Annotated in this window: 200 protein-coding genes and 1 riboswitch (1 of these 201 running past the window's edge); of the genes, 110 read left to right on the top strand and 90 right to left on the bottom strand. The window is 45.8% G+C overall.

Going from position 1 to position 225,466, the window contains the following annotated elements; translation table 11 throughout:
• Nucleotides 1–471, bottom strand: partial view of a VOC family protein gene (locus tag QTP81_RS15965; RefSeq protein ID WP_289366852.1) — the 5' portion only. It extends 78 nt beyond the left edge of the window; 471 of the gene's 549 nt are visible here — the first part of the coding sequence; it begins with the start codon at nucleotides 469–471; its stop codon lies beyond the left edge, outside the window.
• Between the two features lie 2 nt (nucleotides 472–473).
• On the bottom strand, nucleotides 474–1,562 hold the full coding sequence (gene hppD, locus QTP81_RS15970) for a 4-hydroxyphenylpyruvate dioxygenase (RefSeq protein ID WP_289366853.1): 1,089 nt from the start codon (nucleotides 1,560–1,562) through the stop codon (nucleotides 474–476).
• 140 nt (nucleotides 1,563–1,702) lie between these two features.
• Between hppD and QTP81_RS15975 the strand changes: the two genes are divergently transcribed.
• Complete coding sequence (locus QTP81_RS15975) at nucleotides 1,703–2,164, top strand: MarR family winged helix-turn-helix transcriptional regulator (protein WP_289366854.1); 462 nt, start codon at nucleotides 1,703–1,705, stop codon at nucleotides 2,162–2,164.
• Here QTP81_RS15975 and QTP81_RS15980 read toward each other — a convergent pair.
• Nucleotides 2,151–3,014: an alpha/beta hydrolase family protein gene (locus QTP81_RS15980; RefSeq protein ID WP_289366855.1), complete on the bottom strand. Its 864-nt coding sequence runs from the start codon at nucleotides 3,012–3,014 to the stop codon at nucleotides 2,151–2,153. The two genes, QTP81_RS15975 and QTP81_RS15980, sit on opposite strands and share 14 nt — an antisense overlap.
• Nucleotides 3,015–3,100: 86 nt before the next feature.
• Between QTP81_RS15980 and QTP81_RS15985 the strand changes: the two genes are divergently transcribed.
• Nucleotides 3,101–3,469 carry a MerR family DNA-binding transcriptional regulator gene (locus tag QTP81_RS15985; protein WP_289366857.1) on the top strand — a complete coding sequence of 123 codons (369 nt, stop codon included), beginning with the start codon at nucleotides 3,101–3,103 and terminating at the stop codon, nucleotides 3,467–3,469.
• Here the strand turns inward: QTP81_RS15985 and QTP81_RS15990 are convergent.
• Complete coding sequence (locus QTP81_RS15990; protein WP_289366858.1) at nucleotides 3,434–4,009, bottom strand: uracil-DNA glycosylase family protein; 576 nt, start codon at nucleotides 4,007–4,009, stop codon at nucleotides 3,434–3,436. The genes QTP81_RS15985 and QTP81_RS15990 overlap by 36 nt on opposite strands.
• Before the next feature lie 91 nt (nucleotides 4,010–4,100).
• Here QTP81_RS15990 and QTP81_RS15995 point away from each other — a divergent pair, with 91 nt between their 5' ends.
• Together QTP81_RS15995 and QTP81_RS16000 are read left to right on the top strand one after the other, a co-directional pair.
• Nucleotides 4,101–4,511: a response regulator gene (locus tag QTP81_RS15995; RefSeq protein ID WP_289366859.1), complete on the top strand. Its 411-nt coding sequence runs from the start codon at nucleotides 4,101–4,103 to the stop codon at nucleotides 4,509–4,511.
• A 26-nt stretch (nucleotides 4,512–4,537) separates the two neighbouring features.
• Complete coding sequence (locus QTP81_RS16000) at nucleotides 4,538–6,097, top strand: GAF domain-containing sensor histidine kinase (RefSeq protein WP_289366860.1); 1,560 nt, start codon at nucleotides 4,538–4,540, stop codon at nucleotides 6,095–6,097.
• Nucleotides 6,098–6,113: 16 nt separating this feature from the next.
• Here QTP81_RS16000 and QTP81_RS16005 read toward each other — a convergent pair whose 3' ends face one another.
• The 4 genes from QTP81_RS16005 to QTP81_RS16020 form a co-directional block, all read right to left on the bottom strand.
• Nucleotides 6,114–9,377: a S41 family peptidase gene (locus QTP81_RS16005; RefSeq protein ID WP_289366861.1), complete on the bottom strand. Its 3,264-nt coding sequence runs from the start codon at nucleotides 9,375–9,377 to the stop codon at nucleotides 6,114–6,116.
• A 165-nt stretch (nucleotides 9,378–9,542) separates the two neighbouring features.
• Complete coding sequence (locus QTP81_RS16010) at nucleotides 9,543–10,478, bottom strand: VanZ family protein (RefSeq protein WP_289366863.1); 936 nt, start codon at nucleotides 10,476–10,478, stop codon at nucleotides 9,543–9,545.
• A 73-nt stretch (nucleotides 10,479–10,551) separates the two neighbouring features.
• Nucleotides 10,552–12,945 carry a penicillin-binding protein 1C gene (pbpC, locus tag QTP81_RS16015; RefSeq protein WP_289366864.1) on the bottom strand — a complete coding sequence of 798 codons (2,394 nt, stop codon included), beginning with the start codon at nucleotides 12,943–12,945 and terminating at the stop codon, nucleotides 10,552–10,554.
• 14 nt (nucleotides 12,946–12,959) lie between these two features.
• Complete coding sequence (locus QTP81_RS16020) at nucleotides 12,960–18,857, bottom strand: alpha-2-macroglobulin (protein ID WP_289366865.1); 5,898 nt, start codon at nucleotides 18,855–18,857, stop codon at nucleotides 12,960–12,962.
• 486 nt (nucleotides 18,858–19,343) lie between these two features.
• Here QTP81_RS16020 and QTP81_RS16025 point away from each other — a divergent pair, with 486 nt between their 5' ends.
• The gene (locus QTP81_RS16025) at nucleotides 19,344–20,444 is read left to right on the top strand and encodes a mechanosensitive ion channel family protein (protein WP_289366866.1); all 1,101 of its coding nucleotides are present in this window, start codon (nucleotides 19,344–19,346) and stop codon (nucleotides 20,442–20,444) included.
• 208 nt (nucleotides 20,445–20,652) lie between these two features.
• A complete protein-coding gene (locus QTP81_RS16030) occupies nucleotides 20,653–21,660 on the top strand; it encodes a zinc-binding metallopeptidase family protein (protein WP_434532997.1) in 1,008 nt (335 codons plus the stop codon).
• 22 nt (nucleotides 21,661–21,682) lie between these two features.
• Here the strand turns inward: QTP81_RS16030 and QTP81_RS16035 are convergent, their stop codons facing one another.
• On the bottom strand, nucleotides 21,683–22,417 hold the full coding sequence (locus tag QTP81_RS16035) for a proteasome-type protease (protein WP_289366870.1): 735 nt from the start codon (nucleotides 22,415–22,417) through the stop codon (nucleotides 21,683–21,685).
• Between the two features lie 82 nt (nucleotides 22,418–22,499).
• Here QTP81_RS16035 and QTP81_RS16040 point away from each other — a divergent pair, with 82 nt between their 5' ends.
• Genes QTP81_RS16040 through QTP81_RS16050 form a run of 3 tightly spaced genes read left to right on the top strand, consistent with a single transcriptional unit; the run spans nucleotide 22,500 to nucleotide 25,869 of the window.
• Nucleotides 22,500–23,954, top strand: coding sequence for a circularly permuted type 2 ATP-grasp protein (locus tag QTP81_RS16040; protein WP_289366871.1), 1,455 nt, complete (start codon nucleotides 22,500–22,502; stop codon nucleotides 23,952–23,954).
• 1 nt (nucleotide 23,955) lies between these two features.
• Nucleotides 23,956–24,876: an alpha-E domain-containing protein gene (locus QTP81_RS16045; protein WP_289366873.1), complete on the top strand. Its 921-nt coding sequence runs from the start codon at nucleotides 23,956–23,958 to the stop codon at nucleotides 24,874–24,876.
• A 48-nt stretch (nucleotides 24,877–24,924) separates the two neighbouring features.
• Nucleotides 24,925–25,869 carry a glycerophosphodiester phosphodiesterase family protein gene (locus QTP81_RS16050; protein WP_289366875.1) on the top strand — a complete coding sequence of 315 codons (945 nt, stop codon included), beginning with the start codon at nucleotides 24,925–24,927 and terminating at the stop codon, nucleotides 25,867–25,869.
• Here the strand turns inward: QTP81_RS16050 and QTP81_RS16055 are convergent.
• The gene (locus tag QTP81_RS16055) at nucleotides 25,844–26,287 is read right to left on the bottom strand and encodes a hypothetical protein (RefSeq protein WP_289366876.1); all 444 of its coding nucleotides are present in this window, start codon (nucleotides 26,285–26,287) and stop codon (nucleotides 25,844–25,846) included. The genes QTP81_RS16050 and QTP81_RS16055 overlap by 26 nt on opposite strands.
• Before the next feature lie 58 nt (nucleotides 26,288–26,345).
• Complete coding sequence (locus QTP81_RS16060) at nucleotides 26,346–28,289, bottom strand: GGDEF domain-containing protein (protein WP_289366878.1); 1,944 nt, start codon at nucleotides 28,287–28,289, stop codon at nucleotides 26,346–26,348.
• 251 nt (nucleotides 28,290–28,540) lie between these two features.
• Between QTP81_RS16060 and QTP81_RS16065 the strand changes: the two genes are divergently transcribed.
• Both QTP81_RS16065 and QTP81_RS16070 read left to right on the top strand, forming a co-directional pair.
• The gene (locus QTP81_RS16065) at nucleotides 28,541–30,511 is read left to right on the top strand and encodes an aminotransferase class I/II-fold pyridoxal phosphate-dependent enzyme (RefSeq protein ID WP_289366880.1); all 1,971 of its coding nucleotides are present in this window, start codon (nucleotides 28,541–28,543) and stop codon (nucleotides 30,509–30,511) included.
• Nucleotides 30,512–30,598: 87 nt separating this feature from the next.
• Entirely contained in the window at nucleotides 30,599–31,519 is a 921-nt protein-coding gene (locus tag QTP81_RS16070) for a cation diffusion facilitator family transporter (protein ID WP_289366881.1), read from the top strand.
• Between the two features lie 134 nt (nucleotides 31,520–31,653).
• Here the strand turns inward: QTP81_RS16070 and QTP81_RS16075 are convergent, their stop codons facing one another.
• From QTP81_RS16075 to QTP81_RS16085, 3 genes are all read right to left on the bottom strand, one after another.
• A complete protein-coding gene (locus tag QTP81_RS16075) occupies nucleotides 31,654–34,773 on the bottom strand; it encodes a TonB-dependent receptor domain-containing protein (RefSeq protein ID WP_289366883.1) in 3,120 nt (1,039 codons plus the stop codon).
• Between the two features lie 235 nt (nucleotides 34,774–35,008).
• Nucleotides 35,009–36,793, bottom strand: a complete 1,785-nt coding sequence (locus tag QTP81_RS16080; protein WP_289366884.1) for a tetratricopeptide repeat-containing sulfotransferase family protein — start codon at nucleotides 36,791–36,793, stop codon at nucleotides 35,009–35,011.
• A gap of 136 nt (nucleotides 36,794–36,929) precedes the next feature.
• A complete protein-coding gene (locus QTP81_RS16085; RefSeq protein WP_289366885.1) occupies nucleotides 36,930–37,274 on the bottom strand; it encodes a hypothetical protein in 345 nt (114 codons plus the stop codon).
• Nucleotides 37,275–37,639: 365 nt separating this feature from the next.
• Between QTP81_RS16085 and nrdG the strand changes: the two genes are divergently transcribed.
• The 4 genes from nrdG to QTP81_RS16105 all read left to right on the top strand — a co-directional run bounded on the left by nrdG (nucleotide 37,640) and on the right by QTP81_RS16105 (nucleotide 41,484).
• Nucleotides 37,640–38,119, top strand: coding sequence for an anaerobic ribonucleoside-triphosphate reductase activating protein (nrdG, locus tag QTP81_RS16090; protein WP_289366886.1), 480 nt, complete (start codon nucleotides 37,640–37,642; stop codon nucleotides 38,117–38,119).
• Nucleotides 38,103–39,893, top strand: coding sequence for an anaerobic ribonucleoside-triphosphate reductase (gene nrdD, locus QTP81_RS16095; protein ID WP_289366887.1), 1,791 nt, complete (start codon nucleotides 38,103–38,105; stop codon nucleotides 39,891–39,893). Before nrdG ends, nrdD begins: the two co-directional genes overlap by 17 nt.
• A 121-nt stretch (nucleotides 39,894–40,014) precedes the next feature.
• Nucleotides 40,015–40,407 (top strand): hypothetical protein, encoded by a 393-nt coding sequence (locus QTP81_RS16100; RefSeq protein ID WP_026375784.1) that lies wholly within the window; start codon nucleotides 40,015–40,017, stop codon nucleotides 40,405–40,407.
• A gap of 60 nt (nucleotides 40,408–40,467) precedes the next feature.
• Nucleotides 40,468–41,484, top strand: coding sequence for an Acg family FMN-binding oxidoreductase (locus QTP81_RS16105; protein WP_289366888.1), 1,017 nt, complete (start codon nucleotides 40,468–40,470; stop codon nucleotides 41,482–41,484).
• A gap of 13 nt (nucleotides 41,485–41,497) precedes the next feature.
• Here QTP81_RS16105 and QTP81_RS16110 read toward each other — a convergent pair whose 3' ends face one another.
• From QTP81_RS16110 to QTP81_RS16120, 3 genes are all read right to left on the bottom strand, one after another.
• The gene (locus QTP81_RS16110; protein WP_289366889.1) at nucleotides 41,498–41,923 is read right to left on the bottom strand and encodes a hemerythrin domain-containing protein; all 426 of its coding nucleotides are present in this window, start codon (nucleotides 41,921–41,923) and stop codon (nucleotides 41,498–41,500) included.
• Between the two features lie 20 nt (nucleotides 41,924–41,943).
• Nucleotides 41,944–43,704: a bifunctional protein-serine/threonine kinase/phosphatase gene (locus QTP81_RS16115; protein WP_289366892.1), complete on the bottom strand. Its 1,761-nt coding sequence runs from the start codon at nucleotides 43,702–43,704 to the stop codon at nucleotides 41,944–41,946.
• 66 nt (nucleotides 43,705–43,770) lie between these two features.
• Complete coding sequence (locus QTP81_RS16120) at nucleotides 43,771–45,237, bottom strand: NarK family nitrate/nitrite MFS transporter (protein ID WP_289366893.1); 1,467 nt, start codon at nucleotides 45,235–45,237, stop codon at nucleotides 43,771–43,773.
• A gap of 474 nt (nucleotides 45,238–45,711) precedes the next feature.
• On the opposite strand from QTP81_RS16120, the gene QTP81_RS16125 reads away from it, so the two are divergent.
• A complete protein-coding gene (locus QTP81_RS16125) occupies nucleotides 45,712–46,986 on the top strand; it encodes an MFS transporter (protein WP_289366894.1) in 1,275 nt (424 codons plus the stop codon).
• 5 nt (nucleotides 46,987–46,991) lie between these two features.
• The gene (locus QTP81_RS16130; RefSeq protein ID WP_289366895.1) at nucleotides 46,992–48,194 is read left to right on the top strand and encodes an NnrS family protein; all 1,203 of its coding nucleotides are present in this window, start codon (nucleotides 46,992–46,994) and stop codon (nucleotides 48,192–48,194) included.
• Between the two features lie 5 nt (nucleotides 48,195–48,199).
• Here the strand turns inward: QTP81_RS16130 and QTP81_RS16135 are convergent, their stop codons facing one another.
• Both QTP81_RS16135 and moeB read right to left on the bottom strand, forming a co-directional pair.
• Nucleotides 48,200–48,571 (bottom strand): SirB2 family protein, encoded by a 372-nt coding sequence (locus QTP81_RS16135; protein WP_289366897.1) that lies wholly within the window; start codon nucleotides 48,569–48,571, stop codon nucleotides 48,200–48,202.
• 12 nt (nucleotides 48,572–48,583) lie between these two features.
• A complete protein-coding gene (moeB, locus tag QTP81_RS16140) occupies nucleotides 48,584–49,342 on the bottom strand; it encodes a molybdopterin-synthase adenylyltransferase MoeB (RefSeq protein ID WP_289366898.1) in 759 nt (252 codons plus the stop codon).
• Nucleotides 49,343–49,531: 189 nt separating this feature from the next.
• On the opposite strand from moeB, the gene QTP81_RS16145 reads away from it, so the two are divergent.
• The 7 genes from QTP81_RS16145 (at nucleotide 49,532) to moaE (ending at nucleotide 54,302) form a co-directional block, all read left to right on the top strand.
• Nucleotides 49,532–50,728, top strand: a complete 1,197-nt coding sequence (locus QTP81_RS16145; protein WP_289366899.1) for an alginate export family protein — start codon at nucleotides 49,532–49,534, stop codon at nucleotides 50,726–50,728.
• Between the two features lie 131 nt (nucleotides 50,729–50,859).
• Nucleotides 50,860–51,012: riboswitch (molybdenum cofactor riboswitch) on the top strand.
• Nucleotides 51,001–51,975: a GTP 3',8-cyclase MoaA gene (moaA, locus tag QTP81_RS16150; protein ID WP_289366900.1), complete on the top strand. Its 975-nt coding sequence runs from the start codon at nucleotides 51,001–51,003 to the stop codon at nucleotides 51,973–51,975. It overlaps the preceding riboswitch by 12 nt.
• Before the next feature lies 1 nt (nucleotide 51,976).
• Complete coding sequence (locus tag QTP81_RS16155; RefSeq protein ID WP_289366901.1) at nucleotides 51,977–52,570, top strand: NTP transferase domain-containing protein; 594 nt, start codon at nucleotides 51,977–51,979, stop codon at nucleotides 52,568–52,570.
• On the top strand, nucleotides 52,557–53,102 hold the full coding sequence (gene moaB / locus QTP81_RS16160) for a molybdenum cofactor biosynthesis protein B (RefSeq protein WP_289366902.1): 546 nt from the start codon (nucleotides 52,557–52,559) through the stop codon (nucleotides 53,100–53,102). Before QTP81_RS16155 ends, moaB begins: the two co-directional genes overlap by 14 nt.
• Complete coding sequence (gene moaC / locus QTP81_RS16165) at nucleotides 53,099–53,593, top strand: cyclic pyranopterin monophosphate synthase MoaC (protein WP_289366904.1); 495 nt, start codon at nucleotides 53,099–53,101, stop codon at nucleotides 53,591–53,593. Before moaB ends, moaC begins: the two co-directional genes overlap by 4 nt.
• Nucleotides 53,590–53,835, top strand: coding sequence for a molybdopterin converting factor subunit 1 (gene moaD / locus QTP81_RS16170; protein WP_289366905.1), 246 nt, complete (start codon nucleotides 53,590–53,592; stop codon nucleotides 53,833–53,835). Before moaC ends, moaD begins: the two co-directional genes overlap by 4 nt.
• Before the next feature lie 2 nt (nucleotides 53,836–53,837).
• Nucleotides 53,838–54,302 (top strand): molybdopterin synthase catalytic subunit MoaE, encoded by a 465-nt coding sequence (gene moaE, locus QTP81_RS16175; protein ID WP_289366906.1) that lies wholly within the window; start codon nucleotides 53,838–53,840, stop codon nucleotides 54,300–54,302.
• On the opposite strand, the gene QTP81_RS16180 is transcribed toward moaE, so the two are convergent.
• From QTP81_RS16180 to narL, 4 genes are read right to left on the bottom strand one after another with little or no spacing between them, the layout of a single operon-like run.
• Nucleotides 54,280–54,723 carry a CopD family protein gene (locus tag QTP81_RS16180; protein WP_289366908.1) on the bottom strand — a complete coding sequence of 148 codons (444 nt, stop codon included), beginning with the start codon at nucleotides 54,721–54,723 and terminating at the stop codon, nucleotides 54,280–54,282. The two genes, moaE and QTP81_RS16180, sit on opposite strands and share 23 nt — an antisense overlap.
• 9 nt (nucleotides 54,724–54,732) lie before the next feature.
• Complete coding sequence (locus tag QTP81_RS17195) at nucleotides 54,733–55,107, bottom strand: YbaN family protein (RefSeq protein WP_353059729.1); 375 nt, start codon at nucleotides 55,105–55,107, stop codon at nucleotides 54,733–54,735.
• Between the two features lie 7 nt (nucleotides 55,108–55,114).
• Entirely contained in the window at nucleotides 55,115–56,350 is a 1,236-nt protein-coding gene (moeA, locus tag QTP81_RS16185; protein WP_289366911.1) for a molybdopterin molybdotransferase MoeA, read from the bottom strand.
• 2 nt (nucleotides 56,351–56,352) lie between these two features.
• Nucleotides 56,353–57,006, bottom strand: coding sequence for a two-component system response regulator NarL (narL, locus tag QTP81_RS16190; RefSeq protein WP_289366913.1), 654 nt, complete (start codon nucleotides 57,004–57,006; stop codon nucleotides 56,353–56,355).
• A gap of 307 nt (nucleotides 57,007–57,313) precedes the next feature.
• Between narL and QTP81_RS16195 the strand changes: the two genes are divergently transcribed.
• The 4 genes from QTP81_RS16195 to modC all read left to right on the top strand — a co-directional run bounded on the left by QTP81_RS16195 (nucleotide 57,314) and on the right by modC (nucleotide 61,514).
• Nucleotides 57,314–58,927, top strand: coding sequence for an MFS transporter (locus tag QTP81_RS16195; RefSeq protein WP_289366915.1), 1,614 nt, complete (start codon nucleotides 57,314–57,316; stop codon nucleotides 58,925–58,927).
• A 70-nt stretch (nucleotides 58,928–58,997) separates the two neighbouring features.
• Nucleotides 58,998–59,777, top strand: coding sequence for a molybdate ABC transporter substrate-binding protein (modA, locus tag QTP81_RS16200; protein ID WP_289366916.1), 780 nt, complete (start codon nucleotides 58,998–59,000; stop codon nucleotides 59,775–59,777).
• The gene (gene modB, locus QTP81_RS16205) at nucleotides 59,761–60,453 is read left to right on the top strand and encodes a molybdate ABC transporter permease subunit (protein ID WP_289366917.1); all 693 of its coding nucleotides are present in this window, start codon (nucleotides 59,761–59,763) and stop codon (nucleotides 60,451–60,453) included. The genes modA and modB overlap by 17 nt, the downstream gene beginning before the upstream one ends.
• A gap of 2 nt (nucleotides 60,454–60,455) precedes the next feature.
• Nucleotides 60,456–61,514 carry a molybdenum ABC transporter ATP-binding protein gene (gene modC, locus QTP81_RS16210; RefSeq protein ID WP_289366918.1) on the top strand — a complete coding sequence of 353 codons (1,059 nt, stop codon included), beginning with the start codon at nucleotides 60,456–60,458 and terminating at the stop codon, nucleotides 61,512–61,514.
• A 25-nt stretch (nucleotides 61,515–61,539) separates the two neighbouring features.
• On the opposite strand, the gene QTP81_RS16215 is transcribed toward modC, so the two are convergent.
• Nucleotides 61,540–63,321, bottom strand: coding sequence for an ATP-binding protein (locus QTP81_RS16215; protein ID WP_289366919.1), 1,782 nt, complete (start codon nucleotides 63,319–63,321; stop codon nucleotides 61,540–61,542).
• Nucleotides 63,322–63,662: 341 nt separating this feature from the next.
• On the opposite strand from QTP81_RS16215, the gene QTP81_RS16220 reads away from it, so the two are divergent.
• From QTP81_RS16220 to QTP81_RS16250, 7 genes are read left to right on the top strand one after another with little or no spacing between them, the layout of a single operon-like run.
• Nucleotides 63,663–67,439, top strand: a complete 3,777-nt coding sequence (locus tag QTP81_RS16220) for a nitrate reductase subunit alpha (RefSeq protein WP_289366920.1) — start codon at nucleotides 63,663–63,665, stop codon at nucleotides 67,437–67,439.
• A gap of 2 nt (nucleotides 67,440–67,441) precedes the next feature.
• Nucleotides 67,442–68,974, top strand: coding sequence for a nitrate reductase subunit beta (gene narH, locus QTP81_RS16225; RefSeq protein WP_289366922.1), 1,533 nt, complete (start codon nucleotides 67,442–67,444; stop codon nucleotides 68,972–68,974).
• Nucleotides 68,974–69,714, top strand: coding sequence for a nitrate reductase molybdenum cofactor assembly chaperone (narJ, locus tag QTP81_RS16230; protein WP_289366924.1), 741 nt, complete (start codon nucleotides 68,974–68,976; stop codon nucleotides 69,712–69,714). Before narH ends, narJ begins: the two co-directional genes overlap by 1 nt.
• A gap of 2 nt (nucleotides 69,715–69,716) precedes the next feature.
• Nucleotides 69,717–70,400 carry a respiratory nitrate reductase subunit gamma gene (gene narI / locus QTP81_RS16235; protein WP_289366926.1) on the top strand — a complete coding sequence of 228 codons (684 nt, stop codon included), beginning with the start codon at nucleotides 69,717–69,719 and terminating at the stop codon, nucleotides 70,398–70,400.
• Between the two features lie 55 nt (nucleotides 70,401–70,455).
• Nucleotides 70,456–71,250 carry a peptidylprolyl isomerase gene (locus QTP81_RS16240; protein WP_289366929.1) on the top strand — a complete coding sequence of 265 codons (795 nt, stop codon included), beginning with the start codon at nucleotides 70,456–70,458 and terminating at the stop codon, nucleotides 71,248–71,250.
• Nucleotides 71,251–71,285: 35 nt separating this feature from the next.
• Entirely contained in the window at nucleotides 71,286–71,621 is a 336-nt protein-coding gene (locus QTP81_RS16245; protein WP_289366932.1) for a hypothetical protein, read from the top strand.
• A gap of 18 nt (nucleotides 71,622–71,639) precedes the next feature.
• Nucleotides 71,640–72,158, top strand: a complete 519-nt coding sequence (locus QTP81_RS16250) for a CBS domain-containing protein (RefSeq protein WP_289366934.1) — start codon at nucleotides 71,640–71,642, stop codon at nucleotides 72,156–72,158.
• Nucleotides 72,159–72,220: 62 nt separating this feature from the next.
• On the opposite strand, the gene QTP81_RS16255 is transcribed toward QTP81_RS16250, so the two are convergent.
• The 12 genes from QTP81_RS16255 to glmU all read right to left on the bottom strand — a co-directional run bounded on the left by QTP81_RS16255 (nucleotide 72,221) and on the right by glmU (nucleotide 86,738).
• A complete protein-coding gene (locus tag QTP81_RS16255; RefSeq protein ID WP_289366937.1) occupies nucleotides 72,221–72,484 on the bottom strand; it encodes a hypothetical protein in 264 nt (87 codons plus the stop codon).
• A gap of 188 nt (nucleotides 72,485–72,672) precedes the next feature.
• Nucleotides 72,673–73,668 (bottom strand): MbcA/ParS/Xre antitoxin family protein, encoded by a 996-nt coding sequence (locus tag QTP81_RS16260; RefSeq protein WP_289366938.1) that lies wholly within the window; start codon nucleotides 73,666–73,668, stop codon nucleotides 72,673–72,675.
• Between the two features lies 1 nt (nucleotide 73,669).
• The gene (locus QTP81_RS16265; RefSeq protein ID WP_289366940.1) at nucleotides 73,670–73,999 is read right to left on the bottom strand and encodes a hypothetical protein; all 330 of its coding nucleotides are present in this window, start codon (nucleotides 73,997–73,999) and stop codon (nucleotides 73,670–73,672) included.
• A 2-nt stretch (nucleotides 74,000–74,001) separates the two neighbouring features.
• Nucleotides 74,002–75,549 carry a TnsD family Tn7-like transposition protein gene (locus QTP81_RS16270; protein WP_289366942.1) on the bottom strand — a complete coding sequence of 516 codons (1,548 nt, stop codon included), beginning with the start codon at nucleotides 75,547–75,549 and terminating at the stop codon, nucleotides 74,002–74,004.
• Nucleotides 75,550–75,561: 12 nt separating this feature from the next.
• Entirely contained in the window at nucleotides 75,562–77,142 is a 1,581-nt protein-coding gene (locus QTP81_RS16275; RefSeq protein WP_289366943.1) for an ATP-binding protein, read from the bottom strand.
• The gene (locus QTP81_RS16280; protein ID WP_289366944.1) at nucleotides 77,111–79,276 is read right to left on the bottom strand and encodes a TnsB C-terminal domain-containing protein; all 2,166 of its coding nucleotides are present in this window, start codon (nucleotides 79,274–79,276) and stop codon (nucleotides 77,111–77,113) included. The genes QTP81_RS16275 and QTP81_RS16280 overlap by 32 nt, the downstream gene beginning before the upstream one ends.
• The gene (locus QTP81_RS16285; protein ID WP_289366946.1) at nucleotides 79,267–80,070 is read right to left on the bottom strand and encodes a TnsA endonuclease N-terminal domain-containing protein; all 804 of its coding nucleotides are present in this window, start codon (nucleotides 80,068–80,070) and stop codon (nucleotides 79,267–79,269) included. Before QTP81_RS16285 ends, QTP81_RS16280 begins: the two co-directional genes overlap by 10 nt.
• Nucleotides 80,071–80,542: 472 nt before the next feature.
• Nucleotides 80,543–81,655, bottom strand: coding sequence for a nucleotidyltransferase family protein (locus QTP81_RS16290; RefSeq protein ID WP_289366947.1), 1,113 nt, complete (start codon nucleotides 81,653–81,655; stop codon nucleotides 80,543–80,545).
• Nucleotides 81,652–82,251 (bottom strand): Cap15 family cyclic dinucleotide receptor domain-containing protein, encoded by a 600-nt coding sequence (locus QTP81_RS16295; protein WP_289366948.1) that lies wholly within the window; start codon nucleotides 82,249–82,251, stop codon nucleotides 81,652–81,654. Before QTP81_RS16295 ends, QTP81_RS16290 begins: the two co-directional genes overlap by 4 nt.
• A 368-nt stretch (nucleotides 82,252–82,619) precedes the next feature.
• Nucleotides 82,620–84,452 (bottom strand): glutamine--fructose-6-phosphate transaminase (isomerizing), encoded by a 1,833-nt coding sequence (glmS, locus tag QTP81_RS16300; RefSeq protein WP_289366949.1) that lies wholly within the window; start codon nucleotides 84,450–84,452, stop codon nucleotides 82,620–82,622.
• Between the two features lie 4 nt (nucleotides 84,453–84,456).
• Nucleotides 84,457–85,224 carry a DeoR/GlpR family DNA-binding transcription regulator gene (locus QTP81_RS16305; protein WP_289366950.1) on the bottom strand — a complete coding sequence of 256 codons (768 nt, stop codon included), beginning with the start codon at nucleotides 85,222–85,224 and terminating at the stop codon, nucleotides 84,457–84,459.
• Nucleotides 85,225–85,376: 152 nt separating this feature from the next.
• The gene (gene glmU / locus QTP81_RS16310) at nucleotides 85,377–86,738 is read right to left on the bottom strand and encodes a bifunctional UDP-N-acetylglucosamine diphosphorylase/glucosamine-1-phosphate N-acetyltransferase GlmU (protein ID WP_289366953.1); all 1,362 of its coding nucleotides are present in this window, start codon (nucleotides 86,736–86,738) and stop codon (nucleotides 85,377–85,379) included.
• A gap of 140 nt (nucleotides 86,739–86,878) precedes the next feature.
• On the opposite strand from glmU, the gene QTP81_RS16315 reads away from it, so the two are divergent.
• Nucleotides 86,879–88,315, top strand: a complete 1,437-nt coding sequence (locus QTP81_RS16315; protein ID WP_289366955.1) for a diguanylate cyclase — start codon at nucleotides 86,879–86,881, stop codon at nucleotides 88,313–88,315.
• Here the strand turns inward: QTP81_RS16315 and QTP81_RS16320 are convergent.
• Genes QTP81_RS16320 through QTP81_RS16330 form a run of 3 tightly spaced genes read right to left on the bottom strand, consistent with a single transcriptional unit; the run spans nucleotide 88,312 to nucleotide 91,081 of the window.
• Nucleotides 88,312–89,184 (bottom strand): DMT family transporter, encoded by an 873-nt coding sequence (locus QTP81_RS16320; RefSeq protein WP_289366956.1) that lies wholly within the window; start codon nucleotides 89,182–89,184, stop codon nucleotides 88,312–88,314. The genes QTP81_RS16315 and QTP81_RS16320 overlap by 4 nt on opposite strands.
• A 29-nt stretch (nucleotides 89,185–89,213) precedes the next feature.
• Nucleotides 89,214–89,684, bottom strand: coding sequence for a methylated-DNA--[protein]-cysteine S-methyltransferase (locus QTP81_RS16325; protein WP_289366959.1), 471 nt, complete (start codon nucleotides 89,682–89,684; stop codon nucleotides 89,214–89,216).
• Between the two features lie 2 nt (nucleotides 89,685–89,686).
• Nucleotides 89,687–91,081, bottom strand: coding sequence for a DNA-3-methyladenine glycosylase 2 family protein (locus QTP81_RS16330; protein ID WP_289366962.1), 1,395 nt, complete (start codon nucleotides 91,079–91,081; stop codon nucleotides 89,687–89,689).
• A gap of 181 nt (nucleotides 91,082–91,262) precedes the next feature.
• On the opposite strand from QTP81_RS16330, the gene QTP81_RS16335 reads away from it, so the two are divergent.
• Nucleotides 91,263–92,492 carry a serine hydrolase domain-containing protein gene (locus QTP81_RS16335; protein ID WP_289366963.1) on the top strand — a complete coding sequence of 410 codons (1,230 nt, stop codon included), beginning with the start codon at nucleotides 91,263–91,265 and terminating at the stop codon, nucleotides 92,490–92,492.
• Between the two features lie 5 nt (nucleotides 92,493–92,497).
• On the opposite strand, the gene speA is transcribed toward QTP81_RS16335, so the two are convergent.
• From speA to QTP81_RS16350, 3 genes are all read right to left on the bottom strand, one after another.
• Nucleotides 92,498–94,426 carry a biosynthetic arginine decarboxylase gene (gene speA / locus QTP81_RS16340; protein WP_289366964.1) on the bottom strand — a complete coding sequence of 643 codons (1,929 nt, stop codon included), beginning with the start codon at nucleotides 94,424–94,426 and terminating at the stop codon, nucleotides 92,498–92,500.
• A 69-nt stretch (nucleotides 94,427–94,495) separates the two neighbouring features.
• Nucleotides 94,496–94,702, bottom strand: coding sequence for a helix-turn-helix transcriptional regulator (locus QTP81_RS16345; protein WP_289366965.1), 207 nt, complete (start codon nucleotides 94,700–94,702; stop codon nucleotides 94,496–94,498).
• 2 nt (nucleotides 94,703–94,704) lie between these two features.
• The gene (locus QTP81_RS16350) at nucleotides 94,705–95,178 is read right to left on the bottom strand and encodes a hypothetical protein (RefSeq protein ID WP_289366967.1); all 474 of its coding nucleotides are present in this window, start codon (nucleotides 95,176–95,178) and stop codon (nucleotides 94,705–94,707) included.
• 511 nt (nucleotides 95,179–95,689) lie between these two features.
• Between QTP81_RS16350 and QTP81_RS16355 the strand changes: the two genes are divergently transcribed.
• Nucleotides 95,690–96,082, top strand: a complete 393-nt coding sequence (locus QTP81_RS16355; protein ID WP_289366969.1) for a DUF3718 domain-containing protein — start codon at nucleotides 95,690–95,692, stop codon at nucleotides 96,080–96,082.
• A gap of 12 nt (nucleotides 96,083–96,094) precedes the next feature.
• On the opposite strand, the gene QTP81_RS16360 is transcribed toward QTP81_RS16355, so the two are convergent.
• Nucleotides 96,095–96,235 (bottom strand): hypothetical protein, encoded by a 141-nt coding sequence (locus QTP81_RS16360; RefSeq protein ID WP_289366970.1) that lies wholly within the window; start codon nucleotides 96,233–96,235, stop codon nucleotides 96,095–96,097.
• Between the two features lie 144 nt (nucleotides 96,236–96,379).
• Here QTP81_RS16360 and QTP81_RS16365 point away from each other — a divergent pair, with 144 nt between their 5' ends.
• The 4 genes from QTP81_RS16365 (at nucleotide 96,380) to QTP81_RS16380 (ending at nucleotide 100,709) form a co-directional block, all read left to right on the top strand.
• Nucleotides 96,380–96,808, top strand: coding sequence for a MerR family transcriptional regulator (locus QTP81_RS16365; RefSeq protein ID WP_289366972.1), 429 nt, complete (start codon nucleotides 96,380–96,382; stop codon nucleotides 96,806–96,808).
• A complete protein-coding gene (locus QTP81_RS16370) occupies nucleotides 96,792–97,823 on the top strand; it encodes an SO_0444 family Cu/Zn efflux transporter (protein WP_289366973.1) in 1,032 nt (343 codons plus the stop codon). Before QTP81_RS16365 ends, QTP81_RS16370 begins: the two co-directional genes overlap by 17 nt.
• Nucleotides 97,824–98,034: 211 nt before the next feature.
• Nucleotides 98,035–98,919, top strand: coding sequence for a delta-class carbonic anhydrase (locus tag QTP81_RS16375; protein ID WP_289366974.1), 885 nt, complete (start codon nucleotides 98,035–98,037; stop codon nucleotides 98,917–98,919).
• A gap of 128 nt (nucleotides 98,920–99,047) precedes the next feature.
• Nucleotides 99,048–100,709: a diguanylate cyclase gene (locus QTP81_RS16380; protein ID WP_289366976.1), complete on the top strand. Its 1,662-nt coding sequence runs from the start codon at nucleotides 99,048–99,050 to the stop codon at nucleotides 100,707–100,709.
• Between the two features lie 4 nt (nucleotides 100,710–100,713).
• Here the strand turns inward: QTP81_RS16380 and QTP81_RS16385 are convergent, their stop codons facing one another.
• From QTP81_RS16385 to QTP81_RS16435, 11 genes are all read right to left on the bottom strand, one after another.
• On the bottom strand, nucleotides 100,714–101,745 hold the full coding sequence (locus QTP81_RS16385; protein WP_289366979.1) for a protein-glutamate methylesterase/protein-glutamine glutaminase: 1,032 nt from the start codon (nucleotides 101,743–101,745) through the stop codon (nucleotides 100,714–100,716).
• Nucleotides 101,746–101,754: 9 nt separating this feature from the next.
• Nucleotides 101,755–102,354 carry a chemoreceptor glutamine deamidase CheD gene (gene cheD / locus QTP81_RS16390; protein WP_289366981.1) on the bottom strand — a complete coding sequence of 200 codons (600 nt, stop codon included), beginning with the start codon at nucleotides 102,352–102,354 and terminating at the stop codon, nucleotides 101,755–101,757.
• The gene (locus QTP81_RS16395) at nucleotides 102,347–103,186 is read right to left on the bottom strand and encodes a CheR family methyltransferase (protein ID WP_289366983.1); all 840 of its coding nucleotides are present in this window, start codon (nucleotides 103,184–103,186) and stop codon (nucleotides 102,347–102,349) included. The genes cheD and QTP81_RS16395 overlap by 8 nt, the downstream gene beginning before the upstream one ends.
• Entirely contained in the window at nucleotides 103,183–105,897 is a 2,715-nt protein-coding gene (locus tag QTP81_RS16400) for a methyl-accepting chemotaxis protein (RefSeq protein ID WP_289366984.1), read from the bottom strand. Before QTP81_RS16400 ends, QTP81_RS16395 begins: the two co-directional genes overlap by 4 nt.
• On the bottom strand, nucleotides 105,894–106,403 hold the full coding sequence (locus QTP81_RS16405) for a chemotaxis protein CheW (RefSeq protein WP_289366986.1): 510 nt from the start codon (nucleotides 106,401–106,403) through the stop codon (nucleotides 105,894–105,896). The genes QTP81_RS16400 and QTP81_RS16405 overlap by 4 nt, the downstream gene beginning before the upstream one ends.
• Nucleotides 106,396–108,189 carry a chemotaxis protein CheA gene (locus QTP81_RS16410; RefSeq protein WP_289366988.1) on the bottom strand — a complete coding sequence of 598 codons (1,794 nt, stop codon included), beginning with the start codon at nucleotides 108,187–108,189 and terminating at the stop codon, nucleotides 106,396–106,398. The genes QTP81_RS16405 and QTP81_RS16410 overlap by 8 nt, the downstream gene beginning before the upstream one ends.
• Before the next feature lie 14 nt (nucleotides 108,190–108,203).
• Nucleotides 108,204–108,572, bottom strand: a complete 369-nt coding sequence (locus QTP81_RS16415; RefSeq protein WP_289366989.1) for a response regulator — start codon at nucleotides 108,570–108,572, stop codon at nucleotides 108,204–108,206.
• A gap of 30 nt (nucleotides 108,573–108,602) precedes the next feature.
• Nucleotides 108,603–109,310 carry a hypothetical protein gene (locus QTP81_RS16420; protein WP_289366990.1) on the bottom strand — a complete coding sequence of 236 codons (708 nt, stop codon included), beginning with the start codon at nucleotides 109,308–109,310 and terminating at the stop codon, nucleotides 108,603–108,605.
• 201 nt (nucleotides 109,311–109,511) lie between these two features.
• Nucleotides 109,512–111,158, bottom strand: a complete 1,647-nt coding sequence (gene groL / locus QTP81_RS16425) for a chaperonin GroEL (RefSeq protein WP_289366993.1) — start codon at nucleotides 111,156–111,158, stop codon at nucleotides 109,512–109,514.
• 39 nt (nucleotides 111,159–111,197) lie between these two features.
• Nucleotides 111,198–111,488 carry a co-chaperone GroES gene (locus QTP81_RS16430; protein ID WP_289366995.1) on the bottom strand — a complete coding sequence of 97 codons (291 nt, stop codon included), beginning with the start codon at nucleotides 111,486–111,488 and terminating at the stop codon, nucleotides 111,198–111,200.
• Between the two features lie 148 nt (nucleotides 111,489–111,636).
• Nucleotides 111,637–112,143, bottom strand: coding sequence for an FxsA family protein (locus QTP81_RS16435; RefSeq protein WP_289366997.1), 507 nt, complete (start codon nucleotides 112,141–112,143; stop codon nucleotides 111,637–111,639).
• A 177-nt stretch (nucleotides 112,144–112,320) separates the two neighbouring features.
• On the opposite strand from QTP81_RS16435, the gene cutA reads away from it, so the two are divergent.
• The 11 genes from cutA to QTP81_RS16490 all read left to right on the top strand — a co-directional run bounded on the left by cutA (nucleotide 112,321) and on the right by QTP81_RS16490 (nucleotide 122,843).
• Nucleotides 112,321–112,644 (top strand): divalent-cation tolerance protein CutA, encoded by a 324-nt coding sequence (cutA, locus tag QTP81_RS16440; protein WP_289366998.1) that lies wholly within the window; start codon nucleotides 112,321–112,323, stop codon nucleotides 112,642–112,644.
• A complete protein-coding gene (locus QTP81_RS16445) occupies nucleotides 112,641–114,461 on the top strand; it encodes a protein-disulfide reductase DsbD (protein WP_289366999.1) in 1,821 nt (606 codons plus the stop codon). The genes cutA and QTP81_RS16445 overlap by 4 nt, the downstream gene beginning before the upstream one ends.
• 138 nt (nucleotides 114,462–114,599) lie before the next feature.
• A complete protein-coding gene (locus QTP81_RS16450; RefSeq protein WP_289367000.1) occupies nucleotides 114,600–115,412 on the top strand; it encodes a M23 family metallopeptidase in 813 nt (270 codons plus the stop codon).
• A 176-nt stretch (nucleotides 115,413–115,588) separates the two neighbouring features.
• Nucleotides 115,589–116,029, top strand: coding sequence for a type II 3-dehydroquinate dehydratase (gene aroQ / locus QTP81_RS16455; RefSeq protein WP_289367002.1), 441 nt, complete (start codon nucleotides 115,589–115,591; stop codon nucleotides 116,027–116,029).
• A gap of 9 nt (nucleotides 116,030–116,038) precedes the next feature.
• Nucleotides 116,039–116,488: an acetyl-CoA carboxylase biotin carboxyl carrier protein gene (accB, locus tag QTP81_RS16460; RefSeq protein WP_289367003.1), complete on the top strand. Its 450-nt coding sequence runs from the start codon at nucleotides 116,039–116,041 to the stop codon at nucleotides 116,486–116,488.
• A gap of 14 nt (nucleotides 116,489–116,502) precedes the next feature.
• Entirely contained in the window at nucleotides 116,503–117,846 is a 1,344-nt protein-coding gene (gene accC / locus QTP81_RS16465; RefSeq protein ID WP_289367004.1) for an acetyl-CoA carboxylase biotin carboxylase subunit, read from the top strand.
• A 121-nt stretch (nucleotides 117,847–117,967) separates the two neighbouring features.
• Nucleotides 117,968–118,957 carry a hypothetical protein gene (locus QTP81_RS16470; protein WP_289367006.1) on the top strand — a complete coding sequence of 330 codons (990 nt, stop codon included), beginning with the start codon at nucleotides 117,968–117,970 and terminating at the stop codon, nucleotides 118,955–118,957.
• 175 nt (nucleotides 118,958–119,132) lie between these two features.
• Nucleotides 119,133–120,350 carry a hypothetical protein gene (locus QTP81_RS16475; RefSeq protein WP_289367007.1) on the top strand — a complete coding sequence of 406 codons (1,218 nt, stop codon included), beginning with the start codon at nucleotides 119,133–119,135 and terminating at the stop codon, nucleotides 120,348–120,350.
• The gene (locus tag QTP81_RS16480; RefSeq protein ID WP_289367009.1) at nucleotides 120,347–122,347 is read left to right on the top strand and encodes a DUF3857 domain-containing transglutaminase family protein; all 2,001 of its coding nucleotides are present in this window, start codon (nucleotides 120,347–120,349) and stop codon (nucleotides 122,345–122,347) included. The genes QTP81_RS16475 and QTP81_RS16480 overlap by 4 nt, the downstream gene beginning before the upstream one ends.
• A 63-nt stretch (nucleotides 122,348–122,410) precedes the next feature.
• Nucleotides 122,411–122,593 (top strand): DUF6435 family protein, encoded by a 183-nt coding sequence (locus tag QTP81_RS16485; protein WP_289367012.1) that lies wholly within the window; start codon nucleotides 122,411–122,413, stop codon nucleotides 122,591–122,593.
• On the top strand, nucleotides 122,583–122,843 hold the full coding sequence (locus tag QTP81_RS16490; RefSeq protein ID WP_289367014.1) for a TIGR03643 family protein: 261 nt from the start codon (nucleotides 122,583–122,585) through the stop codon (nucleotides 122,841–122,843). The genes QTP81_RS16485 and QTP81_RS16490 overlap by 11 nt, the downstream gene beginning before the upstream one ends.
• Here the strand turns inward: QTP81_RS16490 and QTP81_RS16495 are convergent.
• Together QTP81_RS16495 and QTP81_RS16500 are read right to left on the bottom strand one after the other, a co-directional pair.
• Nucleotides 122,840–124,963 carry an exonuclease domain-containing protein gene (locus QTP81_RS16495; protein WP_289367015.1) on the bottom strand — a complete coding sequence of 708 codons (2,124 nt, stop codon included), beginning with the start codon at nucleotides 124,961–124,963 and terminating at the stop codon, nucleotides 122,840–122,842. The genes QTP81_RS16490 and QTP81_RS16495 overlap by 4 nt on opposite strands.
• Nucleotides 124,964–125,028: 65 nt before the next feature.
• On the bottom strand, nucleotides 125,029–125,346 hold the full coding sequence (locus QTP81_RS16500) for an HNH endonuclease (RefSeq protein ID WP_289367016.1): 318 nt from the start codon (nucleotides 125,344–125,346) through the stop codon (nucleotides 125,029–125,031).
• Nucleotides 125,347–125,472: 126 nt separating this feature from the next.
• On the opposite strand from QTP81_RS16500, the gene QTP81_RS16505 reads away from it, so the two are divergent.
• The 5 genes from QTP81_RS16505 to QTP81_RS16525 all read left to right on the top strand — a co-directional run bounded on the left by QTP81_RS16505 (nucleotide 125,473) and on the right by QTP81_RS16525 (nucleotide 128,607).
• Nucleotides 125,473–125,664 carry a zinc ribbon domain-containing protein gene (locus QTP81_RS16505; RefSeq protein ID WP_289367017.1) on the top strand — a complete coding sequence of 64 codons (192 nt, stop codon included), beginning with the start codon at nucleotides 125,473–125,475 and terminating at the stop codon, nucleotides 125,662–125,664.
• Nucleotides 125,657–126,319: a flavin reductase family protein gene (locus QTP81_RS16510; protein ID WP_289367019.1), complete on the top strand. Its 663-nt coding sequence runs from the start codon at nucleotides 125,657–125,659 to the stop codon at nucleotides 126,317–126,319. Before QTP81_RS16505 ends, QTP81_RS16510 begins: the two co-directional genes overlap by 8 nt.
• Complete coding sequence (locus tag QTP81_RS16515; RefSeq protein ID WP_289367022.1) at nucleotides 126,316–126,453, top strand: hypothetical protein; 138 nt, start codon at nucleotides 126,316–126,318, stop codon at nucleotides 126,451–126,453. Before QTP81_RS16510 ends, QTP81_RS16515 begins: the two co-directional genes overlap by 4 nt.
• Before the next feature lie 195 nt (nucleotides 126,454–126,648).
• The gene (locus QTP81_RS16520; RefSeq protein WP_289367023.1) at nucleotides 126,649–126,942 is read left to right on the top strand and encodes a high-potential iron-sulfur protein; all 294 of its coding nucleotides are present in this window, start codon (nucleotides 126,649–126,651) and stop codon (nucleotides 126,940–126,942) included.
• 207 nt (nucleotides 126,943–127,149) lie between these two features.
• Nucleotides 127,150–128,607: a S10 family peptidase gene (locus tag QTP81_RS16525; RefSeq protein ID WP_289367025.1), complete on the top strand. Its 1,458-nt coding sequence runs from the start codon at nucleotides 127,150–127,152 to the stop codon at nucleotides 128,605–128,607.
• 7 nt (nucleotides 128,608–128,614) lie between these two features.
• On the opposite strand, the gene QTP81_RS16530 is transcribed toward QTP81_RS16525, so the two are convergent.
• A complete protein-coding gene (locus QTP81_RS16530; protein ID WP_289367026.1) occupies nucleotides 128,615–129,388 on the bottom strand; it encodes a substrate-binding periplasmic protein in 774 nt (257 codons plus the stop codon).
• A 65-nt stretch (nucleotides 129,389–129,453) separates the two neighbouring features.
• On the opposite strand from QTP81_RS16530, the gene prmA reads away from it, so the two are divergent.
• The 13 genes from prmA (at nucleotide 129,454) to QTP81_RS16595 (ending at nucleotide 142,790) form a co-directional block, all read left to right on the top strand.
• Nucleotides 129,454–130,344 carry a 50S ribosomal protein L11 methyltransferase gene (prmA, locus tag QTP81_RS16535; protein ID WP_289367028.1) on the top strand — a complete coding sequence of 297 codons (891 nt, stop codon included), beginning with the start codon at nucleotides 129,454–129,456 and terminating at the stop codon, nucleotides 130,342–130,344.
• Nucleotides 130,345–130,520: 176 nt separating this feature from the next.
• Nucleotides 130,521–131,474: a tRNA dihydrouridine synthase DusB gene (gene dusB, locus QTP81_RS16540; protein ID WP_434532998.1), complete on the top strand. Its 954-nt coding sequence runs from the start codon at nucleotides 130,521–130,523 to the stop codon at nucleotides 131,472–131,474.
• 29 nt (nucleotides 131,475–131,503) lie between these two features.
• On the top strand, nucleotides 131,504–131,797 hold the full coding sequence (gene fis, locus QTP81_RS16545; protein WP_289367032.1) for a DNA-binding transcriptional regulator Fis: 294 nt from the start codon (nucleotides 131,504–131,506) through the stop codon (nucleotides 131,795–131,797).
• 92 nt (nucleotides 131,798–131,889) lie between these two features.
• The gene (gene purH, locus QTP81_RS16550) at nucleotides 131,890–133,458 is read left to right on the top strand and encodes a bifunctional phosphoribosylaminoimidazolecarboxamide formyltransferase/IMP cyclohydrolase (protein ID WP_289367033.1); all 1,569 of its coding nucleotides are present in this window, start codon (nucleotides 131,890–131,892) and stop codon (nucleotides 133,456–133,458) included.
• Between the two features lie 23 nt (nucleotides 133,459–133,481).
• Nucleotides 133,482–134,765 (top strand): phosphoribosylamine--glycine ligase, encoded by a 1,284-nt coding sequence (gene purD / locus QTP81_RS16555; protein ID WP_289367035.1) that lies wholly within the window; start codon nucleotides 133,482–133,484, stop codon nucleotides 134,763–134,765.
• Nucleotides 134,766–134,854: 89 nt separating this feature from the next.
• The gene (locus tag QTP81_RS16560) at nucleotides 134,855–135,523 is read left to right on the top strand and encodes an ABC transporter ATP-binding protein (RefSeq protein ID WP_289367037.1); all 669 of its coding nucleotides are present in this window, start codon (nucleotides 134,855–134,857) and stop codon (nucleotides 135,521–135,523) included.
• On the top strand, nucleotides 135,513–136,493 hold the full coding sequence (locus QTP81_RS16565; RefSeq protein ID WP_289367040.1) for an HlyD family secretion protein: 981 nt from the start codon (nucleotides 135,513–135,515) through the stop codon (nucleotides 136,491–136,493). Before QTP81_RS16560 ends, QTP81_RS16565 begins: the two co-directional genes overlap by 11 nt.
• Nucleotides 136,483–137,469, top strand: a complete 987-nt coding sequence (locus QTP81_RS16570; RefSeq protein ID WP_289367044.1) for an HlyD family secretion protein — start codon at nucleotides 136,483–136,485, stop codon at nucleotides 137,467–137,469. Before QTP81_RS16565 ends, QTP81_RS16570 begins: the two co-directional genes overlap by 11 nt.
• Complete coding sequence (locus QTP81_RS16575; protein WP_289367046.1) at nucleotides 137,453–138,646, top strand: efflux RND transporter periplasmic adaptor subunit; 1,194 nt, start codon at nucleotides 137,453–137,455, stop codon at nucleotides 138,644–138,646. The genes QTP81_RS16570 and QTP81_RS16575 overlap by 17 nt, the downstream gene beginning before the upstream one ends.
• On the top strand, nucleotides 138,643–139,881 hold the full coding sequence (locus QTP81_RS16580; RefSeq protein WP_289367048.1) for an ABC transporter permease: 1,239 nt from the start codon (nucleotides 138,643–138,645) through the stop codon (nucleotides 139,879–139,881). Before QTP81_RS16575 ends, QTP81_RS16580 begins: the two co-directional genes overlap by 4 nt.
• 62 nt (nucleotides 139,882–139,943) lie before the next feature.
• On the top strand, nucleotides 139,944–140,831 hold the full coding sequence (locus tag QTP81_RS16585) for a TIGR02285 family protein (RefSeq protein WP_289367049.1): 888 nt from the start codon (nucleotides 139,944–139,946) through the stop codon (nucleotides 140,829–140,831).
• Nucleotides 140,821–141,753: an ion transporter gene (locus QTP81_RS16590; RefSeq protein WP_289367051.1), complete on the top strand. Its 933-nt coding sequence runs from the start codon at nucleotides 140,821–140,823 to the stop codon at nucleotides 141,751–141,753. The genes QTP81_RS16585 and QTP81_RS16590 overlap by 11 nt, the downstream gene beginning before the upstream one ends.
• Nucleotides 141,754–141,878: 125 nt before the next feature.
• Nucleotides 141,879–142,790, top strand: a complete 912-nt coding sequence (locus tag QTP81_RS16595) for a phosphoribulokinase (RefSeq protein ID WP_289367053.1) — start codon at nucleotides 141,879–141,881, stop codon at nucleotides 142,788–142,790.
• 25 nt (nucleotides 142,791–142,815) lie between these two features.
• Here the strand turns inward: QTP81_RS16595 and QTP81_RS16600 are convergent, their stop codons facing one another.
• Nucleotides 142,816–145,605 carry an AAA family ATPase gene (locus tag QTP81_RS16600; protein WP_289367055.1) on the bottom strand — a complete coding sequence of 930 codons (2,790 nt, stop codon included), beginning with the start codon at nucleotides 145,603–145,605 and terminating at the stop codon, nucleotides 142,816–142,818.
• A 216-nt stretch (nucleotides 145,606–145,821) separates the two neighbouring features.
• Between QTP81_RS16600 and QTP81_RS16605 the strand changes: the two genes are divergently transcribed.
• From QTP81_RS16605 to envZ, 4 genes are all read left to right on the top strand, one after another.
• On the top strand, nucleotides 145,822–146,922 hold the full coding sequence (locus QTP81_RS16605) for a hypothetical protein (RefSeq protein ID WP_289367057.1): 1,101 nt from the start codon (nucleotides 145,822–145,824) through the stop codon (nucleotides 146,920–146,922).
• A complete protein-coding gene (locus tag QTP81_RS16610) occupies nucleotides 146,922–148,364 on the top strand; it encodes an RNA-binding protein (protein ID WP_289367059.1) in 1,443 nt (480 codons plus the stop codon). Before QTP81_RS16605 ends, QTP81_RS16610 begins: the two co-directional genes overlap by 1 nt.
• Nucleotides 148,365–148,585: 221 nt before the next feature.
• Nucleotides 148,586–149,317 (top strand): osmolarity response regulator transcription factor OmpR, encoded by a 732-nt coding sequence (gene ompR / locus QTP81_RS16615; protein WP_289367060.1) that lies wholly within the window; start codon nucleotides 148,586–148,588, stop codon nucleotides 149,315–149,317.
• 8 nt (nucleotides 149,318–149,325) lie between these two features.
• Nucleotides 149,326–150,669 (top strand): two-component system sensor histidine kinase EnvZ, encoded by a 1,344-nt coding sequence (gene envZ, locus QTP81_RS16620; RefSeq protein ID WP_289367061.1) that lies wholly within the window; start codon nucleotides 149,326–149,328, stop codon nucleotides 150,667–150,669.
• Nucleotides 150,670–150,762: 93 nt separating this feature from the next.
• Here envZ and QTP81_RS16625 read toward each other — a convergent pair whose 3' ends face one another.
• Nucleotides 150,763–151,041: a hypothetical protein gene (locus QTP81_RS16625; RefSeq protein ID WP_289367062.1), complete on the bottom strand. Its 279-nt coding sequence runs from the start codon at nucleotides 151,039–151,041 to the stop codon at nucleotides 150,763–150,765.
• Between the two features lie 117 nt (nucleotides 151,042–151,158).
• Here QTP81_RS16625 and QTP81_RS16630 point away from each other — a divergent pair, with 117 nt between their 5' ends.
• Both QTP81_RS16630 and QTP81_RS16635 read left to right on the top strand, forming a co-directional pair.
• Entirely contained in the window at nucleotides 151,159–151,671 is a 513-nt protein-coding gene (locus QTP81_RS16630; protein ID WP_289367064.1) for an RNA polymerase sigma factor, read from the top strand.
• Complete coding sequence (locus QTP81_RS16635) at nucleotides 151,658–152,245, top strand: hypothetical protein (RefSeq protein WP_289367065.1); 588 nt, start codon at nucleotides 151,658–151,660, stop codon at nucleotides 152,243–152,245. The genes QTP81_RS16630 and QTP81_RS16635 overlap by 14 nt, the downstream gene beginning before the upstream one ends.
• 1 nt (nucleotide 152,246) lies before the next feature.
• On the opposite strand, the gene QTP81_RS16640 is transcribed toward QTP81_RS16635, so the two are convergent.
• A complete protein-coding gene (locus QTP81_RS16640) occupies nucleotides 152,247–155,903 on the bottom strand; it encodes a translocation/assembly module TamB domain-containing protein (protein ID WP_289367067.1) in 3,657 nt (1,218 codons plus the stop codon).
• Nucleotides 155,900–157,633 (bottom strand): autotransporter assembly complex protein TamA, encoded by a 1,734-nt coding sequence (locus QTP81_RS16645; protein WP_289367068.1) that lies wholly within the window; start codon nucleotides 157,631–157,633, stop codon nucleotides 155,900–155,902. The genes QTP81_RS16640 and QTP81_RS16645 overlap by 4 nt, the downstream gene beginning before the upstream one ends.
• Nucleotides 157,634–157,781: 148 nt before the next feature.
• Here QTP81_RS16645 and QTP81_RS16650 point away from each other — a divergent pair, with 148 nt between their 5' ends.
• The 3 genes from QTP81_RS16650 to QTP81_RS16660 all read left to right on the top strand — a co-directional run bounded on the left by QTP81_RS16650 (nucleotide 157,782) and on the right by QTP81_RS16660 (nucleotide 162,128).
• On the top strand, nucleotides 157,782–159,731 hold the full coding sequence (locus tag QTP81_RS16650; RefSeq protein ID WP_289367071.1) for an alpha/beta hydrolase family protein: 1,950 nt from the start codon (nucleotides 157,782–157,784) through the stop codon (nucleotides 159,729–159,731).
• Between the two features lie 101 nt (nucleotides 159,732–159,832).
• Complete coding sequence (gene ppk2, locus QTP81_RS16655; protein ID WP_289367072.1) at nucleotides 159,833–160,825, top strand: polyphosphate kinase 2; 993 nt, start codon at nucleotides 159,833–159,835, stop codon at nucleotides 160,823–160,825.
• Between the two features lie 85 nt (nucleotides 160,826–160,910).
• Nucleotides 160,911–162,128 (top strand): multidrug effflux MFS transporter, encoded by a 1,218-nt coding sequence (locus QTP81_RS16660; RefSeq protein ID WP_289367074.1) that lies wholly within the window; start codon nucleotides 160,911–160,913, stop codon nucleotides 162,126–162,128.
• Nucleotides 162,129–162,151: 23 nt separating this feature from the next.
• Here QTP81_RS16660 and QTP81_RS16665 read toward each other — a convergent pair whose 3' ends face one another.
• Both QTP81_RS16665 and ilvC read right to left on the bottom strand, forming a co-directional pair.
• Nucleotides 162,152–162,484, bottom strand: coding sequence for a hypothetical protein (locus tag QTP81_RS16665; protein WP_289367075.1), 333 nt, complete (start codon nucleotides 162,482–162,484; stop codon nucleotides 162,152–162,154).
• A 387-nt stretch (nucleotides 162,485–162,871) separates the two neighbouring features.
• Complete coding sequence (gene ilvC / locus QTP81_RS16670; RefSeq protein WP_289367076.1) at nucleotides 162,872–164,347, bottom strand: ketol-acid reductoisomerase; 1,476 nt, start codon at nucleotides 164,345–164,347, stop codon at nucleotides 162,872–162,874.
• Nucleotides 164,348–164,461: 114 nt separating this feature from the next.
• On the opposite strand from ilvC, the gene ilvY reads away from it, so the two are divergent.
• On the top strand, nucleotides 164,462–165,325 hold the full coding sequence (gene ilvY / locus QTP81_RS16675) for an HTH-type transcriptional activator IlvY (RefSeq protein ID WP_289367078.1): 864 nt from the start codon (nucleotides 164,462–164,464) through the stop codon (nucleotides 165,323–165,325).
• On the opposite strand, the gene QTP81_RS16680 is transcribed toward ilvY, so the two are convergent.
• Together QTP81_RS16680 and QTP81_RS16685 are read right to left on the bottom strand one after the other, a co-directional pair.
• The gene (locus tag QTP81_RS16680) at nucleotides 165,307–166,818 is read right to left on the bottom strand and encodes a YifB family Mg chelatase-like AAA ATPase (RefSeq protein ID WP_289367083.1); all 1,512 of its coding nucleotides are present in this window, start codon (nucleotides 166,816–166,818) and stop codon (nucleotides 165,307–165,309) included. The two genes, ilvY and QTP81_RS16680, sit on opposite strands and share 19 nt — an antisense overlap.
• 42 nt (nucleotides 166,819–166,860) lie before the next feature.
• Nucleotides 166,861–171,096: an EAL domain-containing protein gene (locus QTP81_RS16685; RefSeq protein ID WP_289367084.1), complete on the bottom strand. Its 4,236-nt coding sequence runs from the start codon at nucleotides 171,094–171,096 to the stop codon at nucleotides 166,861–166,863.
• Between the two features lie 403 nt (nucleotides 171,097–171,499).
• Here QTP81_RS16685 and QTP81_RS16690 point away from each other — a divergent pair, with 403 nt between their 5' ends.
• Genes QTP81_RS16690 through ilvA form a run of 3 tightly spaced genes read left to right on the top strand, consistent with a single transcriptional unit; the run spans nucleotide 171,500 to nucleotide 175,843 of the window.
• Complete coding sequence (locus QTP81_RS16690) at nucleotides 171,500–172,432, top strand: branched-chain amino acid transaminase (RefSeq protein ID WP_289367085.1); 933 nt, start codon at nucleotides 171,500–171,502, stop codon at nucleotides 172,430–172,432.
• 13 nt (nucleotides 172,433–172,445) lie between these two features.
• On the top strand, nucleotides 172,446–174,305 hold the full coding sequence (gene ilvD / locus QTP81_RS16695; RefSeq protein WP_289367087.1) for a dihydroxy-acid dehydratase: 1,860 nt from the start codon (nucleotides 172,446–172,448) through the stop codon (nucleotides 174,303–174,305).
• Nucleotides 174,302–175,843 (top strand): threonine ammonia-lyase, biosynthetic, encoded by a 1,542-nt coding sequence (ilvA, locus tag QTP81_RS16700; protein WP_289367088.1) that lies wholly within the window; start codon nucleotides 174,302–174,304, stop codon nucleotides 175,841–175,843. The genes ilvD and ilvA overlap by 4 nt, the downstream gene beginning before the upstream one ends.
• Before the next feature lie 65 nt (nucleotides 175,844–175,908).
• Here ilvA and plsB read toward each other — a convergent pair whose 3' ends face one another.
• A complete protein-coding gene (gene plsB / locus QTP81_RS16705; protein ID WP_289367089.1) occupies nucleotides 175,909–178,353 on the bottom strand; it encodes a glycerol-3-phosphate 1-O-acyltransferase PlsB in 2,445 nt (814 codons plus the stop codon).
• 107 nt (nucleotides 178,354–178,460) lie between these two features.
• On the opposite strand from plsB, the gene QTP81_RS16710 reads away from it, so the two are divergent.
• Together QTP81_RS16710 and QTP81_RS16715 are read left to right on the top strand one after the other, a co-directional pair.
• On the top strand, nucleotides 178,461–179,492 hold the full coding sequence (locus QTP81_RS16710; protein WP_289367215.1) for an FAD:protein FMN transferase: 1,032 nt from the start codon (nucleotides 178,461–178,463) through the stop codon (nucleotides 179,490–179,492).
• Nucleotides 179,493–179,519: 27 nt separating this feature from the next.
• On the top strand, nucleotides 179,520–180,494 hold the full coding sequence (locus tag QTP81_RS16715; protein WP_289367090.1) for a threonine dehydratase: 975 nt from the start codon (nucleotides 179,520–179,522) through the stop codon (nucleotides 180,492–180,494).
• Nucleotides 180,495–180,497: 3 nt separating this feature from the next.
• On the opposite strand, the gene QTP81_RS16720 is transcribed toward QTP81_RS16715, so the two are convergent.
• Together QTP81_RS16720 and QTP81_RS16725 are read right to left on the bottom strand one after the other, a co-directional pair.
• Nucleotides 180,498–180,716 (bottom strand): SlyX family protein, encoded by a 219-nt coding sequence (locus QTP81_RS16720; protein WP_289367091.1) that lies wholly within the window; start codon nucleotides 180,714–180,716, stop codon nucleotides 180,498–180,500.
• Nucleotides 180,709–181,707 (bottom strand): WD40 repeat domain-containing protein, encoded by a 999-nt coding sequence (locus tag QTP81_RS16725; RefSeq protein ID WP_434533003.1) that lies wholly within the window; start codon nucleotides 181,705–181,707, stop codon nucleotides 180,709–180,711. Before QTP81_RS16725 ends, QTP81_RS16720 begins: the two co-directional genes overlap by 8 nt.
• A gap of 126 nt (nucleotides 181,708–181,833) precedes the next feature.
• Between QTP81_RS16725 and bamJ the strand changes: the two genes are divergently transcribed.
• Entirely contained in the window at nucleotides 181,834–182,589 is a 756-nt protein-coding gene (gene bamJ / locus QTP81_RS16730; protein WP_289367096.1) for a BamJ family beta-barrel-assembly machinery protein, read from the top strand.
• A gap of 273 nt (nucleotides 182,590–182,862) precedes the next feature.
• On the opposite strand, the gene QTP81_RS16735 is transcribed toward bamJ, so the two are convergent.
• Nucleotides 182,863–183,105 (bottom strand): hypothetical protein, encoded by a 243-nt coding sequence (locus QTP81_RS16735; RefSeq protein WP_289367099.1) that lies wholly within the window; start codon nucleotides 183,103–183,105, stop codon nucleotides 182,863–182,865.
• A gap of 157 nt (nucleotides 183,106–183,262) precedes the next feature.
• Between QTP81_RS16735 and greB the strand changes: the two genes are divergently transcribed.
• Nucleotides 183,263–183,748 (top strand): transcription elongation factor GreB, encoded by a 486-nt coding sequence (gene greB / locus QTP81_RS16740; protein ID WP_289367100.1) that lies wholly within the window; start codon nucleotides 183,263–183,265, stop codon nucleotides 183,746–183,748.
• Nucleotides 183,749–183,943: 195 nt separating this feature from the next.
• Nucleotides 183,944–186,244 carry a Tex family protein gene (locus QTP81_RS16745; RefSeq protein ID WP_289367101.1) on the top strand — a complete coding sequence of 767 codons (2,301 nt, stop codon included), beginning with the start codon at nucleotides 183,944–183,946 and terminating at the stop codon, nucleotides 186,242–186,244.
• 51 nt (nucleotides 186,245–186,295) lie between these two features.
• On the opposite strand, the gene QTP81_RS16750 is transcribed toward QTP81_RS16745, so the two are convergent.
• Nucleotides 186,296–188,443 (bottom strand): GspE/PulE family protein, encoded by a 2,148-nt coding sequence (locus QTP81_RS16750; protein WP_289367217.1) that lies wholly within the window; start codon nucleotides 188,441–188,443, stop codon nucleotides 186,296–186,298.
• Nucleotides 188,444–188,761: 318 nt separating this feature from the next.
• Here QTP81_RS16750 and QTP81_RS16755 point away from each other — a divergent pair, with 318 nt between their 5' ends.
• The 12 genes from QTP81_RS16755 (at nucleotide 188,762) to rpsQ (ending at nucleotide 194,585) form a co-directional block, all read left to right on the top strand.
• A complete protein-coding gene (locus QTP81_RS16755; protein ID WP_289367103.1) occupies nucleotides 188,762–189,313 on the top strand; it encodes a YkvA family protein in 552 nt (183 codons plus the stop codon).
• Nucleotides 189,314–189,645: 332 nt separating this feature from the next.
• Nucleotides 189,646–189,957 carry a 30S ribosomal protein S10 gene (rpsJ, locus tag QTP81_RS16760; protein ID WP_010179497.1) on the top strand — a complete coding sequence of 104 codons (312 nt, stop codon included), beginning with the start codon at nucleotides 189,646–189,648 and terminating at the stop codon, nucleotides 189,955–189,957.
• An 18-nt stretch (nucleotides 189,958–189,975) separates the two neighbouring features.
• Nucleotides 189,976–190,614 carry a 50S ribosomal protein L3 gene (gene rplC, locus QTP81_RS16765; RefSeq protein WP_289367138.1) on the top strand — a complete coding sequence of 213 codons (639 nt, stop codon included), beginning with the start codon at nucleotides 189,976–189,978 and terminating at the stop codon, nucleotides 190,612–190,614.
• An 18-nt stretch (nucleotides 190,615–190,632) separates the two neighbouring features.
• The gene (rplD, locus tag QTP81_RS16770) at nucleotides 190,633–191,238 is read left to right on the top strand and encodes a 50S ribosomal protein L4 (RefSeq protein WP_289367140.1); all 606 of its coding nucleotides are present in this window, start codon (nucleotides 190,633–190,635) and stop codon (nucleotides 191,236–191,238) included.
• Complete coding sequence (gene rplW / locus QTP81_RS16775) at nucleotides 191,235–191,534, top strand: 50S ribosomal protein L23 (RefSeq protein ID WP_289367142.1); 300 nt, start codon at nucleotides 191,235–191,237, stop codon at nucleotides 191,532–191,534. The genes rplD and rplW overlap by 4 nt, the downstream gene beginning before the upstream one ends.
• 14 nt (nucleotides 191,535–191,548) lie before the next feature.
• On the top strand, nucleotides 191,549–192,373 hold the full coding sequence (gene rplB, locus QTP81_RS16780; protein WP_289367143.1) for a 50S ribosomal protein L2: 825 nt from the start codon (nucleotides 191,549–191,551) through the stop codon (nucleotides 192,371–192,373).
• Between the two features lie 15 nt (nucleotides 192,374–192,388).
• Nucleotides 192,389–192,664 (top strand): 30S ribosomal protein S19, encoded by a 276-nt coding sequence (gene rpsS / locus QTP81_RS16785; protein ID WP_100642637.1) that lies wholly within the window; start codon nucleotides 192,389–192,391, stop codon nucleotides 192,662–192,664.
• Nucleotides 192,665–192,674: 10 nt separating this feature from the next.
• A complete protein-coding gene (gene rplV / locus QTP81_RS16790) occupies nucleotides 192,675–193,007 on the top strand; it encodes a 50S ribosomal protein L22 (protein ID WP_289367146.1) in 333 nt (110 codons plus the stop codon).
• A gap of 9 nt (nucleotides 193,008–193,016) precedes the next feature.
• On the top strand, nucleotides 193,017–193,721 hold the full coding sequence (gene rpsC, locus QTP81_RS16795) for a 30S ribosomal protein S3 (RefSeq protein WP_289367149.1): 705 nt from the start codon (nucleotides 193,017–193,019) through the stop codon (nucleotides 193,719–193,721).
• Between the two features lie 2 nt (nucleotides 193,722–193,723).
• Nucleotides 193,724–194,137 (top strand): 50S ribosomal protein L16, encoded by a 414-nt coding sequence (rplP, locus tag QTP81_RS16800; RefSeq protein WP_289367151.1) that lies wholly within the window; start codon nucleotides 193,724–193,726, stop codon nucleotides 194,135–194,137.
• On the top strand, nucleotides 194,137–194,328 hold the full coding sequence (gene rpmC, locus QTP81_RS16805; RefSeq protein WP_289367152.1) for a 50S ribosomal protein L29: 192 nt from the start codon (nucleotides 194,137–194,139) through the stop codon (nucleotides 194,326–194,328). Before rplP ends, rpmC begins: the two co-directional genes overlap by 1 nt.
• Nucleotides 194,328–194,585 carry a 30S ribosomal protein S17 gene (rpsQ, locus tag QTP81_RS16810; protein WP_289367153.1) on the top strand — a complete coding sequence of 86 codons (258 nt, stop codon included), beginning with the start codon at nucleotides 194,328–194,330 and terminating at the stop codon, nucleotides 194,583–194,585. Before rpmC ends, rpsQ begins: the two co-directional genes overlap by 1 nt.
• Before the next feature lie 65 nt (nucleotides 194,586–194,650).
• Here the strand turns inward: rpsQ and soxR are convergent, their stop codons facing one another.
• On the bottom strand, nucleotides 194,651–195,097 hold the full coding sequence (soxR, locus tag QTP81_RS16815) for a redox-sensitive transcriptional activator SoxR (protein ID WP_289367154.1): 447 nt from the start codon (nucleotides 195,095–195,097) through the stop codon (nucleotides 194,651–194,653).
• Nucleotides 195,098–195,178: 81 nt separating this feature from the next.
• Between soxR and QTP81_RS16820 the strand changes: the two genes are divergently transcribed.
• Together QTP81_RS16820 and QTP81_RS16825 are read left to right on the top strand one after the other, a co-directional pair.
• Nucleotides 195,179–195,601, top strand: coding sequence for a VOC family protein (locus QTP81_RS16820; protein ID WP_289367156.1), 423 nt, complete (start codon nucleotides 195,179–195,181; stop codon nucleotides 195,599–195,601).
• A gap of 10 nt (nucleotides 195,602–195,611) precedes the next feature.
• Complete coding sequence (locus tag QTP81_RS16825; RefSeq protein WP_434532999.1) at nucleotides 195,612–195,980, top strand: VOC family protein; 369 nt, start codon at nucleotides 195,612–195,614, stop codon at nucleotides 195,978–195,980.
• Between the two features lie 6 nt (nucleotides 195,981–195,986).
• Here the strand turns inward: QTP81_RS16825 and QTP81_RS16830 are convergent, their stop codons facing one another.
• A complete protein-coding gene (locus tag QTP81_RS16830) occupies nucleotides 195,987–197,774 on the bottom strand; it encodes a cation:proton antiporter (protein WP_289367162.1) in 1,788 nt (595 codons plus the stop codon).
• Nucleotides 197,775–198,115: 341 nt separating this feature from the next.
• Between QTP81_RS16830 and QTP81_RS16835 the strand changes: the two genes are divergently transcribed.
• The 3 genes from QTP81_RS16835 (at nucleotide 198,116) to QTP81_RS16845 (ending at nucleotide 202,629) form a co-directional block, all read left to right on the top strand.
• Nucleotides 198,116–199,264 (top strand): Ig domain-containing protein, encoded by a 1,149-nt coding sequence (locus QTP81_RS16835; RefSeq protein WP_289367164.1) that lies wholly within the window; start codon nucleotides 198,116–198,118, stop codon nucleotides 199,262–199,264.
• A gap of 183 nt (nucleotides 199,265–199,447) precedes the next feature.
• A complete protein-coding gene (locus tag QTP81_RS16840) occupies nucleotides 199,448–201,913 on the top strand; it encodes a tetratricopeptide repeat protein (protein WP_289367166.1) in 2,466 nt (821 codons plus the stop codon).
• A 137-nt stretch (nucleotides 201,914–202,050) separates the two neighbouring features.
• A complete protein-coding gene (locus tag QTP81_RS16845) occupies nucleotides 202,051–202,629 on the top strand; it encodes a hypothetical protein (protein ID WP_289367169.1) in 579 nt (192 codons plus the stop codon).
• Nucleotides 202,630–202,699: 70 nt separating this feature from the next.
• Here QTP81_RS16845 and QTP81_RS16850 read toward each other — a convergent pair whose 3' ends face one another.
• Together QTP81_RS16850 and purU are read right to left on the bottom strand one after the other, a co-directional pair.
• On the bottom strand, nucleotides 202,700–204,883 hold the full coding sequence (locus QTP81_RS16850; RefSeq protein WP_289367171.1) for a M3 family metallopeptidase: 2,184 nt from the start codon (nucleotides 204,881–204,883) through the stop codon (nucleotides 202,700–202,702).
• Between the two features lie 142 nt (nucleotides 204,884–205,025).
• Nucleotides 205,026–205,880 (bottom strand): formyltetrahydrofolate deformylase, encoded by an 855-nt coding sequence (purU, locus tag QTP81_RS16855; protein ID WP_289367173.1) that lies wholly within the window; start codon nucleotides 205,878–205,880, stop codon nucleotides 205,026–205,028.
• A 231-nt stretch (nucleotides 205,881–206,111) separates the two neighbouring features.
• Between purU and QTP81_RS16860 the strand changes: the two genes are divergently transcribed.
• Nucleotides 206,112–206,291, top strand: coding sequence for a hypothetical protein (locus tag QTP81_RS16860; protein WP_289367175.1), 180 nt, complete (start codon nucleotides 206,112–206,114; stop codon nucleotides 206,289–206,291).
• Here the strand turns inward: QTP81_RS16860 and thpR are convergent.
• Nucleotides 206,283–206,807 carry an RNA 2',3'-cyclic phosphodiesterase gene (gene thpR / locus QTP81_RS16865; protein ID WP_289367177.1) on the bottom strand — a complete coding sequence of 175 codons (525 nt, stop codon included), beginning with the start codon at nucleotides 206,805–206,807 and terminating at the stop codon, nucleotides 206,283–206,285. The genes QTP81_RS16860 and thpR overlap by 9 nt on opposite strands.
• Nucleotides 206,808–206,886: 79 nt before the next feature.
• Between thpR and hrpB the strand changes: the two genes are divergently transcribed.
• Both hrpB and phbB read left to right on the top strand, forming a co-directional pair.
• On the top strand, nucleotides 206,887–209,445 hold the full coding sequence (hrpB, locus tag QTP81_RS16870; RefSeq protein WP_289367180.1) for an ATP-dependent helicase HrpB: 2,559 nt from the start codon (nucleotides 206,887–206,889) through the stop codon (nucleotides 209,443–209,445).
• Between the two features lie 130 nt (nucleotides 209,446–209,575).
• Complete coding sequence (gene phbB / locus QTP81_RS16875; protein WP_289367181.1) at nucleotides 209,576–210,298, top strand: acetoacetyl-CoA reductase; 723 nt, start codon at nucleotides 209,576–209,578, stop codon at nucleotides 210,296–210,298.
• A 4-nt stretch (nucleotides 210,299–210,302) separates the two neighbouring features.
• Here phbB and QTP81_RS16880 read toward each other — a convergent pair whose 3' ends face one another.
• The 6 genes from QTP81_RS16880 to QTP81_RS16905 form a co-directional block, all read right to left on the bottom strand.
• On the bottom strand, nucleotides 210,303–211,463 hold the full coding sequence (locus QTP81_RS16880; protein ID WP_289367184.1) for a lytic murein transglycosylase: 1,161 nt from the start codon (nucleotides 211,461–211,463) through the stop codon (nucleotides 210,303–210,305).
• Nucleotides 211,464–211,573: 110 nt separating this feature from the next.
• On the bottom strand, nucleotides 211,574–212,797 hold the full coding sequence (locus tag QTP81_RS16885; protein ID WP_289367185.1) for a polyhydroxyalkanoate depolymerase: 1,224 nt from the start codon (nucleotides 212,795–212,797) through the stop codon (nucleotides 211,574–211,576).
• A 78-nt stretch (nucleotides 212,798–212,875) separates the two neighbouring features.
• Entirely contained in the window at nucleotides 212,876–213,217 is a 342-nt protein-coding gene (locus QTP81_RS16890; protein ID WP_289367186.1) for a phasin family protein, read from the bottom strand.
• A 39-nt stretch (nucleotides 213,218–213,256) separates the two neighbouring features.
• On the bottom strand, nucleotides 213,257–213,799 hold the full coding sequence (locus QTP81_RS16895) for a phasin family protein (RefSeq protein ID WP_289367187.1): 543 nt from the start codon (nucleotides 213,797–213,799) through the stop codon (nucleotides 213,257–213,259).
• Between the two features lie 137 nt (nucleotides 213,800–213,936).
• Entirely contained in the window at nucleotides 213,937–214,353 is a 417-nt protein-coding gene (gene phaR / locus QTP81_RS16900) for a polyhydroxyalkanoate synthesis repressor PhaR (RefSeq protein WP_289367188.1), read from the bottom strand.
• A gap of 52 nt (nucleotides 214,354–214,405) precedes the next feature.
• Nucleotides 214,406–216,187, bottom strand: coding sequence for a PHA/PHB synthase family protein (locus tag QTP81_RS16905; RefSeq protein ID WP_289367189.1), 1,782 nt, complete (start codon nucleotides 216,185–216,187; stop codon nucleotides 214,406–214,408).
• A 161-nt stretch (nucleotides 216,188–216,348) separates the two neighbouring features.
• Between QTP81_RS16905 and mrcB the strand changes: the two genes are divergently transcribed.
• On the top strand, nucleotides 216,349–218,736 hold the full coding sequence (mrcB, locus tag QTP81_RS16910) for a penicillin-binding protein 1B (protein WP_289367190.1): 2,388 nt from the start codon (nucleotides 216,349–216,351) through the stop codon (nucleotides 218,734–218,736).
• A gap of 272 nt (nucleotides 218,737–219,008) precedes the next feature.
• Here the strand turns inward: mrcB and cydB are convergent, their stop codons facing one another.
• From cydB to QTP81_RS16955, 9 genes are all read right to left on the bottom strand, one after another.
• On the bottom strand, nucleotides 219,009–220,019 hold the full coding sequence (cydB, locus tag QTP81_RS16915; RefSeq protein WP_289367191.1) for a cytochrome d ubiquinol oxidase subunit II: 1,011 nt from the start codon (nucleotides 220,017–220,019) through the stop codon (nucleotides 219,009–219,011).
• Nucleotides 220,016–221,392 (bottom strand): cytochrome ubiquinol oxidase subunit I, encoded by a 1,377-nt coding sequence (locus tag QTP81_RS16920; protein WP_289367193.1) that lies wholly within the window; start codon nucleotides 221,390–221,392, stop codon nucleotides 220,016–220,018. Before QTP81_RS16920 ends, cydB begins: the two co-directional genes overlap by 4 nt.
• 75 nt (nucleotides 221,393–221,467) lie before the next feature.
• Nucleotides 221,468–222,016: a GbsR/MarR family transcriptional regulator gene (locus tag QTP81_RS16925; protein ID WP_289367196.1), complete on the bottom strand. Its 549-nt coding sequence runs from the start codon at nucleotides 222,014–222,016 to the stop codon at nucleotides 221,468–221,470.
• A gap of 357 nt (nucleotides 222,017–222,373) precedes the next feature.
• The gene (locus tag QTP81_RS16930) at nucleotides 222,374–222,943 is read right to left on the bottom strand and encodes a hypothetical protein (RefSeq protein WP_289367197.1); all 570 of its coding nucleotides are present in this window, start codon (nucleotides 222,941–222,943) and stop codon (nucleotides 222,374–222,376) included.
• Nucleotides 222,936–223,238, bottom strand: coding sequence for a hypothetical protein (locus tag QTP81_RS16935; RefSeq protein ID WP_289367198.1), 303 nt, complete (start codon nucleotides 223,236–223,238; stop codon nucleotides 222,936–222,938). The genes QTP81_RS16930 and QTP81_RS16935 overlap by 8 nt, the downstream gene beginning before the upstream one ends.
• Nucleotides 223,239–223,300: 62 nt before the next feature.
• Nucleotides 223,301–223,756, bottom strand: coding sequence for a hypothetical protein (locus QTP81_RS16940; protein ID WP_289367200.1), 456 nt, complete (start codon nucleotides 223,754–223,756; stop codon nucleotides 223,301–223,303).
• A gap of 56 nt (nucleotides 223,757–223,812) precedes the next feature.
• Entirely contained in the window at nucleotides 223,813–224,211 is a 399-nt protein-coding gene (locus QTP81_RS16945) for a hypothetical protein (protein WP_289367201.1), read from the bottom strand.
• A 13-nt stretch (nucleotides 224,212–224,224) separates the two neighbouring features.
• Nucleotides 224,225–224,614: a hypothetical protein gene (locus tag QTP81_RS16950; protein WP_289367202.1), complete on the bottom strand. Its 390-nt coding sequence runs from the start codon at nucleotides 224,612–224,614 to the stop codon at nucleotides 224,225–224,227.
• Nucleotides 224,615–224,720: 106 nt separating this feature from the next.
• Nucleotides 224,721–224,996: a hypothetical protein gene (locus QTP81_RS16955; RefSeq protein WP_289367203.1), complete on the bottom strand. Its 276-nt coding sequence runs from the start codon at nucleotides 224,994–224,996 to the stop codon at nucleotides 224,721–224,723.
• Nucleotides 224,997–225,466: the final 470 nt, after the last annotated feature.

The raw sequence follows: 225,466 nt of genomic DNA on the forward strand, positions 1-225,466 counted from the left end.
CTCTTCAAGCATTGCCGGCGCTACGCGTTTCAACTCTGCCATCATTTCCGGCGTTTGAGTATTGGTTGCCAATTCAATACGGTGTCCGTTGGGATCAAAGAAGTAAATTGATTGGAAAATACCGTGATCAGTTGGACCCAACACTTTAATATCATCAGCTTCAAGTTTGGCTTTCGCCGCTAATAAGTCGTCCATACTAGGCACTTCAAACGCGATGTGCTGTACCCACTCAGGCGTATTGCCGTCGCGTCCCATTTGCGGGGAGTTTGGCAACTCAAAAAACGCCAACACGTTGCCACAGCCGGCATCCAAAAATACATGCATGTATGGATCAGGTGCTTGCGTAGAGGGTACTTTGTCTTCAGCAATCGCCAATTGAAAATCCATATTCAAATAGTGCTGATAAAACTCAACCGTTTGTTTGGCATCATTACAACGATACGCCACATGATGGATTCTTGAGAGTTGCATGCTTACGCTTCCTCTTTAGTGTTTATCACACCGCGTGCTACTTGGTCGCGTTCGATGGACTCGAACAAGGCTTTAAAGTTGCCTTCGCCAAATCCTTCGTCTTGTTTGCGTTGAATAAATTCAAAGAACACTGGGCCAAGGACGGTCTCTGAGAATATCTGCAACAACAAGCGAGGCTGACCGCCTTCGGTGGTGCCATCCAGCAAAATGCCGCGTGCTTGCAATTCATCCACGGGTTCACCGTGACCAGGTAAGCGCTCTTCAAGCATTTCGTAGTAGGTCGCTGGTGGTGCGGTCATAAACTTCATGCCGAGTTTCTTCAAACGATCCCAACACGCAGGTAGGTCGTCACATGCAAAAGCAATGTGCTGAATACCTTCGCCATTGTAAGCCATTAAAAATTCTTCGATTTGGCCGCCACCGCCGCCACCTGCTTCTTCATTTAGTGGAATGCGAATTTTGCCGTCAGGCGCTGTCATTGCTTTAGATAGCAATCCAGTATATTCGCCTTTGATATCGAAGTAACGAATTTCACGGAAGTTAAACAGGTTGGTGTAGAAATCTGCCCAATAGCCCATGCGACCGCGATAGACGTTGTGGGTTAAGTGATCAAGTGTGTGGAAACCACAGCCTTCTGGATGACGGTCAACACCTTCAATCCACTCAAAGTCGATATCGTAAATCGTTTCGCCTTCTTTATAGCGATCAATCAAATAAAGTGCTGCGCCACCGATACCTTTGATTGCGGGTAAACGCAATTCCATTGGGCCGGTGTATAGCTCAACCGGCTGCGCACCTTTGCGCAGTGCCTCGTTGTAGGCAAACTGTGCATCTTTAACGCGAAATGCCATGCCACACGCCGAAGGACCGTGCTCTTCTGCGTAATAGGCTGCCGGGCTTTTTTTCTCGTAGTTGGTGATGAAATTGATGTCACCTTGGCGCCACAGCTCAACTTCTTTTGATTTGTGCACAGCAACTTTGGTAAAACCCATCATTTCAAACACAGGCTCTAAGATGCCTTTTTCTGGTGCAGTAAATTCTACAAATTCAAAGCCATCTAAGCCCATCGGGTTTTCAAATAAATCTGCCATTGCTCAATATCCTCGTAGATGATTAGTTGACTATTCGTGCCAAATGATCAGTAATAGTTGTGATAGCAACTAAATTAGTTGTTAGTGCAACTAATGTCAAGTTGTGACCCGTTTATGCCGCCAATGAGGGTAAAGTTTTTATGACAAAAGCCAATCAAGAACATCTTAAGTTAGAGCGATTTTTACCCTACCGCCTATCGATTCTGTCGAATAAAGTGAGCGGCATTATTGCTGAGACTTATAAAGATAAATTTGCTTTGTCGATCACTGAGTGGCGGATCATGGCGGTGCTCGGTGAGTTTTCCGATATCTCGGCAGATGAGATATCGTCTAAAACACAGCTAGAGAAATCGATTTTGAGTCGCGCAATTAGCAAACTGTTAAAGCGTAATTTGATTGAGCGCAGTATTGCCGCAGACGATCGCCGCCGCTCAGAAATTCGTCTGTCGGCCACCGGTATGACGGTCTACAGAGAAATTGTGCCTCTGTCGTATCAATACGAAGAGGCATTGCTCAAGTGCTTAACGGAGTCCGAGCAACGCCAGTTTAGTGAGTTAATTGACCGTTTGTATGCACACGCGGACTCGCTCAACACGCCCTAGTTTGGGCGTTGAAATACTCGAAAATATCCGGCCATAACGCACTGGCATTACTGCGAAAGTAGCCCATGTGACCGATTTCGCGCACGCCAATCGACTCAGCACTCACCGTAACCCGTTCCAGAGGACTATTGCGATAGTAACGCACAAATGCATCGCGCGAGGCAGGCATGGCCCATTTATCGTCAGCTGCCGTCACCGCTTTGATGGGCGTTTTGACGGCGGCGAATAGCGCTTCCATTTCGGGATGCTTGGGATCGTTAAAAAAGTAGTAGGGAAATCGACACCAGCGTTTCCATTGGCGGTAGACGCCCAAGGGTAAGTCTTCACCCATACCCAACACACTCCAACCCAAGAAGCCTTTCCAGCGGGTAATGACCGGCGCTATCACATTCCACATCAGTTTCACGCGCCACTTTTCCATAGCGGGCATCCAGCCGTGCCAACCGGCGCCAGTACCGAAGAAATAGGCTGCGCTGATACGTTCGTGATTACTGAGTAAGCCCAGCGCATGGCCACCATAGGAGTGCCCTACGATAAAAGTGGGCAAATCAATCGCGGCAGCGAATTCGACTACGGCGGATAAATCTTGGCGCGCCCAATCGCGATAATCCATATTAAAACCCCGTAGTGTGCGTGGGGCTGACTCGCCAATACCACGATAATCGAAGGTGATTACGTGATATCCCTGAATGACAGCGTGCTCGGCAAACTTGCGATAGAACCCCTGAGGTACACCTGTGGCGCTAGCAACAACTATTACTCCACGCGGTTGCGACGCAGAAAACACCCGCCCTTGAATCGTATAACCGTCGGCGGTAACAAATGACTGTTTATTCGTTATGACTGGCATTGAAGACCCCATTGCTCGATGACCTTGGGGCAATGATAAAGTATGGAGTATACTCCATAGTCAAGGGTTTATTAGAGGATTGTTTTATGAACGCAGCTGAAGTCGCCAAGCGCGCTGGAATTGGCAAAGATACTTTGCGTTATTACGAGAAGATCGGGTTAATCAGCCCGCCACCGCGCAGTGCTAATGGTTATCGAGCGTACAATCCTGCGGTGTTGGATGAGCTCAGGTTTATCAAACTCGGACAGTCAGTCGGCTTTACCCTCAGCGAAATAAAACCGGCAATACCTTTTGTTCGCGACCCTAGGCCAGGCTGTCCGTTGCTGACTAAGGCATTAGTGGCGCAGGTTGAACGGGTCGATGAGAAAATTGCCGAATTGGAACAAGCAAAGATTACCTTGCAGCGCTGGTTAACAAAACTAGCCAGCCAACAAGTTTCTAATTCTGGTGCGTAGCGCTGGAAGGGTCGATTGTTCAAACCATGCATAACGCTTCAACCAGCGATTATTGCGGCCAGAGGGGTGAGGCAGGGCAATACAGTTTTGGTTGAGTAGCGCTTCGTAGTCTTGCACGGCAGCGGTTAGGGTTGCATATTGCGGCAGATAGTTTTGCTGTGCATAACGGCCGAGATAAATTGTAAGCGATGCATTAGAGAGCGATAAAAAGTGCGGGTGCCATTGCGGAGCACAGGCTTTCAGTGGTGGTGCATCAGCGCCATTTTTATAACCGGGAAAACAAAAGCTCATTGGCAACACGTTCACCAATTGCTGTTGATAGAACTGCGATTCACTTAGCCCCAGCCACCGCCGCAAACGCTTACCTGAAGCATCCAGCCAAGCGATATTCTTATCATGAGCAACTTTACCTGGCGCTTGACTAATCAAATTGATGACAGCCTTATCGCAAAACATAAAAATTGGTCGGGGGGATTGAGGCAGCTCGCTCTGACACAAGGTACATTGCCGTGCTTGTGTCACGAGTTCATGTGTCTTCACTGTAAAAACCTGAGGAAAATGCCATGCGAGAATATCTTTGCACGTTATTCGTTGATAGGCTATTAATCATAAACAACATTGTAGTTCGCAAGTGAGCAAATTCTTGTTTGATTTCAATACACTTATCATTGACGACAGTGAGATCGACCGCTACATTCTCGCCCGTCAGCTCAAGCAGCTGGGAATTTCTCAGATCGCAGAGCACGCCAGTGCTAAATCTGCCAAAGACTACCTTGTTGCGCTACGAGAGCAACAGGCGGGAGTGTTTCCGAAGCTGTTAATTGTCGATATGCATATGCCACTGATGGGGGGCGTGGAGCTGCTTCGCGACCTTCGGCCGTGGTTTGATAGCGGCCCTCTGCAATCCGCACAAGTATTGATGTACTCAGCCAGCGAGGCCCCTGAAGAGCAAGCCGAAGCGATGGCTTTGCCGATGGTTAAAGGTTTTTTGGTAAAAGGCGCAAGTATCGAGCAACTTCAGCAGTCTTTGTCTAAGCTATAACACGTAGTTAAACACTTTGGAATCTCATGCAAAAACCAGCATTACCCGACAATGAAGTAGAGCGCTTAGCGGCCCTCCAGTCATATAACATCATGGACAGTGACGCCGATCCTGTGCTTGATGATTTGACCGACATAATCGCTGAGTTATGTAATGTCCCCATTGCGCTGGTGAGCTTGGTTGATGATCACCGCCAATGGTTCAAAGCTGCATGTGGCTTAAACGCTGAGCAAACCGATAAAGATATCGCATTTTGTGCCCATGCTATTCACGGTGATGATATTTTTGAGGTGAGTAATGCGTTAGACGATCCGCGCTTTCACGACAATCCGTTAGTTACTGGTGATCCACATATTCGCTTCTATGCCGGAATGCCACTGATCACCGAAGATAACTTCGCCTTAGGCACACTGTGTGTTATTGACACTAAGCCGCGCATTTTGACCGACAAGCAGCGCCAATTTTTGCGTTCTTTGGCAGGCGAAGTGGTGACGCGTTTTGAGCTGGAGCGAAAAAACCGTCAGCTAATGCAGGCGCAACAGCTGCAGCGCTTAATCTCTGACACCAACCAAGACTACATTTTTGTAAAAGATGAGGATTTTCGCATCGTTTTCGCCAACAAAGCCTTTATGACTTTGTATCCGGAAAATATGCAAGACAAGATCATTGGCTACACGACCGTTGAGGATTATAAGCCGGAAGAGGCTGAGCAATTTCTTGCCGATGACCGCTATGCGTTTGCTAATGGTCGTATAGAACGTTTTGAAACTATAGTTTTTCCAGATGGCGCTACTCGTACATTATTTACCACCAAGCTGCGGTTTAAGGATACTGAGAATGCCAACTACATCTTGGGCGTTGCACGAGATGTCACCGAGCGTGAAGCACTCATCGATTCGCTTAAAAAGTCGAATGCGGACTTAGATGAATTTGCTTACGTGGCGTCACATGATTTGCGTTCACCTTTGACCGCTATTCGGCGCTTGATTGAATGGGTGAAAGACGATGCAGTAGGTAAGTTAGACCCTGAATCACTGCGTCATATTGAAATGATCGAGACTCGTGCGGATCGGATGAATCGACTCCTCTCTGACTTATTACAATATTCTCAAGTAGGGCGTCAGCAACACGAAGCTGAAACACTTGAATTGGAATCAATTGTGGCCGACTGTGTGCAATTAATCGATGTTCCGGCGGGTTTTTCAGTAACGGCTGTTAATCAGGCGCTTTTACTGCCCAAATTCCCACTTGAACTGGTACTGACGAACCTCATTTCCAATGCCATCAAACACCACGACAAGGCGACGGGCAATATTGCTGTCGATTGCCAAGAGTTGGAGGCGAGCTATGCCATTCAGGTCAGTGACGATGGTCCGGGCATTGCACCAGAACATCGCCAAAAAGTGTTTGAAAAATTCACACGCTTACAATCGGAAGACCAAGTTGTGGGTAGTGGTTTGGGACTCGCGATGGTCGTCAAAATGGTCGAACACTACGGTGGCTCGATTGCCATCGAGGATAATGCACCGCGCGGCTGCACATTTATTATTCAGTGGCCGAAGACTCATTCAGTCCGCGACCACTAAATTTTCATTTTAAGAGTTAATGAACCACATCAGCAGGTTTTGGTGAGCTTGGCAATGGCTCAGCGTCCATCGCGGGTATGGGTTCTTGCTGCATTTTTTGTTGCAGCAAATCAATGGCTGCTTGCAACTGGGCATCTTCGCCGTTAAACGTCGCATGTGGCGGATTACTCACTTCAATATCGGGCGCCACACCACTACCCTCCACAATCCAGCGGCCATCCATTGCGAACACCGGATATTCAGCAACCCGTGAAATGCCATTGTCGACGACGCGATTACGCCCAGACAACCACACCCCAGCACCTGCCGTTTGCTTGCCAATAACGGTACCTAGGTCGAGGGCTTTTATACCCGCCGTAAAAGTTTCACCATCAGAGTAAGTAAACTCATCGGCTAACACCACTAAATGGCCCCGGAAAGTCTGTTGCATATTAGTGGATTGTTCACCATTTGGCGTTTGCCAGAACATCCAAGCACGCTTGAGTAACTTTTCCAGAATCCATGCATCTACGTTGCCGCCGCGGTTGCGACGTACATCGATAATAAGGCCAGCTTTTTGGTATTGAGCGTAGAATTCACGTGCAAAGCTAGCTACGTCCCGGCCCCCCATAGCGTAGAGGTGCAGGTAACCAATATCATCGTTTGCGTCGGCAACTTTGGCGCCATTGTGTTGTACCCAATCGTTATAGCGCAGCATAAAATCAGTGTTTGCACTGACGGGTTTGACTACCGTCTGATGGGACTGGCTATCACGAGCGATAGTCAACAGAACTTGCTGGCCGGCTTGATTGCGCAGGCTCTTTACCAAGCCCGCTGTATTGCTTATAGGCATACCATTCACATGAGTGATGACATCGCCAATTACCACGTCAACACCCGGTTTATTGAGTGGTGATGCTTGCGCTGGAAGCTCTGGATCGTGGCGGTAAATGTGTGTCACTTCAACGCCCTCATCAGCATCTGCAAAGGTACCGCCCAAGCTAGCCGCTTTGGGTTTGTTCGGGTCATCCGGTGTATCACCACCTCGTACTTGTGAGTGCAGCGCATTGAGCTCGCCCATCATTTGCTCAAAAATATCATTGAGCTCATGGCGGTCAGTCAGTCGTGCAAGTAATGGCGAGTATTTGCTGTACACTTGCTGCCAATCCAAACCGCGCATATTGGCGTCGAATAGTGAGTCGCGTTGCATTAACCAGGTATCGCGGAAAATCTGCTGCCACTCTTGCTGCGGTAAAATCGCCAACTTCCATTGCTTCGTTTGCAGTTTTGCATCTTTACTATCAGCGGGGAATTTTGCGCCCGCGCTAACAATAAATTGATTGTCGTTGTTACCGCCAGCTTTGCGTACAAACAGGCTTTTGCCTTCACTGCCCAATTGATAATCAGCAACATTATCGGTAAAGGTTTCAAGTTTAGTCTTGGGTTTTATCGCGATGGACTTTAGGGCTGGTTTTTGATTTGGTTCAAGCACCTGATCAATTACATAAAGAAAGCTGTCGTTGACCGCTAGCTTGGTATAATTCCCCGCTGGCACAGGTACTTGCCACAAACGCTCATTCAAGCCCGACCAATCGATTGTTACAGCGGTTGCATTATCGTCTGCCGCGCTCTCCTCGCTTGCACTGTTATCGTCGGTAGCCCCTGTCAATTCTGTCGGCGGTTGAAATGGGAACTGTGCATTTGCGTTTAATGCTAATGCATATATCAGTGTGCGTCGGTCAAATAGGGTGCCCATATTCCGATCTCCCCACGGTGAAGATGGCGTGGCATTGAACTCGCGATTCGACAGAAAGTACAACCATTGTCCGTCAGGGCTAAACGCCGGAGAGAATGACTCATACTTTTCACTGGTCAAAACGGCCTTGCGCTGCTCGGCGACCGAATATAGCAAAATACTCGGACGTTCAGACGTGCGTCGGTTGTGGGTTATGGCTAGCATTTGGCTATCAGCTGACCAAGTGAGACTAGCAATTTCTGCGATGCCAGTATTGTTATCAAGGACATTGCGATTTTCACCCGTGGCTAAATTTAACAACCAAAGGTTACCCTGCTTGTCGTCATGCGCGATGTACTGACCATCCGGCGATGGATAAATATTCCAGCGGAAACCTACGGCATCATTGGTCAACTGTGTTGCATTGGGTGAGCCGTCAGCGGCATATTGCCATATTTCCATTTCACCGCTGGCATCGTTGAGCGCGTACACCCATTTACCATCATGGCTTAAAATTGCTTGGCGCGTGCGCGATGTTGGGTCGGTGGCGATTTCAACTAGACGCTGGGAATCAGTACTGGCGACTGCGACGCGACCGCGAGCAGTGATGGTGACTTTCTCGACTGCGCTGGTGTAGCGCGCTGAATTGAGATACTTAAGTGGCTGATTCACCCAGCGCTCACGCAGTTGGGGAAAATCGGAGACCAGCGAAACCTCTACGGTGGATACGCGGTTTGTTGCGAGATCGAGGATTTTCAAATCGGCACCGTGCTGGAAAATAATACGGCCCTTATTGAGCATGGCATCACGCACTGCCCATTCAGAAAACTGGGTGATTTGTTGCTGATCACTGCCATCTGTCGACATCGACCATATATTATCCATGCCGCTCTGATTACTGACGAAAAATAGCATGTTATCGGCAATCATGGGTTCGCGGACTGAGCCTGCATGGGTGGCGGTGAGTGGCTCGGCTTCACGGTTCTGATTTAACCGGAAGCGCCAAATCTCGCCCGTGGCGCCACCGTTGTATTGATGGGCATTGTCAGTTGAAATTTGTAAACCAAACTGCGTGAAGTAAAGTGCGTTACCGGCGTTATTGATGCGTCCCTCTACCGCATCCGAGAGCGGGAGTGTGCGGCTATTTAGCGTAGTCGGATCGACGACTTTGAGCACCCAGCTTCCCGTAGGCCCTACCCGACTGTTGGTTGCGTAGACAATGCCTTCAGCGTGCCACTGATGTAGCTTTACGCTGCTATTTTCAAAGCTCACACGGGTGGCGACACCGCCAGACATTGGCATTACATACACTTCGGTAGTTCCCGAATAATTCGCCGCAAATGCAATCATACTGCCATCAGGCGATATAACTGCGCTGTGCTCTTCGGCAGGGTGAGTCGTCAAGCGCATGGCGGTGGGGTTATCTAATGATACTCGCCAGATATCGCCTTCAGCGGTAAATATCACCGTATTGCCATGCAAGCTGGGTTGCCGATAATAGCCTGGCGCAGCAATGGCTGTACCGGCTAATAAAAACGTTAAGAACACACACAGTCGAGTCGTCATATAAATCCACCTTACACATTGAGGTTTTGCTGCGAAGGGTACTATGGCGAAATTCGCGTTAGAAGTGTAGTAACTTATCGACAGAGTGCAGATTGTTGAGACAGACTTTTGTTGCAGAGATACTGCCGATTTATGAAAGAGTGCGACTGCAGCCTAGCCGTTTAATTATTGCAAAGCGACATAATCGATAGCGAATTGCTCTCCTTGCGCCTTATCGCTTAAGAAAAAATCAATCCGAGCAACCTCACCAAGATTCAGTAAGCGACTTTTAGGCGCGTTTTCTATTTCCGTCAAAGGGATTATTAGTTCGTTGCTACCAGGAGAAAGGGTAAAACCACCATTATAACGTTCATCGTAATGATGCACGCCTACCTCATGCATTCGATCGGTAATTTTTACAGTCACTCTAATAGGCGAGGCGTTAGGGTTTTCCAAACGAATAATTAAATGTTCATACCCCTGCCAGTTCATCGGGAAATCACGAAAAAATACGCCGGAAAAATGCCGATCAGCAGTGGTGAATACGTTGAGCTTACCGGGAGTATATTCGATTAACGCATAGTTACCTTGCCAGCTAGAGGCTTCAAACGAATAGTCAAAGCTGGCCAAAATTGGCGCGTTGATTTGAAAATAAGCTTGCAATGCGACTAATTTAGCAAGGGCAAAACGCTCGTATACAAAAACTGCGACGATTACGAAAAACATCATACCCGCGAGTTTTTTATCGCTAGGTGTACTGACGTACAAACGCCAACGCAAAGTAATTGCCAACCCCATACCAATAAAGTTACGCAGTATGTCAGCCCATTGAAACGCGCGTCCGACTGTATCTTGAATGCCTTCGATTGCGATGCTGGCCAGGGCTGTTATGAATAATAAGAATAAACTGCGCCTAGCTACATGGCCTGAAATGAGTGGAAAGAGCACCCATCCAACAATGAAAAACACACCGATATGTGCACCATCAAGTAATTCATTGATAAACGGTGAGCCCACACTTTGGATGCGGACAAAAAACAGCGGCAAAAAACACACTGCTACCAAGCCATAGCGGATTAGTTTGGCTCTTCGCGACTGGCTTCTTAGTGCTTTAAGGACCAATTTATTTCTCGACCGTGGATATTAAACAAGACTGTCTCATTTTTGCCTTTTTAATTGCAAGCTTAACATTTCCCTAATGTATGGACCTTACGGTGATATTGGTACTGCTACTGCGACCGAGATCGTCACTTACGTGTAATTCATAAACACCCGGTTTGGCATCCCAAACTAGAGGCTGCTGGGCATTGGCTATTGGTGTTGATTCGCCCACAAACTGTTGATTGGCAAACCAATAAAGCTTTTGGGTATCCGCGTCAGCACTGGCCTGCAGCACAATAGGTACCGTTGCTTGTTGACTATCGCGCATCAAGTACTCGATGTGCTTATCAGGTGATTGAATGATAGGGGCGTGGCCCTCAATAGACGCGTAATTAATGTCACACTCTGGGTTAAATGCAGGTGGCTGCTGAATAAATATTCCCGCTTGCTGGAACAGGGCAGTCATATCCGACGGCCAAAAAGCATATACCTGTTGAATGGTATCCGCAGCATAATTATTACAGGCTCGTAATCCCGTAGCTGGATCTATCGCAACAAAGCGATAAACTTGACTGGCGCGTATAGGAGAGACTCCTGGGATAAACCAAGTTTGGGTCATTTCTGGACATGCGGGAGTATACAAATCACCACTTGGACGGCATACGTCTATGCGCTTGAGATTCAGGTTTTTGGCTATGGCTAGTTTGTCTATAGCAGGTATAAAACGGCTACTTTGTTGTACGATTTCGAGCATTTGAAATAACAATGGGCCCGCCGCTTGAGCACCGACAAAAGCAGGGTTGCCCTGGCCATTGAAATTACCTATCCACACAGCTAATGCGTAGTTTCCTACTACGCCTACAGCCCAAGCATCTCGATAAGCCCAAGAAGTGCCGGTTTTCCACGCAATAGGCTGGGCGTTAAGGCCTAAGTTATGGTCAGTTTGTGCAAAAGAGCGAAGTGGATTGGGGTTGTTCTGTAGCATATCAGTCAAAAGAAAAGCTGCTTCAGGTGATAACAATTGTTCGGGATCAGGACGTTCGATAGGGATACCAATATTAGCCGCTTGATGCATACCATTATTATTAAGCATGGCGTACAGTTGGATCAGTTCAAGCATAGTAACTTCACCACCCCCGAGTGCCAGTGCTAACCCATAGTGTTCTTCAGCCTGCAATTGTTCTATACCGGCACGCTCAAGCATCTGATAAAAAGTCTGTGTGGAGCGATCTGACGACACGTCGTTCAAGGCTGCTTGCAGCGCAACAGCGGGTACGTTGCGGCTAGCGATCAAGGCTTGTTGGGCGGATATTGGTCCTTTAAAGCCACCGCCAAAATTCTCTGGTGTGAACCCGCCAAATCGACGCGGTAAGTCTTTTAATATCGTTGCGGGATGAATAATGCCCGCATCCAGTGCTAATCCATAAACGAAAGGCTTTAACGTTGAGCCGGGCGAGCGTTTGGCCAATGTCCCATTAACTTGGCCTTCAATCGCCGCATCAAAAAAACTTGCAGAACCGAGCATAGCCTCGATTTCCATACTATCAGTATTGAGTAGTAATGCTGATGCATTGGAAAATCCCTCGTTGTGACGCTTTAGCACGTAGCTGCGCAATATTTGCTCCAATCGCAGTTGTAATGGCATATCGAGGGACGTTTGCAAATAACCATGCGTCATTGGTGATTGTTCGGTCAGCACGTGCTCGACGAAATGCGGCGCATTGAAGGGTAATTCGCTGATACTGCGAACCTTTAGTGGCATACTTACGGTCGTTGTGTCTATTTCATTGGCTAGATTGTAATGTTGCCAACGAGTAAATAGGCGCTCCCGAGCAGTTCTTAACGCCGCAAACCCCTGTGCGGTCGCTGGATTGCGTTTGTTCGGGTTTTGCGGGATTACCGCCAAAGTCAAGGCTTCAGGAGTGCTTAACTGATGCACAGGTTTATTAAAATAAATTAAGCTTGCAGCGCCAACACCTTCAATATTGCCACCATATGAAGCGAGATTGAAATAAGCTTCGAGAATCTCATCCTTACTGTAATGTCTGCTCAGTTGGAGGGCTCTGGCCATTTGTTCAAGTTTACCCGATATCGAGCCCGTACTGATCCGCCAACGCAAACGTGCAACTTGCATGACTATGGTTGACGCCCCGATACGCCGTTCTTGGGTGATATAAGTTTGCCAAAATGCGCGCAGCAACGCCGCTATATCAATGCCCAGATGTGAGTAGTAGTTCTGATCTTCATACAATATGGTGGCTTGCCGCATTGCTTGAGGTATCTGCTCAATCGGTGTTGCCAAGCGATAACGTTGGTCCTTAGCAAGCGTTAAGCGAAGCAATTCACCATGGCGATCAAAAATCGCCGTTGAATAGCTGTATTGGTTTCCCAGCGACGGTTTCGGTAGCCAGATATAAATAGTGACACTGCCAATCAGTAGCGTGATAGCTACAATGGCAATGTATTTGCTGAATGGGCCTCTAGACATGAGTAAGAGGCTGATTACTCAGCGCCAGCGACGGTAAAGGTCGCTGTAGCTGAAGTCCCTGAGACACTCAAATCGTACATCGATTCGGCTTGTGTTTGTGGGACAACAAAAGTTCCTGCAGCTGTTAGTTGAACTTGATACTGAATCTCGGTCATACGCGCAGATACTTGGCCGTAATATACAATCCTATCGTCGCGAATATCGATATACTGTGAATTCCAACGCCCAGCTGTTCTGTCGACAGAATTACGCAATACTTCGAATCCTCCGGGAAGTAGGTCGATAACTGCAACATTGTTAATCACTTCCTGCGCTGTTGCTCGCAATCGAATACGCACAGTCAATTCATCACCAACTGTGGCCTCGTTGACCACTTCGCCGTCACTGTTGAGGAAGTCACGTAGTACCTCGATTCCACTAGTTTCAGCCGTTATTGGTTGTTGCCAATGATCCTGTGCAGGATAGCCAGCTTGAACATCGACGAAGTATAAAGGTTGCTGCTCAAACTCCGGCAGTGTTGCACTGACTGTACTGGCATTGCTCGCGTATTCAATGCGTGCAAATGGCGTAAAGCTCGGCGCTATTACCGTGCGCTGTCCATCGACGACTTGCGTAAAGCGAATGCTTTGATCAAGGGTTCTTACATGTTCATCGCCCAACTGTTGATGCACTGCGCCAAGTGCGAGCATACTGTATGCGGCGGAAATGGTATTGAAATAGCCACGATAAATGGCCGTTGTCACTGACTCAATCGCTGCCGGCGCAATAGTGGGTAGCTCATCGCTAAAGTGCTTTGCAACTAAATACAAATACTGTGCATCTAATGCAAGACCGTGCATCGCTCCACCAATGGCTTGCTCAACCCGTTGGTCAGAGTCATTTAATTGATATCCCGCTAACAATTGCGCCGCCAGTTCTTGCTGCTGCAATAAGGCGAAGCTTGCGGCCATATACGTACTGGTAACGTCCGCTTGCCAAGCAGACGTAAAGTGTTTCTGCAAACGCGCTTGTAAATCGACGAGTAAATTGGTTGTTACCGTGCCGCTGCGGGTTATTAAATAAATCGCCTGAGCCTGTGTGCGCATATCGACTAAGCGGTGCTGACTGACTTCATCAATGGTCTGGCGCAAGAGATTTTGTGCTTCGCCTTCAATGTAGTTAAGTGCACTGTTGAGCATGTTTGTCGGTACAGCGAAGCCGAGCTCCTTGGCATCGAGCAAAAACTGCGTAACGTAAATTGTCACTGCATTGTCGTCTGAACGCGCGCCCGGCCAATAGGAGAAACCGCCGCGATAGCTCTGACGCTGCTGCAACGCGCTTATCACGGCTTCAAAATGCTGCTCTATCACATCGTTATCAGGCGCATAGTCGCGTAACGATGCCAGTCCAACGAGTGGAAAAACCTGACTGACGATTTGTTCAGTGCAGCCATGGGGAAAGGCTGCGAGATAATCACTTAAACCGGCGCCAATAACCAGCGGGCTAATAGAAGCATTGAGCTGTTGTGTGGAATACTGGGGATAAAGCACAGTGTTGATATTGCGCGTGAGTTCGCCTTCTGCGTCTACACCCGAGGTAATCGCCACTTTGAAAGGAGACGCCGGACGTACGCTAAAGCTTGCCTGACGCTTGGCCTGCCATGTTTTGCCTGTGGCATCGGTCAGATCCGCAGCGAATACCAGACGACCTTCACCCATTTGGCCAGTTGTTTTGAGTCTGAAGGTCACCGCTTTTTCTTCACCCTCTGCGACGGCTAATGTCAGGGATGATTCGCCAACGACTTCAACGTGCTCACTGGTTGTCAAACGGAGGGCAACCTGAGCATCTGAAGGTGTATTCTCGACTAAATTGATAAGGCCAAGCGTGACTTCAAACTCGTCTCCAGGAGCAACCTGATTGAGAACATTTGGTGTTAAAACAAACGGGCCGCGCACAACATTATTCGCTTGCGTACTGCCCATTGCATCATCGTTTACCGCTACTGCCATAACTTGCAAACCACCGGTGAAATCATCCGGTACAGCGAAGTCAACAGAGTTAACACCTGCTTGAGCATCGACTATACCAGACCAATAAACGACTGGTTCTCTGACACTACGAGCAAAGGGGTTTTCGGTTGTGCGCAGTCGCGATCCCGTGACAAGAACTCGGTTCCTCTGCGCTTCGGCGTCACCGCCCGGCGCACTGAGCTCCTGCATGATCTTAAAATCAGGCAACAGTAAGTCCATGATTTGCATGGTACGAACAGACAGTGCTTGTTTACGTAAGAAGTGATCAATTGGCTCTGGTAGACGATAATCAGCCACTTGTAAGATCCCCATATCGACGGCATAAACCACCAATTTAGAGGTTTGCTCAACGTCAACGTCGATACGCATGACCTGCCCTGGTTGGGCAATTTCAGGGATCGTAATATCCATATCGATATTGCGTTTTGAACGATCGATATAGAAGGGCTTGACCGCATAGCTCAATGGGCTTGTAAACACTTCAGGAGAGTCTACATCCCGAATATAGGCAACATTAACATATGCATTACCTTCAATATCATGAGGAATTTGAATGGAATGCACAGAACTCAGCGATGTTGCTGTAAACCACTGGAATGCATGAACCTCATCGCTTTCGATTGATATCAAGCCGCTACCCAAATAGGGCGCTTGAATATTGAGCTCCAGGGTATCGCCGGGGCGGTAATCCGAGCGGTCGAGATTAAGCGTAAGCTCAGCGGTATTATCAATATTGCCGGTATTATTACTGGTACCAACAACGGTGTAGGAAATGGCTGTCAATACTCGGCCGTTGTCGCTGATAAATTCGACGATGTAGTTTCCTGGTGTCGCTGTCTCGAGTGGATATTCTTGCTCGGGTTTAGACAAATTGAGGGGGGATTCAGTAAGCAGTTCACGCTGTTTAATCGTTTCGTACTCATAGCGACCATTGTATTGTTTGACGAGTGTTGACACATTTCGCTGCTGGCTTACACGAACAGTTAGGTCTGTGAGCTGAACAGGATTGATTTCGGCGTCAACGGCAACCAGCGTTAAGATCCGTTCACTGCCTTTTTGTATGTAACTCAAATCTCCATTGACTTTGTATCCCATGAGATACGGCCACGGCGAATACCAGAATGCACGCGTTGCAAAGACCGACCGACCACCGGATGGCTCGAATCCTTCAGTCGTTACTCTTGCTATATAGGTACCGGCCGGGTATTGGCTGAAATCTAAATTAAAAACACTGCGCCCAGTTGCGTCAGTAGATTTTTCTGGGAGGTTAAACTCAACCGAGTCAATATTGTCATCGCCGCTTAATTCTGACACTTGCTGATTAAATGTGTAGCCGTCAAATTGGTCGAATTTAAATTCCGTTGGGTAAAGGGATACATTGCCTCGCACGCGTCGACTTTGCGCAGGTACACCGAACAGATTTACCAACTCTACGTTGGCTGTGACCGCATCCGCTGTCACCCAACCTTTGTCTGGAATGTCTTTAATTGTGGTCTGATTGGCAAGGGTGTCAGGTTGGAACGCCTCTACAGAGAAGTACACATAACCCACTTCTCTTGCCCGAGATTGTTGCTTGCCGCGGTTGCGGACTAGATACAAAGTGGCGGTATACTCGCCAGTGCTGAAATTGGGTTTGGTAACAAATTGATGGTCAAAGAAACCGAACTGACCAAGCGCCAGCGTGTGACTTTCTACTTCGTTGTACTGAGCATCACGAATAACTAGTTCTAGAGGGAAATCACTACTGGGTGCAAAATTCGCAGACTTGACGATTGCCGCTAAATTAACGGTCTCGCCAGGACGATAAATGCCGCGATCGGTAAACAGGAAGCCTTTAACTGCGTTGTTGTCTCCACCGTAATTGTACTCGCCGCCGACATCAAAACGCGAGAAGTTGATTTGTCGGCTGTAGCGATTGAATGGTATGAAAGACACATCGTCACGATGCGAGATAACGTAGACCGTTGGTGTTTTTTCTCGCTCGTAGCCCTCCGTTGAAGGGAACACCGCATAGCCATTAGCGTCGGTGACTTTACTAAATAACGCAGTACCGTTTTTCGCGACTAATTCGATTTTCGCACCACCTTGTGGTCTGCCGGCAGATAGTTGTTGCACGAAGACATGATGGCGATCGTCATTGTCGGTCTTCACTAAGACACCTAGGTCCGTGATCATTACGAGTCGCTGGTCACCTGCGCCGTATATTTGCCGTTCTCGTTGTGCATCCCAGCCGACGATTTCGACAAAGAACAGTCCCAGATTTTGACTGGATTGCTGCATTAACTCACCCAACGAGATCGACGCAAAATCAGCCTCTTTTATGTGTGTGGATTGCTGGCCAACGCGCAGGATCCTTTGTTCAAATTCTGCCAAATTCTCGGCACTGAAATCCCAACCGGTAAAATCTGGATTACTGATGTCGCCTTGAGTTTGTGAGACTAGGTGAAAAAGTGCATTGTCTTTTACTCGACCTATTCTGACTTTGACATGGTTTATACCGCGGGTAAGAAAGGGTAAACGCTGATCTGAACTCGTCGTTAGTATTGAACCATCGCCCATAATAGCGATTTCTTGCGGATAATCTGGTGCATTTAGCACTTTGTCAAACGGGGTGCGTTGCACGAATCCCTTGCTGGATTTCAAGCCGCTATTTACTCGCAAATACAACTGGTGTTTGGAATCAGTATCAAAGCGCAGTTGGAAGTCTCGACTGCTTTCCTCAGCTGTTGGCATTAGAACAAAGTCTAATTGCGGTGTTTGGGCCAGAATTTGTGGGGTGACTTCCCGTGGCGAACGCCAATAAGACTTTCCATTGGGTTGGTCGCTGTCGGGTAATACGTAGAGCTCTAACTTGTCCAATAACACTGCGCGTGAAATAGCATCGGTGAAGCTCAGCATCAAGAATTGCTCGGGCGTATTGTCTTCGTTGCGCAGAATTTCAGTGTATGACTCTTCAACTTTTAAGAAGCTATATTTATCGGGAATGACAACGCGCTCAATACTATCCTTTTGCAAACCTTCGCCGCCGATAGCGCTGGATACACCCGATTGCAGTTGGGCTTGAATGATGCGCGGCTGTTCAGGTAATTCGGTAACAGGAATAACCGCAGTAGCTGAAAATTGATTGTCACTGAAAGCAAAATCTACCGCTATTGGCTCTGAAAACTCCCCATCGTCGGCTTGATATCCAGCTTTAAACCTCTTTTTAAAACTGGCGATGTCTACGGGATGTGAAAAGCGATACTCAACGTAAGCTTGGCCAAGACCTTGGTCTGGGGTTAATTCAAAGCCATTACCGCGAACTTCAAACGCAAAAGGCTGGGTGGTAAATCGATACTCGTAAGACTCAAATTCTAGTCCGGAGCTAAATGTATCTTGCGTAAAGTTTAACGTATAGGTTTTGCCGGGTTCCCAGTCTGCGAGTGGCTTAAACTCGATAGTTCTATCGTCGTACCAGCGCCATTCACCCTCCACATAGGGAGTAATCGTGATACCTGAGTTAATCAAAGCATCAACGTCGGCCAAGGGGGCAACTGACGGAAACTCGGCCAGTTGTGAAAGATCGCCGCTGGATTCTGTGGAGGGCTGTTTGAATACGAATTGCACATACAACGGGTTGGGTTCAGCCTCAATATCGAATTCATATTCAGTTAAAGCGGGTGGTGACTCTATCTGAGCGGTGACCAGTTGCGGTTGAGGTAGGTTTTGGTAGTAATAAAATCCGCTGTATAAGGCGTAGGATAAGGCTGCAAAAGCAACCAAGGTAAAGGTGAAAGCTGCAGGTTTGCGTGTTCGAAGTTGATTTAGTGCCACTAGCCATGGCGGCATGGACCAACTAATTTGACCTACGAGCAAAGCGAGAAGCTTGATGGGCAACATCAGCAATCGAACTAAAGCTTGCATACCTATTCCTTTTTTCGGGGCATTTACTGCGTTTTATAGAGTGTTGACCATTTAAATCCAACCGCGTTCAATACAGCCAACACTATACTGGGAAGACGTGTTTTATAAGCATAGGCAAAAACAGGTAACTTTCCTCCTTGCCAATCACTTAAAGCAAATAAAAATAGTTATCAATTGCATTTGCATCGGCGCTTGTTTATTGTATAGTGCACTTGCTTAGTAAGGTAAGCGATTGAGTGTCACTGGTCCTGGCTCAATCATAGCGGGCAAGCCTACTCCAGAGGGCTTGCCCTTTTTTTGTTTGCAGTTCACGCTTGAATGGTTGGTGCAACTTATCCCAAACTTAGTGCACTCGTTTTTTATGAGTATACATGAAAAACATACCTGACTGATTACACTCACTTTTTTGCTCTTATGTTAGCGCTTTTTAGCGGTGCAATAATTGCAGTCCTTGTTGGCAAGCAATCGTGCGAGAGGGTGACAGTGATGACTAGCAAGCAAGCGGTATTAAATTGGTTTACTGAATTTGTGCCATTTTGGGCGATGGGTCCTTTCGTTTTCTTTAGCGTTTTTGTGTTGCTATGGCTGTTAAAACGCGGACTGTATTTTTATCTTCGAGAATGGGCCGCAGCAACAAATTACTCATGGCCGGGTATTGCTATTCGCGCAGCGAAGCGGCCTTTAAGCTTAGTGATACTCGCCATTAGTTTATTGCTTACTACACAGTTTCTGTATTGGTATGAAGTTTTTGCGCAGCAGTGGGTAACACATTTAACCCTATTGGCGAAGCTATGCTGTATTTTGGCCGTGTTAGTATATGCCGACCATTTTGGCCGCATGACTGTCACGCGGATAACTACCAAAGGCAGCGGTCTACGCAGCAGCGGTACATTACTACGCGGCTTACTACGCGGTGTCATCATTGTCCTTGGCGTGCTGCTGGTGTTTAGCGCCGTGGGTATATCCATCACGCCATTAATCGCGTCATTAGGTATTGGCTCATTAGCCGTCGCGCTAGCACTGCAGCCAACGCTAGAAAACTTTTTTTCTGGTATACAGATGCTCGCAGATAAGCCTATTCGGGTTGGTGATTTCATCGAGTTGGATTCCGGCGAACAGGGGTTCGTTGAAAAAATCGGTTGGCGCTCCACCTGGATAAAAATGTTACCCAATAATATTGTGATCATGCCCAATAGCGTGTTGGCGCAGTCTAAAATCATCAATTATTACTACCCTGAACGACAACTTTCCGTGCCGGTAGACGTTGGTGTTCACTATGACTCCGATTTAGACCACGTTGAGAAAGTAACACTCGAAGTCGCCCATGAAATTTTGCACAGTCATAAGTGGGCGATTCCCGATTATGAAACCTTTGTGATTTTCACCGGCTTTGACAATTCCAGTATCAACTTAACCGTAATGCTCAGAGCACAGGAGTATTTCAATCGTTTTTTCATTCGCTCGGCATTTATCAAAGCACTACACAAACGCTATGCCGAAGAGGGTATTGTCATTCCTTACCCTATTCGTGCAGTAAACTTGCATCAGGAGGGGAGTGATGACGTCCTGCGCACAAAAGCGGATTGAGTCTTAACTAGTTGTTTCTGATCCCCGATAGTGCTTGGCAGCAATAATTTTTAGCGGTATCTTCGCCAACCAAACTACGCTGCCTATAGTCTATGATTAGACACACTATTAGGCGTTTAATGACCTGAGATACTGAGATTTGAGAACTTTTACCTGCCAGTGCGGAAACACGTTACATTTTCCCAATACCAAGTGTATGGCGTGTGGTTTGACGTTAGGATTTATTCCCAATGAAAGTCGTTTAAGCGCATTTATCGAAAATGCTAATGGTGACTTGCAAGCGACATTTAATGGCAAATTATATAAGCGCTGTAAGAACTACAGTGAACATGATGTATGTAATTGGATGGTTGAATTAGATGACGAGCATGAGTATTGCGAGTCGTGTCGACTCAATGAGACCATCCCCAATCTCGATGAGCCGGGCAATATCAAGCTTTGGTACAAGCTCGAGCAGGCCAAGCGACGACTGCTTTATACTTGTCAGCGCTTGGAGCTACCTATTATTGGCAAAGGCGAAGACCCTGAAAGGGGGTTGGGTTTCGCTTTTTTAAAAGATCAAACTCAAGATGCCTACGGCAACGAGCTTACGGTAAAACAGTTTGTGACCACGGGGCATGCCAATGGTTTGATCACCATTAATGTGAATGAGGCCATTACCAGCGCGAGAATGGAGATGCGCGAAAAAATGGGCGAGCGTTATCGAACGTTACTCGGGCATTTTCGGCATGAGTCAGGGCATTACTATTGGGATCGCCTCATCGATGATAGTCCGCATATTGATGAGTTCAGGACTCTATTTGGTGATGAGCGACTCGATTATTTGGCAGCTTTAAAAAACCATTACGACAACGGTCCACCTGAAAATTGGCAGGAAACCTGGATTAGCGCTTACGCGAGCATGCACCCATGGGAAGATTGGGCTGAAACCTGGGCGCACTATCTGCATATGGTCGATACACTTGAAACCGCAAGTCAATTTGAGTTCAGTGTGTTTGGCAATCGAGTCGCAAATCCGATTTCCAGTGAAGCACATCGCGACAACGATTACAGTGCCATCACTTTCACCCATTTATTTAATGACTGGTGCCAATTGTCAACGGCTTTAAACAGTTTAAATCGCAGTATGGGGCACGATGATGCGTACCCGTTTGTGATCTCAATAAGTGCACTAAACAAACTGCGCTTTGTGCACAATGTGATAATGGCAAATTAGCAACATCGTGTCAGCTCTGTGCTTATTGTTCCCACTCAAACCGCGGTAAGCGCTTAAATGCGCGTTTTAAGCCCTCATTCCACTGTTTTTGCACGGATTTGTACAACATCGAGTTTTGACCTAGTACGCTGTGATAAGGCTCGCTTATTGCATTTTCTGTCAGTATGGCAAGTTCAATAGGTGGACCGACAGAAAGATTACTTCTGATCGTCGAGTCGACAGAGACTATGGCACAACGAGCCGCATCCTCTAAGCTTGTCGACTGGGTGATGAGGCGATCGAGAATAGGTTTACCGTATTTGTGTTCGCCTATTTGCAAATAAGGAGTTTCTGCCGATGCCGTAATGAAGTTTCCCTGTGGGTAAATCAAGAAAATCTCACTTGCTTGGCCTTTGATTTGACCGCCGAGAATAAAACTTGATTCATTACTTGATTTAGAGCGTGTCATTGCTTCGCTGTGACGGGTTTGCTCTTGTTGACTGAGTGCGCCTATGTAGCGCGCCACTTCATGTAAGTCTGTGCCTTTACTAATGTCAAACTGAGCTTCTGGATCGGCAAGGTCTTTTTTTATTCCGTTTACTACAGCCTGTGATGTCGCCAAACTTCCTGACGTGAGTAAAACCAGCACTCGATTATCTGCAAATACAAAACGACTCATTTTGCTGTAAGTAGCGACATTGTCGACGCCCGCATTGGTTCGAGAATCTGATGCGAAAACAATACCTTTGTTCACTTTTACGGCTAAACAGTAAGTCAAAACGTTGCTCCGGTTGGTTTGCTCGACTAAGGTATAACAATAGTTGTTTTAAAGGCAAACTGCAGTTTAGACGGAGTGTTAAATGGCAATTGAGTGGGACAAGTATCACGTTGGTCAGTTTTACGATGAGTTAATCGAAGCGCAAGGGAAACCGCGAGATTACGCCTTCCACTTAAGTGAATATTTGGCGGGGCTGAGTGACGCAGAGCTCACCGAGTATAAAGCAGCAGCTGATTCTGCGATCAAAGTCATGGGTATTACCTTTCGCGTATACAACGATGAGGAAGGCAGCATCGATCGCGCTTGGCCTTTTGATATCGTTCCGCGCTTAATTCCTTTAAACGAATGGCGTGAAATCGAGCGCGGCCTAAAGCAGCGCGTAAAAGCACTGAATATGTTTATTGATGATCTTTACAACGAGCAAAAGGTCATCAAAGCCGGTGTTTTTCCGGCGAATTTGTTAGAGAAATCTAAAAATTACTTACCGCAATGCAGGGGGGTTAGTCCGCCCTTGGGTATTTGGGCGCATATCTGTGGCTCTGATTTGGTTAGGGATCAAAACGGTACCATGTATGTGCTGGAGGACAACTTGCGGGTACCTTCAGGCGTTTCTTATATGCTCGAAAATCGTCAAGTTATGAAACGTGTGTTTCCGGAAATGTTTGAGCACTACGACATTTTACCGGTCGATGATTATCCATCTGATCTCTACGATATGTTGGCAGCACTCTCACCTCGGAATATTGAAGAGCCTGAAATCGTTGTATTAACACCTGGCATCTATAACTCGGCGTATTTTGAACACGCCTACTTGGCTCAGCAGATGGGCGCAGAGTTGGTGGTTGGCGACGATTTAGTGGTTGAAGATGACGATTGCGTTTATATGCGTACTATCCACGGATTGAGTAGAGTGGACGTGATCTACCGTCGTATTGATGATGCATTTTTAGACCCGGAGGTCTTTAACCCAGAGTCAGCGCTCGGTATACCGGGGGTCATGCGTGCGTGGAAGGCCGGTAATGTCGCACTGGCAAATGCGCCTGGATGCGGCGTGGCCGACGATAAAGTTGTTTACAGCTACGTGCCTAAACTGATTGAGTTTTATCTGGGTGAAGAGGCCATTTTGCCCAACGTGCCAACCTACCGATGCAACAATCCTGAGGAGCGCGAGTACGTTCTGGCTAATATAGAAAAAATGGTGGTGAAACCAGCAAATGAATCCGGTGGCTATGGCATGTTAATTGGGCCACATACGGATAAGTCAGAACACGACAAATTTCGCAAATTAATTGAGGCAGACCCTCGAAATTATGTTGCACAACCCATGCTTTTACTCTCTACAGCGCCGACTATGGTTAAAACCACGGCTGAAGGGCGCCATCTGGATTTACGTCCGTTCATATTAAGCGGCAAGGAAACCAAAGTGACCATGGGCGGATTGACTCGGGTTGCCATGGTTAAGGGTTCTACCGTGGTGAATTCATCACAAGGTGGTGGCAGTAAAGATACATGGATAATCGATACGGAGAATCAATAAGATGCTTTCAAGAGTTGCAAACAATCTTTGTTGGTTAGGCCGTTATTTGGAGCGCACGGAAAATACGGCGCGTTTAATCAACGTCAATGCCAATTTATTGCTCGATTTACCGCGAGGTATCACACTGGGCTGGGAGCCGATTGTTGATATCGTATCTGGAAAAGCACAATTTGATCAAAAGTACGCATCCGCGGAAGAAAAAAGCGTTATTACTTTTATGGTAAGTGACAGCGATTATCCGGGGTCATTACTTTCTTCATTGGGATACGCACGTGAAAACGCACGGACAATTAGAGAAATCATTCCGCGAGAGGTGTGGGAGCAGATCAACGAGTTGTACTTGTTCACCAAAGAGCAAGGAAGTAAAGCCATACCGCGGCGCACTCGTTATGAATTTCTGACGGAGATTATTGAATCTATCCAAAAAATCACGGGTATTTTAGCGGGAACTATGACTCACGATGAGGGCTATCACTTTCTGCGTATTGGCCGGAATATAGAGCGCGCTGATATGACTACAAGGATCATCGATGTGCGGTCGGCGTCCCTGCTTGAGAAAACCGAAAACGAACAAATAGCGTTTGAAAATTTACAATGGATGAGTGTGCTCAAGTCACTTTCTGGATATCAGATGTATCGGCGAGAAATGCGTCTGCGGATTAGTCGACCAGACGTACTCAAGTTTTTATTGTTAGAAGAACGTTTTCCGCGCTCTTTGTATCATACGCTTTGTGCCATGAAGGCGAGTTTATGTCATTTACCCAAACCCGATGCGATTATCAGTGACATTACACAGGTTGAAAAAGAGTTACTAAGCGCCAATCCACAATCGCTAAAGCAAGAGAAATTGCACACTTTTATTGATGAGATGCAGTTTGGTCTAATCCGAGTGTTTAACACGTTGAGTGAGGTTTATTTTTGAGTCAAGCGAGGTAAGATGCTAGCAACTTTGAGATTGAAAGATTTTGATATGGCTTCTTACCTTCGTTTATCGGCATGCACTGTTGGCGTTTTGGGCTCTTTGTGTATGACCTCTTTTGCCAGTGCGGGAGCCGTCCCCCCAAATGACTTTCTGAACCCTTCAGAAAATGTGGCTGAGTATATTAATTGTTTAGCCCACAACAAAGCCACGTTGGTTAGTGTGCATCGCGCAGGACCCAAACCTGGTTTCCCTGAAAACGCGCTAGAATCGATGCAAGAGGCACTTAAACAAGGGCCTATGTTGCTTGAAGTTGATATTCGCGAGACAGCCGATGGACATCTTGTATTAATGCATGATGTTACCCTAGACCGCACCACAACCGGATCGGGTGACCTAGGTGAGTACACCTTGGCTGAACTTGCTGACATCCGCCTTGTGGACAATGACGGCAATACCACAGAGTTTGCTATCCCGACACTACAACAAGTCTTGGCTTGGGCAGATGAGCGGGCTATTGTGCAATTGGATTTAAAGCGTGGTATTGATTACGCTCAAGTTGTAAAGGCGGTTGTTGAGGCTGATGCGGTTGATTCCACATTGATTATTGCCTATCGATTAGAGAACGTTTTAACCTCTATTGCGCTTGAGCCGAAATTAAGCTTTTCGTATTCAATAAACGATAGAGACGATCTAGCAGAGCTTGAGCAGGCAGGTGTTTCTGCATCACAAATCGTCGCTTGGACCGGAGTTGTTGATGGCGCTGACAAGCCAGTTTGGCCGGAGTTGGAAAGCTTAAATCTGCCATTCGCGGCAGGTGCATTTTGGCATTTAGAAAATGAAATGCTACAAACGGGTGATGTGCAGGCATACATCGATCTTGCCGAAGCTGGGGTCGATATAATTGGCTCAGACAACTATTGGATGGCTTATTCTACGCTAGCAACGCGACAGAATATTTCAGAGGCGATTAAGACTTGTGAGGGACGGTATTAAATCCTCGCTCAGCAAGCCAATTAAGTGCTCCTTGCTCGGTTTCAAAAATTTTTACCTGAATACCCGTTTGCTCATAAACCCTTTCAAACTGGTTTTTTACAATGGTCTCGACGACGGTTTCGCCGGTGACCAGTGCGCTTAGCGCCATACCGTGTAATGCGCGCCATTGAATCGATCGTCGCAATGCACTTTCAGCCTCTTTAGTTAATAGCGCCTGACCGTGAAGTAAGCCTAGAAAAGCCCAATTTTTTCCCGAGAACTTGTTAATAACATCCATCATGTCGCGGCCGTAGCGCTCTATCGCCTTTTTATCAGCAATTCCTTCGGCTGAAACCGCTACTACGTCGCCTAATACGGCAATTTGGTACTGGCCAAATTTACTGCGTAATTCAGCGTTAGGGTTGTCGAAAATCTTCATGGGTCGAATGTCATTTAATTAAATGCCCAGTATAAAATCTATAGTGGCCATTATTGGTTTAGTGATTACTGATTTTAACTTCAACAGCGCCACTTTGAATCGATTCTTGCAGCGGAATTGAACAGAGCCTGTCTAACTCATCTGTGTTGTTGATAGCACGATTATCGACGAACACCCAGCAATTTTTCCCTAGTGATTTGCCGTAATATAGTGCTGAATCCGCAAGACTTACTAACCGATCCCATTGTTCACGACCTCTGGAATCAACAAATGGATAGGTAACCACACCAATAGTACAAGTAACCGGTAACACGGTTCCATCTTCAATATCAAAAGGCTTATGGTTGATAACAGCGAGCAACCGATCTGCTATTTCCATCACTTTGGCTGAACTTTCACAGCGTGTTATAAACATGAACTCTTCACCACCCCAGCGCACTAAAGTATCAGCGCCTCTGGTCTGTTGCTGTAATCTTGTACTGAATTCTCGTAGCACGCTATCACCTATTTTGTGACCCTTTGTGTCGTTGATACGTTTGAAATTATCAATGTCAAAAACGTAAATCCCCATGACATCGCTATTACTTGTTCGGTCTAATAATGACAATTCCCGGTTGATATATTCTTCAAGAAAACGTCGGTTACCCAAATTAGTAAGCGGATCAAGAATGCTTAACTGGCGAAACTGATAGGCTAGTTTTTGCTTGTGCCGCCACTGCGTGTATATAAAAACGGCAATGAAGAATAAAACAAGCGCTACGGCGATAAATAATTTTCGCTGCGTAGCATGCGTTAACTCTCGTTCGTGTTGCAGCATTTCTTGTTGTTGCAGGACTAGAGACTTTAAATCTGACTCTTTCTGTAGCCTTCTCAATTCGGCACTAGAGGCTGCTGCTGCGCCTCTATTGCGCAACTGGGGTTCGAGTTTTTCGACAAATAATGTTTTTAATTTTTCCAGTCCAATGCGTGAAAACTGTGAGTTTTCTACGCTAGATAGGCGTTTGTATATATCGACTAGTACTTCAGTGCTGGTATCGGGAGACAAGTGAACACAACTACTAAGGTCAGTGCTCTTTTCCCAGAAGTTAGCAGCAAGCGCTCTATAACACGTAAGATAAGCCTCAACCGTTTCGTCACTATCAGGTAGAGAAGAAGCCTGAGCAATAAAGTCTTTGGCGTTGTCTAATTGATTTAAGTGGGCGGCCGCTAACGCTGAGAAGGTCAGCGAAGAAGGCGTGTAGTATGAGTCACTGGCGTTAACCTTGGTGAATGTTTGCAATGCTTTTTCGTAGTCATTGAGGTGAATAAAATACGCCACACCGGTATTGAAGTGGGTCAACATGATGGTGTCGAGTAATATATCGCGCTCGTATTGACTTTGCGCATGCTTTAGCTGTTCTTCACTTTTCTGGCGTATTTCAGTGAGTAAGGCAATGCCTTTTTGAATATAGCTATTATCGCCGTAAATTATATAGTTGGTGGCTGTGTCTAACATGATAGTCGTTAATAGCTCTTCAACATCTGAGGGCACCAGTTGTAAAGCCATTTCATAGCTGTGGTAAGCACCGGCGATATCACCATTTTGCGATTGCTTCCATGCGAGATTGTTGAGCATTTCAGCGGCCTCGATGTAGCGCTCATCAATTCTAGCTTGGTGGATCAATTCTAAGACTTGTGTTTGATATTCGGCAAAGCTGGGTTCACTCACCTCTAAGCACGACTCAAGATAGTAATAGTCTTTCCTTACCGGAGGATGCGAGCGACACAGTGCATTCGCTTCTTGCCAGTGACCGAGAAAATAATGCTCAAAGAACAGTCCTCGGCTTACTTGATAAGTTCTGACCGGATCAGACTCTGTTTCCAGTTGTAAATTGAACCATTGCAGCCTTTGTTGTTCTGACCGCTCGTAAATTTCTGCGGGCAGTGGCGGCGCATTAATGAAGTCCTCGAATGTCACAGAAGCCGCACAAGGCCAACAGGTAACGCTTATGATGATAAGCAATAGACGCCTGTATTTACCTAGGGTGATCACGATAACTGTCCCTAACTCACAAGAATTGGTATTCGAAGGTTATGGTAGCAATCAATCTTAGGTAACGTATACACCAAAACATAAAAATGAATGCCAAACACCTAGGGTTGGGTAATCGGGTATTTTTACGTCATAGTTCCCACGACAAAGGTCTGGTTCGGCGTTACACTTTATCTACAGCTAAGCAGTGTTCGTGCTGATGTTGAAAGAATGGATAGGTAATGCGACCCGCGATAAAAATTCTAGTTATTGAAGATGAAACGCTGTTACTTGAGCAAATTACTGCAAGTATTGGCAAGGTGATTGATGATTTCGACCGCGATGATGTTGAGATCAGTTTGCTCGAAGCCAGCTCTGTCGCTGCAGCATTGGCTTTGGTCAGGGATGATGGTGATATTCAAGCGGTTGTGTTCAGCTGGGATTCCATAGTATTTGAGTTTGAGTTGGCCGCACATTTAACCAGCGATAGCGGCGCTGCCGATGCTCAAAGGGACGATGACAAAACACCAATAGAAAACAACGCTAAGGTTATTGCCGCGATAAAATCAATTCGCCCAGAACTGCCGGTATATGTGCTAGGTGACGCGGTGAAAGGGCTTGATATTGTCAATCAAGCGCGCGGAATTGAATCGTTTTTTTATCGCAACGATATCATCTCTGACCCGGAGTCAATCTTGGGCTATATCATCAATGACTTTGATGATCGCAATGAAACGCCTTTTTGGACGGCGTACAAAGATTATGTAGTTGAGGCTAACGATTCTTGGCATACACCCGGGCACAGTGGGGGAGCAAGTTTTAGAAACTCGCCGTATATCAGTGATTTTTATCGCTTCTTTGGCAGAAATGTTTTTGTCAGTGACTTATCGGTAAGCGTCGATTCGCTGGGGTCTTTATCGGATGGCACACATGCGATTGGCAAAGCGCAAGCAGCTGTTGCCAATACGTTTGAAGTACGTCATTCGTATTTTGTTACTAATGGGTCATCGACGTCCAATAAGATAATTTTACAAACCCTTTTGCGCGAGGGCGATAAGGTTATAGCCGATAGAAACTGCCACAAATCAGTGCATTATGGCATTATTCAAGCGCGTGCTATGCCGATTTATTTAGACAGCGTTTTTAATGCTCAGTACGGTATTTTTTCACCGCCGAAGATGACGCAAATTAAGTCGCTAATTGAACAAAACACCGATGCAAAGCTAATAGTACTGACCGGATGTACTTATGACGGCTTACTTACAGATTTGAAACAAGTCGTTGATGTTGCCCATCAACATGACATCAAAGTATTCATTGACGAGGCGTGGTTTGCCTATTCTCTGTTCCATCCAGCCTTGCGTGGTTACTCGGCGATAGCCGCGGGCGCTGATTACATTACTCACTCAGCGCATAAGGTGGTTTCAGCGTTTTCACAGGCGTCATTTATCCATGTGAATGATCCTGAATTTGATAAAGACTTCTTCAAAGAAGTCTTTGCTATTCACACCAGTACGTCGCCCAAATATCAACTAATTGCCTCTTTAGATGTGTGCCGCCAACAGTTAGAGATGGAAGGCTACAAGATCCTCAATGAATTACTCAGTAACGTAGCAGAGCTAAAAGCGCAAATGGCTAAATTCACGCGTTTACGCATTTTGTCAGCGCAAGACTTTGCAGTCATGTTTGATCATTTTGAGACTGACAACATTGGCCATGATCCGCTAAAAATTCTTATCGATGTATCGGCGTTAGAATATTCAAATCAAGAAATCCACCGATTCCTTATGGATGAAGTAGGGCTCGAAATTGAAAAGTTTACCCACAATACAATTTTAGTGTTACTTACATTGGGTGGCATGCGCTCTAAGATTGTGCGGTTGTACAATGCCTTAAAACGGTTAGACGATGGTGCTGTGAACTTAAGCAAGCGTAAGAACAAGAGTGCGTTACCCACTGAAATTCCGCCGATTCATTTGAGCGATTTACCGTCGAAAGCGTTTTTTAGCAAGCGCGAAGCGATTCCATGGCAAAGTAGTGTAGGGCGTATTGCGGCTGGTTTGGTAACCCCGTATCCACCAGGAATTCCGTTGATTGTGCCGGGACAAACAATAGAGTATGCGCACATTGAATACTTGCAAGCGCTGGCGAGTCAAAAATTAACGGTACAGGGGATCTACGACGGTGATGTATATGTGGTTTGCGATGCTTAAAAAATAATCAAATATTTCGTTGCTTCCCTCTATCATTTTTCTTAAACAAGAGTAGAATCCGCGCACCTTGAATTCGGGTTTAGCCCCATGGCCATAGGCTTTCATCAACTTGAAGAGAAGCGCTTATTGACGCTCTCTTTTTATATTGCAGGTGCTTTTGTTGTTATTGCATTTGGGTTTGCTATTGCAACGCACTCCGGCGCGATTTTATTTGACGCGGCGTATTCACTGATTGCATTTGTCATGTCAATGTTAACCCTCAAGGTTGCCAACTTAGTACAGCGTCCTGATGACGACCGATTCCACTTCGGATACACCGCAATCGAGCCCACACTGAACATGTTTAAGTCGTTGATTATTATCGCAACGTGTTTGTATGCGGTGATAAGCTCAATCAATAGTATGTTAGCGGGCGGACATGCGGCCGATTATGACACTGGTATGTTTTATGGGGTTATCGCAACGCTTGGGTGTTTTGCAACCTCACTGTATATGCGTTTTAAAGGCAAAAATCTAGTATCTGATTTGGTCAAAGTAGATGCACACACATGGTTGATCGATGGTGTATTAAGTGCCTCAATATTGTTGGCATTTATTTTGGCTTACGTGCTGCAATCCACTCAATATGGCGCGCTTGCTCCTTTCGTCGACCCTGTTTTATTAATTGTCTTGGGCTTGGCTATGTTGCCCGTGCCGGCGAAAATTCTGCGTGACAGCCTTAACGAAGTTATCAATAAAGCTCCGCCTGAAGCTGTCTCAACCGTAATTGAGAAGAAGCTTAAAAAGACACTGGGTGATGTGCCTTATGAGCATGTTGAAGTTCGCATTAGCAAGCGTGGTAGAGATATTTATCTACTCGTGCATATCATTGTTGATGATGCATTCTCGATAGCGACGATTAGTGAGCTCGATGCGATCCGTTTGAAATGTGAAGCAGAAATGCGTGAATGGGAGCCCGCTATTATTATGGATATCTTGTTCATTCAGGATCCGGAATTAGCGGAGTAAAGCGTTCGCACTTAAACCGATGTAAAATTGCGCGACTACGCCTATTTGTAGGTAGAAATTATCACTGACTTTGGTCACTGAATAAAAAAAGCCGTGACGGTTACCCAGCACGGCTTTTTATTATGCCAAAAACCTTATTCCATATAGTAATTTACACCAATGAAGAATGTGCGCCCTCTTGGACCCACTGGCCATGCAAGTTCAGTTAAGAATGGCTCTTCATCCGCAAGGTTATTGATACCGCCGAAGATCAATAGATTTTCGTCAATTTCATAACTTGCGTTAATGTCATGGATAGTCACACTGCTGTAGAAACCGCCATCGGCGAATAGTGCTTCGTTGCCATTGATACCTAATGAACTTTCAACCGCACCATATGCCTGACGGCTTTGATACGTTGTTTGGAATGCCATGCTCAACGGACCACGTGTCCAGCTTAGTTCAACATTACCCGATGTTTTCGGCGTTTGAACTTCTTCTAACACAACGTTGACATCGGTTGGGTCAGTAGGGTTGAAGAAGCGATTGAGCGCTTCTTGACGAGTACCGACAAGATTGATACCAAACTCATCCTCTCCCACTTCGAAGGTATAGTTGACCGAGAAGTCATAACCATCGGCTTCGATTCTGGCGAAGTTAATTTCACCTGTCGTTAGGCTGTTAAGGCCACCATCTGCACGTCGAGTGAACTGGTCACAGAAACCAAGATTAGGGAAGTTCGTTGAATCGTAACAACCGTCTAATATGTCAGATGCACTGACTGCGTCAATTGCATCTTCGATTTCCATGTCCCAGTAATCGAGCGTTACGGTTAACCCTTCGATAAACGACGGTCTGAATACTGCACCTAATGTGTAAGTCTCTGCCGTTTCTACGTCGAGCTCCGGATTACCACCAGATGTGCCACTGAAGCGGGCTGTCAAAGGGTTCAACCAAATGTAGTTGCCATTGCCATCAACAATGTCCGACGTCGGTACGCCCACAGCTTGTAATGAAGCAACACAGTTAGCTTGACGCTGAGCGGTACCGGCATTAACGTTTGCTGGGTCGCACGGATCTTCGTTGAGATTAACAGTGATCGGCAACTGAGGATCGAACAGTTCGGTAATGTTCGGAGCCCGAACCGCTTCTGACACTGTACCACGGAGGTTAAAGTCTTCTACAGGGCTATATGAGAATCCAAGTTTCCATGTTGTTGCGCTACCGAGAGTTGAGTAGTCAGCCATACGAATAGCGCCGTCAACGGTAAATTCATAGGCATATTCACGGTCGAGGAAAATCGGCAAGCGCACTTCCACGAACGTATCCCAAACATCATATTCACCGGCAGTATTGAATTGCTGCACATTATCTATACCGGTTATAAAGTTTAGCCATGGAGAGACTTCACTTACCAATACGCCCGGTGTGAAAGAGGTTCCTTGCGGAAGGATACCGAGCTCGATAGGATCTAGGCGATTATCACTTGATTCCTCACGATACTCGAAACCTGCTGCGTAACCAATCGCATCGTCCAAGATGCTGTCCAGCACTTCAAAAGAACCAACAGCAGTTAAAGATAATACGGTTTGCTCAACAGTCAGCTTGTCTTGCTTGCGCACCGATATAAAGTCTTTGGCAGCATCGCTCAATGCATTAGTACCAAATGGATTTAACGGTGCACATTGACCATCACCTGGAGTAAAGGTGTAGTACTGGTCGCTGAAGAAGTTGCCATTCGCATAGTTGACATTAAAGGCAAAATAATCAATTTCATAGGCTGCGTTCGGATCCAGATCTGAACGACAGACAATGTTACCATTTCCATCAGTGGTGGCATCAATGGCTGCAAAAATACGATCGATGTATTGATCGGTATATTCAGTAGTATTGGTGAAACGACCGTGGTTAACGGCGAACTCTAACGAGTGATTAATATCGTAATCCCAGGTAAAGCCACCGACAAAACGCATGGTTTCGCGCTCATAGGTTGTTGGATCATTATCCCAAGCAATCGCGTCTTGGGTTAATAATAATCCACCGGTTTCCTCTACAACAGGTAACAGCTGCTCTGGTATAAAGGGGTTATCTGGCAGAATAAACAACGTATCGTAGTAAGAGTCATACTCTGAATAAACATTACTTTCAGTATTCACATACTTAGCTTCGAAGAACACATTTAAGTCATCCGTGAGCTGATAGTTACCGTTTAAGTTAACCACGACTTTATCGGTATTAGGCATCAAAGTGTCATTGTCGAAGTTAAATTTACCACCGTCACCGCCACTACTTAACAGGCCGTCGTATATTGGACCGTCAGTGTTAACACGCACAGTGCCATCAGGGTTGGTTACCCAACAACCCGCTAGGAAGCCCGTTTGTCCGCCAAGTGACTCCTGACAGTCGGGGATACCGTTAGCATTGATATCGACATAGAGAATATCGCGGCCACCAAAGGTAGGAGCAATTGAGCCTTCATTTGACGTTAACCAGTAACGAATGTCGTTGGCTAATATGCGGCGGCTACTATCATTCGGATCGGGCACGATAGAATGCAAACCATTATTTCTAGACCAATCACGGTCACCGTGCAGTAATTCTTCCTCTTTTTCTAAGGTAAGCGTTAACACCACATTACCTTTATCATCGTCGAAGTTCTTACCAAACGCACCATCAAAGGCAAAGCTTTCGCCGCCTGACTCTTCGGGGATCGCGCTAGTAGCATTTAATTGAATGCCTTCAAAGTCATCTTTTAAGATAAAGTTTACTACCCCTGTAACCGCATCCGCACCGTAAATCGCAGAAGCGCCACCTGTAGTGACTTCCACACGCTCAACCAAGGCGCGAGGTATAGTACTGATATCAACCGCCTGAGACCCTCGGAAGCCCGCAACATGGCGGCGGCCATTAACTAGAGTCAGGGTACGGTCAGCGTCCAAACCACGCAAATTAAGCGCATTGGCACCGGTTAAACTGTTTTCTGAAGTCGTTGAGGAAATTAAAGCTGGAATGTCGTTCACAACGTCGGCTAGGTTAAGTTCACCTGACAATGCAATATCTTTACTATCCAGTGACTGAATGGGTACCGAAGAGACGACGTTAGGGTCGGTGGGAATGCGAGAGCCTGTGATACTAATCACTTCAACCGTGGCTTCCTGTTCAGCTTGTGATTCTTGCGCAACAACGGTTCCCGTTGCACCTAAACCGAGCGCCGTTGCAATGCATAAAGACACTGCTGAGCGCTTAATACCATGATGTTGTGTGTGTGCTTTCATTTCGTTTACCTTAACGAGCTTTTTATTTATGGTTTTCGAGCATACTTTATGCCATCTCTGACAACCGCCGTATGAAGCGGGTTATCGTCGGCGTAGTGCAAATTTTCGCCGCTCTATGATAGATGCTAGTGCAAGCTTACGCACAATGATAGTGCAATCATGATTTTTATTGTAAAACGCCTGTATTTTTAGAGACTTGTAAATTTCACAGTACGATGTAGCAGACACTAGTCGGCTATAATAGCGAAGGGCACATATTTTGTTGCAGCTCTGCCAACTCGCTTTCGACTCTTTGCCATAGACCAACGCTTTTGGAATACAGAGGCTCTCGCACTTGCTCACTGCTTGCAGTATGTATTTTGCGAGGGTTTTGATGAAAGTGTAAACACCGTTCGTCATAGCATACCCCCACTTTATCCAACAACCGACGTATTTCCTGTTCTGGAGAGGCGATAAGCGTTTCGTACTGGATCGTAATGATGCGATTGGGTAGCACTGTATGCCAGTATTTCATCAATGCATCATAGGCATTCATTGCCTTAGCAATATCGCTCAGTTTATAGCTGAAATCGACACCCGCATGAAAAAACTGCTTGTAAAGACTAAGGCCACAATCCATTGGATGACGTCGAACATCAACGATCACTGCATTGGGCAGGATTTTATGGATAAGTCCAATCAGGCGATAATTAAACGGCTGTTTGTCGATAAAGTAGCGACTATTTTTACTTCTGAATACGCTACTTTTATTCAGATATAGTTGGCCAAGCTGGGTGAGTTCTTGCTGATTCAAATTGGGTAATGCAGCAAAAAAGTCGGATTGGTATTTGTTTTGACACATCCGCTGCGCAGCGCGCTCAACCGCAGGTAGCGTAGGTTGTTCGATGGTGCCTTCTATATCGGGATGGCTAGCGAGAATTTGTTCGATTAACGTGGACCCAGCTCGCGGCATTCCAACAACAAATATGGGGCAAGGCTTGCTACTGAACGGTTTCGCTTGTGGCGTTAATGACGCCGCCGTGTAGGCTTTTTTGCGTTGTTCAAACTCATTTTCCATTTGTTGTAAATGGTTGTTTTGGAGAGGGAATAGCTGGTTTGCGCGCACATATAGGGGGAAACTTGCTTCTATCCCGCTCGACAGTTCTGTTGCTTTAGCCAGAGCGAAAGTTGCAATAGATTTGGCTTTAGTTGGTCGCGATGGGTCATTGACAAAACGCTGAAGCGCACTGAGTTGGTCAGCAGAGAAATGATAGTTTTTCATATCCGCCAACGCCCACCACGCGTCCGCATTATTAGGGTCGGCGACAAGACTCGCTTTCAGCGCTTTTGTACTTTCATCGCGCTGACCCATAATGCGCAATGCTTGGCCTTGTATAAGTGCTAATTGACTCTGTTTTAAAGGCTCATTTTCAGCGAATTTTGTAGCCCTAGCACAGACTTCTACTAGCGTGTCTGTTTGGCTGTATTTGAGTAATAAGCCGATCCAACGCCACAGCGTTTCAAAGCACTCATTCAGCCCAGCGAGAGCTTCGGCACTTGTTAGTGCATTTTCGTAATCGTCTGCTTGTATATAACTATCCAGCATCAGTTGGCGCAAAGTTACATTGGCTGGCACAAACTGAATATGCTGCGCAAGAATGCAGGCACTTCTTTCTGGATCATTGTCTAAAAGTGCAAGATGAGCAAGTGTAAATAACGCCCGAGGATGATGTGGGCACTTCCTTAGCATCTCATGGGCAATTTGCGCGGCTTCTGAATAATCATTTCGGCCCATAGCCTGTTGGATCTGGTGAAACTCAGTTGTAAGCGGGTCAAATTGTTCAGCATGTTGAAGTATATCGCGTGCTTGTGTGAAGTATTGCGTCTGATACAAGCATTGGCTTAGCTTCAACCAGCCTTGGTAAAAAAGAGGTATTTGCTTGAGGGTTTGGTTTAGCAGTGCGATCGCGTGAGCGTGTTGCCCGTCATCAATGTAACGTTCAACGTGGGTTAATACGTGTTGCAATTGCTCCGTTTGCATAGCGAGTTTAAGGCTTTTAGTTGCGCTGATAATTACACTAGCAAATCAGAAAGCTCTGTCACTTGCAACTGCAGAGTTGGAATGCTCGCGCCTATCCCTTGATTCAACAATAAAAAGGGGCTTACGCCCCTTTTAATTATTCCTCAAATAGGATCCATCCGGTTTCAGTGCATACGTCAAACTTAGTATTTGTCACTACATCACCGTCGGCAAATACTGCCTTTAAATCAAACAAGCAGTAGCCAGAACCATCATCGATATTGATGATAAACTCGTTGCCTGGACTTAGGTAGTTACCATCTAGGATGTTTTCTTCCCAGCTTTCTGAGTCAATATTAGATGCATAAAACTCAACAATAGTGACGGAAGTGTCATTAGTGAGGCTGATGCGGCGGTCTTTACCATCATCGGACTGAGCTGTGGCTAATTGTGATAGTAGTAATGCGGTTATCGCACCTAGGATTTTTATTGTATTTTTCATGGGTGTTCTCGTTCTTTGCTGTTCAAAAAAAGGTGTGTGAGGTAATTAATGTTTGCAACTCAACTGTCTCGCAAACCTCGTTTTTGCGTTAAATAAATTTAGTCTCGCAAATTAATGTTTGAAACTGAAGAAGTAACTTCTCTCGAATGGTCGAAAATTCGGTGAATTAAAGTTTGAAACTGCTTGAGGTATTTCTTGTACCATACTGCACCCATCGCTATTACCTGTTGATTTATCTCCCCCCCTCAGAGTACTACAAACACTTAAAAGAGTGATTAGTAATTGCGAGCTTTGATCTGGATCAATACAGCATATAGTGCTCCATGTGCTTAAATAGCACAACATATAGTTATTTTGGTTTTCTAATGCAGCCCAACTTTAATTCTCTGGAACCTCAAGTGCTCTTCCAAGAAGTGCCTGATGAAGTGTCACTCGGTTTCACTATCACCGGTTGTAAACTGCGTTGTGAAGGCTGCCATAGCAAAGATATCTGGGACTGCAACGCAGGGGTACCGCTAACCAATAAACTGTTTGCAGCTTACCTGAAAAAATATGAGGGTTTTATAACCTGTGTGCTTTTCTTTGGTGGTGAATGGCATGCAGATGCGCTAATTGAAAAGCTCTGTATTGCCAGACAATCCCAGCTGAAGACCTGTCTTTATACCGGGCTGCCCAGAATATCGCCGAGAATCCAAGAACAATTGTCATTCCTGAAAACCGGTAAGTGGATTTTTTCACTTGGCGGACTCGACTCTCCGTCGACCAATCAAAAACTAATAAACGTCAATACAGGCGAATTACTAAACCATAAATTTTGGGAGAATACGTGTGCTAACGCTCGATGACAAACATATAAAACAAAAACTGCAGTTTATCGATAGTTACTTAAATGCTGAAACGGCTGCTGATGGCGCGAAGTTAGACGCCAACGCAAATGTGACGCACAAAAACATTGCCACGCTAGAAGCTGAGCTCATGAAAGACTATTTTATTCAGGTCAATCGTGCATTGGTGAGCAATAAAATTAAAGAACTATTTGGTCATGAACTAGCGCTTGAGTACCAGAGACAGATCGAGTCACATGAAATCTATGTGCATGATGAAACCAGCCTAAAGCCATATTGCACTTCAATCACCATGTATCCATTTCTTTTAAATGGATTGACTGAACTTGGCGGTGAATCCAAGGCTCCTCAACATATTGAGTCTTTTTGCGGCAGTTTTGTAAACTTGGTTTTTGCTATTAGCGCGCAATTTGCGGGCGCGATCGCAACAGTTGAGTTCTTGATTTACCTCGACCATTTCGCGCGACGAGATTATGGTGAAAATTATCTCAATACGCATGCTAAAGAAGTAGCTAATCATCTACAGCATGTCGTTTATGCGCTCAACCAACCAGCGGCTGCGCGTGGCTATCAAAGTGTGTTTTGGAATATATCGTTGTATGACAAATTCTACTTTGACTCAATGTTTGGCGAGTTTGTGTTTCCTGACATGAGCAAGCCCGAATGGGAGAATATTGAATTGCTGCAAGCATTTTTCCTGGAGTGGTTTAACAATGAACGTAAGCGAGCAGTGCTCACGTTTCCTGTGGTGACAGCGGCGATGTTGACTAAAGATGGGGCAGTCAGAGATCTCAATTTTGCTGCAACATGCGCTAAAGCAATGAGTGAGGGTAACTCATTTTTTGTATACCAATCCGAGAGTGCCGATTCATTAGCCTCATGTTGCCGATTGCGCAACGAGATCACCGACAATACCTTTTCGTATAGCTTGGGGGCAGGCGGTGTATCGACAGGCTCTATTAATGTCATCACTATAAATATGAACCGATTAATTCAGGATGGCAGAGATTTAAGCGCTGAGGTTCAGAAGATACACAAGTATCAAGTTGCCTATCGCCGGCTCATCGAAGAGTATAAGGCAGCGGGAGCACTGCCCGTTTATGACGCAGGCTTTATTAGCCTGGACAAGCAATTTTTAACGCTTGGAGTCAACGGTCTGGCAGAAGCCGCTGAGTTTCTCGGTATCGAAGTCGGTAATAACGCAAAATACAAAGATTTCGTTAGGGCGCAATTGCAAGTCATTTACGAACAAAACAGGGCTGCATCTGAGCAATTTAAGTGTCAGTTCAATACAGAGTTTGTACCCGCTGAAAACTTAGGCGTCAAAAACGCAAAATGGGACAAACAAGATGGATACGTTGTTAACAGAGACTGCTACAACAGTTATCTCTACCTTGTAGAGAATACGAATACCACCCATATCGACAAGTTTATCCTGCATGGGAGAGAGTTAAATCAATACCTTGATGGTGGTTCAGCACTTCACCTCAATCTTGAAGAAACGTTAACTTATAAAAACGCATTAAATCTTCTAAATATCGCTGCGAAAGCGGGGTGTAACTATTTTTGTGTGAACGTAAAAATTACGATTTGCAATACTTGTGAAGCTATCGATAAACGCACTTTATATGCGTGTCCATCATGCGGCTCTGAAGATATCGATCATGGAACTCGCGTAATTGGATACTTAAAACGTGTCTCTGCTTTTTCTAAAGGACGGAGGGATGAGCATGCCCTTCGTCACTACCACACTCACACGCGGGTTCACAATTAAGCTGGCGCAATGCAGTGTTTTTTTACCTAATAAGGGGTAGTTCAATACCCCTTGTGCACAATGGTATTGAGGGAAAACGATGTGTACGCTTGAGTTAGCAATTTCCCAGGAGCCTATTGTTATGTCTGGTATGTTTTCCGACCTTCTATCTAAAGCGCAAGAGCAAAGCGAAAAGCAGCGTTTGTTATTCTTGTTCGCAAAAACTGACGAGACCAATAAAAGCAGAAAACGAGAAGACAAAAAGGGTTCTATTGAGCCTAAAATGGTCGTTGATAAATTGCCAGATGAGTTGTCTGAATTTTCCAATTTAGTGAAGGAAGCGGATAGTATAAACAAGGATTGGGATTTTGTGTTTATAGCTAGCCTTGGGGGCGATTCAACTACACCTCCCACTACAGAGGCTGCAGAACCCTATCTAAACAAAATGACTAACGATGTGATGACCGGTAACAATATTTTTCGCTACGTGGTGTTTGACAGGAACGAAAACCCGATAGAAATCACTGCCAATTAGTAAAAGGGAAAACCTAGCTCCTACGAGCTATACTATAGATTATTCTGACGGCTAAAGCCCATGGTCGAAAACGTACGAGAAATTAAAGACGGCTTGTTTCCTTTTAATGGTGACGAGTTGCATAAGCTCACGTTTTTATTGAACTACGCGATTTTGGCTCCCTCCCATTATAACGCTCAACCTTGGCGCTTTAGGCTATCCAACAACGGATTGGATATCATTCTGGACAAAAAACGAGTGTCCCGGTTTGTTGACCCTCATTCTCGTGAGGCAATTATCAGTTGTGGCGCAGCGATAGGCATGATCGAAGTTGCTGCTCATTATTTTGGCTGTTCGGTCAACATAAATTACGAAAATACGACTGACAGAGACTTGCTGGCGCATATCAACCTAACTGGAAACTTCGATCCGTCAGATAATGACATTGCATGGTTTCATGCTATCAAATACAGGCAAACTAACCGTAAATATTTTGATGATACTGAACCACCCAACCAAGCAATCGACAGTGTGCAGAGCTATGCTAAAACGCTCGATGTACAACTGTCTCTCGCAAGAGATATCGGTACGATTATCAAGTTTTCAGATATGGTCGAAAGAGCTGTCAAACGCCAGTTTGCAAAGCCGTGGTTTCGCTTCGAGTTTACTTCTTGGCAGCGGTCATTACTTAGCTTGAAACCAGATGGTTTAACGGGGCATGGCTTTTACAACACCACACTTCCGAACTTAATATCTAAACCGATGTTGAATTGGTTCAATTGGGGCAGCAGCATTGGCAAGTACAATGTCGATAAGTGTCGTAACGGGAGTCCGACATTTGCAGTAATTTCCACCGCCAATGATGACAGAACAGACTGGTTAAATACCGGTCGATTATTAACGTTTTTGTTACTTGGGCTTGCACATCAAGGTTTGTCTGTGTCTTACATGAATCAAGCTATTCAGGAGCCAGACATCAGAAAACAATTACCACCGATTTTGCAATCATTACAATATCCACAACTGATACTGAGAATAGGTAAAGCGTCGCCAGTGCATTTCACTTCGCGGCGATCCGTTGAGCAAACCATTATGTGAGAGTATGAAAAACTCACATATCCAAAAATAGCGTAAGCAACTGTTCTTCAGTCAATGCCCGGTCACACTGAACGTAGAGCACTTGCTCTTCTTTTTCGTTGTGTAGCAGAAGCAGTTCTGACAGGGCTTTTTCCAGTGCTTCAGAATGATCGTCGTTTTTTAAGCTTTCATTAATTTCATCCAGCATGGCTTTAATTTGATCATGCTCATGGCGCATCACCATTGTTGGGCCAGCACCTTTTACCCCCGTAGTTTTTTCAAACATGGGAAATAACAATTCTTCTTCCCAGCGAATGTGTCGTTTAAGTCCTTCACTAAACTTGTCGAAAAGCAAGACAGCCTTGTAGCGCTGGTTTTGTTTGTTTTCCCGGTACATGCGGAATAGAAAATCAAGTCGTTCGTGATCAACACTAAAAAATTGGGTTACCAGATTTTGCATTACTGTCGACTCCATAGCAGTTATCCTGTGGTCGAAAACAAAATGACAACCAGTATCAGCATGGCAACCCAAAAGGCCGACATCATCTGCCAAAAAAGCAAACCTTTGCTGTTATCGATTGCGGGATCATCTTTTAAGAATTCGGGGTTAGGCCGAGTTACATCATCGACAAAGTCTTGTAGACGTTTGTAGCGTTTTGGTATGTCAAGTGTCACACCTTTTTCCAACGCACGGTCAAACCACAACGGAATGATGGGGTTGTGGTCAGTGGCGCTAACATAACGAAGCTTGTCAAAGTCATGGCTATTGACGTATTGCTCTATCTTTTCGCCATAGGGTAGTTCGCCGGTAAACAATTCATAGGTGATGGTGGCGAGCGCATAAATGTCGCCTTGAATGCCGGTGTTTCTGCCTTGAAGGTAATAAGGGTCAGAATAGGTAGCCGTACCCAGTGCGCCAAGATGCTCTATAGGAATAAAAATCTCAGCGATACCTGCAACAAAGACAGATCCAAAATCAATCACCTTAATCTTCATTGCATCATCAACAATAATGTTGGCGGGTTTAAGATCCTGGTGAATAGTTTCTGTGTTATGAAAAGCTTTAAGCGCAGCAGCGATTTGTTTGACTAACGTGATAGCCTTCTTGGGAGTGGGCAACGGATGGTTGATCATCCATTTATCAAGTGAAATACCTGGTACATACTCCATTAAGTAGTACAAACAGGTTCTTGGTCGATTCTGGGTTATGATTTTAACCACGTACTCGCTTTCTATGCGTTTTCCAATCCACTCTTCCTGAATAAAGCGGTCAATGTAATGCACGTCATCCTGAAAGTTGAGCGACGGCGTTTTCATCACCATTTGCTCATCAGTTTCCAGGTCAGTGACTAGATAAACCTGGCTGCGACTGCTGGCAAACAAAGCCTGGTCAATTCGGTAACCATCTAGCTTCATGCCTAGTTCAAGATCGGGGGGGAACGGCAGACGAGTTAATTTGGTGTTAAAATCATCACGACTTTCAGCGGGCAGTTTTTCGACTTTGGCAATCGCGCAGCTGATATTATCGTCGCTGTTGGCCATTTTGGCTTCAGCCACTATGCGCTCACATTGTTTCTGAGGTTCACGTTCATCACTCAGGAACTCAGTCAGTTTCTCCTCATCGATAAAATCGTGAACCCCGTCTGTTGTCAGAAGAAAAATATCTCCTTCTTCTAAAACCGATTTCCCGTAATCAACTTGCAGGACATTATCCATTCCCACGGCTCTGGCGAGAATGTTTTTGCCACCGCCAATGTTGATTGAATGATCTCGCGTCAATTGCGTGATAGCACCTTGCCGATAGCGGTAGATCCTGGAATCGCCGGCATGAAAAAAGTGAGCCGTTCGCGATTTGAGAACTAGACCACTAAACGTGCATAGATAGCCTTTTTCCTGGTGGGTGAACTCGTGACTTTGTTTGAACAGGTTTAAATTAATCGTAGTGAGTGTTTTTTGGCCGGCTTGTTTCGCTGACCACGTATCAGGCGTGCGGAAGTATTCTTCGATAAAATGTTTTACCGCGTAGTCACTAGCCTCTCTGCCCGCTTCAGCACTGCTAACACCGTCAGCAATGACAACAGCTGTGCCTTTTGACGATAAGGCATAACGGTCAGTCGGAGTATGCATAGCTACTGCATCTTCATTGACTGGCTTAACGCCTGCAATCGAAGCACAACCTGTAGCCACAACAAGCGTTGCGTCGTTTATGATGTCGTCTTTTTCAGTGTGCTCTGATTGCATTGAATTAGTCTAAGTGAGTGAAAAGACATCCCTGTTTTAGAGATGCCTTTTTCTGACGAATTATTATTAACTTACATCGATCATATGAACGGTACCATCTTCAGCAATTTCTGCGATCTGACCACGCGGTTCATCCATAAATATTAGTGTGAATAAACCAACCAATGCAGTTGCTGCAATGACATAGAAAAACGTGCTGTAATCAACAAAGGAAAGAACGGTTAAGAATGTCACAGCACCAACATTACCATACGCACCTGTCATACCGGCAATTTGACCAGTCATTCTGCGCTTAATCAGCGGAACTACCGCAAAGACTGCACCTTCACCAGACTGTACAAAGAATGAACATCCCATGGCAATGACAACCGCTAGCCATAGTGGCCATGTGCCATCGACCAAGCCCATTAACGCATAACCTGCCGCCAATCCAGCGGTTAATATCATCAGCGTAGGTTTCCGACCAAATTTGTCAGATATCCAACCGCCTGCGGGGCGTGACATCAGATTCATAAACGCATAGGCACCTGCTACCAGACCAGCTAAAACTGGGTCGAGACTGAATGTTTCGGCGAAGAAAAGTGGCAACATTGAAACGACCGCCAGCTCTGAACCAAAGTTGGTAAAGTAGAGAATATCCAGCACAGCGACTTGCTTGAAATTGTAGCGGTGTAACTCTGGTACTTCTTTACTAAAGATTTCTTTATTGACCTGCCAGACTTTGTAGACTTCAAGTAAGTACAAAGCGAACAATCCAACATAAATTGAGTTCACAATGGTTTGGGTAAGAATGTCCACACCACTTGGAGAAAGTTTCCATGCCAGCAGCGCAATTGCCGCATACATAGGCACTTTCATCAGCAGAAGTAAGAAGAAGTCACCTTTAGACGTCACCTCCATCGCGCCTAAATTTTTGGGTTTAAAGTATGTTGAACCTTTTGGTGTATTGGTCACATTTGCGTAATAAACAAAAGCAAAAACCAAGCTGATTACACCGGTTAAGCCAATAGCATATCGCCATCCATCTTCACCGCCGAATAACACGGCGACGGTTGGTAAGGTAAATGCAGCTGCGGCAGAACCAAAATTACCCCAACCACCATAAATGCCCTCTGCAGTACCCAGCTCGTTGTGAGGGAACCACTCTGACACCATTCTGATACCAATGACGAAGCCAGCACCTATGAAACCAAGTAGGAAGCGGGCAATCGCTGCCTGTACAAAGCTATCTGCGAAAGCAAACATGAAACAGGGGATGGAACAGATGGCCAACAAAGCTGAGTAGACTAGCCTCGGCCCGTATTTGTCTGTCAGCATACCGATAATCACTCGGGCCGGGATGGTGAGTGCTACGTTCAAAATGAGTAGCGTCTTAACCTGATCGGTCGTCAACCCGAGCGTTTCTTTAACCGCTTGAAGTAACGGCGCAAAGTTGAACCAAACCAGAAAGCTAATGAAGAACGCCATCCAAGACAGATGAAGTATTTTCATCTTGCCAGTAAATTTAAAAATATTGAATTTTTCAGTTGTCATGGGAATCTCCACATGGATTTGTTATCTGTGACTAATTATTAGCTCTCTGGGCTCGTGGTCTTTGACTTGAATCAATAAAAATAGACAGTAATTACAATGCTTTACGGATACCTGCTAGGTGGTATTCAGTGATGATTCAGGTGGCAATATTTGGCACCTTTAACCGTTTACTTGGTCAGTTACGACTCGTTTGCCCTCATTACAAGCGTAAACGAAGCCGCCTTTATTCCTATTGCATCTAGGCGGTAAGTTTGAAGTTTTTGTGGGTAGGTAAACTTGCAAAAGTTGCTTACACATTTTTCGCGTATAGATGGGGTTAACCTAATAAAAACAGTGGGTTAAAGGCTTTTAGTAACTACCTACTTAGAGGTAATTAGTGGTTCACATGATAGTTGTACAAACGTACCCGTTTATAGAGTTGCCGACTTGTGAACGCTATAGTGAATACTGGTTTTAGTTTAATCGGGTAGGTTTTTGACGGCTTCACACTCTAGGCAAGCAACGCGAGCTTTAGTATTGGCAACGCTCGTGTTTGCTATCAACTTCTCAGTTTGGACGCTTTATGCAGTAATGAGCGTTGAATTGAAGCAGGTGCTTGAATTATCCAGTACTCAGGTTGGTATTCTGCTTTCGGCACCCATCATCACAGGCGCCTTGTTAAGGTTGCCCGCGGGTATTTTGTGTGAGCGATACTCGCCAAAGATGATACTGATCCTGCAGATGCTCATTACCGTGCCACCTTTAGTTTTGTTACCCAGTATCGATAGTTTTTCTGGCTACGTGATCGTTGGGTTACTGATTGGAATCTCAGGTGTCTCTTTTAGCATCGGTATTCGCTATCTCACGGATTGGTTTGACAGTAAAGAGCAAGGTACGGCAATGGGAGTATTCGGTGCAGGTAACGCTGGAGCAGCATTAAGCCTTATTATTGTGCCCTATATACGCGATGTTTGGAGTTGGAATACCATTGGGCCATCCTATAGTGCGATGGTTTTGATCACCTGTTTTGCATTTTGGTTAGCTGCTCCATCACCGCCGAAATTCAAACAGCAGAATAAACAGAAGCCGCTGGCGTTTTTTGTTAAGCCTTTGGCTCACGCACGGGTCTGGCGATTTGGTCTGTACTACTACTTTGTTTTTGGCAGTTTTTTAGCGTTGTTGCTGTGGCTCCCTCAGTACTATGTGAATGCTTACGCTTTGCCTTTTAATCAAGCCATGGCGCTGACTTTATTGTTCGTGATCAGCTCAAGCATGGCGCGCGCTGCCGGAGGATGGTTTGCCGACCGTTTCGGGGCAAGGAATGTCAACTGGGGAGTGTTCTGGATTTGTCTTGTTTGCCTTTTCTTTTTGAGTTATCCACCAACGACCATGACAATCCATGGCGTAGACAGAGATGTTGAACTTTACATTGAACTCAATGTTTGGGTGTTTACTGTTTTGCTCTTGTTGATTGGATTAGCACAAGGGTTTGGTCGCGCAAGCGTATATAAAATCATCAACGACTACTATCCAGAACAAATGGGCAGTGTCGGTGGCATGGTAGCCATGCTTGGCGCATTGGGCGGTTGCACGCTCCCTATTCTTTTTGGGCTGGCGGTCGACATTGCCGGTGTCTACAGTGCGTGTTTTATGCTCCTCTACGGCGTGTTGGCGGTTTGTATGCTGTTAATGCATTTAGCTATAAAGCGCGAACGCTATAAAAGCCGAGTGTTAGAAGCCCAGCAACATAATTTTCTCGAACAGGATTAATAGCCGTGTTAAACATCGTGGACAATCAACAGGAGCAAAAAACTACACCATTGCTTCGTTTAGGGTTTCGGCCATTTTTTTTATTTGGCAGTCTTTTCGCAACCTTATCCATGGCGTTGTGGCTGCTGACTTTAAAGGGGGTTGTTTCAATCGAGCCACTTAACGGTATGCTTTGGTGGCATAGCCATGAAATGCTGTTTGGCTTCACGGCAGCGATAATCGCAGGTTTTTTGCTCACCGCAGTTCAAACCTGGACGAATATCCCAAGTATCAAAGGAGGACAACTACTGCTTCTGCTCTCCCTGTGGGGCTTTGCGCGGTTGTTGATTTTATCTGGTTCGACGTCGATGCTGCCATTGGCAATGATTGCCGATTTGATGTTTCTACCGTTAACAGCATTTTTTGTTGGTCAACGGGTGGTCAGGATACGCCAGTACCGAAATCTGATTTTTATTCCCGTGCTAGTACTCATGTCAGTGATGAACCTCTTCACTTATTTACCTAGCTTAGGTTTTGATGCAGCCTGGCAGTCACGCGGTATGCAGGGTATGACGTTGTTAGTCACCTTTCTTGTGGCTTTTTTAGGCGGCAGAGTCATTCCGATGTTTACCGCAAATGGCACAAAAACGACCAAAGTATTACCTATAATGTGGTTGGAAATGTCAGCCTTAGCCAGCCTAGTGGTTGTGTTGGTTTTATTGCTGCTCAAAGATGTTGCTGATATTGCGATGTTGACGGGCATTGTCTGCCTGACAGCAGCCGTGATTCATACAATACGCCAGTGGAGGTGGCGCATCTGGGTCACGTTAAATGTGCCATTAGTGTGGTCTTTGCATTTTACTATGCTGTTCATTCCAATTGGGCTTTTATTGCTAAGCCTGCATTTCTTTGGCGCGAGCATTACATTAAGCACTGCAATCCACAGTTTAACCGTTGGCGTCATTGGGGGTATGATTTTGGCCATGATGTCTCGTGTTTCACTTGGGCATACCGGCAGGATGTTACAAGTTGGAAAGCTAATGAGCGTCGCTTTTATTGCCGTAGTGATCAGTGCGATAGTGCGGTCTATTGCAGTAGCGATATGGCCACAGTGGACAATCCAATTATGGGTATTTGCAGGTTGTCTGTGGTGTTTAGCATTCGGTTTGTTTTTCTTCAAATACTTGCCTGTACTGTCGGCACCCAGAGTAGACGGCAGGCCAGGGTAACTGTGTTAAAGCATAAATTTGCTGAGTGCAGATTTAAAAATCAGACCAATGCATATTAACGCGGCAATAAACGCTAGAATCCGTTGCGATTTCGTTTTACCGCGCTTTAATGCAATCGTTCCGAACACAATGTACAACAGGAGCAACAGTATTTTTGCGGCTACCCAGTCGAAAACCCATGGATAGAAGCCAGCCATTATCATCAGGGCTATAGCGGAACTGAGTAAAAGCGTATCAATAATGTGGGGGATAGTTTTCACCCATTTGTGCTGCAGCAAGCTTGAATCAGTGATCATCCAGTAACCACGAATGATGAAGCTGAATAGCGTAGTTACTGCTAACACAATGTGTGCTTGTTTTAATAGTATGTAATCCATTGGTTTCTGACCTTACCTAGTATGTCCGCAAACTTTGCAGTCTTGGTGTGGAACTACATTCACGGTACGCCAACTGTGCTCCATTGCATCAAAAAGCTTGAGCTGATCGTAAAAAGGCTCTCCATAATGAGTAAGGATCTTGATGGCCTCAAGCGCTTGGCTGGTGCCGATAATTCCTACTAATGGCGACATTACTCCGGATTCAACACAACTGAGATTTTGTTCCCCAAAATAATGGCTGTAACAGGCATAACAGGCACTTTTCTTGTCAGGCAGAACGTTAAATAGTTGACCTTCCATGCGAATCGCCGCACCTGACACCAAAGGTGTATTCGACTGATAGCACACTAAATTGATTTGATTTCTACTGCTCAGGTTGTCTGTACAGTCTACGACCAAGTCATGCTCTGCAACTAATATCTGCAGTTCATTTGAAGAGAGTCTTTGATTAACCGTTTTGATGCTTATTTCGCTGTTGATTTGCATTAATAAATGTTCTGCTGAGCGAACTTTCGGTTTCCCGATATTCTTTTCTAAATGCAGCACTTGTCGCTGAAGGTTGGTCAATTCAACATTATCGTCGTCAACCAGCGTTAATGCGCCTACGCCACTTGCGGCTAAATACTGGCAAACAGCACAACCCAACCCGCCAACGCCTAGAATCAAGACCTTACTGTTTATCAGGATCTCCTGTTTATCCAGGTCAAAGCCAGAAAGCAGGACATGGCGGCTATATCGCATTGCTTGTTTTGTGGTGAGCTCTTTTTTCATTGTTCATCTCACAACCTTTGATGCAAGTCTTTTTACCACTCAAGCCTAAGACCAACAATTCCCCAAAAGAGGTAGTCGGTGTACCTCAATTTTCAAATATCGAGTAAGTGTAGGTATCTATCTGATATTTAATGGTTTTATTTCTGTTGAGGCGTAAAATAACTAGCAGCATTTAGTGAGGAGAATACTATGAAAACACGATTAGCAACGGCTATCGCCAGCATGTGTGCGGCGGGTTTAATAATGCCAAATGTTTCGTTTGCGAACGGTTTCGCAGATTTTCAACAAGCGATCGCTGATGGCGAGGCCGACGTTAAGCTACGATATCGATACGAGCGTGTTGACCAGGATAACATTGACAAAGAGGCCAATGCTTCAACCTTGCTCACCCGACTGAGTTACAAAAGTGCCGATTTTGGTGGCTTCTACACACAACTAGAGTTCGATAATGTTACCGCACTGGGCAACGAAAACTTCAATAGCACTGTCAATGGCAATGACATCTATCCTGTGGTTGCCGACCCTATTGGTTCAGATTTCAACCAAGCTTATGTGGGGTACAAAACTGAATCACTGCATTTCACAGTTGGTCGACAGCGCATCAATCATAATGACCAAAGATTCGTGGGTGGTGTGGGCTGGCGTCAAAATGAGCAAACCTATGATGGTTATCGCCTAAGATACGACAATCAGTCTGGCCTGAATGTTGACTACAGCTACATACACAACGTTAATCGTATTTTTGGTACAGATAGCCCAAATTCAGATTTAGGTGGCAATATACATCTACTGAACGTCACGTATAAAATCAATGCTGATCACAAGATGGCGGGTTTCGCATATGAACTAGACTTTGATACCGCTAACGCAATCGCAACACGCACACTTGGTGTGAGTTACGATGGCAAGATTTCCGCCGTAAACATTCACTTTGCCTATGCGCGTCAAAACGAAACTGGTGACAATCCAACAGACTTTTCCACAGATTACCTGGCGTTAGAGTTAAGCACTAAATTGTCAGCAGTGAATTTGGGTATAGGTTACGAATCACTTGGCAGCGATAATGGCAAAGGATTCACAACGCCTTTAGCTACTCTGCACAAGTTTCAGGGGTTCGCTGACAAGTTTCTTGCCACGCCAGGACAAGGGATTAATGATCTATACATTAAAGCGTCTGGCAGCATTGGTAAACTGAAACTATTGGGTGTATGGCACCAGTTTGAATCAGATGTAGAGTCAGTAGACTATGGTAATGAATTTAATTTCAATGCCACCTATCCAGTATACAAAAACACCAACTTCTTACTGCGTTATGCAAACTACAGTGCCGATGATTTCGCAGTTGATACCAATAAACTCTGGGCAATGATGACTTTCACTTTCTAGGGATTTGCTCATAGCTTCCATAACGTCCTCCACGCGTTATTTGCCGACTCAATATGGGTCGGCTTTTTTATACCCCCTTGTGAGTATTCCTTCAGCGCAATAACAAAAACCACACTTTTACGCCAAACTTAGGGTAACAAAAACTCCGAGCTCAAGTGCCTAAGGTGCTAACAACTATGGTACTGGAGCCGCAACTGAGAAGTTGCCCGGTAGTCAGAGAAATCAACCTGCCGCCCACGAGCTGTAACGCTCGACATTTGGAAAGGTGTTAGATGAACTTACAAGACTCATTCGGAAGAAGATTCAATTATCTGAGACTCTCAGTAACTGAACTATGCAACTTCCGCTGCAACTACTGTCTTCCGGATGGCAACGACTGCAACACACCCAAACGCGGTTTGTCCGTAAACGAAATTCAAACCTTGGTGAAAGCGTTTGCTGGCCTGGGTACAACCAAAGTGCGCATTACTGGCGGCGAGCCGGCACTGCGTAAAGATTTGTGTGAAATCATCGAAACCTGCAAGAAAGTCGACGGCATTAAAAAAGTCGCCCTAACAACAAACGGGTTCAAACTCAATCAGGATATCGAAAGGTATAAGCAGGCTGGTCTTGATGCGATAAATGTCAGTGCCGATAGCCTAGACCCACGCATGTTTGCAGCAATCACTGGCAAACAAAAGTTGGAAGAAATACTGTTGGGTGTTGAACGAGCAGCTCAGTTAGGCATAAGCAACATTAAGCTAAACACGGTCATGCTCAAGCAATTCAACTACAAAGAGTTAGATGCATTTTTTGACTATTTGCGTTCCCACAAGGTTACCTGGCGGTTCATTGAGCTTATGCAGACCGGAGACAACAAAAGCTTTTTTGATAAAAACCATGTCGCCGGGCAAACGATCAAAGATCGACTTCTAGAACAAGGGTGGCAGCGCATCATTCGAGAAACCGATGCCGGGCCTGCACAGGAATTCATGCACCCCGAATTTGCGGGAAACATCGGTCTCATTATGCCTTACAGCAAAGATTTCTGTGAATCGTGTAATCGCTTGCGTGTTTCCGCTCAAGGCAAATTGCATCTTTGCCTGTTTGCAGAACAAGGGGTCAGTATTCGTTCGTTTCTGTCGGTAGGCGATGTATACGGTGCACAGCGGGCTATTGTTTCTCATCTTCAACAAAAACACAGTCAGCATTTTCTGCATCAAGGATTTACCGGTGCAACGAAGCAACTGGCTATGCTAGGAGGGTAACATGAACACAATTGGCGTCATTTTAGCAGGCGGTGCTTCTAGCCGAATGGGGCAAGACAAGGCATTGCTAACGATCGAGCAATCAACCATGTTGAGCAGAACTTACCAGCTGTTACTTGAAACATCGGTGAGTAAAGTTGTTATTAGTCGTAATGATGGCAAAGCAGGGCATTTTTCAGACTTGTATCCAGGCAAGGGGCCCTTATCTGGGATCCACAGTGCTGCTATGCGCTTTCCTGACAAAAACTTATTGATACTGCCGATCGATCTGCCGCTAATGGATGTTTCCACAATACAACGCATGATAGATAGCGGCAAAAAGTTTTCGAGCAATGTCAGATTTGGTGAACATAGTTTGCCACTTTACCTACGTAACACCGAGACGACCCGCCAAACCCTGGATTACACACTGCGGTGTACAAACAGTTTTTCTGTTGACCGCTTTTGCACGCATTTCCCTTTAATGAAGCTGCAACTGCGTCAGCAGTCACCCCTTTTCAATTCAAACACACCAGAACAATGGCGTTTTGCGATGCAACATTTCGAAACATCCGAGTGTTCTGTACCAACTGAGGTGCGTCATGGGACATGCTAACAAACAATTTGAATCACTTGGTATCGCCGTACTAACAGTATCTGATACGCGCGATAGAAGCACAGATACCTCTGGGGAGTATCTCGCAGTGAATGCAACTGAATCGGGGCATCAGGTGATTAAGCGAGAGATTGTTATAGATGACATTTATCTTATTCGAGCATGCGTTTCAGCTTATATCGCGGATACAGCGATACAAGCCGTAATTGTAACTGGAGGTACCGGATTCACGTCGAGAGATTCCACACCCGAAGCGGTAAAACCCTTATTTGACAAAGAAGTTGAGGGATTCGGTGAGTTGTTTCGATATTTGTCGTTTAAGGAAATAGGTACCTCAACGATCCAATCAAGGGCTATATCCGGATTGGCAAACAACACTGTTATTTTTTGCCTGCCTGGGTCTACCAATGCTTGCAAGACTGCTTGGACTGGTGTCATTGAAGCGCAATTAAATGGTGCCCATGGCCCCTGTAACTTCGTGCCGCATTTGCAAACCAATGAAACACTTCGATGCGCGAGCAGAGCGGTATGACTCAGTCAACCCGTTCCGTGCTAAGCCATATTGATAATCATGGCAAAGCGAACATGGTCGATGTTAGCGAAAAAGCGGCATCGACGCGCATGGCAACAGCAGAGGCCTACGTCAGTGTTTCTGACATTGCACTTGAGCAGATAATACAAAACCAGCTCGCCAAAGGTGATGTCTTTAGTGTCGCAAGAGTAGCAGGCATACAAGCGGCAAAACAATGTGCCAATCTGGTGCCGCTATGTCATCCGCTTTTGCTCAGTAAAGTCAACATAGATTTTGAAACTGATGAGTTATCCAGGCAAATAAAGATAACCTGTCAATGCAAATTAAATGGCAATACTGGCGTTGAAATGGAGGCGCTTACTGGTGTCTCGATAGCAGCGCTGACGCTTTTTGATATGTGTAAAGCTGTTGATCCAGAAATGGTTATTCATGGCTTGAAAGTCACTGAAAAAAGCGGTGGTAAAACTGGACTGTGGAGGCGTTCAGCATGATACAGATTAAATTTTTCGCAAGTCTTCGTGAAAGCATAGGTACATCCTCTTTAAATCTTGAATATGCCGGTGAAAACACTGTAGCCGATGTCGCACATGAGCTGGTCGAACGCGGAGCAAACTGGCGTTTGCTCGAAGAAAGAGACGTTCTGTGTGCGGTGAATCAAACCCTTTGCGGAAAAGACGCAAAAATTAATGATGGCGATGAAATAGCGTTTTTCCCACCGGTGACGGGAGGTTAACTATGATTAGCGTTCAACGTGACGATTTTGATCACTGTGAACAATACCAGGCCCTTAAGGAAGAGGCTGACGGCGATGGAGCTGTAGTCACTTTTACAGGGTTAGTAAGGGATTTCAACGTCCAGGGTTCTGTTTCGGGTATTCACATAGAGCATTATCCTGGGATGACCGAAAAATCTCTCATGCGAATATGCAGCGAAGCGCGAAAACGCTGGCAGTTAGGGCAAATAAGAGTGATTCACAGAGTAGGTACAATTGGGCCACAGGAGCAAATTGTGTTTGTGGGCGTGACATCAAAGCACCGCAAAAGTGCTTTTGAGGCATGTGAATTTATTATTGATTACCTTAAAACCAGCGCACCTTTATGGAAACAAGAGGGGACGTCAGAAGGTATGAAGTGGGTTGCTAGTAAGTCGTCTGATCAAGAGGCAATGGATCGCTGGGCTAATACAACCAACCAGTCTTGAAAGATACGCCGACTATTACGAAGAGGATAGAAAGCAGGGTAACAGCAATTATATGGGCTGCCATATCCCATAAATTTTGCTGCGATAATTTTGGCAAGACCCTGAGCTTAGCGTCAGCGGCTAATAGTATCGTTAACGCAAGTAATGTGAGTTTTATACCAATCACTCTCGATATAGGATTGGCCCAGTCCAGCCATAGATAAAAATCGGGCAGTAGTCGATGCGCCAACAGTAAACCAGTAATGATCTGGACTAGCATGGCTGGTTTACCAACACGCTCGAATGCCGATTCAAAGTCCAGCAAACGTTCAGGGGATTTCTCTTTCAGCACTCTGGGTAAAACAGCAAGAGACAATACAATATGGCCACCTGTCCATATAGTCGCTCCTAAAATATGAGCAAGTATCAAATAACCATACATATAATAACGTCAACCTCGACTGGGTCTGCTCCATATAAAGACTAAAACCAACAAGGATATGGCAACTACTAAAGCGATTATCCAATAAGTATATTCACCAACTAGTAATGCAACGGTTATCATTGCCATCATGCAAGCACTAGCAACGACCTTGGTTTTATGTGCAATCACACCGGATTCTTCCCAATCGTTTATCACGCTTCCAAGCGCTGGCTGCGATAGTAGCCACTGATGCAGCGTGTTCGAACTTTTAGAAAAGCAAAACGCAGATAAAAGGAGGAAGGGCGTAGTTGGCACTAAAGGCAATACTATCCCGACGACGCCGCAAATACAGGCCAGTAAACCTGTGAGTATATATATCGACTGGGTCAGCTGTGTTCGCATCGCCAGTTTATCTCAACACTGAATCAAACCACTGCACATTCACCGTTTCTCCCGGCTCTACCATACCGCGACTATTCTCAAGTACTGCGTAACAATTGCTTGTAGTAAAACAGGAAAGAACTCCTGAGCTTTGTGAGCCACCAGTGTCGACTATCAGTTGACCATTGTCATCGCGATAACAGATTGCACGTTGATAGTCAGTTCGTCCGGGTTTTTTCCTAAACTTATTCTTTGCAATGGCTTTAACGGCAATTTTACTTTCTGGTGTACAGCCTGCTAAAAGTGATAGGGAGGGGGCGGCAATTTGGTCAAAGGTGACTACTGCTGATACTGGATTGCCTGGAAGACCAAAAAATAAACTGTTATCCAATCTGCCGAACGCGAGTGGTTTGCCAGGTTTTATCGCTAACTTCCAAAAGTCTACCGTACCAATCTCCTCGAGAATTTCGCGTGTATAGTCAGCTTCACCTACAGAAACACCACCTGAAGTGATAACACAATCTGCATTTGCATCGGCTTGCGTAAAGGCATCTCGGATTTTATCCGGATCATCTTCTATCACACCTAAGTCCAGAACCTCAGCGCCAAGACGCTTTAACATCGCGCGAAGCATGGGCCTATTGCTATCAAAGATTTTGCCTTGTTGGGGTGTGTCTCCTGGTTGTAGTAGCTCATCACCGGTTGAAAACAGTGCCACTTTGAGTTTGCGGAAAACTGATACATTGTTAATACCGATAGACGCGAGGAGGCCAACATCAATAGCAGTCAATCTCTTCCCTTTTGACAACACGACGGATTTTTTTGCGATGTCACCGCCTGCAATACGAATCGCTTCACCTAGTTTTACAGCATGAGTGATCGTGATTTTATCGTTGTTAGCAATGGTGTTTTCTTGCATTACCACCGCATCCGCACCTGACGGGATTTGTGCGCCGGTCATAATTCGCACGCACTGATGCTTGTCTAGCTCGCCGTTGAATGGGTTACCAGCAAAGCTTTTGCCGACCAAATTGAAAGTCTTGTCAGAAGACAGATCCTGATGGCGAATGGCATAGCCATCCATTGCAGAATTATCGAAGCCTGGAACATTGATTGGCGAAATCACGTCTTCTGCCAGCACTCTATCCAATGCTGAATCAAGATTGCATAGCTCTATATCGTTAATCGGCGTGATAGTGTCCCAGATGATCTGTTTTGCTTGTTCTACTGGCATAAGGCCTTTTGCGTCGCATCCACAACCCATCGCTATGCTCCTTTTTGATGGTTCACCATCCAAACTGCAGCCTCAACGCGAGAACGCAGATTCAGTTTTTTTAAAAAGTGCTTCACGTGAACTTTTACTGTGCCATCTGAAATATCCAGTTCTCGTGCGATAAGTTTATTGCTCATGCCTTTGGCGATAAGTTTGAGGATCTCCAGTTCTCGACTTGTCAGGCTGGCTAATGCACGACTTCCGGCTCTTTCAGGTTTTCTTAATGCAGTCGCCAGTACCTCAGTCAGCTTTGCGCTCATTACCATTTTGCCAAGTGCGGCTTCGCGCAGCTTGTCGACGATGTCTTCGGGATCCATGTCTTTTAACAGATAACCATCTGCACCTGAACGCACTGCTTCAACAACATCTTCATCGTTGTCAGATACGGTCAACATGATTATACGCGAATCAACACCTTTATCTCGAAGATGTTTAAGCGTTTCGAGTCCATCCATCCCTTGCATGTTCAAGTCCAGCGTGATCAGGTCAGGCTCCAACTGCACCGCCATTTCGATGGCTTCTTTTCCTGAACTCGCTTCTCCAACAACTGCTAAATCATCTTCAAATTCGATGAGTTGGTTTAGTCCTTTACGCAATAAAGGATGGTCGTCGACCATCATGATGGTGGCGGGTTTGTCTTCAAACATGTATGCCTCCTTACAAACGCTTAGTTTTCTTTTAATTTAACTATACACGAACTAGTGAACTTCTCTTGAATTACTGGAGGTAACCGAGCTACCACTTAAGAGGTAGTAAAACACATTCGTTGAAACCCTCTAAATATAGGGAATACAACAAGATAGCCGTACCACTTTCAGCACTCAATATTCTAGAAATCGTGGATTTTGTTCCCACAATGCCTCGCCTGGCTACCTACTGAAGCAGATTGTTAGCTCAGCGTGTGTCAACCATAGTGTGACCAAATAAATGTCATTCTATGTTGGAGTAAGCGTTATGTCTGATCTGCACAAGTGGGATCCAGAAGACCCTGATTTCTGGGAAAAAGAAGGAAAGAAAATAGCGAATCGCAACCTTTGGATATCGATCCCTAGCTTGCTGACAGGCTTCGCTGTATGGCTCTATTGGGGCATTATTACCGTCCAAATGCTGAATCTGGGCTTCCCTTTCGCTAAGGCTGAACTTTTTACATTAATGGCGATTGCTGGGTTAACCGGCGCAACCCTGAGAATTCCTAGCAGTTTCTTTATTCGATTATGCGGTGGAAGAAATACTATTTTCTTCACCACTGCACTGCTGATGATACCTGCTGTTGGAGCGGGATTTGCACTGCAAAACCCTGATACGCCGTTATGGCAGTTTCAGCTGTTAGCATTATTATCCGGTTTTGGTGGCGGAAACTTCGCGTCATCAATGTCTAATATCAGCTTCTTTTTTCCGAAAAAGCAGCAAGGTTTGGCACTGGGTATGAACGCTGGTTTGGGTAACTTTGGTGTTACCACGATGCAAATCGTTGTGCCGCTGTTTATGACATTCGCGGCCTTTGGTGCATTTAGCGGCGACCCAATGACGCTAATCAATGCATCAGGCACGCTTATTGGTAAAATTCCTGCAGGCACCGAAAGCTATATTTCAAATGCGGGCTTTGTCTGGTTACTATTACTTGTTCCCTTATTCTTCCTCACATGGTTTGGAATGAATAACATTCGCACGCCTGATGTTTCTCCAAATATTGGCAATCCTTTGACATCTTTTGCTCTAATAACCGTTATGCTCAGCATTGGTCTGGTTGTGGCTGCTTTTGGCCTGTGGTTAATGTTACCTGAGACCGCAAACGGTTCAGGATTCGGTGTGCCTAAGGAAGTTGTGTTAGTGCTGGTGGTTACCGCCACTGTAGTCATCTTGAAAATGTTGCCAGGTTCAATTGGTGAGAGTCTGACTCGTCAATATCAGATCTTTAACAACAAGCATACCTGGGTGATGAGTGTTATTTACACCATGACGTTTGGTTCGTTCATTGGTTTCGCTGCATCATTCCCGCTAGCCATTAAAGTTATCTTTGGCTATAGCCATGTCATGGTCGATGGGGTGATGACGCACAATACCATTAACCCGAATGGCCCAAGTGCTCTAATGTATGCTTGGATGGGCCCATTCATTGGCGCACTCATTCGTCCATTGGGTGGCTGGATTTCTGACAAAATTGGCGGTGCATTAGTTACACAAATATGCTCTATCGTTATGATTGGTAGTGCACTCGGTGCAGCCTATTACATGCAAGAAGCCTATCAATCTGCCACGCCAGAAGAGTTCTTTAAGCCATTCTTCGTGTTGTTCCTACTACTGTTTGCAGCGACCGGTATTGGTAATGGTTCAACGTTCAGAACCATCGCGCAAGTATTCCCTAAAGAACAAGCGGGCCCAGTGCTTGGATGGACGTCAGCGGTGGCTGCATATGGTGCCTTTTACATTCCCAAAGTTATTGGTGAGCAAATCCAGGCTACCACACCGGAAGTTGCGTTGATTGGATTTGCAGTGTTTTACGGCGTCTGTGTATTGATCAACTACTGGTTTTATTTACGCAAAGACGGCGAATTCTACAATCCGTAGGCAGTTCCAATAATCGATACAAAGGTGCGAGCAATCGCGCCTTTTCCCGTATTACCATGGTTAGACCATCATGCGTTTAAAGCTAATCTTGTTCTCGATAACCCTGTTTGTTCATTCGGTCGTGAATGCTGATGAGTTGTTAATAGCGGCAGCGTCAGATCTTAAATTTGCGATGAAAGACATCGTAAGTTTATTCGAATCAGCAAATCCGGACATAACAGTTAAAACTTCGTTTGGTTCGTCTGGCAAGTTTCGTACGCAGATCCGCAATGGCGCGCCATATGACCTATATTTCTCAGCGGATATTAGTTTTCCACAGCAGCTAAGATCGTTGGGCTATTCATCGTCGGACGTTGTCCCCTACGCCAAGGGTAGATTGGTATTGCTGAGTCATAAAAACGATATGTCCAATAGCCAACTTGCCTCTTTGCTTCACGCTGACTTTGAGAGAATTGCAATTGCTAATCCAAGACATGCACCTTATGGCATGAAAGCCAAAGAGGCACTAGAACAAGCTGGATTGTGGACTCAACTTACGTCAAAAATCATCTATGGTGATAGCGTTTCTCATACTACTCAATTTATCGTTAATCGACATGTCGATGCGGGTATCGTTGCGTTGTCGTTGGTCAAGTCTGCGTCAAACTCTTCAAATGCATCCTACCTGTTGATACCAGAAACACTGCACTCTCCGCTACTTCAAGGTTTTATTATTACCCAACGCGGTGGAGAAAAACCTGCAGCATGGTTATTTCATGCTTTTATGCAAAGTGGAGAAGTCGTAAGGCTACTGACACAGTATGGATTTGAAACACCCAATCAGGAGACTATAAGTGCTTTCGGCGGGTGACTTGCAAGCTTTGCTTCTGACCCTGAAGCTGGCGAGCACGGTAACCATTATCCTGTTATTTTTCGGAATTCCATTTTCCTGGTGGTTGGCTAGAACTCACTCCAAACTCACAAGTCTTTTAACTACCCTGGTAGCCATGCCACTCATCTTGCCACCTACGGTGTTGGGCTTTTACTTATTATTAATGCTTGGCCCAGATGGGCCTGTTGGGAAAATAACAACGCAGTTGAGTATTGGTTTATTCCCCTTCACGTTTACGGGCTTGGTTATAGCCTCAATTATTTATTCCTTACCTTTTACCATACAGCCCCTTGTGTCTGCTTTTGAGGCAATTCCAAATCGAACACTAGAAGTCGCTTCTACCTTGAGAGCGTCACCTATCGATGCTTTCTTTTCCGTCGTATTGCCGCTATCAAAAAGCGGTATCCTTACCGCTATTGTTTTGACCTTTGCTCATACGGTTGGTGAATTTGGCGTTATTTTGATGATTGGCGGAAACATTCCGGGTGAAACACAAGTCGTCTCAATTCAAATCTATGACCATGTAGAAAGTATGAATTATGGCGCTGCACACACGCTGTCAGTGATCATGCTTGTCTTCTCATTTTTGACGTTAACGCTGCTGCAATGGATCCGGCGACGGAGCTTTGCAGTCGCTCTTGTGAAGAGTAAGTAATCGTGAAATTGGCTTACAGACTATCCAAAGGGCGCTTTAATCTGAATGTAGATCTAAAACTTCCTGATACTGGCATCAGCGTGCTTTATGGGCATTCTGGTTGCGGTAAGACGACACTACTACGCTGTGTCGCTGGCTTAGAAAACGAGGCAACCGGACATTGCTCCATCGCTAATGAAGTTTGGGAAAGTAAGAGTATAAAGCTGAAGCCACATAAGAGAGACGTTGGGTATGTCTTTCAGGAGCCAAGCCTATTCAGTCATCTCAGTGTGAAAGACAATCTAGATTACGGTATCAAACGCGCCATTGAGGCAAGCAAGAAGAACCTGGATGAAGCAATTGCAGTGTTGGGTATTGAACACTTATTGGAGCAGAAACCTGCAGCTTTATCAGGTGGGGAAGCGCAGCGTGTTGGCATAGCTCGCGCATTGGCGTTAAATCCCAAGATTTTGTTGTTTGATGAACCTTTGGCATCACTTGACGATGACCGAAAGCGTGAGATCTTACCTTACCTTAAGCGTATTAAACGGCAACTGAGCATCCCAATGCTGTATGTTACTCACGCTGCGCCAGAAGTGGCAATGCTTGCAGACCATGTTGTTGTCATGCACGAAGGCAGGGTTGTATCCAGCGATTCGCTGTCGGCATCACTTACAAACGAAAAACTACCACTAAGGTTAAACGGAGAAATATCGTCTGTTTTGACCGGGAAAATTATCGAGATTGATAAGAGATGGCATTTAGCTTGTTTATCTATCAGTGATCAAAAACTATGGTTACCCAATACCAAAATGTCGATAGGTGATGAAGTAAGGGTGCAGATTTTAAGTAAAGATATAGCTTTGGCCAATTCTGCAGGTGACGCCAGTTTTCAAAACGTGTTCAAAGCTAAGATTGTGGCAATCAATGAGGGTGATCATCCTAGCCAAGCAATCGTTAAAGCTAATGTCGGCGAACACGAATTTATGGTCGCAGTAACCAAACGAGGATTAGCAAATTTGGGTTTGCGTGTTGGCAACCAAGTGTTATTGCAGGTGAAATCAGTCGCAATTCACAGCTAATAAAATTCGCTAAAGGCGCGGAAAACTAAGCACTTTTACTCTTTAACTCGAGCGTCCGTGCATACTCTGGAATGAAACTAAACATGACCGTGGTGCCACGCTCATCATTACGTTTGACTGTTAGTTCACCGTCCAGGTTTCGGCTGCGTTCCTTCATAATGGCTAGGCCATAATGATTAAGTTTATTCGGGTCTTCAGGGATGCCAATTCCGTTATCTTTAACCGTCAATATCACTTCGGAAAGAGAATTACTGGTGATGCCAATTTCAATATTAGACCCTTGAGAATGATAGAAGGCGTTTTGGGTTGCTTCTCTGGCAATTTGCAATAGATGTATTTCTTCTTGAGGCGTGAATGGAATATTGCTGACGTGATAATTAAGCGTAAAACTGAAATCGTCTGAGCGGTTTTGCAATTGCGAAATCGTTTGCTCTAATGCGGCTTTGATGCCCTGTCCATCTAACTTTAATCTGAAAGTCGTTAGCAATTCTCGTAGTTCACTGTAAGCCGCACCGAGCCCGTTCTTTAACTCATCAATAACTTGGTCTATTTGCTCCTGAGCACTCTCTTTCTGCTGCAGTCGTTGTAATCGTGTCACCTGAATTTTCAAATAGGATAATGCCTGCGCTAGTGAATCATGCAGTTCTCTGGCTATCACCGTGCGCTCATTCATCAAAGCGATGCGCCTGCGCTGCTCATTTTGATATTTCATGCTCAATCCATTGGCGACCTGTTCAGCAATGGCTTCAAACAACTGGTGCTGCCAGTCTTCCAGAATACTCCCTTCATCCAAACTCACTACCAAGACACCATAGTGTTGATCACCAATACTTAACTGATACTTCATTTGCCCATTAACAGGCGGGAATAGAGAATCATGCTCAGTACAGTCATGACAGAGTTGCTGCTGACACTTATCTGGAATCGTCTTCTCTGTACTCATCAAATGTTCATAAGGGCCCGTGCCTTGCGCTGTCATAATGCACAGATCCAGGTCTTTCACACCAGTCACGGCTGCCAGCTTGTTGAGTAAGGGCTGAAAATCAACAGAGCCCGGTTCCACTTCGTTAAGTTTGCGAGATACTTGAAACAGCAATTCGAGGGATTGATTAGAGCGCGATAGTTTTCTTGTTTTACGCTTAATTTGTTCTTCAAGTTGAGACTTTGAACGATACAAGCTACCGCTCATTTTATTTATTGTTCTGGCCAGTATTGCAAGCTCGCCTTTGCCAGTCTCTTCTGCTTTGGCAGTAAAATCTCCTTTTCCTATCTGATGGGCTACCCAAGTCAGTTTCGACAGTGGTTGCTCTATGTGACGGTGCACAATCACCATGGCAAGGGCAATAAGTATCAGGGTACTAAATAACGCAAGACTTTGGACTAATCGAATCGTAGCAATATTAGTTTCAGCATGTTTTTGATAAGCACCAACAAGTAGCTCGATATCTTCTACCAGTTTGTTAAAACCATCCAGACTGGAGGTGTTGGGATCACCTGAAGCTGTCAAATAGGTTTCGATCAACGGCTTAACTCTTTCACTCCAGTTTTTTGTCACTGCCGCATGATGCTTTGCGATATCTCCACTGTCCCTAAGTGCCTGTTGATTAACCAGCACGCCGGTATTCAGGGTCAGGTCAAATTCGTCAACTAATTGATTGATGGTCTCAATATCATTTGGATTGTCGAGCATGAAGCTATGAATTCGATACGTCTTCATTCTCAATGAACCCGCCACATTCACCGCCTGAGCATCGAACTGGGCACCGTCACTCATAAACACGGTTGTAAACATACTGACGATCGCCAAAAAGCTAACCGAAAACATTAGTGCGGCGATTTTAAATACAGTCGAATGTATGAAGCTTTTAATGGGTTGCATGGGTTATGTAGAAACGAAGTCGACTCACAAGTGATACCTCCAAAGATTAACTTACGCTCAAATTGTAATCAGTTCTTGATGACATCAGTCTAGACCCCTTTAATACAAAGGAAAAGCAAAAAAACGCCTCTACCACTTTGGTGGTAACTCCCTTATTTAACGCTGTTTTCGGGCTCTTGCCGTGCGATTAACAATGCACTTTAATCCATATAAAGCTTGAGTTTGCAGCGCATCTTATCGTTGCTATTCCATTGATAAAGGAGTCTGGCGTGAGTCATTTTTTAGACAGATTGCAGTTCTTCAAACGTAACGAAGAGCCGTTTTCGAACGGTCACGGTGTTACTACGAATGAAAGTAGAGGGTGGGAAGACGGATATCGCCGTCGCTGGCAGCATGACAAAGTTGTGCGTTCAACCCACGGTGTTAATTGTACCGGGTCATGTTCCTGGAAGATATACGTGAAAGATGGTTTGGTAACTTGGGAGACTCAGCAAACTGATTACCCACGCACACGCCCGGATCTTCCCAATCATGAGCCCAGGGGTTGTCCGAGAGGCGCAAGTTACTCTTGGTACATCTACAGTGCGAATCGCCTCAAGCATCCTAAAATCCGTAAACGCTTAGTAAAACTGTGGCGTGCAGCTAAAGCTCAACATCAGGATCCAGTAGAGGCATGGCGCTCTATTGTTGAAGATCCTGCCAAAGCCAAAGAATACAAACAACAACGAGGCCTGGGGGGATTTGTTCGCGCTAACTGGAACGAAGCCAATGAGATCATCGCGGCTGCGAATGTATATACAGCAAAAACCTACGGCCCTGACCGTATTACAGGTTTTTCACCAATCCCTGCCATGTCGATGGTTTCCTATGCCGCGGGTGCACGATATCTGTCGTTGATAGGTGGTAACTGTCTGAGCTTCTATGACTGGTACTGCGATTTACCGCCAGCATCTCCTCAGATTTGGGGTGAGCAGACCGATGTGCCAGAGTCGGCTGATTGGTATAACTCGAACTACATTATTTGCTGGGGCTCAAACGTTCCGCAAACACGTACGCCGGATGCGCACTTCCTCACAGAAGTTCGATACAAAGGTACCAAGGTCATTGGCATAACGCCTGATTATTCGGAAGTGGCGAAACTTACTGACCAATGGCTGGCACCAAAACAAGGAACTGATGCGGCACTAGCGATGGCGTTCGGCCACGTTATTCTCAAAGAGTTCCATGTCGAGAAACCATCAGCTTATTTCTCTGACTACGTGAAGCGCTACACCGACTTCCCGGTTCTGGTCATGCTGGACAAAGCGGAAGACGGCAGTCTACATCAGGGCCGTTTCCTAAGAGCGTCCGATCTAGATGGCCAACTCGGTCAAGACAACAATCCTGAATGGAAAACTATCTCAATCAACGATAAAGATGGCGAACTGGTCTCGCCCACGGGCTCAGTTGGTTATCGCTGGGGTGAAAAAGGTAAGTGGAATATCACCCAAACTGATGGTAAATCAGGTGATGAACTCGATTTGCGGGTAAGCCTGAAAGGTAGCCACGATGAGCTGGTAAGTGTTGCATTCCCGTACTTTGGTGGCGCTGAGCATGAATTTGGCTACTTCCAGAATACTGAGCACGATGACGTGTTGCTACGCAAAGTGCCAGCTAAGAAAGTCAAACTTGCCGATGGTTCTGAAACCTATGTTGCCACTGTGTTTGACTTAACTCTTGCCAACTATGGTGTCGACAATGGTTATGACGATCCGAATGTAGCCAGCAGCTACGACCAAGACATTCCATACACCCCGGCCTGGCAGGAGCAAATCACCGGTGTGCCACGCGCAGATGTCATCAAAGTTGCGCGGGAATTCGCCACTAATGCAGATAAGACCAAAGGTCGCTCTATGGTTATCGTTGGTGCGGGTATGAACCACTGGTATCACATGGATATGAACTACCGTGGTCTCATCAATATGTTGATGATGTGTGGTTGCATTGGTCAAAGTGGTGGCGGCTGGGCACACTATGTGGGTCAGGAGAAGCTGCGTCCTCAAACTGGTTGGCAACCGCTAGCGTTTGGTCTTGACTGGCAACGTCCACCGCGCCATATGAATGGAACGTCTTTCTTTTACAATCATTCAAGCCAGTGGCGCTATGAGAAATTGGAGATGACCGAGGTCATTTCTCCGATGGCAAACAAAGACAAGTGGTCTGGTTCGATTATCGATTTCAACAGCCGAGCCGAACGCATGGGCTGGTTACCATCTGCTCCACAGCTTGGGATGAATCCGCTACAGCTTTGCAGAGATGCAGAAGCTGCTGGTAAGTCGCCTCAAGACTATGCTGTGGAACAATTAAAGAGCGGTGAACTTAATTTTGCATGCTTGGAGCCTGAGAATCCGCAAAACTATCCGCGTAACTTGTTTATCTGGCGTTCGAATTTGCTTGGTTCTTCAGGTAAAGGCCACGAATACATGCTACGTCACTTGCTTGGCACCAAGCATGGTTTGATGGGCAAAGATCTTGGCGAAGACGGTGGTAAAAAGCCTGAAGACATCAAATGGGTCGATAAAGCCGCAGAAGGTAAAGTTGACTTGTTGGTGACTCTCGACTTCCGTATGTCAACCACCTGTCTGTACTCAGATATTGTGTTACCAACAGCAACCTGGTACGAGAAAGACGATCTCAATACCTCTGATATGCACCCGTTTATTCACCCATTGAGTGCGGCGGTAGACCCGGTGTGGGAGTCGCGTTCTGACTGGGATATTTTCAAGGGCATCGCCAAGCAATTCTCAAAAACGGCGGTTGGTCACTTGGGTGTAGAGAAAGACTTAGTCACGTTGCCGATTCTGCACGATACGCCAGCAGAAATCGCTCAACCCTTTGGTGTGAAGCACTGGTGGAAAGGCGAATGTGATCTTATTCCAGGCAAAACTGCTCCGAATATGATTGTCGTAGAGCGCGACTATCCAAATACCTATGCTCGGTTTACGTCAGTTGGGCCGTTGCTTGAAAAACTCGGCAATGGTGGCAAGGGAATAACCTGGAACACTGACGCTGAAGTCGAATTCCTTGGCCAGTTAAATCGTCGACACATTGAAGAAGGCGCTAACAAAGGGCGACCCAAAATTGAAACAGCGATTGATGCGGCTGAAGTGATACTTTCCCTTGCGCCGGAAACTAATGGCCAGGTTGCAGTGAAGGCCTGGAGTGCCCTAAGCGAGTTTACCGGCCTGGATCACACTCATCTGGCGAAACCCAAAGAAGAAGAAAAGATCCGCTTCAGAGATGTGCAGGCTCAACCCCGCAAAATTATCAGCTCGCCGACTTGGTCAGGTTTAGAGGACGAACACGTCTCATACAACGCGGGTTATACCAACGTGCATGAGTACATTCCATGGCGCACAGTCACAGGTCGCCAACAGTTTTATCAGGATCATGAGTGGATGCGCGATTTTGGTGAAACCATGTGCCTGTATAAGCCGCCAATCAATCTTAAAACTGTGAAGCCAATGATGAACAAACAACCTAATGGCAACACAGAGATTGCGCTGAACTGGATAACCCCACACCAGAAGTGGGGGATCCACAGCACCTATTCAGACAACTTGTTGATGCTGACGCTATCTCGCGGCGGCCCGATTGTATGGATTTCCGAACCTGACGCGCAGCGCGCAGGAATTGTCGATAACGATTGGATCGAAGTCTTCAACGTTAACGGTGCGATTGCAGCAAGGGCTGTTGTCTCGCAGCGTGTGCCGGAAGGCATGAGCATGATGTATCACGCTCAGGAACGCATTGTAAACGTGCCCGGTTCAGAGGTCACCAAAACACGCGGTGGTATCCACAACTCTGTTACCCGAGCGGTGATGAAACCAACGCACATGATCGGTGGTTACGCGCAACAGGCCTACGGATTTAACTACTACGGCACTGTGGGGTGTAACCGAGACGAATTCGTTATCGTGAGAAAAATGGCGAAGGTCGACTGGTTGGACGATGACAGCGTCGAACAGAGTGAAGATGAATTTAACAACTTTGGAGCGGAGGGCTAATCATGAGAGTTAGAGCTCAAATAGGCATGGTGCTCAACCTTGACAAATGTATCGGTTGCCACACCTGCTCTGTAACTTGTAAGAATGTATGGACATCACGTGAAGGTGTCGAGTATGCATGGTTTAACAATGTCGAAACCAAGCCGGGTATTGGCTATCCCAAAGAGTGGGAAAATCAGGAAAAATGGAACGGAGGCTGGACTCGGCATAGCAATGGCAAACTAACACCCAAACAGGGTGGCAAGCTGCGCATTCTGGCCAACATCTTCGCCAACCCTGACCTACCGGGTATAGATGATTACTACGAGCCGTTCGATTTCGACTATCAGCATCTGCATAAAGCGGGTGAAAGTAAACATCAGCCTGTTGCACGTCCACGTTCATTAATTACGGGTCAGCGAATGGAAAAAATTGACTGGGGCCCTAACTGGGAAGAAATCCTCGGTACCGAGTTTTCTAAGCGTCGTGCTGACAGTAACTTCAACCAGATCCAGGCTGATATGTACGGTGAGTTTGAAAAAACTTTCATGATGTATCTACCTCGCCTGTGCGAGCATTGTATCAACCCAGCTTGTGTAGCGTCTTGCCCATCTGGGGCAATCTACAAGCGTGAAGAAGACGGCATTGTGTTGATCGATCAGGACAAGTGTCGCGGCTGGCGGATGTGCGTCAGCGGATGCCCGTACAAGAAGATTTATTACAACTGGAAAACCGGTAAATCTGAGAAATGTATTTTCTGCTATCCACGTATTGAAGCTGGACAACCCACAGTCTGTTCTGAGACCTGTGTAGGTCGCATTCGCTACTTAGGCGTTATGCTCTATGATGCTGACCGTGTGGAAGAAGCCGCCAGTGTTGCCAATGATAAGGATCTTTACCAGGCGCAGTGCGATATCTTCCTCGACCCATTCGATGAGGCGGTACAGGAAGCCGCACGCAAAGAGGGTATTCCCGACGCATGGTTAAAATCGGCGCAAGAGTCTCCTGTTTACAAGATGGCAATGGACTGGAAAGTCGCACTGCCGCTTCATCCTGAATACCGCACACTGCCAATGGTGTGGTACGTACCGCCTTTGAGCCCAATTCAAAGCGCTGTTGAGGCTGGTAGTGTACCCATGGATGGTGTCTTCCCAGACTTAAAAGCACTACGTATTCCAATGAAGTACTTGGCCAATATGTTAACCGCCGGTGACGAAGCCCCAGTTGAACATGCCTTAAAACGCATGATGGCGATGCGTAAGTTTAAGCGTTCACAACAGGTTGACGGTGAAGAAAATCTGGAAGCGCTAGAGCAAGCTGGTCTCAGTGTTGCGCAAGTTGAAGAAATGTATCGTTATATGGCGCTTGCCAATTACGAAGACCGATTTGTCATTCCGACCAGCCACAAAGCGTATGCAGCTGATGCTTATGACATGAAATCGGGTTGTGGTTTCAGCTTCGGTAACGGCTGTAGTGGCGGTGACAGCAGCATAGACCTATTTGGCGGTAAAAAACAAACTGTGCGTCAAGTCATCCCTGTGGAGGTACAAGACTGATGGAAATATTAAAAGTCCTTTCAAGACTTCTTGATTACCCGACTGAGGCGCTTTATGAGCACGGTATCGATATTGCGGAAATCATTGCAAACGATGCCGACCTGAGTGAAAGCAACAAAGCGAGTCTGCTTGCATTTGTCGATCAGCGCTTCTCAGACAGCCTACTAGATTGGCAGGCTGACTATGATGGGCTGTTTGAACGAGGTCGCTCACTATCTCTACTTATTTATGAGCACATTCATGGTGAATCGCGCGACAGGGGCCAGGCAATGGTTAACTTGCTTGAACAGTATCGAGCAGCAGGCCTAGATATTGGTGTTAGAGAGTTGCCTGATTACATCCCTTTGTTTCTTGAGTTCGTCAGCACACAAGGCAGCGAGAATGGAAAAGGCTGGCTGGAAGATATCGCGCCAATCCTTGCGCTACTTCAAGTGCGTCTTGAAAAAAGAGGCAGTAACTACAGTGCGGCCTTTGCTGCACTCGTCGCCCTCTCAGAGGCGGCTATTGATGTACAGGCATTGCGTGAGCAAGTGAAAGATGAGAAGCGCGATGATACCAAAAAGGCGTTGGACAAAGTCTGGGAAGAAGAAGCTGTCACATTTGGTGGCGACGCCGTAAACGGCGGTTGCCCGTCTCAGGTTAATCGACCTTCTGAGACGCAACGTCGCGACCAGGATGTTCCCATCAGTTTTATAGATAATTCGTCAGCCCAAGCGGCTGAGCAAGCAATAAGGAGCTAGTTATGGCTTTTTTAGATATGTTCTTTTTTGGCATCTATCCTTATATCGCAACTGGGATTTTCTTTCTCGGCAGTCTTTTGCGCTATGACCGAGAGCAATACAGTTGGAAAACGGGTTCAAGCCAGATGCTAAGCAGCAAAAACTTCCGGATAGCCAACATTTTATTCCATGTCGGTATCATTGCGATCCTACTAGGGCATTTTGCCGGCCTTGTTTTGCCTTGGGAGATTTGGCACGCACTGGGTATTTCACTCGCAACCAAGCAAGTTATCGCTATGGGTGTCGGTGGCTTCTTTGGTGTCTTATGTTTCATTGGTTTGACTATGTTGGTGATACGCCGTTTGTTTGACCCCAGGATCCGTGCTAACAGTAGTATGATGGACACTGGCATCCTGTTACTTATTTATCTGCAGTTAATCGTGGGTATGTTTACCATTGTGATCTCATCAGGTCATATGGATGGTGCTGTGATGTATAACCTGATGAGCTGGTCTCGTTACTTACTGACATTCAGACCTGTCGAAGCAGTCGAGTTTATTTCAACAGTTCATCCGGTTTACAAGTTCCACGTTACATTGGGTATTACTCTGTTCGTACTATTCCCATTTAGCCGGTTGGTTCATATCTGGAGCGTTCCTGTGCAGTACGTGCGCAGAAGCTATCAGGTTGTTCGTTCAAGAGCATAATTTCCACAACCACTCATTGGGGCAGGGAAGCCTCCTTTTTTAAGTAGGATTGACAATGTCACTTACAAATACACCAGATATTACAGTAAACGGAAAAACTATTAGCGCGGCTATGATCGACGCTGAGGTTCAGTATCATCCCGCAGAATCACGCCGACAAGCGATGGTAAAAGCGGCAGAAACACTGATAATTGGTGAGCTGGTTACGCAAAAAGCGATGGAGAAAGGGATCCCTCTTAACCCTGAATCAGATGCATATGAACAAAACAGTCAATTGATTGATAGCTTATTAGCATCTGAAGTCAGCGTACCGGAAGCTACAACCGAGGAATGCGAGCGCTATTACAACGCAAACAAAGGTACGTTTAAAACAGCTCCGCTAATTGAAGCAAGCCATATATTGATTGCATCAGACCCAAAAAATCTTGAACACAGGGCTGAATCCCATGCTTTGGCGGTTAACCTTATTCATAAGTTGCAAGGTGGGGAATCGACTTTTGGCGAGTTAGCAAAACAGTTTTCTTCATGCCCTTCCAAAGATGTTGACGGAAGCTTAGGTCAGCTTTCACATGGCCAGACAGTAAGGGAGTTTGAACGCCAGGTATTTGCCGCTAGTGAGGGGCTTATGCCTCAGCCGGTAGAGACTCGCTATGGTTACCATGTAGTTCTTGTTGCCAGAAAAGTAGACGGCAAACCGCTTTCCTTCGATATGGTGAGAGAGAAGATAAAACAATATCTTAATGATAAGGTTCACCGTAAAGCACTGTCGCAGTATTTGCATCGACTCGTTAGCGAAGCAGATATACAAGGTTTCAAGTTTGAATTCGATGATTCTATGTTAATGCAGTAGTGTTGTTTAAATTCGATAAAGTGGTGGGGTAAAAGATGACGAATCCCTTCACGGCGCGCTGGACGGCGCAAGGACACACGCTCTGTTTGGGCCATTGGGAAATCAGCTTTAACCAACAACGTTTGGAATTGCCGTCGGCAAAAGCCGAGAACCATATGGGCACTCGCGGTATTTTCAGTTGGCTATTCCCGGACGATGAAGAATATACAGAGGGATTAGAGATTCACGAATGGATTGAGGAGCAAGCGGACTGGCTTGTACCGCTGTTTGAGCGTCACGACATTCCATTCGATGAACAGCATGTTGAGTGGTTTTATCAGGCGGTCAATCAAAATGACTGGCGATGCGGTAGTTGTGGTGGCTGCCTTTAACTAAGAAGGAATTGAAACATGGTAAGTGATAGTGCAACAGTGCTGGATTTGCTAGAAAAATACCCCGTAGCAGCAATTGCCAGTACAGATTTATTGACCGCGTATGAAGGCTGGTCTATCAAAAAGCTCTCGGAATTTTTTGCGAAACATAGAATAACCGGAGCTCCTGTTATCGCATCCGATGAAACCCTTGTTGGTGTTGTGACACAAACTGATGTTGTGAAATTTGAAGGCAGTAGCCCTGACGAAAAAGAGATTGAGAAAATTATTCAACACTACATTGGGCCACAGGGAACCGTGCTGCAATCAGAAATCGATCGGATAAAATCACGCGCTTCTGATTACTGCACGGTTAACTCAATAATGACACCCGAAGTGTTTTCCATTGATGAAACAAGCCCTATTTCAGAGGCGTATAACATCATCGAGTCGCATGATATCCACCGGCTTTTTGTTACACGGGAATCAGTGCTGATTGGTGTGGTTACGGCCATGGATATTCTTAACTGGGTTATTAATTGCCCAACGGTGGAGTGATTTCGATGATAGGGGCGCTAAAACACTTGTTTATTGGCGGTTGATGTATATCTTAGATACGTTTATTTTTTTGCTCGGGGGAGGACGTCTTTGGCTTCTGCAATCTTGCCCTGCCTGACATCTTCTCTTGCAGCGAAAACTAGCCTGGCCAAAGCAAGAGAAGTTTGAAGCCGCTCTGTTTCATAGAGCTCCAGGAATTTCTCTTCAGCGGTGCAAACAAAGAACCCTGATTTTTGTTCTGTAGTAACTATCACACCACCCCGAAAAGCTGCTGGGTTATCTAAATTATTGCTGAACTCTGCCCTTGTCATTGTTCGATGAAGCATAATTAGTTCCTAATTTGGGAGCTCAAAAACGTTTTGGCTATGCTTTATTAATGCGTAATTTATTGCCATACTTGGTGTCTGATTCACTGGAATTTTTCTTTAAGGTCACAATGCGCCCGAAACAGCGACCAATCTGGGTATAACCAACTCTACTTGAGATTCCAATAGAGTACCGGTGGACTAATATTTTAAGATAAGTCACCATGAGCGAGCCTGTCTAATAATGCTTGAACAGCGTCTCTCCCAAAGGCACTCCTCATCAACACTATCGGGATATGGCCACCAAGTGGCGTCTTAACCCGAGTTAACCATTGTGTTGTGTACTCTGACTTATTTCCATAAAAATCCATCATTTGAGACCATATCAAACATAATCCAACAATCGATTCCGTCTGATCAACGCTCAATTTTTGTTGTTTGTTGAAGAGTTCTAATCCCTCTTTAGAAGTAGAAAATAGGGTTACAAGAAGAACTTTGGACATTGTGTTGCAAACAATTTTCAGTAATTCGCCGCTGGCTTTCTCATCACATATAAACGCGATTTTTAGCGGTTCTGGACGGTACTTCGGATCGATAAGGATACGAATCACGAAGTCATTGATAGAGATGGGTTCAGGGAGGCTATCCGATACCTGAGCGTGTTCACGAAACTCGACTACTTTCTCTAGTGCTGATTGATCGCACTTTAGTAGTACTTGCCAAATTTCTTGGTATGCAGCGGATACGTAGTCTTTGCGCAATGTGTTAGCCGAGAATGCACTTGGTGATTGATTAGCCAACCAATTTTCAATCTCTCCAGCAATTAAACTGAGCGGCTTGTCTCGAATCAAAATTGCATCTTGGAAAGCCATCGCATCTTGCAATTGTTTTTCAAAAGAATCGTTTGGATTTGCAACAATAATACCGCAAAGCCTTCTGACATTTGGATCTTCAGACATACTGTCGCGTTCTTTGAGCCATTCCCTGGCTTCCTCTTGATTTTTAAACCTTGGAACTTTTTGAATAAAAAATTGCTCGGGGATTTTGAATTCTCGACACTCCAAATCATATGCGAGAATTTCACCAGTGAGTTCAGACATGCTCGCTTTGTCACTGTAGAGTGCCTCTAGAGCACTCAAGGCAGTCGGAAACGGCGCAGGAAATCTGTCACGCATATCAAACACTCTGAAAGCAAATACGTCCATTTCAATCTCCGACAATGGTTTGTTGCGTATTGCGTAGCCTTGCTCTCAGAACTCCTTGGCATGTCACAAAGTGACTAGCAAATTTTTCTGACCCATCCTCACTTTCAGCATACAGGAGATCGACTACGGCGGCTGAACAGCTTGTATTTTCAAGCTCGATAATTTCAATGCTTGTTGATATTGAGGCAGGTAATTGGCGAAGGTCGAAAGTGCCTTGACCTGTATGGCCTCCGTAATAAAAGGACTGATTTTTGGACGAGAAAAATAGATTTCTTGATGCAATCCAGCTTTCTAGTTGCTTGTTTGTGAGCAATGCAAATTCTGATTTCATTTCTAAATTACCTCAAAGCTGAATGGTGGGATCATTTCGGGAATTACAGTATCAATGAACAATCGAGCAAGAGGAGTAAGACGCTCATCACTTAAACCGCTATTTCTTAGAAGAAACCAACGTTTGAAGCGATACGGATGCTCGCTGAAAAGCAATGTCCTTGTTATCCGTCTAATTTGATATTCGAAAACAGATTCGCTGTACTTGTGCAGTAATGCATTAGTTATTGGTAGTTTTTGAGAATACTTCTCGATAATCGAAGTGAGTGGTAAAACAAACATCAGCTGTCGACGAGTTTGCCGGGGGAGTGATAAATCTGCACATGATGCTGATAAACAGCGGAGCAGCTTCTTCGCCAACATCTTATCTCGAGCGCGCCAATTAACCCTGTCTTTGGCCGGCTCTCTAACCATAAGATGCTTCTTATTGATACCAATCAACCAGTCATGATGAGAGCGAAACAATCGCGCATACAATGCAGGGTGACATGAACGTGCTTTTTTTGGATGATGACTATTTAGCAGGTTTACCCAATTTTGTTGGTCAAAAGTCAGTAAATTACTCGACTCAGAAGGATCCTCTTTCCTGACCGAATCGGTTTCTCTAAGTTGTTTCGACTGAGAAGATGCTTCTTCGATTGATGCGACAATATCAAACTTGTCACCGAGCAATGAGTACAAAGTAACAATATGCTCTAAAAAACTGAACGACTTTCTGTGTTTACGAAAGATACTATGAAGCCAACTTGATTCTGCAGAGGTGTTGTTCAGGTTGTTTTTCTGCAAGAAACCTAATGACCATGTACTTGAAACTGATTCTTCTATCCCAACGAAATCAATGTATGCGCCTTTGCGAAAACCAGCCTGCAAAGCTATCAGTCGATAATAATTTGTCCACTGTGCATATGAAGGAGACTTAATATTTGAGTATCTCAACAATGCAGAACACTGCTTAGCAATTGTATTAGAAAAATGATGGCTCAAGTCTTCCCGTTGTTTTTGTGTACCGGATACAGGAGCTGAGAACAATGTATTACGATGCAGACCAAATAGCGTATTCTGCGCACTCTTATATTTTACATTATGAACAGGGCAATGCGATATGGCTGGAATTTGGGCAAGCCTAGCCCAATAGGGCTCACCATATGTTTGTTGCTGCTCTCTCGAACATGTGGGGCAAAAGCGGAGTGTTTGTATTTTTGAAAGTCTGCTAGCTACTAAGCCACTCCTTACGTGAATGCCAGCACAATCCCCTGAAGTCATAGATTGAATGAGATTCTGGCGTCTTTGAGCCGGCAAGAATGGCGCGTACAAAGGGAAAAGAGAATGATGCGAAATTAAATGTTGGATAGGATTTTCCGGTAAACCAGTAAGGTTTTCAGATAGCGCTTTGAGATTAGTTGGCATAGCTATCGGCGCAGAGACTGACCGTTCACCAAACATTACTTCATTGAAAGACTTTGGACTGACGCGACAATAGTGCACTTGGATTCTTGCCAGCAGACTATAAAGAAGCTCGTCTGGGAAAGGGGCATAGCGGGGAGAATCCATTGATGAACCTCATTAATTTATCAGCTTATCGAATAAACTATGCTGTGCATTTATGTCCTCCTCAGGCATAGATTGCATAGATTTTTTGACCGGCGATTGACCGACTTTTTTTGCCGCTTTCGGCTTTTGCTGTTTTAATAAGTCAGTCACGATTGGCAAAATAGCTCGTTTCTCAAGCCCCTTGTTTTCCGATAAGGCTCTTTCTACAGCAGGCTTAGCCTCAGCTTCACTGAAACCGCAGCAAACTAGGCAGTCCACGAGATCTTCCAGAATTGGTTCGACAGACGTCGGAGTACTTTTAATTGCAACAGCCTCAATAGACGAGTGCAGTTTTGCTATGTTGGCCGTAACAGGAGAAATGGGTAAGTCTGGGAATTCAGAAATCAGATCTGGATTCTTGGAACGCAAGGCCCTAATAACTGAATGGACAGATTTAAAATCGTCTTGATAAGTGCGCCTGATTAACTCAGCAGTAATAACTTCCTTTTGGCTGCGTATTGCATGAAGTTGTGTTTGTATAAATAGTTTTACAGCTAAGTCCAAAATTCCTTGAGTGCAATCATACCAAGTGCTAACGATTTCATTCGTTAGCTTTGCTCTAGGCTTACTCAAAAAATGAATATTCCACACTTTTCGAACGAAGTAATGCCATAGCTTATTCGTATCATTCGTTGAAGAGTAGTGAGATTGCAAGGGATCCCACGTATTAAAACCGGTAACTCTTCGCGCCAATGCTGCATGGGATTCCAGTCGTCCATAGGCGGCCGGAGTACCAGAAAAGACTACCGGAATCTTAATCGTATTAATTAATGAAACTAAGAAAGCGATAACTTCATCTGAATTTCTGGTTTTGCTTCGCCAAAACTGAAATTCATCTATCACTAGTATCCCAATGTGAAAGCGAACCACCGCAGCTTGCATCTTACGTAATAAACTATCTATAGACTCTCGCCGTTCTTCCCACACGGTGTTTGGCTTTCCAGTGGCTCGATTGATCGCATCAAAGAAGTTTTTACACAGTATTTTAAGGCTACCGTCATGCGGAAAATCCAAGAACAAATAGCTTAATTGGGTAATGCCCAAGGATTCATGTTGTATCACCTGATTGTAATGTGACAGTGCTCGCTTCAGAGAAGTTGTTTTGCCCGTACCAGGCACACCATATATAATCCCAGAGGGAGTGGCATGTTCAAAACTGGCTAGAGAATCTTTCATGACAGGCTCCCCACGCATTTGGCGACTATAGTTTTCTTGCAGTAGAGATGCGCTGTGCGTATGTGCAGGATTGCGAGCCACGTATCCTGATTTGATTTTTTGATCAATCCAAAGTGCAAGTTCATAGTGCTGTGGAAGCCCTACAAATATGTTGTTCAATTCCGCGACTAACGCGGATGACCTTTGCCCTGGAGCGGCCGCACGATCAATATCCGAAGGGAATCTATCAAATCGGTCAATTACTTCTTGAGGGCTTCCAAGAGAAGGTAAACATTCAATTAAAGGGTTCCCATCGTATATCGCGATATTTGTCTTTTTGTATATCGCTTTGACACTGCCTTTGATATCAGTATTCATCATCAATTCCATTTGTTTCATAATTCACTTCCTTGTTTAATCCAAAAATTCCGTCCAATATTGGATCTTTCGACTCTTCCTGAGCACTTTCCAAAATTGGGTCTTCTAGTCTGCTTTCTGCAGATTTTTCTGGTGCATACTGGTCAATAAGCACTTCTCGTTCAGCGTCTTTCGCTTGTTCTTTATTTCCTGGGATTTCCCTAATAGTTTGAGCTTTAGATTTTTTGTTAGCACTTCTTTTGTCTTTTTTAGCCGCGTTCACCATCTGCTCGATTCGTTCTTCAAGTTTAATAAGCTCATCTTCTTCTACTTCAAGCTGATTGTTTCGGACAGTGTTTTGGACTTCCTTTATCTTTTTAACTTGTAAGAATGATCTATCCAAATGTTCGCGAGACCTAACATGAAGCGCACATTCAACAGGTAACTCATTAGAATTTGGAATAAATACCCAAATAGTATTCACGCACATTGGGTCAAAAAGTATTTCAACGTTCTTAGGACGGCCTGAACTGCCTTTAAGTCGAGCAAACCAGCCTTTCTGTATTAGACTGTCGGAATTGTAGTGTAAGCCCTCGTAACAGACCCCATAATTACTTGTTGTTGCTGATGCGTGTGGCAGAACAGCAAGTCTTAGCCTTTTTTCATCAATTCGTCGCATACTTCCAGAACGATTTTCTAAACCCCAATTCCAGATATTTGCTGGCGTTTTAGCCATATCGTCTGGCATATCAGCTTCCCCATCGTATCCGAGCATAGGATGGGAGAAATTTCTTACCAAAATTATTGAAATCAGGATTTCTTCAATTTTGTCGAAGGTAAACGACGCCGTCAAACGACCATCTATAGCTCCGGATTTTTTTGTAGTTGCTTGAGAAGACTTACCATCAAATTTCCCTGAGAATGGTTTTTGAACAACACTAATACATTGTTCTACGATCCCTTTCATGTCACTTCTTCCACTCGCTGTGTTTTCGATTCGCATGCCCGTCATCGAAACTAGGCGAGTTCCTGACAGTCCAAAAAGTTCAGCTTTGTCAGACAACAATGCATCAGGTAAACCTACACCTGGCCATGACTCGCAAACTTTTTTGGAGATTTTGTGCTTCTTTAGAAGGTAGGTTTTGTCTTGAATTGCTGATAACAGTGCAATGGTGGCAGTGCGGTAACTCGGTGAGTGAAATCCAATGTAAAACCCAACTATATACCGAGAAAACACATCAATGACTAAGTACAGAATAGGCCGACCTAAAACTCGACTGGAATCTTTAGAACAAACTACGTAAACGTCTATGACTGTTGCGTCAATTTCATAGCGAGCTCCTGGCCCATACGCTGATGCTGTAGCGGTGCCAACTAATGCCCTCCTGTCTTTTAGATATACACGCTCACCTTCGCGTTTTCGGGCTATGAAATCTAAGGAATAATACTTATCTACAAAATGACGAAGGCTTGCCATCGAAGGAATTAGGTCATCTGACGTATAACTTTCATGTTCTCGACATAATGATTTAAACCGACGATAGGTGAATTTTAAATCTTTGTCTTTTCCCAGATAGAAAACGGTTACTACCCTATGCATGAGCTGTATATGAAAGTCCGTTCTTATAGCGTTTAATTTCTTTCCAGTATTGCTTTTGCGGCCGGGCTTTTTATCGGTAAATGAGCGTTGTTTTCCAGGAGCGCCACAAAACGCGTAATCGGGGATCATTGCTTCTTTGCATTGACCTCTCGCCCAATAGCGCCTCAGCAAACGGTAAAGCTTGCTTTTATTAACACCAGTTTTCTCTATTTGCTCGCTAATAATCTGGCCACGTTCGGTTGAATATAGATAATTACTGTTTTCAATAATTGGCTTTATCAGATTGAAGTCTTCATCTGCTTTGGTTTGATATCTTTTCCATTTATCCAGAGGAATAGCTGGTGGGTCATAATCATGGTTCTCCAGGATTTCAATCTCGTCTTCGAAGTAGAGTTCAAGTATTTCCTCAGTTTCGAATGTCTTTGGATATCCTCTATCGATGTCCAGCTCATACAAAAAAGTAGTTAAGTTGTTTGTTTCGATGACTCGATAGTTTTTCTCCTGCCATCTAAGCACCTCATTTCTGATAAATACTGGCAATGATTCACCAAGTGCTGATTCTGCTCCTATGCGCATAAGAAATGTCCACATGGTAAAACCGATACTTCACTGGCAAGTACCTCAAAAAACGGAATATCAAAATCAAACGTGAGATATTTATGGGCTAGGAGAACTCGCAAAGTATATAGAGACCGCCCAGATTCATTGTTCTGTTGGCGATCTATTTCAGAAGCTAAAGTCACCATTTTTGAATTTGGATTTTGGCTGAAAATATCCTCCCAAAAACTTAGCGTTTCGGGCATGTGCTCAATCATTACTACTTCGTTGAAAAAAGGGCTTAACCATCGCAAGTTTTCAGTTTTAACTGTGTTTAACTCTAGCTCTGTTAGTACTTCAAAAGGAACGTTGTTGTCTTCCCAGAATGATTTTTCGATAAGCAGCTTCTGGCAAACCCTAGCTTTCAATAATTCGGATGAAGGCTTTACCTGAAGTGCTAGTAGAGGAGCGTTGGGGTTGTTTGTATTCACAAGGAAGTCTGTTGTCATCACCATTTGTTCACCACGTACTTGGGGGTGGCGAAAACCTAATGAGTTGGCAATGAACTGAGTCTGCGGCATAGCGAGAGGATACTGTTCACGAATGTCTGTCACATGCTCAGACCACTCTAGTAAAAGATATGCCGAAAACTCTAGGTCAGACATGCAGTGCAATACTCGACCGCACTTTTTAGAGAATACTCGATGCGAGCGCCCTTGCGATGGCACATCATAAACATTCAGCCATGGCAGATAGGCAGCACCAGTTCCACTGCCTCTGCCCTCCTTTCGCCATTTTTCATAGCGTTTAGCATTTTGTTCGTATCGTCCCATGATTCGAATCTCTCTTACCTAACATGTCGCCAATACTAGCTTAAAAATTCAGCTTTTCAACAAGCGAAAAATAATTAAGTTATTGATATGTAACAAAAAAGATTGACAAAAAGACTTTGTCAATCTTTATGTTTAAGTAGTTAAAAAAGGTAAGAGACCTAGATCTTGCATTCAATCAAAAGGTTAGACGAGTGTTACGGTCAAAAATGTGATTTATTGCGTCTAACAAAAAAATTTTGTTTATTTCAGAGAAATTATTTTTAAAGGAATGTGAGGATTGCATGGGGGAGTCAAAATTAAAAAAACAGAAACATTCTTGAACTGATAGTTTTTTGGAACTAGTTGCTAAAACGTACTTTTCGTAAAGCGTTTGAACTGATTTGGAAGCTATACAAATTTATCCCAACCAAAGAGTGCATATCTAACATTTGCAGGCTGTAGAGCTGATGCTAAACGAGTAGTACTTAATACCTTACAAAAAAATTTGTTTTTGAAGCAATTGTTGTGAGTTATACACATCTAGGCCATATGGGTTTAGGCTTCTATATATTGATTTTGCAAGGTCGGAAACTTCACTATGTAAAATGGTTAGACCTTCGATCTTGTTTTCGTTATCAAAAACTTTTCGACTCCCGTCAGGAACTCTAATACCGTCTCGAAGAACTGGAAACTCAACAAGTATTGAGAGGTGAGCACGTAACTTTTCAACAAGAGCTAGGGTTAGGTATGTCGGACAAGCAAGTTGATCATTCATATCGAACCCGATTGCAGCAATGTCATAACTGGATAAATTTTTCGCTATGCGTTTCTTATAGTCTGGCATGTCAGCAATCAAGTTCTTCATCAAGCGAACTACCCTCTTAAGGTTGCCTGAGTACATAGCATCTTTGTCATTAATTCGCTTCATGTGCAAAAAGGGCTGATTGCCAATCAATTTATGATCACCCTTATGGTAGATTTCAACTCCTTTGTGATGTTTTGCGAAGGTCTTTTGATATTCATGAGTGTGATACCAGCACGCAGGTACGATATCCACTTTTCGTTTTAGGCTACCACCACTCAGAGCTATTGATTTGTTTCCCCTGCAATTCACTTCGGCTTGATGATATCTCGACGTTAATTTAGTCTCAGACTGTTGGCGCAGCTCTCTAATAATGTCCTTCATAGGCCGTGCGTCGCTGGCTACGCAAGCTGAGCCATCAATTTTGGGAGTTTGGACAAGAACTATATCAGACTTTAGAATTAACATATCAACGTCAGAATGGCCCTCGATGTGAACATCTAAAGCAACTGAGCCTTGAATTTCTTTTTCTGCATTTATTCCAACGGTAGCAAGCATACTTATAAGCGTATCTGCCACTCGTTCACCTTCCTCGATTGAGATTTGCGTTGACCGGCTGTCGACAGCGGCCATTGCACCAATTGCATATTTTATTGGAGCGCTTTCCGATAATTCTTCGTAGTGCTCTCTAGAACGCACATCGCTCTGACTATAAATTGAAAGATTATTGTCAAGAAGTGCTCTTTCTCTTGTTCCTTGACGCCTGTCCTTCAGGCTTTTGAGTCTATTTTCGAAACTAATCATTGCGCATTCCTCGCAAGACCCATTTTACCGAATGTTCTTCTACCGTTGCTATTAAAGTAGGCTCCTGTGCCCGATGTTAAATCTTTATCAATATACAATTCACAGTAGCCTTTGTGATAACTGAGTTCGTGTGTTTGCTCTATGTTCGGATGGTTGCTGTAGCTGTAACTCAAGCGCCAACCAGCTTGGCTTCCACTCGCTTTGGAGAGAGTTGCCGTATAGCTCTCACTGGCGCTATCTTTTGTTTTCAAACATATGACAATCCTTTCCCAAGTTTGCTCTATATCAATTTCAGCGTCCCAACTAAATCTGACTTCCCCTCCTTCTGTAAGTGTTGTGCCTGTAACTTTCCATACACCGCTGAGATCTGGAATTTTGAACAAGGGTATTTTCCAAGCAAACTTATTAAATAACCAATGAAGACCGAAATATACAACGCCTGTTGTGATCGCTACTCCTGTTACAGCCTGGAAGCCAGTGAGTTCGTTTACCCAAGATATGAGGCCAGATACGGCCCCTGTTACAACAATAGATGCAACACCCAGCCAGCGCCCTATGGTAGCTCTATTGTGACCAAAAACAGCGTAATCGTGCATATGCACCTCTCTACTTTAATTAACATATTTGTTCGAGATCCGCGTTTTCAACTGTAGATATAAGAATTTTAAAAAAAGTACCTCTATACCGTTGGGGAAAAGGTATTTTTATATGAATTGATGAGAATTTGAAGCTTACTTATTGAGTTGTTAGTTATTAGAGAATAATCACAATTTTTCAAAATCATGATTTAGCAAAGAAGTCTGTTGTGATCTGGTGTAGTCGTATAACTCAATTGATTTAATTTAAACAAAGAGCTCCGATATGCGAGCTCTTTGTTTCAAACATTAATTCATAGTTCCAAACTTTAATTCCAAGTTTCAAACATTAATTCCATCGAACAAAAGGGGCTTACGCCCCTTTTCAATTATTCTACGGTAACAGATTTTGCCAGGTTACGTGGTTGGTCTACGTCAGTGCCCTTAATAAGAGCCACGTAGTACGACAATAATTGTAACGGGATAGTGTAGATAATCGGTGCAATCGCTTCTTCACAGTGCGGTACATTGATCACTCGCATCGTGTCATCGCCTTTGAAGTGAGCATCTTTATCGGCAAATACATACATAATACCGCCGCGTGCACGCACTTCTTCTACATTCGACTTAAGTTTTTCCAGTAGCTCGTTGTTAGGTGCTACTACGATGACTGGCATTTCATCGTCAATCAAGGCTAATGGACCGTGTTTTAACTCACCTGAAGCGTAAGCTTCAGCGTGAATGTAAGAGATTTCTTTAAGCTTAAGGGCACCTTCCATCGCGATTGGGTATTGATCGCCGCGACCCAAGAACAAGCTGTGATGCTTGTCAGCAAATTCGACGGCCAAACCCTCAATGCCTGCGGTCAGACTCAGCGTTTCTTCTAATTTGCTTGGCAAGCTATTTAAACCTTGAATGATGGCTGCTTTAGCGCTGGCATCTAAACCATTGTGCTCACCCAATGCTAGGGTTAATAACAAAAATGCGGTTAACTGAGTGGTAAATGCTTTGGTTGAAGCAACGCCAATTTCTGCCCCAGCTTTGGTCATATACGCAAGATCTGATTCGCGCACAAGTGACGAGCCTGGTACGTTACAGATCGTCAGCGTCGACATATAACCTAGCTCTTTAGCAAGGCGTAATGCGGCAAGTGTATCGGCCGTTTCACCCGATTGGGAAATGGTCACCAAGAGGCTATTTGGATGAACGACTGATTTGCGGTAGCGGAATTCTGACGCGATTTCGACGTTACAAGATACGTTTGCATACTGCTCTAACCAGTAGCGCGCAGTCATACCGGCATGATAACTGGTACCACAGGCAATAATTTGCACATGGCGCACGTCTTTGAGAATGTCATCGGCGTTGTCACCGAACAAGTTGGGCGCTATACCGGTTTCGGTTAAACGGCCTTGCAGGGCGTTGCGCACAACGGTTGGTTGCTCGTGAATTTCTTTGAGCATGTAGTGGCGATAGCCACCTTTATCACCAGCATCGTGCTCGACATTGGACTCGATAATTTCGCGCTCAACTGGATTGCCGTCAACGTCAAAAATATTCACTTCGCGACGTGTAACTTCGGCTACATCGCCCTCTTCTAAGAAGATAAAACGACGCGTAACAGGAAGTAGTGCAAGCTGATCTGAGGCGATAAAGTTTTCACCTAATCCCAATCCAATCACTAGCGGGCTGCCAGAGCGAGCAACAACCACGCGGCTAGGATCTTGAGTATCCATGATCACTGTGCCGTACGCGCCGTGGAATTGTTTAACCGATTTTTGTACCGCTTCAAGCAAGCTCGATGAAGACTTCAATACTTCATTTACTGTGTGCGCGATTGTTTCTGTGTCGGTATCACTGCTAAAGGTATAACCTTTGTTAGTTAGCTGTTGACGTAAGTCTAAATAGTTTTCGATGATACCATTGTGAACAACGGCAATCCGCTCTGTAGAGGTATGCGGGTGGGCATTATCTTCGGTAACACCGCCGTGAGTAGCCCAGCGCGTGTGAGCGATACCGGTTGAGCCTATGCTATTGTCAGGCGTAACGGCATCCGCCAGTTCCTGTACCTTACCAACGCGGCGTAAGCGACGAAGCTCGCCAGAATCTGATAACAATGCAACACCTGCTGAATCGTAGCCGCGATATTCCAGTCGCTTTAGGCCTTCAAGCAAAATCTCAACTACGTTGCGTTCTGCAACTGCACCGACTATCCCACACATACTCTTAATCCTCTGGTTGGGCGCGCACCACTTCCACGCCATGTTGGGTAATTTGTTGAACCGATGCAGACGACATGCTTGCATCGGTAATTAATGTATCAATACTCGACCATGGCAACTCCACATTGGGGATCCTGCGGTCGAGTTTATTGGCTTCGGCCATAATCACTACGCGCGCCGAATTTGCGGCCATGACTTGGCTTAAATTCGTCAATTCGTTAAATGTTGTTGTGCCGCGGGCACTATCTAACCCTGCCGCACCAATAAATGCTAAATCAAAATCATAGGCGGCTAACATCTTTTCTGCCATTTGTCCTTGAAATGATTGTGATTGTTGGTCCCAAGTACCACCACAGCAGAGCACTTTGGGTGGGTGCTCAGATTGGGTGAGTTGGTTAGCTACGGTAAGCGAGTTAGTCATTATGATAAGGTCACTGCGCTCAATCAGGTGAGGCAGCATAGCCAAAACCGTTGAACCGGAATCGAGCACTATCCGATCACCGGGTTTAATGAGCTTTGCCGCTTGGTTAGCAATGGTTAACTTTCGATTCGAAAGCTTATCGCTTTCGTTTTGAGGTTTTGTCGGTTGCAGGCTCACTGCGCCGCCAAACCGTCGAACTAGCTTGTTATCGGCTTCTAATAGGCGTAAATCTTTGCGAATAGTCACTTCGGAGGTGGCGAACTCTCGGGATAAGGCGTCGACTTGCACTTCGCCGTGTTTGGCGAGCAAATCGAGGATGCTTTGATGCCTTTGTTGAGTTGCTGTGCGCATTAAAAGAAAGCCTTTAATTTCGAAGTGAAAGAAATATAGCTTTCAAAATGAAAAGATCAAGTATAAAAACGAAACATTAAGTATGTTTTTTAATACTGGAAAAGATATTGGGTACCGTTGCTCAACTCAGTACCCAGTAATTTCAGTTGATCTTACGATTTCTTAACTGGACGTTGCCAACCATCGATATTGCGTTGTTTGCCACGCGCAACGGCTAATTGGTTGTCTTCAACGTCTTTGTTAACAACAGAGCCAGCACCTACAGTAGCCATTCGACCAATGTTAACAGGTGCAACTAAAGATGAGTTCGAGCCGATAAATGCATTGTCACCAATAACGGTTTTCGACTTGTTTACGCCATCGTAATTACAGGTGATGGTACCAGCACCAATATTGGCGTTTTCACCGACTTGTGTATCGCCCAGATAAGTCAGGTGGTTCGCTTTTGAGCCTTTACCTAAGGTGGTTTTTTTCATTTCAACAAAATTGCCGACCTTAGCACCGTCACACATAACAGCGCCTGGGCGCAAACGTGCAAATGGACCGACGTTACAATTCGCCTCGACGCGGGCTTGTTCGACAATCGAATTGGCTTCAATTACGGTGTTGTCGCCAATCTCACAATCAATGAGTACACAGTTGGCGCCGATTGTGACATTGTTGCCAAGCGTTACCTTGCCTTGGGCAATAAAGTTGATATCGATAATGACATCGTTGCCGACGGTCAAATCGCCACGCACATCAAATCGCGATGGATCGGCTAATGTAGCGCCAGCTAGCATGGCGGCTTCTGCTTGCTCGAGCTGGTGTGCGCGCTCCAGTGCCGAAAGCTGTACGCGATTATTCACGCCTTCGACTTCATAAATACGCTCGGGGTGGGCGGCACGTATCTGTTTGCCTTCATTGGCAGCCATAGCAATAACGTCAGTAAGGTAGTATTCCCCCTGGGCATTGTCATTGCTTAGTTGGCCCAACCAACGCTTGAGGTCGGCACCCGGAATAACCATCATACCGGTGTTAATCTCTTTGATAGCGCGCTGGGCATCCGTTGCATCTTTGTGTTCAACGATGGCTGTTATGTTGTCGCCGTCGCGAATGATACGGCCCATGCCGGTTGCATCATCCAGCTCAACGGTTAACAGAGCCAAGTCTGCATTAGCTTTCGCGGCGAGTAAGCGTTGTAAGGTAGCGGGTTTAATCAGTGGTGCATCACCGACTAGAATGAGGACATCGTCATCGTCGTTAATTTGATCAGCCGCTTGTTGCACCGCATGGCCTGTACCTAATTGCTCTGCTTGCAAGCACCAGTTGAGATTTTCTCCAGTAACAGTTTGTTTGAGTAAATCACCCCCGTGACCATACACCAAATTAACGCTGTCAGCGCCTATTTGCTCAACCGTATTGATAATCCTTTGCACCATAGGTACGCCAGCAATGGGATGGAGCACTTTAGGTAGTGCGGACTTCATTCGCGTGCCTTTGCCCGCAGCTAGAACAACAACCGATAATGCCATAGTCAAAATTTCCTTACTTTCGTTGGCGCGAAGTGTAACTAACAATGATTAATTTGTCAGCGCTCAATTGCCTTGCAGCCACTTCGTGCTATCATTTACCTGCATTTGCTATGATGCGTCACCATGGATAAGGTTGAGTAGTGAGTATTTTCAGAACACTTCATCGCAGTATTTTAGTGCTGTTTGCGGTTGTCGTTGTCTCAATCGTGACGTTGGTACATTTCAGTATCAGTAAGATTGTTGCCGAGCAGAGCCGTGCACAGCAGGAATCGATGTCGCCGGCAATTGATTTGGTCATAGACCAAATGTTTAAACCTCTACATATCGCCGAAACACTAAGTAAGTCTCGCGAACTCATCGATTTGATGGATATAGAAGAAAACGGTGAGATCGACCAATCCAAAGCACTGGCTATGCTGCAGCGTTTAGAGCAAGAGTTTGGCATGATTTTCTTTATTGCCAGTGAACAACAACGTAAGCAAATTAACTCTGATGGCACTACCATAGACCTCATTGAAGGCGAGGTAAGCTGGTACTTTAAATACAAAGACAGCCCCCGAAACGCCGTAGCTGACATCGGTAAATGGGAAGATACGCACTTTTATATCGATTTAAAAATCTATGATGATGATGGACGATTCTTAGGTTTCTTTGGCGTTGGTAAGTCACTCACTAGCTTCTTGTCGATCTTTGACGCTTATAAGCGTGAATATGGTTATGACTTTATTTTTGTCGATAATAATGACGACATCATGTTAAGTTCCGACCCCCAGCTAATCGCCGAATTTTCAGACTTTAAAAATCTTACTCAACTGCCTTGGTTCGTGACCTTAGATGAGCAAATTCAATTAGATAAGAACCTTAACAATCAACTCGTCATTGTCAGTGGTATGGATCACTTGATCGCCGAGATCATTTTGGGTCAGTTCGACTGGACGCTCTATTTACTCAGTCCACTGGATGCTCGACAAACCGAAATTTCGCGCGGCTTTATCGCCAGCGTAGTGACTTTATTGGTGGTTATTTTTGCCTTGTTTTTGGTGATCTACAACATCCTATACTACTTCCGTAAAGACATGCAGTCTAACGGTGTGCAGTTTACGCCAGCGCGTTTGCCTGACCGTTTGATGGTCGAGCAAAAGTACAACGAATTTATGGACCAGAAACGCGCTTTAGCAATTGTAATCATCGATATTGATAACTTTACCGCGATCAATGATACGTTTGGGCGCAATGTTGGCGATGAGATTATTGAGCGATTTACTGCGTTTTTGACCAGCAAAGTTCGTGATCGCGATGTCGTTGGTCGCTGGAGCAGTGAAGAGTTTATTATACTGCTACCCGATACTGGTCCTCATGAAGCCTACGATATTGCACAAAACTTGCGCCATGGTGTGACCACGATTCAACCGCCGGCAAGCCATCAGAATTTGTTCTTAACAGCTTCATTTGGTGTCTCTTATACCGCGACTCAACGGCCGATGAACGAAGTGACCGCCAATGCCGATGATGCCTTGTATCAGGCCAAGCGCGATGGCAACAATGTGGTTAGAATGCAGTTGATCGAAACCAACTAAGTGTTGCGTCGCTGACGCACCAGTCCATTGGTTAGTGCCACACCGAGCAGAATACACAAACCGCCTAAATAAACCGGCATCGACAAACGTTCAGACAAAAATACTGCGCCCCAGATAACACCAAAAAGAGGGACTAAATACGCGACGGTAATTGCTCGTGCCGGACCAACATTGGCGATTAAGTCGAAATAGAGAATGTAAGCAATTCCTGTGCAGGCAATCGCCAGTGTAATCGCCTGCCACCAAGCGTCGAGACTGGGAGACGTCGAGGGCCAGGTCAATACGGCTAGCGGTAGCAACACAATAGAGGCAAATAATTGGCTGCCCGCTGCAATCGCCAGTGGTTTTATGCCGCTCATGTAACGCTTCATGTAACTGGCGGCGATGCCATAGCAACATGTGGCCATCAAGGCGGTCGCAATTGGCAGAAAGCTTACGTCACCCTCTGACACCTTTGCCCAGCTTAATTGAGTCACACCAAAAAAGCCGATAAACAAACCAAGAATGGCACTTCTAGATAGGCGATCAGAGAGCCACACAAACGCAATTAATGCGCCAAACATCGGTGCTGTAGCATTGAGTATAGAGTTATAGCCAGCTTCCAAATGCAAACTACTGTAATTGAACAAACAAAATGGGATCGCAGTATTAACTACCCCGATGATTGCTATGTGATGCCAATGTGTCAACACATCGCGCCACTGATTGCGCAGCAGTACAAAAGGGGCAAGAAATAAGGTGGCTAATACTGTGCGTACTTCAACTAGGGCGTAAACACCGAACTCCGGCGTCGCGGCACGCATAAACAAAAATGAAGAGCCCCAAATAGCGCCTAATAACAATAATTTAAATATCGACGATGCGGTCAATTGTTGCGATCCGTATAAAGCCTGAAGGGCTATGTGAGTAAATCGAGTTGTTGTCCTTGCTCTAACGACAACAACCACTGCTTGCGTTCAATGCCACCAGCATATCCGGTTAACGTACCGTTACTGCCAATAACACGATGGCAAGGCACCACTATGCCCAATGGGTTCTTGCCATTTGCTGCCCCGACTGCGCGACAGGCGTTCAGGTTACCTATTTGGGTAGCAATATCAAGATAACTCGCTGTGCTCCCATAAGGAATTGATAATAACGCCTGCCAGACTTGTTGTTGAAAGGTAGTGCCTTGAGCCGACAGGGCCAAATCAAACGTTTGGCGCTCGCCGTCAAAGTACTCTTGCAGCTGAGCCTTGGCCGCTTGTGTATGGTTGTTCGGTTTAACTGCAGCGCTAGGCTCATCGACAAATACTATTTCAGTCATTCCATTCTGATTCGCACTAATCGCCAATAGGCCAATGGGCGTTGTTAAGTAATCTATCGCCATGCCTAATCCTCCGTATGTTCAGTAGTTGCAAGTTCCCATAGCTGAAAAGTGAGGTAGCTACGCCATGGCGCTGAATGCTCAGACTCGAGGTTGAGCTTGGCTAATTGTTTAGCAACAATGAGATCGGTTTCGAGCAGCAGATCAGGTTCTGATAGGCCGCGCAACCGCACATAGTTCACTGTCCATGGCCCAATACCTTTAATCGCCAACAATTGCTCTGGTGTGGGATGCTGATTTTCGCAAAAACACTCTACAAAGGCCTTAAATGCCGCTTTTCGCGTGTTCGGCATTCGCAGTATGTCTGGATCCAACGTCAACATTTGCTGCGGTGTTGGAAAAGTGGCTGGTTTTTCACTAGCGTCTTCATTGTGTACATGCGTAACGATACGCTGTAGCTGATTGATCGCACCTGTAACACTAATTTGCTGGCCAATAATAGCGCGACAACCGGCCTCAAACGGTGTCCATACACCGGGTAGACGAAGACCAGGAGTGAGGCTCTCGTCGGGCATTCCACATGCTTGCAAGCGCTCGGCGATCGCCAAAGAGTCGCAATCGAGATCCAATACACGCCGAATATTGGCAATGATACTCATCAATTGGCTTACGTCGGGCAGCGAAATAGTAACGTCAAAGGCATTTTTCTCCGCGTTATGCACAGCCTTAAAATGTCCGGCAACGGATTGACCAGCGACTTGAAAGCTGCGCGCGTAACTATTTTCAGTCACTTGTTCTACCGGTGAGATTGCGCGACGCGATAAAAAATCCCGTAGCCCCGGCCAATAATAGGGCGGGCGATAGTGTAAGCGCACTTGTATACTGTCGCTCTTTACTTCCACAGTTTGTTTACGCAGCTGTGATGGGGTTAATTTATTTACCTGTTGCATGTGCTGTTGCAAACTTCGGCTGGAACTAAATCCGGCGGCTTGCGCGACTGATTCAATACTCAACGTTGTTTGATGTAATAACTGTTTGGCCACCAGTAACTGCGAATACAGGCGATAGCGTTTTGGACTAATCCCTAAATGCTCAACCATAAGTTTGTGTAAGTAACGCTCACCAATCCCTAAACGCTCAGCGATAGTGGCCACGCTTTGATCTGGATTCTCAATTAACAAACGCGTGGCCCGGTTTACTGTGGTATTCACCCCTTGCCATGCGGGTGATCCTGGTGCACTGTCGGGACGACATCGCAGGCAGGGGCGATAACCGTGGTCCATTGACTCTTGTTGCGTCGCAAAATACTCAACGTTTTCCTCCTTAGGGGAAACCGCGGGGCAAATGGGGCGACAAAAAATACCGGTGGTTTTTACCGCAATGTAAAATAAACCATCAAAACGCGGATCACGTGCTTGTCGAGCCGCTTTTAATGTCTCTGGGGATGCTGTCAATGGCATTGCGATTATCTCGGACGGTTTAAAACTAAAATCATTGTAAGTTAAAATTTTACCCTGTATGCGAAAAAATCGGAACTGAAGAGCCGAAGCCAATTAGCCGTGTTGATCATCGCAAAAATTTGCTTTCAAGAGCCTCGGCAACGATAATCACAAACCGCCAAAAATACTCATTTAGAACACAATGCTGAAAACCTCGTTCACTTCTGTTTGCCAACAAGCTCGCCGTCTGGTGTGCGGGGTTTGTGTGAGCCTAGCGGTGATGCTGGGTTGTGCAACGAGTGTTGCGCAGGAGCCGGTGAGCGAAGTTCCCGCGTGGTTTATTAATTATCAAAACGATGTAAAGCAGCGTACAACAACATTAAATATTCCAGGCTATGCCATGTTGTTCGTGCAGCGTGGCCAAGCGCCAATTCTTGTTACTGAAGGCAAAACACATAGTGGTGGTGAGAGTGTTTCTGCAACGACGGTATTTCGTTTAGCGTCGGTATCAAAAACCTTTACCGGTGTGCTAATGGCTAAACTCGTTGCGCAGCAAGAGCTCAATTGGCAAACGCAGTTGGTGGAGCTGGTTGATCAACCCAAGTTTCGCTCACAATATACTGAAGCCCTGCAGCTCGGGCATTTAATTGGTCAGTCGAGTGGCTACATGCCGAATGCCTATGACAATCTAATTGAAGCGGACTATCCGGTGAAACGCGTGCTCAATCAATTGGCTGATCTTGAACCTTTGTGCAGTCCGGGTGATTGTTATACCTACCAAAATGCCTTGTTTGGTACCCTAGAGCACTACTTTTCAACCCAAAACACTAGCTATCACCGGCAGCTTCAAATTCATTTGTTCTCGCCGTTGGAAATGGCGCGGGCGACAGCCGGTAAGGGGGCATTAATGGCCTCTGAAAGCTGGGCAAGGCCGCATATTGCGATTGCGCGGAATCGCTGGCGTGAGGGCAGCGTAGAGAGCAATTACTATCGCTTTTCCCCGGCTGCAGGTGTCAACGCAAGTATTACTGATATGGCGATTTGGATCCAAGCTATGCTGGGTGAGCATCCCGATGTCGTTAGCCAAGCCATTATTGACGAGGTTTCTCAAGCGCGCGTACGTACCGTACGTGAAACTTACAGAAGGGGCTGGCGAGAGCATTTAGACGATGCCCACTATGGACTTGGGTGGCGAGTATATGACTTCGAGGGTTATCCACTGATTTATCACGGTGGCTGGGTTAAGGGGTATCGCGCAGATGTAAGCTTCTCACCGGAAACTGGCGCAGGCTATGTAATGTTAATGAATGCTGAAAGCAATTTGATCAACTATACCACTGCTGACTTCTGGGATATCTACTTTAGTGAGTATAGCAAGGCGATCAAGACAGCATCTGTGATCGAGGCCGCTGAAGAGCAGCAGCCTCGGTAGGCAGGTTAGTTGGTTTTCATGTAGGTGTAACCGGCTAAACAAGACTCGTAAAAGTCAGTCCAGCGCACACCCTCTCTGGGTTTCATGCCACCACTTGCAACGTGCTTATCAATTAATCGCTTCACGTCAGTTGCCATTCCTTGCGTGTTGTATTGCATCACTCCTAAGACGTCATTAACCGACGAGCCCTTAACAACCTCTTCGATATAAAAGTCTTGTGGGTCGTCATCGTAGCTGAAAATGTGCACTTCATTTAATCGGCCAAATAAGTTGTGCATGTCACCCATAACATCTTGATAAGCGCCGGTTAAGAATAGTCCCATCGGGTAAGGTTCACCCTTGTTCAGCTTATGCACCGGTAATACGTCAGAAATACCTCGTTCAATGGTAAATTGATCGATTTTGCCATCGCTGTCACAGGTGATATCGACCAAAGAGCAATTTACGGTTGGCTCTTGATCCATGCGTGTCAAAGGCACTACAGGTAACAGCTGGTCAATGGCCCAAGTATCTGCCGCCGACTGAAATACCGAGAAATTACACAAGTATTGCGACGACAAATTGTAATCGAGGTCTTGCAACTCTTCGGGGACAAACTCGATTGATCGGAAGCGCTGTTGTAACTCAACCATGATTTGCCAATACAGGGTTTCAATTTTCCCGAGTTCTTCTAGACTAAGGACCCGCAACTTAAATGCATCGACGGCTCTTTCTTTATACTCAGAAGCGTCGTTGAATAACTCTTGCAAATTGGGGTGATGGTCAATCGATAGATACAGATCGCGAATATTAGTCACAAAAATATGCTCACCGTCCGCTGGAGCAGTATCTATTTCTGCACTATTAGAACGAATTTCACCGACAATCTCCATGATCACGCAACTGTGATGCGCTGTGATTGCTCGACCACTCTCACTAACGAGAGTGGGATGAGGAACGCCTTCTAAATCACACACTTCTTTCATGCCATAAACTACGTCTGCGACGTACTCTGCCATGGTGTAATTGCGCGACGAGTCATTGGTTGATTTGCTCCCGTCATAGTCGATACCCAATCCACCACCAACATCGACGTACTGCAATGTAAAACCCATTTTGTGAAGTTCAGAGTAGATTCGACCACCTTCTGAAATGGCCTCTTTGACAGAACGAATATCGGTTAGCTGACTACCGATATGGAAATGGAGAAGCTCAAGACAGTGACCTAATCCTTCTGATTCTAAGTAACGTGCCGCTTTGATAATTTCAGTGATGGTGAGGCCGAATTTGGCGCGATCGCCACCTGAACCTTCCCATTTACCGCGCCCTTTTACCGTCATTTTTGAACGCACGCCCACGTGTGGCTCTACGCCAAGTTCCTTGGCAATCTTAACTAACAGTAGTAGTTCACTATACTTCTCTACCACGACTATCATTTTGCGACCGAGTTTAGTACCCAGCAGCGCGAGGCGCATAAACTCTTCATCCTTATAACCATTGAGAATGGTCAAAGACGACTCGTTAGTATTGTATGCCAGTACCGCAATTAACTCGGCTTTGGAGCCCGCTTCTAGTCCATAATTAAACGGCTTTCCAGCGTCGACAATCTCTTCTACGACTTCACGCATTTGATTGACTTTAACTGGATAAACGCCGTTGTACTCGCCTTGATATTCGGCTTCGGTAATCGTTTGATCAAAGGTGCGATTAAGCTGTTCAACTTGCGAGCGTAAAACATCGTGAAAGCGCACAACTACGGGCAGTTGAATACCTTCTTGTTTGATCTCATCGATGACGGCTTTGAAATCAATGCGCATCTCGGTATTTGTTGGATCCGGTGTAACTTGGACATTGCCATTGTCACCGATGTGGAAATATCCACCGCCCCAACGCGATACACCGTAGATGCGTTCTGCATCTTCTATGGTCCAATTGTTTTTTTGTTGCTCTTTCACGCAATAGCCTCAAAAAAAGCCGCACAGACGCGGACTCGTATAGTATTGAAAAGTCGTCAAGTATAGCGACTAATCTGGCGTATACCAAAACACTTCATCTAAGTTTTTATTGAATACTGCTGCGATTTTAAAAGCCACTTCAAGCGAGGGAGAATATTTGCCTTTCTCAATCGCCATTATGGTTTGCCGAGTTACGCCAACAGCCAGGGCTAACTCTTGTTGAGTCATCTCGTTAGCGAAGAATCGACACTCGCGGATCTTATTAGACAAAGCCACCGCTAAACTCCTAAACGATACTCTTTGATCATGATGACAAAACGCACCATTTCGGCAATTAATGCACTAAACAACAATATATGTATCGCAATAAACGGAATCTGTAGACTACTGTGTTCAATCATGTTGTTCCATTGCTCAACGATGAGTAAGTGGCCTGTGGCGACCATAACGCCAGTAAACAAAATGGCATAGGCCGGCTTAGTCGCAATAAGTAGTATTTGTTTATCACGTTCATCGCCCTGCTGCTCTTGGCTGCTTGGATGCGCCATCGCGAGAATGGTGTGAAATACGGCTTCGGCTATAATTACAGCGATTACAGCTGTGCCCAACATCCCCAAGGCGATATCCCGTTTAACACTCATAGCCTCAGTGCTTGAGTGCAGTGCGAATAAACCAAACGTAAAATCACCCCAAACGTAAACCAGGATCACCAGCGAAATCCACGCGCTTTTTTCTGAAAATGACATATTCATTGTTTAAGTCCCTATAGCAATAGCAAAAAACTGGATAAGTTAACTATAGCAAACACTGTGTATAAAATATTTAACAATATGTAAATAAATGTGATCAGAGCAGTTTTAATGCTAAATCGATATCTATTAGATATTTATCAAAAACAAGCACTTAACGATGGATATAGTATTAATTGCTTATTTTTAACAATTAAATAAAGCTCAAGCGATTGATTTCAAAAGAATATTTTAAGAGCAAGAAATTAAGGTAAAAAATAATTGATTATTTTTTCAGCGATGAGTTTTTTTGATTTTAACTCATAAAGGTAACTAATGAATGTTATAAAATTCAATTAAAACAATCACATGAGATGATTTCAGGGATGTGTTTTTAGTACTTTTTCAGCTGTACAAAAAATAACCGGTATTAAATTGTATACCTATGTATAACGTTGTTTATTTTGTGACCGGATGAATTCGGGTTTAATGCGCTCGTTTTCAAACACAACACAAACTTTTTGAGGAAAAAATCATGTTGAAAAATGTTCTTTCTATCGCAGTAATCGCAGCCGGTCTTGGTTTCACTAACGCAGCTTCTGCAAGCGTTGAATCAGAGTTACAAAACATTTGTTCTATCGTTCAAGCCGATGACAAAGGCCAGTTGCGTAAGAAGATGTCTAACGTAGAGAAAAACTACAGCTTGAAACTACAAGATTACTACACAGGTATTTCATGTGGTGGCAACAGCCTAATCCGTACTGCGTTCTTAGCAGGTGCAGTTGAAGCGGGTTCATTGCTGGTTAAAAAGATGCCGAAGAGCCAACTAAACAGCCCTGAAGCCGACGGCAAAACACTACGCGCGTGGGTTTCTGACAACAACCTAATGGATTCTCCAATCGCGACAGTATTAAACGACCGCATCTGATCGGATAGCGAATCATTCAAAAAAACCCGCGAAAGCGGGTTTTTTTTCACCTTCTTCCATCATCTCATGGTGTTGCGCATCAACTGGATGGGTAATCGCCAACAGCATTATAACTGCGAGCGCGAAACAACAACGCGTGAGTTTGGCTTGCATAGTAGTTTTCTCTATCAAGATGCGATGCCATACCTTAAATTATAACTGTATATAAATACAGATTTTATTTGCTAAAGCTCACTTGACCTTAGAGTATACTCTAGGGTTTATGCTATAGTTGTTGCAGATCAAGTGAGGAATGGCATGAAAATCGGTGAATTAGCAAAACGCGGTGGATTAACTGCGCATACGTTGCGGTTTTACGAAAAGAAACAATTGCTGGTGCCACAGAAATCGGCGCTAAATCAATACCGTGATTACACCGCAGATGACCTTGCAACCGCGCAGTTTATCAAGCGTTGTAAAGCGAGTGGTTTCAGTTTAGAAGACACCGCTGCACTGTTGCAAATCAAAGATGCTAAGGATGCGCACACCTGTGCAGAAGCCAAATCGATCACCCTGGCCAAGCGTGCAGATTTGCAAGCCAAAATTACCGAGCTACAACAAATGGTGGCAACTTTAGATGAACTGGCTGAGCGTTGTTGTGGTGGTGCCGAAAGCGCTGAATTTTGCAGTATTATTGCTGACCTAGAATCCCGTTTTGAGGAGTGTAACCATGACGCTCATCACTAATTTTATCGCTCTATTTGTCGAGTCAGCGCCGTATCTCTTATTGGGTATGTTTATCGCTGGAGTCATTCATCATTGGGTACCCCGCACTGCAGTTGAGAAAGTACTTGGCCAAAAAGGGTCGGTGGTTAATGCCGCATTTATCGGAGCGCCATTACCGCTATGCTCTTGCTCAGTGATCCCAGTGGCAATGGGTGTAAGGCGAAGTGGAGCTAGTAAGGCAAGTACTGCGAGTTTTTTAGTGGCAACGCCAGAAACTGGTGTTGATTCTATTGGTATCACGTACGCGTTGATGGGACCAGTAATGACTATTATACGACCGATCGCTGCCATTTCATCTGCGATAATCACAGGATTTGTTATTGCCATATGGGGCAATGAAGAAGCCTCACCTCAAACTTTACAGCCAGCTAAAAAGTGTTGTCACAGTCATGCGCAAGAAACCCCAACTTTGAGCTGGCGTGAAAAGGCTATTGGCGTTTTTACTTACGGCTTTGATAAGTTGCTGGCTGATTTTATGCGCTGGCTGTTAATCGGGTTGTTTTTCGCGGCCTTGATAGTGACGTTTGTACCGGCGAATTGGATGGCGAGTTATGGCAGTGGCCCTTTCGCGATGCTGTTAATGGTGCTCATTTCTATTCCGATGTATATCTGCGCTACGGCATCAACACCTATAGCCGTAGGTTTATTAATGGCGGGGATTTCACCGGGCGCGGCATTAGTGTTTATGTTAACGGGCCCCGCAACCAATATCGCTACATTAATGGTGATCAAAAATGAATTAGGCAAGCGCGAACTTTACCTGTATCTCATTGCGCTCATCAGTAGTGCTTTGGCCGCTGGGTTATTGGTTGATTACCTCTTTACAACGTTTGATTGGTCGCTGGCGTTGGATCACGGCGAACACTCTGACATGCAATCGTTTTTGTATAATGCTAGCGCAGTTATTTTGGCTGGACTGATGTTGCGTCAATTAGTGTCTAGTTGGTGGTCCGGTCGTTCGGCGGTATCAGCTTAATGCTAAAGCTTTTTGGATATAGACGATTAGATCGATGTTCTACACACGGTATACATAGCTGCAATTGTGGTGTTTGTGTGTGAGCCATCGATAATCACTACCAATTAATCAGAAAAAACTGAGTGAACGGTTTTTTTTTGAAAAAAAAGCGAACTATTTACTGATTCGAGCAGTAATATCAATAGTCTGATCTGACCAAGAGAAATAAACTATGAAACTACTTAACAAGAAAGCGTCTGCATTTGTTTTTACAGCAGTAGCGGCAACCGTTGTATCAGCTTACGCGACTGCAAAGCACTCTGTTAATCATATCGAACACGTGTCTGACGAGGTGATTGCACAGCAACGTGCAGCATTGGCTGCGAATACCGAAGGTAAGGGATTTGGGCCACAGTCACCCCGTGACCTAGGTACGCTTGAGGGCGAAAACAACCGTCACTTTGGGATGCAACCTGGCAGCGAGAATATGAACTTATGCAACATCCATTTCCACAAAAACGCGGAACACAAAGGTGGAGAATTTACCACTTACGCGGGGAATGGTGATGGAAAGGGCTTCTATACAGGTTATAAGTACGATGGCACCTTAACCGAAGCGCAGTTGCGTCCTGTAGCGGGTCAAGTGTGCGGCGCAAAAGGTCACCCATTGCAATCAGGTGATACCTTAGAAGTTCACTTTGTTTACACCTCAGCACAAGTTACGCCAGGTCCCACTTTAGGTGCTTGCTTGTCTGACAGCGTGATGAACCCAGGCTTGCGTGTTGAAGGTCAAGTCATCGTCTTGGCGAATGATGAAAACGCGATCGACTTCGCTGACATGGCAGCTGTGGGTATGGCGAATGGTTACCATCAAGCGGTTAATATCCCAACTGACACCGGTACACCGATCACTTATTGGGGGTCTACTACAGGTCCTTCATACAATGAAAAGGCTTCACCGTTGCACGTGACGTGGAGCGTACGCCCTGAAGTCGCTGTTGTGGATATCAACAGTGTCGGTAAGTGGTGTGAAGATAATCAGTTTGACGAAGATCACGCCCATGGCGTAAGAAATTTAGTCGTCAATCCAAACTTAATCTCTGATATCAATCAGTAAAGTTGCTTTTCCAGTCGTTAAAGCGCACCCATGGGGGGCGCTTTTTTATTATAAAGCAGCAGCTTAAGTTCTTGGTTTATCGCTGTTTAGTGCTAAGCTCTACATAATGGCATTCAATAAGCAGTGTTATGGATTTTGAATTTCTGCATCAAAAATTCTTTGATACCTACAAAAAGCGCTACGTAGCGATAATTTCGGGTTGGCAAGATATCCGTAAATCACAGGACCTCGGAAAACTCGATAGCCTCAAGTTTGAGGTGCATTCGTTAAAAGGTGAATCGGGTGCTTTGGGGTTTACCGATTTGTTTGCACTGGTTACTGAACTTGATCATCGTCTTAGGCAGATTACTCAAGACGGTTTTTCCGCGTCTCTGATTGCTGACGTTGATGGCTTTCTCAATCAGTTCATTGCTGCGCATAAAAAGTCGCCAAATCCACTGTTAGTCCACCCAAATAAATTAACTGCGCAAGCGCCTGAGCCTACGGAGCCCGCTGCTGCGACTCCGGTGCCACCGAAGATGCCAATGGACCGCACAGCGGATCAAATACTAATTGCGTTGGTGGATGACGATTTCGCGACATCAGCGGCCACTATTAAATCATTGGAATCTTTCGGCTTTGTTTGTGTTCACTATACGTCGATTACTAAATGCAAGCAGGCAATGGAAGAGAAACACTTCCATCTAGTGCTCCTCGATGTTGTGATGCCGGATGCGACCGAGGACGATGTATTCGCTTTTACGCGTGAGTGCGTTGCAGATGGCATCCGCGTTATCTGCATGTCCGCCAAGGACCAGTTATCTACACGGCTGCAAGCTGTGCGCTCAGGTGTTTCGGATTACGCCATGAAACCCATTAACATTAACAACCTGGTGTATAAAATAAAGCAAGCTTGTGCGTTAGACGTTGAACGGCCATTCCGTATTGTGCTCCTGGACGATCAAGCTACTATCGGTGAGTATTTTGAAGGACTGGCTAAAAGCAAAGGGTTTGAACTGATTGCCTACAGTAGTGCGCCTGAATTTATTGCTAATTTGGAAGTCAGCATTCCAGATATTTTTCTATTAGATATAAACATGCCCGAGGTCAATGGTTACGAAGTTGCACGGATTTTGCGGCATGAGGCTCGTTTCGAATATGTACCCATTGTATTTTTAAGTGCTGATGATTCACCCGCGGCTAAACTGGATGTCTTATCGGCCGGTGGTGAGGATGTTATTTCCAAGTCAGATTCACCTGAGCACATTTTCAAACAGATTGAATATCGTATTACCCGCGGCCAGCATGTGCGAGCGATGGCGGTAAAAGACGGCTTAACAGGCTTACTTAACCACGGTCAGTTAATGGAGTCGTTGTCTGGATTTAGGCGATTAGCTGAGCGCTTGAAAACGCATTACGCCATCGCCTTGCTTGACCTCGATAATTTTAAATCAGTGAATGACAATTACGGTCACGGCGTCGGCGATAGTGTTTTGGTTGGTCTATCTCATCTGATTAAGCGTTTAGTAAGAGAGAGCGACATTGTTGGCCGCTATGGTGGCGAGGAGTTCTTAATTGCTTTTCAAGATGTTAATGATACTGACGGGATCATTGGCAAACTGGATACAATTCGCGAAGCCTTCACAGCAATAGAGTTTGATACCAGCGATGGTAAGATTTCTTCCTCGTTTAGTTGTGGAGTGGCACTTAGTAGAGGTGGTGAATCCATCAGTAACTTGATAAATCGTGCCGATGAAGCCATGTATGCGGCGAAAAAGGCGGGCAAAAACAGAGTATTACTGGCTGAATAAAGGACTACTTTAATGACTTCAGTCGAGCCCACTGATACAAGGCTGAGCTGATATCGGCTAAGTCTTTCTGTTGTGAGGCGGCACCAATGCGAACGGCTTCTTTAGGCATACCGTAAATGAGACAACTGGCTTCAGATTGTGCGATAGTTTCTCCACCGGCCTGCTTCATTTGGGCCAATCCTTGCGCACCGTCTTTACCCATGCCAGTTAATAGTACGCCAGCGGCCCTTCTACCAGCAATTTGTGCCACACTGTTAAACATAACATCGATAGAAGGTCGATGATTGTTTACTTTGTCGGTTTGACTGAGTTTGATTTTATAACCGTCATTAGTGTCTTGTATTTCTAAGTGGTAGTCGCCTGGCGCGATATACACATGTCCTTGCTTGATGGGTTGCCCTTGTGTTGCCTCGACTACTGTGAGTTGGCAGAGGCTGTTCAAACGCTGTGCAAACGATTGTGTAAAACCTTTAGGCATATGCTGGCTAACAACCACTGCGGGAAAGCTCTTTGGCAGTTCCATCAATATATGTCGGATAGCTTCAGTTCCGCCAGTACTGGCACCAATAGCGACAAGAGACAAATTACTCACTTCACTCACATTACGCACGGTCTGAGTGCTGGTAGGCATTATGTCTAGTTTAGCTTGTGAAGCGAGCAGAATTTTGTCGGTTAACTCTTGCTCAAACTCCTTCACTTTGTTGGCGATATCAAGTTTTGGCTTAGGTAAAAAATCAACGGCGCCCAATGCAAGGGCTTCCATAGTGGCTAACGCACCCTGTTCGGTCAGTGATGAAAACATAACCACGGGGGTTGGCCGAGCTTTCATGAGTCTGTCTAAGAAGACCAAACCGTTGACCTCGGGCATCTCCACATCCAGCGTTATAACATCAGGTTTTAGCTCATTGACCATGCGCTTTGCAATAAATGCATTCGCTGCGGCACCAACTAAGGTTAACAGCGGATGATTATCTATCATCTCACTCAACAGAGCCCGAACAAGTGCAGAATCATCAACGACCAATACTGTAATCATCGTAGTATCCTAAAACAGATCGACGTCGCCAGATTGCGGCTTTTGCTTGATCTTCATGCGGTATTCACTTTCGCGATCAATAATGGTGGTGTTATTCAATGACTTGATTTTCCTGACTTTCACTTCGCCGGTTTCAGTAAAGAAATAGATCTTACGCGGAAAGTCTCCTAAAACGTCTTCGGCGATTATTGGAATGTGTTCGGTTCGCAAATACTGTAAGACAAAATTCGCATTAAGTTGGCCAATATTGGCCATCGTGATTCCCTTCAATACGTTTCCACCGCCAAAGACTTTAGCCTCGAGCTGTGATTTTCGCGCGCCTAATTTTAGTAACTCATTGATCAATAATTCCATCGCGTACACGCCGTAGCGAGCAGACTCTGACATTAGGTCATGTGCAATGCCTTCATCAGTGCCACTGGGTAATAGAAAATGATTTAGGCCGCAGATGTTGGCAACTGGGTCGCGCAAGCATACCGAAACGCAAGACCCCAATACTGTTACAATTATGCCTTTCTCTCGAGTCGCGTAGAACTCACCAGGTAAAATCTTAATCGCTTCCTGTTGGAAGTGCCGATCGTAATAACGGGTAGGATGCAGGTTAGGCATTAGTACTCCTGCGAATAGTTTCGTATACCGTTTTACCCCTTGGCTTGAGCCAATGATTGAGATGACTGAAATTTTCGGAGTGCCCTGCGAAATATAAGCCGCCAGGTTTAAGCACATGGCAGAACTTTTCAACTAATTGCGCTTGTGTAGTACGGTCGAAATAAATCATTACATTACGACAAAAAATCGCATCCAGAGGTGCATTCACTTGCCAGCTAGTTGCGAGTAAATTTTGCTGGAAAAAGGTAATGCTCTGCTGTAACTGTGGGCTCACTCGAACTAACCCTGACCGTGCCCCCTTGCCCTTCAAGAAGAATTGACGCTTGCGACTTAGGCTTAAATTTTCAATCGCCTTGCGCGCATAGATACCCCGTTGTGCAGTTTCAAGTACACCACTGTCTATATCTGACGCTAACAGCGTTATGTTGTTGTTCATGTCACCACGAGCTTCGGCACACGCCATGGCGATGGAGTAGGCTTCTTCGCCGCTACTGCAGGCAGTGCACCAAACGGTTAATGGTTGAGGGTTCTCCCGGACGTATTGCTTGAGAATATCAAAGTGATGCTCTTCGCGAAAAAACGAGGTTAAGTTTGTGGTCAAGGCATTCACAAAGGCTTCTTTTTCCTCTGTGTGATTGTCCAAATAGTGTAAATATTGTTTGAACGATTTCAGCTCGAGTGCACGAATACGTCGAGATAGCCTACTATATACCATCGAGTCTTTTGAATCAGACAGATGGATGCCGGCCATCGCTTTAAGGCGGCTACAAATTGCGGTAAAGTCACTGCGCGTGAAAGCAAACTCTTTGGCTCGCTCAGCTTTATTTATCAAAAACTTTCCCACTCATCGTCGTCGACCGTTTTGGGCAATGCTCTATTGGATTTATACAGGCGCTTTTCGGGCGTAAAGCTTCCTAGTGCTTTCGGCGCTTCGAATGACCGAGTGTAGGCATCGGCTATAACGAATGATTGCACGCGAGAAACTAAGTGTTCTGCTTGACTGTTCATACTTTCAGCTGCTGCCGCCGCCTCTTCCACCAAGGCGGCATTTTGCTGCGTCATATCATCCATCTGAGCAATGGCTTCGTTAATTGCCTCGATTCCGGATGCTTGTTGAACCGATGCTGAGGCAATTTCTGCCATTATGTCATTTACATTGGTGACAGCATCAACAATATGCTGCATAGTTTCACCGGATTGGTTGACCAAAACATTGCCGCTTTCTACCTTGCTGACGGAATCTGAGATAAGCGCTTTGATATCTTTGGCGGCATTTGCTGAGCGTTGGGCCAAGGTTCTGACTTCGGCGGCAACCACAGCAAAACCACGTCCTTGCTCACCCGCGCGCGCGGCTTCGACAGCCGCATTCAATGCTAGAATATTCGTTTGGAAAGCGATCCCATCTATTACGCCAATAATGTCGGCTATCTTGGATGCGGATGCGTGAATTTCCGTCATCGTAGCGACGACTTTCTCAATCAATTTACCGCCTTCACCAGCAACTTGCGCGGCATTTGATGCCAAATTGTTGGCCTGTTTAGCGTTGTTGGCATTAAGTTGCACGGTGCTGGTCATTTCTTCCATGCTTGATGCCGTTTCTTCCAGGTTCGCAGCTTGTTGCTCAGTACGTGTGGACAAATCGGCATTGCCTTTGGCAATTTCACCTGAGGCACTAGTGATAGTTTCTGCGGCTTCGCGAATTTCAGCTATCACTTCGGCAAGATTACTGGCTGTTGTATTACAATATTCCTTCATTTCGCCAAACGTCCCATCAAAATCGCTTTCTATGCGCGTGGTCAGATCTTGCTTCGCTATCGACTGCAGAACAACGGTGATCTGTTGTAATCCTTGCTCTGTCACGTCCATTAATTGATTGAGGTTTTCTGCCAATGCTAGGTAGAAGCCGGTTTTACCATCGGTACTCGCTCTTACTGAGAAATTACCCGCGACTGCACCACTGACCAATTCGCCGATCTCTCGCTCGGCTAACACTTCTTTAGTTCGGTCAACCCACTCGACACAAGCGCCTAGGCGCTCCCCATTTTCGGACTTAATAGGACTGGCAATCAAACGATAATGGCGGCCGCCTACTGCAATTTGCGTCACATATTGAGAATCCAGATGCGATAGTATATGGGCTTGATGGCTAGGATCCTTGTGGAAGTCATCGATATTGGAGCCCAGTAAATCATGGGCTCTAAAATTAGGTAAATCCTTGCGTAAATCGTGTTCAGCTTCACTAAATAAATCTCTGACCGCTTGATTGAGATAAATGATATTGCGGTCGTTATCAGCGAGCATAAAACAAGAAGAACTGTTGTCTAATGCCTGGCGCACACGAATGGCTTCTAGTGATTGTTTGGAATATGCCTTAAGTTCATTGGTCAATGTTTCGACACTTTCCTGGATTATGCCAATTTCATCGTCACGACGGTATTTAAACCTTACCGAGTAATCATTCACTGCAAGCTTACTCAACGCTTTGGTAACATGATTGATACCGCGGGTTATCGAGAGGTTAACCAGGACAAATATACCGCTGGCCAATAGCAATAATATGACAATTGTTACCCATTTGACGGTTTGCTGCTGAGATACTTCTCGGTTATATGAAATCAGCAAATCTTCGAGCAGTGTGACATAGGTCGCTTGTTTACTGTACAACAAATCGATTTCTTCTGTGAACGCATTAAAAAATTGTCCTGATGGATAATCTAATGCATCAGCGGTAAGTATCTGCAGCTCTAGCAGACTCAACGATTGAGTCAGTGCACTGTTAAAAGTCGTGGCGTCATTTATCAAGGCTTGTAGCGCCGGTTCACGACTGGTTTCGGCGGCATAGCGCAGATTGCGCAGAAATTCTTGGTTTACCGCTCGGGCATTATTTTGCAAACCTTCAAGCCGCGCACGGGTGCTCGGTTCTAAGGTCTGTCGCGTTAAAACGCCAGCGCCCATTCCTCTGATTTTACCCAAAGTGTCGGTTAGCATGGGCAGCGCATCAAAATTGGCTCTGACTAAGTGATAGGCACTATCAGACGGCGCGTAAATAAGTTTAAAATTGCGCATAACTACTGCGGCCACTTCGCCGATATCGTCAATGAGTTGAGAGTGGCGATTAAATATCGCGGTAGGCTGACCCACTTTATTGATGGCGTTGTCTTTTAATGTCACCCATGTCGTATAGTGCTGCTGGATCAGTAAACGAGCGGTATCTGCGTGAGGGTTGTTTTCAAGCACATTTAGCAAATTTCGAAAGGCTGTATCAACATTATCAGCGGCACTGAGAACAGCGCTACGCGCCGATTCATCCCCGCCCAGCCAGCGGGCAGATGTTCCCCGGTGAACCGCAATAACTTTACGGAGTAACACCGTTTGCTGTGCAATCGGCGTTCCTTGAATACTAAGTTCAGAGAGTTGGACGCTGGCGCTGTTCTGATGTTGCAGGTAGTAACTCGGCACGGCTACGGCTATTAAAGTCATTACAGCGAAAATGATCAATTTCGCGCGAATACTTATTTTATCCGCGTATGGCATTAACTTCATCCGTTTGCTCCCCCTTTCGGTGCTTGCTGCTCGAAGAGTTGTAACTCTTCGCTTGTAATAAGCGCTTCGATATTCACCAGAATGACCATATCGTCATCGATGGTCACCAAACCATGTAAAAACCGGCTATCAAATGCTACACCGAATTCAGGCGGTGGCTTGATATTCTGCTGATGTACTTTTATCACGTCACTGACTTCGTCAACCACAATGCCAACAATGCGGTCGGCTATATTAAGCATTATTACAATCGTAAATTCATTATACGTTGGCTCACCGACATTAAACTTGATACGTAAATCGACCACTGGAACGATATCGCCACGTAAGTTTAACACCCCTTTAATAAACGTTGGCGCATTCGCCACCTTAGTAACTGGGTCATAGCCGCGGATTTCCTTAACCGTCATAATATCGAGTGCATAGGTTTCTGCACCAATGACGAAAGTTAGGAATTCCAACTGTTGATCGTTATTGATTGGATTAGGCGTATTGTTATCAGTCATCAACTTCCTCGGGTGATTCAACATTTGCGGCTTTCGTTGCCAAGGTTTCAATATCGAGGATCATTGCAACACTGCCATCCCCCATAATCGTAGCGCCCGCGAATTGCTCTATCCGTCGATAATGCTGCTCAAGTGATTTTATAACCACCTGTTGTTGACCGGCTAAGGCATCAACCAGCAGAGCAAAGCGGCGTTGGCTTGATTCAATGAGCACGAGTATGGCAGCTTCTGGTGCAGGCACCATATTCTGTAATCCTAATTCAGAGTGTAGGTCAACAATTGGCCAATAATCACCCCGGATAGAAAGCAGTCGGTCATTGCCTATGGTTTTAATTTGGTCAGCAGACGGCTGCATAGTTTCAACGATATTGAGCAAAGGTATTACAAACGTTTGGTCACCGACTGTAACGCACATGCTATCTAGGATAGCCAATGTCAGTGGTAGTCGAATCGTTGTTTTAGAGCCTTGACCGGGTGTCGATTGAATATCAATGGTGCCTTTAATATCTTCGATATTGCGTTTCACAACATCCATGCCGACCCCGCGGCCGGATACATCAGTGACTGCATCAGCGGTCGAAAACCCCGGCGCAAATATCAGCTTCCATACATCACTATCGACTAAGTTATCGTCTTCAATCAACCCTGCTTTTATGGCTTTACTAATAATTTTCTCGCGGTCCATCCCTTTACCGTCATCTTCAATATGAATGTAGACATTGCCACTGCGCTGCTCTGCGCATAGTCGAATTAAGCCGCGCTCAGGTTTTTTAGCAGTAATTCTCGCGTCAGGCGATTCAATACCATGATCGACACTATTGCGGACTAAATGTGTGAGCGGATCGACTAATTTTTCAATCATTCCTTTGTCGATCTCGGTATCCCCCCCCTGAATTTCTAGGTCAATGTGTTTATTGAGCTTGGTGCTTAAATCTCTGATGACGCGAGGGAAGCGGTTAAATACGAAAGAAATCGGAAGCATACGCATCGATAGCACCGAATCTTGGATATCGCGCGTATTGCGCGCCAGCTCATTGATGGCGTTTTCGAGCGTCTCTGCGAGTGCCCCGTGGGCCTGTTGATTTGCCAGACGCAAAATGGACTGAGTGATCACCAATTCACCAACAAGATTAACCAAACCGTCAATCTTATTGGTATCCACGCGGATTGTACTGGCCTCTGCGGGTGGTAATGGTTGTACTTTCGCTGCAGCTTTAATCTTTGGTAAAGGTGTTGTATCTATTCCTTCGGGGGGGACTTCAATTGTCGTTGTTGTCGCTTTTTCAGCGTCCTCTAAGGGCTCAAAAAAACCAAAGCTATCCTCTTCGTCAGCCGCCAGAACGCTCTCTAAAGGCTCAAAAAAGCCAAAGCCTTGGTCATCCTCCCCAATGGTTTGTGCTCCTGGATTAGCCGCTTCAAGTTTACCAATACCTAGCTCTATCGCTCCCCAATCAATGTCACTGCCAGTTTGATAGGCGTTTAATATTTCGGTTAGATGATCGGTTGTGGATAACAGTAAATCAACAGTTGTCTTGTCCAGATGCAGTGCCTTGCTACGCGCTTTATCCAGCATGTTTTCCATGACATGAGTGAGGCCTGTTAACGCATCAAAACCGAAAATCCCACTACCACCTTTAATCGAGTGAGCGGCACGGAAAATCCCATTTAAATGCTCAGGATCTGGGTCTTCTATGTTTAAGCCGAGCAATAAGCTTTCCATATCACGCAAATGCTCTTGACTTTCTTCAAAGAACACCGAATGGAATTGACTCATATCGACTGACATAACTACTGCCTTGATTAAGAATTGAGTACTTTCGCGGATATTACCAGCAGCTTACTCGGATCGAATGGCTTGACCATCCAGCCAGTAGCTCCAGCCGCCCGTCCTTGCATTTTCATTTCGTCACTGGCTTCGGTCGTCAGCACTACAATTGGCGTGCGCTTGTAGTTATCCATTTGGCGCAGGGCGCGAATAAGCGAGAGGCCATCCATACGCGGCATATTTTGATCAGTTAAAACAAAATCATATTGGTTTGTTTGACATTTCTCGAGCGCTTCTTGACCATCTTCAGCGCTGGCCACGTCGTAACCTCCACTAGCTAGAGTGGCTTCAACCATTTGGCGAATGGATGGTGAGTCGTCAACAATAAGTATCTTATTTGGCATAGCTCTCTCGTTCGATTTTACCTTTCTGGGTTAGAATAATTCTACCTCACCAGCCGCTGTTGTTTGACTAGTAACCGGGTTTTTTTTGTTTTCGCGCAGCGCTTGAAGTGCTGTTAGTTGCGGCTGAACATCGCTAATGTTGAGCGTTTTGTGTTGCTCCAGCAAACCACTGAGTAAATTGTTATAAGTGCTTAAGGTTTCGATGGTAAAACTTAAACTCTGGCCATTGATATCGCCAAACTGCAAACTGCGCACTGCATCAGCAATATTCACTTTGATTTGATTGTCTGTAATTTGTATCAATGGGTGTGAATGCAAACTTTGCATGTGTTGCAGAGCTTTTTGCACAATGTTTTCACGCTCTTCCGCAGACGCTTGGCTACTAGGGGCGATTATCGCACTGAGCAATTTAGATTGTGTGTCGATCACCGACTGTAGCTGCACAAAATGATTAGAAAGCAATGCAATGGCTTCATTTTGAGTGGTGAGTACATGGTTTAGATCGCTAACGCACTCACGATTTATGGCTATTGATTGAGTGATGATTGCTGCCGTAGCATCAGCTGCGTCGGTGGATAGCTCAAAGAGATTGTCATTGGCAAGTGCTTTACGGTTTTGCAGCGCTAATAACAATACACTAAAAATAATCCCGCTAAGCACGCCCAGAAGCGGCGAAAAGTAAGCGCCGACAACTATGGCGATACAAATAGTGATCAGTAGCGTAAGTGATTTTGCCATTCCAACAGATATGTTTTACAAACTTTAGATTAAGCATATACCAAAATCTCGAAAGAAGATGAATTTCATTACACAAAACAACAGTTTATTTCCAATCCTAGATAACCTGGTTAATGACAGAACTGGTCGTTTAAAGCAGGCATAAAAAAACCGCGGGTTTAGGGGCCCGCGGCTTATTTGACTGCTGGGTTAGCGGTCGGCTTACATCATGCCGCCCATGCCACCCATACCGCCCATGCCGCCCATGTCAGGCATAGCCGGCGCATCGTCTTGAGGTGCATCAGTAACCATTGCTTCAGTTGTGATCATCAAGCTCGCGATTGACGCTGCGAACTGCAGTGCGGAGCGAGTTACTTTAGTTGGGTCAAGAATACCCATCTCAATCATGTCTCCGTATGTGTCATTGCCGGCGTTGTAACCGAAATTGCCTTCACCGTTCTTCACACTGTTAGTAACAACTGATGCTTCCGCGCCTGCATTTGATGCGATTTGACGCAGTGGAGCTTCCATTGCGCGAAGCGCAAGTTTGATACCGTGCGTTTGATCTTCGTTGTCGCCTTGCAAGTCAGTAATGGTTGCTGCTGCGCGCACAAGCGCTACACCACCACCGGCTACGACGCCTTCTTCAACCGCGGCACGCGTAGCATGCAATGCATCTTCAACACGCGCTTTTTTCTCTTTCATTTCAACTTCGGTAGCCGCACCCACTTTGATTACTGCTACTCCGCCAGCTAGTTTAGCAAGACGTTCTTGAAGCTTTTCTTTGTCGTAGTCAGACGTTGATTCTTCGATCTGTGCGCGAATCTGTGCACAACGACCTTGAATCGCTTCTTCTTCACCAGCACCGTCAACCACCGTTGTGTTGTCTTTACTAATAACAACGCGCTTAGCAGTACCAAGGTCTTCAAGTTGAACTTTTTCAAGCTCTAGGCCAATCTCTTCAGAGATAACTGTGCCGCCAGTTAATACTGCGATGTCTTGAAGCATCGCTTTACGACGGTCGCCGAAACCAGGCGCTTTAACAGCAGCAACTTTAACGATGCCGCGCATGTTGTTAACAACTAGTGTTGCTAGTGCTTCACCTTCAACGTCTTCAGCGATGATCATCAATGGCTTAGATGACTTAGCAACTGCTTCTAGAGTTGGTAGCAATTCGCGGATGTTTGATACTTTCTTGTCAACTAGCAAGATGTAAGGGCTGTCGAGTTCAACAGTGCCATTTTCTTGATTGTTGATGAAGTACGGAGATAGGTAACCACGGTCAAACTGCATACCTTCTACAACGTCTAATTCGTTTTGTAGTGCTTGACCTTCCTCAACGGTGATAACACCTTCTTTACCCACCTTTTCCATCGCTTCTGCGATGATCTCACCAACTTCAGAATCCGAGTTGGCCGAGATAGTACCTACTTGAGCGATAGCTTTTGTATCGGCACAAGGTACTGAGTTCGCTTTTAGCTGCTCAACTGCTGCCGCAACAGCTTTGTCGATGCCGCGCTTAAGATCCATTGGGTTCATGCCAGCCGCAACAGACTTAAGACCTTCTGTTACGATTGCTTGCGCAAGTACAGTAGCAGTTGTTGTACCGTCACCCGCTTCATCATTGGCCTTAGACGCAACTTCTTTAACCATTTGTGCGCCCATGTTTTCGAACTTGTCTTCTAGCTCGATTTCTTTCGCGACTGATACACCATCTTTAGTGATAGTTGGTGCGCCGAATGATTTGTCTAAAACAACGTTACGGCCTTTTGGACCTAGAGTCACTTTAACTGCGTTGGCTAGAATGTTTACGCCGGCTAACATTTTTACGCGGGCGTCATCACCAAAACGGACTTCTTTAGCTGCCATTTTAATTTTCCTCTAATACTTTAAATTGGTTTAAACGTCTTATTCTACGATCGCAAGAATGTCGCTTTCGCTCATGATGAGAACTTCCTCACCGTCTAATTTTTCAGTTTTTACGCCATAACCGTCATTGAAAATAACGGTATCGCCAACCTTAACGTCAAGAGGCTTAACATCGCCATTCTCTAGCACGCGGCCATTACCTACAGCGATAATTTTGCCACGGGTTGATTTTTCTGCAGCAGAGCCAGTTAAAACGATACCGCCCGCAGACTTACTTTCTTGGTCGTCGCGTTGAACGATTACGCGGTCATGTAAAGGACGAATTGCCATTTTCAAATCTCCTGAAAATTCCAAATTACTTAGTGTGTGTCCGTCATCAAGCAGTGGCCTGATGACTTAAAAATTTATTCTGCGGGGTTAAATGGGTATGCCCTTGCCAATCTCAAGGGTATTTTGCAAAAAAAGTCGAAAAATCTAGCTAATGCTTATCTTCGTTGGGGAGTTGAGGCTTATTTTGTTCATCATGGGCGTGATACTCACCTTCAATAATGTCTCCGTCGTCAGCTTTATTGCGAGCTTGATAATGTTGATGAAACTGCTGTGTGTGAGAAAACTGCACCGTAGCATGCTTACTTTGCAACAGCTTGACTAACAAAGCTTTGCCGATCAACTTTCGAGTCACCGGCACAGTAAACAAAAGGCCGATAAAGTCTGTCACAAATCCCGGGGTCACTAGCAATACTCCGGCGACCAGTAACAACAGACCCTGCGCGAGTTCTTCGCCAGGCATTTGGCCTTGATTCATTTTTTGTTGCGCTGCTTGCAGCGTCGACAAGCCTTCGCGTCTAACCAGATAGGCACCGATAAAGGCGGTTACGATAACAATAGCAACTGTATTCCAACCACCGATAACGCCCCCGACTTGAATCAGCAGTGCAATTTCGACAATCGGCATTACAGCAAAGAGAAGAAATAAGATTCCCAACAAGTAGTCCTGAATTTTGGTGTTTGTTATGAAGTATGGGGCGATTCTGACAAATCAACCACTGTCATTGCGTAATAATAGCTAGACCTTAGTATGGATTTGCGCATAGTGTCACGAAAAATCACTTGCTAACCTTCGACAGTATGAAATTCTTTTGTCTGTTAGTAGGTCAATCTCATGGAACTAGAACAACCCATTGCTATTGTACTTTGTACCGTCACGCATAAACGCAATGCCGTGACACTTGCAAAAGCGCTCATCAACGACGGCTGTGCTGTATGTGTCAACATCATTGAAGATGTGACATCAGTGTATCGATGGGATGACAACGTGGTTGAAGATATTGAATGCCAGTTAGTGATCAAAACTGCGGCGAGTCACGTTGATGAAGCATATGAATTGATGTTAAGTATGCATCCTTACGATGTGCCGGAATGGGTTGTTATTAACGCTGGTGCCAGCGAACCCTATATAGACTGGATGAAAAATAACCTGAAATGAAATATAAAAATGTAGTACTCCTTATTATGGCGTTAGTTTTAGCCTTTCCATGGGCGTGTGGCGCTCAAGGCCAAGACGCCATTGACCCGTTAGCGGATTTGTTTGCCGATACCCCTGAGTTTTTGCCGGAAGAGCAGGCTTTTCAATTCGATTTTGTACAACGGGGTGATAAGTTGGTGGTTAATTTCGCGATTGCCGACGGTTACTACTTATATAAAAAGCAAATTAAAACAGTCACCAAAGACGCTACACTGGGGGACCCTGTATTACCCGCAGGAGTAGAAATCGAAGACGAGTTTTTCGGTGTCTCTGAGGTTTATTACGAGCAACTTGATATCATTTTTCCTATTTTGCAATCCAAGCAAGATGGTTCAGTAAAGCTGCGTTATCAGGGCTGTGCTGACGCGGGATTGTGCTATCCGCCTACCACTCGCGTGATTTATCTAGACCAAGTCGGCGATAGCGCTTCAAGTGGTTTAGAATCTAACAAACAATCCGCGCAGACTGGTGATGCGGTCGTTTCGCAACAATTTGGTCTTGCTGACCGATTATCATCTGATGAAGGTTTGATGCTGACGCTGTTGTTGTTTCTCGCCTTGGGTATTGGCTTAGCGTTTACGCCATGTGTTTTTCCAATGTACCCAATTTTATCGGGTATCGTTATTGGTCAAGGTAAACAAATTAAAACGTCTCGCGCTTTCACACTGTCGTTTGTATACGTTCAAGGTATGGCGATCACGTACTCCATTCTAGGGTTGATCGTGGCCTCTGCTGGGGTGAAATTCCAAGCAGCATTGCAACATCCTGCTATTTTAGTCGCGCTAATCATTATCTTCTTGTTATTAGCATTGGTGATGTTCGGGGCATACGAGCTGCAATTACCGAGCAAGTGGCAAGAAAAACTCAATGGCCTAAGTAACGAGCAAAAAGGCGGTAGCCTAGTCGGTGTCTTTGTAATGGGGATGATTTCGGGCTTAGTTGCGTCACCTTGTACTACTGCGCCATTAACTGGGATATTGCTATTTATCGCGCAAAGCGGCGATCTCTTCTTGGGCTTCGTATCCTTGTATGCCTTGAGTATTGGTATGGGGATCCCGCTTATTTTATTTGGTATGACAGGTGGTAAGCTATTGCCTAAAGCGGGTAACTGGATGAATGTTGTCAAAGTTACCTTCGGTTTTATGATGGTGGCCGTAGCGATATTATTCGTTGAGCGTCTGTGGATTTCATTCTGGACAGACGTTATGTATGCGGTACTTGGTTTTACTACTTTCACGTATTTTTATGTGATGAATCAAAACACCACAGTGACCTTCTTTAAAGGTGTGCGTAGCTTCGTTATCTTTGCTGGTCTTTTTGCTTCAGCCTTGTATGGTTACAACGCGATTACCCCACAAGCAGGTTACACTGCTGGTTCATCACCTGTCGCTTCGCAAAGTTACGGGCATCCGGAGTTTGTCGTCGTTCGCGACTTGGCTGACTTTGAGTCAAAACTGGCCAAAGCTAATGCGGATGGTATGAGTGTCATGGTCGACTTGTACGCAGATTGGTGTGTCGCTTGTAAAGAGTTTGAGAAATACACCTTTCCAGACCCGGCGGTAGTTGATGCGCTTAGCAACACAGTGTGGATGCAAATTGACCTTACTGAAAACACCCCAACCAGTATTGAGTTTCAGGAGGCATTTTCCGTATTAGGGTTGCCAACCATTTTGTTCTTCAATGCGCAAGGCGAAGAACTAAAATCAGCGCGGGTAACTGGCTTCATGCGGGCCGAGCCATTTGCTGAGCACGTTCGCCGCGCGCTGCCGAAAACCTGATCAAATCAGCGATGACCTACGTTAACACTGCGTAGGTTGTCGATTTTTACATGTTTTGTCGCACAAAAGCGGCAAAACAGCCATTCCGCACCTTTCGATTGAAAAGACATCCTACAATCACTCTACAGGAGGATTGCGATGCCACTTTTACACAAATCTATATGGGCCAGTTTGCTGCTAGTTGTAAGCGCGCTTGCTAGCGCAGCCGACTGTTACGATGAGTGGTTTTGTGTCGAATTGAACCGTCAGCACGGCGCTGCGACAGTGGCGAATATTACAGATTTTCCTGTAGTCGTAACCGTCACTGGAGAGTGGCGCGATATCTCAGGAAAGACCCACAATTTTGCCGAAACGCTAAATCTCGATGGATATCAGAAGGCTACTTTATTCGAATTCGATACTGCGCATAAGCGAGTTGGGCGCTATTTTAGCTATTCTGCACGTTGGGTGGGCGGCGTACTGGGTGCAAAGCACGACCCGCAAGCAATTTATCACTATCCGTTTAAAGCCGAGCAAAAGCGCTGGTTAGTACAGGGCTTTAATGGTGCTTTCAGTCATTACGGTGCTTCGCGATATGCAGTAGATTTTGCTGTGCCAGAGGGTACGCCAGTATTAGCGGCGCGTTCGGGTGTGGTTATCGATAGCGAAGCACGCTTTAACAACGGTGGAGCGTCACGTCGCTACGCCCGTTATGCCAACTATATTGTCATTCTGCATGATGATGGTACGACGGGGGAGTACTACCATCTGCAGCAAGGTGGAGTAACAGTAAAACGGGGTCAGCAAGTCGAATCAGGTGAGCTGATTGGTTACTCTGGAAACACCGGCTTTTCATCACTACCCCATTTGCATTTCGCGGTATACCAAGCAATGCCAGACGGTAAATTCCAGTCATTACCCTTCGAGTTTACACCAGCAGATACAGTTACAGAGGCCCCAAGTGCCGACTAGATGTCTATCACAGCCTCATTAGACCAGTATTTTGCTGTTATCTTCTGCAAATTGACTATAATTTTGCCCATATCAGTAGGCTTGATGGATTTTTATACTGTTGCCTGAGTAATTATCCATAGCCACAAAAAAATGTTAGTTTAAAAAGCACGTTCGTTACAATTGGCTACTAAGTTTTGAAAATATTGCTATTAAATGGCCCAAACTTGAATATGTTGGGTAAGCGAGAGCCTGAGATATATGGTTCACAATCGCTAGATGACATTGTTGCGCAGTTAACTGCTACTGCTAAGGACAGAGATATCAACTTATCGCACATTCAGAGTAATTCTGAATCGGCGCTAATTGATGCGGTTCACGCCGTTTTTGGCAATGTCGATGGTATTATTATTAATCCGGCAGCTTTTACTCATACCAGTGTGGCGTTGCGAGATGCAATTTTAAGCATCGGTGTACCTTTTGTTGAAGTTCACCTATCGAATGTTCACGCTCGCGAGCCCTTTAGACAGCATTCTTACTTTTCAGACGTCGCCCTTGGCGTCATCTGTGGTTGTGGCGCGCAAGGGTATTCCTTTGCACTAGACACCCTTTATAAACACTTAACATCGAAAGAATAGAGACAGAACATGGACATTAGAAAAATCAAAAAGCTTATCGAGTTGGTCGAAGAGTCAGGTATTGCTGAACTTGAGATCACAGAGGGCGAAGAATCTGTACGTATTCACCGCGGCTCTAGCCAAGCAGCAGCACCACAAGTGCATTATGCTGCGCCAGCTCCGGCACCAGCGCCAGCACCAGCAGCTCCAGCGGCAGAAGCTGCGCCTGCAGCACCAGCTATAACGGGTCACGTAGTTAAGTCACCTATGGTCGGTACGTTCTACCGCGCATCTTCTCCAGAAGCTAAGCCTTTTGTTGAAGTCGGTCAAAACGTCAATGTCGGCGATACCTTGTGTATTGTCGAAGCCATGAAAATGATGAACCAAATTGAAGCCGATAAGGCAGGCGTGGTTCGTGAAATTTTAGTTGAGAATCAAGACGCGGTTGAGTTTGATCAGCCTATGTTCATTATCGAATAAACGAGTTTACTGTCATGCTTGATAAAGTATTAATTGCCAATCGTGGTGAGATCGCATTGCGGATCTTGCGCGCGTGCAAGGAACTTGGGATCAAGACAGTTGCCGTTCACTCGACCGCTGATCAAAATCTTAAGCACGTGCTGTTGGCCGACGAATCAATTTGTATAGGCAAACCGTCAGCCACAGAAAGTTATTTACATATACCGGCGATAATCGCCGCGGCGGAAGTCACTAATTCCATAGCTATCCACCCTGGATACGGATTCTTAGCGGAAAATGCCGAGTTTGCTGAGGCTGTTGAGCGCTCTGGGTTTATTTTCATTGGTCCGACCGCTGATACTATCAATTTGATGGGGGATAAAGTGTCCGCCATCAATGCGATGAAAAAAGCGGGTGTGCCTTGTGTGCCTGGTTCCGATGGTCCACTAAATGACGACGAAGAGCGCAACAAAAGTATTGCGAAGCGCATTGGGTATCCAATTATCGTTAAGGCAGCTGGCGGCGGTGGCGGTCGTGGTATGCGAGTGGTACGCAGCGAAGGCGAATTGATCAACGCAATAGCTACAACCCAAGCTGAAGCAGGCGCTGCTTTTGGTAATAGCATGGTCTACATGGAGAAATTCCTTGAGAACCCTCGCCATGTTGAGATTCAAGTCTTGGCTGATGGTCAAGGTAATGCAGTGCATCTTGCTGAGCGTGACTGTTCCATGCAACGACGTCACCAAAAGGTTGTTGAGGAAGCCCCAGCACCGGGAATTTCTGAACAAATGCGCAATAAAATCGGTGATCGTTGTCGTAAGGCATGTATCGAGATTGGCTATCGCGGCGCGGGTACCTTTGAGTTCTTGTATGAAAACGGTGAATTTTACTTCATCGAAATGAATACCCGTATTCAAGTAGAGCACCCGGTGTCTGAGATGATCACAGGTGTTGATTTGATCAAGGAGCAATTGCGAATTGCCGCTGGCCAGCCACTGTCTATCGATCAGTCACAAATCAAAGTTCGCGGTCATGCGATTGAGTGCCGAATCAACGCAGAGGATCCAGACACCTTTATTCCAAGCCCGGGCAAAATTGATATGTTCCACTCGCCAGGAGGCTTGGGCGTTCGTTGGGATTCTCATATTTATGCAGGATACATTGTGCCACCGTTCTATGACTCGATGATTGGTAAATTGATCACTTACGGTGAAAGTCGTGACGAAGCGATCGCGCGTATGCGACACGCACTCGATGAATTAGTGATTGAAGGGATTAAAACCAATATACCTTTGCAAAGACGTATCATGGCAGATGAAAACTTCTTCAACGGTGGTACTAACATTCACTATTTGGAGAAAAAACTGGGTTTGGCGTAAACGCCTGAACATCAGTATTGACAGTAAAAAGGCTAGTTCAGTTATTGAATTAGCCTTTTTTGATCGCATAGACATTTAACGGCGGGTGGACTAGCCTTTTTACAAGGTGTTACATAAGGATATGGTCATAAATTCAACAATTATTACAGCTTTAAACAACTTCATTGGCTGGCGTGCCAACGGTCAGTCAAAAAATTGCAAGCGAGCGATTGCAGGACTGCTGTTTGCAGCCTTGGCAGCCTTGATGGCGCCTTCAGTTAGCGCAGATTATCAACAAAAAATCGATGTACAAACTCGCGCTGATGACCGCTCCGGGCGAGATATTCGATATCAATACCGGGTGCGATTTTACCCGCAATATTCCTTTGATGATGCATACAGTGTGCATGCTTTTGCTGCAACTGGCGATGACTTCGCTTCTAGTCACAACACTGTCGATGATGGAGACGTTGATTTTTTTTACTTACGCCGAGCGTATTTGCGTCATTCGGGGGATTATGGCAAAACCGAGTTTGGCGTAATCCCGACCTACAAGGGGCGAGTCTCTTCATCAGGATTATCCAAAGATGGATGGATCAGTGGCATTCGTCATGTCAGACAATTCGATAATGACAGCCAGTTTGAAATCGTTGTGGGCCAACTCGATAACCTGAACCCTGCTCGCGCACTCGATGCTCCTGACAAAATCGACTATGTAGAGCTGGAATACTCTGCCAGAATGAGCCAGCGCAACAGCTTTGAGTTTAGTTTGGAGCGTATGACTGATGCTAACTTTATTCGAACTGAATACCGCTATCAAATTAATGACAATCATTTGGTGTTTACAGAATGGGTCAAACAAGTCGCCAACTCACAGTCAAAAGTGGTGTTAGGTGTAGAGGGGGAATTAGTGTTTTGGCAGCAGCCGATTGAATACTTTAGTTATTATTCTTACGTCAGTAATGACTTTGGCCTACGCGCAGAACTAACAGAAGATTTCATCGATGTCGGCAATGGCTTTTCGGCGAAGTTCAGTGCAGATATTGATACGCTACGAGGTAGTTGGTTTGTGCGTTTTGACCACGTTGATAGTCGCTCAAGAGTATTAGCGGGACTTTCTTGGAAATTATAAAAAAGGCCCACATAAAGTGGGCCAAACAGCAAGAACGCGTACACACTTCAACAGTGCATAATAAGTTACGCTGCAAGCCATAAAACAGATCGAAAATATTTTTCATTTATGTGAAAAAAACGTAGTCTGTTAGTCGTTTATTTGCTCGTTTCCCAAACAGGACGTTTGCTGCACTATGAAATTGAAACTGCTTGCTCTTTGCAACCTCTTACTAATATTGACTGGCTGCCAAGTCACTGAGCCACAAGTGTTTACACCCAAGACACTATTTTTACCCGTTGATACCCCCGTTATTGATGTCCAGCAACAAACGTATTTGACGCAAATGAATGCATATCATCAAGCGCCATATGATGAAGTGAAAATGGCCTATGTACAGTTGATCAATAGTGTTGATCAGTTTCCCGAAGAACAATATTGCAGTAGTGAGATGCTCGCTGTCGTCGCAAAAGCACTGGCTTTACACCCAACCAGTATAGCCGCGCATTCGATGAATCGAGGCTGCGGTACCATTATTGGTAGCGAGGCTTTGGTCGCTGAATCAGAAATGGCGATTGCGCATATTACAGAGTTACTATTAGCCAATGGTACTGGAGGCACAAAAGCGACTTCAATTGGCACGCGCGAGCTGTATGAAGCACAATATATGTTGCAATGGGCTGATATCGAAGTGTTTGACGTTGAGCTAGTTGCAACAAAGAATAAAAATTATTTCCTCAATCACGCGGTTGACACGGTAAACGGTGGTTATACGTTTTTCTATTCAGACATCGCCAAGGCGTTTGGCACGAATATGTATTCGATTACGGGTTATCATTACAACGATCGGTTACGGGCCAGTTTATTGAGAATGGAGCTGCTTCGCTCTGGCGAGTACTCTGGGGTGCTCTATCAGCTGCGCGATTGGCTCTATCGCGGTGATTATCAAGCAGTCGTCGATAAAGTTGACAATACGGATGATATCTCACCTGTTTTGGTTTATTTAGCCGCTCACGCGCATTTCAATTTGGGCAACATGGACGAGTTTGATATTTTGGCTGACCGGTTAATCGAATATAGTCAAGCAGGCGTCACAGACGCCGAAATCTTTTTGGGCTTGATCTTACTCGAGAACAACCCCGATGAGCTTGCGATGATGAACGACATGTTTGCCCGACATAATGAGTATCACGGTGTCGAAAACAGCGTTGATTTTTGGCTACGCGTCATGGTAGCGCATCAGGCATTGAGCGATATGCATCGTCAGTGGTTGTCACAACTACCCAGTGATAGCCGCAATGCATTGGCTGATGGTATTCGTCGCTGGCTGGATCAGTATCCTAGTGATAACAATGCGATGAAGCAGCGTTTAGAAGATATATTGCTGGTTGCAGAACAAGGAGTTGTTATATGAAGCGTTTGATTACCCTAGTTTCTTGCTTGTTCACTGTACTGCACGTACACGCAGAAACCATTGCTTCAGGGGGGTTTGAATATACCTTGGAGCCAACCCCAGAATGGGTTGAGCCAGTATCTGTTCCCACTGAAACGCCAGATGACAGTTTGGCATTGACGATTGAGCTGTTTAGTTCACAAATGTATTTAGTCGGTGAGCAGCACCGCTACTATCGCAGGACAGTGCAAACCATACGCAGCGAACAAGCACTTAGTGACGCGGCGCGCCTGAGTTTGTATTTTGTGCCAGATTTCCAGCAGTTGTTTATCCATAAGGTGCATATTATTCGAGACGGCGAACGCCTGGACGTTATGGACAAGGTCAATATTCGTCTTGTTCAGCAAGAAAGCGAATTGAATATGGGGATCATTACCGGTGAAGTGATGGCGCTGATATTAATTCCTGATGCGCGTGTCGGCGACCAAGTCGAGTATGCCTATTCAGTCGAGGGGACGAATACCATTTACGGCGATAAGCGTTTCACCAACTTTACCACGACATGGATGATCCCCTTTGCACGGGGGGCGGTGAAAGTGTTTAGCGACCGCCCCTTTAATCATGCCATCACCAATAGTCCTGGAGAGGTAACGGTAGAGCAGACTGATGGTCTGTATGCCTACCGCTGGCAGCAAGACAATGTTGCAGCGGTTATCGATGAGGGGGAGTATCCTAATTGGTATAACCCCTACGGTTATATTGAGTTTACTGAATATGATAACTGGGGTGAGGTGTCTGCATGGGCGCAAACGTTGTTCGACTACGACGTTGAGCTCTCCAGCGACTTTAAAGCCATGGCGCAGCAATGGTTAGCTGAATCCGACTCGCAAATGGAATACGCAGAGAAAGTTGTCGATTTTGTCCAGAATGATATTCGCTATGTGGGCTTACTGCTCGGCCAGAACACGCATTTACCCAATACGCCTGATTTAATCTTTGAGCGTCGCTACGGTGACTGTAAAGACAAAGGTTACATGATCGCATTGCTCCTGAGACACGCTGGGATTGATGCCTATACCGCGTTGGTATCGATGCATTCGCGCAAAGGGGTCATGGATTATGTTCCAAGCCCGAGTGCGTTTGACCACGTCATTTCGGTGTTTTATATCGACGGACAGGAGTATTGGATAGATGGCACACGCAATTTCCAAAAAACGGGTTTGGACAATCGCGGCGTAGGGGATTTCCAGAAAGGGTTAGTGATCAGACAAGGCGAAACCGCGTTTAGCGATGTAGTTGCACCACAAGAGCACTTGAAAATTCGGGCGCTGGATGAGGTATTAACGGCTTCTGCTTATGACGCACCGGTGAACATGCAAGTCACCGTAGACTTTGAAGGGGCCGAGGCGGAAGAAATGCGTGCTTACATCGCCAGTGACGGAATCAAAGCCTTCGAAAAAGACTTGCTCAATTTTTATCTGCGAATCTACCCAAATATGCAAGCCGTGAGTGGTTTGCAATCAACTGATGATGCCACGCTCAATCGATTGACGTTTACCGGTGAATACAACATCCCAGACTACTTTGATTTGTCACAAGAACAATTAACCATCAACTTGTTCGGTGAAAACATCGGTGGTATCGCATCGCTGCCAGATGTAAAGGAGCGCAGTATGCCGCTAGCGCTTTACAACGGTTTCGTTGCCAGGCACTCGATTCGCTTTAATTTGCCAGAAGAAATCGATTGGGAACTCGATACCAGTCCTTACGTACTTGAGGATGCAAGTACGCGGTATGCACGCACGCTAGAGGCTGAGCCAACGCACATCGCTATTCAACACGAATACGAAATTAAGCAAGATCACGTGCCGACCAGTGCGATGGCGAATCACATTGCCAACCTGCATAAAATCCGTGATTCTTTGTATTTTTCTGTTTGGGTGAGTAATCCAGAACAACAAGATCCCTCGGCAAATCAATTGCGCTCGCGCTTGCGCGATGCGCTGAAGCGGCGCTAGATTGATCAAAGCTGTTTAAACAACCGTATTAATGTCTATCTCAGGTAATTTTCTCAGGTAGACATGTTCGGTTTATTCAAATCAGACCCCACTAAAAAACTGCGCAAACAATATGATGTCAAGCTTGAACAGGCGATGTTGGCACAACGCAAAGGCGATATTAAAACCTATTCAATGCTGACCGCTGAGGCGGAAGAGCTATGGAAATCGATTGAGGCGTACGAGCAGGTAAAAAGTGCAAAGTAGTGAAGAGGACATCTCGCGCGTTATCGAAATGGCGTGGGAAGATCGGACCCCATTTGAGGCAATCGAGCGACTTTACGGTTTGGCTGAGCCTCAAGTCATTGAATTAATGCGGTCGCGATTGAAGCGTAAAACCTTCAATAATTGGCGCGCTAGAGTATCCGGTCGTGCGACCAAGCACGCTAAACTGCGCGATCCAAATGTCAGTCGCGGTTATTGTCCCACGCAATACAAACCAGTACGCAAGCGTTAATGTTGATGAATGATCTTAAGCAGTTCAGCGGCCGCTTTAGCGTCTGACAACGCGCGGTGGTGGCGATCCATTTCTATCCCAAAATGGGCTGTTAAGTTCGCCAGTGAATAAGAGCGCAAACCGGGTACAGCCTTGCGCATGTCGGCACAGGTACACAGTTTAGGGCGCCGGTAGTTGCGGTCTAAGCGTTCGTATTCTTGACGTATAAAGCCGTAATCAAAATTGACGTTGTGTGCGACGAAAATACAGCCCTCAGTGAAGGCTTGTAAATCATCCGCAATCTCGGCAAAAATCGGCGCGTCGGCGACCATCGAATTATCAATTCCCGTCAGTGCGGTTATGTTATTTGGTATGTTGCGCTGCGGATTGATCAGAGTTTGCCAAGTCGCTACAGCCTCTCCATTGATCATCTTTACTATGCCTATCTCGGTTATGCGATGAAAGCTGCTGCGTCCGCCGGTGGTTTCGATGTCGACAACGGCATAGGGTTGCATGGGGTCCCGGCACCACTGCACTTTGGTTATTCGGACATCGAAGCCACAACTCTTGAGCTTGTCTAAAGATACGAGTTGATTGCGCCGCAGTGAGTCGCCCGGCGCCTTTATCTCCTCAAAACGCAGTTGACCATTGGCGATAACCATGATGTCCGGGAAGCCATCGCGCAGGGCCTTAAAACTCTGTGTCATGGCAAGCAGTATAGCTTTGACCGATTCGAGTTTACTGTGTGTAAGTAACCCTTTGATAGGCGTGAGCAAGTCACTGTGCCATTGAAACAGTGTGTTGATTTTGCCGTAGTGTTGAGTGGATTGGGCAACGATAAATTGGAGTAGTTGGTGAGGGGTTTGCCAGCTTTCCAAGCGTTGCTCGATTATCGTGCCGTGGTCTTGATACAGTCGGTCTTCCAATAAAACTTTGGGGCGAATATCAAACTCGTTGCTCAAAGCTTGACTGTCGATGTCATAAATAATGTCCCAAAAGACCAAACCAAATAGGCTTAACCAGAGATGGTTTTCCGTCCGAAAGCAAATAACACCCTCCGAGCGTCGATAAAACGCCATGACACCCGCTTCAACACGATTAATGTGCACTTCATCGATGTTTAACACATTATTAGCTTGCGCGAGCAAATCCGTCATTCGACTGGTTTTTTTCTTGTGGAATTTACGCGCCAAAAAATCCTCGGCAAAGACTAATAGTTCCTCGCTAGGAGGATTATTGATAATGTCGAGGAGGTGTTGCTCAACACTCTCTTTATCACCGTCTTTGTATAGCTCACGCAGCCATTTCTCTCGCGCTATGTCGGCATTTGACGCTGCCAATGCTGACATTGCAAACTCCCGGCCGTCTGCTAGGCAGTGTTTGCCCAATAAATACAAATATTCGTCGCGGTAACGATTGGCCAAATGACCATGTGCGGGGGGCAAATCTGCCAGATTTTCTGGCGTGTTGAGCATTGTACCTTGATGTTTAGCGAGACTGCGCAGTTGGGCGTAGTAAAAGGCCGATTCGGCGGCTTCCCGATCCTCAAAATGCGCTTGATTGTTCTGGCTATCGCGTCGCGTCCGCATAACCCCGAGGTCGCGCATCGAGAATTGGCTCAAAGTGCCGCGCAAATGACCAAAGAACAAAAATAAAAAGTACTGCAAGTGATGGTCAAACTCGCGGAAGACATACGCCTGCATAACGTCACTTTGCGCGAATGCGCTGGTATCAATATGCTCAATAGCCATTGCTAACAGTGCAGCTTTTGGACGTGAAGCGAGGGCTTTAACTGTGCTGTATTCGCGCAAACCCGATAGCAGTTCTGGTTTAGTCAACTGGCACATATACGTTATGACGTCCTCGGCTTGCGGCGGACGCAAAAAGCCCTGTTGCAGTAATGCCGCTACATGCGTGTGGCTATCGGGGATTTCTTCGTATTCGAGGCTTTGCTTTTTTATCAACGGATACTTGCGATTAGCACACCTCGCAACGACGCATTGTTGCCATTTATCTAACTGACCAAAAAGACTTATCCAATTGCGTTGTGCGCGATTGAGAAGATGCCCACTGGGGCCCTCTACGAACTGCAGGAACTCGCGAAAATGGTCGAGATAGTAGAAAGTGGGAAGTTGTTTCACGCGCTCATTTTCCAATAACTTATAGCTGTATTTATATACAGTTTATGGCAGCCTGTAAAGGTCTGCTAGGTGAGCAGTGGCGGTTTGACTCTTTGTTTGGCGACCCATTGAAAATGATTTTGCAATTGCTCATCTGCTTGCAGAGACACGAGCGAATTGCGATGCTTAGCTAAATACATTTCATCATAGGTTCGATGAATCCCAGTGTGACACAACTGACAAATTGCAATGCCATTTTGTAGCTGTTGTTTATCGTAGTGCTTCTGAAAAAATTTACGTCGATGCATTTTCCGCGGGATGAGATGATGAAACGTCAAGCGTGTCATTCTTTTGCATAACGGGCATTGGCCCCGCTTGCGCGATTGTTCAGTATGCTCAGCCATAACAAAACGATTAGATCAAAATATCTATTTTTAATGTGTAGTTGCTAGAGAAGATCATTTTAGTCTGTGGCAATCCATCTGCGTGAGCGCTGCGTAATGAATATTTTGAAAAACATAGAGCCCCCTATGAGTTTGAGTGAAGCGGCGCAATTCGAGTGCCCGTATTGCATGGCATACAACGATTTAGAAATCGATCACGACAACGACATTAACCAACAACAGATTGTGGATTGTCAAATATGTTGCCAGCCAATTGAATTGTTAGTCAGTGATAATGGTTTTGGTATTGAGATTATAGCGAAGCGAGACGATGAATAGAGCCATTTACAGTGCAAGCCACATCAACGACATGGAGCAGCGTTATCGCGCAGAATTCATCAACAGTTTATCCGGGTTTAAAAGTGCCAACTTGGTCGGTACTCAATCGCGTGATGGTCAGCAAAACCTGGCGATTGTCAGTTCGGTGGTACACATAGGCGCCAATCCACCGTTGCTAGGTATGATTATGCGCCCGCATACGGTGCAGCGCGATACGCTGGAAAACATCAAAGACACCGGCGTTTACACCTTAAATAATGTGACATCGAGCATGACCCGTGCCGCTCATCAAACGTCAGCGCGCTATGCGCAAAACGAAAGTGAGTTCGCCGCAGTTGGATTGACGCCTGAAGCATCAACTGCCGTTGCTGCTCCTTACGTGGCGGAATCGACGATTTGCATGAGCTTAGAAGTCCAAGATATTCAATTCATCCCAATCAATCGGACTGAACTAGTGATTGGCCAAATTGTTGAGGTTATTTTGCCTGAGAAAAGTATCGATAAAACCGGATATATCGATATCGAACAGTGCGATAGCATCTCTATTAGTGGTTTGGTAAGTTATCACCTTACCAAGCGCATCGCGCGCTATGGTTATGCCAAGCCAGACCAAGAACTCATCAATTTACACAATAGCGAAGGAGAGACTGAATGATCCCGAATTTAGATCAGCTATTGATCGTATGTGGCATAGTCACGGTTGTTGTTTTTGCCATTGTTTACGTGCTTATCAGTATCTTAAAATCTGGTCAATCAGCAGACTCTGAACAAGAGCCAAACCGAGAATAAAGGTTGACGTAAATCAATCCGGTAATGGGATTGTATTGCAGTAATCTTTTTTACTCGTAAAATCGTATACATTATGAAGCTCGCCATTTGGCGGGCTTTTGTCTTATTAGAGCGTCGTAAAAAAGAATGATTCGTGTTTGCACAACTTGCAAACGCACAGAAAGAGTTTACAAGTATCGCTATAGGAGCATTTTCATGAGTAACATCAATCGCCGTGATTTTTTGAAAATTTCGGGCTCTAGTTTGATTGGGCTAACGCTAGGTGGCGTAGCATTGCGCGCAAATGCGCAAGAACAAATCAGTCTCGATGATCCATTAGTTCAGCAATTCCAATATGTACACGAGAGCGCTGTTGAAGGGGAGAAGTGTTCGAATTGCTTGTTTATTCAAGGCGAAGAAGGAGCCGAGTGGCGCCCTTGTCCGTTGTTCCAGAATAAATTAGTGGCTGCAAATGGTTGGTGTAAGGCTTGGCAGAAGAAGCCTGGTTAAGCAACGAAGAGCCTCCGATTGGAGGCTTTTTTATTTTCATCTTATATACTCGCCATTTTGTCATTTCCATCACTGTCAGCTATGGTGGTTTACGTTATAGTCGACCTGTTTTAACACCGAGAGAGAATAGCTATGTTTTGTCCTTCATCCGCTTTGTCGCGCGCGTTTTCAATTACTGGTTTAGCTCTACTGATAAGCTGTAGCAGTATGTTGCACGCAACAGAATCAGAGCCAAAAGCGGTTAAACCGCCGATTGTTGCTGAAACCACGCACGAAGCTAGGATAAACGGTAAAAAGGTTGAATACACTGTGCTTGCGGGAGACACGCATTTACACAACAAACAAGGTGAACCAATCGCCAGTATTTTCAGCACGGCCTATTTCCGTGACGATGTTAGAGATAAGCAATCTCGACCAATAATATTCGTATTCAATGGTGGCCCAGGCTCGTCTAGTGTCTGGTTACACATGGGCGTTTTTGGCCCTAAGCACGTTGTTATTCCTAGTGATGCTGAGCGCGTTGGTGCACCGCCTTATGTGGTTGAGTCAAATAGTGAGAGTCTACTGGATATTGCCGACTTGGTATTTATGGATCCGGTTGGTACAGGCTATTCAAAAGTATTAGGTGAATCAGAGCCTGATGCGTTTTGGGGAGTAAAGGAAGATGCTGAGATTTTAAGTGAATTCATTCGCGTGTTTATTACTCGACATCAACGCTGGAACTCGCCTAAGTATCTCGCAGGTGAAAGCTACGGTACAACCCGCGCCGGCGCGATGGTGAGAGAGCTGCAAGAAGGTTGGGGAAGCATTGATCTAAGTGGTGTATTTCTGATTTCATCGATTTTAGATTTTCAAGCCGGTGATTTTACGCCGGGCAATGACTTACCCTTCATTACGTTCTTACCGACCTATGCCGCGACTGCCTGGTATCACGACGCATTGCCAAACAAAGCTCAGTTTACTGACTTACCCTCGTTTATCGATACAGTCCGCGAGTTTGCTGTTAACGAATATGCGCAAGTATTACTCAAAGGACAATGGGCCTCAGACGTTGAACGCAACAACGCGATTGAGAAGCTGCATCAATTTACAGGCCTGAGCAAGCAATACATTGAACAAAGTAATATGCGCATTGACGAGTTTTTGTTCATGAAAGAATTACTGCGAGACCAGGGTAAGGTGGTCGGACGATTGGATAGCCGTTATCTAGGTGAAGATGCCAGTATTGTCAGTAATCGCTTTGAAGCCGATCCTTCAGCTTACGCCATTGATGGCGCTTACACCGCAGCTATTCAAAGTTATATGGCGAGTGAATTAGGTGTGTTGCGTGAGGAGCGATACAATATTCTATCTGGTGATGTCTTCAGTGGATGGAATTGGTTGTATGGCAGCAGCCCTCGCTCTCAAGGCTTCTTGAATGTCGCGCCTTTCCTCGCTAAAGCACAGCGTCAGAACAAAGATTTCCGGATTTTTGTTGCCAATGGTTACTACGACTTAGCTACGCCGTTTTTTGCGACAGAATACTCGATGAGCCGTGATGAAATGGATCCTGCTCGCATCACCATGAAGTATTACGAAGCAGGGCACATGATGTATATTCATCACCCTTCGCTTACCGCATTGGCAGAGGACATGCGTGAGTTCTTAACCGCTCAAGATGATTGATGAACAGCTAGTTTGCGCTGTGTAGAATATCGACCAGCTGATATTTATCTAACAGCGCCTGATATGAACCATTGGCAAACATAGTTGTCAGGCGTTGGTTAAAATATTCGCGCAGTTCGACATCTGGAATTGCCGCAGCATACGGACTCTTTGGAAACAGTGAGTGGTAGGTAATTGCTTGTCCTTGCAACTCCGGCTCGGCGATCGAATAAAAGTAACGGAAGATGTTTTGGTCCAATACGGCAACTTCGAGGTTGCCGCGCAATAGTAAGGTGACTTGCCGTTGCTGTTCAGGTAGTTCCAAATAGTTCTCTCTGCCTTTGACCGCATTTGCGTATTCGGGGCCTAAAACGATCGTCGCGGACTGAAAAGCCACAACCGAGTAGCTGTTTAAATCAGCTATCCGTGAAACTTCCACATTGTTTTTAGTCAGCGAAATCGCAAAATTTTGGTAGGCGATGTAGGGTTCTGTCAACCACTCTTGATTGATATCGTGCCATTTATTTAATGTTAAACCGATATCTGCACGCTGATTGCGTAATTCACTCGGGGTTCTGCCGAATGGCACGTAGATTGGCTGAATTTCATAGCCAAGTGGCTTAAAAATGTGCCGCACAATATCTAACTCAACCCCTGTATCATTGGCGCCAAACACATAGGGCGGTTTGTGATACCCCACAACTACGGAGAGAGTTTGTTGGGCATGGGTAGCCGCGGCACACAAGAAAATCACTGCACTAATGCACCACTGTAGAAGTCTTAACCCGTGTCGAATCGTCAAAACACTATCTTATCTGGAATACTTGTTTGCTATCATATCGCAAAAACGAACTAAAAAGGTGTCCGATGGCTTGGTTACAATTGATTATTGATACACATCCCGACAGAGCTAATGCCATTGGGGATTGGCTAGAAGAACATGAGGCGCAGGCCGTGACGTTCGTCGACGGTGAAGATACCCCCATGTATGAGCCCAAAATCGGTGAAGTGAAATTGTGGCCCGATACGCGTATTACTGGTCTGTACGACAGTGAATTTGATGTTTTCGCAGTAGAGCAAGCATTAAGCGCTGCGGGCTTACTGGCGGCAGAAGATAAAACCAAGATAGAGCAACTGGAAGATAAAGATTGGATCCGTGAATGGATGGATAGTTTTCATCCTATGCAATTTGGTCAACGTTTGTGGATCTGCCCGAGTTGGCGCGAAGTGCCTGACGCCAATGCCGTGAATGTGATGCTCGATCCAGGTCTAGCCTTTGGTACGGGTACCCATCCAACAACCGCCTTGTGTTTGGAATGGTTAGATGGTTTGGCTATGCAAGATACTCTAGTTGTTGATTTTGGGTGTGGCTCTGGAATTTTGGGTGTAGCAGCACTCAAGCTAGGTGCAAAGCACTGTATTGGTATTGATATTGACCCGCAGGCGCTAATCGCTACACAAGCTAATGCTGAGCGCAATGAGGTGGGCGATAAATTTGATGTGTATTTACCTGACAATCAACCGAGCTGCCAAGCCGAAGTAGTGGTAGCCAACATCTTATCTGGGCCGCTGTTAGAGTTACGTGAAACTATCACAGCATTCTGCAAACCGGGCGGACGCTTGGTTTTATCAGGTATCTTAGCTGAGCAAGTGACGAATATTGAGCAGGCCTACGCCCAAGATTTTGACTTAGAGCCCAGTGCCATAAAAGGTGAATGGGCAAGGGTAAGCGGTGTCCGCCGTACAAGTGTACGCTAAGGTCAGACCACGAGGGTCTTGTCAATACCTCAAGGACAAATATTGTGCAAAAAATAGCCTTTTCATTTGCTTGAAAATCCGTAAAATGCGTTCCTCTTTAAGCGCAAGGTCATTTTTTGTACAGCAACTTACTTAAAACACTAAGCATTGGTCCTCACACTCTTGAGAATAACGTTATGTTAGCTCCCATGGCAGGTGTGACAGATCGCCCATTCAGACAAATGTGTAAAGCAATGGGAGCCGGTTTAGTCGTTTCAGAGATGTTGTCGAGTAACCCGGACGTTTGGCAATCAAGGAAGTCGCAAAAACGCATGGACCACACAGGCGAAGTCGGTGTGCGTTCAGTCCAAATCGCAGGCTCTGAGCCTGACTTAATGGCGCAAGCCGCGCAGTTTAATGTTGACAATGGTGCGCAAATCATTGACATCAACATGGGCTGTCCGGCGAAGAAAGTGAATAAAAAGCTAGCCGGTTCAGCATTGTTGCAAGACCCTAAGCTAGTTGAATCAATTGTGCAGGCAGTCGTCAAAGCAGTTGATGTGCCCGTTACGCTAAAAATAAGAACTGGATGGAATCAGGCTAATCGCAACGGAGTTGAAATTGCCAGAATTGCTGCAGACAACGGTATCCAATCGTTGGCTGTACACGGCAGGACGCGTGAATGCATGTACAAGGGCCATGCAGAGTACGAAACAATCCGTGCAATTAAACAAGCAATTGATATTCCGGTTATCGCCAATGGCGATATCACCAGTGCTGAAAAAGCCGCGGAAGTCATGCGAAAAACCGGTGCTGACGGCGTGATGATTGGCCGTGGAGCACAGGGTAACCCTTGGATTTTTAAACAAATCATCGAGCATTTTCAAACTGGACGAAAAGCTGCGCTGCCTTCCTTACAAGAGCAGCACCGAGTACTGCGCGAGCATTTGATCAATGTTCAGCAGTTTTACTCAGGTATCAGTGGCGTGCGCATTGCGCGTAAACATGTGGGTTGGTACTTGGCCCAACAAGACACTGATAGAAGTTTCCGCAGTGAATTTAACAGTATCGATACGGATATCGGACAATTGGAAGCTATAGACCGTTTTTTCCAGCAGTTGTGTGACCGACAGGTCAGTTCAGCCGCTTAACTTAATTTTTTCAACTGAGCAGGTAGTATATGTTCGATCAAAACATCACTTCATCATTTACAACAACTGTGACAACTCCGTCACAGACATTGGCGCAAAAACCTTTGCGTGACTCTGTTAAGCAAGCAGTAGCTAAATACTTAAAAGAGCTCAACAACAACGACATTGACAACTTGTACGAGTTAGTGTTGGCTGAACTTGAAGCGCCATTGCTTGAAGAGGTGATGAAGTATACGCGCGGCAATCAAACGCGCGCGTCAGTATTAATGGGTATCAACCGCGGTACACTGCGCAAGAAGTTAAAGCAATACGGCATGAACTAAGTCCAATTTGATAAAAAAGCACCCTCGGGTGCTTTTTTGTTTTGTAATCTTCAACAAGAATTTTGTATACAACTTTAGCGACAACACAAACTATGGCAAATCCAATCAAACGCGCACTTCTTAGTGTTTCAGACAAAACTGGTATTTTAGCGTTAGCGCAACAATTACACGCTGCGGGCGTAGAAATCTTATCGACCGGCGGTACAGCGAAACTGCTAGCTGACAATGACGTTCCGGTAATTGAAGTCAGTGACTATACGGGGCATCCAGAAATCATGGCAGGTCGAGTAAAAACACTGCATCCGAAAGTTCACGGTGGCATCTTGGCGCGTCGTGGCGTAGACGAAGCGGTGATGGCAGATAACGGTATTCAAGCAATAGATTTGGTTGTAGTTAACTTATACCCGTTCGCACAGACTGTAGCCGATCCGAATTGTAGTCGTGCAGATGCGATTGAAAACATCGATATTGGTGGGCCAACCATGGTGCGTGCCGCAGCGAAGAACCACAAAGATGTAACCATTGTGGTAAACGCGAGCGACTATGATGCTGTATTGGCTGATATGCAAGCAAACCAAGGTGCGGTCAGTGATGCCCTGCGCTTTGATTTGGCCATTAAAGCGTTCGAACATACGGCTGAATACGACGGAATGATCGCAAACTATTTTGGTGCGCGCTTGGAGCAGGATGAGGTTAGTGAATTCCCGCGCACATTCAACGTACAGATGACCAAGAAGCAGGATCTGCGCTACGGTGAAAACTCGCATCAAAACGCCGCCTTCTACGTTGAAAATAACGTCCAAGAAAACTCTGTAGCAACAGCTTCTCAGCTACAGGGCAAGGCATTGTCATTTAATAACATCGCCGACACGGACTCAGCGCTTGAGTGTGTGAAAGAGTTTGACCAACCGGCGTGTGTCATCGTTAAACACGCTAACCCCTGTGGTGTCGCCCTTGGCGAATCAATCACTGAAGCCTATGATCGCGCCTACAAAACTGACCCAACATCAGCCTTTGGCGGTATCATCGCGTTTAACCGCGAGCTGGATGCACAAACCGCAACGGCAATTATCGAGCGTCAATTTGTTGAAGTGATCATTGCACCAAGTGTGGCTGAAGATGCATTAGCCGTGTGCAGCGCCAAACAAAATGTCCGCGTATTAGCCTGTGGCGATTGGCAAGGTCAATTAACCGAAGGCTACGACTTTAAACGTGTAAACGGTGGCTTGTTAGTACAAGATCGCGATTTTGGTATGGTTGAGATGGACGACTTAAAAGTTGTGACTAAAGTACAGCCGACTGAAGAACAACTACGCGACCTAATGTTCACCTGGAAAGTTGCCAAATATGTTAAATCAAACGCGATTGTGTACTGCAAAGACGGTATGACTATTGGGGTTGGTGCTGGCCAAATGAGCCGGGTTTACTCAGCGAAAATCGCCGGTATTAAAGCGGCTGATGAAAACCTTACCGTTGCTGGCAGTGTAATGGCTTCTGATGCGTTTTTCCCATTCCGCGATGGCATTGACGCTGCGGCAGAGGCAGGCGTTAAAGCCGTTATTCAGCCGGGTGGTTCAATGCGCGATGAAGAAGTTATTGCTGCAGCAGACGAGCACGGTATTGCCATGGTGTTTACCGGCATGCGTCATTTCCGTCACTAAGTTTAAATAAATAGGGTATTAGCGTGAAAGTACTGATTATTGGTAGTGGTGGTCGCGAGCATGCATTGGCATGGAAAGCGGCGCAATCTAGCAGCGTAACCGACGTTTTTGTTGCTCCGGGTAACGCTGGAACACAACTTGAAGACAAGGTGTCTAACGTTGCCATCGGTGTTGAAGATATTCCCGCATTGTTGGCTTTTGCTCAAGCTGAAAGTATAGACCTGACCATTGTGGGTCCAGAAGCGCCATTGGTTATTGGCGTTGTTGATGCATTCCGCGCGGCAGGACTGATGATATTCGGGCCGACTGAAGCGGCTGCGCAGCTCGAGGGCTCAAAAGCCTTCACTAAAGATTTCTTAGCTCGCCATGATATCCCAACGGCCTTTTACTCTGTATTTACTGAAGTTGAACCGGCTCTTGCATACGTTAAGCAAAACGGCGCGCCTATCGTTATCAAGGCCGATGGTTTAGCGGCAGGTAAAGGCGTTATTGTCGCTATGACAGAAGCTGAAGCCGAAGCTGCGATTAAAGATATGCTGGCGGGTAATGCCTTCGGTGAGGCCGGCAGTCGAGTGGTCATTGAAGAGTTTCTCGATGGAGAAGAAGCGTCATTTATCGTGATGGTTGATGGTGAAAATGTGTTGCCTTTTGCGACTAGTCAAGATCACAAGCGCGTTGGCAACGGTGATACTGGCCCCAATACCGGTGGCATGGGTGCCTACTCTCCAGCACCTGTGGTGACGCCTGATATCCACGCGCGCATTATGAATGAAGTGATTAATCCGACGGTTGCTGGTATGCGCGCAGAAGGCAATGAGTACACAGGTTTCTTGTATGCCGGTTTGATGATCATGGCTGACGGAACCCCTAAGGTTATTGAATACAATTGCCGCTTTGGTGATCCTGAAACTCAACCGATCATGTTGCGTTTAACTTCAGATTTGGTTGAGCTTTGTGTCGCTGCTTGTGAAAAGCGTTTAGATACGCAAACCATTGAGTTTGATCAGCGTGCAGCCGTTGGTGTAGTGCTTGCGGCGGGTGGTTATCCAGGCAGTTACGCCAAAGGGTTACCCATTGAAGGCTTATCGGCCGCAGCTGAATTACCGGGTAAGGTTTTTCATGCCGGAACCAAGTCTCAAGACGGCAAAGTCGTTACTGCCGGCGGCCGCGTATTATGCGCTACCGCTTTGGGTAAAACAGTAACGGAAGCTCAACAAGGTGCCTACCAATTGGTGGATAAAATTAGCTGGCAAGACAGTTTCCACCGCACCGATATCGCCTACCGAGCAATCGCACGCGAACAGTAAAATTGGGCGGTTGGTCGCTCCACCTCTTGCTTTTTTAGTGGACATGACTGTTAATGAAGGCACTAACAGTCATGATCCATGGATAGCTAATGCTCGAACTGGCGGGGATCCGTAAACAGTTTCAAAACGGCGATGATATTGTTGTTGCCCTCAATGATGTCTCTCTATCGATTGCTCAGAATGAGTTTGTTGCCATTATGGGGAGTTCTGGCTCGGGTAAGTCGACGTTAATGAATGTATTAGGGTGTTTAGATACTCCTGACGCCGGTAGCTATTTCCTCGACAAGCAGAATATTGCCCAACTGGATGACGATACGCTATCGCATATCCGCAACCAAAAAATTGGGTTTATTTTCCAAACTTTCCACTTACTCCCCAAACTATCAGCGTACGAGAATATATTACTGCCACTGCGCTATGCGCACGCCAACGAAGATGAAGCGCGGCAGCGCGCCGATGTGTTAGTTGAGCGAGTTGGGCTCGAACATCGTAAACATCATAAACCGTTTGAAATGTCGGGCGGACAGCGACAGCGTGTCGCAATTGCACGAGCGCTAATTAATCAACCGAGTGTAATCTTGGCCGATGAGCCAACCGGTAATTTAGACAGTAAAACCTCAGTTGAAATTATGCAGCTGTTGACCGAATTACATCACGCTGGACAGACTATCGTTATGGTAACTCACGAAGACGATATTGCTGAGTATGCACAGCGTACCATCATGATGAAAGATGGGGATATTTTAAATGACCAATAAGAATCGACGTTTTTGGACCACAACCATAGCTGCGAATTTAGCGTCATTACTGCTGGCAAGTGGTGTTCAAGCAGAAGAGGTTTTGCTGTTGACCGGTAAAGTTAGCTCAGCGCAAAAACAAATTGTGACAGCGCCGAAAACTAGCCGCTGGCAAATCCAAATCCAATGGATGGAAGAAGAAGGAAAAGTCGTCGAAAAGGGCGACCGGATTGTTACTTTTGATGGCTCAACGATTCAAAGTCAGTTGGATATCAATATCGAGAGGGCAGAAACAATAGCGTTAGAGCTTAAGCAAACAGAAATGCAGTTAGCGCAGGCGCTGCTGGAAGCGCAAGGTGCTTTAGAAGTCGCTGAAATGCGTGTTGAAAAGGCTCGGATTGAAGCGAGCGTGCCTGATGGCCAGGTAAGCGCATACGACAAAGGCCAGTATGAGCTAAATCTGCAGCGAGCGTTGTTTGAATTGTTTAAAGCACAAGAAGGCTTGACCTTGGCAGAGGAAGCAATGCGCACAGGAGTGCAAAAGAAACAGCTAGAGTTGCTCAAGCTGCAGGAAGAAATCGCCTTTCAACAGCGTCAGCTGGAAACAATGAACGTTACCGCTGACTTAAATGGCCCAGTAAACTATGCCACGCATCCGTGGAATGGTGAGAAGTTAGATGCGGGTATGAATGTGCAAGCTGCTTGGCAGGTAATGGATGTACAAGCCATCGATAATTTTCAAATTGAAAGTTGGGTGCATGAGATTGATGCTCTAAAAGTAAAGCAAGGCGAAACCGTGGACGTGGTCTTTGACGCTTTTCCCAACCGTCGCTTTCGCGCCACGTTAACCTTCAAGTCGACACAAGCTGAAAAACAATCGGAGTGGAGCAATAGTGTGTATTTACCGCTCACATTTGAATTCGAACAGGAGCCCAATATTCCCATGCTACCGGGCATGAGTGTCCGCATAGAGGTGCCATATGAAGCTTAGACAGGTGCTGGCTGCAACTTTTATCTCAGTCCTGGTGTGGGGCTGTGCTGACTCTTCAACTTCAGCGGATTCGGCTATGAACGACACAAGCCAAGCATTGATCGCGCCGGCTGAGTTGGTGTCATTACAAGAGATTACTATCGGACCACCGAACATTCGCCGGATGTGGCAGTTCAAAATTGAGTACTTAGCGCGGGAAAACACTTTGGTTAAGCAAGGTGATTTATTGGTGCGGTTTGATGGGCAACGGCTAAAGAACGATTTGATTAGCCGCCAGAGTGATTTAGACGCTGCATTAAAAGAGCGCGAGAAATCTATCATTCGCGATGAAGCCACTGAGCAGGATTTGATTTTACAAGTGGCTGAGGCAAAGAAGAATCGTGATATCGCGCAACGCAAAGTTGAAATAACGGACTCTTCACAATCTGAAATTGAGCGATTAAAGGAAATTGCAGAGTTTGAAATTACAACCGCATTACTTGCTCAAGCTGAACAAAAGCTTGCCCAGCACAAACAAGCTGCAGCGGTTAATCTCGAGGTCCAGAATGCCAAGGTAGCCAACGCCGAAGCGCGCGTTAAAGAGTTTGAGGATAGTATCGCTAAGCTCGAGATTATGGCTCCAGCTGATGGCATGGTTACCTATATTGCTGACTGGGAAGACAACAAACCCGCTGTCGGCGAAACGGTATTCATGGGACGCTCATTGATGAATCTACCCTCGCTCGAACAACTCGCGGTTAAAGTTGAAATTGACGAGTCGTTGTCGGCCCAAATACAGCCTGGGCAGCCGGTGCGAATTGTTTTAGATGACCATCCAGAGCGAGCCTTTACTGGGCGCTTAGTGAATTTAGGGAAAACCTATCGCAACAAATCACAGTGGAACCTAAAAGTTGTTGTTGATGCATGGGTTTCACTCGATGAAGCCGATCTAACGATTATGCGACCGGGGATGAAGGCGAATGTTGAGTTTATTTAAACGCGGTGTGCCGCTGATCGTACTAACGACCTTGTTCGGGTGTGAAGAACAGGCCGACGTTATTCCCACGTTTGAAGTTACGGCACAAACACTGCAAGTCAATATGCGTGCCCAAGGGGAAGTTGAAGCTGCCGTTGCACAGCGGATCATGAGCCCTGGAAGGCAACCGATGACTATAGAGTGGCTTGCACCTGAACACAGCATGGTGAAAAAGGGCGATGTTATTGCGCGTTTTGACGGAGAACAGCTACTTAAAGACAGTCGTGACGAAGAATTGCAAATGCGCATGATCGAGCAAGACATTGCGCAGAGTATTGCTCAGCAAAGTCGACAGGTAAACGAAATTCAATCTGAACAACAGTTTGTTGACCACGAATTTCAATTTGTAAACCGTTTTGCGATTGACGATATTCGAGTATATAGCCAGCTAGAGATTATTGAGACGCTGCAAAATCGTGATTATCTGCAAGCCAAAGATGAGTTCTTGGACTGGAAAGGTGACAGCGTAATCGAACAAAATGACAGCGAAAAAGCGGTCTTGGATATTCGCCGTCAAGGGCATGCGGTAAAATTTCAGCGTCATCAAGATGCCCTTTCCAAATTACAAGTTTATGCGCCCAATGACGGATTGCTAACCTACGAGCGCGACCGTCGAGGCGAGAAACCCAGTGTGGGTCAAACGGTATTTCCCGGGCGTCCAATCGCGACTATTCCCAATTTAGACAAGATGCAGGCTAGGGTTTTCGTATTGTCGCGAGACGCTATCGGACTGCAGTCGGGCCTAGCTGTAACATTGGTGTTGGATGCATTTCCCGATCGCGAGTTAACAGGTACAGTCATTGAAGTAGGTGGCTTTCCTCGCTCTATAGAACGTGGCAGTCCAATCACTTTTTACGAAGTGGTAGTGAGTTTTGACGAGCAGGTGCCAGAGTTACTCAAGCCCGGTAGGAAGCTCAGCGCAACGATCAGTACTGAGTTGGCAAGCGAGGCATTACTAGTGCCCTTGCAAGCCTTGGAACACGATCTGGAGGCGAGTTACGTCTATGTCAAACAAGGTAATGGGTGGCAACAGCGCGCGGTTGTAACTGGAGAGAAAAATTTATTTTTCGTAGAAGTCACTGAAGGGTTGGCGCAAGGCGATGTAATAGCGTTGAGTCATCCGGAGGTTCAGGGATGAGTTTGTATCTTGCATTGATTCGCGATGCGGCGATTGAGTTATCAGCACAAAAGCTACGTACATTTTTAACCTTGCTAGGCATGATTTTTGGAGTCGGTGCCGTAATCGCAATGTTGAATATCGGCGCCGGCGCTGAGCGTGAGGCGCTGCAGATGATCGACTCAATGGGGGTTAATAATCTCATCATCGAAAATAAACCTGTAGAGGCTGAGGAGCTAAGAGAACTGCGCGAGGAGAGCATGGGATTGTCGATGGGGGATGTCGAGGCAGCCCTTTCTACTCTGCCTTTTATAGCCGATTATAGTGCGTCGAAAGAGGTTAAAATTCACGATTTATACAGTGAGTTTGCCAAGTCAGAAGCTGAAGTCCTTGGCGTTACAACCACCTATTTCGATCATGCGAATCTAAATTTACGAGAAGGACGGTTTTTAACCGCGGATGATGATCTAACGCTCAGTCAAGTCGCTGTGATCGGTGCGGATGTAGCGGCAGAGCTATTTCCTGATGGAGATGCGTTAGAAGGTCTGATCAAAGTCAATCACTTATGGCTTAAAGTCGTTGGGATATTAGCCGCTCCGCAAACAACCAAGAACGAGTTTCAAGGTGTGCAAATCGGTGGTGATCAATATCGCATATTTGTGCCTATTGGTACGGTTGAGCACAAGTTAAAGCGCGATGCGCTGGCGGCCGAGTTAGACTTGGTTAAATTAGGTGTGGAGCCCGGTTATGACCCACGTGTGGCGGCTAGAGCGGTACAGCAACTGATGTCGTTACGCCACGGCGAAGTGGACGATTACACACTCATTGTGCCGGCTGCGCTACTTGAACAACAAGCGCAGACGCAAGCCATTTTTAATATCGTTATGGCCTGTGTGGCGGGTATTTCATTGTTGGTCGGTGGTATTGGTATCATGAACATAATGCTCGCCAATGTACTTGAGAGAACCAAAGAGATTGGTTTATTACGCGCTATTGGAGCTACACAAAAAGACATCAAATTACAATTCCTCGCTGAAAGTTTTACCATCAGTGTTCTCGGTGGTCTTTTAGGTGTAATGTTTGGCTTGATTTTATCTGAATTGATCGGTTTTTATTCAGGTTGGGCAGTTATCTGGTCGATGCCAGCAATTTTTTTATCACTGGCAATTTGTATGTTAGTTGGTGTAGGTTTCGGCGTATTTCCTGCTATCAAAGCGTCTAAACTCAACCCAATTGAAGCTTTACACAGCGACTAACTTGCCTATTTACTCGGCTTTATCTACCGTTAGAGCAGAAAAATAGAATTCGGTAATAATTAGTGCGCTTTTTTGTTGTTGTTATATTAACGTGTTGTGCGGTAACGACCTCAGGTGTTAACGCAGATTCGGCAAAGGTCATCAACTGGCAAACGTTTCATGTGCCACCCCTATATATGAAGGTCGGAGAACGCATCGGTGAGGGGTTTGTTGATAAGATGCTAGCGTTGATTATTGAAGGCTTGCCCGACTATCAACACAATATGCCACTTACCACTCAAGCACGGGCGTTATATGATATTCAGTTAGGCAAACAGGCATGTCATCCAGCACTATTTAAAACCGCAGAGCGACAGAAGTTTGCAGTCTTTTCGACCCCCGCTTTTTTTACACCTTCTAATAGACTCATAATAAATGCGGGTGTGGCAGACACGCGCCAGCTCAGCTCACCAATCAATTTATTGCACACATTGGAAAATCAAGATATCTCACTCGCACTGGTGCAGGGGCGGTCTTACGGCCCTTTTATCGATCAAATTATTGCAAATTATCCTACGGAAAATATCTTGCGGATATCTGTCGAGCGAAATGAGGTGGTGTTTCAGTTGGTTAATATACAGCGGGTAGACGCAACAATTGCCTATCCCTTTGAGTTAAATTATTACTCACGAGAGGCGATGGCCGAGAGCAACCTGAAATCGTTTGTTATCTTGGACAGTCCAGCCTACAGCCTTGGACATGTTGCGTGTCCAAACAATGCATGGGGAAAAGCTGTTATTGCACGTGTTAATAACAGTCTTAAAGACTTAGTTGCCACACCTGAGTACTTACAAGCAATGACCACTTGGTGGCAAGCGGAGGCTCAAGAGCCTATGTTTGTAGAATTCTATAATGCAGAATTTTTAGCCGCATACAAAAATAACCCAACAAAGAGTCAGTATGAGCATTAATGCACTTCAATCAAAACTGTATCTCATATTAAAACCATCAGACGAGAGAAATCATCATGGCATGTGGTTTGATTGGTTTTTAATTGTGCTGATTCTTGCCAATGTAGTTGCTGTAATATTGGAAACAATGCCTGAGTATCAAGCAACCTATGAGGAGCAATTTCGTATTTTCGAAATTATTTCAGTGGCGATTTTTACCATTGAATATGTGTTCCGGGTGTGGACATGCGTGCTTGAACCACAATCGACTAAAGCGCCTGAAAGCCAGGCAAAACAGCGATTTAAGTTTGTCTTACGGCCAATGTCGGTGGTCGACTTGCTTGCAATTTTGCCATTTTATCTGAGTGTATTTATCGCGATTGATCTGCGCGTTTTACGTCTGTTTCGATTGGTGCGATTGTTTAAACTTGGGCGCTATTCGCGGGCCATGCAAACACTTCAAACAGTTATCGCTAGAGAATTCAGAGTTATCGTAGCTGCGCTTGGCGTGCTGATGATTACTATGGTTATTGCTGCCACTGTGATGTATCACCTTGAGCGCTACGCTCAACCTGAGCACTTTGGTACGATCCCTGATGCATTGTGGTGGTCAGTAGTCACCCTCAGTACGGTAGGTTATGGTGATGTAGTTCCAGTGACGACGGCAGGCAAATTATTTGCAGGTTTTGCTGTGCTTGTTGGCGTTGCGTTGTTTGCTTTGCCTGCAGGTATATTGGCGTCGTCATTTATGGAGCAGATGGCGTTGCGTCGAGACTCGTTTCGACAGCGCGTGTTAGAGTTGCTCAATGATGGGCACTTATCACTGGGCGATCTTGATCAACTCGAACATGTGCGTCAATCGTTAGGTCTAGATAAGGAAGAGGCGGCTTTGTTGATTAAAAGCCTCAATACCCAGCGTGAGGTACTTAAACCAAAGAGTTAAATGGATTTTATCGATGTTTTTTAACTGTCCCTTGGTCGATGAATTCACACTAGAGGGTGCAAAGCGCTTGACCAACGCAGGCAGCTTGAATATAACTATCGTTCAATTCTCCTTTAACGAGCGCTATGTCTGTCAAACACCCAATAATCGCTATCACTGGTTCTTCCGGCGCCGGCACAACGACAACGACGAATGCAATTCGACATATTTTCCGCAATTTGTCGGTAAACTCTGCGGTTGTCGGTGGGGATAGCTTTCACCGTTTTACGCGCCCGGAAATGGAAGTGGAAATTCGCAAAGCGCAAGAACAAGGTCGTCACATTAGTTACTTTGGCCCTAAAGCTAATGATTTTGTGATGCTTGAAAACTTGTTTAAGGAATACGCCGAAACAGGGCGCGGGAAATTTCGCCAGTACCTGCATACATTTGATGAGGCTGTACCTTTCAATCAGATGCCCGGTACATTCACCCCATGGCAGGATTTACCTGAAAATACCGATTTACTATTTTACGAAGGGCTACATGGTGGTGTCGCAACTGATGACGCTGATGTAGCGCAACACGTTGATTTATTGGTTGGCATGGTGCCGATTGTAAACCTTGAATGGATTCAGAAGATTGTCCGCGATACAACCGATCGCGGTCATAGCCGAGAGGCGGTCATGAGCAGTATTGTGCGAAGTCTCGACGATTACTTCCACTACATTACGCCACAATTTTCCCGTACTCACGTGAACTTTCAGCGGGTTCCTACAGTCGATACGTCTAATCCTTTTAGTGCTCGTGAAATTCCCAGTCAAGACGAAAGCTTTGTAGTCGTGCGCTTCCGCCGTGAAATGAAAAACGTGAACTTCCCGTACTTGCTGCAAATGATTGATGGCGCGTTTATGTCACGGATTAATACGCTAGTGGTCCCAGGTGGCAAAATGGGCTTGGCGATGGAGCTGATTTTAACCCCTCTTATCGAAGAGTTATTAGAGAAAAAACGTCGCGCTGGCTTCCAAGTCGACTGGCTACAAGATTCTGGCGATAACTAAAGTATCTACGAGCGCGCAAAGGTATTTATTCCCTTTGGTTCCACACAGCCTTAAATTCCGCTTCTGATAGCACCTCTTTTTCTAATAAGGCTTTCGCTGTTGCCTCGATTTGTCCCCAATACTCAGAGATCAGCGAATCAGTCCTCGTAGTTGCATCGTCTAGCCACTGTCTGACCAGCTTTTCGGTATGTTCACGAAACAAGCTTTCTCCTGCCAGCGATTTTAGTTCAGTGACATCGATGTTATAGCTTTCTGAGTGCATGCCATGTTTTGCTATTGCAGCCCAAGCGGCCCGCATAGCGTTTTTTAAGTCACTTTTCGCACCAGTATCAAGGCCATCTTCACCAAACTGCTTAACCTGAGCGGCTCTACCTGCCAGTGCTACGCAGGTTCTAGCAAACCAAAATTGCTTGGTGTAGTCGATTTTTTGCTCGCTATTGTAAGTTACCATCCCTAACGTTTGGGCGCGTGGAACCACACTAATCTGTTCAATTTCACGGTCCGGCATTAAGACTTTAGATACAACGGCGTGACCTGCTTCGTGGTAGGCGGTTTCAGCTAGTGCTTTGCGGCAAAATTCAGCAGAACGCTTACTGCCGTATTTGAGAATATTTATTTGTTCAACCAGCGCTTCTTGATCAATACGATTTTCACTAGTACTCAATGCTTGTAGGACAGCTTCTCGGTGGATTTTTTCTAAGTCTGCGCCGCTTAAGCCGGCTGTCAAAGCTGTGATTAGTTCGACATCGATATCACCAGTGTAGCCTTCGTATTTAATGAACTTGTCTATAAACCAGCGCCTTGCCGATTTATCCAAATAAGGCACTTGTACATGTAGATCCAATCTGCCAGAGCGTATTAATGCTTCGTCGAGTTTTTCTGGACGATTCGTCGCCGCAACAATGAAAATTGGCTCTGTTGTTTGAGTAAAGCCATCAATTTCAATCAGTAGTCGGTTTACAAGCGCATCCGCAATGGGGCCAGAGTCTCCGCGTTTAGGCAAAGCGTCGATTTCATCGATGAACAAAATACAAGGTGCATACTTGCGCACTCGTTGAAACAGATCGCGTATAAAACTATCAGACAACAAATCGTTTCCCGAGCAAATGGCTATCGGTAAGTTTGCCTCATTAGCCAAGGCTCGAGCTAGCATGGTTTTACCTGTACCTGGAGGACCATAGAGCAGCATACCTCTGGGAGCCGAGACGCCGGCTTTTTCCAACTCACTGCGATTTTGGATTATGCTTATCGTCTCTTGCAAACGCTTCTTCACGCTCTCGTGGCCAGCAATATCGGCAAACCCGATCGAGGGAATTTCTAAGATAATGCCGCCGGCGCCGCCAATATCTTCGACACTGACTAATCGTTCCGTCAGTGGAGTGGAGAGTGTTAACGTCAATACGTCCTGATGGAATGAACACTGGTGCTTGAAACTAAATACCAGGCTACGATTCTTCAATGCTCGAATTTGCGTTTCACAGGTTTCACTAGCCAAAAGAGAGTCAAAATCGGCATTCAGTGTGATTTTCACTGTATCAGGCCGTTTCTCTGGATGAGTGCGTACGAAGTCCATTATCGGATCGAGTATTTTAGCGGTGATGTTTGCTTTGATATCGCGCAAATCAAAGAATGGCGCAAAAGTCGCTAATAATATACGCACCAGCTGGTCGTTTGGGAGTGATATTTCAATACCGCTGTGCAGCGAGAAGTGCTCAAGATCAATGCGTAATTGCTGTTTCGCGACTTTCTGCAACTCTGTTACACCAATGTTTTTGAACAGCATGATGCTGCCCTGTGAAAGACGCGATAACAATTCTGGTGGGATGGCTTTCACTTCTTTATCGCGCTCTAATTTAGTTTCCGTATGAAGCTGCGCGATCATGGCGGCGCGAAGTTGGTCAGAGTGCTTCTCTATGTTTGAGAGATAGTCTTTGCGATTGTAGACAGCACTTCCAAGGTTTGACGTAAACACTATTATCGTTTGCCGAAAGTCGATGTCTTTTTGTGTGTATTCATCAGTTATAAAGCCTGCTGACAGCATTCGTAGCAATGACTGCAATACTTGTGTATGGGCTTTCTCAAACTCATCAAAAATAATAATCGATTTAGGATGCTCTTGAACAAAGGTTGTTAAAACGCCTGGTGAAGAATCGTCATAGGTTTTCTTTGAGCCCACAAGGCCAAAGCTTTCATTTGGGTTTGTGTACTGAGTCATATCAAATGACTTACACGGGTATTCATGCTGCAAGTGATGAGCAAGTCTTTCGGCTAAAAACGTTTTCCCTGATGCAGGAGGCCCGGCAAAAAAGAAAAGCCCATGTGGACTATTTTGACGGGGTAACCACAACGCTTTCACTAAACTATCAATTAGTTGTTCTATTGTGCTGTCTTGACCGTAGACCTCGGATAATAACGTTTGCTTGAGTTGCTCGAGCTGAGCGACCTTAGCATGATAATCCACTGGTGCGATTGGCATTTTGAATAAATCAGTATGTCGGACCCAATTATCGCCGGCTGCCATAGGTTTTAGTTTGGTTAGCAGCTCATTTACCTGTGAACTAAAAGGCAAAACGTCTGATTCTTCCATTTGTTGAATGACTGCACTGCTTAGCGCCGGTCGATATTTATCTGCCAGCGCTTTCACGTCGACGCTCATCGGCTCAAGCGCAACTTGCAGTCGTTTGTACGTTGATTTCTCCGGGTCGATGACCAGTGACTCCAAGCAACAGAATGCCGCAGCAACTTGTTCGCGATAAAGCTTTTCTGACTTCTCTTGTAAGGCGATATATTTAGCGAAAAGCAGCAGGGTTTTCATATTTGGGCGTCCATGTTGAAGTGAAAAACACTGGCAAAACTAATTAATGCCAGTTATTACTTTGCCACACTTTAATTATGGTAAGTAGAATAATCCCTTGAATAATATGATTATTTTGCGTTAATTTAAATCTCAACCGCATTTCAGCAGGCAGTTTAAGCAGAGCGGCTTGGATGGAATCATCAATATCAATTTAGCATTTGAAAGGAGTCATGAATGAGTTCATATCAAGAATATAGCCAATCACTACCACGTATAGCGGAGCAGCGCGAAGATTGGGTTATCAAGTCTGAATCACCACTTACTATTACCCGTCAGACAGAAGAACAACAGTTGCCGTTATCGATTGCTTTGCATGGCAAAGATGAGAAAGCACATCTATTTTTCAACTTGTATGATGGCGGTCCTTTCACGGATATGGCGCGTAAATTTCTGCGCATTAATCAACAGGATGATTTTCGCCAGAAAGATGACGAATCAGGCTTAGTAATCATTATCGATTCTGATGGTATTGCAGCGGTGCTAGATGCAACCGAACTCAACTATTCGGATTTCGAAGAGCATTTTGATGAATTTGTACGCAGTGCAGAAGGTGTTTTAGACCGTGTTTGTCAACAATCCTATGGCAAAGTTAAAGAAGCGCAAGAGTCAGAAAACGGCAGTCCGAAAAATAGTAATAGTGACGCCGAACAGCCCAGTTTCGAATCAATAGATACAGTAGTAAAGCGATTTTTTACCGAAAGAAACTATAAGTTTCAACATAATGAGAAGCGGCAACGCTTCGTATTTGGCTTTAACACCGAGAAGTATGTCGATTCAAATGGCGATCAAAATGTTGGTATTGTTATCAATTATTCTGACTCGGATTTATTGCGTTTCGAAACCCCCTTTTTGTATAAGTTTGACTTGAATGAAGTTGAGTACAGCCTAATCGCTACCGCAATTGTATGGTTTCAATTTCGCTATAAATTCTTATCCATGTCACTTGATCCCTCAGACGGCGAACTAAAAGTTTCTATTGATATTCCGTTAGGACAAGCATCGCTGCACACCAGTCAGGTCAATCGTATCGTATCGTTTATTGTGAGCTTTACTGAAGAAACTTATGAAGAGTTATTCTCATTATTGTTATCTGACAAAAATGCTGCACAAGAGAAACTAAACACTCTGTTCGATGAAAGAAAAGCAAAAGCTGAAGAAGCACTCTGGTATGAAAGTATCAAGGAGAAAATGTCAGGTTTGACCCCAGAGCAAAAAAAACAAATTGAGGAGATAGTAGGACATCAAGACGATGGCGGTAAGCAAGGAGGTATCTAGTGGCTAATCTATCAAAATCAAAGCGAGCCTCAAATATATTCTCGAGGATAGCAAATAGTTCTGTAAATCAGCTAATCATATGGACATTATTTTTTGGTGTAATTACATTCATACTGTTTTGGCTGACGGTACATTTGAATCTTTTACCCAGCGCTCTGATGTCGCCAAGTTTAACCCAAGAAAGTACTGGTTTGTTCGAAGCCTTGGGTGGATGGGCATTAGGTTTTGCAGGAGCCTTGGTTGCGATTCGAATTGCCGGCGTGGCAAGTGTTATTCAAGAAAAAGACTCGATTCGTGAACACATAAACCTTTGGAAAGCTGACGTCACACATGTGTCGGAACTAAACTCACGATTAACACTAGCTGTTATGGATGCCAAGCGAGCGAGTGCATCGGTTTTGTTATATGCAAAGGAGTTCGTTAAGCGGGATGACCCTAACCCGCACTTGCACAATACCTGGTCGTCTAACCCCAAGCTCCTTACTGAGGAGGAAAAGAGAGCATCAGCTCACGAATTGCAAAAGCGTGAAGAACAATTGAGTGCGCAACTCGAAAGTAAACTGGAAATATTAGTTCGGACGATTGAAGAAGTATTCACTGACTCGGTCTATTGCTCTGTACTCGAATCGAGTTTGGGCGAAGTTCCAACTGCTGATAATTCTAGCCTTGGTAACAAAAATAAAGTACAGCAAAACACGTGTAAAGAACTGCCGATGAATGATTTCTTTACGAATCGAGAAACGCGTGATTATGTTTCTAAGGTTGTCAAAGAGGACGCGGAGTTTTTTGACGTAAGACAGGCTATTAAAGGCTTAAATCTGGGAATAAGAAACTTTGGTATCGGCCTAATGGAGTTGCGAGCACTGCCGCTGTTCGAGCATTTCAAAAGAGACCTGAATCATATCACTATAATTCAAGAAGAATTGATGGTTGCAGACAAAAAATTGTTTGAGATCGCTGATGTGGCATGGTTGTTCTTGGGACTTTTGTTGTCTCGTAAGAAGACGGGTGATCAACCATTTGATTACAACGACGGTTTTGTCTTTTTAGCCTTGATGTTGGGCTCAATCCCTACAGAACAATCTATTAAGGACTACCTAGGTAGCCAGCTTAGAGAGATTGAGGATGATTATTCCAAGAAGGCTCGAGAATATATGGAGCAAGAGCGGCTCGAAATGGCTCAGCGTTTATACTTCTTGGACGAATCAGATCTTAAGGAATTTGCTGATTTGGTTAAAAAGTTTTCTGACAATGAACGTTGTTGGCAGGTGTATACGCGTAATACCGGTGTTAGCTCTGAATATGTATTTAGTGAAATTGACAGCAATGAAGCTAAAGATCGAGATAGCGGTAAGCAAGAGGGAATTACTGCGACAAGTTCACCGCAGAATTCAGGGAATATAAGCCATCGTGGAGGCCCCTCAAACACAAGAAGCACTTAATCATATAAACCGACAATTTTTAACTGGAAAAGTTAGAGCTGTTATCGAGCTTCAGCGTTGTAAAGTGTGTTAAATGGTTCATATACATTTCCCAAAAGTAACTTTGGGGTATCCATTTGACATGCTTTGTAACATTCCAGTTGGCGCATGTCGATGCTTCCCCCTTTTTTGCAGCTGCGTGATGATTTATAGTGATTTTAATACTATCGGTGGATTGTACTATGGGTCAGGAAACATCAAAAATATTAGTCGTTGATGACGATATGCGCTTGCGCGCTTTGCTCGAGCGCTACTTGGTAGAGCAAGGCTACCAGGTGCGCTCTGCTGCCAACGCAGAGCAAATGGATCGGCTACTGGAGCGCGAAAATTTTCATTTGATTGTGTTGGATTTAATGTTACCTGGCGAAGATGGCCTGTCGATCTGCCGTCGTTTGCGTCAAAAGGAAAACGATATTCCGATCATAATGCTGACCGCCAAAGGTGATGAGGTTGACCGAATCATTGGTTTGGAAATGGGTGCCGATGACTATCTGCCAAAACCCTTCAATCCTCGCGAGCTCCTCGCTCGGGCAAAAGCTGTATTGCGCCGCAAAGCAGTTGAGGCGCCCGGCGCGCCAAGTCAGTCCGAACAGGTTGTTGAGTTCGGTAAGTATCGGTTGAATTTGGCAACTCGGGAAATGACTGACGATGGCAATCCACTCAGTTTAACCAGTGGTGAATTCGCGGTACTCAAATCTCTGGTGACGCATCCGCGTGAACCGCTGTCGCGCGACAAATTGATGAATCTTGCCAGAGGGCGTGATTACAGTGCACTCGAGCGCAGTATTGATGTGCAAGTCTCACGATTGCGCCGTATGCTGGAAGAGGACCCGACCAATCCTCGCTACATACAAACAGTGTGGGGGTTGGGTTACGTGTTTGTTCCTGACGGTTCAATGCCCGGCACGAAATAAAGGTATCAATGCGTATTTTACCGCAAAGCGCCTTTGGTCAAACTGTGCTCCTAATTGGGGTGTTACTTTTGATCAATCAGGTTGTTTCGTATTTGGGCGTCGCCTATTATTTTGTGCGCCCCAGCTATCAACAAATCAGTGGGTTGGTCGCCGACCAAGTCAACGTTATTTTGACGGAAGAAATTCATCTGCGAGCACAGGACGAGCGCGCTAAATTTACTGCTCAAACTGACATACATTTTTTCACGCCTGAGCAGGCGCAAAAAGCCGGATTGGAGAGTGCCACTTACTATGCGTTTATTTCCAATGCGGTTTCTCAGCGCTTGGAAATGCGTTCAGAAGTGTTAATTGGCATGTTGGGTAGACCCGAACCAAATTCACGCCAGCAATGGATGGTGTGGGTCAAGCCCAGCCGGGCTCCGGATATCTGGATCGCATTACCGATGCAAGGCGTGTCCAGCAGCGACTTTTCACCACTAACGATGTTTTTGATTGTTATCGGAGTATTGAGTGTTGTTGGTGGTTGGCTATTTGTTCGACGCGTAAATCGGCCCCTGAAAGCACTTGAAGCTGCAGCCATGGACGTGAGTCGTGGCCATTTCCCCAAACCGCTCGAAGAGAGTGGAACTACGGAGATGATGGCCGTAACGCATGCTTTTAATCGCATGTCGCAAGGTATTAAGCAGTTAGAAGATGATCGAACCTTAATGACGGCTGGGATTTCCCACGACTTGCGCACGCCGCTCACTCGGATCCGGTTGGCAACAGAGATGTTGCCTGAAGAGCAGGATTGGGTAAAAGAAGGCATTGTGCACGATATTGAAGATATGAACGATATCATTGATCAGTTTATCGACTACGCGCGCCTCGACCACAGTGAACAACACGAATGGGTTAACCTCAATCACCTTATAGAGGACCTTGTTCAAGCACGCCATGTCGAAGAGAACCATAAAATAGCCCTCGAGTTGGCAGATATCCCAGAAACTGAAATGCGCAAGATAGCGATCAAACGGGTACTGGATAATTTAGTTGAAAATGCGTTTCGATACGGCAGCTCGGCAATAGAAATAAGTACTCACTTTGATAGCAAAGCGCGCTTTATCACTTGTTGTGTCCGAGATTTCGGACAGGGGATCAAAGATGACGAGATTGAGTCTCTATTTTCGCCCTTTGTACGCGGTGATAAGGCCAGGGGAGCTGCACACGGTAGCACTGGCTCTGGTCTTGGCCTTGCTATTACTAAGCGCATAATTGATATGCACGGTGGCCAGATTAACATTGCGAACCATCCTCAAGGAGGGCTCAATGTTTGCTTTACTCTACCGGTAGTTGCACTGGCAAAAACCTAGCTAACGCTGACCGAAAACCTGAACTGCGGATGTCACACAGTTGCAGGTCAACCGTTTGAGGGAGCCTAAGGCTGCTTTCAAGGGCGAATAGCCTTACTTCAGCTGATTGATTTTGCGATTGAGTTCGTACTCAGGCTCAGTCACAATTTTTTCAAGCACTTCTATACGCTCTTGTAGCGCTCGTATTTTAGCTGCATCTGCACTACTTGAATTGCCACTAAAGGTTTTTTCTTGGGCAGGCGTGAATGGGTTTACGGCTTTGCCATTGAACCAGCTGACCAGTTGCCAGTTGTGTTTAGAGTCTAACCAATACATGCCTAACGTTAGCGCAAACAATGCAGCGACTAGCAATATAATTTGTAAAGTTTCCATAGTGATCTCCAAATTCGCCTGTTAAAAGAGGTTGCATAACTGGTAGTCTTGGCTTAGATATTTTTCTTACAAAAAATTGTAATTTTTTTGCTTTCGCAGGGACTAGGTTGGTATTCATTGGCACAAATTGAATTTGAAAAGCTGTTGGCTGATTACGGCGATTTATTTGCTCGGGTCGCTGCTACCTATGAAGCAAACTCCGACAAGCAACAGGAGTTGGTGCAAGAGATCTGTCTTGCTGTGTGGCAGGGAATAGCCCGTTTTGAAGCAAAAAGTAGCCTTAAAACGTATGTCTTACGTATCGCTCATAACCGCGCTGTTACGCATGTCAATAAAGAAGTGAAGGAGCCTAGCGAGCAGGCCAGGGACAACAGTGAGGATGAGATACTGGGATTAGCCTCAAATACTCCTAGCGCCGAGGCGCAACTTGCCCAACAGCAGCAGGCGCAATTGTTAGTGTCTTTGGTGCGGCAGTTACCCGTTGCGTCTCGACAGGTAATAACACTTTCAATGGAAGGTGTCAGTTATCAGGAAATAGCCGATATATGTGGTATCTCTCAGTCTAATGTCGGGGTGTTAATTAGCCGAGCTAAACAACAGCTAAAGGAAAAGATGCATGCAAAACAATGATTTTGATAAACAATTGCAGCAGCTTTGGCAGCAGCAAGAGACCGTAGAGGTCAACGCCGCGCAGCTAAAACGCTCGTTCAAATGGATGCGGATCAAACATTTTGGTTATGCGTTCTTGGATATTGCTTGCGTGCTAGCGGCAATTGTTTTTGTTTATGTAATGCGTGAAAAGTTTTCCACTGCTTTTCTTTATGGCATATCGGTGTTCATCTTTATTTCTATCGCTTTTACCCTTTACCTTTTATACCTGCGTCGCTATGCATTACTTAACCATCTCGGCAATGAGTCAACGCAGAGTTACTTAGCCTTGATGGTTAAGCAGACAAATAACAATATTCGGATCGCTTGGATCACTCAACACTCGTGCTGGGTAAGCTGGTTAATTCTGGTTGCCTTGTGGTTATATTTGGGCGTATATGACGATATGCCACATGATGTATGGCTACGCAAAACGCTGATGAGCGCTCTCATCGGAGCATTAATTTTTATTCCATTGTGGTTTTGGGCGAGCTGGCGTCGCAAAAAATTTATGCGTATGCGCGACGAATTGGTTGCACAACAGTATGTTGACTAAACTAATCGGTTTTCTCGTCAGTTTCGCGTTGGTTACCTACGTAACCTGAGCTGAAGCGATAGTAAAGTAAGATTGACTCATAAAAGCCGCTAACTGCTTCTAAGAACAACTTGGGCATTATTTGATAGCGCAATGTTACTTCTGACTCTGAGTTGAAGATACCAACGCCATATTCAACTGTCAGTGATTGGGACAGTTTTCCGCTGACGGTAACCTGTGTTTCATCATCGCTGCCTTTAGTTCGCAAGCGTAAATTATCAATTCCCAATGCTTCGCCTAGACTACTGGTGATCCCTTCGCTGTTAGACACACCTAAACCGACCAGCAAGCCATTATAATTTGGGTCGCTGCCTTGATCAGCCCCCAGTGAACCACTGCCGAACAGCAAATATGCCAAAGTTTGTGCTTGGTCTAATCCAGGTTCGGAAAACAATTCAATATTGGGTTGTGAAGCAATGCCATCAATCCGAATACCTGCTGTAACACCGTCTTCGGTGAGCTCTGGGTCGCGGATCGCTTCAATAAACAACAACGGCTGGCTAAGTGGGCCGTTGAATTGCAATTCTCCAGTGCGAATTAACAGCTCTTGGCCATAGGCGCGGTATTCACCATTCACTATTTGCAAATCGCCGAATGCCGATAGGGTAGGCTGGTTGGCTAATTTAATATCACCAGTGAGACTGGCTTCCAGACCAAAGGCTTCTAATTTCACTGCAGACAATTCTTGTGGGTCGATTATCACATGCAAATCGAGTAGCGCGGTGTCGATGACTGATGTGGGCTCGGGTTCACCGCGCATGATGACATCACTGGAGGGCGAAATAGCATTTTCAGGCAGCGTATCAATCTTTATGTGCGCCCGGGGGATCGTGAGTTCACCGCTGACTTGCGTTTGTTGCGGCGTGAAATTAATTTCCATATTTGGGCTAAGCGCGAGTTTAACATCCTGATGCTGTACGCTTAATTCATTGCCAACGATTGAGGATGTTAGCCAAAACTGTTCTTGCCAGCCTAACTGGCCATTAATCTGACCGGTGCCATCTCCTAGCTGGAAGCGCGAGGTGAAACCAGCTTCGCGCCCTTGAAATATAACTTTAGTGTTCCAGTCTGACATCACAGCCGGAGCACGGTAAATATCCACAATACCGTCTTGGAGAAATAGTTCGCCGGTAATTACCGGGCTTGTTGGCTCTCCCTGTAACTGTAGGTTGGCGTTAATCAGCCCCTGCAGCTGGTGAATTTCATTGCTTAAAAATGCAATGGGCGATAAGTCGAAATTACGCGCTGTAATCTCACTTTCAAACGTCGGTGCTTGACGATGCAATCGCAGTGCAGATTGTAATTCTAGCGCGCCAATTTCTGGCCCGGAAAGAGTGAACTCGGTAATTAGCTGACCGCTGTTTAATGACGCTGTACCTTGCGTTACTTCAACCTTCAAATCAACAAACTTTTCTTCGCCTCCTATGCGCCATGTGGCGGGACTTACCTCGATTACAGCGTTAGCTGTAAACCCTCCTGTTGGTAGCCAGTTCCCGTTAATTTGTGTGTCGAGATAGGCGTCTCTGCTCGAAATCGGCAGCCGAGTACGCGTCAGTTTAACTAGATCATCAATTGCGAATGATGCAACTGAGGCAGCAAAACTCGTTTGGTCGGTAGAGTGTGAAAAGTTCTCAACGCAAATATCGCCGCCACTGCTATTAGTCAAGCATATAGGCTGGGTCTCAATCCCCAAGTTTGTCGTATCTACACTGATTGCGCTGCGCTCTTTAAGTGTCAAACGTTGCTGTGAACTCACGAGATCAATATGCTGCGGTACGATCTGCCAAATAGATGTGCGCCTATCAATATTAAACACGGCATCTAAATTTGCCAGTGAATGTTCAGCGGTAATGCCGAGTTGTGGTTGTTCAACGTCGCCGCCAAGTTGTAAGCTGAATTGTTGCGCTAGCTCAACCGCTTCAGAGCCGTTGCCGTCCGTACTGAGCAATTGAATGTCTGAGCCTGCTAAGTTGGCTTCAATTTGTGGGTTATCGATATTGCCGGTGGCCAGAATATTGCCCCGAAAATTACCGCTCAAGCCGGAATATGAGTCTGATATCTCGCTAAACGCCACGATTAAATCGGCATCAACACGTTGCTCGAGTAGTACTCGCACAAAGCCCTGAAGACTATTATTGACATGTGCAAGGCGTAAGTTGCCCACAGCAAACTTAGCCCGCTCAGAGTAAGCCGCACTGCCACTTAACTGCAAAGGATAGCCCTGTTGCACACCATCGATCGCTAAGGTTGATACGTTCAAGCTTAATTGTTGATTGGCAAAAACGCCTTGGTAAGCCAGTTCACCGGTTAGGCCGCTGGGTAGCTGAGCATCAATTATATTGATATCGACATTGTTTAGTTGAGTCGTTAATGACCACTCGAGATCGTCAGCAAAATGGACTTTTCCTTGGGATACAACAGTGCCAGAAAGCGTCTCCAACGCAAGATTATCTATAATTGCGCGGCCGGGTGTGACTGAACCCGTAAACTCAATATTGGTCGGGGTGGGCAATTGGTCAATACCGACAGAAGTATTGAGGTTGACCGCGTAACCAAAGACGTCACCGATAACATTCATGGTGCCAGGCTGAACATCAAACTGCGGTGAGTTTTCACCTAAAAAACTATTGTTAAATGCTTGCCAGTTGAGCTGTGCTTGCAGAGGAAGCTCAGCCATAAATGGTTGTACATTTGCTTTGAGGTTGGCACTCACGGGTTGATGCACTTTTGCAGTCACATTAAGAGACTGCAGACTTTGTTGAAGCGCTAAATCCACTACCAGATTATAAGCTGGGTCAACGGCAGCAGTGACTGCAGTTTCGATATTTAGCGGGTAGTCATCGCGTAGACTAATATCGCCCGTAAGCGCAACGTTGGCGAAATCGCTGTGCAGTTCGAGTTTATTAACCGTTATATCATGTCCTTTGGCCACGATATCGAGTTGTAATGTTTCTACATTTTGCTGTGCGACTGTTGCTTGCTGTAAGGCAAGGTTTTGCAATTCTAAATCGACGGGAATATAGATTGCTGGAAGCTCTATAGCCTCGCGTGCAGAAGACGAAGAAGCCGATGGCTCTGCTGACGGCGGTATCGCCACATATAGTTCGCTTAGTTTCGGCTCTATGATGCGGAACTTGCGATATAGGCGCAGCCTGCTACTTAATTCACTTAAGCGCACTTCGGTTTGGTCTGCAAGTTCTACATCAGTATTCGTCATTAATAGCTCTTCAATGACTATGAGGATGGGCAAACGAATAATTTCTGGCTCGTCTGACTCAGACTCTGATTGCATACCAGATTCTGAAAGCTGCACATTTATACCGTCGATATGTAAATGCTCTAGGCATACCGAGACCTGCCAAAAACAACGCCAGCGCAGATCAGTTTTAAGCTCGGCAACGGAGGCATCAATCCCCTCTGTCTGAAAGCGAATATCTGTAAATGTTAAGCTAGAACTCAACCCACCGCTGATGTTCTCGACATAGAGGCCCGGCACTTGCTCAATGGCGTAATGAAGGATGAGAGGAGTGCCAATACGACTAACCGCTAACCAAAAGGTCAGTAATAGTGCTAATAAGACGGCCATTACGCCCAGAGTGCAGCGTTTCAACCAAATCATAGCTCAGGACCTATTGAAAAATGGATGCGGAAGCTGGTATCACCATTGTTGTCGCCGCGCGCCAAATACAACCTTACTGGGCCAATAATAGAAAGGTAATGCACGCCAATCCCTGTACTCCAGACTAAGTCTTCGTCAAAGTCATTGGTAGCCGTTCCGGCATCGAGAAATGTGGCGATACGCCAATTGTCGTAAACAGGGTAAGCATATTCAATACTACCTACGGCCACATATCGCGCCCCCGTCAACTCGTTCTCTTCATCGACGGGTGAAATTTTCTCATAACCGAAGCCTCTAATACTTTGGTCACCACCGGCAAAGAAACGCAACGATGAAGGTACTTGCTCAAAATCAGATGAAGCAAGCGCGCCTAGCTCACCGCGCACCGTGATTCGATGCTCATCAAAGGTACGGATCCACTTAGTTTTGGCGCTGAGACGAAATATATCAATATCTGAGAGTAAGTCCTCGGAGCCTCCCTCAATACTTAAAAGGGAGCGATCGCCCCAAGAGATATCAATACCACCGCGTGACCGAAAACCACTAATTGAGTAGCCAGGTAGCACTAAATCCGTAGTTTGCGTTATTTCACCGGCCTGGGTAAATGTTTCATTTTGGTAGCGCAGCGATATACTCTGTTGCCATCGCGAGTCCGCGGGCTTCCAAAAGCGTTGTATACCAAAGCTCGTATTGTCACTGCGGGTATTATTGTCATCCACGCGTTCATAACCCATCAGTATGTTGATGTAATCGTGGTTAACATCAGCCATTGGGATCCGATAGCTACTAGTAAAATTCTGCTCCGGCTCTGAAACGAATATTTCTGATGAAAAACGATGGCCGCGTGAATTCACCCACGGTCGAACCCATTTTGCGCTAAATTGCGGTCCAATATCGGTTGAAAAGCCACCGCCAATGTCGAATAAATCACGGGGTTTGTGCACCACCGTAACCTCAATAGGTACCACGTTGTCACGTGCCTCAGAAACCAGCGGTCGTGCAATGGCTCGGTTAAAATAACCCGTCGCGTTCAATACTCGATTGAACTCACCTATATCCTGTGCGAGATAGTATTTGCCGGGGGTTAGTGGGTTGATTCGATTAATAATTTCCAACGCAATATCGTCGCCATTGATGCGTAACTCTCCAATGCGATAACGAGGACCTGAATCAGCGACAAGCATGACAAAGGCTTCTTTGCTGCTGCGGATCAAATCGAGTCGCGCTGTCTCCCAAGAAAAATCAAAATAACCACGTGACACGGCTGTAGCGATCATGTCTGACTTAAACGCATCGTATTGATGTTGCAGTAAAACATCGCCTTCGCGCAGGGGGAACGCATTGAACCGTTCTGTGAACCAATCGTCTTGCTTGCCTTCTCCAACAACCGCCATTATCACCGCGGTTATGGTCAATGGGTCGCCTAAAAAAACGTTTATTGTGACGTGATCTTCATCATCTATTACCGCCATTTCGGCTGAGTAATAGCCAAATGGCTGAATAGCCAAATTAACTTTTTTTATAATGGGGTCTTGCCATAGTCGCTCAGGCTGCACCGACGTGTCGATATCTAGGGTTTGCAAATGCAGACGGATGTTACTTTCGATTTTACTGTCGTTAACGCCGGTAATTTTATATTCAACCGCGTAAACCTTGTCCGCCACTAACAAGGCAAGCAAGCATGCTATTGCAACAATTGTAAATATTGGTCCTACGCGGTGGGTGGGCAAACAAAAATCCTTTATTGAACCGTGACATTTCACCGTCGGTAATTATAATTGCACTCGGTGCAACTTAACAGCGCTGCTAATAGCAAATGCTGGTAGTTATATCCTATTTGGTTGGCACCCAGAATGTCATTTTTAAGGAATAGTAGTAATGAATGGACCTTTCTCGCGCGTCAGCGTTCTATTTTTTTTCATTTTATTTAGTTTTCACTCAGTTACCTATGCAGAGCGTCTTAGCGTAGAAAGCTTTAGTAGCCTACCGCAGTATGCAAATCCCAAACTGTCGCCTGGTGGCATACGCGTTGCGTTTTTACAGAACGCCGATATTGATGGGGGCGCCACTTTTTTGTCTACCGTAGATTTGCAAACGGGTGAGCAAACCTACCTGTTGCGCTCTGACAATGAGAAGGTGAAAATAAATTGGTATCGATGGGTGAATGATAAGACGCTTGCGATCAGTGCGCGATATGAGTCAAGAGATCGCAACGTCAAATACTATCAAACGCGCCTATACGCTATGGACTATAACGACACCGGTGAAAAAGCTCGCTTGTTAATTAAGCCCCGTGGCAGAAGCCAAGATCGCGTTAGTGTTTCTCAGTTTCAAGACAATGTGATTGATTGGTTACCTGATGATCCTGAGCACATCATAGTGGCCATAGACTTGGATCGTCCTCTGTTACCCTCGGTTTACAAACTTAATGTATACACCACTCGCATGAGCCGAATCGAAAAGGGTAAACGCAAGATTCGCGATTGGCTAACCGACCAGCAGGGCAATCTCAGAGTTGGGATTACTCTCGATTACGATGACGGTGAGCGAGAGATTTTGGTTCGCCGGACATCGGATAGCGATGACTGGGACACGATTTTTAGCTTCAATGCTATGAACGAGTCAGGGATTTATCCCGTTGGCTTTGGCCTCGATCCAAACCTGATGTATTACAAAGCTTATCAAGACGATAAATTAGCATTGTTTACATGGAACCTTACCGATAATACTAAGACGTTGGTGTTTGCAGACCCCGAGTATGACGTTTCGGGGGGGCTGATTTACTCGCCAAAAACACGCGAGGCCATCGGTGTTTATCACGCAAATTCAGAGCTGGGCCGCATTTATTGGGATGACCGCTTCACTGGGTTGCACAAAGGCTTTGACAAGGCATTTCCGGATACTGATAACTATCTCATGAGTTTAGATAATGAGGAGAACAGCTATATCTTGTATAGCGAAAATGATTATACGCCGGGGAGCTACTACATTGGTAATCGAGAGAATCGTTCTTTGGGTCTTTTGTTTGATACCTATCCAAGCTTAATGCAAACCGATGTGTTAACTCAGCACCAGAAGGTCACTTACACGGCACGAGATGGAACGGAAATTGAGGGTTACTTGACGTTGCCCAAAAACAAAGGCGAAGGTCCTATTCCCACTATATTGCATCCTCACGGTGGCCCGGGAGCGCGTGATTTTGCTGGCTTTGATTATTGGACTTCTTTTTTTAGTAATCGTGGCTATGCGGTATTTAGACCAAACTTTAGAGGCTCAACCGGCTACGGCTATGAATTTGCGCGGAGTCAAATGCAAAGTTGGGGCTTGGCCATGCAAGACGACCTAACCGATGCCACCCACTGGCTAGTCGAGCAGGGGATCGCAGATCCGGAAAAAATCTGCATCGTTGGAGCCAGTTATGGCGGTTACGCGGCGTTGATGGCGACGGTAAAAACACCTGACTTGTTCGCGTGTAGTGTAAGTTTTGCTGGGGTGAGTAATTTACGTCAATTGGTATCCTCATCGCGCAAGTTTGTGAATACAGAATTCGTCAAAAACCAAATCGGTTCTGATAGTGACGACTTAGAAGCACGTTCTCCTTACTACGCGGTAGAGAAAATCAAAACGCCAATCTTGTTGGTACACGGAGATGAGGATCGCGTAGTCGATGTGCGCCAGAGCCGCATGATGGCTGATGAATTAGAGGATCTTGACAAAACATTTGAATACATAGAACTAGAAAGCGGTGATCATTACTTGTCGATACAGCGAAATAGACACCGGTTTTTCACCGCAGTCGATGAGTTTCTATCACGTCATTTAGACTAGTGCTGCGGCGATAACAAGATTGCTGATCTGAATCAATGTCTTGTGCTATCTGTCTAACGCGATGAAGCTTATCGCGTTAGACTTTGCATGGAGGCAAGTATATGGATCAAACAAACAACTCAGTGAGCGGCAGCTCCAATTTAGCGAACGGCAGCTCGCCCACATCAAGCACAATCAATTCAATTCCTCATAGCGAGGTGGGTGGGCATAACGAGCTTAAACCAACGTTAGCACAGCGTCGTCACGACCCCGCTTTTATTGAGCAGTCATTTCGATCGGGTGAATACCCCTATGCGCGCAAGATCACACGCAAGTTCTACGAGTCACATAAACAAGGATTACAGGTAGAACTGCTCAAATTACAGAAATGGGTGAAAGAAACTGGGCAACGCGTAGTCATGTTGTTTGAAGGCCGCGATGCTGCGGGCAAGGGCGGCACAATCAAGCGCTTTATGGAACACATGAACCCTCGTGGTGCGCGGGTGGTTGCACTTGAAAAGCCCTCAGAGTCAGAATCAGGGCAATGGTATTTCCAACGCTACATCAAGCATTTGCCGACCGCGGGTGAAATTGTCCTGTTTGACCGCAGTTGGTACAACCGTGCAGGCGTAGAACGGGTCATGGGTTTTTGCCAACCAAACGAATATTTGGAGTTTATGCGCCAGGCACCTGAATTAGAGCGGATGCTGACGCGAAGCGGGATCTTACTGTTTAAATTTTGGTTTTCGGTGTCACAAGAAGAGCAAACCAGGCGTTTCAATAAACGTGAAACGGATCCTCTAAAACAGTGGAAATTGAGTCCGATTGATAAACTAGCACAACAGAAGTGGGATGATTATACAGAAGCGAAAGAAGCAATGTTCTTCTACACAGATACCGCTGACGCGCCGTGGATCGTAATAAAATCTGATGACAAAAAACGTGCACGACTAAACTGCATGCAGCACTTTTTGCACGCCCTGCCTTACCCTAACAAAGATACGCGCATTGCCAAAGCTCCTGATCCTCTGATCGTTGGGCGTGCGGCAAGAGTCATAGATAGAGACAAGCATATTTTGGGTAAGAGCCTGCATCCTGACCTTAAAAGAACATAAATTCTTATAATAGAGCACGGGAATAACTGTCTCGGCGGTACGCTAGCTGTTATATTGTACCGCCTTTTATTCGACGGTAACCGTGATGTCAAAACAAGCCAAGACTTTCAGCAAGCCAGCGTTAGGACTCGTAGAGTTCGTATGTCTAATGGCATTGATGACGTCATTGGTGGCACTAAGCATCGATGCAATGTTGCCAGCAATGAACCAAATCGGCGCTGACTTAGGCAGTACGTCACAGCAACAAATTCATCTTATCGTCTCAATATTTTTCATCGGTATGGCGTTCGGTCAGTTGCTATTCGGCCCATTCGCAGACGCACGCGGGCGTCGCCTTACCATCTTAGTCGGGTTACTGATCTTTGCTGGTGGGACATTAATATGCATGTTTGCTGAATCGATGGAAGTTATGTTGTTTGGTCGACTAGTTCAAGCTGTGGGCGTCTCTGGGCCCAGAATAGCGGCAATGGCAGTGATCCGAGACCAGTTTGCTGGGGAAGCAATGGCGCGCGTCATGTCGTTTATTATGGTGGTGTTCATTGCGGTGCCAATGATTGCACCAATGATCGGACAATGGGTCTTGTTGTGGTTTAGCTGGCAACACATCTTCACGCTATTCTTAATCGTTGGCTTGCTGTCTGGGGTGTGGTTTTTTGCTCGTCAGCCAGAAACTCTACCGCGCGAAAAGCGTGTGCCCTTCACCTGGAGCGCGCTTGGGCATTCTTTGCGTTACATCTTTACTCACCGCGAGGTCATGGGGTACAGCTTGGCAATGGGTTTTATCTTTGGTGCATTTTTAGCGTATTTAAGTGCTTCCCAGACGATTTTTCAGACAATCTATATGACCGGTGAAAATTTCCCACTCATATTTGCTACGTTAGCGGCTTCCATAGGGTTAGCGTCATTCTTAAATGGCACATTAGTGATGCGTTTTGGTATGCGATTTTTATGCAGAGTTGCATTAGTCGGAAGCGTTGCGTTTAGTATTGGACTGCTCGCCTTGGTGTATTTCAATGCAGGTGTACCACCACTTTGGCAATTTGTTACAACACTATTTATAGGCTTTTTCTTTATCGGAGTATTATTCGGTAACCTCAACTCCATGGCGATGTTACCGCTGGGTAATATGGCAGGTCTAGGTGCCGCGATTATAGGTGCTATTTCTAGCTTAATCTCAGTACCGGTGGCGGTATTGGTCGATGCATTTTTAACAACTAACGTCATGCCTATTGCTATCGGATTTGTTGTATTTTGTACGTTGGCTATGCTCAGTGTATTGTGGGCTGATGGTGCAGCCGAATAGCAGACCATCCTTGGTGACGAACATCATCTTACCAAGCGTACAATGGGCTTAGGCTGCTGATTTTCTGCAATTTCAACCGTTCTTGAATAACGTTGTCCTTGCTTGATTTTGTCATAGCTAACGGACTTCATATTAAGCATCTGACAAAATTTATAAAATGCCATGAAGTCTTTGCGAGTAAAATCTTGACCCTCACGAGTCATCTGGGTATCGATATAGATCTGGTCACCATTTGCTGTGAGGTTGGCGGTTGCTGTGTAGGGTTCACCATAGCGAGACACTTTTAGTGCACGGACCATTTTAACTTCAAATATCCAGTCGCCAACTTGCGTAAATCGGCTCGCAGTTCGGTTCATTTTTATTTCCTTTCAAGTAATAACGTTTCAAACATGGTGAAAGCGGTAGTTTGCTCGCTTTGATAGTTTGGTAGCAATCTGCTTGCCAATAATAAAACCCATAAAAAACAGTGGGTTAATATTTTATCTGTGACGATGTGTCACCTTTGTCATACGCGAGAAACAGCTGCACGACTGAAACACATCTAGAATTGCAGGAAATCAATAAATATGTATATGAAACAACTGGATATAATTAATTGACTGAGCGTCGGTAAATAGTGACACAAGTCTACAAAGAAGTACTTTTGTTGCTTTTTAAGAATATTGGTCTTGAAGCACAAAAAAGCCCGGCCAAAATGACCGGGCAAAGAGGGCTTATATTAAGCACCTAACGACAGAACTGTCCTACACGATAGCTTTCATATCGTGCATGTACTCGCGAAGTTGTGAACCAATGGTTTCAACACCGTGGGTACGAATAGCTTGATTAACTTCAACCAACCGCATGTTATCGACCGCATTGCTCGAGTGACTGGCACCTTGACCCAAGTCAGCAGGAGTGATTGAAGGCATTAATTGTTCTCTTAGCAATGGCACAGCAGCGTTAGCAAACAAGTAGTTCCCGTATTCTGCTGTGTCTGAGATAACCACATTCATCTCATATAGACGCTTGCGCGCAATCGTATTTGAGATTAGCGGTGTTTCGTGCAATGACTCGTAGTAGGCCGATTCAGGTAAAATCCCTGCTTCAACCATTACGTCGAATGCCAGTTCTACACCCGCTTTGATCATGGCAACAATCAGCACGCCTTTGTCAAAGAACGTTTGGTCATCAATCTTACCTGAGTAAGAAGGAGCGTTCTCAAATGCTGTCTGGCCAGTTTCCTCACGCCAGCGCAGCAGGTTAGCATCACCATTGGCCCAGTCTTCCATCATGGTTTTGGAAAACTCACCGGAAATAATATCGTCCTGATGCTTTTCAAATAGTGGCGTCAGGATTTGTTTTAATTGCTCTGACAGCTCGAATGCACGCACTTTATCTGGGTTCGATAATCGATCCATCATGTGAGTAACGCCACCGATCTTCAGCGCTTCAGTAATCGCTTCTAAACCGTGCTGAATTAAAGCACCTGCATAAGCAGGATCAACACCGTCAGCGACCATCTTCTCGTAACCAAGTACCGCAGCGGTTTGCTGCATTCCACACAATATAGTTTGTTCACCCATTAAGTCAGACTTAACTTCAGCAACAAACGATGATGCCAATACACCAGCTCTGTCGCCACCGGTGGCACTTGCCAGCGCCTTCGCGATGTTCCAACCTTTTTGCTCGGGATCATTTTCTGGGTGGACGGCAATCAATGTGGGAACACCAAATCCGCGCTTGTACTCTTCGCGCACCTCTGTACCGGGGCACTTAGGTGCACACATTACGACAGTCAGATCGCTGCGAATTTGTTGGCCTTCTTCAACAATGTTGAAACCATGCGAATACCCCAACGCCGCACCTTTTTGCATAAGCGGCATTACCGCTTCTACCACCGCGGCATGCTGCTTGTCAGGCGTTAAGTTATAAACTAAATCAGCAGTGGGAATGAGTTCCTGATAGGTGCCCACTGTAAAGCCATTACTCGTGGCCCGTTGATAAGAGTCGCGCTTCTCATCAATAGCTGCCTGGCGCAATGCATAACTTACATCAAGACCGGAGTCGCGCATGTTGAGTCCTTGGTTTAGACCCTGTGCACCGCAGCCAACGATGACGATTTTCTTACCTTTTAAAAAGTCACATCCTTGCGCAAATTCTGCTCGCTGCATAAAACGGCACTGACCTAATTGTTTCAGTTGTGCCCGCAATGAAAGAGAATTGAAGTAATTTGCCATGTTTACCTTGTCCAAAAATGTTTAGGCTTTTTGCCTGCCAAGAACAATACGTAATTACTATTGTTGTTTAAAGTGATATATTCACAACACTATGTTGCATAAAGTGAAACGAGAGTGGATTTTAGAGACCTGCAGCTATTCTGTCATTTGGCGACCAGCTTACACTTCGGTAAAACATCAGCTGCGCAATTTGTATCTCCTTCGACCTTGAGCCGTGTTATTCAGAGGGTTGAGAATGAATGTGGGGCTGCTTTATTTGTGCGCAATAACCGCAGTGTAAGGCTTACCCATGCGGGTCAAGAATTACTGGAGTTCGCTGAGCCGATGTTGACCGAGTGGCGAGATCTAGTGTCATCATTGAATCAAACGTCACAACAATTGACCGGTGAGTTGCGCTTTTTCTGTTCGGTAACCGCAAGTCAAAGCCATCTTCCTCAGTTACTGGCAAAGTTCCGACAGCAATACAGTGGCGTAGACTTTAAGCTAGAAACCGGTGATCCCGGTTTAGCCGTGCAGAAAGTGTTAGATGGCAAAACTGATGTTGCAATAGCGATAAATGCACCAGACTTGCCTGTTGAGCTACACTTTCAACCGTTGGCAAAAGTGCCTCTCGTTCTCGCCATGCCCAAGCGGCTTACTGCAACTCATATTGATAACATCGACTGGCGTAATACACCCGTCATTATGCCTGAGTCAGGACCGACTCGAAGAACCGTACATCACTGGTTTGCAGAAGCCGGCGTGCGTCCGCATGTGTACGCGTCAGTCGCGGGTAACGAAGCCATTGTGAGCATGGTAGCACTCGACTGCGGGGTTGGATTTGTACCCCGGGTAGTACTCGAACACTCGGCGCTTCAATCACAAGTCAATTATATTGACGTGGTGAATATTGAACCTTACGAATTGGGGTTGTGCTGTCTCAACACGCGTCGCCAAGAACCGCTCGTGCAAGCTATGCTTCAACAAGGCGTAAACTGACGTATCAAGGTATCTAATGCTCGATAACTGATCGCTTCAGCTAGGTGGTGTCGCTGGATATCGCGGCTGTTCTCCCAATCGGCGATGGTTCGCGCAACCCTCAAGAAGCGGTGCATCGCACGATGAGACGCATTGAACTTTTCGAGGCACTCGACAAAAAATTGTTGGTCTGCTGCATTGAGGCTGCAGTACTGTGCTAATTGTGTGCTTGTGAGCTGTGCATTTAAGCACGCTTGTCGCTTCCGTTGTAGTTCGTGTAACTGACTAATACGGTCACGTACTTTACTACTCGAGCTAAATTCGTCGCTTGCTAGGGAGATTAGTTGTAGCGGCTGCCGCTGAACTTCAACCTGCAAATCAATCCTATCGAGTAGCGGACCTGATAGACGACTGAGATAGCGCATGATTTGCTCAACGCTGACGCGTTGGTCCTCTAGATCGCCGGTTGGGCTAGGGTTCATGGCTGCTATGAGTTGAAAATTCGCTGGAAATTCGACTTTCGCCTTAGCTCGCGATATTTGTACATCACCCGTTTCCAATGGTTCTCGCAACGTATCAAGTGCGGCTCGGCCAAACTCAGGTAGTTCATCAAGAAAAAGAACGCCATTATGTGCCATGGAAATTTCTCCGGGTTGAGGATTACTTCCGCCGCCAACTAAGGCAGAAATTGAGGCACTATGATGCGGACTTCGAAATGGACGCTGGCACCAATGTTTGCTCGCTTCGAATTGCCCCAAGACTGAATAAACACTTGCCGTTTCAATTGCTTCCTGGTCTGTCATTGGCGGTAGTAAAGCACTTATCCGTCGCGCCAACATACTCTTTCCTGTGCCGGGCGGGCCGACCATGAGCAGGTTGTGAAAGCCGCTGGCGGCAATGATTAACGCGCGCTTCGCCTGTTGCTGACCAATCACGTCACTCAAGGCTAGTTGCTGTGTTAGTGACGATTGGTCCATTGTTGGAGGTTCGCTTTCAAGCGTTCCTTGCTGATTTAAGTATTGAGTCACTTGCAGCAGATTATCTGCACCTTTGCTTTCTTGAACTTTATAGAGCAGCGCTTCGGTGAGATTTGCATTGGCGACAATCAACTGTCGGGATGATGGTGCAATTGCAAGCGTCGCTGGCAGAATTGCCGCCACAGGACGCAAATCACCAGATAGAGATAGCTCGCCAAGAAACTCAAATTGGTCAAGCAAATTTGCACTCACTTGTTCACTCGCAACCAAGATGCCAATAGCAATGGCTAAGTCAAATCTGCCCCCTTGCTTGGGCAAGTCAGCCGGGGCCAGGTTAATCACAATTCGCTTCGCAGGAAATTCAAATCCAGAATGGATAATTGCGCTTCTCACTCGTTCTTTAGACTCGCGGACACTGGCTTCAACCAATCCAATGAGCGAAAAACTGGGGATACCGTTGGCGAGGTGGATTTCTACGGTCACCTGTGGGGCTTTGACTCCCATGCTCGAGCGCGTATAAACAGTGGCATATCCCATCACATATCCTTGTGACTAATAGGCTTGCAAGATTACGCTGGGTTAGCTGCCCTCACAACTGTCTTGGTGACCGGGATCCAACGCTAACATTGGCGCCCAGTCGCGCGTCACTATGGCACTAGACATATCGGCTGTGACAGGCTTTGAAAAATAATACCCTTGCAGGCTGACACAGCTTTGCTGGCGTAAAAATTTCACCTGCTCTTCAGTCTCTATCCCTTCGGCAATACAGTCCATGTGCAGGTTGTTAGCCATACCAATGGTGGTAATAATTAAACTATCTCCACTAGATCCTTTTCCGATATCATCAGTAAAGCTCTTATCAATTTTAATCACGTCAAGCGGGAACATCTTGAGATAACTGAGCGAAGAATACCCGGTTCCGAAGTCATCGAGTGCGAGCTTATACCCTGCTGCTTTAAGTGCATCAAACTGCTCTAAAGCCATTTCGCGATCACCCATTAGTACGCCCTCGGTTACTTCGAATCGCAATGCTGATTTGGGTAAATTATAGCTCGCTAGGAGTTTATCCAGCCCTTGGATATCAAAAGCGGCGGTAAAATGTAAAGCTGACAAATTAACGGAAAGATATCCATTAAAACCCTGTTTATACCAGTTTGAGACTTCCTTCATCGCTGCACCTAACGAGGACCGAGTGACCTCTACGATAAGCCTCATTTCCTCAAGTATTGGCACGAATTCCGCAGGCGAAATGGGTTGTTCACTGATCGCGCAACGCAGCAATAATTCCATGCCCTCAGTTTTTGCTGTTTTAACATTAACTATGGGTTGGTAGACATTATAAAAAAGTTCTTGCTGATAGGCGCGTTTGACTAAATTTTCCAACGACAAGCGATACTTTGCGCGCACATTCATGGACTCGGTGAAGAATCTAAAGCTATTCACAGGATCATTTTTGGCGCTGTACATTGCGACATCGGCAAAGCGCAATAGATCTGCAGGTTCGATACCATCATTGGGATACATTGAAACCCCAATACTACAGGAAACGCGTAAAATTTCGCTGCGCACTGTAATTGGTTCTTCAATTAACGCGACTAACTGAGAAATAAATGAACTGACGTCTTCAAAATCGACCACGTCTTCCATCACAATTACAAATTCATCGCCACCAATTCTGCCTACAGTGTCATTTTGTGCTGCGATGTTGAGCATTCGCTTTGCGACAACTTTCAAAATGTTGTCGCCGTATTCATGGCCTAAGCTGTCATTGATCCCTTTAAATCGGTCTAAATCGACAAATAAAACCGCCACCAAGGTATTGTGACTTTTTGCATTTTCAATTGCGTGCTCGAGGCGGTCGAGGGCTAAGTTGCGATTAACCAATCCTGTTAAACCATCAAACGTTGCCATTTTACGCAGCTTTCGTTCGGCTCGCTTTTGATCGGAAATGTCAGAAAAGACCATTAGATAATGGTCGGCTTCATTGCTATTGTCGTCGTTACTGACAGTTGTTAGATTAATCAACACATCGTGTTCTTTGCCATCGGCCAAGGTCAGTTTCTGTTCACTGCGCCAGAAGCCTTCGCGTAAAAAGTGACGTAAACCACTCATCGCGTTGCGCTCAAATTCAGGGTAAGTATTTTTAAGCCGCTCAAATTTCACCAGAGTGTCTTCCTCCGAGTTTAGCCCAAAGGCTTTCTCCAAGGACGGGTTGAGAGCTATAGGATTGAATTCACGATCAAAAATTATGACCCAGTCGCTCGTTTGTTTGAAGGCATCACCAAACAGTTTCACTTGGCTTCGCGCTTGTTCGAGGTGATATATTTGTCTGCGCCTAACACTCCAGATTACGAAAAGTACAGCAACGATCATAAATACATACATGGCACGCGCTTGTGGAGTGTTCCAAGGTGCATGCGCAACGTGTATGGGTAACCGAGCGGGTTGAATCTCGGCACCGCCTGAATTGAGCGAAGGGGCAACTACAAACTCATATTTGCCGGGTTCAAGTAAGGCAAAATTAACGAACGGCTCTGATGTTTCGGCTTCAGTCAGTACGCGGCCGTTTTGAAGGAGTTTATAGACGTACGACGTATTATTTGTATGGCTGTATTGTAAGCTAGAGAACCTAATGCTCAGGCCGTTATCGTCATGGCTTAGGTTTATTGGATTGTTGTCAATATTAGAAAAAGGTAGTTCCAACTGACGGGTTGCCAAGGATACTTCTGTGATAGCCATTCGATCTTGCTGAAAAGTGTATTGACTGTAATTGCGCTCTTCAGTGGCTCGGTTATTGACTGAATCGGGCGAAAAACTCACTACACCGCTAGGTGACCCAAAAACGAAGTGACCATTGGCCATCCTAGTTACTGCGCCATCGTTAAATTCAGCCACGTTTAATTCCTGGCCATAGCGAAAGTTGTCGAGCCTATCGCGGGCCGAATTAATCCGATGCAGGCCTGAATGGCTGCTGAACCACAAGTTGTCATCATCATCGGCAATGAGTGAATATACCAAGGTGGTCGGCAGCATATTATTTTGGTTGAAAAAGTATTTCTGTTCAAATGATTGACCATCTAAACCGAACAGCCCTAGGCCCGGGTATGCAACCCATAAAATATTTTGTTTATCGAGTAACAGGCTACTGGGATAGAGTTCGCGCGTTTTTTCAGCAGCATCAAGTTCATGCACAACTTCGACCGACTTATCGACTGGGTTGACGAGCATCAAGGCCCCAACCATTGACGCCCACAGACGATTTTGGTACTCCGGAGCATAACCTAAAAAGGCATAAAACTTCGCCGGATTGAGTGGTGCATCAATCTCTATCGGCTCAACAATTTGCTGCTGTATCGAATAGCGATGAAACGAATTATTAACCACAAACCAAATATTATTGTTTACATCAAGCCCGCTACCCCATACAAAATCGCTGAGAATCTCCGCCTGTTCTTGATTTTGGGTCGGTGGCCTGCTCCGTTTACCCGTTTCCTTATCAAACCACCACAATCCTTCTCCGGACTGTAAAATGAGCGTTTGTTCATCAATGGTAAAAATGCGATCGATATAGCTATCGCTAAAGGGGATATATTCGTCTTTTTGCAAATACAGTTTGCTTTGCTGAGTGGTGGGGTCAAATTGCGTTAAACCATTGTCAGTGCCAATCCAAAGCTGGCCGTCAGTATCGGTCGACAGTGCCCATACAGTATTGTCTGTTAACACTTGCGCTTCGGCCGTGTCGTTAGCAATTTGGATATTGTCAAACAATAAACTCGAGGGCGACCAATACATGGCCCCTCCGTAATTAGTGCCTAACCAAAGGTTACCATCGCGGTCCACTTCAATATCTAATATATCTTTCCGCGACAAGACTTCTATGCCTTTCATCGGCTGTAATATGTATTCTGCGTTAAATTGAGGTTGAGACGCTAATGAAAAAAGGCCGATATCAGTACCAATCCAAAACTTACCCGATTCGTATTCAACAACGCGCCAAACATTGCGTGAAGCAATTGCTGTTTGTGTATTCCATTGAGGTTGGGACTGATCAAGTGCATCCAAAAAAGCCTCAATGGTACCCACATACAGGCCGCGAACAGTCGACACCCATAGATTGCCTAACGAATCCTTGTACAAGTGCTTAACGTTCCGCGAGTCGCGGTCGTCACGATAGTCCTCCGGCAGAAAATCTACCTGCTTGACCTCGCCAGTTGGACTGCGCACAAATAAACCGCTACTCATGGCGATAATGATCTGCTCATCGATGGTTTCTATCCATCGTATGCCATCTCCGTTTTTAACGTGCTCTGCAGGCACCTCATATATTTGTTCAATTGCGCCGCTGGTGTAGTCATAACGGACAATGTGAAAATCGAGACCGATAAACACATGCGAGTCAGACACTTCAATAAAGCTATTGGCAGACTGGTTGAAGTTAGGATCATCAATTAGTGGTAGCGTAAATTCGTGTTGAACTGCTCCCGTTTGAGGGTTAAGCCGATACATACCCGCATACAGCGTTGAAATCCAAATACTCCCTTGGCTGTCTTGAAATAGTCGGCTTATCGACATATCCGTAAGCTGCTCATTCTCCCCGCGGATGCGCTTCAACTGATAACCATCCCAGCGGTCTAATCCGCCTTCGGTGGCGATATATAAAAAGCCGTCATTGTCTAGCAGCATATCTGTGACAATATCTTGGGCGAGCCCAATTTTGGTTGAAACTGTCGAAAAGCGAGGGGATTTAATTCGAGGCTCAGGTGTTTGGGCCAAAACCCAAGAGGAAAAGAGCAAGCTAAATACAACACTATGCATCAGCACGTGCAGTGTATTAAAGTGTGTGACACGCGAAAAAAGGCGTCTAATTCTGTGTGTCATCAAAAAGCGGTACCTATAACCCACGTTGCTGTTAAAGCGAATGTATCAAACACTAAATATATCAGAACCTGATAAATAAGACATAATTTGCGCATTATTCTTCTCTTGTTTCCGTTATCTTTTCTGTGCTACCTTTTATTTAGCGCTCGCCATGGCGCCCTTGCAATTTTATCCGGCGACTTATTTCATCGCCCACTGGTTAACTTGGTCATACAAGTTTACACATCCATAACAATGTTTAGGTAATTTCATAGCCTTCAACGTTGGGCAGAGCTGTTGATGCATGTATCATTCATGCATTAAACAAACCCTACGTATTAAAGTAAGTTAAGGAATTACTATGGCAAAGCAACCTGCAGAGTTTATTTGGTTTAACGGCGAGATCATGCCTTGGCAAAATGCCACCGTGCATGTAATGACGCACGCTATTCATTATGGTTCTTCAGTATTTGAAGGTATTCGTGCTTATAACACGCCAGATAAAGGCACCTGCGTTTTTCGTCTAAATGAGCACAATCGTCGGTTGCTGGATTCAGCCAAGATTTATCGTATGACGATCCCCTATACGCTAGAACAAATTAACCAAGCCACACTTGATATCATTAGTAAAAATCAGCTGTCGTCAGCGTATATTCGTCCAATCGCTTACTACGGTGATATCGGTATGGGACTTCAAGTGCCTTTTGGTCAAGAAACTGAGCTAGCCATCGCCGCATTCGAATGGGGCGCATATTTGGGTGAAGAAGCGCTGAAGAACGGGGTCGATGCTGGTATTTCAAGCTGGAACCGATTAGCCGCTAACACTATGCCTACCGGCGCTAAAGCGGGTGGTAACTACTTATCGTCACAGCTGATCTCAATGGAAGCACGTCGACACGGCTATGGTGAAGGTATTGCGCTAGACGTAAATGGTTATATCAGTGAAGGTGCGGGCGAAAATATTTTCGTTATCCGAGACGGCGTTGTTTCAACTACACCTAAAACCGCTGCGATTCTACCTGGCATTACTCGCGATACGGTCATGACTCTGTTAAGAGAAATGGGCTATGAAGTGCGTGAAGAGAATATCCCACGTGAAGCGATGTATTTGGCTGACGAGATTTTGATGTGTGGTACCGCCGCAGAAGTTACGCCAGTGCGCAGTGTCGATGGCATTTCGGTTGGAAACGGTGGACGCGGGCCAATTACCGAGAAGGTACAAAATGCATTCTTTGGCCTGTTTAACGGCAAAACTGAGGATAAATGGGGCTGGTTAACCCCGGTTTATGAGTAACTAGGAGGGCGACATGCCTAAACTTCGATCAGCGACAACTACTCAAGGTCGCAATATGGCAGGTGCTCGCGCGTTATGGCGAGCAACAGGAATGAAAGACAACGATTTTGGCAAGCCCATTATTGCTGTCGCTAACTCGTTCACCCAATTTGTTCCCGGTCATGTACATCTAAAAGACATGGGACAACTGGTCGCTCGCAGTATCGAAGCCGCAGGTGGTGTCGCCAAAGAATTTAATACCATTGCCGTCGACGATGGCATTGCAATGGGGCATAGCGGCATGCTGTACAGCTTGCCATCCCGCGAAATCATTGCTGATGCCGTGGAGTACATGGCGAATGCCCATTGCGCTGATGCCTTAGTGTGTATCTCTAACTGCGATAAAATCACACCGGGTATGCTCATGGCAGCGATGCGCCTCAATATACCGGTAGTTTTCGTTTCAGGCGGCCCCATGGAGGCCGGCAAAACTAAGCTGTCTGATCAGATCATCAAACTGGATTTGGTCGATGCAATGGTTGCCGCGGCCGACGATAAAGTCACGGATGCTGACAGCGATGAAATTGAGCGCTCAGCCTGTCCGACTTGTGGCTCCTGTTCAGGCATGTTTACTGCGAACTCGATGAACTGTTTGACTGAAGCACTGGGGCTTTCTCTACCCGGAAACGGTTCCACATTGGCAACGCATAAAGACCGCGAGCAGTTATTTAAACGCGCGGGTTCGTTGATCGTCGAGCTATGTGAGCGTTGGTACAAAGACGGTGACGAAACCGCGTTGCCACGCAACATCGCCAATTTTGACGCATTTGAGAATGCCATGAGCTTGGATATCGCCATGGGTGGGTCCACCAACACCATCTTGCATTTACTGGCTGCAGCCATTGAAGGCGAGATTGCCTTTGAGATGAGTGATATTGATAGATTGTCACGCAAAGTACCCAATTTGTGCAAAGTAGCTCCTGCGACTTCGCAGTACCATATGGAAGATGTGCACCGCGCCGGCGGTGTAATGGGGATTTTAGAGCAGTTGAAAAATGCCAAACTTCTGCACAACGATGCCAATCACGTATTGGGTAAGACCATGGCAGAGGTTATCAGCGATTGGTCTATTGTTGCAGATGAAAACCCTGCTGCTGAGATGTTTTATCGAGCCGGGCCTGCGGGTATTCGGACTACCCAAGCGTTTAGTCAAGATTGTCGCTATCCTACGGCCGACAAAGACCGTGAGACAGGCTGTATCCGCGATGTAGCGCATGCTTACAGTGCGGAAGGTGGCTTGGCAGTGCTATTCGGTAACCTTGCAGAAGATGGCTGTATCGTGAAAACTGCTGGTGTGGACGAGTCAATCTGGTCATTCACCGGCTCGGCAAAAGTTTATGAAAGCCAAGATGACGCCGTTGCTGGGATCCTCGGTGACGAAGTGAAGGCTGGTGATGTAGTTATTATTCGCTACGAAGGGCCCAAAGGGGGCCCAGGCATGCAAGAAATGCTATATCCAACCAGCTACCTTAAGTCGAAAGGCCTAGGCAAGTCTTGTGCACTCATTACTGACGGTCGTTTCTCAGGCGGTACATCGGGCCTCTCAATTGGCCACTGCTCCCCAGAAGCTGCCAGTGGCGGTGGCTTAGCTCTAGTCGAAGATGGCGATACCATTGTGATTGATATTCCGAATCGCAGTATCAACGTCGATATTTCAGATGCTGAACTGGCTGAGCGTCGTGCAAAAATGGATGCAAGCAATAAACCATGGCAGCCCGTAGATCGAGTGCGTCCGCTTACTACATCGTTGAAAAACTTTGCATTGCTAGCCACTAGCGCCGACAAAGGTGCGGTACGAGACGCCAAGAAACTTGATAAGTTGTTAAGTCAATGACCAAATCAAGCCCCTCTGCGCAAGAGTACTTAAAGAAAATTCTATTAGCGCCTGTCTACGATGTGGCGCTCAATACTGATCTGAACTACATGGCACGGCTATCCCAAGAGCTCGGGAACCACATATTTCTCAAGCGCGAAGATCAACAACCGGTAAAGTCATTTAAGTTACGCGGCGCGTACAACTGCTTGGCTCAGTTAACGGCGCCGGAAATGGCGGGTGGAGTCGTTACAGCCTCTGCGGGAAATCATGCACAAGGTGTAGCCTTTTCAGCCAATAGAAGGCAAGTCAACGCGACAATTGTTATGCCTGAGACTACACCGGACATCAAGATTGATGCTGTGAAGCGTTTTGGCGGCAACAGTGTCCAGGTGGTATTGCACGGTATGAGTTTCGACCAAGCAAACCAACATGCGAAGCAGCTAAGCCGTGAACAAGGCATGGTATTTGTCCCGCCATTTGACCACCCGGATGTAATTGCGGGTCAAGGTACAATTGCGCGAGAGCTTCTTGAGCAGAATCCCAATTTACAACGCTTGTTTATTGCTGTTGGCGGTGGCGGGTTAGCCGCTGGTATAGCGGTCTATTTAAAACAGCTAAGGCCTGACATTCAATTAATTGGGGTTGAAGCCGAAGAGAGCGCCTGTTTACTTGCGGCCAAGGCGGCGGGTCAACCGGTCGAACTGGATAGCGTTGGCATATTTGCCGACGGTGTAGCCGTTAAAATTATGGGACAGGAAACCTTCCGCCTCTGCGATCAGCTACTCGATGATGTTGTTACGGTAAGTAATGATGAGATATGTGCTGCGATTAAAGATATTTTTGATGACACCCGCGTGATTGCAGAGCCTGCCGGCGCGTTGTCTATCGCGGCGATCCGTAAGTATTGTCAAGATAATGCTGTGGTTGATGAAAATTTGGGCGCGATTCTGTGTGGTGCCAATATCAATTTTCACACTTTGCGGTATGTGTCAGAGCGTTGTGAGTTAGGTGAGCAAAAGGAAGCGGTATTTGCGGTTAAATTGCCTGAAGAGGCAGGGGCGTTTAAACAGTTCTGTGAACGCTTGGGCAATCGTGCCATTACCGAATTCAACTATCGTTATTCAACAGACAATGAAGCGCATGTGTTTGTTGGCATAAAGCTCAAGCACGGCCGCCAAGAATACGCAGCATTACTCGACGAATTGCAATCCGCAGATTATCAATGTTTTGACTTGTCTGACAATGAGATGGCTAAGCTCCACGTGCGGCATATGGTCGGCGGGAAACCCGCTAAAGACATAGAAGAACACATATTCTCTTTTGCATTCCCAGAGCATCCTGGTGCTCTGCTGCGCTTTCTAGATACGCTAGGAGAAAAGTGGAATATCACGCTATTTCATTATCGCAACCACGGCGCTGCAGATGGTCTTGTCTTGTGTGGGTTCGAAATTCCTCAGAACAGTAGAGATGAGTTTGACCAGCATTTGGCTGAATTAGGCTACAAATTTGAAGAGCAAAGTACTAACCCTGCATATCAGTTTTTCTTAGCCCATTAGGCTGTTTAAGTGCCTGATCTTAAGACCAGGCATCACCGCTGTCTTATAGCCGTTGACACAGTTAATTAGATTTCTTCGAGCTGCAGTAAATGTTGGGTAATCTCTGGCCACACCAATTGGTTGATTTCCTCCTGAAGGGCTCGACTGCTATCTGAATGCTGTAGAGTGCCATCATCAGTTGATTCTACCAGCCCCTGTTCACGTAGGGCGGTGACTAAGCAACTAAATACGTTCTTGTCATAAAACTCTGGCGAGCTCATGCCGTAAAGTGAGGATAAACGCTCTGCAATAGTTCGAGAGACTTTTTCTAGTTGGCCGCGTGAAATGGTTTTGGCGATTTCTAATGCGCGTAAAACTACGGCGTAACGCTGAACCGTCTCCTGCATAGCACGGCTTAATAGCCAAGCCGAATGGAAGTGCTCGGAACCGCGCTCTGGAGGCATTAGCTTGCGTCCCTTTTGGTTTAGTAATCCCTGTTCTTTTAACTGCATAATCAGGCGTTCGCAATAATCACAGGCTGACTCTGTATCCATGTACAAAAATAACTCCTTTTGCAACATAGGGTAGAGTTCAATTAGCAGGCGAAGAAGTTTAGCCTTCTCAATACCATTATTAGCAAACACGATCGTCATGATCATGCCGGGTAAAGCAAACAAATGAAGAATATTATTGCGGTAGTAGGTTAAGGTTACTGCTTGATTCTCTTGTGGCGAGATCAGTACACCGTATTTATCATCCACAACAGACAAACGCTTTAACTTCAAGGTGTCTTCCAGCATTTCTTCAGCGCGTTTGTCACTCAATGTCGAGTCGGCGCTAAACGGTACTTCTTGGAGCAACGCTAAATAGTCATTCATGGCTTTCACGAGTTCGGCTTTCGTCATAGTTTTTGTTTTGGATGACAACAAGCACATACTTACCAATGCCATACCATTGACAGCCGCTGCTTTATTGATACGGAGCATGACGCGATTTGCAAGTTCGTTAACAGTGGGTGTTAACCACGATGGTTTTTTGTCCGCTGGTTGGTCTTGACTGTCACGCCATTGGGGGGCGTACTCGTCGAGGAACTGATTCAGCTGTAAAGGCTCACCGAAGTTCACGTAGCCATGACCATAGTTTTTGAGCTTGCGTACCGCTGACAGAATTTGTAGCGGTGATTCTTTTTTCTTATTCCCACCGGTCAGTTCTTTGAGGTAGCTCTTAACTTCCATCACGTGTTCATAGCCGATATAAACTGGGACGATACTTACTGGACGTTTAACGCCTTTTAGCATCGCTTGTAATGTCATTGCCAGCATGCCGGTTTTAGGTGGGATAAGGCGGCCGGTGCGGCTGCGGCCTCCTTCAGGGTAATACTTGACCGAATAACCTTTATTAAACAGTAGTTCTAAGTATTCGCGAAAGACCGCCGTATAGAGTTTATTGCCGGCAAAACTGCGGCGTAAGAAGAATGCTCCCGCGCGGCGGAAAATCTTACCTACGGGCCAAAAGTTTAGGTTAATACCTGCAGCAATATGTGGTGTTACCATGCCTTCATGGTAGATCACGTAGGTTAGCAGTAAATAATCCATGTGACTGCGATGGCAAGGAACATAGATAATTTCATGACCATTTTGGGCTAAATCTCGGATCCGTTTGGCATGGCCAACACTGATACCGTTGTAAATTTTATTCCAAATCCGAGTCAGCACGCGGTCGCCAATGCGAATTAGCCCCTCTCGATAATCGCCGGCAATTTCATCAATGTACTTCTGTGCGCTTTGCTTGGCCTCTTCAGGTGTGACGCCCTTACTTTTAATCTCGTCTTGAATGGCCAGCTTAACGGCGTCAGAACCCAATACCGAATTATTCAGTTCACTGCGTTCCAATAGTGTAGGGCCCGTCAGTGACTGACGCTTGCGATGAAAGTGAGTATTCGCCACGCGGATGAGCTTTTGTGCAATCTGATGGTCGCTGCCGTGCTGCTGGACCATTGAGCGCGTAGATACAGCGCGTGAAAAACTGACAAAGTTATCGCGCCCGAGGAATAACACGATGAAGAACTTGCGTAACCAGCTGGGAGACGCTTGATCGGCAATTAAATCGGCCCAACCTGGTGTACCTTTACCTGGAGCTCGGCCCCAAGTGATATACACGGGCAAGACTTGAAAATCCAAATCGGTATGAACCCGGTGCAACTGAAACATATTGGTAAATACATCAATAGTATCTGTTTGCTTGGCGGCACTTCTAAATACGGGTTTAGGGCGGCGGAGGAAAAGACTGCGAGGCAGCATCACATGATCAGTTTCAAATTTACCGGTGGGCTCGGGCAGCCCTAAACGCTTACAGACAAATTTTAACGCCAATTGATCAGTCACAGAGTCAGTCTGTAACAAATACATAATGGGTTTAGTCTTTACTAGGCCAAGCTCAGCTTCAACATCTGCAGGAATGCTTTTTGATCTTACTAGAAGTTTCACTGGCCAGTGAAAACAAGCGGATAGGCTATTGCGAAGCCAAGACATGCGGTATCCAAATGATTATTTAACACCTGTTAATATTATCATGCTGCTAAAACATTTGCTTTATCTTAGATTCACTCGCATGCTGAGGAGGGTTTTTCTTGCGACGAATGAGAGTCATAAAAATAGTGTTACCGATTTTACACAAGCGTTTGCAGCATCTGTATGTACTTAGCTTACTATTTTTTGGCGGTGTGTGCTCGTCAGCGCTACACGCTGAAGAGGAAGGTGATTGGTACTCCGGATCGGCAGGCATTATGGGCACCAACATATACGCTGAAGTCTGGGCGCAAACGCCACAGCGTGGTCAATTGGCATTAGATACGGTATTTGCAGAAATGCATCGTATCAATGAACTTATGAGTCCATATATTGAATCGAGCGAACTTTCATTGATCAATCGTCAGGCCGGCAGTGAAGCTGTGGTCATTTCGGCTGAAATGTTTGACTTACTGAGACGCGCTCAATGGTTTTCTGAAAATACAGCGGGCGCCTTTGACATTACATTCGCAAGTGTTGGTTACCTCTATGACTACAGACAGAAACAGCGCCCAAATGACAGGCAAATTGCGCAATTACGCAAAGCGATCGATTATCGCTTGATTGCGTTGGATGAAGAGGCGTCTAGCATACGATTTCTGCATCCGGACGTTAAAATCGATCTGGGTGGAATTGCCAAAGGGTATGCGGTAGATAATGCCGTGTCACAGCTCTATGCATTGGGTTTTCGGCATGCCCTGGTGACAGCTGGCGGTGATACTAAGCTGCTTGGTGACAGACGAGGACGTGATTGGATTGTCGGTATTCGCGACCCACGCAATCCTGATAGGCAGGCGGTAGTGTTGCCGTTGAGTCACACTGCAATGTCGACCTCAGGTGACTATGAACGCTACTTCGAAGAAGATGGTCAGCGTTACCACCATATTCTATCTCCAAAGACCGGTGAGTCCGCAAAAGGCGTCCAGAGCGTCTCTATTATCAGTAACTCTGCAACAAACAACGACGCACTCTCCACCGCAGTATTTGTGTTAGGTGTCGAGCATGGCTTAACGTTAATCAATCAATGGCCAGACATTGATGCAGTGATAATGGATGCCGATCGCAAAATGCATTATTCCAACGGCTTGCTACAGCAACAGTAGCAGCTACTACAACAGGAGCTGAAACCCATGTTATTCAGTTTAGATGTCCTACGTGAAGCGGCAACGCGTGTACATCAAGTCCAACCGCCTACTGCACAGTATTGTTGGCCATTATTGTCTGAATACTTGGGCAGTGAAGTCTGGGTAAAGCACGAGAATCACACCGCCACGGGTGCATTTAAAGTGCGCGGTGGGATAACCTTTATGCACTGGTTGCAAACGCATCACTCAAAGTGTCGTGGCATTATCACGGCAACCCGTGGGAACCACGGGCAAAGTCAAGCAAAGGCAGCTACAGCTGCGGGGCTTTCCGCTACGATATTGGTGCCGCAGGGCAATTCAGTAGAAAAAAACGCGGCGATGCGGGCATTTGGTGGTGAGGTTATAGAACACGGCGTCGATTTCGATGAGGCACGTGTAAAGGCTGAGCAATTAGCTGCGGAGCGAGGGCTGTTCTTAGTGCCTTCCTATCACGACCACATAACGTTAGGCGTAGCGAGTTATGCGCTTGAGTTAATGGCAAACGTCGCGGATATCGATCGTATTTACGTCCCTATTGGTTGTGGCTCTGGGATTTGTGGTCTACTTGCAGTGCGCGATGCAATGGGTCTTAAGACTGAAATTATAGGTGTTGTTTCAACCGCAGCGCCGGCGGCGAAGCTATCCTTTGACGCTGGAAAAATGATAAGTACTGATACGGCGAAGACCTTTGCCGATGGTATGGCTGTGAGAGTTCCTGTGGAACAAGCATTTAACTATTACTCTAAAGGCGCGAGCCGCGTTGTCAGCGTTACCGATGACGAGGTAGCCGCCGCTATTCGTTTGTATTACACAGCCACACACAATATGGCAGAGGGTGCAGGTGCTGCGCCACTGGCCGCTGCTATGCAAGAGCGAGAACAATTAAAAGGCAAACGCGTGGCCGTAATTTTATGCGGTGGAAATATTGACACTGATTGGTTTGTTCAGGTTATGCGCGGCGAAACCCCACAAGTAAAATAAACACTAATAATGAGGTGGCGGTGTTTCTTCATCAGCACTGGCAATATTTGACTGTTGCAGCGTTTTGATTTTATCGATCACAAACTTGAGCTTGCGTTCCATATCAATCATTTGCTCCTGCTGAGTGGATAATGCTTCATTTAAGCTGTCGATAGTATGCTCTTGAAACGCTAGCTTGCTCTGTAATTCATCAATTTGCGCCTGCAAATCTTGTTTAGTCATTGTTGGGGATGCTCCATATTTCGGCTAGGCCGCTACTGCTTTCGCTTATAATGGTGGCATTATCTAGGAATCCAACAGCGTTCACGACAGCCGTGCGCAATGGCGCATTTTCATTCGGAGCCACTCGCCACTCTTGAACTTCCAAACCCGTTTGTACATCCCACAAATTTATCCGGCGAGACGGTGATCCCGTTAACAACCACTTTCCATCAGCTGAGAAAACGGCATCAGTAAAGATTTGCTGGCGGACAAAGATATCCAATTGACTGATCAATTCTCCCGTTTGTACATTCCATATTTTCGCGTTATTGGTACTATCTGCAGTAAATGCGTAGCGTCCCATGTCGTCCAATGCCACTTTAGTAACGCGCTGTGGATGCGAGAATGTATGAATAATTTGACCGTTATCTGTACTCCACAGATAGGCGACATAGTCGTTGCCCCCCGTTAAAGCGAAACGACCATTGGGCGAAATATCCACGCTATTGATTTTTTCTTGATGACCCAAGAATTCCAAGCGACGACCATTGCTGGGCTCGAAAAACATGGTTTTACCTGAGCTTCTGCCAACCAATATACCGCGCGCGTTATTACTCACAGCAATATCGCGAATTGCACTCTCATCTATCCGCCAAAAACCGATGGGCTCACCAGATTCAACGCTCCATAAAGCGAATGCTTCACGATCGGATGTCACAACGTGAGATGTATCGGCGGCGATATGGATATTGGTCACCAAATTTCGACCATCACCTTGGTGATGCCACTCATATAAACCGGTATTGGTTTCTAAATCGTAAATCTTGATACCTAGATCAACACTCGAAATAACTGCGAGAGTGCCATCGGCAGAGACATCTGCCGCCAATGCACCATCAGCACTATGCTCTAAAACCTTATCGGGGGTTGATATTGATCGACCGCAACTAGAAACTGCCGTGGTTAGCAGCGCTATTAAGCACAATCTCAACGCGTTTTTCCGGGTTATCATCCAGTTTATCTTCTCATGGGGTTTCGCTTTGGTCATACACAGATTACCATAGCACGTATGCCGCATTTTATTCTTTATAAGACTTTATCTGCGCTAAATCCAAAATAATTACAGGAGACTCATTTAATGCGATTTTCACCTATCGCCACAGTGTTGTTGGCGCTTGGCTTAGCAGCATGTCAACCACAAACATCCGACAGCGCTACCACTGACATTGGTTCAGCAACTTCTGAAGCGACGACGTCGACGATTGAAACGGCGACTGTTGCCGCAGATATAAGTGAAGAACAAAAGCACGCCTACGTAGTCGGTGCGAGCATGGGAACATACATCGCCAACCGTGCTGCGGAAGCTGAGCAGCTTGGCGTGGCTTTTTCACCCGAAGATGCACTGCAGGGGTTTAAAGACGCAATCAATGACAATGCTGCGTTTACGCTCGATGAGATGAGCCAGATTGCACAAGCTGGCGACGCATTGTTTGAACAAAAGAAGCAAGAGCCGGGTCAATTGTTCTTGGTTGAAAATGCTAAGCGTGAAGGTGTTGTGGTGACTGATTCGGGGCTTCAATATGAGGTGTTGACCGAAGGTACAGGCGCCCAGCCTACCGCTGCAGATACCGTTACGGTGCACTATCGGGGTACGTTTATCGATGGTTCTGAATTTGATTCTTCATACTCGCGCGGCGAGCCAATTTCATTTCCACTTAATGGCGTTATTCGCGGTTGGACTGAAGGTTTGCAACTGATGAAGGTGGGTTCTAAGCACCGCTTGTATATCCCATATGACCTAGCCTATGGACCACGCGGCCGTCCGGGTAGCATTCCGCCTTACTCGACCTTGATCTTTGATGTTGAATTGGTAGATATCGCTGGCAACGAGTAATAAACCCGTCAACAGATAGAATTAAGCCGGAATACCCTAAGGTTTCCGGCTTTTTTTAAGAGCACACTCCCTGCCCAGCTTGATTCCATCCCGCCAGCACTCACGACCATTCGCTGTGCGGCTTCACTCTGAATACGCATTCAGGTTTTCAAGTATCGCAACAAACTTGCTACGTATTACTAAGTATAGTTAACGGATAACATCTGATAGGAATACTTGGCTATATAAATGGGTTTTTAATAGCCTACGAGAATTTATCTATAAATTAGCGGGTTAGGAAGTACAACGTACCATGACAACGCGACCTAACTTGTAGCTTACTACGCCCAAACCAAAGCACATTAAATTGCTTAAAGCAAAGCTATTTAGCACAGCGTCTACGACAGAGGCTGCCGCTACTAAGCCTCCGGTTAGGAAAAGTAGAAAACCAACCAGCGACAACACAACACTGGCAGTTGTTTGTGGTTTCTTCCTTGAAATCAACATATGCGAATTCGGATTGTGGGATGATTTCATTTTATTGCCTCAAGTGTTGTTATTCTTATAGTGTTGATAGGCCTAAAATAGTTCAAAAATTAACCGGTTTTTTTTCTGGTGCCGACATCTAAACCGTTGACGCTTAGCACTGTTATATCACATATTATCGACAACCTTCTGAAAATTATGAATTTTAATGAGAACACCGCTAGTAACTCGTCAGGGCTATAATGCGCTGCGCGATGAATTGGATCATCTTTGGCGCGTTGAGCGTCCAGAAACCACTAAAAAAGTTACCTGGGCAGCCAGTCTAGGTGATCGCAGCGAAAATGCTGATTATCAGTACAACAAGAAGAAATTACGCGAAATCGATCGGCGCGTGCGTTATTTACGCAAGGCGTTAGAACGTTTGAAAGTGGTCGATTACGACCCCGTACAGGAGGAGAAAGTACTTTTCGGTGCCTGGTGCAAAATTGAGCGAGAGGATGGCAAAGAATTAACCGTTAGAGTCGTAGGTTACGACGAGATATTTGATCGAAAGGATTACATCTCTGTGGACAGCCCTATGGCTAGAGCGCTAGTCGGTAAGATGATTGACGACGAGGTGGTCGTCAAAACTGAGGCGGCCACAGCCTACTGGACTATCGTGGATATATGGTACGAGACCCCTAATTCTGATTAACGCGATCCAAGTATTGCATTGTTCGCGAAAAAAGACGGCCACTTAGCTTTGCAGGCCAATGACTATTTTTTATCCAGATATCAAAAATCTGAATATCTTCTTGTAACCACTAACTGAGAAGCTGATATAATTCGCGCCAGATAAAATCCGATGCAGCGCGTGCCAGAGCCGCTGTATATTGTTTTAGAGATGGATATGCTTACGAACAGAATTGCTGCTGAATTAAAAGTTGAAGCAGCTAGAATTAATGCCGCCGTAAAACTGTTAGACGAAGGGGCAACAGTCCCATTTATCGCGCGTTATCGAAAGGAAGTAACACAAGGTCTTGACGACACACAATTACGTTTTATTGAACAGCGCCTCGGGTATTTGCGCGAGCTTGAAGATCGTCGCAATGTCATCCTGCGTTCAATCAGCGAGCAAGGTAAACTTACCCCCGAGCTAAAAACAAAAATTGCCACTGCCGACAGTAAGACTGAATTGGAGGACTTGTATCTTCCCTATAAACCCAAGCGTCGCACCAAAGGGCAAATAGCGATTGAAGCGGGGTTATTATCACTAGCCGAAGCACTTTACGAAGATCACAACCTGGATCCTGAAGAACAAGCGCGAGAATACGTCAATAGTGAATCCGGTATTAATGATGCGAAAGCCGCTCTAGAGGGCGCGCGATATATTTTGATTGAGCGTTTTGCCGAAGACGCGGAGCTCCTAGCAAAAGTGCGACAGTATCTAATCAAAGAGGCCTTCATCCAAAGCCAAGTTGTCGCAGGTAAAGAAACCGAAGGCGCGAAATATAAAGATTACTTTGCCCATAGCGAAAAGCTGATGCAAACGCCTTCGCATCGCGCACTCGCAATGTTCCGCGGACGCAACGAGGGCATCTTACAGCTAAAAATGGATGCTGACCCGCAAAGTGAGAGCAATACCTCGTCTTTTTGTGAAACCTTAATTGCTAGTCATTTGTGTTTTCAACATCAAGGACGTGCAGGTGATGATTGGTTCCAGCAGGTGGTTCAATGGACGTGGCGTATTAAGTTGCAATTACACCTTGAAACCGAGTTGTTCGCGGCACTTCGCGAAACGGCAGAATCGAGCGCTATTGACGTGTTTGCAAAGAACTTAAAAGACTTACTCATGGCTGCACCAGCGGGCACAAAAACGACTTTAGGGTTAGATCCCGGCTTGCGAACAGGCGTAAAGATGGCTGTAGTCGATGGCACAGGTAAGGTCTTGCATACGGGAACAATATTCCCACATGCACCACAAAAGCAATGGGAAAAGTCAGTTAGAACTCTCGAAACCGTGTGTCAGCAGTACAAAGTTGATTTGATCAGTGTCGGCAATGGTACGGGGTCGCGAGAAACCGACGCCTTAGTGGCAGAAATGCTGAAGAAGTCGGGCGCTGATATTCAAAAAGTCATGGTAAGCGAAGCCGGCGCATCGGTTTACTCAGCGTCTGAACTGGCAGCCAATGAATTACCTGGCATGGATGTCTCTTTGCGCGGTGCTGTTTCGATAGCGCGTCGACTTCAAGATCCACTTGCGGAGCTGGTGAAAATTGAGCCGAAAGCGATCGGTGTGGGTCAATACCAACACGATGTCAGTCAAAGTCATTTGGGGCGCGCACTCGATAATACGATTGAAGATTGTGTAAATGCGGTTGGTGTTGACTTAAATACCGCATCGCCAGCACTGCTTAGTTATGTCTCGGGTTTAAACAAAACATTGGCGTCCAACATCGTTGCTTTTCGCGACCAACAAGGGCGTTTCAGTAACCGGTTGCAGCTCAAGCAAGTCGAGCGCTTGGGGCCTAAGGCCTTTGAGCAGGCGGCGGGATTCTTGCGTATTGCTAACGGCGATAATCCTCTAGATGCAAGTGCGGTTCACCCTGAGTCATACCCTGTGGTAGACAAGATCATCGACCTCACTAAAGCTGCAGTGAATGATATTGTTGCTAACCCTCAGATACTCAACACAATTGATGCGAAACAATTGGTTGATGAGAATGTCGGGGAGTTAACCGTAGCGGATATTATTGAAGAGCTTAAAAAGCCCGGTCGCGATCCTCGCCCAGAGTTTAAAACCGCGACGTTCAAAGAAGGTATTAATACCATTGATGACCTGCAGCCGGGGATGATTCTGGAAGGGGTTGTCAGTAATGTCGCTAATTTTGGCGCGTTTGTTGATGTTGGTGTTCACCAAGATGGATTGGTGCATATTTCGGCATTGACGAATAAGTTTATTAAGGACCCGCGCGAGGTTGTTAAAGCCGGCGATATCGTCAAGGTGAAAGTGCTTGAAGTGGACGTCGCGCGCAAACGCATTGCGTTCACTATGCGCCTCGATGATACGCCAGCTGCAAAGCAACCTGGCAACTCCAAACCGCAAGCAGCCAAAGGGAATAGTCGGCCTAAGCACAGTAAATCAGCACCAGCGAATGCTGCCATGGGTAATGCATTTGCTGATGCGTTTGCTAAGGCTAAGAAAGGTTAGTCATCGAATGTTGGGGGCGTTTAACATGGACAAGTTAAACGCCATTAACACTTAATCGCCACCTAATATTTGCACTTGTGCGATATCAGTGTCACCTTTGATGACTTTGTAGATGGCATCTTGGACAAGGGTTCGCATGCCATCTTTCATCGCTTGGTCCTTCATTTCAGACACCGATGACTCTTTGTAGACCAAAGAACGCAATTCTGGTGTCATACCTAGTAACTCGTGCACGCCGGTACGCCCTTTATATCCAGTGTCACCGCATGTTTCACAACCTTTGCCGCGACATAAAGTGGGCTTACCTTGAATGCCTAACTCATCTAGATACTCTTCGCCGTATTGTCGCTTAATAAAATTGTATTCATCGTCAGTAGCTGTGTACTCTTCTTTGCAATCCGGACACAGAGTTCGAATCAATCGCTGGGCGAGAATACCGACGCAGGCATCAGAGAAGTTGACGGGATCTAAACCTAAATCAAGTAGACGCGTAATGGTTTCAGGTGCAGAGTTAGTGTGCAGTGTCGACAGTACTAAGTGCCCGGTCAAAGATGCTTCGATACCAGCATGAGCGGTTTCCTTATCACGCATCTCACCAATTAGAATGATGTCTGGGTCGGCCCGTAAAAAAGCGCGTAGCGCGTTGGCAAAAGTAAAGCCGATTTTGGGACTGACCTGCACTTGCTGGAGTCCTGCTTGAGTAATTTCGACAGGATCTTCTGCTGTCCAAATCTTCTTCTCAGGCGTATTTAAGTAACCGAGAATGGCATGCAATGTCGTTGTCTTACCTGAACCGGTCGGTCCCACAACAAGCAAAATACCGTGCGGTTTTTTGATCATCTCTTCAAGTCGACGACGATTACTCGGCGCTACGTTCATTTTGTCAATTGGCATGGCGCCACCCGACGCCAATATACGCATAACAACGCCTTCGCCAGCAACCGTCGGTATGGTCGCCACCCGGACTTCAACTAATTGCCCGCCCATCCTAAACGCCAGTTTACCGTCTTGGGGCACGCGCTTTTCGGCGATGTTCAAGTTCGACATGATCTTGATCCGAGCAATCACGGCATTGTGGTGTGAAGCGGGTACTTGGTTTATATCTCGGCAAACACCGTCAACCCGCATTCGCACCCGAGTGGGACCGCTTTTTTCAGGGTCAATATGAATGTCCGAAGCGTTCAATCGCTTAGCATCATGAAGAATCCGACTTACCAGACGCACAACCGCAGGGGCATCATCCGATAACTCGTCCACGGATTCGTCACTTTCCTCGGCTGATGTTCCAATCTCATCGAGGATCTCGTTCATTTCACCCGGGGCACCGCCGCCAGTACCTTCGCCAAGGTACTGCAGGATCTGATTAGGGATACCCACCGCAATTTCATAGCTATCGATGCCCAGAGCTCGCTCGATTTCCATTAATAGTGCGGCGTTATTAGGCTCCGCCATCAACACAATAATATTTTCATTTGCGTCGGCAACCACAGCGACACAATTGCGCTTTAAGTAACTGCTATTTAATTTACTGTCACTTTGGTACAGGTGATACTTGTCCGGTAAGTAGCCTATGAAGGGGACTTGGAAATGCACGGATAGGGCAGTACCGATATGCTCATCTGAAATGCGTTGTTCGGATTGTAAGCGTTGGACCAGCTGGCGGTGGTCATTACTGCTTTCGGTAAGCTCTTTAAGATTGCGTTCGCTAATTTTGTCCAAATGCACTAGGTAGTCGAACGGCGCACTGGTTCCACCCAATTCGAAGCGAAACTTTGCACCGATCTTATCTGCCAGTTGTTCTGCGGTTTTTAAGTCTGTGTCGTCAAATGACCCTGACTGCTTATTGATTATTTGCAGTACACCCATCATTACACCAGCGTTGAGAATCGGTACGCAGAGAATGTTTTGCGTTTTAAACGTACTATTTTTATCGAACTTATCGGCGAAACGCAGGCGCGGATGGATGTTGGTTAGTTCAAAGCTGTCATAGGGATCATTAATGATAAGTGGAAGTTGCGACAGAGCCACATAACCGGCGATTGAAAGCGGACTTATAGGGACCTTAATCTCCTTAGTCTCTTTACCTGTCTTAAATCGAGCAACCAAGTCTTGGTGCTGCAACCGGCGTTGAAAAATACTCATGCGCTCGGCCTTCAGTAACTCAAGAATCATCGATTCGAGCTCGGAGTATGCATCCATCAGTGGAGACTGCCGCGCTAAGAGTTCGTTAATCTTAGAAAAACCTTGCTCGAGGGTGTCACTCGCTAACATATAACTGCCAAACTTTTCACTATGGGGCTACATTATAAAGTTTTACGCAAAAAGTCACTGACCTTAGTGATTATTTAACGCCTGACCATACCTAGGGTTAAACCAAGCGTCGACTATGGGGTTCTCGAGTTTGCATGATCGCATTGGAGTAAGAGTGGGTTTGGCACGGTTTGTTGTTTAGCACTGTTCAAGTTAGCTGGAATGCCCTATGCTATTTACATAATCTGACCAAGGAGAATCACCAGAATGTCATTGGATATCAATATTGAATTAAATGATAGCGATCTTGAGCACTTTAAATCCCTCATGACCGCCGCTATAGAAAAGGCGAAAGGGTTGCCCGCAGAACAAATTATTTCTCAGGCACAAGCCGTGTGTGCTGAAATGGAGCAAGCCCGTGTTCCTGATTTTGTTGCGTCAAGAATGGTGTCGTTAGAAATGCTAATTCAAGCGGTACAAGACGAAGATTGGCAAATGCCTGAAGACGAAAAGGTTGAAGTTTTAACCTCATTGGCTTACTTCGCTGAGCCACATGACCTGGTGCCTGATAATGTGCCTGGTTTAGGTTATCTTGATGATGCAATTATGATTGAGTTAGTGATTCGTGACTTGTCACAAGATTTACAAGCTTACCAAGCGTTTTGCGCTTATCGAGCCACGGAAGAGCGCCGTCGTGAAGGCACAGTGAATGTTGACCGCGAAACATGGTTAGCCGAGAAACGCACTGAGTTGCGCTCGCGCTTGCGTCGCAATAAGAGCACGTCTGGCCGTCGCCGCGTATTCTCACGCATCATGTAAACTGGTTCGGGGTCAGAGTAAAATAGGTCAACCGTTTTACTCTGACTGCGGCTAATTCGCCCAAAACGGCGATTATTTCTACATTCCCCCTTGCAATTATCTCTTAGCTCTATATAATTCGCGCCCACTTGTCCTTGTGGACATAGATTTTCTGCCGTTGTAACACTGCTTTTAGGGTTACAGCCAAAGCCTTAACGGAACTGAGTAAGGTGGGCGTGTAGGGGGTCGAAACAGGGTTCCGAATGGGAACTATCGGTTTACGCACATCTTTTTTGCAGATACGAACTGCAAGAAGGATGAATTTTTTTGTTCTTTCGATTGGAGCTTAATCGATGCCAAATCAAAGAATTCGTATTCGTTTAAAAGCGTTTGATCACAAGTTGATCGATCAGTCTACGGCTGAGATCGTTGAAACAGCGAAACGTACTGGTGCTCAGGTAAGCGGTCCTATTCCTTTACCTACTCGCAAAGAACGCTACACAGTATTGATTTCTCCGCACGTCAACAAAGACGCGCGTGACCAATATGAAATCCGTACTCACAAGCGTTTGGTGGATATCATTGAGCCTACAGATAAAACTGTAGACGCTCTAATGAGATTGGACTTGGCTGCCGGCGTTGATGTTCAAATCAGCCTGGGCTAATAGAAGAGGGTTATAACAATGACGATTGGTATTGTCGGTCGTAAAGTAGGCATGACTCGCATCTTCACTGAAGATGGCGTTTCGATCCCTGTGACTGTTATTGAAGCAACCCCTAACCGCGTGACTCAATTGCGCTCAGACGAAACTGATGGCTACCGTGCATTGCAGGTAACTACCGGTGAGAAGAAAGCAAATCGCGTTAACAAAGCGGCCGCTGGTCACTTTGCTAAAGCAGGCGTTGAAGCCGGCCGTGGTTTGTGGGAATTCCGTCTTGATGCCAACGAAGGCACTGACATTGAAGTAGGCAGTGAGTTAACTGTTGAACAATTCAACGATACTAAGAAAGTAGACGTTGTAGGTACTTCAAAAGGTAAAGGGTTTGCGGGCGTTATTAAACGTTGGAACTTCAGTTCTCAACGTATGACCCACGGTAACTCATTGTCGCACCGTGCACCTGGTTCAATTGGTCAAAACCAATCACCAGGTAAAGTATTCAAAGGCAAGAAAATGGCTGGCCAACTTGGCAACAAGCAAGTCACCACACAGTCTTTGGAACTAGTACGCGTAGACGCAGAAAACAACCTATTGTTGGTTAAAGGCACGGTTCCTGGCGCAACTGGCGGTGACGTCATTGTTAAGCCAGCAGTCAAAGCCTAACGTCTGGGGAGTTAAGTGATGGAATTAGCATTGAAAGACGCCAAAGGCGCTCTTGAAGTATCCGAAGCGACCTTTGGACGTGAATACAACGAAGCCTTGGTTCACCAAGTCGTTGTAGCTTACGGCGCAGGTGCTCGTCAGGGTACAAAAGCTCAGAAGACACGTTCAGAAGTACGCGGTGGTGGTAAGAAGCCATGGCGTCAAAAAGGCACTGGTCGCGCACGTGCTGGTACAATCCGTAGCCCAATTTGGGTCGGCGGTGGCCGCGCATTCGCTGCTAAGCCTCGTGATCACGAGCAAAAGGTCAATAAAAAGATGTACCGTGGTGCTGTTAAAAGCATCCTTTCAGAATTGGTACGTCAAGACCGTCTAGTAGTTGTTGAAAGCTTTGGCGTTGATTCACCAAAGACTAAAGGTCTACTAGCTAAATTAAACGAGCTTGAATTAAAAGACGTTTTAATCGTAACACCTGAAGTTGATGAGAACTTGTTCTTGTCTGCTCGTAACCTCTACAAAGTAGATGTTCGCGATGTACAAGGTGTTGATCCGGTCAGCTTAATTGCGTTTGAAAAAGTGCTAATGACTGCTGACGCAGTTAAGCAACTTGAGGAGGCGTTAGCATGAACCAGGAACGTCTATTAAAAGTGTTGCTTGCTCCACATGTGTCTGAGAAATCAACACTTGCGGCAGAAGCGAATAACACAGTTGTTTTTAAAGTTGTTAAAGACGCCAACAAAGCTGAAATTAAAGCTGCTGTTGAATCTTTGTTCGAAGTAGAAGTGAATTCTGTTCGCACTGTAAACGTTAAAGGTAAAACTAAGCGTCATGGTGCCCACTTCGGTAAGCGTAGCGATTGGAAGAAAGCTTACGTTGTACTGAAAGACGGTCAAGAAATCGACTTCGTCGGCGGCGCAGAGTAAGAAGGGGATTAGACATGCCATTATTGAAAGCTAAGCCAACTTCTGCCGGACGTCGTCATGTTGTTCAGGTCATTAATCCTGATCTACACAAGGGTGCACCACACGCGCCTTTGCTAGAAAAGAACAGCAAGTCTGGTGGTCGTAACAACGGTGGTCGCATTACAGTGCGCCACATCGGTGGTGGTCACAAGCATCACTATCGTGTAATTGATTTTAAACGCAATAAAGACGGTATCCCTGCGAAGATCGAACGTTTGGAATATGATCCAAACCGCTCGGCTAACATCGCATTGGTATTGTACGCAGACGGTGAACGTCGTTACATCCTTGCGCCTAAAGGTGCAAAAGCTGGTGATGCAGTGCAATCAGGTTCTGATGCACCCATCAAAGCGGGTAACGCAATGCCTATGCGTAACATTCCTGTAGGTACTACCGTTCACGCCATTGAAATGAAGCCTGGTAAAGGTGCTCAAATCGCTCGCTCAGCTGGTGCATATGCCCAGATCCTAGCGCGTGATGGAGCTTACGTTACCTTGCGTCTTCGCTCTGGCGAAATGCGTAAAGTATTAGCAGATTGTCGCGCCACTATCGGTGAAGTCGGCAACGCTGAACACATGCTACGTTCACTTGGTAAAGCTGGTGCTAACCGCTGGCGTGGTGTTCGTCCGACAGTTCGTGGTGTTGCCATGAACCCGGTTGATCACCCACACGGTGGTGGTGAAGGCCGTACTTCTGGAGGCCGTCATCCGGTATCTCCATGGGGTGTGCCTACCAAGGGTAAGAAAACCCGTAGTAACAAGCGTACAGATAAGCTTATCGTACGTCGTCGTAACAAGTAATAGCGAGGATTCACCATGCCACGTTCTCTCAAGAAAGGTCCTTTTATTGACCTTCACTTGCTGAAGAAGGTAGAGGCTGCAGTGGAAAAGAACGAGCGTCGTCCAATTAAAACTTGGTCACGCCGTTCAATGATTATTCCAGATATGATTGGTTTAACCATTGCAGTCCATAACGGTCGCCAGCACGTTCCTGTATTAATCAGTGACGAAATGGTTGGCCATAAGTTGGGCGAATTTGCGCCAACGCGCACTTACCGCGGCCATGTCGCGGATAAGAAAGCGAAACGTTAAGGGGAAGAAGATGGAAGCATTAGCTAAACACCGTTTTGCCCGTACGTCAGCTCAAAAAGCACGTTTGGTAGCAGATCAGATTCGCGGTTTGCACGTTGAAAAGGCACTTGAGTTATTAACTTATAGTCCTAAGAAAAGTGCAGCATTGGTCAAAAAAGTACTTGAGTCTGCAATTGCTAACGCAGAGCATAACGAAGGTGCTGATATTGACGAATTGACCGTTGCCAAAATCTATGTTGACGAAGGCCCAACGATGAAGCGGATCAAGACACGTGCAAAAGGCCGTGCTGATCGTATTTTTAAGCGTAGCAGTCACATTACTGTGGTTGTAGCGGATAACTAGGAGTAGAGAATGGGACAGAAGGTACATCCTACAGGTATACGCCTGGGTATCAGCAAGCCATGGACATCTACCTGGTACGCGAATACTGCAGAGTATGCAGACAACTTGTTTAACGATCACGAAGTTCGTAAGTATCTAACTAAACAGTTGAAGAACGCTTCACTTTCTAAAATCGTTATCGAGCGTCCTGCGAAGAGCATCCGTGTGACAATTCACACAGCTCGTCCAGGTGTTGTTATCGGTAAGAAAGGTGAAGACGTAGAGAAGCTTCGTAATCACGTATCTAAGCTAGCCGGCGTGCCAGCTCAGATCAATATTGCAGAAGTCCGTAAGCCAGAGCTTGATGCACAGCTAGTTGCTGACAGTATCTCAAGCCAGCTTGAGCGTCGTGTTATGTTCCGCCGTGCGATGAAGCGCGCCGTACAAAACGCAATGCGCTTAGGTGCAAAAGGTATCAAAGTCGAAGTTAGCGGTCGTCTAGGGGGCGCAGAAATCGCACGTAGCGAGTGGTATCGTGAAGGTCGTGTACCTTTGCACACATTCCGTGCTGATATCGATTACGCAACTTCAGAAGCGTTGACTACTTACGGAATCATTGGCGTTAAAGTCTGGATCTTCAAAGGCGAAGTATTAGGTGGTTTACCTGCAGCAAATGCAGTTGAGCAACCAGCAGCGCCGAAGAAAAAAGGCCGCAACGCTAAGCGAGAGGGCTAATCATGTTACAACCAAAGCGTACGAAATTTCGTAAAATGCATAAAGGGCGTAACCGTGGTATGGCTATTGCCGGTGGTAAAGTTAGTTTCGGTACATACGGCCTTAAGGCAGTAGCGCGCGGTCGTATGACTGCTCGTCAAATCGAAGCGGCTCGTCGTGCAATGACTCGTCACGTTAAGCGTCAAGGTAAAATCTGGATCCGCGTTTTCCCTGATAAGCCAATTACTGAGAAGCCTCTTGAGGTTCGTCAAGGTAAAGGTAAGGGTAACGTTGAGTACTGGGTATGCCAAATTCAACCGGGTCGCGTGCTATATGAAATGGAAGGTGTTCCAGAAGAACTAGCTCGTGAAGCGTTTGCATTGGCTGCGGCAAAATTGCCATTTAAGACAACCTTTGTAACTCGGACGGTGATGTAATGAATGCGACTGAACTAAAAGCAAAGAACGTAGAAGAGTTGAACGAAGAGCTAGTAAGCCTTCTTAAAGAGCAATTCAACCTACGTATGCAGTATTCAACTGGTCAGCTTGAGAAAACTGACCAATTGAAGAAAGTGCGTCGTAACATCGCGCGTGTAAAAACCATTCTGACTGAAAAGGCTAAAAGCTAATGACTGAACAAAAAATTCGTACAGTACAAGGTCGTGTGGTAAGCAACAAAATGGATAAAACCATTACTGTTATGGTAGAGCGTTTCGTTAAACACCCAATCTATGGGAAGTTTATCAAGCGTTCAACTAAGCTACACGCACACGATGAGACTAACCAGTGCAATGAAGGTGACGTAGTAACTATTACTGAATGTCGCCCTCTATCTAAGTCTAAGACTTGGAAATTGGTTGATGTCGTAACTAAAGCTGCAGAATAAGCAATTATTCACATAAGCATTAAAAAAGGCCGCAAATGCGGCCTTTTTTGTATGTGCTGTAAACACTATTTGTGGCGCTGATCCAAAATAACTGGGCCACTGCCATACTTAGCCAGGCTATCTTCCGGGTTGTAAAGCGGACAGCTCTTCAGTGACAAGCACCCACAACCAATACAACCGTCTAAACTATCTCTAAGCCTCTGTAGGGCATTTATACGTTCGTCTAGCTCCTGCTGCCAACGCTTTGATAGTTGTTGCCAGTCACGCTTGGTCGGCGTACGTCCGTCAGGTAATGTGGCGAATGCAGCTTTTATGCTATCGAGACTAACCCCGAGTTTTTGCGCGGCTTTGATGACTGAAATTCGGCGCAGTATCTCGGGGTGATAACGGCGTTGATTGCCGGTATTCCGCGTACTGTAAATTAGGCCTTTCTCCTCGTAGAAATGACACGTTGAAACCTTTACGCCACTGCGTTTTGCTAGCTGGCCAACACTGAGTACACGTTCACCCATAGATTTCTCAAAAAAGTACTTTACCTCAACCCTACTTGAGGTTTTAGCCTATTTGTTATCGATTCACAAGGAGATAAACAAATGAGACTTGAACACATCAATATGGTTGTCAGCGATATGGATGAAACACTGAGGTTTTACAGTGCGGCCTTCCCGCATTGGATTATTCGGATGCGCGGAATGGCTAATTGGTATGGTGTACAGCGCCAGTGGTTGCACTTTGGTGATGATTATAATTACTTAACTTTTAACGATAGCGGCAAAAGCACGCCCAGAGATCTGCACAGTAATGATTTGGGTATTGCCCACCTAGGTTTTGAAATTAATAACTTAGCTGCACTGCGCGAGCGGATGGCGGTAGTCGGTTTTACTCCGTCACATACCGGTGCCGAGCATCCGCATCGGCGCAATACATACTACATCGACCCGAATGGTGTAGAGGTAGAGTTCGTTGAATACCTTTCCGATATTCCTGCACAGCGCAATCAAAGTGAAGAGATATAGAGCGATGAATATGAATCAAGTGATTATGAATAGCACTGATATTGAAAAATCGAAGCAGTTTTACTCAGCCTTAGGGTTTACCCTTATTGTTGCTACCGAGCATTACTTGCGCTTTGCGTGTCCTGACAATGGTGCAACATTTTCATTGTCGCTTGCTGACAAGGCCAGCGACGGAATGAAAGTGTACTTTGAAGAGCCAGACTTAGACCGCAAAGTGGCTGAGCTAGAGCAACATGGTTTTGTGTTTGAACACGGTCCTGAAGATAAGCACTACTTGTGGCGTGAAGCCGAACTTTGCGACCCCTCGGGCAATAAGCTGGTACTGTATTGGGCGGGTGATAACCGGCTAAACCCACCCTGGCGCGTGAGCGCCGAGTAACTAGCGCTATTCCTCGGGCAAAATTAAACTAATGATTTTCCATCCGGATTGCGGACTTAAGGACTGACGCGTTGTAAAAACGCCAACATCACCTTCGCGAATGTAGACTAATGGAATAGCGTTAGCTCCCCACTCCGATTGGTAATCAGCGAAGGTAAACTCGGCGGATAAACGCGTGGTTTTGATTGAAGCGCCGCGTTTCATCGCGTTAGCTAGAAACGCATAAGTGACACCGTCCCCGAATAGACAAAGTTTTTGCGCATAGTTTTCAGAGACTTGATGACTCTCACGTACACTACTTTCATTGGTACCTAAGCCAAGAACAGTGGCGTCTTTATCCAATTCGTGTTCGAAGTGATGGGTAACTAAAGGGTTCAGCTGGCGATAGGGCGAGATGACCAATACACTGCCGATGGTGGATAGGTCTAAGTGCCGCTCTGCGTGGTCTGACATTGGATTACCGAAGTATGTATGGATATTCTGCATGCGCGCGAGGCGGATTGCATCCCAGTTAGTATCGGCAAGAATGACCTGAATATCGTTCTTGTTAAGCTCTAGCGCCAGCTCGCGCGAAAAGTGATGCGCGCCAAACAGCAAGAAGCCGTGCTGTTCAGGTGAACGCAACCCGAGCCATTGCGCTACTGTTGAGGCGGTCAAACTCTGAATGACTACTGTCGCGATGATGACAAGGAAAACCATCGGTACGACTAGGCTCGCCTCTTCGTAGCCGGCCGCTTCGAGTTTAATTGAGAACAGTGCAGATACTGCTGCTGCGACAATGCCTCGTGGCGCAATCCAGGCTAGCAATGCTTGTTCTCTAAATGATAGCCCTGTACCAATTGATGAAACGGCTACTGACAGTGGCCGAGCGATAAACATAATCGCCGCTATCACTATTACAGCGCCCCAACCAACGGCTTGCACGCCTCCAAAGTCAAGACGAGTTGCGAGCAGAATGAATAGTGCCGATATCAGTAAAACACTCAGTGTTTCTTTGAATTCCAAAATGCCATCGACATTAACGTTTTTCATATTCGCGAGAATCATCCCCGCAATTGTCACTGTCAGTAATCCGGACTCGTGGGCAAAAACATTTGAAAACGCAAATGCCGCCAACATCAGGGTTAAAACGGCGGTGTTTTGTAAGTAATGAGGGATCCAGTTGCGCCTCAATGCTACACCCATGAGATAGCCGCTTAAGCCACCAATGCCACAACCCACTAACAGCGTGATGCCAAAGGCCTGGAAAGTGTGTAATAAAGCATTTTGTTGCGCGAGGACAAACTCAAAAACAAGAACCGCAAATAAAGCACCGATGGGATCGATTACGATCCCTTCCCAGCGCAAAATATTGGCAATCTTGGTCGATGGCCGCACTGTTCGCAACATGGGAACGATGACGGTTGGCCCCGTAACTGTGACGATAGCGCCAAACAAGGCAGAAAGCTCCCAGCTCAGCCCAAGCGCAAAGTGGGCCGCTGGTGTCGCGACGAGCCAGGTTACTAAAACACCTATGCTACAGAGATTGCGCACCATCTTTCCATGGCCACTAATATCGGAAAACTTCAGCGTCAGTGCGCCTTCAAATAGAATAATGGCAACTGATAATGAAACAACGGGAAATAATAGCTCACCAAAGAGCTCATCGGCATTGATAAGGTTGGTACCTGGACCAACAATAATACCGGCTAACAACAGAAATAGAATAGCCGGAAGTTTTATGCGGTAAGCTAAATACTGACACGCAATAGACAACAGTCCGACTACAACCAGAATGACTGATAAGTTCTCCACTGAAATCCCCTATTGGTGCGTGTATGCGCCGCTAACCTTAGACCAATAGGTATAGATTTATCAAATAATTAGATCATTCCCATGCTAATTACGGAGATACTTTAAGTTGCCAATCTGGGACGCTTTAGTCTTGAGTGTTTTCTTTACAAAATTATTTCAACTGGCAACTGTTGGTTACAAAAACGTCAGCTTTTTTTACACATCAAATTTAGATAAAAATAAAAACCATATAAAACAATAACATGCATTTTGGCATGGTTTAAGCTTTCTAGGTTGCACTAATAATTTTCAACGTACTTTTAGTACTTGTGTTAATAAATAGTAAATTAAGGATTAGATGAATGAATATTAAACCAAGTAAAAAGGCAGGAGTGTTGGTCGCAGCGGCAATCGCATCGGCATTAGCTGCATCGACGGCACAAGCCTCTCACTTTCGCGGAGCAGCACTAGTACCTAGCGTAGATGCGAATGGCGTACTTACAATCAACAGTAAATCCTTCTGGCGTAAGGGTACTGCAAGCGGTGGTGTAGGCAGTTTCGTTAACGTTTCAGGCGTGGGTTCGGCTGGTGAAGTTTCTTCAGTTGTGGACACCAGCGATGTTCGCCGTGACAGTAATACCGAGGTGTTTCAAACAACCCTTCCCGGCGCTGGCTATTATACAATCACTTGGGGAAGCTGCTGTTGGGTGCGTCCTGGCCCAAGCCAAAACTTCACTGAGTCAAGCTACAGCACTGTATCAACGATTTATTGGGATGGTTCAAACGCGACCAACCCTATCCAGTTTGATTTAGAAAATATTCAACAGCAAGTTGTTGGCGGTCAAGCGTATTCAGATAACTTAGATGCAGTGGGTAGTAGCACACTTAGTTACGACACAAGTTACATCGCTCAGAGCATGACGATGCAAGCTGAAGGGTTTACTATCGATGCAACAGGTCAAATTAACATTGATGCAACTAGTACCGGTAACTATGTTGATAACCCTTTCAACGATGGTGCTGATGAGGCATTTAGTGCGCGTATTACAGCCTCTGATGGTGTTAACCCTAATGAAGACAGTTCAGTTGAGTTCGTATGGTTATTCGACGTGGTCGATTCTCAGTCAGCAAACCTTGCTCCAGAAATCACTGACGTTACCATCAATGCGTTGATTGGTGACTCAATTTCTCAAGTGCTAACCGTAACCGATCCGAACGCGGGTGATGTAGTAACAACCAACTTCTTGTCGTTCATCGGTTCAAGTGGTGCTGTAGCAGGTTCGACCTTTGATCCAAATACACTTCAGTTTAATTGGGATTCTACCGGCTTCTCAGCGGGTCAATACGTTGCAACTTTCAGAGCAGCTGATGGTGGCGGCTTAACTGACCAAGGTACAATTACCATCAATCTTAGAGCGCCGTCTAATCCGAACGTTACAGAGCCAGGCTCTTTAGCGATTGCGGCTGCTGGCTTACTTACTCTTGGCGCATTGCGTCGTCGCAGAAAGTAAATAGATATTTCGAGTGTTAAAAAGGCAGCTTGAGCTGCCTTTTTTTGTGCACAATCAATCGTAGCCCTAGAAAATATCACTAACCCAGTTAATATAAGTATTAGTTAGCTATTGTGAAAACTGTATGGATTTCGCTGCGTTCAATGACAAGTGCTTGTGTATGCAAGGCGTAAGGAGAAAGGAATGAATAATAAGATTGCAAGAAGCGGTTGGCAGAAGCTGCTGTTAATAATCACAGTCTTGAATTTTTGTGTAATAGGGGGGCTGCAAGCAAGTATTGTCACAGAAACACCTCAATCACTTTACGATATGTCAGAATCAGAGCTATATGAGCTGATGGTGCAACAAAATCTGATTTTGAACGGCTACACGTTGGACAGCGTTAAGATTCCGACAATTGTAAAGCAGGGGATCGGAGATGAACGAGCATTGGCATTGGTTGGACAATTGCTGGCACAAAACGATGCAAGAGGTCCATCTGCACTAGCCAACTATTTAACCCGTTATCCAGATGATCTGTTGGCCTTGCACCTAGCGGCTAGTGAACTGATAGAACAAGGCAAGTACCCAGAAGCTGAACTAACCCTTAGTAAAGTTTTGCAAGCGCAACCTAATTTTCATGCAGCAACAAACTTATTGGGAATAATCCGTATTGAGCAGCAGCAATATGATGTTGCGGCGCAAATCTTCGCTCGCGTTTTACTGCAAGATCCAGAGCCAAATGAAATGGCTGGTAGATACATGACGTGGCTAAGTTTGCGTAAGGGCAATATTGAACAAGCAGAGATTGCGATGCGCCTTACGATGGCGAAAATGCCCGTTAATGATCAAGTAGTTGCGCCTATTCACTTGGAATATGCGGAACTATTACGCCGGCAAAACAAGCATGAGCTAATCGTTGAATTGTTTTCCGACTTGGATCCTTCTGATATGTCTAGCCCGCTGATGGTTGAAGCTCTCGCCAGACGTTTAGAAGCGGCAACTCAAGCAGGAATGTTGGATGAATCATTGAGATATCTCGAGCAATTACAAAACCATCCATCACTATCGCTGATGCCTGGCCTCATGAGTCAGGCGAGAATTAAAGCGCAACAGGGCGACTATCAGCAAGCACTCGAACTTATTGACCAAGCAGAAAATATGGTGCCCGTTTTAGAACCTACTCGATTGGTTGAGAAGGCCAAAATTTTAGCGGTAGCTGGACAAGCATCTGCGGCCGCAGAGAACTTGAATTTAGCATTAGGCGACCCGAAAACAGCCACGCTGAGTGAGTGGCAACGCTATATGGAATTAATGATAGCCATAGGGCAAGGTAACCAAGGATTGCAAACGCTAAGGCAAAACCTCAGTGATACTAATGACAAAGATCAATTGCGTTTAGTTTTAGTCGACGCGCTGATTAGTGCTGGAGACCTAGGTGCTGCAAACCGTGAGTTAGTCAGCTTACTTAATCAATCTCCGAATTTATCTGGCGCGCATTATCGTAGAGGAATACTGTTATTTGAACAAAATGACAATCAAGCTGCCGTTGATGCGTTCCAAGCAGCTGTGGACAACGATAGACAAAACATACCTGCTTGGTTAGCACTTTTGGGTGCTAAACATGACCATCGCGTTCACGACCATGCTAGTGGAATGGCTGCGGCTAGTCACGCTGATCTAATGCCTTTGTTTGCTCAAGCTATTGAAGCTAACCCAGATTCTATTGTCTTATTATATGAATGGGGGCTGACGGCATACTCTGGCGGACAACTCGACCTTGCCAAGCGAGCGTTTGACCTTGCTGTCGCAAAAGCGCCGTTTGATGTGAAGTCTCTTGCTATGGCATCCATTGTTCGCTCGGATGAAAACCAGCGTTTGAATGAAGCTCAAGCATTAGCACAGCGCGCAAAACAACTAGCGCCAAATAATCCAGCCGTCATCGACGCATTGGGGTGGGCACTTGTGCGAATGAAACAGGTTGACCAGGGCATACAGTATTTGCAACAAGCACTTAGAGCAATGCCTGGTGATGAGGCTGTGTTGGCACATTTAGCTGAAGCCTATGTAATGAAAGAGGACTCGAATCAAGCAATAGCGTATATCTATGATGCTCTGAAAGGCACATTGCCGGACCATACCAGTGCGGCACTTCGTGCGCATTTAATTGCACTTCGTCCAATGCAATCTTTGACCCTCGATGTTAATTATATCAATGGCTTAGGGGTTGGAGACGCGATAGGCACGATTAGCATCACTGCTAGAGATTCAGGCGTGGTTGTGGAGGCTGATGTTTCTGGTTTACCTGCTGGGTTAAATGGCATGCATTTCCACGAAAAGCCCAGTTGCGAGGCAGGTGTTTTAAATGGTGAACGCATTGCTGGTATGGGAGCTGGCGGACACTATGGACACGATCAAATGATGATGGATATGGAAAGTATGGATATGGGGAATATGAGTCATGAAGAGCATATGATGCATATGCAGATGATGAAACCCAAAGGGGATTTACCACCACTTCCCGTTGATGAGAGTGGTAGTGCGACTGATGTCGTAATAGGCCCCAATTTGACCATTGATGAACTGCGTGGCAGAAGTTTAATCATCCATCAGGGCCCTGATGTTGACGGCCAATCTGGACCTAAAGTAGCCTGCGCTGTTATTCCATAAGGGCTTTTCACCAGCGAGCAGTTTTTGCTGCTCGCTAACACGTATCTAAAAAGATACATATGTGCAGACAAACAAGACGAACAATCTGATCTATCCGCCTATTATTTAACCACTCGCTTTAAACAGACGGTTTTGAAATGAAAGTCGGTGCAATTGTTCTTCTAATGACTGGAATGTTTGTTACTCATTCGGCTTGTGCTGATATGAAAGAGTTTCGCAGTAATGTGAAGTCTTTCATAACAGAAACCTTTGCCGGTGAACTGGAGTTTTCATTTCAACGTCAGAAAATTCAATTTCAAGGGTGTAAGCAGAAAGCTTATGACTTGGTCATTAGTAAGCCATTTACCGATCAGTTCTCTATCGACATGTCACTGGGGTATGCCAAAGGTCGCAATAGCTGGGGTATTTTCTCGCAAACAGTTTTAGTCAAAGAGTATCAGATTATCCCTCGCTGGCAGTTTGAAAACTTTGCGGTAGGTATGGGCGTAAAAATGCAATCAGCTCATCAGCTTAGATCGTCTCACGGTCCAGACTTTAATTTACCACTCCAAACTGAGTGGGCAGTAGAAGCTGACATTCCAACGCGTTTTGACAATCACAATATGCGGATTTCACTGGCTCACCAACAATGGCAAAGTGACGATATTGCCTTTACAGATGTGGATTATGTGGCAGAAAACAACGCAGTAAGTATCGAGTATTCCATCGTATTCTAAGCGGGAATTTTAGAGCAACATAGTTAGGCGTATAGAAATACACCTAACTATTAAGACGAAATGGGAGCAGTTATTCTCCTTCAACCGGGAAGCCGCGGTCACGCATCAGCGCTTCAACGTTGGCATCACGGCCACGGAACTTGCGATACGCTTCGGCAGGATCCATCGCATTACGTACAGCAAATAGATATTTCACTAAACGCTCACTCAACGCTTCATCGTAGAATCCACCCGGTGCTTCAGCAAAAGCTTCAGCCGCGTCAGACGTAAGTACTTCGGCCCACATATAGCCATAATACGCCGCTGCATAACCTTCACCAGAGAAGATGTGACCAAAGTGCGGGGAGCGGTGGCGCATGACAATTTCTTCAGGCATGCCTAGTGCTTGCAGCTGTTCGCGTTCAAACGCGTCAGGCTCAATCGTTGCAGGATCGGTTGTGTGATAGAGCAAATCAACGATTGCTGAAGCCATGTATTCAGTCGTTTTAAAGCCTTCATTAAAGGTGGCTGCAGCCTTGATCTTGGCGACCAGTTCAGCAGGGATCGGTTCACCGGTTTCGTGGTGAACAAGGTATTGATTGATCACTTCATCGGTCAACAACCAACGCTCTAAGAGTTGTGATTGGAACTCGGTATAGTCGCGAACGCCGCTGTGTGAAGTAGGGTATTCAACATCGGCTGCTAAGAAGTGCAGCGCATGACCAAATTCGTGGAAGTAAGTCTCAGCATCATCCCAAGAAATGAGTGTTGCCTGTCCCTCCGGAGCTTTTACAAAGTTACTATTATTCGAAGTTAAAGCCGAGCGCTCACCGTCGAAACTTGTCGGTTGGCGATACATTGTTGCCCATGCACCAGAACGCTTGCCCTGACGAGCAAATGGGTCGAGATACCATAAACCAATGTGCTTACCCGTAGTTGAATCAGTGACTTCCCAGACTTTTACATCGGGGTGGAAAACGGGTACCGAACCCTCAGGTACCGGTTCAAACGTGAAATTAAACAAGCGATCGGCGACATAAAACATCGCATCGCGCAATTTATCGAGTTGTAAATATTGCTTAACTTCGTTGGAGTCTAACGCGTATTTAGCTTTGCGTACCTTTTCGGCATAGAAGCGATAATCCCAAGGTTCAATAGTAATGTTGGCACCTTCAGCATCAGCAATAGCTTGCATATCTGCAACCTCTTCTTCAACCCGCGCTATCGCAGCAGGCCATACACGCATCATCAGATCCATGGCATTTTCAGGTGTTTTGGCCATGCGATCTTGCAAACGCCACTGGGCATAATTTTCAAAACCCAACAACTGAACGCGTTCGTGTCGCAATGTAAGCAATTGCTTGATGATCGCGTTGTTGTCAAATTCATCGCCGTTGTCGCCACGGTTGTAATACGTATTCCAGACTTGCTCACGCAATTCGCGATTGGTCGAATAGGTGAGGAATGGATCCATCGATGAGCGAGTGTTAGTAATCGCATACTTACCTTCATTTCCACGTTGTGTGGCAGCTGCCGCCGATGCACTGACAAATGACTCGGGTAGGCCGTCTAATTGGTCGGCAGTCAGATAAAGCACATAATTTTCTTCATCAGCCAAAACATTATTGGAAAATTGGGTACTGAGCTTTGATAGTTCCTGATTGATTTCTGCATAGCGTGCTTTTGCCGCCGCATCTAAAGTCGCCCCGTTACTGGCAAAGCTGTTGTAGGTTAACCATGTAATTCGCTGTTCTTCTGGGGTGAGCGTGGCCAATTCTTCACTCTCATATACGGCTTTTACTCGTGCAAACAGCGCTTCATTTTGGGTTATTTGAGAGAAAAACGCTGATAACTTAGGGCTCATCTCAGCCTGAATGGCACGAAATTCAGGACTGGATTTATTCGAACTCCAAATTCCCCAGTAAGTGAATATGCGATTTAAGGTAGAACCAGCACGTTCCAATTCGACGATTGTATTGGCAAAAGTTGGTGGCTCAGGATTGTTCGCTATGGCGTCTATCTCAGCTAGATTCAAGGCCATTCCTTGCTCTAGTGCTGGCTTTAGGTCGTCGAGTTCCATTTTATCAAACTGAGGTACACCACCATACGGTCCGGCGTATTGTTGCAGTAGCACGTTATCGGTGGTTACGGTAGTCACTGTATCGCTGGCAGATTCGGCCGTTGGTGATTCAGTTTGCGGTTGTTTGTTGTCACTACAGGCTGCTAAGGCAAGAGTAACGGCTAAAGCTAATGAGCTGAGCAGAACTTTCTTCATGTAATTTCCAAAGTCTTGTTGTTAGGTGATTATCATTTTTTTTTAAGGCTTAAAAAGAGCTCCAGCTAATACGCAGAGCTCGGCGTGTATTGAGTGTAACGCATTCGGTAAGAGCAAGATACCGCCTGCTTCGCAACACCTTTTACTCAAAAACGATAGTCTTATTACCGTGTACAATCACGCGATCTTCAAGGTGGAAACGCACGCCATTGGCCAATGCAGTCTTTTCACAGTCTTTGCCTTTGCGCACCATGTCGGCGGCTGAATCGGAGTGAGTGATGCGCTTAACATCTTGCTCGATAATAGGTCCTTCGTCTAAGTCTGCGGTGACATAATGGCAGGTGGCACCGATCAGTTTCACGCCCCGCTCATAGGCCTGTTGGTAAGGCTTGGCACCGACAAACGAGGGTAAAAAGCTGTGGTGAATATTGATCGCTCGTCCCGCCCACTGCTCGCACATTTCATCGGGTAAAATTTGCATAAAGCGCGCAAGTACAACTAAATCTGTGTTGTAAGCGGCCAGTGTCTCTTGAATCACAGTAAACGCTTGTTGCTTGCCCAGCGCCTTGAAGTCGACATAGATGAACGGAATCTTGTACCACTCTGCAAACGCCGCTATTTTTTCGTGGTTGGCAATGATGCAAGGAATATCGCAATGAAGTTCACCCGTATGGTGGCGGTGCAGTAGGTCCACCAAGCAATGGGATTCGTGGCTTGCTAATATCGCCATGCGTTGTTTTTGGGCTGAGTCAGTCAATTGCCAGCGCATTTGGTACTTCAGTGCTAGCTCAGCAAATGCCTGTTTAAAACCAGAGTGATCCAATGCCAAGCTATCCGCCCTAATTTCGTGGCGCATAAAAAAGCGACCGGTTTGTAAGTCGGTATGATGACTGGCCTCGATAATATTGGCTTGATGTTCAGCGAGAAATGTCGCCACTGCCGCGACGATACCCACTTGGTCAGGGCAATCAATGATTAGGCGATAGGTTTGTTGCATGGTCGGGATCAAATCAAAAAAGAAAATCAGGATAGCATTTTCCGGCTCGTGGACGATGATTTTTTCACTTTCTCATTTTTTACTGTCGCAGAAGTTTTAGCAGAGATTTCATGGAGTTGTAAAAGCTTTTCTAACTTATAGCCAAAAGCCATAAAAGTTATGGGGTTATTGTGTGGTCCAAAATTAAGACTAAGGTCGTATTGACTATATGTACATCACTGGAGATGCCTTGTGGAAGCCTATCTCATTCGAGCCGCCAAAGTGCTAAAAGACCCTGAGCAAACCATTACGGCTAAACAGACTGCACTCGAAGTTCTGCGTAACGCTGGGTTTTCAGACGCTGACATCAAAGTTCTGCAATCAGATGGAGTTGAAAATGATCGCTTATCGACAGTGATCTTTCTAGCCTAACGACCACGTCTCAATAATAGGGTAGTGGACGCCATTGCTGCCCGAACGAGACTCGAACAAATGTATTTTATCAACAATAAACCGCCAGTCTTGCTGAGGTTGCGGGTAGCTCGTCGGTTCTTTAAATTTGCGCATTAGTGTTACATGAGGTTGATACTCTCGTGCGACATCAGGTGATTTAATATCCTGTTGTTGGCATTGTGTGCTGACTGAACTTTGCAATGTTTTTAAGGCAATCGGCGGGACTTTTGATGATAGCCATGCGATCGCAGGTTTTCGCCAATGATTGACCCAATCCAGTGTCAATGTAAATGGTTCTATGTCACTGACATCTAGCGCTTTAACAATGCTTGCACGTTTGCTTTCGACAAGCGCTGGAATAAACACTAATGTCATATGTAAATTGAGGGGCGGCACTGGCTTGAAACCTTCTGAACCTGGCCACTCATTATCTCGCCATGTGACTATTTGGGTCTTTAATGCGGGTGGTAGGTCAATGCCAATAAAACAGCGCATAACAATACAAAAACAGTTTTCGTGGTTCACATCATAGTTTATTCAAGGAATAATCCAAACACACAACCTTGAGTCTTTTTTGTCTGTAGCAGGCACCCATTTGGCTAACGATTTACCCATTCATGCATTCCTTGGAGAAATCCAAGCGAAGTTAACTAACGGCGATGTGATTTTATCTGCCGCGCCAGGTGCAGGGAAATCGACGGCGCTGCTGTTGCACTTGCTCAAAACACATTCACGCAAGGGTAAAATCTTAGTGCTACAACCGCGGCGAGTCATTGTACGGGCGCTGGCAGAGTATCTTGCGGACCAACTGAATGAGATGGTAGGTACACGCGTTGGCTATCAAATTCGCGGCGAGCACAAGACCAGTAGCGATACACAACTTGAGTTTATTACCGAGGGCATATTAGCTAGGCGTTTACTCAACGATCCCGAGCTGTCTGATGTTGATCTGATTGTGTTTGATGAGTTTCACGAACGCAGTTTACATGCAGATTTTGGCTTTGCTTTAATTAATGAGGTACAACAAGCATTGCGCGATGATCTGCGCTTAATGGTCATGTCAGCAACACTGGCCGAAGAGGAGTTGCAGCGCGCCTTACCCAATGCTGAGCTCATTCAAGTCCCGGGCCGTCAGTTTGCGATTGACTATCACTACCGACCGATTGGTTTGATGCCATTGCAAGTGGACGAATTAGTATTCGTTATCGTTGAAGCTTTGCAGCAAGAACCAGGTGACGTCTTGGTGTTTATGCCCGGGCAGAAAGAGATCAATCGCACCTTGGATAAACTTCAGCAAGTATTGCAGTCACGCACTGATTTGGCGGATGTAAGATGCCTGCCGTTATACGGTAGTTTGAGCAAAGAGCGCCAGATCACAGCGCTACAACCGAGTCCAGCGGGACAGCGAAAAGTCGTACTAGCGACCAATATTGCCGAAAGTAGTTTGACCATCAATGGCATAAGAGTCGTGATTGATACTGGGCTAGAGCGGGTGGCTGAGCTAGACCTGCGCACGGGCATCGAGTATATGCGCACGCAAACTATCAGTCAGGCGTCGGCTACTCAGCGCGCTGGACGGGCCGGTAGATCAGCAACCGGTGTTTGCTATCGCACATGGTCACTAGAGGCTCACGACCGTTTGCGTCAGCAGTCCGAACCTGAAATTCTAACCCGTGATGTCAGTGATATTAGCTTGCAAGCGTTGGGATGGGGGAGCTCATTAACGGAATTGCCATTATTAACTCAACCGCGTCAAGCACAGCGAGACGCAGCAATGGCTAAGCTACTTCAATTAGGAGCAATTACGAGCGCAGAAAAACTAACATCACACGGGCGAGCCTTGGTGGCTATGCCGGTGAACGTTCGCCTTGCCAATATGCTACTTAGGGCGAGAGAACTACAGAATGATTATCCATCTCTACCAATCGCCGCTGCAGCTGTAGCAGCCTCGCTGTGGGACGTCGCAGCGCCACAAAACGGTTTGCTCAGTGAGTACATTGTCAATAACTTACAGCGCAACAACCGACGATTCGTTAGCAGTGTGAGTCGTTATGGTAAACAGCTCTCGTGCAAGATTAACCCTGAGATATTATCTGAGCTTAGGTCGACTGATATTGCTCATGCGCTATCATTGGCATTCCCGGATTGGTTGGCGAGGCATATTAGCGATTGCCAATACAAATTGGCCAATGGTAAACAGGCTAAACTACTCGACGCTGACCGATTTGGTGTTCCTGAATGGTTGGTTGGCGCTGATCTATTTGGCAACAATCAGGGCGCCATCAACATTGCGTTGGCCGAACCCATTACCAGCGAAGATCTGCTTCGCTGGTATGGCGATGATATTGTTGGTGAAACCACCTTATCGTGGTCAAATGAACGCAAGCGATTCGACCTACGTTCAATTCGACGGCTTGGCGCCATTACTCTCAGTCAAGAGCCGGTTAATAAGCGAGCGGCCAGCAATCGCATTTCCCAAGAGCAACTGCGCGGCGCATGGTCCAACATCATACGCAAACAGGGTTTGGAATGGTTGCCACTTCCGGCATCTGCTTGGCAGCTGATTTATCGCGTGCAAATCGCTACCGAGTTGTGCACGCGCGATGATATTGAACCCTTCCCCAATTTTTCAGCCGCAAATTTACTCGATACATTGGCAACGTGGTTGATGCCTTTTATCGATAATCAATTCAGTTTTCAGCAGCTGAGCGAATTAGACTTTTACAGCTGTCTTAAGTCGTTACTTAGTTGGGAACAACAACAATGGCTAGATCGAGAGTTGCCCACGCGCTTGACCCTGCCCACGGAGGATCGCTTGCAATTGGAATACTCGGCACTCAATCAACATGCTGAACAAAAGGTGACACCACCCAAAATTGCAGCGCGCATGCAGTGGTTTTATGGTTTGGCTGCAACACCGACATTGGCCGAAGGGAAACTGCCGGTAATCGTGGAGCTGCTGTCACCGGCAATGCGGCCATTGCAGACAACGACTGATCTTGGTGCGTTTTGGCATAGCGACAGTTATCGCCAAATCCAAAAAGAAATGAAGGGACGCTACCCTAAACACCTTTGGCCAGATGACCCAGCCAATACTGCCCCGACTAAAGTCACAAAGCGCAAGATGTCTTAAGACATTGATTTCGATCAATTCCCAACCTGAAACTCATCGTTGCTGTTCAAAATACGACCATCGTCGAATAGTCGCTATTTCGCTTCTTGACTAAGGTATTAGCCGAGGCTTAATCAATGAGGAAATCAACATGAGTAAAGTAGCGCTAGTAACTGGGGGAACGCGCGGCATTGGTGAGGCTATCAGTGTCGGCTTAAAGAATGCCGGATATACTGTGATTGCCAATTATGCCGGTAATGATGCCGCAGCTTTGGGATTTAAAGATCGCACGGGTATTGCAGTAGCAAAATTTGATGTGAGTGATTTCGAGCAAACTGAAGCTGCCATTCATGCGATTGAAGAAGAGTATGGGCATATCGATGTGTTGATCAATAATGCGGGGATCACGCGTGATGGCACTATGCATCGCATGACGTTTGAACAATGGGATCGCGTTATTCAAACTAATTTAGCGTCTTGTTTTAACACCTGTCGTGCCGTAATTGAAGGCATGCGGGAGCGTCAGTTTGGCCGTATCGTCAATATCGGTTCGGTGAATGGTCAAGCCGGTCAATACGGTCAGGTTAACTATGCTGCGGCTAAATCAGGCATTCACGGTTTTACCAAGGCACTCGCGCTAGAAGGCGCGGGTAAAGGCATTACAGTGAATGCTATTGCACCAGGTTATATTGATACCGATATGGTGCGCGCAGTGCCTGAAGACGTATTGAAGAAAATCGTCGCAACCATTCCTGTCGGTCGATTGGGCCGCCCAGAGGATATCGCCGAAGGCGTATTATTCTTGGTGGGTGACAACGCTGGCTTTGTCAGTGGCTCAACACTGTCACTCAATGGCGGACAACATATGTACTAACGCTTCACTCGGTATTGAGCTGCGCTAATACGTGTTGGCGTAGCTCGACGCTGGGAAAGCCATCAGCAATCAAGTTGTGATGCACTTGATAAGCGCGAATGCCGGCGCGCGTGCCTGGTCCCATAATGCCGTCAACACCACCAACGTCGAAGCCCAGTTGCGTTAATGCTCGTTGCAGCTGCATGATATCGACGCGAGACAAGGGGGGTAAGTTCGGTAACTCGACACTCAAACCTGGCCCATTGACAATACGATCGGCCAAATGTCCAACAGCAATAGCGTAAAATTCTGAGTTGTTCCAACGCATGATGGTACGGAAGTTTGCATAGGTTAGGAATGCAGGCCCGGCATGTCCGGCGGGGACTCGCAAAGTCGCGAGTAATTCACTTTCCGGGAGCACGCTACCATCAGTCATCGTTATGCCAGTAGATTGCCATTCGGTTAAGGTACGACGATTGTTGTAGCCCGCCAAGCTGTAGTCGAAAGTGTCTGGCAACACAATTTCTCGCCCCCAACGACTACCCGATTGCCAACCCAATCGAGCCAAAAAGTTAGCTGCGGAAGTGAGTGCATCAGCTTCGCTATTCCACAAATCAATAACACCATCGCCGTCACCGTCAACCGCATACTGGGTGTAGGTAGATGGCATAAACTGAGTGTGACCCATCGCACCAGCCCAAGAGCCCTGCATAGTTGCAGGGTCGAGATTTTCGCGATCAACCAGCAGCAATGCGAGCAGTAATTCTTCAGTAAAAAACGCTTGGCGGCGTTGGTCACAGGCGAGGGTAGCTAACGAATCTAGGGTTGGCATATTGCCCTTGTAGCCACCGTAATTAGTTTCTAGCCCCCAAAAAGCCACCAGATAATGCCCTGGTACCCCATAGCGGGCGGTTAGCTCGGCGAGCAACTCGCGGTGCTCGGCGTACTTTTCGCGGCCCTTGTTAATTCGCCAATCGTTGACGCGTTTTGAAAAATAGGCCGGGAAGGTCTGGACAAACTCCGGCTGATTACGGTCCAGCTCAATCACTTTGGCTTGATATTCAAGGCCACTTAATATTACCTGAGTATCGGCACTTACGCCGCGGCTCTCGGCCAATTGGCCTAAATTCCCTAAGCACTGCTTAAAGTCTGAGGCGGTGGATGTACTGGCGGTAGCGGCGAGCAAGAAAAAAGAGCTACACACAAGCAAAGAAGAAAAAAGACAGCGAATCATAGAGAAGGCATTCACAAAGTAAAAAAACTTATGCTACCCGATGCGCTGCTGGCCGCCTAGACTTAGTCGCTGTATTTGTGAATAAATTCGGTGACTAACGGACGAATGTGTTTGCGAAACGCCGAGCCACTGAAAATACCGTAATGACCCGCACCGGCTTGCACGTGGTGCTTGCGCTTGTGTTTAGGGATATTCTTACAAATATCTTGAGCGGCTTCGGTTTGACCCAGACCGCAAATGTCATCGTTGGCACCTTCTACCGTGAGTAACGCTGTATCATCAATTGCCTCAAAAACCACAGGCTCACCCTGATACGTAATTGCGCCGCGAGCAATTTCATTATTCTTAAATACCCGTTCAATGGTTTCTAAATAGAACTCCGCGGGCATATCGAGTACCGCTAAATACTCATCGTAAAAGGCGCGAAATCTATCGGCATCTTCCACTTCGCCAAACACCAAGTTTTGGAAGAAATTCATGTACTTTTGAGTGTGCGTTTGCTGATTCATCGAAATGAAGCCACCCAGCTGCATAAAGCCTGGATACACTTTACGTCCTTGGCCGGGATAACCGTATGGGACCTGCATAATGGCGAAGTTGCGAAACCATGACATAGGGCGCTGGCGCGCAAACTCATTCACTCGGGTCGGGCTTTTGCTCGTGTCTAATGGGCCTGCCATTAATGTCAGGGATTGCGGTACGCAAGGGTTCTTGTTCTGCGCCATAACGGCGGTAGCAATAAGTGCTTGGACAGTGGGCTGACAGATAGCAATCATATGCGTGTCGGGCCCCAGAAACTCTAAAAACTCTATGAGGTAAGACACATAACAATCAAAACTGAATGGCCCTTGCGATAACGGAACCTCTCTAGCATCAAGCCAATCGGTAATATAAACCTCATGATCGGGTAGCAGCGCTTCCACAGTGCCTTTTAACAGTGTTGCGTGATGTCCAGATAATGGTGCCACCAATAATACGCGTTGATTATCGTGTAAACCGATGCGGTTAAAGTGAATCAAATCACAGAATGGTTTGGATAAAACCACTTCTTCACGGACTACATGACTTTCATCGTCAATTGCAATTTCATCAATGTTAAACCCCAACTTTTCATAGCGGCGGGTGAGGCGCATGGCCGTTTCAAGCGACGCTGTGGTTAATCTGCCTGCTAGCGAATAGGCATAAGGGTTTGCCGGGTGCTTGATGACGTCATTAAGCAAGCTAAAACCTTCGTGCATAACTTGCCCGGTGCGCGCCATGTAATCGTAGGTTTGGTAGCTGACCATAATAACCGTCCTCTGAAGAAGTACTGAGTGATTGTTAGGGGAGAATAGAAGCTGGCCAATATGGCCAGCTGTGAAAGGTTACTGAGTCACGGTAAAAGACGCTGCAAACTCTTCGCTCATGCCTTTCACCATTTCGCCCGCTTTTTGTTGTGTTGCAGTGAGTAGACCATAGGTGTCTTTCGCTGCATCGGTTAGGGTTTCTTGTAACTGCTCAGCATAGGCTTTTTGCGTTTCAGCTAAGCTGGTTAAGTCTTTTTGCTGAGTTGCTTTTTCGACAAATGCCATGCCATCACTCATAAGCGAGGAATACAGCGCACTTTGCTTTTCAGTGAGGGTTTGCAATGTACTCATATTTAGTGCTGCAAGATCAGATACGGGTTTAAGACTGCTTTTGAGTTGCTCATTCATTTGTTCAAACATAATTGTTCTCCAATGGGACTGTTAAAGTTTTACTACGAGTTATTCAGCAGTTTTTGCCGCTGGTTTAGGTTTGGCTGTTTTCGCCTTAGTTGCTGTTTTACTGGGAGCTTTGGCCTTGGTCGCCGGTTTTGCGGCAGACTTTGGCTTGGCAACAGGCTTAGCAGCTGCCTTGGCTGTTGTTTTTGGCGCCGGCTTGCCAACTGGATTGCTGACCGGCTTACTTACGGGTTTGGCGGCCGCCTCGGTTTTGGGCGCATTACTCGCTGATTTGTGCTGCAGACTCGCTGACATTATGGCGCTTATATCATCCCTAGCGGCACTCAGTGTCGCCAAGGTACCGCTGGTGGCGGTGGTCACCCGATCGCGAACCGATTCTGAATATTGCGACTGGGCAGCAATAAATCCACGCAGCCCTTGCTGCTTTGCAGCAAAGTTAACTAGTTTTACACTGTCGCTCAATACGCCTGATACAAACGCGGCTTGTTGTTTTGCTAAGGCTTCAATCGTTTTTGCATTCAAAGCGACTATTGACCTTGCTGGTTTTGCTGACTGTTGAAACTGCTCTGAAAAATTGCCAAACATAGTTAATCCTCTTGCGAATAAAATGCTGCGATGCAGCAATGGTTAAATAATAGACAGGCGTGGAGTTGAGTGTCAAGCAAAAATGTTGCGGTGCAGCAAAAAAGGTCTAAGACATCAGTCGGAGGAGGGAAGAAGTGTTATTTCTTAGGTTGTTGCCATTGATTCATATTGGCTTCAAACATTTTATTGAGCATGCCAAGGGGGCTGTTATCGACCATACTTTTCATCACGCCTTGCAGTTTGTCTTGCTGTTGCATAAAGGCCAGTAGGCTTTGCTCCATATATTGGCGCACAAAAGGTTGCATGTCGGAATCGTAGTAACAAATCAGTTGTTTAAGTAACTCATTGGTAAGTAACGCTTGCGCATCATTGCTTTCCGACTCAGTGATGATCTGTAGCAAAATCGACTTTGTGCGGTCTTCGCCAGTTTTTGAGTCGACAATTTCAAACTCGCTTTTTTTTGTGATCAGCTGCTTGATGTAATCGAGATTTACGTACTTGCTTTGGCTAGTATCGTATAATCGTCGATTGGGATATTTCTTAATGGTGATCACTGCGAGTCCTCGTTGTTGCGCAGTTCAAGACTATCCCAGAGTCGACCAACTCTCAACTGTCGCCTAATCGCACTCGTACGTAGCGACCCGGCGCCGGTTCTATTTCTGGATATGCTGCATGGCTGCCGGGTTGCAGAGATTCTACTTTACCGGCCGACTTGTCATTAAGCCATTGGTGCCAGTCTGGCCACCAAGAGCCCTGATGTTCTTCCGCTCCCTCTAACCATTGTTCGGCATTTTCGGGTAATTCGGTATTACGCCAGTGCGGATATTTACCGGTTTTCGGTGGGTTAATAACGCCTGCTAGGTGACCGGAACCCGCCAGCGTGAAGCGGCAGTCACCCCCGAGTAACTGCGTACCCTTATACGCTGATTCCCACAGCACGATATGATCGGCAATGGTTGCCAAAAAATAAACCGGCACATCAATGTTAGCCAGATCAACTGGAATATCATCAATCACAATCTGGCCCGGCTGACAAAGCTGGTTCTCGAGATAACTGAAGTGCAAATACTGTTTAAAGCACGCTGCTGGGATGTTCGTTGCGTCGCTATTCCAATACAAAATATCGAAGGCGGCGGGGTCTTTGCCGCGCAAATAATTATTGATAAAGAACGACCAAAATAGGTTGTTTTCGCGCAGTAGACTAAAACTCAAACCGAGGATGCGACCGTCGTATACCCCTTTCATGGCGGCTGTCTGTTCAAGCACCGGCACCATATCTTCGCTTAGGTAGTTACCAATCTCACCGGGTTCACTGAAATCCAGTAGCGTTGTTAATAAGGTGAGTGACTGGATCCGCTCATCGCCTTGTGCGCGCAGCCAAGCAGTGGTCATTGACAATAGCGTACCGCCAATACAAAAACCGACTGCGTTGATCTTTGGCGCTTGGGTAATTTCTGTGACAGCATCTAAGCAGGCCACAGGTCCGTACTTCATATAATCCACAAAGTCACGCTCTGCGAGGCTTGCGTCAGGATTCACCCAAGAAATCATAAATACAGCGTGACCTTCGGCAAGGAGTCCGCGCACCATGGATTTTTGTTCGTCCAAATCGAGAATGTAGTACTTATTAATAAATGGCGGCACAAAGAGCACCGGCTCAGCAAAGGTTTCTGTCGTTATGGGGCGATAGTGGATGAGTTGGCAGATGTCATTTTCAAATACTATTGAGCCTGGGGTGGTGGCTAAGTCTTCACCCAAAGTAAACGCGCTATCATCCGTTTGGGTTATTTTAAACGCCTCTAATGGGCTTTGTTCAAGATCATGCATAAAGTTTTGCATGCCTTTGAGCAGGCTTTCACCTTCTGATGCGAGTAACTCTTCACACACCTGAGGGTTAGAAAATAGATAGTTGGTGGGCGCTACAGAATTAATGTATTGGCGCGTATAAAACTGCACTTTGTCAGCAATTTTTTTATCTTTAAAACGCACCGCACCTATGGTGTTTTCTAGCAGTTCGCTATTTAAAAGGTAGGCTTGGCGAATATAGTTAAATACGGGGTTTTGTTGCCAATCTGCGTGATTAAAGCGTTTGTCAGATTTAGCCTCATGAGTTACTTCATGGTATTCCTGCCCCATCATGGCTTTACTGGCTTGCTGCCATAAGTCGTTCTGCTTCTGCATAAAGTCTAGTTGTGATTGCAGCAGCGCTTGGGTATCAATATCGCAATCCGAATTTAGCATGCTCTGCAGTGAGTCGAGTGTCGTTTGCGGCTCACCGTCGACGACTGGATTTAATGAAGCCGATAGGATTTCTTGTACTTTCGATGAAAATACGGTGGCGTACTGTTCGAGTTGAGAGAACAATTCATCTTGGGTGTGCGCTTGCATGCTAGCCTCGCAAATGATCTATTTTCAGTCTTAGCCTAGTCTTATTTTTCCCATAAAATAAGGGCTCTACGACTAATGTCTAAAGCGATACAAAGGCAGCGTTGGTTATTCAATGGTGAGCACGTATAATCGATTTCAGCACCTCTCAGTGAGCAGTAACCTTGGCCAAAAAGAAGCAAACAAAAACGCAAAGCAAAGCAACATCGAAACGCGCTAAACAACCAGCGAAGAAGCACTGGTTTAAGCGATTGCTACCGATTGTCGGTAAGTTATCGTTGGTTGCGACGGTGGCACTGGCGGCCTATTTGTTTTATCTCGATGCCTCGATAAAACATCATTTTTCGGGCAACAAATGGCAAGTGCCTGCACAAATCTATGCCCGTGCATTGCACATTGAAGTAGAGCAAGAAATCACGCCAGCAGAAATTCTCGATGAGTTGGAACTACTGGGCTACCGGCAAGTGGCAAACGTGACCAGTAGTGGTGAGTATCATTACGCGAACCGGCAATTGACCTTTATGCGCCGGGCGTTTGATTTTATTGATGGCAATCGAGCCATGCGTCTTATCCGGCTGAACTGGCGTGGCGACCGCATTGGCGCGATTGAGGAAGCACTACCACGTCAATTAACGTTTGCCTCTGCCACCGCAATACAGCACATTCGCCTCGAGCCATGGCTGGTGAGTCGTTTGGTCAGCAGTCACCGCGAAGACCGCATGTTGCTCGATATTGAAAAAGTGCCGCCCATGTTAGTTTCGGCGCTAACCTTGGTTGAAGATCAGAACTTCTACAAGCACCACGGTGTTGCGCCGCTATCCATATTACGTGCACTGATTGCCAATATTGCCGCGGGCAGGACGGTACAAGGGGGCAGTACGTTGACCCAGCAGTTGGTCAAGAACTTATACCTAACGCGCGAAAAATCGATTACGCGGAAAATCAAAGAAGCGCTAATGGCAATTGTAATCGATGCGCGCTACAGCAAGGATCAGATCCTCGAAGCCTATCTCAACGAAGTGTTTGTGGGCCAAAATGGTGATCTTGGTGTGCATGGTTTTGGTCTCGGTAGTCACTTTTACTTTGACCGTCCGGTAGCCGAACTCGACGTTGCAGAAATCGCATTGTTGGTGGGTATGGTCAAAGGGCCTTCTTATTACAATCCTCGCCGCCATCCAGAGCGCGCCACCGAGCGTCGCGACTTGGTGCTTAAAGTCTTGTTTGAGAACAACGAGATTTCAGCGGCTGAGTATGAGATGTATGTGAATCAGCCGCTCAATATCGCCTCAGGCGCCAGTTTAGCCAGTGGTAAGCATCCAGCGTTTATGGACAAGGTACGCCGCGAGTTAACCGACATATTGGCTGACCCGGATATTCGCGAGTCGGGTGTGCGTGTATTCACTTCGTTAGATATCAATGCCCAGCGCCGCGCAGAAAAAGCGCTCGCCGATACGGTAGAGCGTTTGGCAGACCAACGCTCTATTCCCGGTCTTGAGGGAGCCATGATGGTCACCGATATCAAGAGCGGTGAGATCCGCGCCATAGTCGGCAGTAAAAATACCGCTTACAGCGGTTTTAATCGCGCTCTGGACGCAAGGCGTCAAATAGGCTCGTTAGTTAAGCCCGCGATTTACTTAACGGCGTTAGAACAACCAGCACGGTTTAACCTTGCTACACCCTTACTCGATGAGCCCATCGATTTAGCCGATGAAGGTGGCAAACGCTGGCAACCGCAAAACGCCGATAAAGAGTTTCGTGGCCAAGTGGCGTTGGTATCGGCATTAACCGAGTCGCTTAACGTACCGACGATAAATCTGGGCTTGGATGTTGGTTTACCCAATGTCATCGATACCTTACAGCGCTTGGGGGTTAATACGCCGATAAAAGAAGTGCCGGCACTGACGTTAGGTGCGATTGATTTGTCCTTATTACAAGTTAATCAAATGTACCAGACCATCGCCAACACAGGTGTTTATCGGCCACTTCGAACAGTTAACGCGATTACTACCTCAGGTAATCGACTGCTATGGCAGCACAGTAATTACGCGGAGCAGCGGGTGGATGAAGCTGCAACGTACCTGACCAATTATGCATTACACAAAGTTACGATTGAGGGCACTGCCAGACGTATCAATAGTCAATTCCCTAGAATTAATATGGCGGGAAAAACGGGTACTACCGATGACTATCGCGACAGTTGGTTTGCCGGATTCGACCGCAATATATTAGTCACTACGTGGCTAGGTGACGATGATAATGCAACGACTGGCCTAACCGGGGCTAGCGGAGCACTGAGTGCCTACATTGCCTATCAAAAAGCGCAACAACCCAAGTCATTATCACGACGTTTTCCAACCGGTCTTGGTATTGCTCATTTCGACCCGCTTTCGGGTGAGGCAATGGTAGCAGGGTGCACTAATGCGTTAACGGTACCGGCAATTTTAGACGTGTTACCTGCTCAGCGACGTGCATGTGATGTTACGACTGACGGCCCACAACAAGAAGAGCCCGAAGAAGAGCGCTCCTGGTGGGAGCGCTGGTTTGGTGATTAGGCGGTAATTAGGGCGTGTTGATCTTTGCGGTACAATTTTGCAGCAGTAAGACTACAATTTAGACAAGGATGAATGCGCGCAGTGTAGTTATTCTACATAAGCGCATGAAGACGCTGTATAAATTGTAGTATTGCGCTGCCCGTCGGGTTCAGTTAAGTAGCTTGGGGCCTTTGTCACTCCTCATTCACTTAGAATAACTAAGCTTCATTCATCGTTTCGCGGCCGCAAGCTACTTAATTGAACAAAATTCGTACCGCAAAGATCAACACGCCCTAGTAATAATTGAGTGCTTGGGCTTTACCTCTAAAGGCAAAGTAAGCAAAGACCGTATAGCCTATGATCATTGGCAGTACGAATAGGCTGCCAACAAGCATAATGCGCAGTGACTCTGGTGCACTCGCGGTGTCAAATATTGTCAGTTGTTGTGGTACCACATACGGATAGAAGCTCAACGCCAACCCCGCAAAACAGCAAATAAATACAATGGTTGTCATGGCAAACGGCAGCCAGTCACCTTGATGGTCGGCCAAGGGCAAGCGTTTCAGAACTTGATAACCCATAGCGAACATTGAAAAGCACAGCAGCGGTATAGCATTAATAAAATAGCCCAATGGCGGTGTTAACCAACGTTCAAACACAAAGGGGTTGATTAGTGGGTTGATAAAGCAAACCAATAGAATACCAACAAAACTAATCACACCAGCTTTTTTAGCCCACTTAATAGCCCGTAATTGCAAGTCGCCATCGGTTTTCATAATCAACCAGCTCGCGCCAATCAGTGCGTAAGCGGTGGTAACGCCAATACCACTGAGTAATGCAAAGCTGATGCTTAACCAGGTATATTCTAGGCCCATTACATACATGCCGAGCATAAAGCCTTGGCTCATGGAGCTGATAATCGAACCAGCCTTAAACGCTCTATCCCAACGATGCTTCTCAGTAACGGCAACTTTAGCGCGAAAGTCGAATGCTACACCGCGCAAGATCAGGCCAATCAGCATCAAGGTCGCGGGCAGGTATAGCGCCCGCAGAATTTCACTATGCGCTGCCGGGAAGGCAACCAGTAACAAACCAATGGCCAGTACTAGCCAAGTTTCATTGGCATCCCAAAAGGGGCCAATTGACGCAATAGCAGTGTCGCGCTGCGGCGCTGCATCCATGGGCAGTAATATCCCAACGCCTAAATCGTAGCCATCTAGAATTGCGTACACCAAGATGGCAACGGCCATTAATACCGCAAATACGACGGGCAGATTCTGATCTGCAAATAGCCAATCAATCATGCGTGTGCCTCCTGTTGGTTGAGTGATGGGTTAAAGCCCTTTTGCGTTACTCTTTCATGCGGCTGAATATCTTCAAGCTCAACAGCTCGGCGCGCCATCAAGAACAGGGTGCGAATGTATGCGACTAACAACACGGCATACACAATTAAGTAAACGATAAGGGTTAGCAGGACATTTTCTGACGCAATGGTTGTTACAGCATCGGCGGTTTTTAATACGCCGCTGACTAAGTAGGGTTGCCGACCAATTTCGGTTACATACCATCCAGCAAGCGTGGCAATCCAACCACTAAATGTCATACCCATTAACACCTTGAGCTGTAGCTTACTGAGCGAACGTCCGCCGCGCATGCTCCAGCTACACCACCAAGCAACCATTATCATCAGCAGACCAATACCGACCATTATGCGAAAGCCATAAAAGACGGGTTTGACTGGCGGGTGAGCGCCTTCAAAATCATTGAGCCCTTTGATTTCGCCGTCCCATTCATGGGTCAAGATCAGGCTGGCAAAATTAGGAATTGCTATGGCAAATTTATTCTCGCGAGTTTCTTCATCAGGGATGGCGAATAACAGCAAATCTGCACCCTTTTGGGTTTCCCATACGCCTTCCATTGCGGCGACTTTTTGCGGCTGATGTTCAAGGGTATTTAAGCCGTGTAGATCACCCACAAAGGCTTGTAATGGCGCAAGTAGTGCGGCACTTAAAATTGCCGTCTTTAAGGTCACGCGAGGCGCACGCTTTTTATCCCCACGCCACAAGCGATAAGCACTAATCCCGGCAACCACAAAGCATACCGTTAAGGCTGAAGAGAGCAGTGTATGGCTAAAGCGATAGGGGAATGATGGATTGAAGATAATGGCCAACCAATCTGTGGCATGAGCTACGCCATCACGCATTTCAAAACCAGCGGGCGTTTGCATCCATGAGTTTAATACTAGGATCCAAAACGCTGACATAGTTGTGCCAAAAGCGACTAAGAATGTACTTAAAGTATGTGCCCATGCTGGCACGCGGTTAAAACCAAATAGCATGACACCTAGCAAGGTTGCTTCGAGAAAGAACGCCGTCAGGATCTCGTAGGCGAGTAATGGACCGGCAATATTGCCAATGGTTTCCATAAAGCCAGGCCAGTTGGTGCCAAACTGAAACGACATGGTGATACCGCTGACGACGCCCAATGCAAAGGTAAGGGCAAATACCTTGACCCAAAAGCGATAGGCACGCATCCAGACTGGATGACCGGATAGGTCGAAGCGCACCTTAAAGTAAAATAGCAACCATCCAAGAGCGATGGTAATAGTAGGAAACAGTATGTGAAAACTGATGTTAGCCGCAAATTGGATCCGACTGAGCATGAGCACATCTAACATGACGATTTTGGTTACCTCAATGAATGTTTAATTCGGTATAAAAACGCGCTCCTCAATGACTCGTTATTTTTTTAGTTATCCTGTCTTATTGATTAGTTTGTCTTTGATATCCAGTACTTTGCCGACACCAGCACCAAGCTTCATAAGGGTATTGAGCTTTTCAGGACTCAAGCTCTGTAAGCTTTGTGTCCATTCAGTGATGTTTTCCAGCAGATCGTGGATTTCGTTTATTTGTGTCTGAGCGTAGCGTTCTTCTTCGTTGCTTGGATTGTCGAGCAAGATATCGCGCAACATGGATAGCGTTGGGTCTATTTCACGCTTGCGACGCTCTTCAAATACTCGGTTGGCCATATCCCAAATAGAGCCTTTGCTACGATAATATTCCTTGCGATCGCCCGGCACGTGTTGCGTTTCAATCAGTTGCCAGGCGTTTAATTCTTTAATACCCATGCTGACATTGCCTCGCGATGCGTGCAGTGCTTCACCGATTTCAACCGCCGTAAGCGCGCGGTTGCTGACAACCAATAGCGCGTAAATTTGGCCTACTGTGCGATTAAAGCCCCAGCGGCTTCCCATTTCGCCAAAGTGCATAACAAAGGCTGTAATCATTGGTGTCATTTGCATAATGGTTTATTCTGAAGTTTCAGTAATTACTGAAAGTATAATAATTAATTGATTTAGATCAAGTGTTTTGTTGGGTATTCGGAAAGGATATTGGCTCTCTCACGCTGGGAACTATGGGGTGCAAAGACACAACGTCCTCGTGGGCATCCCTACGGGAATGAGGATCTTCTAAAGACAAGGAGCAGACGTTCGCGTTTTGAGATTTTTTGTATTGAATAATTGCGGGTTAGAGACGTTATTTACTGAAGATATGAATGATCACTTTGCCCGGTTGACTGACGTTCGTTTTTGATTCGGGACAAATGACAGGCAGATAGTTCTCATTCTGGTGGTTTGTTTTAGGTACGTGTCTCAAAATCAGAACAACGGAGTAACCTCTATGGCCCTATGATATGAGCCTGACTCATAGACTACTTTTACCACCATCTGGGTGTTCTTGTTCGTGTTATGCATTATCAAAACGGTTTGTGTAGTTACGTCAGTTTTACCATAAATCCTTAAAGCATTGTCCTCGCTACTGAAGTGGTAATATTCAACTTTTAGATCGTCGATAGACGATAATACTGAATCTTCAAGATTTTCCAAACGGCTTAAATTTATCTCTAGCTCTTGAAAATCAATGAGTGGCTCTTCAATCGCGACTATTGCATAAAAAGGTTCTACCCAAACTTGAGTAAAACTTTGTAAATCATGAGAGTTGCTCCCTGAGCCAACACCTTGTGGAACGGAGTTCGGCACTGTAACGAGGAGTTCTGAAAATCCAGAAGAAAACTGCAATGTCATCTGGTGCTCAAACAATTTTGAGAATGAAACACTATCTAGCTTTACTGGATTTGAGGTTTCCGCACGCGATACAAAAGAAACCATTACTAATACACAGAGAGCGAAACGTGTGAGCATGCGCGGTTTGTTATATCCTTCAACCATTCAATTCACTGCGGATATTTTCAATAGAAATATGTTTGTGCAATATTCTGAGTGAATAGATACTTGATAGCAAAATAGCAGCGTATGCGGCACTCATACCTGAAACCCACACACAAATTGACATTAGGATATGTGTTATGTCCGTTAAAAAATATAGGTAAACACTTGTTATAAACATTAAGACTGCCAAGATTAAAAAAATATCAGCTTGTTTTCTTACACCCAATAAATATTGGTCTGGTTCTTCTGCAAAGTTTAACCAATTTATCAATGCTTTTTTCTTTTTAGTATCCATAAACTTCCTGAAAATTTAAAATTCCGGTAAGGCTCTCATAAGTTTCCAAAGACAGTTCATCATTAACTTGCCTCACCTATTTCACAGCCATCGCCACCAAAATGCTGTTGCGCATCTGCTATTTCGCTATCGATAGCAGGTTTAATCTTGGTCACATAAGCATCGACGATTTCATCTAATGACTCATCAAAACTTATAGTATTCTCTATATGGTATTGAATTAAATTACACCACGGTTCAGTATTGCTTGCGCTCAATCCTTGAAAGTTAGAATTAATGACCATTAATGAAAAAACCAATTTAGTAAACTTTTCATCATAATAAGATTTGATATCAGGCTCGAAAACACCCTTTTTCTTAAGTGCTTTAATGACTTTAAAGTCGCCAGACAGGCTAATTGAAAGCGACGATAAATGAGAGGTACGAAAACTTTCATCATTTGAAAAAGCGTTTGCAAACCACCCTAAAGCAATACCTGTTATAAAAGTTATTGAGAGTATTAAAATCCGTTTAATCATAATTTTCCTCTTGGAACCTAAATTCACGATGACTAGCGAGCATGTTTATTGGTTTCCTAGCCCGCAAAATAACCTCTATGTAGAATTACCAACTGAACTGTAACAATGAAAGGCAGCACAGAAAACACCGAAAATAATACAGAGTTTGAGAAGAATAGATATGGTAAAGGTATTGCGGCGAAGCAGCCACAAACAAGATAAAATATCAATCTTCCTTTGGGCGGCAATGTGATATCGGTAGTAAGAGAGGCTGCCAATAACTTGCTTATACCCCAAAATCCCATTGCTCCTCCTATGGTAAGAAGTGGAATAAACAAACTGCTAAATGAGCCTGAGAACATTGAAGCAATCGCCATTTGCGTTCCAAAGAGTCCGAATGCCATTGCCACAACGGGGATCCAGAATGCCAAAGCAAATTCTGCTACCAAAAGAAATTTCAGAAAAGGGGTTTTCACTATACTAGCGCTGTCACTTCGAGTTGTGCGGTTGAGCTTGATCGGTTTGTATGGTGCCTGCACGTTTAAAGAGCCCAATAGTTGAAAGTACAAAGAAACTTAACACGGTCATGACTAGAGGTGGAGCACCAACTGTCGCCGATATGAGAAAGTCGATAAGCACAATGATTGGTAGTGAGGCAAAAAGGACTGGAAACCACCAACGCCCCCAAAACCCGCAAGCCCAAGTTACTATTAAAACTGAAGACATAGCAACTAGAACCGAAATTGCGATGCGACCAAAACCAACATCTTCTGCATCGGTAAGAGCAAGAAAGAAGACAATAAGACTGAAGAAATAAACAGCGACAAACGGTGCTGCAATAAAAACGAACTTCAAAAATCTCATGAGGTTTTTATTCATCGTGGCACTTAACGCCCCTAATAAACGGCAAATGCTTGTTGGCTAAAATTAGCGAGGTACGAGCATAGCCAGCGAGTATTTGTCCGGTTGATTGGTTTGTTATGTTTCATTTTTTGTCCTTAACCGGCCCAAGTAAAAAAGTCCAAAAATCCGAATTTAAACGCACATAAAGCTTGGGGTAATTTCTTTTTAAAACCGGATTGATAGCAATAAGCAATAAGTCTTTTACAGCCCAACAAGCCAAAAATAAACCTAGCACGAAAATGAATAATGGATGCCTTCTCCCATAATCTTTTTCAGGGTCAAATATGGAAATCATCCAATAGCAAATAATAAGGCCAAATAATAATAACAGTAGATTTACCGTTACTTTTTTATTCATTTTGAAGTCCTTTCAGTACCTTTTGAAACATAACAATTTAATAGTGCGCAAGTTGCGCGTTTTTCTACCGAGCCACTACTCGTTTTTATCCATAGTGCCATGATTATCAGTCTTCTGAAAGCCAATAAGTAACGGAGCTGCAAGGGATTCTCATTGACTTTGTTTGGCAGGAAAACGCGCGATTGGGTCGTTTTTCTGAATGTGGGAGCAAACAGCTGTTTAAAACAGTCAAAACAAAAAATGTTTCGGCTTAGCATCACTAAGCAAACGTTCAAAAGCATTGAACCGGCTACCATCAATTAGGGATTAAATAGCAGTTGTTTTCGAAATTTAGAGATGTCAGCAATTACGTACTCAGCCGAAGAATAGCCTTGTCTGTCAAAGACAAGGAGCTGTAACTACCCCCTAAAATGAAACAGCTTACTCGTAGAATTTCTTTTAAACTATTTGAAAGGAGTTTTGCGATGACT

This window comes from Neoalteromonas arenosi (genome assembly GCF_030362855.1).
Classification (GTDB): Bacteria; Pseudomonadota; Gammaproteobacteria; order Enterobacterales; family Alteromonadaceae; genus Alteromonas_E; species Alteromonas_E arenosi.

What these genes read in the sequence shown, in the direction of transcription:
- hppD (WP_289366853.1), bottom strand. Translation starts at nt 1,562, where the DNA reads ATGGCAGATTTATTTGAAAACCCGATGGGCTTAGATGGCTTTGAATTT.
- QTP81_RS15975 (WP_289366854.1), top strand. Translation starts at nt 1,703, where the DNA reads ATGACAAAAGCCAATCAAGAACATCTTAAGTTAGAGCGATTTTTACCC.
- QTP81_RS15980 (WP_289366855.1), bottom strand. Translation starts at nt 3,014, where the DNA reads ATGCCAGTCATAACGAATAAACAGTCATTTGTTACCGCCGACGGTTAT.
- QTP81_RS15985 (WP_289366857.1), top strand. Translation starts at nt 3,101, where the DNA reads ATGAACGCAGCTGAAGTCGCCAAGCGCGCTGGAATTGGCAAAGATACT.
- QTP81_RS16000 (WP_289366860.1), top strand. Translation starts at nt 4,538, where the DNA reads ATGCAAAAACCAGCATTACCCGACAATGAAGTAGAGCGCTTAGCGGCC.
- QTP81_RS16005 (WP_289366861.1), bottom strand. Translation starts at nt 9,377, where the DNA reads ATGACGACTCGACTGTGTGTGTTCTTAACGTTTTTATTAGCCGGTACA.
- pbpC (WP_289366864.1), bottom strand. Translation starts at nt 12,945, where the DNA reads ATGTCTAGAGGCCCATTCAGCAAATACATTGCCATTGTAGCTATCACG.
- QTP81_RS16020 (WP_289366865.1), bottom strand. Translation starts at nt 18,857, where the DNA reads ATGCAAGCTTTAGTTCGATTGCTGATGTTGCCCATCAAGCTTCTCGCT.
- QTP81_RS16025 (WP_289366866.1), top strand. Translation starts at nt 19,344, where the DNA reads ATGACTAGCAAGCAAGCGGTATTAAATTGGTTTACTGAATTTGTGCCA.
- QTP81_RS16040 (WP_289366871.1), top strand. Translation starts at nt 22,500, where the DNA reads ATGGCAATTGAGTGGGACAAGTATCACGTTGGTCAGTTTTACGATGAG.
- QTP81_RS16045 (WP_289366873.1), top strand. Translation starts at nt 23,956, where the DNA reads ATGCTTTCAAGAGTTGCAAACAATCTTTGTTGGTTAGGCCGTTATTTG.
- QTP81_RS16050 (WP_289366875.1), top strand. Translation starts at nt 24,925, where the DNA reads ATGGCTTCTTACCTTCGTTTATCGGCATGCACTGTTGGCGTTTTGGGC.
- QTP81_RS16055 (WP_289366876.1), bottom strand. Translation starts at nt 26,287, where the DNA reads ATGAAGATTTTCGACAACCCTAACGCTGAATTACGCAGTAAATTTGGC.
- QTP81_RS16065 (WP_289366880.1), top strand. Translation starts at nt 28,541, where the DNA reads ATGCGACCCGCGATAAAAATTCTAGTTATTGAAGATGAAACGCTGTTA.
- QTP81_RS16070 (WP_289366881.1), top strand. Translation starts at nt 30,599, where the DNA reads ATGGCCATAGGCTTTCATCAACTTGAAGAGAAGCGCTTATTGACGCTC.
- QTP81_RS16075 (WP_289366883.1), bottom strand. Translation starts at nt 34,773, where the DNA reads ATGAAAGCACACACACAACATCATGGTATTAAGCGCTCAGCAGTGTCT.
- QTP81_RS16080 (WP_289366884.1), bottom strand. Translation starts at nt 36,793, where the DNA reads ATGCAAACGGAGCAATTGCAACACGTATTAACCCACGTTGAACGTTAC.
- QTP81_RS16085 (WP_289366885.1), bottom strand. Translation starts at nt 37,274, where the DNA reads ATGAAAAATACAATAAAAATCCTAGGTGCGATAACCGCATTACTACTA.
- nrdG (WP_289366886.1), top strand. Translation starts at nt 37,640, where the DNA reads ATGCAGCCCAACTTTAATTCTCTGGAACCTCAAGTGCTCTTCCAAGAA.
- QTP81_RS16100 (WP_026375784.1), top strand. Translation starts at nt 40,015, where the DNA reads ATGTCTGGTATGTTTTCCGACCTTCTATCTAAAGCGCAAGAGCAAAGC.
- QTP81_RS16105 (WP_289366888.1), top strand. Translation starts at nt 40,468, where the DNA reads ATGGTCGAAAACGTACGAGAAATTAAAGACGGCTTGTTTCCTTTTAAT.
- QTP81_RS16110 (WP_289366889.1), bottom strand. Translation starts at nt 41,923, where the DNA reads ATGCAAAATCTGGTAACCCAATTTTTTAGTGTTGATCACGAACGACTT.
- QTP81_RS16115 (WP_289366892.1), bottom strand. Translation starts at nt 43,704, where the DNA reads ATGCAATCAGAGCACACTGAAAAAGACGACATCATAAACGACGCAACG.
- QTP81_RS16120 (WP_289366893.1), bottom strand. Translation starts at nt 45,237, where the DNA reads ATGACAACTGAAAAATTCAATATTTTTAAATTTACTGGCAAGATGAAA.
- QTP81_RS16135 (WP_289366897.1), bottom strand. Translation starts at nt 48,571, where the DNA reads ATGGATTACATACTATTAAAACAAGCACACATTGTGTTAGCAGTAACT.
- moeB (WP_289366898.1), bottom strand. Translation starts at nt 49,342, where the DNA reads ATGAAAAAAGAGCTCACCACAAAACAAGCAATGCGATATAGCCGCCAT.
- QTP81_RS16145 (WP_289366899.1), top strand. Translation starts at nt 49,532, where the DNA reads ATGAAAACACGATTAGCAACGGCTATCGCCAGCATGTGTGCGGCGGGT.
- moaA (WP_289366900.1), top strand. Translation starts at nt 51,001, where the DNA reads ATGAACTTACAAGACTCATTCGGAAGAAGATTCAATTATCTGAGACTC.
- QTP81_RS16155 (WP_289366901.1), top strand. Translation starts at nt 51,977, where the DNA reads ATGAACACAATTGGCGTCATTTTAGCAGGCGGTGCTTCTAGCCGAATG.
- moaB (WP_289366902.1), top strand. Translation starts at nt 52,557, where the DNA reads ATGGGACATGCTAACAAACAATTTGAATCACTTGGTATCGCCGTACTA.
- moaC (WP_289366904.1), top strand. Translation starts at nt 53,099, where the DNA reads ATGACTCAGTCAACCCGTTCCGTGCTAAGCCATATTGATAATCATGGC.
- moaD (WP_289366905.1), top strand. Translation starts at nt 53,590, where the DNA reads ATGATACAGATTAAATTTTTCGCAAGTCTTCGTGAAAGCATAGGTACA.
- moaE (WP_289366906.1), top strand. Translation starts at nt 53,838, where the DNA reads ATGATTAGCGTTCAACGTGACGATTTTGATCACTGTGAACAATACCAG.
- QTP81_RS16180 (WP_289366908.1), bottom strand. Translation starts at nt 54,723, where the DNA reads ATGTATGGTTATTTGATACTTGCTCATATTTTAGGAGCGACTATATGG.
- QTP81_RS17195 (WP_353059729.1), bottom strand. Translation starts at nt 55,107, where the DNA reads ATGCGAACACAGCTGACCCAGTCGATATATATACTCACAGGTTTACTG.
- moeA (WP_289366911.1), bottom strand. Translation starts at nt 56,350, where the DNA reads ATGGGTTGTGGATGCGACGCAAAAGGCCTTATGCCAGTAGAACAAGCA.
- narL (WP_289366913.1), bottom strand. Translation starts at nt 57,006, where the DNA reads ATGTTTGAAGACAAACCCGCCACCATCATGATGGTCGACGACCATCCT.
- QTP81_RS16195 (WP_289366915.1), top strand. Translation starts at nt 57,314, where the DNA reads ATGTCTGATCTGCACAAGTGGGATCCAGAAGACCCTGATTTCTGGGAA.
- modA (WP_289366916.1), top strand. Translation starts at nt 58,998, where the DNA reads ATGCGTTTAAAGCTAATCTTGTTCTCGATAACCCTGTTTGTTCATTCG.
- narH (WP_289366922.1), top strand. Translation starts at nt 67,442, where the DNA reads ATGAGAGTTAGAGCTCAAATAGGCATGGTGCTCAACCTTGACAAATGT.
- narJ (WP_289366924.1), top strand. Translation starts at nt 68,974, where the DNA reads ATGGAAATATTAAAAGTCCTTTCAAGACTTCTTGATTACCCGACTGAG.
- narI (WP_289366926.1), top strand. Translation starts at nt 69,717, where the DNA reads ATGGCTTTTTTAGATATGTTCTTTTTTGGCATCTATCCTTATATCGCA.
- QTP81_RS16240 (WP_289366929.1), top strand. Translation starts at nt 70,456, where the DNA reads ATGTCACTTACAAATACACCAGATATTACAGTAAACGGAAAAACTATT.
- QTP81_RS16245 (WP_289366932.1), top strand. Translation starts at nt 71,286, where the DNA reads ATGACGAATCCCTTCACGGCGCGCTGGACGGCGCAAGGACACACGCTC.
- QTP81_RS16250 (WP_289366934.1), top strand. Translation starts at nt 71,640, where the DNA reads ATGGTAAGTGATAGTGCAACAGTGCTGGATTTGCTAGAAAAATACCCC.
- QTP81_RS16255 (WP_289366937.1), bottom strand. Translation starts at nt 72,484, where the DNA reads ATGCTTCATCGAACAATGACAAGGGCAGAGTTCAGCAATAATTTAGAT.
- QTP81_RS16260 (WP_289366938.1), bottom strand. Translation starts at nt 73,668, where the DNA reads ATGGACGTATTTGCTTTCAGAGTGTTTGATATGCGTGACAGATTTCCT.
- QTP81_RS16265 (WP_289366940.1), bottom strand. Translation starts at nt 73,999, where the DNA reads ATGAAATCAGAATTTGCATTGCTCACAAACAAGCAACTAGAAAGCTGG.
- QTP81_RS16270 (WP_289366942.1), bottom strand. Translation starts at nt 75,549, where the DNA reads ATGGATTCTCCCCGCTATGCCCCTTTCCCAGACGAGCTTCTTTATAGT.
- QTP81_RS16275 (WP_289366943.1), bottom strand. Translation starts at nt 77,142, where the DNA reads ATGAAACAAATGGAATTGATGATGAATACTGATATCAAAGGCAGTGTC.
- QTP81_RS16280 (WP_289366944.1), bottom strand. Translation starts at nt 79,276, where the DNA reads ATGCGCATAGGAGCAGAATCAGCACTTGGTGAATCATTGCCAGTATTT.
- QTP81_RS16285 (WP_289366946.1), bottom strand. Translation starts at nt 80,070, where the DNA reads ATGGGACGATACGAACAAAATGCTAAACGCTATGAAAAATGGCGAAAG.
- QTP81_RS16290 (WP_289366947.1), bottom strand. Translation starts at nt 81,655, where the DNA reads ATGATTAGTTTCGAAAATAGACTCAAAAGCCTGAAGGACAGGCGTCAA.
- QTP81_RS16295 (WP_289366948.1), bottom strand. Translation starts at nt 82,251, where the DNA reads ATGCACGATTACGCTGTTTTTGGTCACAATAGAGCTACCATAGGGCGC.
- glmS (WP_289366949.1), bottom strand. Translation starts at nt 84,452, where the DNA reads ATGTGTGGGATAGTCGGTGCAGTTGCAGAACGCAACGTAGTTGAGATT.
- QTP81_RS16305 (WP_289366950.1), bottom strand. Translation starts at nt 85,224, where the DNA reads ATGCGCACAGCAACTCAACAAAGGCATCAAAGCATCCTCGATTTGCTC.
- glmU (WP_289366953.1), bottom strand. Translation starts at nt 86,738, where the DNA reads ATGGCATTATCGGTTGTTGTTCTAGCTGCGGGCAAAGGCACGCGAATG.
- QTP81_RS16325 (WP_289366959.1), bottom strand. Translation starts at nt 89,684, where the DNA reads ATGGCGATAGATTACTTAACAACGCCCATTGGCCTATTGGCGATTAGT.
- QTP81_RS16330 (WP_289366962.1), bottom strand. Translation starts at nt 91,081, where the DNA reads ATGCCATTGACAGCATCCCCAGAGACATTAAAAGCGGCTCGACAAGCA.
- QTP81_RS16335 (WP_289366963.1), top strand. Translation starts at nt 91,263, where the DNA reads ATGCTGAAAACCTCGTTCACTTCTGTTTGCCAACAAGCTCGCCGTCTG.
- QTP81_RS16350 (WP_289366967.1), bottom strand. Translation starts at nt 95,178, where the DNA reads ATGAATATGTCATTTTCAGAAAAAAGCGCGTGGATTTCGCTGGTGATC.
- QTP81_RS16355 (WP_289366969.1), top strand. Translation starts at nt 95,690, where the DNA reads ATGTTGAAAAATGTTCTTTCTATCGCAGTAATCGCAGCCGGTCTTGGT.
- QTP81_RS16360 (WP_289366970.1), bottom strand. Translation starts at nt 96,235, where the DNA reads ATGCAAGCCAAACTCACGCGTTGTTGTTTCGCGCTCGCAGTTATAATG.
- QTP81_RS16365 (WP_289366972.1), top strand. Translation starts at nt 96,380, where the DNA reads ATGAAAATCGGTGAATTAGCAAAACGCGGTGGATTAACTGCGCATACG.
- QTP81_RS16370 (WP_289366973.1), top strand. Translation starts at nt 96,792, where the DNA reads ATGACGCTCATCACTAATTTTATCGCTCTATTTGTCGAGTCAGCGCCG.
- QTP81_RS16375 (WP_289366974.1), top strand. Translation starts at nt 98,035, where the DNA reads ATGAAACTACTTAACAAGAAAGCGTCTGCATTTGTTTTTACAGCAGTA.
- QTP81_RS16380 (WP_289366976.1), top strand. Translation starts at nt 99,048, where the DNA reads ATGGATTTTGAATTTCTGCATCAAAAATTCTTTGATACCTACAAAAAG.
- QTP81_RS16385 (WP_289366979.1), bottom strand. Translation starts at nt 101,745, where the DNA reads ATGATTACAGTATTGGTCGTTGATGATTCTGCACTTGTTCGGGCTCTG.
- cheD (WP_289366981.1), bottom strand. Translation starts at nt 102,354, where the DNA reads ATGCCTAACCTGCATCCTACCCGTTATTACGATCGGCACTTCCAACAG.
- QTP81_RS16400 (WP_289366984.1), bottom strand. Translation starts at nt 105,897, where the DNA reads ATGAAGTTAATGCCATACGCGGATAAAATAAGTATTCGCGCGAAATTG.
- QTP81_RS16405 (WP_289366986.1), bottom strand. Translation starts at nt 106,403, where the DNA reads ATGACTGATAACAATACGCCTAATCCAATCAATAACGATCAACAGTTG.
- QTP81_RS16410 (WP_289366988.1), bottom strand. Translation starts at nt 108,189, where the DNA reads ATGTCAGTCGATATGAGTCAATTCCATTCGGTGTTCTTTGAAGAAAGT.
- QTP81_RS16415 (WP_289366989.1), bottom strand. Translation starts at nt 108,572, where the DNA reads ATGCCAAATAAGATACTTATTGTTGACGACTCACCATCCATTCGCCAA.
- QTP81_RS16420 (WP_289366990.1), bottom strand. Translation starts at nt 109,310, where the DNA reads ATGGCAAAATCACTTACGCTACTGATCACTATTTGTATCGCCATAGTT.
- groL (WP_289366993.1), bottom strand. Translation starts at nt 111,158, where the DNA reads ATGGCAGCTAAAGAAGTCCGTTTTGGTGATGACGCCCGCGTAAAAATG.
- QTP81_RS16430 (WP_289366995.1), bottom strand. Translation starts at nt 111,488, where the DNA reads ATGGCAATTCGTCCTTTACATGACCGCGTAATCGTTCAACGCGACGAC.
- cutA (WP_289366998.1), top strand. Translation starts at nt 112,321, where the DNA reads ATGGAACTAGAACAACCCATTGCTATTGTACTTTGTACCGTCACGCAT.
- QTP81_RS16445 (WP_289366999.1), top strand. Translation starts at nt 112,641, where the DNA reads ATGAAATATAAAAATGTAGTACTCCTTATTATGGCGTTAGTTTTAGCC.
- QTP81_RS16450 (WP_289367000.1), top strand. Translation starts at nt 114,600, where the DNA reads ATGCCACTTTTACACAAATCTATATGGGCCAGTTTGCTGCTAGTTGTA.
- accB (WP_289367003.1), top strand. Translation starts at nt 116,039, where the DNA reads ATGGACATTAGAAAAATCAAAAAGCTTATCGAGTTGGTCGAAGAGTCA.
- accC (WP_289367004.1), top strand. Translation starts at nt 116,503, where the DNA reads ATGCTTGATAAAGTATTAATTGCCAATCGTGGTGAGATCGCATTGCGG.
- QTP81_RS16470 (WP_289367006.1), top strand. Translation starts at nt 117,968, where the DNA reads ATGGTCATAAATTCAACAATTATTACAGCTTTAAACAACTTCATTGGC.
- QTP81_RS16475 (WP_289367007.1), top strand. Translation starts at nt 119,133, where the DNA reads ATGAAATTGAAACTGCTTGCTCTTTGCAACCTCTTACTAATATTGACT.
- QTP81_RS16480 (WP_289367009.1), top strand. Translation starts at nt 120,347, where the DNA reads ATGAAGCGTTTGATTACCCTAGTTTCTTGCTTGTTCACTGTACTGCAC.
- QTP81_RS16485 (WP_289367012.1), top strand. Translation starts at nt 122,411, where the DNA reads ATGTTCGGTTTATTCAAATCAGACCCCACTAAAAAACTGCGCAAACAA.
- QTP81_RS16500 (WP_289367016.1), bottom strand. Translation starts at nt 125,346, where the DNA reads ATGGCTGAGCATACTGAACAATCGCGCAAGCGGGGCCAATGCCCGTTA.
- QTP81_RS16505 (WP_289367017.1), top strand. Translation starts at nt 125,473, where the DNA reads ATGAGTTTGAGTGAAGCGGCGCAATTCGAGTGCCCGTATTGCATGGCA.
- QTP81_RS16510 (WP_289367019.1), top strand. Translation starts at nt 125,657, where the DNA reads ATGAATAGAGCCATTTACAGTGCAAGCCACATCAACGACATGGAGCAG.
- QTP81_RS16515 (WP_289367022.1), top strand. Translation starts at nt 126,316, where the DNA reads ATGATCCCGAATTTAGATCAGCTATTGATCGTATGTGGCATAGTCACG.
- QTP81_RS16520 (WP_289367023.1), top strand. Translation starts at nt 126,649, where the DNA reads ATGAGTAACATCAATCGCCGTGATTTTTTGAAAATTTCGGGCTCTAGT.
- QTP81_RS16525 (WP_289367025.1), top strand. Translation starts at nt 127,150, where the DNA reads ATGTTGCACGCAACAGAATCAGAGCCAAAAGCGGTTAAACCGCCGATT.
- prmA (WP_289367028.1), top strand. Translation starts at nt 129,454, where the DNA reads ATGGCTTGGTTACAATTGATTATTGATACACATCCCGACAGAGCTAAT.
- dusB (WP_434532998.1), top strand. Translation starts at nt 130,521, where the DNA reads ATGTTAGCTCCCATGGCAGGTGTGACAGATCGCCCATTCAGACAAATG.
- fis (WP_289367032.1), top strand. Translation starts at nt 131,504, where the DNA reads ATGTTCGATCAAAACATCACTTCATCATTTACAACAACTGTGACAACT.
- purH (WP_289367033.1), top strand. Translation starts at nt 131,890, where the DNA reads ATGGCAAATCCAATCAAACGCGCACTTCTTAGTGTTTCAGACAAAACT.
- QTP81_RS16560 (WP_289367037.1), top strand. Translation starts at nt 134,855, where the DNA reads ATGCTCGAACTGGCGGGGATCCGTAAACAGTTTCAAAACGGCGATGAT.
- QTP81_RS16565 (WP_289367040.1), top strand. Translation starts at nt 135,513, where the DNA reads ATGACCAATAAGAATCGACGTTTTTGGACCACAACCATAGCTGCGAAT.
- QTP81_RS16570 (WP_289367044.1), top strand. Translation starts at nt 136,483, where the DNA reads ATGAAGCTTAGACAGGTGCTGGCTGCAACTTTTATCTCAGTCCTGGTG.
- QTP81_RS16575 (WP_289367046.1), top strand. Translation starts at nt 137,453, where the DNA reads ATGTTGAGTTTATTTAAACGCGGTGTGCCGCTGATCGTACTAACGACC.
- QTP81_RS16580 (WP_289367048.1), top strand. Translation starts at nt 138,643, where the DNA reads ATGAGTTTGTATCTTGCATTGATTCGCGATGCGGCGATTGAGTTATCA.
- QTP81_RS16590 (WP_289367051.1), top strand. Translation starts at nt 140,821, where the DNA reads ATGAGCATTAATGCACTTCAATCAAAACTGTATCTCATATTAAAACCA.
- QTP81_RS16595 (WP_289367053.1), top strand. Translation starts at nt 141,879, where the DNA reads ATGTCTGTCAAACACCCAATAATCGCTATCACTGGTTCTTCCGGCGCC.
- QTP81_RS16600 (WP_289367055.1), bottom strand. Translation starts at nt 145,605, where the DNA reads ATGAAAACCCTGCTGCTTTTCGCTAAATATATCGCCTTACAAGAGAAG.
- QTP81_RS16605 (WP_289367057.1), top strand. Translation starts at nt 145,822, where the DNA reads ATGAGTTCATATCAAGAATATAGCCAATCACTACCACGTATAGCGGAG.
- ompR (WP_289367060.1), top strand. Translation starts at nt 148,586, where the DNA reads ATGGGTCAGGAAACATCAAAAATATTAGTCGTTGATGACGATATGCGC.
- envZ (WP_289367061.1), top strand. Translation starts at nt 149,326, where the DNA reads ATGCGTATTTTACCGCAAAGCGCCTTTGGTCAAACTGTGCTCCTAATT.
- QTP81_RS16625 (WP_289367062.1), bottom strand. Translation starts at nt 151,041, where the DNA reads ATGGAAACTTTACAAATTATATTGCTAGTCGCTGCATTGTTTGCGCTA.
- QTP81_RS16635 (WP_289367065.1), top strand. Translation starts at nt 151,658, where the DNA reads ATGCAAAACAATGATTTTGATAAACAATTGCAGCAGCTTTGGCAGCAG.
- QTP81_RS16640 (WP_289367067.1), bottom strand. Translation starts at nt 155,903, where the DNA reads ATGATTTGGTTGAAACGCTGCACTCTGGGCGTAATGGCCGTCTTATTA.
- QTP81_RS16650 (WP_289367071.1), top strand. Translation starts at nt 157,782, where the DNA reads ATGAATGGACCTTTCTCGCGCGTCAGCGTTCTATTTTTTTTCATTTTA.
- ppk2 (WP_289367072.1), top strand. Translation starts at nt 159,833, where the DNA reads ATGGATCAAACAAACAACTCAGTGAGCGGCAGCTCCAATTTAGCGAAC.
- QTP81_RS16660 (WP_289367074.1), top strand. Translation starts at nt 160,911, where the DNA reads ATGTCAAAACAAGCCAAGACTTTCAGCAAGCCAGCGTTAGGACTCGTA.
- QTP81_RS16665 (WP_289367075.1), bottom strand. Translation starts at nt 162,484, where the DNA reads ATGAACCGAACTGCGAGCCGATTTACGCAAGTTGGCGACTGGATATTT.
- ilvC (WP_289367076.1), bottom strand. Translation starts at nt 164,347, where the DNA reads ATGGCAAATTACTTCAATTCTCTTTCATTGCGGGCACAACTGAAACAA.
- QTP81_RS16680 (WP_289367083.1), bottom strand. Translation starts at nt 166,818, where the DNA reads ATGGGATATGCCACTGTTTATACGCGCTCGAGCATGGGAGTCAAAGCC.
- QTP81_RS16685 (WP_289367084.1), bottom strand. Translation starts at nt 171,096, where the DNA reads ATGCATAGTGTTGTATTTAGCTTGCTCTTTTCCTCTTGGGTTTTGGCC.
- QTP81_RS16690 (WP_289367085.1), top strand. Translation starts at nt 171,500, where the DNA reads ATGGCAAAGCAACCTGCAGAGTTTATTTGGTTTAACGGCGAGATCATG.
- ilvD (WP_289367087.1), top strand. Translation starts at nt 172,446, where the DNA reads ATGCCTAAACTTCGATCAGCGACAACTACTCAAGGTCGCAATATGGCA.
- ilvA (WP_289367088.1), top strand. Translation starts at nt 174,302, where the DNA reads ATGACCAAATCAAGCCCCTCTGCGCAAGAGTACTTAAAGAAAATTCTA.
- plsB (WP_289367089.1), bottom strand. Translation starts at nt 178,353, where the DNA reads ATGTCTTGGCTTCGCAATAGCCTATCCGCTTGTTTTCACTGGCCAGTG.
- QTP81_RS16710 (WP_289367215.1), top strand. Translation starts at nt 178,461, where the DNA reads ATGAGAGTCATAAAAATAGTGTTACCGATTTTACACAAGCGTTTGCAG.
- QTP81_RS16715 (WP_289367090.1), top strand. Translation starts at nt 179,520, where the DNA reads ATGTTATTCAGTTTAGATGTCCTACGTGAAGCGGCAACGCGTGTACAT.
- QTP81_RS16720 (WP_289367091.1), bottom strand. Translation starts at nt 180,716, where the DNA reads ATGACTAAACAAGATTTGCAGGCGCAAATTGATGAATTACAGAGCAAG.
- QTP81_RS16725 (WP_434533003.1), bottom strand. Translation starts at nt 181,707, where the DNA reads ATGATAACCCGGAAAAACGCGTTGAGATTGTGCTTAATAGCGCTGCTA.
- bamJ (WP_289367096.1), top strand. Translation starts at nt 181,834, where the DNA reads ATGCGATTTTCACCTATCGCCACAGTGTTGTTGGCGCTTGGCTTAGCA.
- QTP81_RS16735 (WP_289367099.1), bottom strand. Translation starts at nt 183,105, where the DNA reads ATGAAATCATCCCACAATCCGAATTCGCATATGTTGATTTCAAGGAAG.
- greB (WP_289367100.1), top strand. Translation starts at nt 183,263, where the DNA reads ATGAGAACACCGCTAGTAACTCGTCAGGGCTATAATGCGCTGCGCGAT.
- QTP81_RS16745 (WP_289367101.1), top strand. Translation starts at nt 183,944, where the DNA reads ATGCTTACGAACAGAATTGCTGCTGAATTAAAAGTTGAAGCAGCTAGA.
- QTP81_RS16750 (WP_289367217.1), bottom strand. Translation starts at nt 188,443, where the DNA reads ATGGATGCATACTCCGAGCTCGAATCGATGATTCTTGAGTTACTGAAG.
- QTP81_RS16755 (WP_289367103.1), top strand. Translation starts at nt 188,762, where the DNA reads ATGTCATTGGATATCAATATTGAATTAAATGATAGCGATCTTGAGCAC.
- rpsJ (WP_010179497.1), top strand. Translation starts at nt 189,646, where the DNA reads ATGCCAAATCAAAGAATTCGTATTCGTTTAAAAGCGTTTGATCACAAG.
- rplC (WP_289367138.1), top strand. Translation starts at nt 189,976, where the DNA reads ATGACGATTGGTATTGTCGGTCGTAAAGTAGGCATGACTCGCATCTTC.
- rplD (WP_289367140.1), top strand. Translation starts at nt 190,633, where the DNA reads ATGGAATTAGCATTGAAAGACGCCAAAGGCGCTCTTGAAGTATCCGAA.
- rplW (WP_289367142.1), top strand. Translation starts at nt 191,235, where the DNA reads ATGAACCAGGAACGTCTATTAAAAGTGTTGCTTGCTCCACATGTGTCT.
- rplB (WP_289367143.1), top strand. Translation starts at nt 191,549, where the DNA reads ATGCCATTATTGAAAGCTAAGCCAACTTCTGCCGGACGTCGTCATGTT.
- rpsS (WP_100642637.1), top strand. Translation starts at nt 192,389, where the DNA reads ATGCCACGTTCTCTCAAGAAAGGTCCTTTTATTGACCTTCACTTGCTG.
- rplV (WP_289367146.1), top strand. Translation starts at nt 192,675, where the DNA reads ATGGAAGCATTAGCTAAACACCGTTTTGCCCGTACGTCAGCTCAAAAA.
- rpsC (WP_289367149.1), top strand. Translation starts at nt 193,017, where the DNA reads ATGGGACAGAAGGTACATCCTACAGGTATACGCCTGGGTATCAGCAAG.
- rplP (WP_289367151.1), top strand. Translation starts at nt 193,724, where the DNA reads ATGTTACAACCAAAGCGTACGAAATTTCGTAAAATGCATAAAGGGCGT.
- rpmC (WP_289367152.1), top strand. Translation starts at nt 194,137, where the DNA reads ATGAATGCGACTGAACTAAAAGCAAAGAACGTAGAAGAGTTGAACGAA.
- rpsQ (WP_289367153.1), top strand. Translation starts at nt 194,328, where the DNA reads ATGACTGAACAAAAAATTCGTACAGTACAAGGTCGTGTGGTAAGCAAC.
- soxR (WP_289367154.1), bottom strand. Translation starts at nt 195,097, where the DNA reads ATGGGTGAACGTGTACTCAGTGTTGGCCAGCTAGCAAAACGCAGTGGC.
- QTP81_RS16820 (WP_289367156.1), top strand. Translation starts at nt 195,179, where the DNA reads ATGAGACTTGAACACATCAATATGGTTGTCAGCGATATGGATGAAACA.
- QTP81_RS16825 (WP_434532999.1), top strand. Translation starts at nt 195,612, where the DNA reads ATGAATCAAGTGATTATGAATAGCACTGATATTGAAAAATCGAAGCAG.
- QTP81_RS16835 (WP_289367164.1), top strand. Translation starts at nt 198,116, where the DNA reads ATGAATATTAAACCAAGTAAAAAGGCAGGAGTGTTGGTCGCAGCGGCA.
- QTP81_RS16840 (WP_289367166.1), top strand. Translation starts at nt 199,448, where the DNA reads ATGAATAATAAGATTGCAAGAAGCGGTTGGCAGAAGCTGCTGTTAATA.
- QTP81_RS16845 (WP_289367169.1), top strand. Translation starts at nt 202,051, where the DNA reads ATGAAAGTCGGTGCAATTGTTCTTCTAATGACTGGAATGTTTGTTACT.
- QTP81_RS16850 (WP_289367171.1), bottom strand. Translation starts at nt 204,883, where the DNA reads ATGAAGAAAGTTCTGCTCAGCTCATTAGCTTTAGCCGTTACTCTTGCC.
- purU (WP_289367173.1), bottom strand. Translation starts at nt 205,880, where the DNA reads ATGCAACAAACCTATCGCCTAATCATTGATTGCCCTGACCAAGTGGGT.
- thpR (WP_289367177.1), bottom strand. Translation starts at nt 206,807, where the DNA reads ATGCGCTGTTTTATTGGCATTGACCTACCACCCGCATTAAAGACCCAA.
- phbB (WP_289367181.1), top strand. Translation starts at nt 209,576, where the DNA reads ATGAGTAAAGTAGCGCTAGTAACTGGGGGAACGCGCGGCATTGGTGAG.
- QTP81_RS16885 (WP_289367185.1), bottom strand. Translation starts at nt 212,797, where the DNA reads ATGGTCAGCTACCAAACCTACGATTACATGGCGCGCACCGGGCAAGTT.
- QTP81_RS16890 (WP_289367186.1), bottom strand. Translation starts at nt 213,217, where the DNA reads ATGTTTGAACAAATGAATGAGCAACTCAAAAGCAGTCTTAAACCCGTA.
- QTP81_RS16895 (WP_289367187.1), bottom strand. Translation starts at nt 213,799, where the DNA reads ATGTTTGGCAATTTTTCAGAGCAGTTTCAACAGTCAGCAAAACCAGCA.
- QTP81_RS16905 (WP_289367189.1), bottom strand. Translation starts at nt 216,187, where the DNA reads ATGCAAGCGCACACCCAAGATGAATTGTTCTCTCAACTCGAACAGTAC.
- cydB (WP_289367191.1), bottom strand. Translation starts at nt 220,019, where the DNA reads ATGATTGATTGGCTATTTGCAGATCAGAATCTGCCCGTCGTATTTGCG.
- QTP81_RS16920 (WP_289367193.1), bottom strand. Translation starts at nt 221,392, where the DNA reads ATGTTAGATGTGCTCATGCTCAGTCGGATCCAATTTGCGGCTAACATC.
- QTP81_RS16925 (WP_289367196.1), bottom strand. Translation starts at nt 222,016, where the DNA reads ATGCAAATGACACCAATGATTACAGCCTTTGTTATGCACTTTGGCGAA.
- QTP81_RS16930 (WP_289367197.1), bottom strand. Translation starts at nt 222,943, where the DNA reads ATGGTTGAAGGATATAACAAACCGCGCATGCTCACACGTTTCGCTCTC.
- QTP81_RS16935 (WP_289367198.1), bottom strand. Translation starts at nt 223,238, where the DNA reads ATGGATACTAAAAAGAAAAAAGCATTGATAAATTGGTTAAACTTTGCA.
- QTP81_RS16940 (WP_289367200.1), bottom strand. Translation starts at nt 223,756, where the DNA reads ATGATTAAACGGATTTTAATACTCTCAATAACTTTTATAACAGGTATT.
- QTP81_RS16950 (WP_289367202.1), bottom strand. Translation starts at nt 224,614, where the DNA reads ATGAATAAAAACCTCATGAGATTTTTGAAGTTCGTTTTTATTGCAGCA.
- QTP81_RS16955 (WP_289367203.1), bottom strand. Translation starts at nt 224,996, where the DNA reads ATGAATAAAAAAGTAACGGTAAATCTACTGTTATTATTATTTGGCCTT.